Raw genomic sequence first — 227774 nt, forward strand, 5'->3', positions numbered from 1 at the left:
CGGATACCGGTGTTGTATCCGGACGAAACCGCAACGCCGCCGGTCGTCGTCCGGGCCCGCCGCAGGCCGGCCAGTTCTTATGAAACAGGCCCTAGCGTCCCGTGCTGGGGTCCGGCACGGTCACCCGCGCCGGGGTCCGTGCCCCGAAGACGGTGGCGACCAGATCGCTCACCGCGTGCACCCCCACATCGATCCCCTTGCCGGGTGGCAGTTGGTACATGACGGCGACGACGTAGCGCTGGTCGTCGCCGGCGAACCCCACGGTGTTGGTGACCCAGTGCTCCCCGCCCGGGTCCGGCTCGATCGACCAGCCGTCCTTGGTGCCGGGGTGCTTGTCGCTGCCGGCCGCCCAGACACCCCAACGCTGGATCGAGCCGACCGAACGCATCGCGCCGACGATGTAGGCCCGGTCGGTCGGGTCGAGGTCGTCCAGCACGTACGACATCAACCGCTGCAGATCCTCAGCCGTGCACTTGAGGTGACCCCAGAAGCGCGCGTAGCCGGCGACGGTGGTCAGCCCGGTCATGCCGTAGCGCTGCTGAAAGCGTTTGAGCTGTCCGTCCCGGCCGTAGCGGTTCCACAGAGCGGTGGCCGCGTCGTCGGAGGAGAAGTTCAGCATGTCGGCGATCTGTCGACGGGCGGCGCTGTCGAGCGTGATCTCCCCCGCCCGTGAGCGCTCCAGCAGCCCGACGACCATCGCGAGTTTGATGGTGGAGGCCGTCCAGATCGGATGATCGGTGGTCCCCGCCCGCCAGGAAGTGCCGGTGCGCCGGTCCCGTACCAGGATTCCGAGCACCCCCGGCTTGCTCTTCAGGAGGGTGGCCGCCGCCGCGAAACGGCGGCGTTGGGCCTCGTCCGCGCTGCCCGTGCCGGGTTGCCGGCCCCCGGCCGGGCCGAGCCCACTCGTCGACCGCGGCTCGGCGGTCCCCGGAGCCGACGACGAGTCGCGCGAAGCGGGCGAGCCGGTCGGATCGGGCGAACAGCCGGCCAGCACGAGCACCGCCACCAGGGCCGCGAGGAGCCGCGTCGACCGCAGGGCTCGTCGTGGCGGCGCAGGTCGCCGCGGCCGGGCGACCCGGCGGCCACCGCCATTGAACAACTGGGCGCTTGTCACGGCGGCCGATCATAGCCGCGTCGCACGTCAGACGGGGTGACCCGCGGAGCGCCTGAATTGCGATCGGCCCCCACGGCCTCGGCAACGGCTGTGGGGGCCGATCAGCGACGAGTGCGCGTGGCTCGCACAATCGAGGGGTGCGGACCGGTCGGGCCGGACGTCGACCGCGCCACCCGAAGACGGGCCGGCGCCACGGCCTGGCGGCCAGTAACCGCAGTCGTACGCTAGCGAATCGACGCAACTCGACGCAAGAGTCTCCACAGCGGACGCCTTCGGACGCCGCCCGCACGGGTTCGGCGATTGGCCGGCGGTGAGGCAGTTTCGACATGGTGAACGACGGATGGCACGCTGTCCGCCGTGAGTTTCGATCTGAGTGTGTGGGCCCTGGAGGACGGGGCGACGCCCGAGGACGTGCGGGCAGCGGTCGAGGGTTGCCGGCAGGGGCGGCACGTGGACCGATACCCGGACCCGCGCGTCGTCGGCTTCTACCGGGCGATCACCGCGTCCTATCCGGACCGTCACCCCGGCCCGGACAGCCCGTGGGCGGTCGCGCCGCTGCACGCCGCCCACGATCACGTCGAGCTGAACCTGCACCCGACCTGCCCGGACCAGGTGCTGCTCGACATCGAGCGGCTGGCCGGCGAGCACGGGCTGATGCTCTTCGACGCCCAGGACGGTTCGGTCTACCCGCCCCCGGTCCGGTTGCCGAACTGACCGTTCCCGGGGCGGAACACCTCCCGGCGTACGACGAAGGGGCCCGGCGCTGTCGCCGGGCCCCCCGTGGTGCTGTCGTCCGCGCCGCCACCTGTCGCGTGGCGGCCGCTAACTACTCGTCGCGCAGGTCGGCCGCGCTGGCGGCGGTCGCGCCGATCGAGTCGGCCGCCGAGGTCAGCAGATCGGCGCCGAGCGCCTGGTCGACGGTGAGGGTCATCAGCGTCTCGCCGCCCGCCTCGCGCCGGGCCACCTGCATCGCGGCGATGTTGATGCCCGACTCGCCGAGCAGCGTACCGACGGTGCCGACGACGCCCGGGCGGTCCGCGTACCGCAGGAACAGCAGGATGCCCTCCGCGGCGATCTCCACGTCGAAGCCGTCCACTTCGGTCAGCCGCGGGACGTCGCGGCTGCCCGCGTGGGTGACCGTCCCGGAGACGCTCACCGCCCGGCCATCCGGCAGGGCACCGCGCACCGTGACCAGGAGAGGCTGGTCGGCGGTCTCGGCCTGACTGTCCAGAGTGACCTCGACGCCGCGCTCGGCGGCCAGGTGCGGGGCGTTGACGTAGGTGACCTGGTCCTCGACCACCGAGCTGAACAGGCCCTTCGTCGCGGCCAGCTTGAGCACCGACACGTCGTGGCCGACGACCTCACCGCGAACCTCGACGGTGACGTTGGCCGCGACCCCACCGGCGACGGCGGTGAAGGCCCGGCCCAGCTTCTCGGCCAGCGGCAGCAGCGGGCGGACGTCCTCGGCGACCACGCCGCCGGCCTGGACGTTGACGGCGTCCGGCACGAACTCGCCCTGCAGCGCCAGCTTCACGCTCTTGGCAACCGCCAGACCGGCCTTGTCCTGCGCCTCGTGGGTCGAGGCGCCCAGGTGCGGGGTGGCCACCACGTTGTCGAAGGCGAACAGCGGCGAGGAGGTGCAGGGCTCCTTGGAGTACACGTCGACGCCGGCGCCGGCGACCCGCCCCTCGGCGATGGCGTCGGCGAGCGCCTGCTCGTCGACCAGGCCACCGCGGGCGGCGTTCACGATGCGGACGCTGGGCTTGACGAGCGCCAGCTCCTTCTCGCCGATCAGGCCGACCGTCTCCGGGGTCTTCGGCAGGTGGATCGAGATGAAGTCGCTCTCGCGCAGCAGCTCCTCCAGCCCGACCAGCCGTACGCCGAGCTGCGCCGCCCGAGCCGGCTGGATGTACGGGTCGTACGCGATCAGTCGGGTGCCGAACGCGGCGATGCGCTGCGCGAAGAGCACCCCGATGCGGCCGAGCCCGACCACACCGACGGTCTTGCCCTGCACCTCGACGCCCGTGTACTTGGACCGCTTCCACTCGCCCGCCTTGAGCGCCGCGCTGGCGCTGGCGGTGTTGCGGGCGACGGCGAGCAGCAGTGCGACGGCCTGCTCGGCGGCGGAGACGATGTTCGAGGTGGGTGCGTTGACGACCATCACGCCCCGCGCGGTGGCCGCCGGCACCTCGACGTTGTCGAGCCCGACGCCCGCGCGGGCGACCACCTTGAGCCGCGGTGCGGCGGCGACCGCCTCGGCGTCGATCTGGGTCGCGCTGCGCACGATGACGGCGTCGGCCTCGGAGAGCGCCGAGAGCAGGGCCGGACGGTCGGTGCCGTCGACGTGACGGACGTCGAAGTCGTGGGCGAGCACCTCGATGGCGGCGGGGGCGAGTTCTTCGGCGATCAGTACGACAGGATTCATCGGTCCTCGTAGAGGTCGTGTTTGCGATCGGCGCGGGTGGCGGGGCGCCGCACTGCACCCCGTGCTGATCCGTGCCGTGGCCGTCAGGTGCCGGCTCAGCGCACCTACCCGCGATCGTAGGGGCCGCGCTGGCCGGCGTGTTCCGGTCTGCGGGGTGAGTGCCCTCACACGCCCGGACAAGCGACCGACATCAACCGTTCACCACCCCGAAACCCCACCCACCCCGCCCCCCTACACCCCTCCGTCCCCGCGATCTTGCACTTTCTGCGGCGACCTACGGGGCCAACCCCCACAAATCGCCATCCGAAAGTGCAAGATCGACGAGGGCTCGGAGCGAGCCCCGGGCGCGCGCTGGGGAGAGCGCGGCCCGGGGCTGGGTGATCCGTTTTTCGGGGTGGCGTCAGGCGGTTTCGGTGATCGGGCGGTCGACCCAGCTCATCATGCCGCGCAGCTTCCTACCGGTCTCCTCGATCGGGTGCGCCGCGCCCTCGGCCTGCCACTTGGTGAAGTTGGGGCGGCCGGCCTCGTCCTCGGCGACCCACTCACGGGCGAACTCGCCGGACTGGATCTCGCCCAGGATCTTGCGCATCTCATCCTTGACGCGGGAGTCGATGATGCGCGAGCCCCGGGAGAGGTCGCCGTACTCGGCGGTGTCGGAGATGCTGTACCGCATCTTCGCGATGCCGCCCTCGTACATCAGGTCGACGATCAGCTTCAGCTCGTGCAGGCACTCGAAGTAGGCGACCTCCGGGGCGTAACCCGCCTCGGTGAGCACCTCGAAACCGGTCTGCACCAGCGCCGAGGCACCGCCGCAGAGCACCGCCTGCTCGCCGAAGAGGTCGGTCTCGGTCTCCTCGGTGAAGGTGGTCTTGATCGCGCCGGCCCGGGTGCCGCCGATCCCCTTGGCGTACGCGAGGGCGAGGGCGAACGCGGTGCCGGTGGCGTCCTGCTCGACGGCGACCAGACAGGGCACACCCTTGCCGTCGACGTACTGGCGACGCACCAGGTGGCCGGGGCCCTTGGGGGCGACCATGGCCACGTCCACCTCGGCCGGCGGCTTGATCAGGCCGTACCGGATGTTGAAACCGTGGCCGAAGAAGATCGCCTTGCCGGGGGCCAGGTGCGGCTCGATCGACTCGGCATAGATCTTGCGCTGGGCGGTGTCCGGCGCAAGCACCATGATCACGTCCGCCTCGGCCGAGGCCGCCGCCGGCGTGAGCACCCGAAGGCCCTGCTCCTCGGCCTTGGGACGGCTCTTCGAGCCCTCCGGCAGACCGATCACCACGTCGACGCCGGAGTCACGCAGCGACAGCGCGTGGGCGTGCCCCTGGCTGCCGTAGCCGATCACCGCGACCTTCTTGGCCTGGATCAGGCCGAGGTCGGCATCGTCGTCGTAGTACACCTCAACGCTCATGAGAACTTCCCTTTCGTACGACGGCCTGAGTGCCCGTCGTGGTCTTTGCGGATGGGTCAGGCGGCCCGCAGCGCGGGACCGGCGGTGATCGAACGCGAGCCGCGCCCGATGGCCACCAGCCCGGACTGGACCATTTCCTTGATGCCGAAGGGCTCGAGGTCGCGCAGCAGCGCGTCGAGCTTGTCCGGCGTGCCGGTGGCCTCGATGGTCAGCGTGTCCGGTGCGACGTCCACCACCCGGGCCCGGAACAGGTTGACGGTCTCGAGCACCTGGGACCGGGCGGCCCGGTCGGCGCGGACCTTCACCAGCAGCAACTCCCGGGCGACCGAGACCTGCGGATCCAACTCAACGATCTTGAGTACGTTGACCAGCTTGTTGAGCTGCTTGGTGACCTGCTCCAGCGGGGACGAGTCCGCGTTCACCACGATGGTGATCCGGGAGACGTCCGGGTTCTCGGTCTCGCCGACGGCGAGGCTGTCGATGTTGAAACCGCGGCGGGAGAACAGGCCGGACACCCGGGCGAGGACGCCCGGCTTGTTCTCCACGAGCACGGACAGAGTGTGCATGGTCATGCCACGACCTCGCTTCGCTCGGTCGGGGCATCGGCCTTGATGATTCGTGCGCTTCGCTCACTCATGGTCAGATGTCATCCTCGTCGAAGACCGGGCGGACGCCGCGGGCGAACATGATCTCGTCGTTACTGGTGCCGGCAGCGACCATCGGCCAGACCATGGCGTCCTTGCCGACCACGAAGTCGATCACCACCGGGACGTCGTTGATCTCCATGGCGGCGGCGATGGTCTTGTCCACGTCCTCGGCGGTCTCGCAGCGCAGCCCGACGCAGCCCAGCGCCTCGGCGAGCTTGACGAAGTCGGGGATCCGGTGCTTGTGCGTGCCCAGCTCGGTGTTGGAGTAGCGCTCGTTGTAGAAGAGCGTCTGCCACTGCCGGACCATGCCGAGGTTGCCGTTGTTGATGACGGCGATCTTGACCGGGATGCCCTCCAGCGCGCAGGTCGCCAACTCCTGGTTGGTCATCTGGAAGCAACCGTCACCGTCGATCGCCCACACCACCGCGTCCGGCTTGCCGACCTTCGCGCCCATGGCCGCCGGCACCGCGTAGCCCATGGTGCCGAGGCCGCCGGAGTTCAACCAGGTGTACGGCTTCTCGTAGGAGATGAACTGGGACGCCCACATCTGGTGCTGCCCCACCCCGGCCACGAAGATCGTGTCGGGGCCGACGATCTCTCCCAACCGCTTGATCACGTACTGCGGGGAGAGCGTGCCGTCGGACGGCTCGTCGTAGCCCAGCGGATAACGGTTACGCAGGTCGTCGAGCTGGGTCCACCAATCCTTCAGGTCGGTGACCCGCCCCGCCGCACGCTCGACGGTGACCGCCGCGATCAGCTCGTCGATGACGTGCTTGGCGTCACCGACGATCGGGACGTCCGCGTGCCGGTTCTTGCCGATCTCGGCGGGGTCGATGTCGGCGTGCACCACCGCCGCGTCCGGCGCGAACGAGTCGAGCTTGCCGGTGACCCGGTCGTCGAACCGCGCGCCCAGCGCGACGATCAGATCGGCCTTCTGGAGGCCGTACACGGCGGCGACGGTGCCGTGCATGCCGGGCATGCCCAGGTGCTGCGGGTGCGAGTCGGGGAACGCGCCGAGCGCCATCAGCGTGGTGATGACCGGGATGCCGGTCAGGTCGGCGAGCCGACGCAGCCCCTCGGTGGCGCCGGCCTTGAGCACCCCGCCGCCCACGTAGAGCACCGGCCGCCGGGCACCGGCCAGCAACCGGGCCGCCTCGCGGATCTGCTTGCCGTGCGGGTGCAGGGTGGGCCGGTAGCCGGGCAGGTCCAGCGTGGGCGGCCAGGTGAAGGTGGTCGACGCCTGGAGCACGTCCTTGGGGATGTCGACCAGCACCGGGCCGGGCCGGCCGGTGCTGGCCAGGTGGAACGCCTCGGCCAGCACCTGCGGGATCTCCTCGGCGGTCTGCACGAGGAAGTTGTGCTTGGTGATCGGCAGCGTGATGCCCTGGATGTCCGCCTCCTGGAAGGCGTCGGTGCCGATCGACGGGCGAGCCACCTGCCCGGTGATCGCCACCATCGCGACCGAGTCCATGTACGCGTCGGCGATCGGCGTCACCAGGTTGGTCGCGCCCGGGCCGGAGGTGGCGATGCAGACGCCGACCTTGCCGGTGGCCTGCGCGTACCCGGTCGCCGCGTGACCGGCGCCCTGCTCGTGGCGGACCAGGATGTGCCGGACGGTGGAGTCGTAGAGCGGGTCGTACGCCGGCAGGATCGCGCCGCCCGGGATGCCGAAGACGACGTCGACGTCGAGCGCCTCGAGGGACCGCACCAGCGAGCCGGCACCGGAGACCTCTGCCGGGGCGGATGTCCGTACGGCCGGGACTGCCGGCGTGGCCGCGGCGCGGGTGGCGGGGTCGGCGGCGCCGGCCGGGTCGGCGGTCGCGCGGGCCCGCCGGGCGGTGTGGGCGAGGGTCTCGGGCGTTGGTCTCGTCATGGTGGTTCTGGCCTTCGGCTGGAGTGGCTGGGGCTTGTTCAGCGATGCGACGTGGGCGTGGGGCCCGTCGCGACAGGTTCCGACGGCAATAAAAACGGCCCTCGTGCAGATGCACGGGGCCAGCGCACTCTCGACGGAGGAGAGTGCGCTCAGATAAGTACTCGCAGCGACCGGTACGACGACATGCGGCTAAGCCTGACGCATCTCACGCGATGAGTCAACTGATCCCACATGTTGGTTAACGGACGGCGGCGCGTCGGCCGACGCCGCGCCGCCGCCAGGGGGCATGACCTGCCCGGACCCGCCGGGTGCGCGGCGCTGGACGGGCACCGGACCGGGCCGCGCGCCCGGCGAGGTGGCCGCCTCCAGCATCGCCTCCAGGTGCTCCGCGGGCACCCCCCAGCCGAACAGCGCTCCCTGACCGAACCGGCAGCCCGCGGCGACCACCGCGGCCAGCTCCGTCGGCGTGGTGACGCCCTCGGCGATGACCTCCATGCCCAGCTGGTGGCCCAGCCGCATGACGATGTCGACCATGGGCGCGAACGCCGGACCGTCCTTGCCCACCGGGCGGACCGGCTCGTGCTCGGCCACCAGGCTGTGGTCGATCTTCAGGATGTCGATGGGGAGCCGGCGTAGCTGCCCCAGGGACGAGTACCCGGCGCCGAAGTCGTCCAGTGCGATCCGTACGCCGGTCAGCCGCAGCGCGGTCAACCGCCGGATCAGCTCGTCCAGATCGGTGGCGACCGCGTGCTCGGTGACCTCCAGCACCAACCGCTGCGGCGGTACGTGGTGGGCGCGCAGGGCCTCGGCGACCTGGACCACGTACTCCGGGGCGTGCAGCTCGCGCGGCGAGACGTTCACCGAGACCCAGACGTCGTGCCCGTCGGCCAGCCAGCGGGAGAGCTGGTAGCAGGCCTGGTGCAGCACCCAGGCGCCGAGTGTGGAGATCATCCCGCACTCCTCGGCGAGGGGGATGAACTCGTCCGGGCGGACGTTGCCCAGCTCGGGGTGGTGCCAGCGGAGCAACGCCTCGGCGCCGACCGGCCGGACCGACGGCAGCGACGCCACCGGCTGGAAGGCGAGCCGCAGCTCGTCGCGGTCGATAGCGCCCCGCAACTCGTGCTCCACGGTGGTGCGGCGGCGCAACAACTGGTCGTACGCCGCGTCGTAGCGCTCGATCCGGTTCTTGCCGCGTTGCTTGGCGTAGCGCAGCGCCAGGTCGGCGTGGCGCAGCAGCAACTCCACGTCCGGCTCGGCGGCCCACCCGGCCACGCCGATGCTCACGGAGAGGAAGACCGGGCCCTCCGGCTGGTCGTACGGGCGGTTCAGCACCCCGAGCAGCCGCTCGGCCACCCGGTCCGCCTCGGCGGGGCGGGCCGGCATGAGCACGGCGAACTCGTCGCCGCCGAGCCGGGCCGCCACGTCGCCCGGACGCAGGTTGCCGCGCAGCCGACGGCCCACCTCGGCCAGCACCGCGTCACCCACGTCGTGGCCGCGCATGTCGTTGACGTTCTTGAAGCCGTCCAGGTCCAGACCGAGCAGGACGCACGGCGTGCCCGCCGCCGCGCCGTCGTGCAGCGCCCGCAGCAGCCCGCGCCGGTTGGCCAGCGACGTCAACGGGTCGGTGTGCGCCAGCTCACGGAAGTGCGCCTCCCGCTCGACCAGGCGGCCGGCGTAGTCCCGGACGTCCTTGAGGGTGAGGTACTGCCGCGCCACCAGGGCGAAGCCCTCCACGCTGCCGGCGAGGATGCCCGGCGCGGTGAAGCGGCCGTCCTGGAGCAGGTGGTACATCGCCGAGGCCGCCATCGCCAGCATCGGGGCGAGGGCGTACTCACCGTCCCGACCGATGAGGTCCAGCGCGACCTCCCCCGGCTGATCGGCCCGGCGCACCTCGAGCGCGACGGCCAGCAGGCCGGCCGACAGCAGCGCCGCGCCGGCGAGCGCCATGGTCGGCCCGGACTGGCAGAGCCCCGCGCTGAGGCCCAGCCCGCCGCAGCTCACCGCGGTGATGCCGGTCGCGAGCACGGCCAGCCGGCGACGCGGCGCGGCGGCCCGAAAGACGACGATCACGGCGAGGCCGGCCCCGAGCGCGGCGCTCACCGTCGTCACCAGGATCGCCGGGCAGGCCATCGGAGTGGCGGCGCCGAGCAGCCGGGTCGGCTCGGAGAAGAGCACCCAGCCGACGAACCACAGCGCCGCCGCCACGGTGACGCCGTCCAGCGCGAGCCGGGCGGTCCCCGCGGCGGTGGCCGCGACGCCCGGCAGCCGGAGCAGACCGGCCGCGAAGGCCAGCCCGGCCAGCGCCGTACCGATCGCCGTGGCGGTGGCCCATCCGGTCCGCTGGCCCTGCTCGTGTGCCCAGTGGTCGCTCGCCGAGAGCACCGCCACCACCCCGGCCAGCAGGCTGACCAGGGTAACCCCGGCGGCGCCCGCGAGCAGCACGTGCGCCGGTCGGCGCGGCCCGGTCCGCTGCCCGACGACCATGGTGAGCAGCGCGGTGGCCACGGCCGCGACCAGCCCGCTCAGCGCCGCGACGGCGACCATGCCCGGGGGGAGATGCACGACAACAAGAGTGCCGGATGAGCGCACGTCGCGGGAGACCGGATGTGCATCTGTTGGGACACGGGCCCTCTACCGCGGGGTCCCGCGCGGCGGCGGTGTCATGCTGGTACGCATGCCTGAGCTGCGATCGAGGACGTCCACACACGGTCGGACGATGGCCGGCGCCCGGGCCCTCTGGCGGGCCACCGGGATGACCGACGACGATTTCGGCAAGCCGATCGTCGCCATCGCCAACAGTTTCACCCAGTTCGTGCCGGGTCACGTACACCTCAAGGACATGGGCGGCCTGGTCGCCGACGCGGTGGCCGAGGCCGGCGGCGTCGGCCGGGAGTTCAACACGATCGCGGTCGACGACGGCATCGCGATGGGCCACGGCGGCATGCTCTACTCCCTGCCCAGCCGCGAGTTGATCGCCGACGCGGTGGAGTACATGGTCAACGCGCACTGCGCGGACGCCCTGGTCTGCATCTCGAACTGCGACAAGATCACTCCCGGCATGCTGCTGGCCGCGCTGCGCCTCAACATCCCGACCGTCTTCGTCTCCGGCGGCCCGATGGAGGCCGGCAAGACGGCGGCGATCGAGGGCATCGTGCACAGCAAGATCGACCTGATCGACGCGATGATCGCGTCCTCGAACGAGGCGGTCACCGACGCGCAGCTCGGCGAGATCGAGCGCTCCGCCTGCCCGACCTGCGGCTCCTGCTCCGGCATGTTCACCGCCAACTCGATGAACTGCCTCACCGAGGCCATCGGGCTCGCGCTCCCCGGCAACGGTTCGACCCTCGCCACCCACGCCGCGCGCCGGTCGCTGTTCGTCGAGGCCGGCCGGACCGTCGTCGACATCGCCAAGCGGTGGTACGACGGCGACGACGAGTCGGTGCTCCCCCGCACCGTCGCGTCCAAGGCCGCCTTCGAGAACGCCGTCGCCCTCGACGTGGCCATGGGCGGCTCCACCAACACGGTGCTGCACCTGCTCGCCGCCGCCCGCGAGGCGGAACTCAACTTCGGCGTCGCCGACATCGACGCCATCTCCCGGCGGGTGCCCTGCCTGGCGAAGGTGGCTCCGAACTCCCCGAAGTACCACATGGAGGACGTGCACCGCGCCGGTGGCATCCCGGCGATCCTCGGTGAGCTGGACCGGGGCGGGCAGCTCAACCGGGACGTGCACGCCGTGCACTCCCCCTCGCTGGCCCAGTGGCTGACCGACTGGGACGTGCGCGGTGGCTCGCCGACGCCGGAGGCGGTCGAGCTGTTCCACGCCGCGCCGGGCGGGGTGCGTACCGTGGAGCCCTTCTCCACCACCAACCGCTGGTCGTCACTCGACACCGACGCCGCCGAGGGCTGCATCCGCGACCGCGAGCACGCGTACTCCGCCGACGGCGGCCTGGCTATCCTGCACGGCAACCTGGCCCCGGAGGGCTGCGTCGTGAAGACCGCCGGCGTGCCGGACGACTGCCTGACGTTCCGCGGCCCGGCGAAGGTATACGAGTCGCAGGACGACGCCGTCACCGCGATCCTCGCCAAGGAGGTCGTCGCCGGGGACGTCGTGGTGATCCGCTACGAGGGCCCCAAGGGCGGCCCGGGCATGCAGGAGATGCTCTACCCCACCTCGTTCCTCAAGGGTCGCGGGTTGGGCCGGTCCTGCGCGCTGCTCACCGACGGCCGCTTCTCCGGCGGCACGTCCGGCCTCTCCATCGGGCACGCCTCCCCCGAGGCCGCGTCCGGCGGGCTGATCGCCCTGGTCCGTGAGGGCGACGAGATCGTCATCGACATCCCGGCCCGGTCGATCGAGCTGAACGTGCCGGAGGACGAGCTGGAGGCACGACGGGTGGCCGAGGAGAAGCGCGACCGGCCGTACACCCCGACCGATCGCCAGCGTCCGGTGTCGGCGGCGCTGCGCGCGTACGCCTCGATGGCCACCTCGGCCAGCGACGGCGCCTACCGCCGCGTCCCCGAGTAAGCCGCGCGGCGGCTCGGCGGCTCGGCTGCTTGATCAACTCGACTTCGCCGATGTCGCGGTATCCCTGTCGACGGGATGCCGCGACATCGGCGATCTCGTGTCGATCAAGGCCGCGGACACACCGCACGCCCGCCGCAGGCCACGTAGGTCGGGCCCCGCGGGCGAGCACCCCGGCACCCCGGCACCCCGGCACCCCGGCACCCCGGCACCCCGGCACCCCGGCACCAAGATCTCAGCAACTTCTCTGTTGTTGCTGCTTGCGGCCTCCGGGAAGCAGCAACAACAGAGAAGTTGCGCGGATCTTGAGGCATGACGCCCATTGACCGGACCGGCCGCCGACGCGAACCCAAGCGGTGTGGCCGTTGCTCAGATGCTCGGTGGGGCGCGGGAGCGTCAGGTCGCGTCCTGCGCTCTTCTGCGTTCTTCGCGGAGCAAGTCGAGCATGGCGGTGTCGGACGCAAGATCCGGGTGGTCCACCTGCTGGTCGAGATCGACGACGAGTTCAAGCTCGCGGATCGCCCGGTCCAGGTTCCCCGCCGCCCGGTGGATCATCGCGATGTTGTATCGGGTGACCGCCTCGCCTAAGCGGTCGCCCACCTCACGTCGAATAGTGAGAGATTGCGTGTAGTAGGCCAGCGCCTGCTCCCCATCGTCGAGCCCCTTGTGCTCGAGGCCAATGTTGTTGAGGGTGGTTGCCTCTCCAGCTCGATCGCCCATCTCTCGCCGAATCGGCAGAGACTGGGCGTAGTAGGCCAGCGCCCGCTGCCCATCGCCGAGCCTGCTGTGGACGAAGCCAAAGTTGTTGAGGGTGGTCGCCTCTCCAGCTCGATCGCCCACCTCCCGTTGGATGGATAGAGCCTGCCCGTAGTAGGCGAGCGCCTGCTCGCCATCGCCGAGCCCGGCGTGGACGGAGCCGATGTTGCTGAGGGTGACAGCTTCACCGGCACGGTCGCCCACCTCCCGCTGGACAGGCAGAGCCTGCCCGTAGTGCGCCAGCGCCTGTTCCTCGTCCCCAAGGTTGGCGTACACGAGGCCGATGTTGTTCAGGGTGGCCGCCTCGTTGCCGCGTTCGCCGGTCTGGTGATAGAGATCCAGGGCCCGATCAAAGCTGGCCAGGGCCTGCCAGGGCTGGCCCGTCGCGGACTGCGCCCGCCCCAGCTCGTAGAAGGCGCTGGCGTCCGGGCCGAGAGTCAACGTCGCGGTAGCCATCGCCGCGACGTCCGCGAACCGCGACCGAGGCATCCATGCCCTCGACACCAGATCGCCGACGTGCTGGGCGATGGCCAGCTCCCGGCCCGCCACCGCGAGCCGGTGCACCTCCACCCACCGGGTGTTCACGACGTGGACCCGGATGCCGCCGCGTCGACGACCCAGATGTTGTAGAGGCTGCGGGCCGCGGCGGCACAGGCCTGGGTGTACTCGTCGTCGGTGAGCAGAGGACGGATGAGCGGGCGCAGGACGTTGGAGACGAAGTACCGGGGATGACTGGTTTCCGGGTCGGTGCCCTCTTCGAGCAGGCCGAGTTGGACGGCACGCTCGACGTGCCGGTCGGCGTCGGGGTGGTCGTGGACGGCCCGGACGGTCTCGGCGGGTACGGGCAGTTCGATGACGTTGACCTTGGCGAGCATCCGTTGCAGTTCCCGGTCCTGCGAGCCGAGCAGGTTCTTGGCGAGGATGGTTTCGCGGCGGAACTTGTCGGTCTCCCGTTCGATGGCACCGATGAGACCGTCGACGTCGAGGGTGCCGTCGCCGACGATCAGGTCGAGCCAGTCGAGCAGGCGAGGGTTGCCGGCCGCGGCCTGGACGGCGCGCTCACGGATGTCCGGGTCGATGGAGGAGCGCGGACGCAGGTTCGGCAGGTTGGCGAGCTTCTTGGCCTGCTCGGTCGGGTTGAGGGTTTCGAGCGACTCGACCACGGCGGTTCCGGCCGGGGTCGGGAAGCGGTAGCGGCTCGTGATCACCACTCGGCTGGGGCTGCCGGTCTCGCGAATGGCCTTGAGCAAGGCCGGAAGGATCTCTGCCAGCTCGGCCGAGAGCACGTGCCCGCCGTCGCGCTCGTCGAGGTTGCCTTCCTCGAAGTCGTCGAAGACGAACAGGCAGGCGGTCTGCCCGAGTGGCCCGTCGACGTCGAGCAGGTGCCGGAGGCGTACGACGAGGGGCGCCTCGTCGTTGGCCAGCAGCCGGTCCGCCTCGACCTGTTGTTCCAGGGTGGGGAATGACACCTTGGTGGCGAGGTCGCGGAAGCTGGTCAGGTCGACCCGGCCGTACCAGACGGCACGCTGGTGGTTGGGCATGCGTTCCAGCAGCCGGGAGGCGAGGCTGCTCTTGCCGAGACCACCCATGCCCTGCAGGATCAGGGCCGCGCCCGCGCTGCCCGTAGGGCTTCTGAGGGTACGTAGGCAGCGCTGGATGACGCGCCGTCGTCCGACGAAAGCGGCGCGGGGGGCGACCCGGGACAGGTGGGTCTGTGGGTCCAGGAAATCCTGCTCGGCGGGGCGGATCCGGGTCCGCGCACGCCCCCTGGTGTGCAGGGGCGTGACCATGGGGGCGAGTGGCGATCGGTCGGCGTAGACGCGCAGCAGGTGCCAGTTACCGTGCTGGCGCGCGTACAGCTGCTGCCGGGCCTCGACGATGGCCCGGTCGAGGGGCACCCCGTCCGCCAGGGACCGGTAGAGCTCGGCGGCGAACTCGGTGGCGGCGAGGTCGCTCACCGGCAGCGCCCATCCCAGGACGGCGGGGGCGCCGGCGTCGACCAGGCTCTCACTCATCGAGGGGAACGCGCCGGAGTGGGGAGCGTTCCCGGTCAGGCAGCCGGAGACGAAGATCAGGCGGGGCCAGTGCCCGGCCATCGCCTGGACGATCTGGTCGGCGTTGGCGTCGACGCGCGCGCCGAACTCGTCCTCCATCAGGAAGACGGGCTTGCCATCCAGGTTGATCGTGGCGTGGCCGCTCAGGTGCAGGACGTCGAAGTATCCCGCGCCGTAGTCCCGGGTGAGCAGGCGCAGCCCTTCCAGCGTTCCACTCTCCTCGACGACCAGTTCGGCGCCGGTGCGGGCGGTGGCCTCCAGGATCGCGGCCTCCTCGGCCTCGTACCTCAGTTCGGGTTCGACGCCCTCGGGGGAGGTGGCCATGAACAGCACGCGCAGAGGCCGGTTCGCCGGACCGACCAGGCCCCTGCGGACGGTGTCGTTGCCCGCGGCCCGCACCGGCAACAGCGGCGCCGAGCCGGAGATGGCGAGGTGCGCACCGTCCGCGGCGAGCAGTTCCCAGGGCAGGTGCCGTAGTCGCCCCGCGCCGGTGATCCGCAGCGTGGCGCCGGGAGGCTGTTGGAGGATCGGTGTCAACCACCGCTCGTCACCGTCGAGGAGAGTGGCAAGCCGCGTCCCGAGATCGCGAAGCTGCGGCGAGCCGAAGACCTGTTGGACGATTGAGTGCTGGCTGTAGTGGCGATCCACGCGCTCGATCAACTGGTCGATGGCGGCCTGGTCCAGCCCACGGGTCTTGGGCCGCTCCCCACCGGTCGACAGCCGCAACTCCGAGTAGTCCGATGTCCGCTCGAAGATCTCCAGCTCATGGGTGTTCAGGTCACCCGCCACAGTGGTCTCCTTCCCAGCCGCAGTCCCCATCGCTCACCGTGCTCCGGTCTGCGCTATCTGAGCGAGGATCATTCGGAACCGGTCCAGCTCTGGATGATTCGTCTGCTCGGCCAGAACGACCGCGCGACGCAGGTACCCGGTGGCCTGGTCCACGTGCGCCATCTTCAGCAGCAGGAGGGCCATGTTCGCGCTGACCGTCGCCTCGGACCTACGGTCGCCGACGATGCGGAGGGTCTCGAGAACCTCGGTGAACATGTCCTTCGTGCCAACGAGATCGCCCTGTTGGAGTCGAATCGACGCCATGTTGTTGAGGGTGTTCGCCTCGCCCAGCCGGTCACCGATCGCACGGGCGATGGACAGCGCCTGCCCGTAGTAGGACAGCGCCCGCTCCGCGTCTCCGCGCCGGGCGTACACGAGGCCGATGTTGCTGAGGGTGTTCGCTTCGCCGAACCGGTCACCGACCTCACGGGCGATGGGCAGCGCCTGCGTGTAGTAGGACAGCGCCCCGTCCCCATCCCCCCGATCGGAGAGCACGAGACCGATGTTGTTGAGGGTGGCCGCCTCGCCGTTGCGGTCGCCGACCTCCCGCCGAATGGGGAGGGCCTGCGCGTAGTGGATCAGAGCCTGCTCCCCGTCCCCGCGTCGGGCGTACACGTAGCCGATGTTGTTGAGGGTGACCGCCTCGCCGACCCGGTCGCCAACCTCGCGTTGGATGGGCAGGGCACGCGTGTAGTGGGCCAGCGCCCGCTCCCGATCGCCCTGGTTGTCGTACACGAAGCCGATGTTGCTGAGGGTGGCCGCCTCGCCCTCCCGGTTGCCGACCTCGCGTTGAATGGGTAGGGATTGCCCGAAGTAGGACAGCGCGTCGTCCCACTCCCCGAGCCGGTCGTGCAGATGGCCGATGTTGTTGAGGGTGCCCGCCTCGCCGTCCCGGTCGCCAACCTCGCGGGCGATCGCCAGCGCCTCCTCGTAGTGGGCCAGCGCCCGCTCCCCGTCCCCGAGCCGGTCGTACGTGGCGCCGATGTTGTTGAGGGTGCCCGCCTCGTCGTTCCGGTCGCCGGCCTCGCGGTACAGGTGCAGGGCCTGCTCCTGACTGGCCAGGGCCTGCCAGGGCTGTCCCGTCACGTACTGCGCGTGCCCCAGGTGGTAGTAGGCGTCGGCGTCCGGGCCGAGAGTCAGGGTCGCCGTCGCCAGCGCCGCCACGTCGGCGAACCGCGACCGGCGCACCCACGCCCTCGACACCAGGTCACCGACGTCCCGGGCAATCTCCGGCTCCCGGCCCGCCACTGCCAGGCGGTGCACCTCCGCCCACCGGGCGACCGTCTGCGTCGGCGACCCCGGTTGCCCGGCCGGCCGGGCGTCGGCCGCCGGGTGTGGTCCGTCCGTCAACCCAGCACCTCCCGGGCCCGTCCGCCGATGGATGGTCACCATTCTTGGTGCTGAACGCCACCCCCGCTGCCGCCAGGACAGTCCAGGATCCGACACCAGTGCCCGCCACCGCGGCCACCGGGACCGTCACTCCCCGCGATCTTGCACTTTCGGTGCCGACACAAGGGGTATCTCACCCCATGTCGACAACAGAAACCGCAAGATCGGCGGGACGGTGGGGTGGGACCGGGGTCAGGTCAGGTCAGGTCAGGTCAGGTCGTTGACCGCGCGGAGCACGGGGCGGGTGGTCAGGGACGCCGGGTCCAGGGGCGCCTCGGACCGGACGGTGAAGGTGGTCGACTCACCCGGCAGCAGAGTGACCAGGGCCTCGTCCACAGTGGCCGCCGGGTCCAGCCGGTCCGGAAAGAGGGTCAGGTCGCGCAGCACCGTGCGCGCGGTCACCCGGACCCGCTGGCCGCCGTCGACCGGCTCGACCGTCGCGTCCCAGGCCGCCGTCGGCCACGGCACGTCCCGGTCCTCGGCGAAGAACCACAGCGCACGCTCCGCCGTGCCGCCGGCCTCGGCGACCAGCAGCTCACGGCGGCTCTCGTCCGGCCGCGCCAGGTCCGCCGGCAGCGCCAGCACGACCGAGGAGTACGCCGGGACGTCGAGGTGGACCGAGGTCTTCGCCCTCGGCTCCCCGGTGAGGGTGACGCGGGTGACCGTGGCCGGCACGGTCCACGCCTCGCCGGTCTCGTTCACCGCGACCAGCGCCAACCCACCGCCACCAGCCAGCACACCGCCACCAGCCGGCCCGCCGTCGCGGGGTTGCACGGTGAGCAGGCGGTCGGCGTACGCGTGGCGCAGCGCGTACCACAGGGGTTTACGGCGGCCGTCGCCGTCGACGGCCGACCAGGAGGTCACCGGCCAGCAGTCGTTGAGCTGCCAGACGATCGTGCCGGCGCAGACGTCGCGGTGGGAGCGGAAGTGCTCCACCCCGAGCTGGATGGCCCGCGCCTGGTTGAGCTGCGTGAGGTAGTGCCAGTCGTCGAAGTCGGCCGGTACGGGCAGGTGGGCGTCGAGGCCCCGCTGGAGCTTGGCGTCACCGCCAGCCGCCTTCTGGTGGTGGGCCATGCCCGGCGAGTTGGGCGCGAGCGGTTCGTCGCTGAGCGCGCGTCGCAGCGTGGCGTACGTGGGTGGCGCCTGGTAGCCGAACTCGGCCACGAAGCGCGGCACGTACTCGCGGTACTTCGGGTAGTCGTCGGTGTTCCACACGTCCCAGATGTGGGTGGTGCCGTGCGCCGGGTCGTTCGGGTGGATGGTCTCGCTTCCCGACCAGGGGCTGCCCGGCCAGTACGGGCGGGTCGGGTCCAGCTCGCCGACGGTGCGGGGCAGTACGTCGAGGTAGTAGCCGCGTCCCCAGGTGCGCCCGGCCAGGGCTTCCTGCCAGCCCCAGTCGTGCCAGCCCCAGATGTTCTCGTTGTTGCCGGTCCAGAGCACCAGCGACGGGTGCGGCGTCAGGCGGGTCACCTGCTCGGCGGCCTCGGCGGCCACCTCGGTGGCGAACGGCTCCTCCTCGGGGTACGCGGCGCAGGCGAAGAGGAAGTCCTGTTGGACGAGCAGGCCGCGTTCGTCGGCCAGGTCGTAGAAGGCCTCCGACTCGTACCGGCCGCCACCCCAGACGCGCAGCAGGTTGACGTTGGCGGCGGCGGCCTGGTCGAACCGGTCGGCGAGCCGGTCGCGCGTGATCCGGGTGGGGAACGCGTCGTCGGGGATCCAGTTGACGCCCCGGACGAAGACCGGCACGTCGTTGACCGAGAGCGCGAACGGGGTGCCGTGCTCGTCGGGCGTGGTGTCCAGTCGGACGGAGCGGAAGCCGATCCGCCGGGACCAGGTGTCCAGGGTGTCGCCGTCCGGCGCGTGCAGGGTGACGTCCAGCAGGTGGCGGGCCTGTTCGCCGTACCCCCGGGGCCACCAGAGCGTGGGCTCGCGGACGGCGAGGGTCAGCACGGCCGTGCGCTGGCCGGCCTCGACGACGGCCTCGGCGCGGACGCCGCCGACGGCGACCCGGACGGTCAGCGGGACGTCGGCGACCCGCTCGACCTCGACGTGCACCTCGACCCGGCCGTCGCGGCCGTCGAGGGTGACCAGCGGACGGACGCTGGCCAGCCGGGCGGTGGACCAGGCGTGCAGGCCGATGTCCTGCCAGATTCCGGCGGTGACCAGCGTCGGCCCCCAGTCCCAGCCGAAGTTGCAGGCCATCTTGCGGACGAACTGGAAGGGCTCCGGGTACGCGTTGGGTCGGTCGCCGAGTCGGTCGCGCTGCGCCTCGGCGTAGCGGTACACGGAGTCGAACGCGACGGTCAGCTCGTTGTCGCCGGCGCGCAGCAGCGCGCGGACGTCGAACCGGTAGCCGCGGTGCATGTTCTCGGTGCGGCCGACCTCAACGCCGTTGACGCTGACGGTGGCGACGGTGTCCAGGCCGCCGCAGACCAGGTCGATCCGGTCGTGGTCGCCGGCCGGCGGACGGAAGGTCGTCCGGTAACGCCAGTCGGCGCGGCCGATCCAGGCCAGCGACGACTCGTTGTCGTCGAGGTACGGGTCGGGGATCAGCCCGGCATCGAGCAGGTCGGTGTGGACACACCCGGGCACGGTCGCCGGTACGGTCCGGTCGGCGACCTCCGCGGGCACGTCCACGTCGGACATCGCCCGCAGCGTCCAGCCGTCGTGCAGGGCCTGTCGGCTCACGATTCACCGCACCTTCGTGATCGAGACGTTAGCTGAACCGGATAAGCTCAGCCACCGTACGATCCGACCTCCGGGGTGTCAAAGCCCCTGAACCGCTAAGGAGCACGCGGTGAAGCGGCCGACAATCGCGGACGTCGCCCGACGGGCGGGGGTGTCCAAGGGCGCCGTGTCGTACGCGTTGAACGGGCAGCCCGGCGTCTCCGAGGCCACCCGGCAGCGCATCCTCGCCATCGCCACCGAGATCGGGTTCAGTCCGAGCAGCGCCGCGCGGGCACTCTCCGCCGCCACCGCCCGGGCCGTCGGCCTGGCCCTGTGCCGCCCCGCGCGGACGCTGGGCGTGGAACCGTTCTTCATGGCGCTGATCAGCGGTGTGGAGGCCGAACTGTCGGCCCGCTCGTACGCGCTGACGTTGCAGGTGGTGGCCGATCACGACGCCGAGATCGCCGTCTACCGGCGGTGGTGGGGCGAGCGCCGGGTGGACGGGGTCCTCGTCTGCGACCTGCGCACCGACGACGAGCGCATCCCCGCCCTGGAACAACTGCGCCTGCCGGCCGTGGTCATCGGCGGGCCGGGCGGCACCGGGGAGTTGGCCAGCCTCTTCTCGGACGACGCTGCGGCGCTGACCGAGGCCGTGGAGTACCTGGTCGCGCTCGGGCACCGCCGGATCGCCCGGGTCGGCGGCCTGCCCGACCTGCGGCACACCCAGATCCGTACCGACGCCTTCGCGGCGGTGTGCCGGCGTCTCGGCCTCTCCGACACGGTCACCGTCTTCTCCGACTACACCGGCGAGGAGGGCGGGCGGGCCACCCGACGACTGCTCAGCGCCACCTCCCGGCCCACCGCGGTCATCTACGACAACGACGTGATGGCCATCGCAGGACTCTCGGTGGCCCAGGAGATGGGCCTGACCGTGCCGGCCGACCTGTCCATCGTGGCCTGGGACGACTCGCCGCTGTGCCGGCTGGTGCACCCGCCGTTGACGGCCCTGGGCCGCGACATCTCCGCGTACGGGGCGCACGCGGCCCGCCACCTGCTCGGCGTTATCGCGGGCGAGCCGGCGACCCGGTTGCGGGACGAGACACCGCAGTTGACCCCGCGCGGCAGCACGGCACCACCCCGGGACAGGTGAACCGGTTCATCACCGGTACGCCGAGGGAAACTCCTCGAAGTACGCCTCGACGCGCTCGGCGGTCGCCGGACGGGACAGCGCGAAACCCTGCCCGTAACGGCAGCCGGCCCGATGGGCACCCTCGACCTGGGTGGGCGACTCCAACCCCTCCGCCACGATCTCCACACCCAACCGCTCACCGACGTTGACCACCACGTCGATCAGCGGCGGCTGCCCCGTGGGCTCGGCCCCGACCAGATCGGGCCCCACCTTCAGCAGGTCGATCGGCAGCCGGCGCAGGTGGGCCAGCGAGGCGTGTTCGGGCCGGAAGTCGTCGAGCGCGGTGCGTACGCCCAACGACCGCAGGCCCGCCAGCCGGGCCACCACCGTCGACAGGTCGGCGGCGACCCTCGGCTCGGCCACCTCCACCACCAGACGCTCGGGTGGCACCCCGTACGCGGCCAGGACCGCCGCGGCGCGCTGCACGAAGTCGGGCGTGGTCAGCTCGCGGGTGGTCACGTTGACGGCCATCCACAGCTCCCGGGGGCCCGCCGACCAGGCCGCCAACTGCCGGCAGGCCCGGTCCAGCACCCACCACTCCAGTTCGCCGACCAGATCCAGGTCCTCGGCGACCGGCAGCAGCTCGCCCGGGAGCACCGTGCCGAGCACCGGGCTACGCCACCGCAGCAGCGCCTCGGCGCCCACCGGCTGACGGTCGGTCAGGTCGAGCACCGGCTGGTAGACCAGGTCCAGTTCGCCCCGGGCGACCGCGCCCGGCAACTCGCGTTCCAGGTCGAGCCGACGGACCAGCTGCTCCTCCAGGAACGCGTCGTACCACTCGACCCGGTCCCGGCCCAGCTGCACCGCCCGCCGCCGGGCCAGCTCGGCCTGACGAAGCACGTCGGCCGGCCCCGCGCCACTGACCTCGGCCAGCCCGATGCTCGCCTGCACGCGCAGCACCGACCCGGCCAACCGGTAGGGCGAGGTGAGCGTGCTCAGCAGCCGGGTGCCCAGCGCGTACGCCAGCACGGGCCCCGCGCCGGTGACCACCGCGAAACCGTGGCCGGCGCAGGCGGTCACCAGATCGCCGGACGCGACCACCGCCCGTGCCCGCAGGGCGGCCTCGGCAAGCGCGTCCTCGCGGGCCACCGGGCCGAGCCCTTCGATGCCGTGCAGCTCCACCAGCAGCAGCGCACCGGCCGGGGCGGGCACGTCGCCGATCGCGGCGAGGGCGGCGAGCAGGGCCGCCCGGTCCCCCGGCCCCTCGCCGGCCGGGCCGAAACCATGGCGCGACCAGGAGACACCCGTTTCGGGCCAGGTCGCGTCGACGTCGGCCGCAGGAGTCCACGAATCGGTCGTCGGGGCCTGCCACGGCGGTTGCGACTCCCGGCGGCGGACCGTGTGGTCGGCCGCCCGGCGGTGCGCGGCGGGCCGCTCGGGGACGCCACCGTCAGCGCCGCGCAGCAGCTCCCGCAGGACCAGAGGTGGCACCGCCGCCAGGGCGAGCAACAGACTCGTCCGGTCCGGAGTGCGACCGGAGCCGAGGTGCAGGCCCGCCGCGAGCAGCAGCACCGAGGCCGGGAGAACCGCCCGTGGCCAGGTCGTGGCCGGTGAACCGGACGGCGGCGTCGAGCTGGCCGACGGTACCGCCGATGTCGCGCCCAGGGCCGTCAGCAGCATGCCGAGCACCAGCGGTGGCACCGCCAGGAGTGGCGCGCGCCCCGAGGAGGCGGGCGGCAGGATCGTCAACAGCGCCAGACCGACCAGGGTGAGCAGGAGGCCGCCCCGGCAGATCGCGTGGCCCGAGCGCCGCCCGGCGCCGGTGAACGCGCTGAGCGCGGCGATGCCCAACCCGGCCAACACCAGCGCCGCGAGCAGCCGGGCCGGGGCGGGGAGAGTGTCCACGGGCAGGAGCAACCACCCGGCAAGGGTCAGACCGATCGTCGGTCCGGTCGCCTCGACCAACTCCCGCAATCGGGTCGGCGAGGGCGTCCGTGCCGGGAGCCCGCGCAGCCCGGCCACGGACAGGGCCGCGACGGTGAGCCACCCGAGCAGTGCGACCGCGCGCTGCCGGGTGTCGACCAGCGGCAGGGCGGCCGCGAACCAGCCGGCCGCCACCACCGCCGCGTCGAGCAGGACCAGCCCCGCCCGGCCCGGGGAGCCGCCCGACGGCGGTGCGGGCCGACCGGCGGCCAGCCGGGAGAGTCGTACGCCGGCCAGCGTGGCGCCCGCGCCACCGGCCAACGCGATCACCACCGGGGTCGGGACCATCCCCGCCACTCCGGCGAGGACGAGCAGCGCCACGGCCGTGGACACGGCGGCCTCCGGGGCCGCCCGGCGGGGGACGAGGAAACGGAACGGGTACGCGAGGAGCACGGCGGTCGCCTTCGTGAGGGGGCACGGGGCGGTGCGGCGGTGCGGATGGTGCGGGTGGTGCTGCGGTGGCACGGGCGGCGGATGTTGCGAGTCCGCTGCCCAACACTGGGCAAACGACCGGCGACCGGATTGGTTACGCATCCGCCATCGGCACGAAGCAGTGACCCGTGTCACTGTACGCGTGCGGGCACCCGTGACACCGCCCGCCGCGACCCCGCCCGACCAGGGGTGGGATCATCGCGGGGTGAGTACGCGCGACACGGTCCGCTTCCGTTTCAACCAAGCCATCCTGGTCGCCTCGGTCATCGCCTTCATCGGCGCCCTGCCGCTGGCGAACGCCCGGGCGTACCTGCTGCCGGTGCTGCTCGTCCCGCTGGGCGTCGGGGTGTGGGCCTGGCGGGCCGGCACCGACGCCGACCCCCGGGAGCTGCGCCTGCGGGCGCTGTTCGGGCAACGCCGGATCGGCTGGGACCACGTCGTCGAGTTCGCCACCGACGCACGCGGACGGGCCGTCGCCCGGCTCGACGACGGCCAGCAGGTCGTCCTGCCGGCGGTACGCGGCACCGACCTGCCCCGCCTGGTCTCCGCCACCGGCCAGAGGATGCCGGACGAGGCCGCCGAGACGCCCGGCGCGTAGGCGGCCGCTCCCGCCCGCCGGCGCTCAGTAGCCGTCGACCACCGTGTTGACGAGCGGTTCACCGGCGGCGAACCGCCGTACCTGCTCGCCGACCAGCCGGTACGCACGCGGCAGCAGCCCCCGCACCGACCCTGCCACGTGCGGCGTGAGCAGCACGTTCGGCATCGTCCACAGCGGAGATTCGGCGGGCAGCGGCTCCGGGTCGGTGACGTCCAGCGCGGCCGAGATCCGGCCCGTGGCCAGCTCGGCGACCAGCGCGTCGGTACGGGCCACCGGACCTCGGGCCGCGTTGACCAGCAGCGCCCCGTCGGGCATCGCGGCCAGGAAATCCTTGTCGATCAGACCACGGGTCTGGTCGGTGAGCGGCACCAGCACCACCACCACGTCGGCGTCGGGCAGCAGTCTCGGCAGCTCCGCGACGGCGTGCACCGACTGCTCCGGCCGGGCGCTGCGGGCGACCAGGGTGAAGCTCACCCCGAACGGCGCGAGCCGGTCGCGCACCGCCGTGCCGATCGAGCCGGCCCCGACGATCAGCACCCGCTTGCCGGTCAGCTCGTCGGTCGGCGCGTTGCCGTCGTACGCCCACCGCCGCTGTCCCTGGGCGCGGGCGAAGGCGGGAAACGCCCGGAGCTGTGCCAGGATCGCGGTGACCACCCACTCGGCGGTGGAGGGATCGTGCACCCCTCGGGCGTCGCAGAGCGTGACCCCGTCGGGCACCCGACCCACCCAGGCGTCGGCCCCGGCGGAGAGCAGTTGCACCACCGCCAGGTCGGGCAGCTCACCCAGCAGAGCGGTGGCATTCGAACCGCTCAGGAACGGCGGCACCCAGAAACGGACGTCGGCCACGGCGGACGGCAGGCGGTCGGCGCGTTCGGCGACCTCCACCGTCACGCCCGGCGGCAGCTCGCCAACGAGGTCCAGGCCAGCGTGGTGCGGAATCCATACCTTCACGTCCGCCGACGATAGCCGTCGCCACGGCGGCCGGCGCGGGCACGCCGGAACCGCGCCCCGGGCGAGACGCAACACACCGGTTTTCGGCCGGCAGCGACGAGGTATAAACCACGGATCGGAGGGCAGGTCGGCCTCCGCCTAGGCAGACAGGTGCTCGATGACCGACGGCTCCCCCGCCAGCGCGCGGCGATCGACCGCTCCACCCGGAGCGCTCGGCGACGCGGCGCGGCTGCGCGCGCTCGCCGACACGGGGCTGGACGCCGCCCCGGACGAGGCGTTCGACCGGTTCGCCCGGCTGGTCAGCGATCTGCTGGAGGTGCCGGTCGCGCTGGTCTCCCTGGTCTCCGCCGACCGGCAGTTCTTCCCGGGCGCGGTCGGTCTGCCGGAGCCGTGGTCGCAGCGGCGGCAGACCCCGTTGAGCCACTCGTTCTGCCAGCACGTGGTGGACATCGAGGTGCCCATGGTGCTGCCGGACGCCCGGCTCTACCCCCGGGTACGCGACAACCTCGCCATCGACGACCTCGGCGTCGTCGCGTACGCCGGGATGCCGTTGACCGACCTCTCCGGCCGGGTGCTCGGTTCGCTCTGCGCCATCGACAACAAGCCCCGGGCGTGGACCGCCCGACAACTGCGGACGCTGTCCGACCTGGCGGCGGCCTGCTCGTCGGAGTTGCGCCTGCGGATCGCGCTGGACGGGGCCCAGGAGGCAAGTCGTCGGGTGGTGCAGGCGCACGAGCGCCTGGAACTGCTGGCCGGCGTGAGCGAGACCCTGGCCGGCACGTTGGACGTGGGCACGTCGCTGCGCCGGCTCGCCGACGCCATGGTGCCGGTGCTCGCCGACTGGTGCCTGCTCATCCTCGCCGGGCCCACGGGACAGCCCCGGGAGGTCGTCGCGGCGCACCAGGACCAGGCCCGGACGCCGGACGTCGACCGCTTCGCCGCGCTGCTGCGGACCGGCCTGAACCAGGAGTCGGCGATCCGCGCGGTGCTGCGGACCGGCCAGCCCCGGCTCGGCGGGGTGGCGTCGCCGGCCGACGTGGCCCGGGGCACCACGGACCCGGAGCTGCCGGTGATCGCCGAGCGGCTGGGCATCGCCTCGTACCTCAGCGTGCCGGTGCGGGCCGCCGGGGGCACCGTGCTGGGCGCCATCACCCTGGTCAACAGCCCAGGCCGCCAACAGTTCGACGACCGCGACCTGCTCACCGCCGTGGACATCGGCCGCCGCGCGGGGCAGGCCATCGGCAACAGCTCGATGTACGGGGAACAGCGGCACGTCGCGGAGGTCCTGCAACACAGCATGCTGCCGCGGTTGCCGCTCGTGCCGGAGCTGGAGCTGGCGGCCCGCTACCAGCCGGCCGCCGAGCGGGTGGAGGTCGGCGGCGACTGGTACGACGCCTTCGTGCAGCCCGACGGCGACCTGATCGCGGCGATCGGGGACGTGGCCGGGCACGACATCGAGGCCGCCGCGACCATGGGTCAGCTCCGCAACCTGGTACGCGGCAACGCGTTCGGCCGGCACGACGAGGTCGGGGCGCTGGTGCGCCACCTGGACGACGCGATCCGCGGTCTGCGGCTGCCCATCGCGGCCACCGCCACGCTGGTGCGGATCGGCCCCGAACGCTCCGGTGTCCGTGAGCTGACGTGGTCCAACGCCGGGCACCCACCGGCCCTGATGGTCCGCGCCGGCGGTGCGGTGGAAGTCCTCGACGCGACGCCCGAGCCGCTGCTCGGCCTGGCCCGGCCCACGCCGCGTACCAGCCACTCGACCGGCCTGGCCACCGGAGACACGCTGCTGCTCTACACCGACGGGCTGATCGAGCGTCGGGACCGGTCCATCGACGACGGGCTCGCCGAGCTGGTGGGCCGGCTGACCGGCACCGACACGATGCCCCTGGACGATCTGTGCGACCTGCTGCTCGCGTCGATCCACCACCGCGAGGACGATACGGCGCTGCTGGCGGTCCGAGCCCGCTGAGAGCGGTGGACCTCGGCCGGACCGTCCGGCGGGCTACCCTGGGCCGGGTGAGAGCCCGTCCCCCGTACCCTCGCGTCCGCCGCCTCCGGGCGGTCCTCGCGGCGTCCTGCGCGGCGCTGCTGTTCGCCTCGGGTTGCAGCTTCGGCGAGCCGGACCCCGATCCGGCGGGCGAGCCACCCAACCTGCCGACCCCGTCGGCGTCGCCGAACGCCGGCGGCGCGGGCCAGCAGGCGGTGACCACCGTGCTGGCCAAGGGACTGCGGGTGCCGTGGGCCATCGCGTTCCTGCCGGACGGCGGCGCGCTGGTCACCGAGCGGGACACCGGCCGGATTCTCCAGGTGGGCCCGGAGTCCGGTCCGGACGGGCTGCGGGTCCGGGTCGTGCAGACGATCAACGACGTGGCGGCGGCGGGTGAGGGCGGCCTGCTCGGCATCGCCGTGTCCCCCGGCTACGCCAAGGACCGGACGGTCTTCGTCTACTACACCGCCGAGCAGGACAATCGGGTCGCCCGCCTGCAGATCGGCGGGCAGCCCACCCCGATCCTCACCGGTATCCCGAAGGCGAACGTGCACAACGGCGGCGGGCTGGGGTTCGGGCCGGACGGGCAGCTCTACGTCAGCACCGGTGACGCGGGAGAGCGGCCCAACGCGCAGGACACCAAGAGCCTCGGCGGCAAGATCCTGCGGATCACCGCCGACGGCAAGCCCGCGCCGGGCAACCCGTTCCCCGGCTCGCCGGTGTGGTCCTTCGGCCACCGCAACGTGCAGGGTTTCGCCTGGGACGCGGCCAAGCGCATGTACGCCGTCGAGTTCGGCCAGAACACCTGGGACGAGATCAACCAGATCACCAAGGGCGGCAACTACGGCTGGCCGGAGGTCGAGGGGCGGGCCGGCGACAGGCGCTACACCGACCCGATCACGCAGTGGGCGACGTCCGACGCGTCCTGCTCCGGGCTGGCCGCGACGGACCGGCTGCTCGTCACCGGCTGCCTGCGCGGAAAGCGACTGTGGGTGATGGAGCTGACCGACACCGGCACCCTGCTCGGGCAGCCGAGCGAGCTGCTGACCAACCGGTACGGGCGGCTACGCGCCGTGGCCGCCGCGCCCGACGGCTCGCTCTGGGTGAGCACCTCCAACCACGACGGGCGGGGTGACCCGGCGGCCGACGACGACCGCCTCCTGCGGGTGGTCTTCGCCGGCGGCGACGGCGGCCGCAGCTGACCTGCGTCACCTTCCGCCCAGGTTTGCCAAGATCCTTCGACGGGCAGGTCAGAATCTGAGCATGGACGGGCAACGCGACGAGCAGCACGGCGACGCCGACGGCCGGGACGACCCGGTGACCGGCGGCGAGCCGTCGCGCCCGGCCCGCCGACGGATCGGCCGCCCCGGCGGTCCGGTGCGGCGCACGGGCATGATCCTCGCCGTGCTGGTGGTGGCCCTGGCCGGGGCGGCGCTCGGCGTGCTGGCCGGCGGTCGGGTGAACACCGACATCGGGCCGTTCCGGGCCAACCTCACCCTCTCGCCGGCCACCGACGGCGGGACGACGATCGACGTGCCGCCGCTGGGCGCGCTGCTGCTCGACAGCCACAGCGGGCCGACGCACCTCACCGTGCGACTCGGCGCGCTCGACCAAGGGCGCACCGAGGCGCTGCTGGACGACCCGGCGAGCATCAGTCGGGCCAGCCAGAGCGCCGTGGAGGATGTGCGCTCCGGGGTGATGCGGCTCGGTCTGCGTACCCTCGCCTCGGCGGTGCTGGTCACCCTCATCCTGGCCGCGTTGGTCTTCCGGGACGTGCGCCGTACGGCCTGGGCCGGCGGTTTGGCGCTGCTGGTCACCGCCGGCAGCCTCGGCACGGCCGCCGCGACGCTGCGCCCGCAGGCGATCGAGGAGCCACGCTACGAGGGCCTGCTGGTCAACGCGCCGGCGATCGTCGGCGACGCCCGCCGCATCGCCAACGACTACACCAAGTACGCCGAGCAGTTGCAACGCATCGTCGGCAACGTCAGTCAGCTCTACACGACGGTGTCCGCGTTGCCGGTGCTGGATCCCGCGCCGGGCACCACCCGGGTCCTGCACGTCTCCGACATGCACCTCAACCCGACGGGCTGGCAGCTCATCCGCACGGTGGTGGAGCAGTTCGGCATCGACGTGGTCATCGACACCGGCGACATCACCGACTGGGGCAGCGAGCCGGAGGCGTCGTTCGTCGGCTCGATCAGCCTGCTCAAGAAGCCGTACGTGTTCATCCGGGGTAACCACGACTCGGGCAAGACCGGCGCCGCCGTGGCCCGCCAGCCGAACGCGATCGTGCTGAACAACTCGACGACCACGGTCGCGGGCCTGACCATCGCCGGCATCGGCGACCCGCGCTTCACCCCGGACAAGAACACCTCACCGGCCGGCAGCGGGCTCACCCAGGAGGTGGCCGACCAGGTGATCGGCGCGGGTGAGCAGCTCGCCGCGACGATCCGCAACTCGCCGCGGCCGGTCAACATCGCCCTCGTGCACGACCCGGCGTCGGCCGGGCCGCTCGCCGGCACCTGCCCACTGGTGCTGGCCGGGCACACGCACGCCCGGCAGGTCTCCAAGTTGCCGCAGGCCCCCGGCCAGCAGCCGACCGCCCTGTTCGTGGAGGGCTCCACGGGCGGGGCCGGGCTGCGCGGTCTGGAGGGCGAGAAGCCCACCCCGCTGTCGATGACGGTGCTCTACTTCGACCAGCAGAAGATGCTCCAGGCGTACGACGACATCACCGTCGGCGGCACCGGTCAGGCCCAGGTCAACCTGGAACGCCACATCGTGCAGGACCCGAGCGCCGGCGCGCCGGCGTCGGTCACCCCGACGCCGACCCGCTGAGACCGGTCAGCGCAGGGCGAGGGCGGCCAGGGCGGCGTTGACGATGCTGCCGGGCAGCAGGTCGTGCAGCTCGTACAGGTCGGCCACGCTGCCGGACTGGCCGAACTCGTCCACCCCGAGCGGCACCGCCGGCGCGCCGAGCGCCGACCCGAGCCAGGCCATGGCGTGCGAGGCCGCGTCGTGCACGGTCACCACCGGCACCCGGTCGGCGAACGCGGACCGCAGCGCGCCGGGCACGCTCGGCACGGTGGCGGTGCGCACGCCCTGCCGCAGGGTGCGCTGCCAGGCCCGGTAGAGCCGGTCGAGGCTGGTCACGTCCACCACGTGCGCGGCGATGCCCTCCTCGGCCAGTTCGGCGGCGGCGGCCAACACCTCGGGCAGCACCGCGCCGGAGCCGGCGAGCTGCACCACCGGCGCGTCGGCCAGGTGCGGGTACGCCTGGTGCGCGTCGACGAGCCGGTACGCCCCGGCGACCACCTGCCGGCGCAGCACCGCGTCACCGAGCCGGGCCCGGGCCGCCTCGAACGGCGTCTGGTCCAGCGGACGGGTGCTGAGGCGGAAGTAGTACGCGCCGTCCTCGGCCGGGGCGGCGGTCGCGGCCGGGGTCGCCCCGCCGGCGATCTGCCCGAGCGCGTCGCAGAGCAGCCAGTCCAGGCTGCCCGCGTACGCCGGCTCGACGAACGTCACCCCGGGCAGCTCCAAGCCGACCGACGCGGTGATCGTGGACTGGTGGGCACCGCCCTCGGGGGCCAGGGTGATACCCGACGGCGTGCCGGCCACCACGAATCGCGAACCCGAGTACGTGCCGTAGAGGAACGCGTCGAGGCCCCGCAGCACGAACGGGTCGTAGACCGTGCCCACCGGCAGCAGCGGCTGACCGGACAGGTCCCACGACAGGCCGAGCTGACCGAGCAGCAGGAACAGGTTCATCTCCGAGATGCCCAGCTCGATGTGCTGCCCGGTGGGGCTCTCGGTCCAGCGCAGCATCCGGTCCTCGGTCCAGGAACGCTGCTCGGTGGGGGCGAACACGCCGGTCTTGTTGATGAATCCGGCGAGGTTGGTGGAGGTGGCCACGTCCGGGGCGGTGGTGACCAGGTAACGGCCGACCTCCCGGTCCCGCGCCAGGTCCACCAGCACCCGACCGAACACCTCCTGGGTGGAGATCGGCTTGTTGGCGCGTACTCCCGTGCTCTGCGGAACGGTGACCCCCAGCGCGCGCTCGCGCGGCGCGCGGGACAGCGCCTCCCGGCGGGCGCCGGCCCGGACGCCGGCCGGCGACGACGGGTCGAGGCGGTCCCACTCGGTCTCGGCGGTCAACCCGTGCGCGGCGCGCAGCGTGTCGACCTGCTCGGTGCTGAGCAGCGCGGAATGGTTACGCGGATTGCCGGCGATGGGCAACCCCCAACCCTTGACGGTGTACGCGAAGACGACGCTGGGCCGGTCGGTCACCGCGTCGCACTGGGCATAGGCGTCGAGCATCGCCTGAAGGTCGTGCCCGCCCAGGTCGGTGACGAGCGGGCCGAGGTCCTCGTCGGTGACGCCCTCGATCAGCTCGGCGATGCCGGCCGGCGCGCCGTCCAGGAACTGCTTGCGCAACGTGTCGCCGGCCAGTCCGAACAGCGACTGGTACTGCTCGTTGGGCATCGCGTCGATCCAGTCGCGCAGCGCCCCGCCGCCGGGCCGGGCGTACGCCTCGGCGAGCCGACGGCCGTACTTGACCTCCACGACGTGCCAGCCGGCGGCCTCGAACTGCCCCCGCCACTGGTTGATCCGGATGCCGGGCACCACCCGGTCCAGCGACTGCCGGTTGAAGTCGACGAGCCACATGACGTTGCCCAGGCCGGTGGTGGCCGGGTCGGCGACCGCCTCCCAGATGTTGCCCTCGTCCAACTCGGCGTCGCCGATCAACGCCACGAACCGGGAGTGCGGCCGGGCGCCGAAGTGCGCGTCGACGTACCGGCGGGTGGCGGCGGCGAAGAGCGGCGCCGCCGCGCCCAGACCGACCGACCCGGTGGAGAAGTCCACCTCGTCCGGGTCCTTGGTGCGCGACGGGTACGACTGGAGGCCGCCACGGGCCCGCAACCGGGGCAGGTAGGACCGGTCCAGGTTGCCCAGCAGGTACTGGATGGCGTGGAACACCGGGGAGGCGTGCGGCTTGACGGCCACCCGGTCCTCGGCGTCCAGGTGGGCGAACCAGAGCGCGGTCATCGCCGTGACGAGCGAGGCGCTGGACGCCTGGTGGCCGCCGACCTTCACGCCGTCGCCGGTGGCCCGGTCGTGGTTGGCGGCATCCACGATCCGGGTGGCGAGCCAGAGCACCCGCCGCTGGATCTCGTCGAGGACATCGAGGTCGTGCTCGTTCACGGTGCTCCATTCGGGCGTCGCCGTTGACGCCGCAGCAGAAGGTGCAGAGGGGTGCAAGGAAGGGCCCCTTCCTAACGCCTGGTGCATAGGAGGGGGCCCTTCCTAACAACGGGTATCAGCTTTGGACGCCCAGGCGCTCCAGGATCAGCGTGCGGACGGCGGCGGCGTCGGCCTGACCACGGGTCGACTTCATCACCGCGCCGACGAGCGCGCCGGCCGCCGCGACCTTGCCGCTGCGGATCTTGTCGGCGATGCCCGGGTTGGCGGCGATGGCCTCGTCCACGGCGGCGGTGAGCGCGCCGGTGTCCGAGACGACCTCCAGGCCCCGGCTGGACATGATCTCGGTGGGCGAGCCCTCACCGTCGACCACGCCCTCCAGCACCGTGCGGGCCATCTTGTCGTTGAGCTTGCCGGCGTCGACCAGGCCCTGCAGCTCGGCGACCTGGGCCGGGGTGGCACCGATATCGGCCAGCTCCACACCGCTCTCGTTGGCGCGGCGGGACAACTCGCCCAACCACCACTTGCGGGCTGCCGCCGGGGTGGTGCCGGCGGCCACGGTGGCCTCGATCAGCTCGACCGCGCCCGCGTTGAGCACCGACTGCATGTCCAGGTCGGACAGGCCCCACTGCTCCTGGAGCCGACGCCGGTGCACCCGGGGCAGCTCCGGCAGGGCGGCCTTCAGCTCAGCCACCCAGGCCGGATCCGGGGCGACCGGCACCAGGTCCGGCTCGGGGAAGTAGCGGTAGTCGGTCGCCGTCTCCTTCGAGCGCCCCGGCGTGGTGTCGCCGGTGTCCTCGTGGAAGTGCCGGGTCTCCTGGGTGATCCGGCCGCCCGCGTCGAGCACCGACGCCTGCCGCAGCATCTCCGAGCGGACCGCCCGCTCCACCGACCGCAGCGAGTTGACGTTCTTGGTCTCGGTGCGCGTGCCCCACTCCTGCCCCGGCAGGTTGAGCGAGGTGTTCACGTCGCAGCGCAGCGAACCCTCCTCCATCCGCACGTCCGAGACACCGAGCGTACGGATCACGTCGCGCAGCTCGGCGACGTACGCTCGGGCCACGTCGGGGGCGAGCGCGGCGGTGCCCGTGATCGGCTTGGTGACGATCTCTACCAGCGGGATGCCGGCCCGGTTGTAGTCGACGAGCGACTCCGTCGCGCCGTGGATCCGCCCGGTGGCACCGCCGACGTGCAGCGTCTTGCCGGTGTCCTCCTCCAGGTGCACCCGCTCGATCTCGATCCGCACCGTCTCGCCGTTCACCTCGACGTCCAGGTAACCGTCGACGCAGATCGGCTCGTCGTACTGGCTGATCTGGAAGTTCTTCGGCATGTCCGGGTAGAAGTAGTTCTTCCGGGCGAACCGGCACCACTCGGCGATCGAGCAGTTCAACGCCAGGCCGATCCGGATGATCGCCTCGATGGCGGCCTTGTTGGCCACCGGCAGCGACCCGGGCAGGCCCAGGCACACCGGGCAGACCCGGGTGTTCGGCTCGCCGCCGAAGTCGGTCGGGCAGCCGCACCACATCTTGGTGTTCGTGCCCAACTCGACGTGGGTCTCCAGGCCGATCACCGGTTCGTAGCGCGCGACGACCTCGTCGTACGCGGGCAGCGTCGTCGTCATCTGGGCTCCTGCCTCACAGTGCCGGTGGGGTGAACGTGCCGACCGCGGACTCCAGCGCGGCCGCGACCCGGTACATCCGGTCGTCGGCCATCGTCGGGGCCATCACCTGCAGGCCCACGGGCAGCCCCTCGGAGAGGCCGCAGGGCACCGAGATGCCCGGCCCGCCGTACAGGTTGGTCGGGATGGTGAACAGGTCGGCCAGGTACATCTGGTACGGGTCGGCGGTGCGCGCGCCAATCGGGAAGGCCGTGAACGGGGTGGTCGGCGAGATCAGCGCGTCGACCCGCTCGAACGCGGCGGTGAAGTCCCGCGTGATCAGCGTACGGACCTTCTGCGCCTGCCCGTAGTACGCATCGTAGTAGCCCGACGACAGCGCGTACGTGCCGATCATGATCCGGCGCTTGACCTCGGGGCCGAAGCCGGCCTCGCGGGTCAGCGACATGACCTCCTCCAGCGACCGGTTGCCGTCGTCGCCGACCCGCAGGCCGAACCGGACGCCGTCGAACCGGGCCAGGTTGGACGAGCACTCGCTCGGGGCGATCAGGTAGTACGCCGGCAGCGCGTACGCGAACGTCGGGCAGGAGACCTCGACGACCTCGGCGCCCATCTTGGTCAGCGCGTCCACCGACTCGCGGAACGCCGTCATCACGCCCGGCTCGGTGCCTTCGCCGACGAACTCGCTGACGATGCCGAGTCGTACGCCGGTCAGGTCGCCGGTCGCGCCGAGCTTCGCCGCCGCCACCACGTCCGGTACGGGCTGCGGGATCGAGGTCGAGTCGCGCGGGTCATGCCCGCCGATCACCTGGTGCAGCAGGGCGGCGTCGAGCACGTTACGGGCGCACGGGCCGGGGGTGTCCAGCGATGAGGAGAACGCCACCAGGCCGTACCGGGAGGTCCCTCCGTAGGTGGGCTTCGCCCCGACGGTGCCGGTGACCGCGCCGGGCTGGCGGATCGAGCCACCGGTGTCCGAGCCGATCGCCAGCGGCGCCTCGTACGCGGCCAGCGCGGCGGCGCTGCCACCACCCGAACCACCCGGGATGCGGCTCAGGTCCCACGGGTTGTGCGTCGGGCCGTACGCCGAGTACTCGGTGGAGGAGCCCATCGCGAACTCGTCCATGTTCGTCTTGCCCAGCATCACCGTGCCGGCGTCGCGCAGTCGCTGCACGATCGTCGCGTCGTACGGCGGGCGCCAGCCTTCGAGGATCTTCGAGCCGACGGTGGTCGGCACGCCACGGGTGGCGAGCACGTCCTTCACCGCGACCGGCACGCCCGCGAGCGGGCCCAACTCCTCACCGGCGGCCCGGCGCACGTCCACAGCACGGGCGGCGGCGAGCGCGCCCTCGCTGTCCACGTGCAGGAACGCGTGCACCCGGTCGTCGACCGCGGCGATCCGGTCCAGGTGCGCCTGGGTCACCTCGACGGCGGAGGTCTCCCCGCCGGCAACCAGGGCGGCGATCTCCGTCGCGGTCATTCTGGTCAAATCGCTCATGCCGTCACTCCGCTTCGCTCCGTGACGTCACGAGACACCACGGCACTGCACCGATGATTCGCTCGCTGACGCTCGCTCATGACGCCACGTCCTCGCTCAGAATCCGGGGTACGCGGAACCGCTGCTCCTCGGCGTCGGGCGCACCGGACAGCACCTCCTCGGGGGTCAGGCACGGCGTGACGACGTCCTCGCGGAAGACGTTGGTCAGCGGCACCGAGTGTGAGGTCGGCGGGATGTCCGCGGCGGCGACCTCGCCGACCTGGGCGACCGCCTGGAGGATCACGTCGAGCTGGCCGGCGAACGTGTCCAGCTCCTCCTCGGTGACGGCGAGCCGCGACAGGCGCGCCAGGTGCGCGACCTCCTCGCGGGAGATGGCGGCCATCCGTGCCCCCTTCTGATGTCCTGCTGGTCGGGCGGTGTGCCGGCCGCGCGGCGGGTGCAGCGTGACGCGCGGTGACCGGAGCGAGTCTATTGTTCCGCGCCCCGCGCCGACTGCTCGGGTGGGTCAGCGCGTCAGCCGGCGGCCGGCATCCGTCTCCGGGCCGCCGCTGGGGCGCACCGGCCGGTAGCGGGCCAGCCAGGTGACCAGCTCCTCGGCGGGCATCGGACGGGCGTAGAACCACCCCTGGGCCGCGTCGCAGCCGGCCGCGTACAGCATCCGCCAGGTCCGCTCGTCCTCCACCCCCTCCGCGACCACCCGCAGGCCCAACGCTCCCGCCAGCTCGATCGTCGAGCGGACGATCGCCGCGTCGTCGGCGTCCTCGGCCATGCCCAGCACGAACGAGCGGTCCACCTTCACCTCGGACAGCGGCAGCCGGCGCAGGTGCTGCAGGGACGAGTAGCCGGTGCCGAAGTCGTCCAGCGCGATGGCCACCCCGATCTGGTGCAACCGGGTGATCGTCGCCAGCACCCGACGCGGATCGGCCATCAGGGCGCCCTCGGTGATCTCCAGTTGCAGCCGCTCGGCCGGCACCCCGTAGCGGGCCAGCCGGTCGGCGATCTGGTCGGCGATCTCGCCGGTGTGCAGGTCGCGCACGCTCACGTTGAGCGCCGCGCGCAGCCCGATGCCGGCCGCCGACCACTTGGCGAGCTGCTCCACCACGTCGTCAACGACCCGCCGGGTGAGCAGCCGCATCACCGCGCTCTGCTCGGCGACCCGGATCAGCTCCTCCGGGTCGACCATGCCCCGGCGGGGATGCCGCCAGCGCAGCAGGGCCTCGACGCCGACCACCTCGCCCGTCGCGATGGCGATCTGCGGCTGGTAGTACATGGTGATCTCACCGGCGTCGTCGACCGGCCCACCGTCGCGCGCCCACCCGGTCGGCCCGATCGTCCGCCCGCCCGTGGCGGACCCGCCGTCGCGCCCCGGACGGCGGTCGCCCACCGCGGACAGCGCGCCACCGTTCGGCGAGCGCCGCCCGTGACCGCCGGAACGCCGGTCCCGGCTCGGACCGGGCCGGGTACCGGGAATCGTCGCGCGACTGTTGCGGCCCCGGATCGGATCGGCCCCGGTGGCGATCCGATTGATCAACTCATCGGCGTGCGCCACCTCGTCGCCGGCACGCCGACGGCGACCCCACCACCGCCCGCCGGTCACCGACGGCGCGGCGATCACCGGCGCGGTCCCGGCCGGCAGCGCGGCGCCGTCACCGCCGCGCACCTCGGCCTCCACCGCGAGGGGTACGTCTGCCGTCCGCTCCGACCCACCCCGCTCGGCGTGCCGGGCAGGCGCGGCCTCGCCCGCTGATACGGCCCGCGCGGCGTCCACGGCATGCCCCGCCTCGTCGGCGTGATCTGCCCTGTCGGCGTGACCTGCCTCGACCGCGCGATCCGCCCTGTCGGCTTGACCTGCCTCGCCCGCGTGGCTCGCCTCGACCGCGTGATCTACCTCGGCCGCGTGGCCCGCCTCGACCGCGTGGCCCGCCTCGACCGCGTCGCCCGCCTCGGCCGTGGGATCTGCCTCGACGGCGGGTGAGCCGGATTCGAGCACCCGTCGGAGGTCGGCGAGGAGCCCGAGACGCTCGGCCGAGTTGTGGTCGGACTCCGGGGCGTACACGGCGACCGTGTCGTTGCGGTGCTTGGCGTCGTACATCGCCACGTCGGCGTGGCGCATCAGGGTGGCGAAGTCCTCACCGTGCTCGGGGAAGAGGGCGATCCCGATGGAGCCGCCGACGTCCAGCGGCAACCCGTCCAACGGCACCGGCTCGGCCAACGCCCCAACCACCCGGTCGGCCAGCTCACGCGCCTGACCGACGTCGGACAGCCCGGTCATCACGATGGCGAACTCGTCCCCACCCAGCCGGGCGATCATCTGCGGTCGGGGCTCCACGTCCGCGAGTCGGGCACTGACCTCGACCAGCAGCCGGTCCCCCACCGCGTGCCCGAGCGCGTCGTTGACGTTCTTGAAGCGGTCCAGGTCGATGAGCAGCAGCGCCAGATGTCCGCCGGGCTCGCCCCGGGCGGTCCGCTCGGCGTGCAGGTGGACCTGCTCCGCCACCTCGGCCAGCAGCGCCTTTCGGTTCGGCAGACCGGTCAGCGGGTCGGCGGCGGCGAGGTGCTGCTGTTCGACGGTCAACCGGGCCATCCGGTACACGGCGAACAGCGGCACCAGCACCAGCGGGATCAGCGCCGCACTGAGCCGGGCGGCGGCGACGAGGACCGGCGCGAGCAGCAGCAGCGAGCCGGTGGAGAGCAGTTCGAAGCCGACGCCCTGGCGGACGGTGGGCCACCAGCGGCCGCCGAAGCGCAGTCGTACGGCCCAGCTCACCAGCGCGTAGTTCACCGAGAACCAGGCGAGCGTCGCGCCGCCGACGGCGACCACGTCGGTCCAGTGCAGGCGTCCCCCGGAGAAGATGGTGCCCGGTCCGAGCTGGACGACCCCGTACGCGGCGGCGAGCGCGCAGGCGTACTGGCCGACGTTGAACGCCGTCCGCCAGGCGGCGTTGCCCATCCGCCAGCCGGAGACGATCACCCCGAGGGCCTGCACCGCCACCGCCGGGCCTGGCCCCCAACCGAGCAGGATCGCGAAGGTGAAACAGGTGGACGGGAAGACCGCCGAGGTCTGCCGTCGCCCGGGCGGGACGAACGGACGCGCGTCGCAGATCACCGCGAGCGCGGCCATCGTCCAGAACGCCACCGGCAGCCGGGACAGCTCCCCGGGAAGCGTCGTGAGTGGACCAGCGACGGTCAGCGCCGCCACCACCAGGATGCCGACGACGAAGGTGGCGAACGGCGCCACCCGCCCAGGTGGGAGGGAGTTGCGCGGGTCGGCGACCTCCATCACACCTCCCGAGGAACTGTCGACGTGTCGGTGAGAACGTCGTCACCCAATGAAACGCCCTCAGCCCCGAGTTTCCCGGTATGACAGTCACGAATCGGTAGTAGTCGTAATTAAGTTGGTATACGCGGCGGCCACCTCGGGAACGTGGCGGCGTCAGCCCTCGACGCGGGCGACCTCCCGCGCGGCGTCCGGACCCGCGTCCAGCAGCAGCCGGAACCCTTCCTCGTCCAGCACCGGCACCTTGAGGCTGGCGGCCTTGTCGGCCTTGGAACCCGGGTTGTCCCCCACGACGACGAAGCTCGTCTTCTTGGAGACCGACCCGCTGACCTTGCCGCCCCGGGTCTGCACGGCCTCGGCGGCTTGGTCCCGGGAGAAGCCGGCGAGGGTGCCGGTCACCACGACGGTCAACCCCTCCAGCGGACGCGGGCCCTCGTCGACCGCCTCCTCGGCCATCCGTACGCCCGCGTCGGCCCACTTGCGGACCACCTCGCGGTGCCAGTCCACGGCGAACCACTCCCGGATGCTGGCCGCGATGGTCGGCCCGACGCCGTCGACCGAGGACAGCTCCTCCTCGCTGGCCGCGTCGATGGCCTCCATGGATCGGAAGTGCCGGGCCAGCGCCTGGGCGGCGGTGGGGCCGACGTGCCGGATGGAGAGCGCCACCAGCACCCGCCACAGGTCACGTTCCCGGGCGACGGCCAGGTTGTCGAGCAGCTTGACGGCGTTGCTGCCGAGGCTGCCGTCCTTGTTGACGAAGAACGGCGACCGGGACAGTTGGTCGGCGTCGAGCTGGAAGAGGTCACCCTCGTCGGCGATGATCTCCGCGTCGAGCAGCGCTGCCGCACCCTTGTAGCCGAGTACCTCGATGTCGAACGCGCCACGGCCGGCGAGGTGGAACACCCGCTCGCGGAGTTGGGCCGGGCAGCTGCGGGTGTTGGGGCAGCGGATGTCGACGTCGCCCTCCTTGGAGGGCGCGAGCGGGGTGCCGCAGGACGGACAGGTGGTCGGCATGACGAACGGGCGGGCGTCGGCGGGCCGCAGGTCGACCACCGGACCGAGCACCTCGGGGATCACGTCGCCGGCCTTGCGCAGCACCACCGTGTCGCCGATCAGCACGCCCTTGCGCTCGACCTCGCGGGCGTTGTGCAGGGTGGCGAGCGCGACCGTGGAACCGGCCACCCGCACCGGCTCGAGCACGGCGAACGGGGTGACCCGACCGGTACGCCCCACGTTCACGTCGATGTCGAGGAGCTTGGTGGTGACCTCCTCCGGCGGATACTTGAAGGCGATCGCCCAGCGTGGGGCTCGACTGGTCGAGCCCAGACGGCCCTGGATGGAGACCGGGTCGACCTTCACCACCACACCGTCGATCTCATGCTCGACGTCGTGCCGGTGCTCGGCGTAGTAGGCGATGTATTCCGCGACGCCGGACAGGTCCGGTACGACCCGCCACCGGTCACTGGTCGGCAGCCCCCACGCCTTCAGCGCCGCGTACGACTCGGACTGCGCGGCGGGCTGGAACCCCCGACGCGCGCCGATGCCGTGCACCACGAGACGCAGCGGCCGGGAGGCGGTGACCCTCGGATCCTTCTGCCGCAGGCTGCCGGCAGCGGCGTTGCGCGGGTTGGCGAACGGCGCGCGCCCCTGCTCGACCAGGCCCGCGTTGAGGTCGGCGAACGCGGCGACCGGGAAGTAGATCTCGCCCCGGACCTCCAGCAGCTCGGGGATCGTCGGGAACTCGGCGGACGGCGTGAGCTGGACGGGCACGTCCCGGATGCTGCGCACGTTGGCGGTGACGTCCTCGCCGGTACGGCCGTCGCCCCGGGTGGCGGCCCGGACCAGCCGACCGGCCTCGTAGGTCAGGTTGATCGCCAGACCGTCGACCTTCAACTCGCAGAGGTAGGGCACCGGCCCGCCGGCGTCCCGTTCGACCCGCTCGGCCCAGGCCGCCAGCTCCTCGTCGGCGAAGGCGTTGTCGAGCGAGAGCATCCGCTCGGCGTGCGTGACCGGGGTGAAGTCGGTGGAGAAGGTGCCACCCACGCGTTGGGTCGGCGAATCCGGCGTGCGCAGCGCGGGAAACTCCTGCTCCAACGCCTCCAGCTCGCGCAGCTGCTTGTCGAACTCGGCGTCGGTGATGATCGGCGAATCCAGCACGTAGTAGCGGTACTGATGCTCGGTCAGCTCGCCACTCAGCGTGGCGTGCCGCTCCCGCGCCTGCGGCGTCGGCTCCGCGCCGGCCGCCGCCTCCTGAGCCGGGCTGACCCGCTGACCGATCTGCTCCTCGGACACCCCGCCACCTTCGGACACGCCTGCGACCTCCCTGATCACGCTACTAAGGCACGGTATCGGTCCGGGCTGACAATCCGCCGCCCACCCGCGCCGACGGTGACACCCCCGCGCGCCCGGCCCCAGGCCCCGCCGCACGTCGCCACCGAACCCGCAGTCTTGATCCACTCCAGATCGCCGATGCCGGGGTGTCCCGATGCCCCGGATGCCCCCACATCGGCGATCTGGAGTGGATCAAGGCCCCGCAACTGCGCGGACCCGGCGGGACCGTCCACGCGACCCAGGCGGAGGTGCCGCCAGCGGGGATAAACGCCGGCCTCGCGGCGACACCGGCCACTCCGGCGGCGGTGCCCCCGAAAGGCATAGGCGGGCCCGCTGCCAACCTCCCGGCGATCTTGCAGTTTCGGTCGTCGATAGGGGTGGGATGCCCCGGATGTCGCAGCATAAAGTGCAAGATCGACGCGGGCGCGGGATCGGCCGGGCGCGGGCGCGGGATCGGCCGGGCGCGGGCGCGGGATCGGCCGGGCGCGGGCGCGGGATCGGCCGGGCGCGGGCGCGGGATCGGCCGGGCGCGGGTGCGGCTGGGCCGGCACGGGCGCGGGATCGACCGCCCCGGCGGGTGGGGACGCTGGCTGGCGGCACGAGCGGCGGTGTCGTCGACGGGCGGCGGGGGCGGTGACGTGCGAGGATCGCCGGACGATGCGGCCGGCGTGCCGCCTGACACGGAGGTGGCGATGAACGAGACGCTGCTCTGGGCGGTGGCGATCCTGCTCGCGGTGGCCGCCGGTTGGGCGTGGAACAGTTGGCGGCACCGGGCGGCCACGCGCCGACCGACCAACCGAACCGGTCCGGGTGCCACGACCCGCGCGGGTGGGCGTCGTCCCGCGCCCCCGAGGCCACGCGGCACCGATCGGCCGGGCGGGACGCCCCGTTCCCGTGACACCGATCGGGCTACCGATGCTCCGGCGGCGGGCGAGATCTGGTGGGCCGACGTCCCGTACGCCGACGGCAGCGGCTCGAAGATTCGCCCCTGCCTGGTGCTACGCACCGACTCGCGGGGCGCCGACGTCCTGAAGATCACCAGTCAGGACAAGAGCGACCGCGACGACCACGTCCGGATTCCCACCCGGGACTGGGATCCCGGCGCCGAGCACGACAGCTACCTCAGCCTGACTGAGCCGGTCCGGATCAGCTCGGCCGACTTCGCCGACCGCGCCGGCCGCTGCGACGCCGACCTGTGGCGCAAGGTCCGCGGCCTGCGCCACCTACCCACCGGCTGAGGCCGGCCGAGCCGAAGGCACCCCGACCGCAGGCCATGATCCACTCGACTTTCAGGAAAGCGTCCCGTCTACCTGTCGGTAGCACCCCGACTTCCAGGAAATCGAGTCGATCATGGGCAGCCGGGCCGGACCGGGCCGGGCCGGGCCGGGCCGTGCGGTCAGTCCCAGCTCTCGCCGAGGGCGGCGAGCTGATCGGCGTACTCGATGCGCTCGGCCCATTCGGACGGCCAGGCGGCCAGGCCGCTGGCCGCGCCCACGAAGGCGCCGGCCAGGGCGGCGATCGAGTCGGAGTCGCCGGCGGTGGTCGCGCCCCGGGCCAGCGCCGCGACCGGATCGTCGGCATGGCGTACGGCGCAGAATAGCGCGGTGGCCAGCGCCTCCTCGGCCACCCAACCCTGCCCGGTGGCCCGGCACGGATCGCCGCCGTCGTCCGGCGCATCCAGGGCGGTCGTCAGCCGGCGCAGCGCCGTCAGGCACTCGTCCCAACCGTGGGAGATGAACCTCTCCGGCGTGTCGACCCCCGGGTGTCGCCAGAGGTCACCCAGCCAGTCCTGCCGGTAGACCTGGCGTTGGGATCGCGCCCGCTCGGTGAGGATCGCGGGCAGCTCGGGCAGCGTGACGCCACCGCGCAGGGCGACGACCGCGTACGCGGTGAGTTCGCTGGCGGCCAGACCGGTCGCGTGGCCGTGGGTCAGCCCGGCCTGCAACTGGGCCAGACCGGCCATCGTGTCGAGGTCGACGTCCAACAGCCCCACGGGCGTGACGCGCATGTTCGCGCCGCAGCCCTTCGAACCGGCGACCGTCGCCTGCTGCCAGCGCAGCCCCCGATCCAGGTCGGCGCAGGCCCGTAGGCAGGTCATCCCGGGGGCGCGGTCATTATCCGGGCTGACCGACCAGGCCACGAAGCGGCGTCGCAGCAACGGCTCCACCGCGTCCGGGGTGAACGTCGGGGCCTCGTGCAGCGCCCAGCCCACCGCCAGCGCCATCTGCGTGTCGTCCGTGACCAGCGCCGGGTCGCCGGTCAGCTCACGTGGGCCGGTCGGACCATAGCGGCGTTGGATGTCGGCGACGGTCAGGAACTCGGTGGGTTTGCCCAGCGCGTCGCCGTAGGCGAGACCGAAGAGCGAACCGGAGGCGCGCAGCACGGCGGTGGAGGTCACGGCGGCCATCATGCCCGGCCGCCGCGACCGCCGTCGGGCGCGGTCAGTCCCAGCAGAGGCAGAACGGATGGCCGACCGGATCCGCGTAGACCCGGAAACCCTCGCCGTCGCCGGGCAGCCGCCGCGCACCGAGCGCGAGCGCCGCCTTCTCCGCGCTCTCGATGTCGTCCACGGTCACGTCCAGGTGGAACTGCTGCGGGCGCTCCGGATCCGGCCAGGACGGCGTACGCAGGTTGAGCGCTCGCTGGAAGGCCAGTCGCGGCTGGTGGCCGGGCGGGCCACCGAGCACCACCCAGTCGTCGTCCTCGGAGGCGCCCTCGGCGAAGGGGATGCCGAGCAGCTCGGAGTAGAACGCGGCCAGCGCCTGCGGATCGGGGCAGTCGATCACCACTGAACGTAGCTGTCCAATCATGGCGGTCATTCTGCCCAGCGGGTACGACAGAAAAACCTCACTCCTCGCTGAACCGGCGGCCGGCGTCCCGGCAGGCCGCGAGTAGCTCCCGGGCGTACCGCGGGGTGGCGCCGGCCAGGCCACACGCCGGGGTGACGACCACCTGCTGGGCGAGCTGCCGGCGGGGAAAGCCGAGGCGGTCCCAGATGTGGCGTACCCGATCGGCGATCTGCCCGGAGGTCGGCACGCCACCGGCCGACGGCGGCCGGGTCGGCGCGGCGCCGGCCAACAGCCCGAGGCCGGCGTCGATCGCCTCGCCCAGCGGATCCAGGTCGGTGACGAGACCGAGGTCGAGGGCGACCGCGACGGCCCCGGTGGAGCGGATCAGCTCCAACGGCACGTCCGGGGCGCAGCAGTGCACCACCGTGGGTACGCCCACGGCGTCGACGACCGTGCGCAGCAGAGCAGCGGCGTCGGCCGACTCCACCGCCCGGTACGCGCCGAGCCCGCTCTCGGTCGGCACTCGTCCGGCCAGCACGGTCGGCAGCGACGGCTCGTCCAGTTGCAGCAGCACCGACGCCTGGGGCAGCCGTCGCGCGACCGCCGCCACGTGCTCGCGCAGCCCTTCGGCGAGCGAGCCGGTGAGGTCGCGCACGGCACCGGGGTCGCGCAGCAGCCGGCCACCGATCGGCAGCTCCAGCGCGGCGGCCAGGGTGAACGGGCCGCCGGCCTGCACCTTGATCGGGCCGGCGTACCCCTCGGCCTGCTCGGCGAGCTGGTCCAGGTCACGCTCCATCAGGTCCCGGGCCCGGCGCAGGTCACGGCCGGCGCGGGGGGCGACCCGCCAACGCCCGGTGTACAGCTCGACGGGCAGCTCGACCAGCAGCCCGGCGCTGCGCCCGATGAGGTCGGCTCCGGGGCCTCGGGCCGGCAGCTCGGGCAGGTGCGGCAGGTCGGGAAGCTCACCGAGAACCACCCGCTGGGCCTCGGCAATGTCGGTGCCGGGCAGCGAACCGATGCCGGTCGCCGCGCCCGCCGGCCAGGGCCACGCCTGATCTGTCACGGCCGAAGGCTATCCCGGCGCCCCTGCCGGCCGTGCGACGACCGCCCGACCTGCACGCCGCGCCAACGACCAGCAGACGTGCACGCCGATCGGCTGGGTGCCGTGCCGATCCCGACGTCGGTCGCCGGCCAGCAGCCGCCCGCTCAGCCGGAGATCGTGGCCGAGCCGAGGACGATGTCGCCGGCCGGGTCCGGTCGGTAGGCCACCAGGGCCTGGCCGGCGGCGACGCCGCGGACCGGTCGGCGCAGCTCGGCGTGCAGCGCGTCGCCGTCGAGGTCGACGGTCGCCGGCACCACGTCCCCGTGCGCGCGGAGCTGCACCTCGCACTCGACCGGCGCGTCCGGGCGCGGACCGCCGGTCCAGACCGGGCGGACGGCCCGGACCTCGGACACCTCCAGCGCCTCGGCCGGACCGACCGTCACGGTGTTGGTCTTGGGCGTGATGGAGAGCACGTAACGCGGGCGACCGTCGGGGGCGGGCCGGTCCAGGTGCAGGCCGCGACGCTGGCCCACCGTGTACGCGTACGCCCCGGTGTGGCTGCCGACGACCGCGCCGGTGCTCGCGTCGACGACGTCGCCGGGCGTCTCGCCGAGCCGGCCGGCGAGGAAGCCACGGGTGTCACCGTCGGCGATGAAGCAGATGTCGTGGGAGTCCGGCTTGTCGGCCACCGCCAGGCCGCGCTCGGCGGCCTCCGCGCGGACCTGCGCCTTGGTCGAGTCGCCGAGCGGGAACATCGAGCGGTCCAGCTGCTCGCGGGTGAGGACCGCCAGCACGTACGACTGGTCCTTGGCGATGTCGACGCTGCGGCGCAACAGCCCGTCCGGGCCGAGCCGGGCGTGGTGACCGGTGACCACCGCGTCGAAGCCCAGCGCGATCGCCCGGTCCAGCACCGCCGCGAACTTGATCTTCTCATTGCACCGCAGGCACGGATTAGGCGTACGACCTGCGGCGTACTCGGCGACGAAGTCGTCCACCACGTCCTCGTGGAACCGGTCCGCCATGTCCCACACGTAGAACGGAATGCCGATGACGTCGGCAGCCCGGCGGGCGTCCCGGGAGTCCTCCAGCGTGCAGCAGCCGCGCGCCCCGGTCCGGTATGTCTGCGGGTTACGGGCCAACGCCAGGTGCACGCCGGTCACGTCGTGCCCGGCCGCCACCGCCCGCGCCGCCGCCACGGCCGAGTCAACCCCGCCCGACATCGCCGCCAGAACTCTCACCAGCGAACCCCCTTCCCCACCAACCCTAACCACCACCCCGCCAAACCCCCACCCCGCCTTACCGGGTCGATCATGGAGTTGTGGTGGTTGACAAAGGCCTCTGAACCCCACACTCCGGGCACCACAACTTCATGATCGACCGCACCGGAGGCGCGGGCGAGGGCGTTTCGGGGCGGGGGGGTTAGCGGGGGGTTCGGGGGGCGGCGGCTCTCCGGGCTCGCTCCACGGCTGCGGGGAGGGCCGACACCAGGGCGTCGATCTCGGCCTGGGTGCTGGTGTGGCCGAGGGTGAAGCGCAGCGACGATCGGGCGCGGTCGTCGTCGGCGCCCATCGCCAGCAGCACGTGCGACGGCTGGGCGACCCCGGCCGAGCAGGCCGAGCCCGTCGAGCAGGCGATGCCCTGGGCGTCGAGCAGGAGCAGCAAGGCGTCGCCCTCGCAACCCGGGAAGGAGAAGTGCGCGTTGCCGGGGAGCCGGTCGGTCGGGTCGCCGTTGTAGATCACCTCGGGCACCGCCCGGCGGACCCGCTCGATCAGGTCGTCGCGCAGGGCGGCCACCCGGGCCGCGTACTCCTGCTGGCCCTTGACCGCCGTCTCGACGGCGACCGCGAAGGCGACGATGCCGGCGGTGTCCAGCGTGCCGGAACGGACGTCGCGCTCCTGACCGCCGCCGTGCAGCAGCGGTACGGCGGCCACGTCCCGGCCGAGCAGCAGGGCGCCCACCCCGATCGGGCCGCCCAGCTTGTGACCGGTGACGGTCAGCGCGGCGGCCCCGCTGGCGGCGAAGTCGACCGGCACCTGGCCGACGGCCTGGATGGCGTCGGTGTGGAACGGCACACCGTACTCGGCGGCGACGGCGGCCAGCTCGGCCACCGGCTGCACGGTACCGACCTCGTTGTTGGCCCACATCGCGGTGACCAGGGCCACCCGGTCGGCGTGCGCGCTGAGCTCGGCGCGCAGGTTCTCCGGGTCGAGCCGGCCGGTGGGGTCCACCGGCAGCGAGCCGACCTCGGCGTTCTCGTGCTCGGCCAGCCAGTCGACCGAGTCGAGCACGGCATGGTGTTCGACGGCGCTGGAGACCACCCGCCGACGGTCGGCGACGGCGTCCCGGCGGGCCCAGAAGAGGCCCTTGACCGCCAGGTTGTCGCTCTCCGTGCCACCGCCCGTGAAGATCACTTCGGACGGTCGGGCGCCCAGCACAGCGGCCACCCGTTCGCGCGACTCCTCGACCTGGCGACGGGCACGACGACCCGCCGCGTGCAGGGAGGACGCGTTGCCGACCTCGCGGGCGGTGGCGACGTACGCCTCCAGTGCCTCGTCGAGCATGGGGGTGGTAGCCGCGTGATCCAGGTAAGCCATCACCCTTCAGCGTACGGCCGACCGGCCAGTGACCTGAGGGCGGAGTGGCCTGCGCGCGACGCGCCGGGGTGGGACGGCCACCCCGGCACGAAGCGGACGCGGCCCGCTCAGGCGGGCACCGCCGTGACGACGATGTTGTCGCGGTACCTGCGGGCCTTGGCGTCGAACGGCCCACCGCAGGTGATCAGGGTCAGCCGCGGCTTGCCGTCCCGGGCGAAGTAGCGGTCCAACGGGATTTTGGTCTTGGCGTACTCCTCCCGGGCGACGACCCGGTACCGCCGCGCCGTGCCGTCACTGCCGGTCGCGGTCAGCGTGTCGCCCCGGTCCAGCTCGCGCAGCCGGTAGAACGCGCCCTTGCCCTGTCTGGCGCTGTCCACGTGCCCGGCGATGACCACCGATCCGGCGTCGGCCTCCAGGCCGGGGCCGTAGCGGTACCAGCCGATCTCGTCGACGCTCGGCGGCACCTCGAACTCGTTGGTGCGCTCGTTGATGCCGACCGCGTTGACCGTGGCGGTGACACCGATTCCCGGGATGACCAGCCGGACCGGCGGGACGGCCTGAACGCCGGCGGGCAGGTCACCGCCGGTCACCGGCACCGACGGGACGGCCGTGGTCGGGGTGGCGCTGGCCAGCGCGGTCGCCTCCTCGGCACCGACGGTTCCGGCCGGCTGCGAGTTGCACGCCACCAGGGTGGCGACGGTGAGCGCGGCAGCGCCGGCGGCCAGAGCCGCCAGCGCGCCGCGGTTGCGCACCGTCACTTGCGGCCGGTCCGCGCGGTCGCCATCCGCGCCCCACCACCGACCAGCAGGAGTACGCCGGCACCGGTGAGCACGTACCACCAGGTGCCCACGCCGGTACCCGCCTGACCACCGTCACCGCTCGGCACGCCGCCCGGCGCGGAGTGCAGGCCGGTGATCGTCTGGGCCACCACGTCGAGGTTCTTGCCCTCGGCGGAGCCGATGGCGTAGACGATCGTGGCGGTGCCCTCCTTGAGGTTCAGGTCCGCCGGGCCGATGGCCACGGTGTCGGTGCCCGCCAGCACCACGTCCGCCTTCACCGCGCCGGCGTCGACGTCGCCCTTGGCCTCGTTCGGGTTGGTCAGGCCCTTGAAGACCGGGGTGCCGCCGGCCCGTACGTCGACCGCCGGGGCGGCCGCCGTGTGCCGGACGATCAGACGGGCCTTGCCGGCGTCGACCTTGGAGACGTCGTTCACGAACGGCGTGATCTTCGGCTTGCCGGCGGCGTCGAGGTGTGCGGCGATGCTGATGTTCGCCCCGCCCGGCACCTTGGCGTCGTCGACCTTGAGGATCGCGCTGCCGACCGGCTCACCGGGCTTGGTGAGGGCGATGTCGTACTCCCCCTCGGCCAGGTTCAGCGGACCGGCGACGTCACCGGGCTTGAAGTTGTCAAGCGTCTTCTTGCCGTTGACGTAGACGTCGACCGGGGTGTCCGGGATGCCGTGGACGACGGAGACCTTCGACGTGGCGGCGTACGCGGGCGTGGCGGTGAACGCGCCGACACCGGCGAAGGCGAGCGCGGCGACCGCGCCGCCCGCGGCGACCCGACGGAAGTACGAGAGCTGCATGTCTGCCTCCTGGTGATTGGTGCTGATTCGTCAGGCCTGGCTTGCAGAACGGGTTACGCCGGCTCCGCGACGGGCGGATGCGCTCTCGACGCGTTTCTTTTTCTCGGTTCCGGCCGCATCCAGATCACCGTCAGCGGCCGAAGAGCAGGTGAGATGACTTTGACCGGGAGAGTGGGGCGAGGGCTGTGGCAGCTACAGTCGGGCATGCCCCATCGAAGGCGGGCCGCCCCGTGACGGCGCTGCCACCGCAACCGGACCCACCGGCGGACGACCTCGCGGCCCGGTTCCGGGCCGGGGACGAGGCGGCGCTGCGTACGGCGTACGAGCGTTACGGCCGCGCCGTCCTGCACCTGGCGACCACCATGCTGGCCAACCGGGCCGACGCCGAGGACGTGACCCAGGCGACGTTCGTGGGCGCGTGGCTGGGCCGGGAGACCTTCGACCCGGCCAAGGGCTCGTTGGTCGGCTGGCTGCTCGGCATCGGGCGGCGCAAGGTGATCGACCGCATGCGCGCCTCGGCGCGGGAAACCCGGGTGGTGGAGACGGTCCGGCAACTGCCCGAGCCGGCGCAGACCGGGCCGGACCCGGACCGGGTGGTGGATCGGCTGGTGATCGCCGACGAGCTGGCACGACTCCCGGACGACCAGCGGCGCATGCTGGAGTTGGCCTTCTACGACGACCTGACACACCAGCAGATCGCCGCGGTGACCGGGGTGCCGCTGGGCACCGTGAAGAGTCACATCCGGCGCGGCATGGCGAGCTTGAAACGCAGATGGGAGGTGGATGGTGCAGCACCTGGAGCACGAGCGGCTGGTCTTTCTGGCGCTCGGTGAGAGCGACGCGGACGACGGGGAGCGCACCCACCTCGACACCTGCGCGCACTGCCGGACGGAGCTGACGACCCTGCGGCAGGTGGCCGGGCTCGGCGCCGAGACGCAGGGCCTCGGCGACCTGCCCGACCCGCCGGAGCACATCTGGCAGGGCATCGAAGCCGAGATCCGGGCGGCCGAGGGCACCGCGGTCCACGCGCCCGTAGCCGTGCTGACCGGAGCCGGCCGGCAGCAGGTGCCCGCGCAGGCGCACGGGACGGCGGCCGAGGACGCCGACGGCGGCACCACCTCCGCGACGGTCACCCGGCTGGACCCGACGCGCCGGCCCCACCGGGGTCGCGGCTGGTCCCGCTGGGCGGCCACGGCGGTGACCGCCGTCGCGGCGGCGGCGATCGGTGTGCTGGGCACGGTCTCGGTGCTGAAGCCGACCGAACCGGAGCCGGCGAAAACGCCGACGGTGCTGGCCAGCGCGCCACTGGCGGCGTTCGGCTCGACGCCGAAGTCGGCCCAGGGCGACGCGCGCGTCCTGCAGGGCGGCCAACTACATCTGCATGTGGCGAATCTCCCGCGCGTGCCGGGGTACTACGAGGTCTGGCTCATCAACCCGACGACCATGGAGATGTTCTCGATCGGCACCCTCGGTGGCGACGCGGACGCTCTGCTGCCCCTGCCCCCGAACGTCGACCTCAAGAGCTATTCGGTGGTCGACGTGTCCGCCGAGCAGTACGACAACAACACCCGCCACTCGGGCGACAGCCTGTTGAGGGGCACCCTGACGGGCTGATCGGCGGGCCGGCTCAGCTCCCCGGCCCGCCGATCAGCTCCCCACCGAAAAAGTGGCCGCCCGTCACGACGGGCGGCCACTTTCTGCGTCACACGCTCACTTGCGCTTGCGGATCTCCTCGGCGGCCTGCGGAACGATCTTGAACAGGTCGCCCACCACGCCGAAGTCGGCCAGCTCGAAGATCGGCGCCTCGCCGTCCTTGTTGACGGCGACGATCGTCTTCGAGGTCTGCATGCCGGCCCGGTGCTGGATGGCACCAGAGATGCCCAGCGCCACGTAGAGCTGCGGAGAGACGGTCTTGCCGGTCTGACCCACCTGGAACTGGTGCGGGTAGAAGCCGGAGTCGACAGCCGCGCGGGACGCGCCAACGGCGCCACCGAGCAGGTCGGCCAGCTCCTCGACCAGCTTGAAGTTGTCGGCGTTGCCGACGCCACGACCGCCGGAGACGACAATGCCGGCCTCGGTCAGCTCGGGCCGCGAGCCCTTCTGCTCGGCGACCCGCTCGACGACCCGGGCCAGCTTGTCGGTGTCGGTGACCGACACCGTGAGCTGCTCGATCGTCGGGGTGGCCGCCGCCGGGGCGGGGGTGACCGAGTTGGGCCGCACGGTGACCAGCGGCAGGCCCTTGGTGACCTTGGACTTGACGATGGTGGAGCCGGCGAAGGCGACCTGGGTGGCGGTGCCGTCGGCGTCCAGGCCGACCACGTCGGTCAGGATGCCGTTGTCGAGCTTGACGGCGAGGCGGGCGGCGATCTCCTTGCCCTCCTGGGCCGACGCCAGCAGCACGGCGGCCGGCTGTACCCGCTGGACCAGCTCGGCCAGCACGCTCGCCTTGGGGGCGACCAGGTAGCCGTCGATGTCGTCACCCTCGGCGGCGTAGATCTTCTGGGCGCCGTACTCGCCCAGTTTGCCGCTGAGCGCCTCGGCGGCGCCGACGCCGCCGAGCACCACCGCGCTCGGGGTGCCCAGCTCACGGGCGAGGGTGAGCATCTCGAGGGTGACCTTCTTGACGCCGAATTCCTTGGTGGCTTCGACGACGACGAGAACCTCAGACATGTCAGATCCCCCTCTCACACGAACTTCTCGGTGGCGAGGAACTCGACCAGCTTGACGCCGCCCTCGCCCTCATCAGTGATCTTGGCACCGCCGGAACGCGGCGGGCGCTTGGTGTGCTCGACGACGGCGCTGGTCGCGCCGTCGAAGCCCACCTCGGTCGGCGCGACGCCCAGGTCGGCCAGGGAGTACGTCTGCACCGGCTTCTTCTTCGCGGCCATGATGCCCTTGAAGGAGGGGTAGCGCGGCTCGTTGATGGTGTCCCAGACGGAGACCACGGCCGGGGTGGCGGCCGTGACGACCTCGTACCCCTCCTCGGTCTGCCGCTCGACGGTCAGCGTCGCGCCGTCGACGGTGAGCTTGCGCGCGCCGGTGAGCGCCGCGACGCCGAGCCGCTCGGCGATCATGTGCGGCATGACCTGCACCCGGCCGTCGGTGGACTCCGCGCCGCAGATCACCAGGTCGGCGTTGAGCTGCCCGAGGGCGGCGGCGAGCACCTTGGACGTCGCCACCGCGCAGGAACCGTGCAGGGCGTCGTCCACCACGTGCACGGCCTTGTCGGGACCCATGGAGAGCGCCTTGCGGATCGACTCGGTCGCCCGGTCCGGACCCATGGTCAGGATGGTGACCTCGCCACCGTGCGCCTCCTTGATCTTCAGCGCCTCCTCGATGGCGTACTCGTCCATCTCGTTGATCACGTTGTTCGCCGAACCGCGGTCGACGGTGTTGTCGTCACTGCGCAGGTTGCGGTCCGCGCCCGAATCAGGCACCTGCTTGACGAGTACGACGATATTCATCGCGCTTCGACGACCCTCCTGTGTGGTGTTGCGATTGGCTCGCCCGGTCTGGGCCGCAGCCTCGCGTGTCGGTCGACGCCCGGTCAACCGCGGGCTGCTGTGCAGTTGCCCACGCAGCAATGTTACCTGCCAGTAGGTTACCGCTGCCGGGCACGCAGAGTGACACAGGTCACCGGCGTGGCGCAGGTCAGACGGGTTCGGCCAGCGCGCCCCGAATCCGGTCGATGACCGCGGCCTCGGCGGGGGCCACCCCGTCGTGTGCGTGGGCCACCCGGTCCGCGGCGTTCAACACCACCGACCGGTACGCCTCGACGTCGGCCGGCGACTTCTCCCGCAGGATCCGTACCGCCCGGCCGAGCGCCGGCAGCACCACCGCCTCGATCTCCAACTGGGAGTCCCGGGGCAGGCGGGGCAGCGGGCCGGTGGTCAGCGCGTCCTTGACCACGCCGCTCGCGTCGGCCAGCGCGCCGGAGGCGGCCACACTCTCCCGGATCACGCCCAGCATCCCCGGGTCGGCGTTCGAGACCAGGAAGACCGCGCCGAACGCGCCCGTCTTGAGGGTCAGGCGCTCCTCGTCCGTCAACCGCTGCTCCATGATCACGGAGTGTAGACGTATGGCGTGGTGGTGGTGACGGCTACGAGTCCGAGTCGCTGGAGGATCGGCCGGCTGTCCTCGGAACAGTCGACCTGCACGAGCGTCCGACCCCGCTGCTCGGCCAGCCGCGCCCGGTAGTTGACCAACGCCCGGTAGATGCCCTTGCGCCGCCACTGCGGCAGGGTCGAGCCGCCCCAGAGGGTGGCGAAACCGGTGTTCGCCAGGTACCGCACCCAGCCGGCGCTCACCACCACCCCGTCCGCCTCGGCCACCACCACCGTGATCGAGTTCGGGTCAGCGTCGATCTCCTTGGCCAGACCCGTCACGAGGTGCGAGCGGTCCTCGCGCCAGACCTCCTCCTCCATGGCGGCGATCCGCTCCAGGTCCTCCCGGGCGGTCACCTCACGCAGGCGTACCCCCTCGGGAACCACCGGCAGCGCGGCGGCGAGCGGCGCGACCGGCCCGACCACGACGGTCTCCCGGTCCTCCGGCACGAACCCGGCGGCGCGCAGCCGGTCCGCCAGGTCGGCCGGCTCGTCGTGCTCGTTGAGCTTCCACTCGACCGACATGCCGCGCTCACGGAAGAACCGCACCTGCCGGGCGATCAGCTCGTCCAACGCGTCGCCGGTCAGCCCGCCCAGGTCGCGGTACGTGAGGAAGCCGCCGGCGTCGAGCCCGATGATCCGCACGAGCGGACCATCCCGCTCGACGGTCACGCCGGCCGGAACCGGGTCGGGGATCTCCGGGCGGATCTGGTTGTCGTAGGCGGCGCGCAGCGTGTTCACATCAAGATCGGTCACCTGACCAGGCTAAGCGGCGAGGGAAGCGGATAATCTCCCAGCGTGTGGGAAGCGATCAGGCGATGGTTCGACCCGGCGGAGGCGCGCACCGTCGGTGAGAGACCGGACTACCGGTTCTCCCTCGCCAACGAGCGGACCTTCCTCGCCTGGCTGCGCACCGGTCTCGCGCTGGTCGGCGGCGGGCTGGCCGCCGCGCAGTTCCTGCCGCCGCTGCCAATGAGTCACCTGCGGGAGGTCATCGCGGTCGCGCTGCTGCTGCTCGGTGGCGCCGTCGCCATCCGCGCCGTGGACCACTGGGCGCGTACCGAACGGGCCATCCGGCTCGGTCAGGAGCTGCCCGCCTCCCGCTTCCCCGCCATCCTCGCCCTCGCCGTGGGCGCGGGGGCGATCCTGCTGGTCCTCGCGGTCCTGGTCCGGGCGATCGGGGAACGGTGAGCGCGGTACGCGACCCGGGGTTGCAACCGGAGCGGACCCGGCTGGCCTGGCGGCGCACCCTGCTGACGCTGACCGTGGTGACCGCGCTGGCGGTCCGGCTGGCGTCGAACGGCGGCCCGTTCGGCGCGCTCGTCGTCGGCGCGGCCGTGCTCGTCTGGGGCGGCCTGCTCGTGCTCTGCTGGCCGCGGGCCACCGGCGTCGGCGCGGCCCGTACCGGCGGCCGGACGCTGCCGCTGGTCGCGTTGGGCACGGTCGGGCTCGCGCTGCTCGGCGTGCTGCTGACAGTTCGCGGACTACGCTGACGGGACGCCGTGCGCCATGATGGGTGCATGGCCCGGCTGTACGTTCTCCTCTTCCTGGCGCAGATCGTCCTCGCCGTCTGCGCGCTGATCAGTTGCCTGTCCGCCGAGGAGGGTCAGATCCGTGCCCTGCCCCGGATCGCCTGGGTGCTGATCATCCTGTTCTTCCCCCTGGTCGGGTCGATCGCCTGGTTCGTCGCCGGTCGGGAGCCCGGCACCGCGAGCCGCACGGTGTGGCCGGGTGGCCCGAGCGCAGCCGAGCGGCAGCCGCGCCGTCCACTCGCTCCCGACGACGACCCGGAGTTCCTCCGCTCGGTGCAGGACCGCGCCAAGCAGCAGGACCAGGAACTCTTCCGCCGCTGGGAGGAGGACCTGCGGCGGCGTGAGGACGACCTGCGCCGCCGCGACGGTGAGCCGCCCCGCGAGGGCGACCGGCCGGAGGTGTGACAGCGCCGCCGTCGCCCCGCGCGGGACGACGGCGGCTGCCGGCTCGACTCAGGCCAGGTTCGACGAGCGGGGGTACGCGTCGGTCGGGTCGGTGAGCACGTTGACCAGGTACGGCACCCCGGAGTCGAAGGCCCGTTGCAGTGCCGGCGCAAGGTCGGCGGCCTTCGCGACCGTCTCCCCCGCACCGCCCAGCGCGCTGACCACCGTGTCGTAGCGCAGCTCCGGCTGGAGGTCGGCGGCGACGTCGTAGCCGTACATGGCCCGCATCGGGTGCTTCTCCAACCCCCAGATGCCGTTGTTGCCGACGACGATCACCACCGGCAGCTTCTGGCGGACCAGCGACTCGACGTCCATCAGCGAGAAGCCGGCCGCGCCGTCGCCCATCAGCACGCAGATCTGCCGGTCCGGGTGGCTGACCCGGGCCCCCATCGCGTAGCCCATGCCGGTGCCCAGGCAGCCGTACGGGCCCGGGTCCAGCCAGGTGCCGGGCTGCGACGGCTCCAGGTAGCGCCCGGCGTACGAGACGAAGTCACCGCCGTCACCGATGGTGATGGCGTCGGGGGCGAGCGCCCGGCGCAGCTCGCCGTAGATCCGGGCCGGCCGGATCGGGTCGGTCTCGGCGGCCATCTCGGCGGCGTCCCGGGCCTTCGCCGCGTCCTCGGCGACCCGCAGGTCGGCGATCCAGTCGGCGTGGTCGGCCCGGTCACCGGCGTGGTCGGCCAACGCCGAGAGGATCAGCCGCAGGTCACCGGCGGGGGCCACGGCCGGCTGCACGTGCGTGGCGCGCTGGCTGGGAGCGTCGACGATGTGCACCACCTTGGCGTCACCGAAGTCGCCGAAGCTGAGCCGGAAGTCCAGCGGCGTGCCGACCACCACGACGACGTCGGCGCCGGAGAGCGCGGCGCGGCGGGCCTTGGCGAAGGCGAGCGGGTGCTCCGGCGGCAGCGAGCCACGGCCCATGCCGTTGGTGAACACCGGCACCTGCAACGCCTCGGCAGCCTCGCGCAGCGCGGCCACGGCGTTACCGGCGTACACGTCCGAGCCGGCGATGATGACCGGCCGCTGCGCGCCGGCGATCAGGGTGGCGGCCCGGCTCACCTCGTCCGGGTCGGGTTCGACCGCGTCGACGCCGGCCGGCGTGGGCAGGTCCGCGTCGGCGACCGAGAAGACCGTCTCCAGCGGGAAGTCGAGGAAGACCGGGCCACGGTGCGGGGTGAGCGCGGCGGTGAGGGCGGCCCCGACCGCGCGCGGGATGTCGTCGGTGCTGAACACCGTCTCGGCGTGCTTGGTGACCGGGGCGACCAGCGGCAGGTGGTCCATCTCCTGGAGGCTGCCCGAGCCCCACCGGAAGGCGGGCGCGCGACCACCGAGCACCAGCACCGGGGAGGCGTTGAAGAACGCGCTGGTCATGCCGGAGATGCCGTTGGTGACACCGGGGCCGGCGGTGAGCACGGCGAGGCCGGGTCGGCGCTGGAGCTTCGCCACCGCCTCGGCCGCGAAGACCGCCGACTGCTCGTGCCGGACGTCGTAGATCGGGAAGTCGGTCTTGTGCGCGGCGTCGTAGAGCGGAAAGACGTGCCCGCCGGAGAGCGTGAACATCTCCCGTACGCCGTGCGCGCGCAGTGCCGCGAGCGCCAACTCGCCGCCGTGACCCTCGATCCGCTCCGTCATCGCCGCTCCTTTGGTCGCAGATGGCCGACGTCACACGTTACTGGCCGGTAGGCAGAATGTGAACCGCTCTCGGTTTGCCGTCGGCCCGACCGATCAGCGACCGGTGAAGTCCGGCTTGCGCTTCTCGACGAACGCGGCCATCCCCTCGCGCCGGTCGTCAGTCGCGAACAGCGCCGCGAAGAGCTGACTCTCCCAGGCCAGGCCCGAGTTGAGGTCCATGTCGAGGCCGCCGTCGACCGCCAGCTTCGCGGCGCGCAGGGCCTGCACAGGACCCCTGAGGTACGGCGTGACGAGCGCGACGGCCGCGTCGTACACCTCCGCGGCCGGTACGACCCGGTCGGCGAGACCGATCCGCAGCGCCTCCTGGGCGTCCACCATCCGCCCGGACATGATCAGATCCTTCGCCCGCGCCGGACCCACCAGACGGGCCAGCCGCTGCGTACCGCCCGCGCCGGGAATGACGCCCAGCTTGATCTCCGGCTGGCCGAGCTTGGCGTCCTCGGCGACCACCCGCCAGTCACACGCCAACGCCAGCTCACAGCCGCCGCCGAGCGCGTACCCGGTGATCGCGGCCACTACCGGCTTCGGGATCCGGGCGATCGCGCCGAGCGCGCTGGACAGGGCCGCGGCCCGGTCGGCCATGTCCACGTAGGACATGTCGGCCATCTGCTTGATGTCCGCACCGGCGGCGAAGACCTTCTCCCCGCCGTACACGATGACGGCACGGACCTCGGGATCGACGGTGGCCGCCGTGGCGGCGGCGCGCAACTCCTCCTGCACCTGCGTGTTGAGCGCGTTCATCGGCGGCCGCTCCAGCCGGATGGTGCCGATGCCGTCCCTGGTCTCCAGCCGAACGAACTCGCCCACGCTGCCCTCACTTCCTCGTCGAAGTCGCGTGCCAACCTTACGACCCGGGTCGTTGGGGTAAGTAGTGTGGTGTCAGCCCCGCGGGCGGGAGTCCAGCCATGATCACTTTCTACGACGACAGGTCGGTACGGGTCACCTCCACCGCCGTCCAGGTCGACGGGCGCAGCTACCCCCTGGCCGAGATCACCATGGTCTGGCACCGCCGTGGCAGCCGCTCCTGGCGGGTGCTCGCCGGCCGGGGCGCGATCGGCGCCGCCCTGGCCGGTCCACTGGTCGCTGCGGTGATCGGCATCGGCGTGGCCGTCTGGCTGCACCGCTCACCCACCGTCACGATCGCGATCGTGGGCGCCTCGGTGCTGGTCGGGCTGGCCGTCGGCCCGGTCGCCGACTTCCTCTTCGAGCACCTGGACCGTTCGTACGCCAGGGGCAGTCGCCAACTGGAGATCTGGGCCCGCTGGCGGGGCCAGCCGGTGCGCCTGCTGCACACCCGCGACGCGCTGCGCTTCGGCCAGATCTACCGGGCGGTCCAGCGGGCCATGGAGGCCAGCCAGCCCGTCCGCCCCGCCGCCCGCCGCTAGCCCACCCCGCGCGGGCGCCCTCCGCCGCTCTCCCGCCGATCTTGCACTTCCTGTTGTCAATATGGGCGTTCATGCCCTTTATGTCACAACAGAAAGTGCAAGATCGACGAGGCGGGACGGGCGGAGGGCAGCGCGAGGCGGGACGGGCGCAGGAGGCGCGGGTTTGCCTGCGGGTGGTTAGGCTTAGTGATGACCCTCTATTACCGGGACGACGCGGTGCAGGTGACATCCGAGTCGATCCGGGCGGGCGGTCAGGTGATCGCCCTGCCCGACGTGACGTTCGTCTGGCACCAACGGGGGCCGAAGACGCTCGCCGTACGCGGCCGGGTGCTGGGTCGCGGTGTGCTGGTCCTGCTGCTGTCGCTGCCGCCCCTCGTCGCGCTGGTCTGCGTGGTGTCGCTGGCGTGGTCGGCCCAGGACCGGGGCAACTGGCAGTTGGCGCTGATCATCCTCGCCGCCTGCGCGGTGGGGGCGCTGGCGTTGGCGCCCTTCCTGGAGATCCCCCTCGGCTGGCTGGACCGCTCCTACGAGCGCGGCAGCCACGTGCACGAACTGTGGGTCCAGCACCACGGTCAGGAACACCTGCTCCTGCGTACGCCGGACGCGCTACGGTTCGGGCAGATCTACCGGGCGGTGCAGCGCGCCGTCGAACAGCAGGGGGACCATCGATGACCAGCCGACACGGCGAGGCCGTCGCCCTGGCCGGGCTGCTCGCCGCGGCGGGCGTCACCCACCTGCTGCGCCCCGGCTACTACGACCCGATCGTGCCTCGTACGCTGCCCGGTCCCGCCCGCCTCTGGACGTACGCCAGCGGCGTCGCGGAACTGACGGTGGCGGCAGCGGTCGCGCACCCGGCCAGCCGACGGGCCGGCGGTCGAGCCGCCGCCGCGCTGTTCGTCGCCGTCCTGCCGGCCAACGTGAAGATGGCCGTGGACTGGCGACACCGCCGGCCGACGAGACGGGCGATCGCCTACGGTCGGGTGCCTCTACAGGTACCACTGATCTGGTGGGCGCTGCGCGTCGCACGCGCCACTCGATAGAGCCCAGCCGCCGGTCACGTCAGCGGCAGGGTGGTGGCGATCGGCCAGCCCAGCAGGGCCGCGCCCACGACGGCCGGCAGCCAACGCGGTGACGCGTAGCGACGCAGGACGGCGGCCCACAGCACGTGCCAGCCGAGCAGCACGGCGAACAGCGTTACCACCAGTAGCACGAACCCGGGCGCCAGGCCGACCACCGCCGACGTGCTCAGCACCACCACGGTGACCGCGACGACGAGCAGACGCCGCCACGTCCGGCCGACCGCCACCAGCTCGACGCCGAGCAGGAACAGCAGGCACGCGCCCATGACCAGCGGAAGGAGCCACCAGCGGGCGCCGACCGGCAGCGCCGAGGTCAGCCCGAGGTGGATCGGCAGCGCCACGGCGAGAATCGCGTACGCCGTCAGCGCCAGCACCGCGCCGGTGATCCGTATCGGTGTCCGGCTGCCGACCGGCTCGTCGGCGATCTCCGGCACGCGTGTCGCGGCGGGTAGCCAGCGTTGACCGCCGACCGTCAGGATGCCGGTGACCAGTAGGAATCCGCTGACGTAACCGCCGACCGCGAGCGGCAGGCGGTTGGTCGGCAGGATCGCCGCGACGGCCGCAGCGAGCCCGCTGGCGAGGACGGCCAGCCCGAACAGGACGGGAACCCGCAGCGCCGACGCCGATCCCCCCGCCGTCCGCCGCCCGGCGGAGTGCGCCGGCGAGAGCGTCACGGCAGGCGGCCGTGCCGGTGCGAGCGTCACGGCGGCCCGCCGGCCCAGGAGCAGCGCGGCCAGCGGGACCAGTCCGACGGCGAACGCGACCACGAGCAGCGCCGCGCCGATGAGACGGGCGAACGGACGGGGTGGGGCGTCCCCGTCCACACTGGGCAGCCAGCGGGCGATCTCCTCGTGGGTACGCGGGGCGAAGAGCACCGAGATGTGCTCCACCCCCGGCACCACGACGGCGGGTCGGCGACCCACCGTCGCGCCCCGCCGTGCGGCGTCGTCGGCTGCTCGGCGGAACCCCGGGAACTCCGCGCCGCCCACGATCAGCAGCAGGTCGGTCGGCCGACCGGGGGGCAGCTCGCCGGCCTCGGGCAGCGATATCGCCACGGTCCGGGCGATCTCGGGATGCCCGGCCGCGTAGCGGGTCACCGCGCCGGCGCCCATCGAGTGGCCGACCAGCATGATCTGGGTCGGGTCCACGTCCGGTTGGGAACGCAGGTGTCCGACGGCGATGTCCAGGTCGGCGGCGAGCGTCGGGGGCGACATGCCGGTGCCGAGTCGGGCCGGGTTGGCACCGTGCCCGGCGAAGTCGAACACCAGCGCGACCGCTCCGCGACGGGCGACGGTGTCGGCGATCGGACGCATCAGCCGTGCCGAGCCGGCGAAGCCGTGTGCGATCACCACGCCGGGTCGCCGGACGTCCGGGTTCGGCGGGCCGGCGCGTACCTCGGTCATCGGCACCCCGTCGACGGTGATCTGCCGCACGGTGAGGCCGGCGTCGGCGCGTACCAGCACCGCCGTGCCGAGCGCGGCGGTGACCGCCGCGAGGACGGCGAGCAGGACGGCGGTCCGGGTGCTCGGTGGGTGGCGCGGCGGTACGGCCGACATGCCGGCACCCTACCGCCGAGCACCCCGTCCCGGACCGGGCCGACAGCCGCGAACGAGCGGTTGTGGCAGGACCGACGCACACTTGACCCCATGGCGCTCCCCCTCCCCACACCAACCGCGGTGGTCGGCCTGACCCGCTCCGCCCTCGACCAGGCGCTCGGCTCGGCTGCCTCGTTCGCCGCCGTGCCCGCCCGCGCGTTCGCGGTGCTGGACGGGGTGGAAGCGCTGCTGGCCAGGATCAACGGCGTGGTCGATCGGATCGAGACGACCCTGGACCGGACCGATGGGGTGCTCACCGACGCCGAGACGGCGGTCCGTGAGGTGGCGGTGATCAGCGCCGCCGCGACCACCGCCGTCGACACGGCCACCGAGGTGGCCGCCGCAGCCGCCGTGGTGGTGAACGAGGCCGACAAGGTCGCACGCCTCGCGGGCACGGTGGTCACCGGGGCCGACGCGGTGGCCGGCAACGCCGCGGTCACCGTGGACACGGCCGCGCGGGCCGCGGCCACGGCGGCCGAACTGCTGGCGGCGTACGAGCCGGCGCTGCGCCGGGCCGCGCCGATGGCCGACAGGTTCGTGGCGGAGTTGAGCCACGAGGAGATCACGGCGGCGATCCACCTGATCGACGAGTTGCCCAAGCTCAAGGAGCACCTGACCGCCGACATCCTGCCGATCCTCGCGACCCTGGACCGGGTCGGGCCCGACCTGCACGACCTGCTCGATGTCACCCGTGACCTCAAGCTCGCCGTGGCCGGCATCCCCGGCCTCGGCATGCTGCGCCGACGGGGCGAGAAACTGAGCGACGAACCGGTCGACTGACCGCGCGGGACGGGCGGTCAGCCCGGCTCGTACAGCGCGTCGATCTCGGCCCGCTGCGGCAGTGCCACCGAGGCGCCGAGCTTGCGTACGCAGGCCGCGCCGGCCGCCGCCGCCCAGCGTACGGCGTCGACGACGTCCCGTCCCTCGCCCCAGCCGACCGCCAGCGCGGCGGTGAACGCGTCGCCGGCCGCCGTGGAGTCGACCACGTCAACTCTGACGGCGGGCACGTGCACCTCGACGCCCTCCCGGTCGACGTACCAGGCCCCCGCGTCACCGAGGGTGAGTACCGCGCGGGGCACCAGGTCGAGCAGCGCCCTCGGGTAGTCCCGGCCCCGGCCGGTGAACGCCTGCGCCTCACCCTCGTTGACGACGAGCAAATCCACGGCTTCGAACAGTTCCGGAGGAAGGTCCCGGGCCGGTGCGGCGTTGAGGACGACCCGGGTGCCGGCGGCGCGGGCGGCCAGCGCCGCGGCGGTCACCGTGCGCACCGGGATCTCCAACTGGGCGACCAGGACGTCCGCCTCGCGTACCGCGACCAACTCCTCCTCGGTGAGGCCGACCAGCGCGTCGTTCGCGCCGGGGGTGACGACGATGGCGTTCTCCCCCTGGCCGTTCACCATCACGAGCGCCACGCCGGACGTGCCGTACGCCACCCGCAGGTGACCGGTGTCCACGCCGGCCGCCGTGATGCGGGCGCGGAGCGTCACGCCGAACGCGTCGGAGCCGATCGCGCCCAGGAAGGTGCAGGAGGCGCCGGCCCGGACGGCGGCGATGGCCTGGTTGGCGCCCTTGCCGCCGGGCACCATCACGAAGTCGGTGCCGAGCATGGTCTGGCCCGGCCGGGGCAGCGCGGGGGCCATCGCGACCAGGTCCATGTTGGCGCTGCCCACCACCACCACCCGCGTCGGCGACATGGTCACCCGCTCAGGCGGCGCGCGCGGTGTAGCGGTCGCCGGAGCGCTCGACCACCAACGGCAGACCGAAGGTCTTGGAGAGGTTGTCGCCGGTCAACGTCTCGGCCAGGAGGCCCTGGGCGACGACCGCGCCCTCGCGCAGCAGCAGCGCGTGGGTGAACCCGGGCGGGATCTCCTCCACGTGGTGGGTGACGAGCACCATGGCGGGGGCGTCCGGGTCGTACGCCAGCTCGGCCAGCCGGCCGACCAGGTCCTCGCGGCCACCGAGGTCGAGCCCGGCGGTGGGCTCGTCGAGCAGCAGCAGCTCCGGGTCGGTCATCAGCGCCCGGGCGATCTGGACGCGCTTGCGTTCGCCGTCGGAGAGGGTGCCGTAGCGGCGCTCGGCGAGGTTGCCGACGCCGAGCTGGCTGAGCAGCGCCCTGGCCCGCGCCACATCGCCGTGCTCGTAGCTCTCCCGCCAGCGTCCGACCACCGACCAGGCTGCGGTGACCACCACGTCGCTGACCTGCTCGTCGGCGGGCACCCGCGCGGCGAGCGCGGCCGTGGTGAGCCCGATGCGGGTCTGCAGCTCGTTGATGTCGGTGCGGCCGATCCGCTCACCGAGGACGTACGCGACGCCGGTGGTGGGGTGCAGCCGGCCGGCGGCCAGGTTGAGCAGGGTGGTCTTGCCCGCGCCGTTGGGGCCGAGCACCACCCAGCGCTCGTCCAGCTCGACGCGCCAGGTCAGGTCCTGCAACAGGGCGTTGTCGGAGCGGCGTACGCCCACGCTGTCGAGGCTGACCACCAGATCCGGGTCCACGGGTGCGGCGGCAGGCGCGGCGCCGGCAGCGCCGGGGATCAGGTCACCAGTCACCCGACCATCCAACCACGCAGGAGTGGCGTGCCCCCCACGGGCGGCGCTCTGGCCATAGGGTGAGGCACCGTGTCGTTGATCACCACACCCCAGGGACGGCCCATGCCCGGTCGAGGTTTGGCGCCGCGCGGATGAGCGCGGTCATCGAGATCGAGGGTCTGCGCAAGACCTTCCGCAGTCTGCGCAACGGCAGGAGGGTGGCGGTCGACGGGTTCGACCTGCTGGTCGAGGCCGGCCAGATCCACGGTTTCCTGGGGCCCAACGGCTCGGGTAAGACCACCACGTTGCGCGCCCTGCTCGGGCTGGTCCGCGCCGACAGCGGCCGGATGACGGTGTTCGGCCAGCCGTCGCCGGAGCTGCTGCCCCGGGTGGCGGGGCAGGTCGGCGCCATCGTGGAGAGTCCGCAGTTCTTCGGCAACTTCACGGGTCGTCGTACGCTGCGGCTGCTGGCCCGCGCCGGCGGGGTGCCGATCTCGCGGGTGGACGAGACGCTGGAGCTGGTGGGCCTGCGCGACCGGGGCGACGAGCGGGTAAAGGGCTACTCGCTGGGCATGAAGCAGCGGCTCGCGGTGGCGTCCGCGCTGCTGAAGGATCCGCGTCTGCTCATCCTCGACGAGCCGGCGAACGGCCTCGATCCGGCGGGCATCCGCGAGATGCGCGACCTGATGCGGTCACTCGCCGCGGCGGGGGTGACCGTGCTGGTGTCGAGCCACATCCTGGGCGAGATCCAACTGATCTGCGACCACGTCACGATCATCTCGCAGGGGCGGCGGGTGGCGGCCGGCCGGGTGGACGAGGTGCTGGCGGGTCACGACCGGCACGAGTTCCTGGTCCGGGTGGCCGAGCCCGAGCGCGCCGCCGACGTGCTGCGTGCGGCGGAGCTGACGGCTGCCGTCGAGGGCGAGACGCTGGTGGTGAGCGGAGCGACCGACCCGACGATCATCAGCCGCGTCCTCGGTGAACAGGATCTGTGGGTCGCCGAGCTGACGCCGCTGCGACCCGACCTGGAGAGCGTCTTCCTGGAGCTGACCGGGGCCGGGAAGCACCCCTCGGTGCCCCGCCAGGTCGACGAGGCGGCACGACCAATCGACGCCGACGGCGCGCCGGTGATCGATCTCGACGTACGGGGAGTGGACGCGTGAACCTGGTCCGGGCCGAGTTGGAGCGCCTCTCCGCACGCCGCTTCGTGCAGCTCATGATCGTCCTGCTGGTGCTGGCGTTCGGCATCACGGCCGCGACCACGCTGGCCGGGTCGCATCAGCCGAGCGCCCAGGAACTCTCCTCGGCGCGGCAGCAGGCCATCGAGGCGCGGCGGAGCATGGAGGTCAGCTACCAGCAGTGCCTGGCCCGGCGGGACGGGATCTCGACCCCCGACACCCAGGACTACCTGCCCGCCGACTGTTCCGACATGGACCCGGCCCAGCAGGACCGGTTGCCGATCGCGTCCGACTACCTGTCGGGGGTGTTCAACTTCGCCGAGCAGGCCAAACCGCTGCTGTTCTTCCTCATCGCGTTCCTGGTGCTGTTCGGTTTCCTGGTCGGCGCCTCGTACATCGGGGCGGACCTGAACTCCGGTGGGGTGGTGAACCTGCTGCTGTGGCGGCCACGCCGGCTGACGGTGCTGGGCACGAAGCTGGGCACCCTGCTGGCTGCCATGTTGGCGCTGGCGGTGGTGGCCTCGGTGGCCTACCTGGCCACCTTCTGGGTGATCGGGCAGACCGCCGGGCTTGCCGGTCGGCTCGACGGTGACTTCTGGAGCTCGCTGGGCGCCATCCACGGCCGTGGCCTGGTGCTGGTGCTGCTGGCCACCGCGTCAGGTTTCGCCATCGCGACGCTGGGCCGGCACACGTCGGCGGCGCTCGGAGTGGTCGCCGCGTACGCGGTGGTGTGGGAGCTGGGCGCCCGGCTGGTGCTGGCGATCGTCGACGCCCGGCGGCCGGAACAGATGATGCTCTCCACGTACGTCGGGGCGTGGCTCAGCGGTGAGGTACGGATCTGGGATTCCCAGCTCTGTCGGCGAAACTTCAGCGGCACGTCCTGCGAGGGCTTCTACACCCTCACCTGGAGACCGTCGCTGGCGGTGCTGCTCGCGGTCGCCGGCGGGTTGACCGTGTTGGCCTTCGCCGCCTTCCGCCGCCGTGATCTGAACTGAGGTGGCAATGGCCGCCCGGTGGCAAGAGCTTGCAGCCGGGCGGCCAGCGGTGAAATATTCCTTCACATGACCGCCGCAGCGGGCTCAGCCGACGGTGGAGCCGAACACCTCGTCACGGACGGCGTTCAACGCGGTACGCAGGGCACCCCGCAGGATCGGCTCCTCGGTGAGGCCGGTGGGCACCACCCGCGGCCGGACCAGGGTGATCGCGGCGACCTCCCGCTGCACCCGGTCGGCGAGCGCCGTGCCGCCGGCCTGGCCGACCTCGCCGGCCAGCACGACCAACGGCGGGTCGAGCACCACGCAGGTGCTGGCCACGCCGAGCGCGAGCCGGCGGGCCAACTCGTCGAGCATCGGGCCACCGGCGGCGCCGGCCTCGACCGCCGCACGCACCGCGCCGGCGGCGTCCGACGCGGAGAAGCCGTGCTCACGGGCCACCGAGCGCACCGAGTCACCGCCGATCACCTGCTGGAAGGCGGGCTTCGCGCGCCGCGAGACATCGCGTGGGATGGGCGCGCCGGGCACCGGCAGGTAGCCGATCTCGCCCGCCGCTCCGCTGCTGCCGTGGTGCAGCCGCCCACCCAACATGATCGCCAGGCCGACACCGGCACCCACCCAGACCAGGACGAAGTCCCCCACTCCCTGCGCGGCGCCGGACTGCGCCTCGGCCACCGCGGCCAGGTTGACATCGTTCTCGAAGACCACCGGGGTGTGCAGGTCGTCCCGCAGCGCGGCCAGCAGACCGCTGTGCCAGCGCGGCAGGTTGAAGGCGAAGGTGATGTCGCCGGTCTGCGGATCGACCAGGCCCGGCGTGCCGAGCACGATCCGTCGGACGCTGCTGAGCTGCGCCTGGGCGCTGCTGGCGGCCTGCACCACGGCGTTGTGCACCACGCCCACCGGATCGTCGGTGTCCCGCGTCGACTGCTCCACCCGGCCGATGACGGCGCCGGTGATGTCGGCGCAGGCGGCCACCACCCGGTCCGGCCCGACGTCCACCCCGACGACGTGCGCGCTGCTCGCGCGTACGGCGTAGAGCTGGGCGTTCGGCCCTCGCCCGCCGGCCTGCTCGCCGACCCGGCTGACCAGGCCACGCTCCTCCAGGCGCTCGACGAGCTGCGAGGCGGTGACCTTGGACAGGCCGGTCAGCTCGCCGAGCCGGGCCCGGGTGAGCGGTCCCCGCTCGAGGAGCAGTTCCAGCGCCGCACGGTCGTTGAGCGCCCGCAACAGGCGGGGGGTGCCGGGCAGCCGGGTCGCACTCATGCCACGTCCTCTAGTTTTAGTAAACTTTGCTAACTGTAAACCGACCTGCGAACGGGTAGCCGTAGCGTAACGGTCACCCCGAGGCAGAGTGCTCGGCCAACCCGGCAGGGCGACGACCACCGCGGGTACACGTTCGTATCCACGGGAAGCGAAGGGGGAAATCTCGTGGGGCTCGATCCAGGACTGCGCCGGCTCGCGCTGGGCACGTTGCTCGCCGCGTACCCGGGAGCGGTCCCGCCGCGCTGGGCGGTCGACCTGGTGGCCGACGGCCTGGCCGGGCACACCCTGTTCGGCACGAACGTGCACGACCCCGCGCAGGTGGCGGCGAGCACGGCGGCGCTGCGCGCCGGCCGGCCGGACGTGCTGATCGCCATCGACGAGGAAGGTGGCGACGTGACCCGGCTGGCCCACGCCACCGGCAGCCCGTACCCCGGTAACGCCGCCCTCGGCGCGGTCGGCGACGTGGCGCTCACCCGCCGGGTCTACCAGTCGATCGGCGCAGAGCTGGCCGCGCTGGGCGTCACCGTCAACCTGGCCCCCACCGTCGACGTGAACACCGCCGACGACAACCCGGTGATCGGCACCCGCTCGTTCGGCGCCGACCCGCTGCGGGTGGCCGCACACTCGGCCGCGGCCGTCAGTGGCCTCCAGGCCGCCGGTGTGGCCGCCTGCGCCAAGCACTTCCCCGGACACGGCGCGACGGTCACCGACTCCCACCACGAGCTGCCCACGGTGGACGTACCGCTGGAACTGCTCCGCCAGCGCGACCTGCCGCCGTTCGCCGCGGTCGTCGCGGCCGGCACGCAGGCCGTGATGACCGCGCACATCCGGGTGCCGGCGCTGACCGGCGACGGTCCGGCGACCTTCAGCCGGGCCGTCCTGGTCGACCTGCTGCGCGCCGAGTACGGCTTCACCGGCACGGTGATCACCGACGCCCTGGAGATGAAGGGCGCGGCGGTGGCCGCCGGGGGCGTCGGGCCGGCCGCCGTACGGGCGCTGTCGGCCGGCGCCGACCTGCTCTGCATCGGCGCGCAGGTCGACGCCGCGCTGGTCGAGCGCGTGGCCGCCGAGATCGCCGCGGCGACCACCGACGGCCGGCTGCCGGTCGCCCGGGTCGAGGAGGCGGCCGGCCGCGCCGCCGCGCTCGCCGCCTGGACCCGGGCCGCCGGCCGGTCGTCGGCCACCCCCGACCCCGACCTGGGGTACGCGGTGGCACGCCGGGCGGTGCGGGTGGAGGGACTGCTCACCGACCTGGACCAGCCGCTGGTGGTCCAGTTGCACACCGAGTCCACGATGGCCGAGGGCCGGGTGCCGTGGGGCCTCGGCCCACACCTCGACGGTGGACGCGAGATCCGCGTCGTGGCCAGCGAGACCGATCAGGCGGCCGTCCGCGAGCTGGCCGGGGACCGGCCGATCGTGCTGGTCGGGCGGCACCTGCATCGGCTGCCCGGCGGCCCGGAACTGGTCGACGCGCTGGCCGCCGCGCATCCGGTGACCGTCGTGGAGATGGGCTGGCCGGGGGCGTGGCGACCGTCCGGCGCACGGGCGTTCGTCACCACGTACGGCGCGAGCCACGCCAACGGACGGGCGGCGGCGGAGGCGCTCGGCCTCGCGGGTTGACCCTGCGTTACTGATCGGCTCGCCAACGTCACCGCGCTTCGTCGCAGGTCAAGTCCACAATTCGACACTCCGACCCGACTGCTCGCATCTTGCAGCTTGCAGTTTCGATACGTAGCGTGATCGATATCGGATCGGCGTGTCAGTGGCACGGCCGATCGGAGCGAACCGGGGCCTGGGGGCAGGTTGCGGACCGTGGATCCGGCCCGGGATCCACGGTCCGCGCACTGAGCCCACCTCAGCGCGGATACACCCCGTACGCCCGCCAACCCCGGTCCGGGAAACCCGCCGCCTCCGCGACCCGGGCCGAGGCCTGGTTGTCCCGCTCGTGCAGGTAGGTCGGCACCGCGCCCTCGTCCAGGACCCGCCGCGCCGCCTGCGCCACCAGCCGACGTGCGAGGCCACGGCCGCGGGCCGCCGGCGCGGTGCCGACGGCAAGCTCGTGCCCGTACGCGTCGTGGCGCTTGATGGCGGCGCCCGCCAGGTAGCCGCCGTCGGCATCGCGCACCACGAGCACCGGCCGGTCGAACAGCCGCAGCCAGGGCGGCAGCCCAGGGGTCGTCGAGGCGACCCACTCGCCCGCGTCGGGCAGGGGCGCGGGCGAGAGAGTCCAGCGGAAGGGGCCGTCGTGCACGCAGAAGGCGGGGTGCCCGACAGCCTCCGGCAGCGCGGCGAGCAGCCGTTCCGGCGTGCGCTCGACCAACGCCCGGATAGCGGCGGCCCGGTCCGGCGCGACGGAGAGCACCGCGCTCCGACCGGTGTCCACGGCGAGGGCCGGACGCAGCCGGCCGTCCCAGGCCGGCAGTGCCCGCCGGCGCGAGGCGACCACGTGCAGCCCGGGTCCGGCCGGCCACTGGCCGAGCCAGGAGGCGAGGTGCAGCTGCAACCGCCGGTCCAGCATGCGTACCTCCCGTCGCCCCACACGTCGTGATCACCGTACGCCCGGGCGGCTCGACCGGGCGGACCATCGCGCCAGGGTGGGACGCTGCCCGAGATCCGGGAATCAGCTCGCGACATCGACCGTCATAGGCATTTCCCTATCTGGACACCTTTCTCTGCCACGGTATGGGCATGCCGATTCAGCCGAACGACCGTTTCCACCAGCACCCCGCGCGACTCTGGCGAGCGGCGGGCACCGCCGAGGGCACCCCCACCCAGGCGGGGTACCGGGTGGTCCGTGCGACGGGCGGGCTGCCCTGGGCGGCGCTGAACGAGCTGCCGGCCAGCTCCAGCCGGCACGGCCTCAACCGGCGCTGAACACACCGACGCGTCAGCTACGACGGACAGCGTCGGGGACGACACACCGCAGGAGGACCAGCGACGGCATTCGCACACCTGTCGGGTAATTTCTTCCAGGTCCGGCACCCGGCCTACGACAGGAGAAGCTCCGCGCATGGGCAAGAAGACGATCCACGTCTCCGACTTCACCGGAACCGTTCTGCAGCAGGACGACGAGGTGGTTCGTGTCGTCGTCCTGGAGCACCCGGACCTGGTCGCCGGGCCCGTGCAGCTCGACGCCACCCCGGGCGAGGTGGAGAACATCGACGACGCCGCGCTGGACGTGGCGGTGGTCGAGATCCACGACCGGCACGGCGGGGGCGAGCCCCGACGGGTCGTCCTCACCGCGAGCGAGTTCGACGCGATGGCCACCGACGTCCCGATGGCGCAGTTGTTGAAGACGGCCGAACGGGTCCGCCCGCCCAAGGCCCGCAAGAGCGCCGAAAAGATCGACTACGGCACGTTGGAGCACGCCGGCAAGCCGCACCGGGGCCGCGTCACCGAGGAGGAGGCCCGGCTGGTCCGCGAGCAGCTCGACGAGGTCAACAAGCGGCTCGCGGACGCGGGCGTACGCCAGATCGACCCGGCCGATCCGGAGCACGCCCTGCGCTACGGCTTCCCCGAGGCGTCCTGACCCCGGTTCCTACTGTTGCGCGACGGCGGCGGCGAGGGCGGCGGACAGGTCGGCTTCGACCGCCGCCTTGTCGAGGCCGAGGTCGGTGAGCACGCCGGCACCGTCCTCCTGCTCCAGCAGGGCGAGCAGGATGTGCTCGGTGCCGATGTAGTTGTGCCCGAGGCGCAGCGCCTCCCGGAAGGTCAGCTCCAACGCCTTCTTGCCGCGCGCGTCGTACGGGATGAGGTCCGGAACCTGGTCGACCGACGGCGGTAGGACGGCGCCGACGGCCTCCCGCACCGCCTCGGGGGTGGCACCCCGACCGACCAGCACCCGGGCGGCCAACCCCTCCGGCTCGGCCAGCAGCCCGAGCACCAGGTGCGCGGGGCCGATCTCGGGGTTCCCGGCGGCGCGGGCCTCTTCCTGCGAGGCCATCACCACGTTGCGGGCTCGCGGGGTGAACCGGCCGAAGCCGGCGTTCGGATCGAGCGCCGCGGCCTCGGTGGAGCCCTTGGCCACGAAGCGCTTCTGGGCGGCCTGCTTGCTGACCCCCATGCTGCGGCCGATGTCGGTCCACGACGCTCCCGAGCGCCGGGCCTGGTCGACGAAGTGCCCGATCAGGTGGTCGGCGACCTCACCGAGATGGTCGGCGGCGATCACCGCGTCGGTGAGCTGGTCGAGCGCGTCGGTGTGCGCCTTCTTGATCGCCTGGATGAGGTCGTCGAGCTTGACGGGGTTGCTCATCTGGAAAGGTTCGGTCATGCGTCAACCATAGGTTGACGCCCGCATTCCGTCAACCACTGGTTGACGACATCAGTCGCGAGACGCCCGCTAGGGTGGGCGCGGCCGCACAGCGGAGGAGGGGCCGGCATGCGTCTGCACGTGGGGTGCGCCATGTGGAGTCACCGGTCGTGGCCGGGGCACTCGCTGCCGTCCGGAGAACGCCTCCGGCACTACGCCAGTTGGTGCGACGCCGTGGAGGGCAACACCACCTTCTACGCGACCCCGACCCAGGACACCGTGGCATCCTGGGCGGCGCAGACCGACGCCGGCTTCCGATTCGTCCTCAAGCTGCCCAAGGTCGTCACGCACGAACGTCGGCTCACCAACGCCGACGAACCGCTGCACGCCTTCCTGGACGCGATCGAGCCCCTCGGCCCACGCGTCCACGCCCTCTGGATTCAACTACCGGGGTCGTTCGCGCCGGCCGACGTACCCACGCTCGGCCGGTTCCTCGCGCAGCTCCCGGCTTCCCACCGCTACGCCGTGGAGGTCCGCCATCCCGCGTTCTTCACCGAGCCCCGCGCGACCCGGCTGCTCGAGGAGACCCTGACCGGGGCGTCGGCCGAATGGATCCCCTTCGACACCACCGCCTTCTTCAGCCGCCCGCCGACAAGTGACGCCGAACGCGACGCCTGGATGAAGAAACCCCGGGTGCCGCTGCGGTCCGTCGCGCTGACCGACCGCCCGATCGTGCGTTACCTGGGCCGCGACGACGACACCCGGACCGTGCAGGGGTGGCGGCGTTGGGTCGAGGTCACCGCCGGCTGGCTGCGCGAGGGGCGCTCCCCCACCATGTTCGTCCACACGCCGGACAACGCCGACGCGCCGCGGCTCGCCCGGCGGTTCCACGACGAGGTACGCGCCCACGTGCCGGGTCTCGACCCGCTGCCCGACCCGATCTCCGTCGAGCCGCTGACCCTCTTCTGAGCACCCACGTCACGGCTGTCGGTCGAGCAGCGCGTCGAGGTGATGGGCGGTGCTGATCAGCGAGAGGTGACTGAACGCCTGCGGGAAGTTGCCGATCTGCTCGCCGGTGGGGGCGATCTCCTCCGAGTAGAGCCCCAACGGCGTGCTGTAGGTCAGCATCTTCTCGAACGTCAACCGGGCGTCGTCGAGCCGTCCGGACTGGGCGAGAGCCTGGACGTACCAGAAGGTGCACATGCTGAAGGTGCCCTCGGAGCCGACGAGCCCGTCGGGCGAGGCTTTCGGGTCGTACCGGTAGACGAGACTGTCCGACACCAACTCGTTGTCTATCGCCCGCAACGTCGACAGCCACATCGGATCGTTCGGCGCGATGAAGCCGACGCCGGGCATCGCGAGCAGCGAGGCGTCGGTGATGTCGCTCCCGTAGTGCTGCACGAAGGCCTGCCGTCCCGGATGGAATCCCCGTGCGATGACCTGCTCGTAAACGGCGTTGCGTTGGTCCGCCCACCGGGTGATGCTCGCGGGACGCCCCCGGTTGTGCGCGATGCGGATGGCACGGTCGAACGCGAGCCAACACATCATCCGCCCGTAGGTGAAGTCCTGCCGGCCGGACCGGGTCTCCCAGATGCCGTCCTCGGGCTGGTCCCAGTGGTCGCAGAGCCAGTCCATCAGGCCGGCCGTCTTGCGCCACCCCTCGTACGACGTCATCAGCCCGCTCTGGTCGGCGAGGTGCAGCGAGTTCAGCGCCTCGCCGTAGATGTCCAGTTGCAGCTGGCCCGCCGCGCCGTTGCCGATCCGCACCGGCGCCGACCCGCGATACCCCTCCAAGTGCGGCAGCACCTCTTCGGGGAGGTCCGGCGAGCCGTCGATGCGGTACATGATCTGCAGTGGCAGGCCGCCGTCGTGGGCCTCCTGGATACGCGCTTCGAGCCACGACAGATATTTCTGGGCCTCATCGGTGAAACCGACGCTGAGCAGCGCGTGCACCGAGAACGAGGCATCGCGGATCCAGGTGTAGCGGTAGTCCCAGTTCCGCGGGCCGCCGATCTGCTCCGGCAACCCCGCCGTCGGCGCGGCGACCAGGGCGCCTGTCGGGGCGTACGTCATGAGCTTGAGGGTCATGGCCGATCTTTCGACCATCTCCCGCCAGCGACCGGTGTAGGAGGTTCGCAGGGCCCACCGACGCCAGTAGTCCCGGGTTTCGGCGAGCAGTTCGCAGGCCTCTTCCGTGGTGAGAGCCCGGGGTGGGTGGGGGCAGGCCGTCTCCAGCACGACCCCACCGATGTCGCCCTCGTGCAACTCGTAACGGACGCAGACGCCCTCCGCGTCCCGGTGGATCGCCCCGTTGTCGACAAGCCGTTTCGCGTCCTTGAACGCAGTCAGGGTGAGCGAGAGGGTCGAGCTGCGAAAGACGTCGCCCTCCGGATGGACCTCCAACTCGTACGGGTCGCGCCCGTAGTTGAACCGGGGCCGGCAGTCGAAGCGGAACCGCATGCTTCCCCGAACCATCCGGACCAGCCGGACCAGCCGGTGCCGGTCGGTGGCCTGCTCGCCCGTTACGGGCATGAAGTCCAACAGCTCGCCCACGCCGTCGGCACTGTGGAAGCGGGTGATCAGGATCGGCGTGCCGGGTAGGTAGAGCTGTTTGCTCGAATACTCGATCTCGTCGGGCGAGAGTTGGAAGTGTCCGCCCTTGTCGCGGTCGAGCAGGGCGGCGAAGACGCTCGGCGAGTCGAAGCGCGGCGCGCAGAACCAGTCGACCGTTCCGTCCCTACTGATCAGCGCGGCGGTCTGCAGGTCGCCGATCAGGCCGTGCTCCTCGATCCCCGGATATCGCGTCTGCACACTGACCCCCCTCGTCAGGCTGACGGCGACTACCCGGGAAACCCGTCGCTACACGAACGCAGCCCCGAGATCCGGCGAGGGTGTCGGTGGCCGCCGATAGCGTGACCGTTCGACGACATCGACGAAAGGACACCGGATGAGCCTGCGCGGATTCGCCACCCTCAACATCTGGGCCGACGACGTGGCGGCGGCCACCGACTGGTACGCCCGGTTCCTGGGCCAGGAGGCCTACTTCTCGCGACCCGGCCCGGACGGGCGTCCCGCCTACACCGAGTTCCGCCTCGGCGACTACCAGGCGGAGCTGGGCATCATCGACCGCCGGTACGCGCCCCCGGGCGCGGCGAGCGGGCCTGGCGGGGCGGTCATGCACTGGCACGTCGACGACCTCGACGCCACCGTGGAACGGCTCCTGGCCCTGGGCGCCACCGAGTACCAACCGATCACGCCTCGCGGAGACACTGGTTTCGTGACGGCGTCGGTGGTGGACCCCTTCGGCAACGTGCTGGGCGTCATGACCAACCCGCACTACCTCGACATCCTCGCCTCACTCCGGGCGGCCTGAGCTCGGCGTCCCCGTTTCCGCCGCTCGATCCTGGTAGTCCTCATCCACCGCCTGCCGCACCAGCGCCGCCGCTCGCACGGTCTCGATTCCGCTGGCGATCAGCAGATCGTGGGCGGCCGCCCGGAACTCCCCCACCGCGACCAAACCCGAATAGCCGAGACGATGGATGTACGGGCGGGTCGAGTCCCGGACGGCTCCCTGCGCCCGCCCGACCAGCTCGACGCCCGCCAGGATCTGGTCGCGGGTCTCCTGAGGCTCCCGACCGACCTGGACAGCTCGGCGCAGCGTTGGCATCGCGTCGGCCAGCAGGTCGATGGCCTGCGGAAACTCCTCGGGAATCGGCTCGTCGTCCTTCAGCGCGGTGGTCAGTCGCCGGCACAGTGAACGGCAACCGTGCAGGCTCCGCTCCAGGTGCCGGATCGCCGTGGTGTGGAAGGCCAAGGAGTCACGGTCGCGCCACCGCAGGGGCGCGAGCCGCGTCACCTCCTGGGCGGCGCTGAGCCCGTCGTTGAGAGCGGCCAGGCGGGGATCCAGCTCGCGCAACCCGCGCAGGCTCCGTTCGGCGTCCCCGAGATCGCGCTTACGTAGCGCCGTCGCCAGGTCATGCATGATGTCGGCTGCCGGCCCGACCACCGGCTCGGCCAGCCGCAGCAGCGTCCGCTGCGGATGGATGGGCACCAGGAGCAGACCGACCCCCAGCCCGACCAGCCCCCCGACCGCCGCGTCGACGAAGCGGGGGACGGACAGGTCCCGTAGCGGCGGCTCCAGGGTGGCGATCAGCACTGCGGTGCCGCCGGCCTGGGTGAGCAGCGAACCGCCCCCCTTGAGCAGGATGGCGACCGTTATCGCCAGCACGACGACCACACCGGTCTGCCAGAACCCGATGCCGAAGAACGGCATCAGCACGTCGCCGACGGCCAGCCCCAGGGTCACCCCGACCAGCAGCTCGATGGTGCGCCGCAGGCGCGACCCCATCGAGGCCGCCACGATGCCGACCGCCGTCGTCGGCGCCAGGACCGGGGACGGATTGTCCAAGAACTGGTACGCCACGAACCAGGCGATCGCGGCGGCGACGCCGGCCTGCACCGCGAGCAGACCGAACAGACGCAGCCGCCAGGCACGCGAGCGCAGCGCCCGTTGTGCCCACGCCCGCAGGCGGTCGAACCGGGCCTCCCGGTGGTCCGCCGGCTCGCCGACAGCCGCCGACTCCTGGTGGGCACACATCCGCGCCGCTTACCCGGAGCGCGCAAACCTATCCCGGCTGCGCCAATCGCTTGGGATCCATGCTTGTCGACGTCTGCTGTACTCGACACGAGGATTCCCTCGGCGAAGGAGGCACTGCCATGTCCACCTCCGAGTTCAGCCCCGACGCCCTCCGTACGCTGATCCGCGCCGGCGCTTGGGTCGGCCGTTCCGACACCGAGAAGGCCGCCGTACACCTGTTGACCTTCACCAAGTTCCCGGACCAACCCGGCTTCGCGGACCTGGTCGAGGTCGTGCAGATCCCCGAGTACGACGACGGCCACGACATCCAGGTGGCGGTGATCCGCGACTGGGCGGCGCTGCTCGCGCTACCGGCGGTCGAGCACCTGTCCGCCGACGACCAACGACTGCTCGCCCTGGCCGGCAGCCTCGCCACCGGGCAGCCGGTCGACCTGGCCGCCAACGCCGCCGTCAAGGGCCACGAGCACGCGGCGAAGGTCGCCGAGGCGATGGTGATCGCCGCCGGCTACCACCTGAAGTACGAGGTCAAGGCAACCGCACGACTCACCACGAGGTTCGCCAAGGCCTGAGAGCGTTCGGGGCACCTTCACGAGTACGGCCGGCCGGGCAGCAGGTCGTCGTCGCATCCGCTCTGGGGTAGCCCGGACGCAGCGGCGATGGCCTCGACGGCCTCGTCCAGGCCGGTCGTCTCCGGCAGGACGAGTTCGTCAGGCCAGCCCAGGACGTCATGAGCGGCGTACCAGCCGCTCATGTGCTCGGCGGTGAACTCACTGGCCTGCGGGCGAGTGAGGTGCCGGCGCAGGGTCTCGGCCAGCGACACGTCGAGATAGCAGAACAGCGACCGGCCGCGGTGGTCGTCCCGCAGCGCGGTCAACATGCTTCGGTAGCGGCTGCTGTGCATGATGCCCTCCAGCACCACGTGATAGCCGTGGTCAAGCGCGAACCGAACGGTCTGCGCGATCAGCGCAGGCGCGATGCCGCCGGGCTTGTCCCGTTCGCGCAGCAGGATGCGGCGCAGGTAGTCCTGCTCGACCAGGGCGCAGCCCCGGCCGTGCCGGCGTCGTAGCTCGCGGGCGATGCTGCTCTTGCCGGAGCCGGAGTTGCCCCGGATGCAGACGAGGATCGTGTCCGGGCTGCCAGTGGGTTCAGCGAGCACGATGCCTCCTCGGCTTCAGTCGTTGCGGACACTGAGGTCGAGGGCGGCGACGGTCAGCTGGGTGAGGTCAGGAAGCTGGTCCTCGCCGAGGGTGACGCCGCGCAGGTTGTCCAGCGGCGTCTTGAGGCCCTGGAGCCGGCTGCCCCGCAGGTCGGTGCCGTCGAGCTGGCAGGAGTCCAATTCCAGTCCGGCGAGGTCACATGACCGCAGCGCGATGCGAGGTAGTCGGCAGGAGGACCACGCGCCGTTGGTGAGAGTGCAGTCGGTGAAGGCGACCGAGCCGGCGGCGGTGACGCGTTGGAAGGTGGCGTAGTCGAAGCGGCAGCCGTCGAACAGGACGTCCTTGAGGCGTACGTCGGTGAGCCTGGTGCCGGTGAACCGGGAGCCGGTAATGGCGCAGCGTTCGATGGTGATGCCGGTCAGGGTCGCGCCGGAGAAGTCGGTGCGGGTGATTTCGCAGCCGTAGAGGCTGCCGGCCTCCCAGGTGCTCTCGCTCAGGTCCACGCCGGTGATCAGGCTGCTGCGGATGCGGGCGTCCTCAAGGTGCGAGCCGTGCCACGCTGCGCCGTTGACGAGAGCCTCGGTGAGGCCGCCGGCGAGGTCCGCGGTGATGTCGAGGTCGTCCGGTTCGAGGTCCGGCAGCAGGACCTTCACGTCGCCGATCGTGGTGGTGCGCATGTGTCCTCAACCTGTGTAGGCGCGGGGTGGGCACGCCACCCCGCGCATTCCCGTGGTTGGGGCTACTTCTTCTTGTTCCAGTTGTCCCAGCCGGGTCGGCTGTCGAACTTACCCTTGTTAGCCCAGGCGGGGCGGTTGTCGAACTTCGCCGCGTCGATCGACGCTACTGACCGCTCAGGGTCGACGCCGAGGCGAGCGAGTTGCTCGGGTGCGGCGTTGACGAGGATCGCGAGAGCATTGGTCATGGTGCTACTCCTTGAGGGGTGAGGTGGTCCGCGGCGGCGCGAACGAGGGCCTGTCGGGTGGTCCGGCAGTAGGTCGTCTCTCGGGCGGTGAACGTCGCGTGCTCGAAGTAGCGGTTGCCGGCCTGGGCGCCACGGCAGAAGTCGTAGAAGGCGCAGTGGTCGGCACAGCCGTTGAGGGCCGTAATGAACTCGGCGACGTAGCCCAGGTCGCCGGCGCCGGCAAGCATGGCGGAAATGGATTGCTGAAGGACGTTGCCGACGATGAAGTCGCCGTATCGCGGCTCGGTGATGCCGAGCAGTTCCGGTGACAGCAGCACCACCTGTCCATCCCAAGAGACGGTCGGGATCGGCTCGTACGGCTCGTGGTCGACGCGGCCAGCGCGGGTGGCGGCGAGATAGTCGGCCAGCCGGTCCACGTCGCGGATCCGGAGCGGGCTGCCGCCGACGCGACGTTCGATAAGGCCCTGCCAGAACCGGTACGCGGCGTCCTCCGACACCGGTGCCCGGTCAGCGCCCTCCTGCTCTTCGATGTTGAAGCCCACCGACTCGCAGCCGGGCAGGCCGGTGAAGAAGTCGATGAGGGCTTCCGCGTGGTCGATGGTTTCCGGGGTGACAACACAGATCACCGAATACCTCAGCCCTGCCTCGGCCAGGGTCTGTATGCCGCGCAGGGTTCGGGCGTCCGTCGGGTTGCCGGCCCGGTCGAGGCGGTTCCGGTTCAACGCGCCCGGTCCGTCGATACTGACCCCGACCTCGAACCCATGAGCGGTGAAAACTTCGCACCATTGCCTGTTGATCAACGTCGCGTTTGTTTGGATCTCGTGACGCACCATCCCCGCGCGGCGGAGCTCCTCGAATGGGTCTAGTAGATCCCGGAACAACCCGGTGGGTGTTGCGGTGGGTTCGCCCCCGTGCCACACGACGCTCACCGGATGGCCGCTGTTCTGCTGCGCGATCGACTCGGCGCAAGCCTGCGCGACTGCGCTGCTCATCAGGCGGAGGGATCTCCGGTCGGGCAGGTAGCAGTAGGTGCAGTCGAGGTTGCAAAAGCTCGTCGGCTGCACGACCAGGGTGTGGAAGCTGCCGGCGACCGCCGGCTGGCCGGTAGCGTTGATGAGGCCGATGCCGTTCACGAGGAGGCCTCTTCGATGCTGGCGGCCGTGGTGGTACTGACGCGGTAGGCGTGGGTGTGGCGGGCGGGCCAGCCGAGGAACCGGTCGAACATGTCGGCGGCGCTGCCTGTGACGCTCGGGTTGAGCCGATGCAGGTCGTCGATCGCGTCGTGCAGGCAGCCGGCCAGGTAGAGGAACAGGCTCACCGGCTCTTCCCGGTACTCGGCGAGGAGCGCGAGCTTCGCCGCGCCGCAGGGCCATGGCTGCCCGCACCGGCGGCACAGCCACAGCGGGCGCATCGGCAGATGTTCCACCTCGGCTGGCGCGAGCCCGTTCGCCGCCAGACGGCGCTGCTGCCCGGTCACCGGCGACCGCCCTCGCGGGCCTGCTGCTCGAACAGCCGACGCCACACGAAGGTGAGCAGCGGAGGATCAGCGCGCCGCACCTGACCCTGTGAGGACGTCCACCTGGGCTCGGGGCGCCGGGACTGGCTGGCTATCGCGTTACGCGATACGTACACCGTCATGCCTCCACCCCCGCCAGGATCGATGAGCGGCGGGCTCGCCGGGGGAATGGCGAGCCCGCCGCCGCATCACGGCGGCTGGGAGCAGGCCGCCGATCACCCACCCACGCAGCCCTCATGGCGGTACGCAGGCGGGGAGAACACCGAGACAGTTCGTTCCAGGACGGGCCGAGCCAGCGGCCCAAGCCGTGGTGTGGTGCGCCGCTCATCGATCCCTCCATCTGCAGCTCCCTGTTAGTCATCCCCGACACCGGCATCGACACGCGCCGGTGATCTGGGGTGAACTGAACGTAGGGGCGGTCCGTACGGAGGACCGGGAAAATCCGTACCGGGTCCGGCGGTCTTCAGCGGGCAGGGTGATGGTGTGCGAGGGATGACGGAAGACATGACCACCGGCCAGCGCGTCGCCTTTTACCGGCGTCGACGAGGGCTCTCCCAGGAGGTGCTGGCCGGTTTGGTTGGCAAGACCCAGGAGTGGTTACGCAAGGTCGAGACGAACCGGGCTGACCTCGATCGGCTATCGGTCATACGCGCGATCGCCAAAGCCCTCGACGTGTCCCTCGGCGACCTGATCGGTGCACCGAGCCTGTTCGAGTGGTCGGACGACTCAGGGCGCGAGACCATCCCGGCCTTGCGGGCCGCGCTTCACGACTATCGTCACCTCGCGCCGACGCTGGCCAGCACGGGGGACGTCGAGGCCCCCGCCCTCCGCGAGATCGAGAACGACGTCGCCGAGATCTGGACCGCCTACCAGCACTCGCGATACGGCACCCTCGCCCGCCGGCTGCCCTACCTCATCCACGACTGCCTCACCGCCAGCGAGGCGTACGACGGAGACGATGGCCAGCGAGCGCACGCGATGACCGCCTACGCCCACCAGCTCGCCGCGTTGTTCCTCACCAAGCTCGGCGAAGGTGACCTCGCGTGGACCGCCGCCAGCCGGGGCTTGGCCGCCGCCAACGCCAGCCACGACCACGTCGTCATCGGCTCACTCAGCCGCTCCGCCGCGCACTCGCTCGCCTCCATCGGGGAGTACGCCCAAGCCCTGGGCCTCGCCGCCACGGCGGCGCGGTTCCTGGAACCCCGGCTCGTCAGGCCGACTCCGCAGCTGCTGTCGGTCTACGGCAGCCTGCACCTCGTCTGCGCGCTCGCCGCCGCCCGAGACGACGACCGCGCCTCCGCCGACACCCACATCAACGAAGCCGATACCGCCGCACAGCGGCTCGGCGCCGACGGCAACCACGTGTGGACCGCGTTCGGGCCGACCAACGTATCGATCCACAAGACGACCGTGGCGATGGAACTCGGCGATGTGCAACGCGCCATCGCCATCGGCGCCCCACTCGACACCAGCACCGTGCCCGTCGAGCGGCAGGTTCGCCACGCCATCGAAACCGCCCGAGCCCTCGCCCGGTGGAACCGCATCGACGACGCGCTCGCCGCGCTCCTAGACGCCGAGACCCTCGGGCCCGACCAGGTGCGCTACCACCAGCTCTCCCGCGACCTCGTCCGAGACATCCTCACCCGCCCCCGGCCACCACGACTGGCCGTCGAACTCAGCGACCGAATGGGCGTCCGGACGGGAGGCCCTCGCTGGTAGCTGGGCTCAGATCAACCGGCTCGTGTAGCCAGCCGCCACCAGGCGCTCGAAGGCCGCCCGCACCTCGTCCGGCATCTCCTGGGGGATAGCGAACCCGCGCTCGGCGTACACCTCGATCCGCTGCGTGTCGCCCACCAGCATGTCCACCACCCGCCGCGGGTCGCCGATGCTGCGCACGTAGTCGTCCAGCTCGAGCGGGTTTGAGGCGCACACCACATCGACCTCCGGCCAGATCAGCCTGCAGGTGGCGTAGGCCCGACGCTGTTGGTAGGGCCGCGACATGATCAGCACCGACTTCACCGGGATCTGGCGTTCGGCCAGGAGCGCACGGGAGAATTCGAGGTTCTCGGCGGTGTTCGTGGCCCGCGGCTCCACGAGAACCGCCTCCGGGGGCACACCCTGCTCGACGGCGTACTCGCGGTAGTGCACCGCCTCTCCACGCGGGAACCTTTCGACCGTGGTCGGGGCGTTCGCACCGGTGAAAACAATCCATGGGAACAGGCCTGCTTGAAACAGGCGCGATGCGACCACTGCAACGCCGAGGTCATGGCTGCCCAGCCCGATGCCCACGTCGCACGGGCGTAGCTCGTGGTGCATGTCGTGGTATCGCCACAGCGTCGCCACGTGAGCACGGACTTCGTCTGAGAGCACGTGAGTCGGCACTTCGGTCTGCCGTTCCATCAGCGCCCGCCAGGTAGGGCGAGCGCTGGAGTTTGGTTCACGCCCCGTTTACTCATGATGTCAGCGTAGGGCAGGCCGGGCGACGCAGATCAGCTACAGCACGTCTGTCCAGCGGGGGGCATTCAGGTAGGGCCGACACCATCAGCGCCATCGGCAGCCGCTCCCTCCGTCGGTGCCCGCTCGCGTACCTGAACCCACAACGCCATCTCGCCAGCCTCGCGGACGGCCGCACCGCGCACGGAGCGAGCCCACGCGATCTGCGGCAGATGAGCGCCTCGGTAGGGCGAGGCGCTTGTAGTTTCGCGACCCGGACTGGTGTTTTCAGCTCCGATCCGAACGACGCCAACTTCGCAGCGCTTCCCGCTCTGTCCGGCACGCTGCGACGTCCGCGTGCAACTTGCTGGTCCAGCTGTGTCCGCCGCGAGTCGCCGTTACGCGGATCTCGACCTGATCGAGGGTAGGCATACCAGCATCGCTCTCCGCGAACTCCACCCGCCAATGTGCCCGGTCGCCGACATCCAGCCCGGCCGGCTTGACCCCTTCGTACGCATGCACCGCAGTGAACCGCGGCTCCCCCGGCTCGACTCCGTTGATGCCGGGGGTGAACGAGACGCCATCGGTTAGCAGATCGACTCGCAGCTCATCAAGTGGGCCAGCTGGCGACGCTGCGACGCCAATCATCAGCCTGTGCCAACCATGGTGGCCGGTCTCATCACCGTTAGGGTTCTCCACCTCAGCAGTGAACTGCGGCGCTTGCTGCTGCTGGAGCAGCTTCGCAGCCGTCGCTGCTGACTCTGCCGAGGCCACATACGAAAGCCACGCGAACAGTGCAGCGGCGGCCGCGATCGCTGCGGCCACCCATTCAGGAGCATTTCCCCAGTCAGGCATGACCAACATCGTAGCGACTGACTACGATAGGAGAGTTCGTCAGAACCCCAGCCTCGCGCAGCATCAGATGGGACGTATGCGAACAACTGCACGCAAAAAAATGCCAGCCGCACGAGCTTGCAGCAGTCGACCAGAGAAGATGTCAGACCTGCCCCGTAAAGTAGCCGGGTGGCGAGCAACCATCTATTCAACGGCCGCGAATTAGCGGCAGACCTGGGCACCAACCTCAAGCAGGTCATGGACGCCCTGAACGCCTGGAACGATGACGACTTCCTGGCGCGCACCGACGCCGACCTCATCACCGAGCTCGTCGCCGTCGGCGCCGTCGAATGCCCGGCGCTGCATCCGGACGAGTGGTACATGGACGAGAGGCCCACCGAGGCTGAGCGCTCGGTGGTCAATATGTTCGGAGAGCGCGTACGCGAACGAGTCGTTCAGTACACAGTCCGGATCCCCTTCAGCGGCCACCCGGCTCCGTTCACGATGAAAGCAAGTCAGTACTTCATTGCGCCGATAGAGGCTAAGGTCGACGAGAAGGCCAGCGAGCTGGTGATCGTCTGGGAGGGAACCCGCCCCGATCCGGAGGCAGTCAGACAGTGGTTTCGCACACGAATCGATCGCATCGAGAAGGGTCTGGGCTTCGCTCGCGCTGACATCAACGCCCATAACAGCAACCTACTTAACCAGATGCCGCAATGGGTGGCCCAACGCCGCGCACGACTGCTCGCGGCGCGGCAAGTCCATGCCAGTATCGGCATTCCGATCCGGCGGCGGGCTGACGCCAACGTCTACGCACTGCCGGTACAGCGGCGTCGCCTCGTCACCCGCACGACGCAGTCGAGCCGGGCCCAGGCTAATCCCTTTGAGCCCGAGCCGGCCCTTGAAAAAGCAAGCTACGAAGATGCACTCGCGGTCCTGCGTAACGCGCGTAACGCGTTCGAGCGCAGTCCATCGCTGACCGAAAAGCTCGGCGAAGAACTCATCCGTGATCTGCTGCTGATCCTCTTGAACGCTCAATTCGAGGGCAGAGCTGGCGGCGAACTATTTAACTGCGGCGGCAAGACCGACATCCTTATCCGCGAGAAGGACGCCAACGTGTTCATCGGGGAGTGCAAGATCTTCGGACCCAAGGACGGCGCCACCAAGATTACGGACACGATCGATCAACTCTTGGGCTACCTGACCTGGCGCGACACCAAGGCCGCGTTGTTGCTGTTCATCCGGGACCGCGACGTCACCAGCGTGATCGGCAAGGCCGTCGCGGCGTTCGAGGCGCATCCGAACTTCAAGCGGCGTGGCTCGACCGCCTCGGACGAGCGGTACGACTTCGTGGTCCACGCGAACGGTGACCCTGCCCGCGAGATGCACATCGCGTTCCTGCCGTTTCTAGTCGGCGGTGCTCGGTAGCTGAGCAGCCTGTTGCGTTAATCGCCCGAGCGCTCGTCGGCCACGTTTGTCGCCCTAGCGAACGGACTCAATTCGGGCAGGGGCAGTTGCTTCATATGGCCGACGTTGCCCCTCAGGGCGCCGAATGCATTGCGGCTCCTACACCCCTTACTGCGGCCCGGCTACCGCGTTCTGCCCTAGATCGCCGGACCTCGGCTCCGAGCCCATTCGGGATTCGCCCCCCGAACCGATCAAGAACCGCCGACTGCCGCAGCCCCCGACCACCCGACCATCGTGCGGAGCAGCCACGGAGCGGTGTCCTAGAGCAGCCCGCCGCATCCCACCGTTACCGCCCCCGATGCTCCTGACCACCCGCCACGGCCGGACACGAACAAGGCCCCGACCCAGTGTGAACCACCAGGTCAGGGCCTATCTCGTTGGTGCGCCGCCAGGGACTCGAACCCCGAACCCGCGGATTAAGAGTCCGCTGCTCTGCCAGTTGAGCTAGCGGCGCTCGCTGACAACGACGAGCACGCTAACACGTGCGCGAACCGACCTCGGAACCCCTCCCCGGCCCGCGTTCAGTGCGCCGGGTTGGGCGTGTGCGGCAGTTTGCCGAGTTGCTTCCAGTTCGTCTCGGCGACGTCCACGCCGTAGTGCTTGGCGGCGGCGAGGATGTTCTGGAAGGCCAGGTCGCGGTCCGCGTCGGTGACGCCCTGCACCTGGTCGAAGCGGGCGATGGCGTTGTGGACGTGGCTGGCGTCGGTCATCGGCTCCTTGCGCTTGCCGGGGAAGGCGAAGACGGTCTCCGGCAGCTCGCGCTTGTCCTTGTCGGTCAGGCCGCCGTGCTTCTCGTGGGGCTTCCAGGTCGACTTCATCGCCCACCATTACCCATTTTTCGTCCAGACGTACGCCCGGACCGGCTTGATTAAGGGTGTTTAAAGACCCTGTCCGGCACGCGCGGCGAATGCCTACCATACGGCGGCCGTGACCGTTCGGGTCAGCCTGTCGTGTGTTCGTTGGGAGTGACCCGTGTCGTACGAAGGCCCGCCGCCGTCCCGTCATCGTCCCCCGGGGTGGGCCACCCACAAGAGACTGAGCGTCGCCGCGGGCGCGGCCGTCGTGCTCGTCGTCGCGGCCGGCGCCGTGTACCTGGGCAACGGCGCCGCGCAGTCCGAGCCGTCAAACGCGGCCAACGCCGCCGAGTACCCGTCGCCGTCGGCCGGGCAGCCGGAGTCGTCCGGAACGGCGGTGTCGGCCCCGGCGACACCTTCGGTCTCCGCGACTCCGTCGACCGACGCGACGCCGTCGGCCGCTGCCGCACCGAAGGTTCCCACCACCGGCTGGGTTCCGATCGACCGGGCGGCCTGGAAGGCGCAGGCCGACGCGTACCAGGCGTTGAAGATCGACCCCGCCCCGGCCGGTGTCGGCGACCTGCCGGAGTTCCGGGCGGACTGCCAGTACAGCCACCGACTGCCGGACGACCCGATCGTCGCCCCCGGCCTCCCGGGCGCCTCACACATGCACTCCTTCGTCGGCAACAAGGCCGTCGACGCGAACACCGTCGCCGGAGACCTGACGAAGTTCACGGCCACGTCCTGCAAGCCGATCCAGGATCACTCCGCGTACTGGGTGCCCACGCTCTACGACAACGCGACCGGTAAGCCGGTCGAGACCACCGGCTTCCGGGTCTACTACCGCTCGCTCGCGAAGAACTCGACCGGCCAGATGCCCATGCCCAACGGCCTGCGCATGATCTCCGGGGATGCCAAGAAGAAGCAGCCGACACCGCGCGGCGCGACCGGCCAGTTCTACTGCGCCTTCTACGGTCCCGGCGACCTCGACGGCGTCGCCCGCAGCACCAACGGCAACTGGCCGATCTGCGGCGGGACCGCCACGCTGCACTTCATGCTGCAGTTCCCGGACTGCTGGGACGGCAAGCACCTGGACAGCCCCAACCACAAGGACCATGTGGCGTACGGCAGCGGCGGTACCTGCCCGCCCGGCCACCCGGTTCGGATCCCGGCGATCACCTTCGACATCCAGTACCCGGCCAAGGGCACCCCGGCGGGCTACTACCTCTCCTCCGACAAGGCGGGCAAGAGCGCCTCGTCGATGCACGGCGACGCGTTCGTGGTGTGGGACGTCAACACCATGAACAAGCGCACCAAGAACTGCGTCCTGGGGCGCAGGACCTGCGACAACTACGGCTACCAGAAGTAGTCGGGGCCGGACCGGAGAACGGCCCGGCCCCGACTGACGATCGCCTAGGGCCAGTTTCATAAGGGCGGTCGAGCCGAGGCGGAGTCCGGGCGGCGATCCGGCAAGGCGCGGTTTCGTCCGGATACCGGTGTTGTATCCGGACGACACCGCAACGCCGCCGGTCGTCGTCCGGGCCCGCCGCAGGCCGGCCAGTTCTTATGAAACAGGCCCTTAGCTACGCAGCGTCCACTGCTGGTTGGCGCCGCCGTTGCACGACCAGAGGATGATCTTCGTGCCGTTGGCGCTGGCCGCGCCGTTGGCATCGAGACAGAGCCCGGACTGGCCGTTCGTGATGGTGCCGTTGCTGTTGATGTTCCACTGCTGGTTCGCGCCGCCGTGGCAGTCCCAGATGATGACCTGGGTGCCGTTGGCCGTGCCCGCCCCGGACGCGTCCAGGCACTTGTTGCCGTACACCATCAGCTGCTTGCTGGACGTGGCGGTCCACCGCTGGTTGGTGCCGCTGCCGCAGTCCCAGAGCTGCGCCTGGGTGCCGTTGGTGGTCGAGGAGTTGGGGACCTCGACGCAGCGGCCGGACTGGCCGCCCACGAGCTGGCCGCCCTGCTGGGTGCCGCCGCCACTCTGCTGCCGGACGAGGGAGGTCGACTCCGCCGACCGGTTGCCCTGGGCGTCGACGACGTAGAGGCGGTACTCGCCCTGGGTCGACGGCACGGCGATGGACGTGGCGTTACCGGCCGCCCGGGTCATCGTCGCCCCGGCCGTGAAGGTGGTCGTGCCCAACGGGGCCAGCCAGACCGACTTGCCGGCGTCGCCGGTGCTCCGGATCGGGATCGTCGCCGTGGCGCTGGTGACGTACGTGCTGGCCGGCAGCACGTAGTTGGACACCGAGAACCTGCTGGCCGGGATGATGTCCCGGTAGGCGTCCTCAAGACCGGAGCTGGCCGCGATGCCGTACGCCGCCGCCGGCCAGACGTAGTCGGAGGAGACGAGGATGTCGGCGACCGTGCTGTTCGGCAGGTTCTTGTTCGACACCTTGTTGATCGGGCCGTAGATCTGCGTGATGCTCAGATCGTGCTTCCGACCGAAGTCGTCGGAGTTGATCATCCAGGTGACGTTCTTGTCGATGCTCAGGACGTTGTCCCGGAAGGTGATGTACGCCGAGCCCTCGTCGGGGTGGAGTCCGTACTTGTGGCCCGAGGGCACACCCTGGAAATAGTTGTTGGTGATCGTGGTCCCGGGCTGGCTGCCCAGCGTGTAGATGGGCGCCGTGTCACTGAGGCGCTGGACCGTGTCGATGATGTGGTTGTAGCTGATGGTGTTGTTCCGCGCCGTCGTGGTCGGCCGGTTGGGCGCGATCGAGCCCGATGACCCGTCGAAGTTCCACCAGCCCCAGCCCATCGTGATGCCCGACCAGGGGGCCTTCTCGATCCGGTTGCGCTGGATCGTCAGGGTGTCGACGAAGTACGCCGAGATGGGGCTGTGCCCGTTGAACAGGACCGCGCTGTCGTACAGGTAGTTGTTCTTGATCTCGATGTTCTTCGGCAACCCCTCGACCTGCGGGAGGTACTTCTCCCGGTTGCTCGACGTGCCGTCTCCGATGTAGACGTGCTGCGGATGGCCGACGTCGATGGCGGAGCCGGCGACGTCGTTCGTGTAGTTCCCGATCAACTGCGAGTTCTGCACGTCGTTGACCATGCTGATGCCGTCGGCGCCGGTGTGCTGGACCCGGTTGCGTTGCAGGAGGATCCCGTCGGCGTTCTGCACCTGGACGATGCCGGGCGTGACGTCCACGTTGCGGTAGTAGTAGACGTGGAAGTTGCCCTTCGCGTACGCCTGCGCGCCGAGGTTGCCCTGCTGCGCCTGCTTGAAGGACGAGCCGGCGACGTTGAACAGGTTCCAGTCGGAGTGCTGCACGGTCAGGCCGGAGAACGTGATGTTGCGCGCGTGGCTGGTGGTCGAGGTGCCGGCGACCCGCAGCACGGTGGTGACGTTGTTCGGCGCGTACACCGACGCGTTCGTCATGTCCTCGGAGCTGGCCTTGTAGTAGTAGACCGTCTTGGTGCCCTTGTCGAAGTAGAACTCACCGGGGGCGTCCAGGAACTCGTACGCGTTCATGAGTTTGTGGCTGCCGCCGACCTGGGCGTTGCCGTTGAACGCGCCCTGCGCGATGGCCGCGCCCGGCTGCTGGAACAGGGCGACCCGGTTCGAGCCGTCGGTGGTCACCTGGCGGACCCCGACGATGGCGGTGGTCCAGGTCGTGCCCGTCTCGATCTCGATGTCGTCCTGGTTGCGGGGGATGGCGGGGAAGTCGTTCTGGCTGTACTTCGCGCCGTCGCACTGGGAGCCCGACTCCCACGCCCAGGACGCCTGACCGGCGGTGACGTTGTACGTCCCGTAGCACCCGCCCGAGCTGACGGTCTTGGTCGCCATCTGCGCCCGCTTGTCGTTGACGTACAGCGTGCGCAGCTTGGTGCTGCGATCCAGCGGCGCCTTCCAGATGTTGCCGCTGTGCTGGGTCCAGCCGGTGACCGGGACGCCGCCGTCGAGGATGGGGGTCTCGCCGGGATAGGCGGCGTAGCTGATCCGGTACCCGTTGGTGCCGGAGTCGCTGGCGCCGAACTCGACGGTGCTGGTGACCGGGTATCTGCCGCCACGCAGGTAGACGTTGATGTCGCCGGACATGTTCGCGTTAACAGTACGGACGACGTCCCGCGCGCGTTGCACCGTCTTGAACGGTGACGCCTGCGTGCCTGCGTTGGAGTCGTTACCGTCCGGGGCGACGTAGTACGTCTCCTGAACCGCGGCCGAGGCGGGCGATTGACTGATCACCACGGCCGGCAGCGTGGCGGCGACGAGCGCCGCCGCGAGCAGTGCCGTGCGGGTGGTGGATGCGGCTGGTCTCACGTGCTGTCCTCTCTCACTTGTCGTCGACGTTGGTGCCTGGGACGTGCATCGAGCGACAAGCAGGGAACAGCGACGCCACCAAGGATCGGCGGGGGGCGCGTGGTGCGGCCCGACCACACTCTTTTGCCAATCGCTACGAAGTCTTGGGCGGAGCGTATGTCAGACGTGTGACGAATGCAATACGAGATTGGGTCCCATCTATGTCTAAATGCCTGTCAAAAGCGCAAAGCAGACGAGCAGCACAATGCTTGATCGTCGATCATCCGATGAATTCGGAATCGGCTCGGGCCGAGGGACACCAGCACCCCGGCCCGAGCCGTCCGGATCAGCGCAGCGAGAAGTCCGCCAGCCGCAGTGGAGAGTCGAACACCAGGTAGACGTCGTGGGTCCCGGCAACCCGGGCAACCTCGGCACTGACGCTGACGTACCGGTAGTCGTCGCCGGTGCTCGGCACGGTGGCCGTACCGAGCAGTCGGCCGGTGGGCGAACCCAGCCGAACCTGGATCGTGCCGGTGCCCGCCGTGGCCTTGGCGACCCGAGCCGTGAAGGTGTGGCCGCCCGGGCGCAGAGCGGACTTCCCGAAGGAGATCCACTGACCGGCTGCGGTGGCGCCCACGGCCGTACCGCGTACCTTCGTCTCGTCGACGAGCCGGACCCCCGCGTACCCGTCGAAATTCTCGGCGCGGGTCGTCCGGGTCAGGTCCCGGGCCGGGATCGTCTCACCGCGGACCGTGACCGCCGTGCGGGCCCGGACATCGGTGGCGCTCGCGCCGACCATCAGGTCGTACGCGGACGACTCGACCACCCACCGACTCCGGGTGACGTCCCAGTTCGCGAGGTCGGCGGCGCGCACCCGCAGCGTGACGGTGCGGGTCTGCCCGGGGGCGAGGTCGACCCGCTGGAACGACCTGAGCGCCCGGATCGGCGTCTTCACCCGCGAGGTGCGTTGGTGGCTGTAGAGCTGGACGACCTCGGAGCCGGCCCGGCTACCGGTGTTGGTCACGTCGACGCGGGCCGTGATGGTGCCGTCCGCCGCGACCGAACGGTCGTCCGCGCGGAGCTGGCCGTACCGGAACCCGGTGTACGACAGCCCGTGGCCGAACGGGTAGAGCGGCTTGGCGGTGCTGTAGAGGTAGGTCTGCCCGGACGAGATGACGTCGTACTCCAGCAGGTCCGGCGGTAGTTGCCGGTCCGAGCGGTACCAGGTCTGGGTGAGCTTGCCGGACGGGTTGCGGTCACCGAACAGGACATCGGCAACGGCGTGACCCGTCTCCGCGCCCGCGTGGGTGGTCCACACGATCGCCGGCACGTGCTCCTGCTCCCACCCGATCGTGACCGGGTAGCTGGTCTGCAACACCAGCACCGTTCGCGGATTGGCCTTCGTCACGGCCTTGACCAGCGCCTCCTGGCCCGCGCTCAACGCCATCGAGGTGCGGTCGTGGGCCTCGCGCCCGTTGATGAACGGGTTGCTGCCGACGACCAGGACGGCGGTGTCGGCCGCCTTCGCCGCCGCGACGGCACGGTCGACCCCGCTACTGATCACCTCACGCTGGAAGTGGGTCGCCTCCGCCGCGCTGGACGCCCCGAGCTTGAGCGCGCCGTCGTCGCCGACCGTGACGTACGTGTTGACGCCGAACCAGCTCTCCGTCGTCTCGTAGCCGGCGTAGCGCAACGCGACCGTCCCGTCGGCCTGCGGCTCCAGCGTGAACTGCTGCTGGACGTACCAACCGTTCGGCTGCTCGTCCCGGGTGACGAACGGCCCCCAGTTGTAGCCGAGGTAACGGCCGTTCGCGGCGTTGCGCAGGGTCACCACGTTCTGTCCCCAGTCGACGCTGTCGAACTGGGCCGCGAGCGACGCGTCGGTGCCGGTGGCGGCGACCGGGTCCGCGTCGGTGGTGCCGGTGGCCGTCACGTACCGGCCGGTGGACGGGTCCTTCAGGGCGATCCGGTCCGCCCCGTCGAGCCCGTCGACGCTCGCCGAACTGCCCAACCGCTCGCGGATGCCGTCCAGCGCGGTCACCTGGTACGGCAGGTCGGCGCCGTACCAGTCGGTGTAGAGGGTGTCGGCGAGTGGACCGAGCACGGCCACCTTGCGGGTCCGGGCCGGGTTCAGCGGCAGCGCCTGCCGCGAGTTCTTGAGCAGCACCATCGCCTCGCCGGCGGCCTGACGGGCCAGCCGTTGGTGTTCCGGGCTGTTGATGACGTCCGGGGTGATGCCGCCGTACCGGCCGCCGCCCGGGTCGAACTCACCGAGGCGAAAGCGCAGGTTCAGGATCTCGGCGATCCGGGCGTCGATGTCCGCCTCGGTGAGCAGGCCGTCGGCGAGGGCCTGCTTGATGGCGCTGACGGTCGGCTGGGCGTTGGTGTCGTCGGTGATGAAGCTGTTGAGGCCGGCCTTGACGATCGCGGCGTTCCCCTGCGCCTGGGTCGGGTAGTAGCCCTGCGAGGCGACGAGGTTGTTCGGCGCCCAGGCGTCCGTGACGTTCATCAGGGGCTGGTCGGTCCAGCTCCGTACCACCGTCGCCAGGTCCGGATCCACGGTCGCCGGGCGGCCGTTGACCAGGTTGTACGAGGCCATCACGCCGGTCGCCGCGTCGGCCGCGATGGCCGGCTTGAAGGCGGCCCGGTCGTACTCGTTGAGCACCCGCGGCGGGACGTTCGACGAGGTGACGTCGCGCCGGACCTCGTTGTTGTAGGCCAGGTAGTGCTTGAGGGTCGGCGCGCTCTTGAGGTGGTCCGGGTCGCCCCCGGTCATCCCCGAGCCGTACGCGGTGGAGATCTTCGCGGTGAGCAGCGGGTCCTCGGAGTAGCCCTCCTCGTTGCGACCCCAGCGCGGGTCGCGGAGCAGGTTGACCACCGGCGCCCAGAGGTTGAGACCCCAGACCCGCGGGTTCTGCGCGTGGTAGCCGCGCGCCTCGTCGCCCACGGCCGACCCGACCCGCTGGATCAGGTCGGGGTTCCAGGTGCTCGCCATGCCCACCGGCTGCGGGAAGGACGTGCCGCGGGCCTTGACCACCGCGCCGTTGTTGTCGATGTCGGTCGACCAGGCGACGCCGTGCAGCGCCTCGGTGCCGGTCTTGAACAGGCCGATGCCCAACCGGGGAACGGCCGGCTGGTACTGGTGCAGCCAGGAGATCTTCTCGTCCAGCGTGAGCCGGCCGAGCAGGTCGTCGACCCGGACCTGGACGGGCAGGCTGGGGTCACGGAACGGGTAGGTGGGGTCGGCGTGTGCCGCGCCGGGGACGGTCGGCAGGGCGAGCAGGGCGAGCGCGAGCGCGGTGATTCCGCGCCGAAGGCGCCACTTCCGCATGCGATTCTCCTCATGTCGTACGACAGGCGCGATTCAGCGCCAAGACCGGCGTGGCCAGGCTCGACACCCGGCTGACGGGCCTGAACGACGAATCGTCGAAGCGCTTCGACGACCCGGCCGCGTAACCACGGCCATGAATGTGGTGATCGCGCAACTATAGAAGCGCACCAATTGATGGGCAAGGCCGGACGCTCGCGCGCCGAGTCCACGACGATTCCGTACGGTCCGGTGCCGGGTAGGGTCGACCCCGAGACCCACGCGCCGATCCGGGGGGACGTCACCAGGTGAGCGCCCATTCGATGGTGCTGTTCGTGCTCGCCGCCGTGGCGGTCATCGTCGCCGTCCGGTGGGTGGCGTCCCGTACCGGCCTGCCGGCGGCCGCGCTGCTGCCGCTCATCGGGATCGTGTACGCGCTGCTACCCGGCCCCAACATCGGCCTCGACCCGGAGCTGGTGCTCATGGTCGTGCTGCCGCCGCTGCTCTACAGCGCGGCGTTGGACTCCTCACTGCTGGACATCCGCCGGAACCTGCGCATCGTGGTCAGCCTCTCGGTGATGCTGGTGCTCCTCACCGGGCTGCTCGTCGGCCTCGGGTTCCACCTGTTCGTCGCGGGCGCGACCCTGGCCGCCGGCATCGCGGTCGGCGCCGCCATCGCCCCGCCCGACCCGGTGGCCGCCCTCGCGGTGGGCCGCCGGGTCAACCTGCCGCCGAAGATGGTCACGATCATCCAGGGCGAGGGGCTGCTCAACGACGCGACAGCGCTGACGATGCTCAGCGTCGCGGTGGCCGCCGCCGTCGGTGGCACGTTCTCGTTCCCCGCCGCCGTGGCCCAGTTCGTGCTGGCGGCGGTCGGCGGGGTCGCCGTCGGCGTCGCCGTCGCCTGGGCGAAACGACTGGCCCGCCCGCTCACCGCGGACCCGCTGCTGTCCAACGCGATCTCGCTCGCGACACCGTTCGTGGCCTACCTGCTGGGCGAGGCGTTGCACGTCTCCGGCGTACTCGCCGTGGTGATCGCCGGGCTGATCGTCGGCCACCAGACGCCCCAGGTCGGGTCCGGGGCCGCCCGGCTCCAGACCAGCGCGGTGTGGCGGCTCGTCGACTTCCTCCTCGAAGGCTTCGTCTTCCTGCTGATCGGCCAGCAGCTCCCCGAGGTCGTCAAGGGACTGCGCCAGTACGACACGTCGACGATCGTCATCGCCGTCGCGGTTTCCGTGGGTGTGGTGCTGCTCCTGCGTCCCGGGTGGCTGGTGCTGACCCAGTCGCTCCCCCGGTCCCTGCACACCCGCCTCGGCGGCATCTCCGAGCAGGACGACGCCGACGAGCCGAACACCGCCCGACAGGTCGCGCGGGCCGACCGCAACGCCCGCCGACTCACCTCCCGCGAGGTGGTGGCGCTGAGCTGGTCCGGCACGCGCGGCGTCATCAGCCTGGCCGCGATCTTCACCCTGCCGCTGACCACCGACGACGGGTCACCCTTTCCCGACCGCGACCTGCTGCTGTTCTGCACCTTCGTGGTCGTGCTCGTGACGCTCGTCGGTCAGGGTCTGACCTTCGCACCGCTCGTGCGGATGCTCGGCCTGCGCGCCAACGAAACCGACCAGGCCCGGGTACGCAACGAGGCCCGCTCCGCGGCGGTCGAGGCGGCTCTGGCCCGTCTCGACGAGGTCGCCGCCGCCGAACCGGACAGCGCGGTGGCCGTCAACACCACGCGTACCCAGTTGCTGGCCCGCCTCGCGCGTTACCGCGGCCGGCTCGACCTGCTCGAACAGAGTGGATCGTCGGAGATCCCCACGTCACCGCAGTACGAGACGGCGCTGCGGGTCCGCCGTACCGCGCTCGACGCGCAGCGCGAGGAGTTGGTGCGCTGGCGTGACTCCGGGCGGCTCCCGGACGAGGAGCTGCGGGTCCTGGAGCGGGAACTCGACCACGAGGAGTTGCTGCTCCCCAAGCGGCAGTAGGTTCGCACCGATGGGGGCGCACCGGTGGTCGACCGACGGATCCGGACCTCGCCCGGCCGGCCCGACTACGAGCCGGCACCGACCGGTGGCATCGGCCGCACGGACGCCTCGGTGGCCAGCCGCGCGGCCAACCGCTCATCGAGGTACGCCGTCAGCCGCGCGTCCTCAGCCGGCGTCAGTGTTGTCCGGCACAGGTAGCGGGGCTGCTGGTCTGCGCAGTCCAGACGGTACGCCTCCCGCATCCGAACGGCGTGCCTGATCGCCGTCCACGGCAACCGCAACGTCGCATGGGCGGCGTGCCACTCGATGGCCTCCGCGGTGAACACGTACCGCACCGGCGCGCTCAACTCGGCGTGGCCTCGCAGGTACGCCGAGCCGTTGATCAGCCCCACGACGAACCAGACCACCCCGAACGGGAGGCCGAACAGCCCGGCGAGGAGCCAGCCACCATCGGCCGAGAACGTACCGAGACTCGTGATCGACAACAGCAGCCCCGAGATGACGAACAGCAGACTCATCCGCCGCAGATCCCGTCGCCGCAACCGCGTGTACCGGACGTCGGGGGTGACCAGCAGGTCGAACCCGTCCCTGACGCCCGCATCGTCGAGCTTCTCGTCGCCCACCCCGTACCCCCGTCGTCGATACCAACCGGGAAGAACCTAGACCCGGGCCGCCCGAGGGTCGATCGGTGGCTGCTCAGCAGCGCGCCGCCCGGCGTCTCGTGTCGCCCAGCCGCCACCGATCACCGCAGCGCCAGCGTGACCTGCCCGGTCGCGACCCCGGACGGGTCCACCACCACCGTGTACGTGCCGGCGGCCGGCAGCGTCGTCCGGTCGATGTCACCAGCCCCATTGATCACACATCCGCTGGTGATCGGGCTGCCGTCGGGGGCGCGTAGCTCCAGCACACCGCACTGGTCGGGCAGGTCGGAGGCGGTCGCGGTCAGACTCACCGACGTCCCGGCGGCGGCGGTGAACCGGTAGCTCGTCACCGCCCCCGGCCGGTCCACGGTGGCGACGACCGGCGGACCGCCAACGGTGATCGTCGCCGCCCGGTCGCGGCTGCTGACCAGCCGCAGTGTGGTCGTGCCGGTGGTGCGTCCGGTCGGATCGACCACCACCGTGTACGTCCCGTCGGCGGGCAACAGCGTGCCGTCGATCTCGCCAACGCCGTTGATCACGCAGCCGCTGCTCAGCAGCCGGTCTTCGGTGTCGCGCAGTTCCAGCGGGGTGCACTGGTTGGGCAGTGTGCTCGTGGGCGCCTCGACGAAGACGCGCTCGCCCTGCTGCCCGGCGAACCGGTACCGGGCCCACGCGCCGGGCTGCTCCAGGGTCGCGGTGACCTCCGGGCCGTTCGCCTGCAGCGTGCCGTCGACGTCCCGGGCCACGTACACCCGGACGGCGGCTCGTCCGGTGTCGCCGGCGGCGGCGGTGACCCGCACGGCGTACGTGCCGGTGGTGGTGAGGTCGACGCGGTCGATGTACCCGACGCCGCCGATGGCGCAGCCGGCTCCGAGCAGCCGGTCGGTCGGGTCGGTGAGCACGTACGGCGAGCAGCGGTCGGCCATCCCCGGCGCGGTGACGTCGACGAAGACGGCGTCCCCGGTGCGCCCGTTGAACGTCAGCGGCTCGCCGCCCGGGGTGAGGCTGGCCGTGGCGATCGGCACGGCGCTGATCGGCGGGGCGATCGGCGGGGCGATCCGTTCGGTGGTGGCCCCGGCGACGGCGAACTCACCACGCCCGCTGACGGCGACGTCGAAGACGCAGTCAGCGAGCGGGCCCGCCGCAGTGACGCCGGCCCACCGGCAGATCCGTTCGGCGGCGGCACGCCGGGCCGGGTCGAGGTCGGCGACGGTCACCTCCCGCTCGGGGAAGGTCCGGTCGGTGAACGTGCCGGTGTCCTCGCCGTCGCCGTACGGGAACAGCGAGCGGTCCTGGGTGAGCCGCCAACTGTCCGCGTACGACGGGTAGAGCGTGGCGAACGGCACGGGCTGGGCGAGGGCCGCGCTGCCGGCGGGGGCGATGTCGTCGGCCGGGTCGCCGTCGAAGTCGCCGAGCAGGCCGCGTACCTTCCCGGCCCGGCCGTCGGCGAGCCGGACGAGCACCCGGTAGCCGTAACGGCCGATCTGGTCCACCGCCGCCGCCGAGCCGTCCGGCCACGTCACGTCGTACCCGTCGGTCTCGCCGGTGTCGGACGGGCGGCGGGTGAGGTTGCCGCCGGCCAGGTCGGTCCGCTCCGGTGGCGCGGCGACCGGCGTGCCGTCGACGTGCACCCGGGTGGCGCCGTCGGTGAGGGTGAGCGCGACGCGGTGGACGCCGATCCGGAACGCGACCGCCGAGTTGACCGAGGCGGACCGGGAGCCCGTCATCGGCGACTGCCGGACCTGGACCTCCAGCGGGTCACCTTCGGTCGCGGCGACCAGGGTGAACTCGCCGACGGCCTGGAAGTCGTAGGCGACCCGGTCGAACGTGACCAGGTGCGGGTCGCCGTTGCTGCCGCCGCAGTCGGCGCCGTCCTCACACATCTTCACCGGCCCCTTTGGCGGGGGCGTCTTCTTCGGCGGCTTCTTGCACTCGTCCAGGCTCTTCGGCAGCGGCTTGCCCTTGTAGTCCTTGCGCGGCGGCAGGCCCTTCGCCGCCCGGTAACGGTTCTCCGCCAACGTCGCCCGCACCTCGGCGGTGGGAATGCCCGTGCTTCCGCACTCGCCCGGTGGCACCGCGTCGCGGGAGATGTCGTCGGCGTGGTTCAGCTCGTGGTAGAGCGCGGCGCACGGATCGCGGGCCACGCCGTCCTCGTACGGGTCGGTGGAGGTCGGATTCCAGGTGACGGTGGACGAGCCCTTGCCGTCGGGGCTGTCCGGCGTCTCGAACGCGCCGGAGCCGCCCGGGGTGGGGATGATCCGCACCTTCGGGCTCTTCTTGTCCTTCAGCCGGGGCAGGATGCCGGACGGGTCCCCGCCCGGCGCGGCGAACCCGCTCAGACAGCCGTCCACGGCGGCCTGGAAGTCGACGCCCTTGATCGGCACACCGGAGGTCGGGTCGACCGAGTAGTCGGCCCGCGCCGGGCGGGCCCCGCCGCCGACCAGCGCACCGACGGCCACCAGCAGCAGGACCACGGTGGCGGCGGTCGGCCGGCGGCGTACCCTCAGCAGGATCACCAGCGCGGCCAGGAGCAGCACCAGCAGCAGTACGCCGGCCGCCGGCCAGAGCCAGCGGCGACCGGACGCACCGCCGTCGCCGACCGTGAACGTGGTGCTCCGCAGGGCCGTCGCGCCCGTGCAGGGGTCGACCGCGCCGGTGACCGGCAGTGGCACGTAGCCGGCCGTCACCTCGTACCGGCCGGGAGCGCCGACCGGCCAGAGCGAGTCGAGACCGCCGCCGTCCCCGGTGGCCGCCACCGAGCGGAGCACGACCTCGCCGGGAGCGTCACCCAGCCGGATCCCGGTGAGCGTCACGGTCGCCGTCGCCGCGGGCTCGACAGTGGTCAGACCGGCGGTGGCCGCCGCGGCGATCCCGTCGTCGTGGAAGCTGCGGGCGAGCGTGGGCGTGAGATCGCGCCCGTCCCGGCGTACCCCGGTTATCTGGACGGTGCCGACGGCCGTGGTGGGCAGCGCGCACGCCGACCCGGTGGAGTTCGTGACGGTGAGGTCCAGGCGGACCTGGTCACCGGCGCGGTAGTCCGCCTGCTCGGGCCGCAGGGTCAGGCCGAGGCCGTCGCCGTCGGGCGCCGCGGCGGCGCTCGCCGCCCCGGCCACCAGGGCCGTCACGAGTACGGCGAGTCCGGTAGCCGATCGAAGCGTCCACCTCATGGTGGGGACTGTAGGGGCGCGGCGACGGGATTCCCGCGCTCTGTCGGGGACCGGTCGCCGTGGAGGTAGGGCCTGCCCCACCGGCGACAGTCCCGCTCACCGGCTGTCACCTGGACCGGCCGCTTCATAGCCTGCGAACAGGTTCTCTGTCGCTTACGGGGGTAGTCGTGAAATTCTCCAGCAAAGACCCGCCAGTCGTGCTCGCCGAGCTGCCCGGGACGTCCTCCCGGATCGCCGACGTCGACGCCCTGCGCGCCGTGGCACTGCTGCTCATCCTGCTCGTCAACATCGCCTTCTTCGCCTCCGGCTACCCCTTCCACCTGGTTCCCGATCCCGCCCACGACTCATGGGGTGACCAGGCGGCACTGTGGTCGGTCGAGCTGCTGTTCGCGATGAAGGCGTATCTGCTCTTCGCCTTCCTGTTCGGCTACAGCTTCACCCTCCAGCTCGACTCCGCTGCCCGGCGCGGCGTCGACATCGTCCCCCGGTTCCGGCGACGGTTGGCCGGGCTCTTCGTCCTCGGCGTCCTGCACGCGGTGCTGCTGTTCCAGGGCGACATCCTGACCACGTACGCGCTTCTCGGCCTGGTGCTGCTCGCCATGCGACGAGTCGCGGTCGGAACCGCGCTGCGCGCAGCCGTACTGCTGACCGCCGGGATCGGTTTCGTCCTCGCGCTCGCGGCCGTCGGCGGAACCGAACTGGTCACCGACCCGGCGGCGGCGCTCGCCGCGGGGCAGCGGTCCACCGAGGCGCTACAGGGCGGGCTCGGATCGGTGATCGCCGAGCACGTACGCCAACTGCCGGCGATGGTCGGCACGCTCCTCGTGCAGGGGCCGCTCGCCCTCTCGGCGTTCCTCTTCGGGTACGCGGCGGGGCGTCGCCGGCTCCTCACCGACATCGCCGGGAACCGGCAGCTCCTACGCCGGGTACAGCGCGTGGGCTATCCGGTCGGCCTGGCCGGCGCCGTGGTCTTCGCCTCGGGTGGAGGCACCGGCAACCTGACCGGAGTGACGGTGGGCGTCCTGACCGCGCCGCTGCTCGCGGCCGCGTACGCCGCCACGCTCCTGGAGTTCTTCGCGACCGACCGGGGACGACGGATCGTGACCGTGCTCGCGCCGGCCGGACGGATGTCCCTGTCCAACTACCTGGGTCAGTCGGTGCTCTGCGTACTGGTCTTCACCGGCGTCGGCCTGGGCCTCGCCGGTGCCGTCGCACCCCCGGTCGTGCTCCTCGTCGCGGTCGCGATCTATGGCGTGCAGGTCGCAGCCAGCGCGGCGTGGATGGCACGGTTCCGGTACGGGCCGGCGGAGTGGCTGTTGCGGGCCTGGACCGAGCAGCAGTGGCCACGGTTGCGAGTCGCCGACCACGTATGACGGACGGTACTCGCGCCTTGCTTGGTCACTTCGCAGCCGATCCGCGGGCGTCAAAGCGCGTCGCCGGCTCGCCGACCCGAGGTTGCGGAGGCGGCACCAGCAGATCGACCGCCGCCTGTCGCATCATCTCGACCGCAGACGTCATCCCGTAGCGGCGGTCGAGAATTTCCAAGATGTCCTCTTCGGCCTGAACCCGACCCAGTCTGCCGGAGCGTTTGGCTATGGCAGCCACGGCAGCGCAGGCTCTAACCGGATCAAGGGAGACGGTATTGGCTGCGAACTCTTTGGGCGAGAGCACCTGCAACCCGCGAGGCAACTTACCCGGAGGCAGGTCTCGCACGTTAAGCGTAATGACAGCGCCGGCGTTGGCGACAACCGCGGCAGCAACGAGATGCTCATCGTCGGGGTCGGGCAGGCCGTAGGTACCTTCCAGACCCTCCCACCCACCGACCTCCGCATCGTCGAAATGCTGTCTGATCTGCTCGATGAGGTGCTGTGCTCGCTTGGCGGCCTCGTCAGCTTCATGCCCTCGCTCGATCAACTTTGCTCTCTGCTCGTATTCCAACTCCTCGAGCACGACCGAATTCCACACAGGCCGATACAAGCCCTCGATCGCAAGGGATAGAAGAAAGTCGCGTTGCAGGTCTGGCCAGAGAACACAGGTGTCGAGAAGGGCCGTGAACACTGGCCTATTCTGTCAGGCCCTTGCGGCGTCGTGCGACTGCGCGACGCGTTTCGCGCAGTCGCCGCGTCAACGCGTCGAGGTCTTCCTCGTCATCAATGTCCACTGAGGTTGCTTCAAGCGCGGCGTACTGGTCAGCCCTGCGCTGCGCCCGGTACGCAAGCAGGTCGGGGAGAAGGATGCGTCGGTGAGTCCCCAATCGCTCAAACGGAACCTTGCCCTCGTCAAGCAACTTGACGACCGTCGGTCGACTGACTCCGAGCAGGTCGGCGGCTTGCTGGGTTGTCAGCTTCAGCGTCCGCGGAGCCACAGTCACCGCAAACCCCTGCTGGAGCGCCTCGACAACCTGGCGAAGCACCCCGTAGACCTCGGCTGGAAGCTCGACGCGGTCACCTGGGGTGGCTCCGGCCAGGAAGTAACGTGGTGCGACCGGCCCCCGTCCCGTCCGCTCGTGGGCCTGGATGAAGTCGTGGACCTGGGCAACCTGCCCATCAGCTTCTGGCAGGTACGTCTCTTCCTTCAGTGCAGCCGCAGTCATGACGCCTCCTAGTCGAAATCATCGTAACCACCTTCGTTTCTTTCGTCCACGAAACGGATGAGACAGGCCGAGGGCAACCCGCGATGGACTAGCGCCAGATCCGCCGAACATGAGACTGTCTATGTAACTCAGTGCGTTCCTGTAGCTACATCTAGCGATGTAGGTGGTTTCGATGGAACAGCTTCCGTTGTGGGGACCGAGCACCGACGACGAGCCAAAGCCAGTCCTGGCACGACCAGCAAGACTTCGCCTCCTGATCACAGTGAAGGCGGCCCCCAACCCCTCCGCCCGGTACGGGGAGACGGTTTGCGTCGGGGCACTGGGCCTGGACCCGCCCTGGACGGGGTGGATCCGCCTCTATCCCGTGCACTACCGGGATCTCGACGACGACAGCAAGTTCCACAAGTACGACGTCATCCACGTTGAGGCGCTGCCAGCCAGGCAAGACCAGCGGCGCGAGAGCTGGAAGCCGATCGTGGACACGATCACGACCGAGCGGCATCTTGCCAGTCGGCAATCGCGTCGGAGTCTCCTCGATCCACTCGTCGAAGACTCCATGTGCCGGCTCAACAAGCAGATCCGTGAGGATCCGAGCGGACGATCGATCGCGTTGATTCGCGCGGTTGACATCTCAGCTCTACAGGTCAAGCGACATCCCGGCTGGTCAGCGGAGGACCGCAAGAAGATCGAGGGCTACCTCAACCAGCTCGATCTGCTGGAACCGACCAAGCGCAGCGCACTTCAAGCACCACGCTTCACTGGTGCGTACCGCTACCGTTGCGCGGACCGCCATTGCCGCGGCCACCAGCAGACCCTCTGGGACTGGGAGTTCGTCGCCCTACAACGCAGGCTGGACCGACTCACCGACGCGGAGGCTGCGGAGCAGCTGAGAGACAAGTTCCTCACCCAACTCTGCGGGGCTGACCGCGACGTCGCCTTCTACGTAGGCAACCAGGCGGCACGACCGCAATCCTTCAGCATCGGCGGTGTCTACGCACCGAGACGGCCCGCAGCTCGACACCGATCGCACGTCAACCGATGAGTTCGGCCAGCACGTCGGCATGGCACGGGTCCTCAGTGCGGCACCAGCACGCCAACTGCTTCCCCGTGAGTTCCCGCCGCGCTCGATCAACAAGAGCAGGCTGCCCCACAAGCCATTGCCGATAGAGGCGTAACGCCTCCGCCCGATCATGCTGCCGCAGGCTGAACGGATTGGCCCACGGAGAACGTCGCAACCCGAACCCCTGCCGTCCGACGTACACGGCGCCAGGCGGCACAACCGGGTGGTAGAGGTCTCCCCGCACGCGAACCCGCCGACGTCCCCCCACGCCACCACCGTAATCGTCAACACCCGGCCCTCGCGAGAATGCTCGAGGAAAGTCGGTCGCTCCGGTCCTTCGACTTTTCGACCCGTGCCCACCGCCCGTCGCACGCGAAAAAGGCCCCGACCCGGTAAATCAACCCGGTCAGGGCCTTGCTCGTTTGGTGCGCCGCCAGGGACTCGAACCCCGAACCCGCGGATTAAGAGTCCGCTGCTCTGCCAGTTGAGCTAGCGGCGCTCGTTCGGCAACGGAGAGAACATTAGCACCCCGCCAAGGCGGGCTCCAATCCGGTTACCCGACTCCCCCCTTCGGTCGAGCTTAACGGGCATACAGCCACAAACCATCCATCGGGCCTGGGACGGGGGCGTAGGTCGGGCCACTGATACGGCACGATGTCCGCCAGGTACGCGAGAACAGAGGTGGGGATGGCACGGTTCACGCGAGCCGGGGCGGTGGTGGGCGCTCTGACTCTGGCGGCGTCGCTGGCACTGACCGGGTGCGGCGACGAGCAGAAGAAACCGGAATTCGTCGGCGGGACGTCGGCGGATGCGGGTACCGCACCCGACTCGGCCGCCCCGTCGACGAGCGGCGAGCCCAGCGCGCCCAGTGGGCCGGCGCTGACGCTGAGCCCGGCCGACGGCACGAAGAACAAGCCCGTGAGTACGGAGATCAGCGCCAAGCTGCCGAGCGGCGGGAAGGTGTCCGCGGTCACCCTGACCGCGGCCGGCGGCGCGACCGTGGAGGGCAAGCTCCGCGCCGACGGCTCGGCCTGGGTGCCGTCCGCGCCCCTGAAGTGGGGTACGAAGTACACGGCCACGGTGACGGCGAGCACGCCGGACGGCACGAGCAGCCAGGGCACCAGCTCCTTCACCACGATGGCCAAGCCGAAGTCGACCATCGGGTCCGGCCTGTACCTCTTCGACGACAAGAGCTACGGCGTCGCGATGCCGGTGGTGACCGAGTTCCACCCGGGCATCCCCAAGAAGGACCGGGCGGCGGTGCAGAAGCGGATGTTCGTCAAGACCGACCCGCCGCAGCCGGGCGCCTGGCACTGGGTCGACAACGGCACGCAGGCGTACTACCGGGCGCCGGAGTACTGGAAGCCGGGCACCACCATCAGCGTCCGGATCGCGTTGGCCGGGGTGCCGCTGAGCAACGGCAGGTACGGCGACATCGACCGCAAGGCGACCGCCAAGATCGGCCGGTCGTTGGTGATGAAGGTCGACAACGCCACGAAGAAGATGTCGGTGTACGAGAACGGCGCGCTGACGCGCACCATCCCGGTGAGCCTGGGCAAGAAGAGCACCCCGTCGTCCAGCGGCACGATGGTCGTGATGGAGAAGAAGGAAGCCACGGTCTTCGACACCCGTGACGATCCCGATCCGGCCAACCGCTACGTCACCGACATCCAGTTCGCCCAGCGGCTCACCTGGGGCGGCGAGTACATCCACGCCGCACCCTGGTCGGAGCACGTGCAGGGACGGCAGAACGTCTCGCACGGCTGCGTGAACGTGTCGACGGCCAACGCCAGGTGGCTGTTCGAGAAGACCCGGATCGGTGACCCGATCACCATCAAGGGCACCGAGCGCAAGATCGCCGCCGGCAACGGCTGGACGGCGTGGAGTCTGAGCTGGTCGGAGTTCATCAAGGGCAGCGCGCTGCCGGTACCCAAGGGTGGGTCCGGCCCGGCGCTCTGAGCGTCCGGCGTCGTCGCGCCGGCCCTGCCGATGGCACGGGCCGGCGCGTACCCTTGCACTGCCCGCGCCGTGACGACGGCGGCGGCGACCCTTCGGCTTCGGCAGGAAGACGAACCTCAATCACGAAACGCCGGATAGTAACAAAAATCCGACATCGTGCGCGGCGTGTTCCTGCCCACCCTCGGCAACCAGGACCGGTTCTGACACGTCTTTAGGAGACGATGGGTCAGCGACCACGACTGTGAGGACATCATGCGAGCTAGCCAGGACCAGCTGATCCGGCCCCGCGGACGACGCCGCGTGCTCGCGGCGGGGCTCCTCGCCGTGGCGTTGGCCTTCACCGCCGGCTGCACCGACGGCGACGGCGGCGGCAAGCCGTCCTCGTGGCAGGGCGGGGCCGAGACACCCGCGCCCAAGGCGTCGGCGACCATCGCCGAACCGGCGGCCGATGCCAAGGACGTCCCCGCCTCCACCGGCATCACCTTCACCACGAAGGACGCCCAGGAGACCGCCGTCGAGCTCAAGGACGCGGCCGGCAAGGCGGTCAAGGGGACCCTCGCGGCGGACGGCAAGTCGTGGTTGCCGAGCGAAGCCCTGGCGTACGGCACCAGCTACACCGCCACGGTCACGGCCACCGGCGACGACGGTCGGCCGGCCACCGCGACCAGCACCTTCACCACGATGGCCAAGCCCGACAAGCAGGTCCGGGTGAGCAGCTTCCTCGGCGACAACCAGCAGGTCGGTGTCGGGATGCCGCTGATCGTGAAGTTCAGCCGGGACATCCCGGAGGATTACCGCGACGACGTGCAGCGCCGCATGACGGTGACCTCGACGCCGGCCCAGCCGGGCATCTGGCACTGGGTCAGCCCGACCGAGGTCCGGTACCGGCCGAAGGAGTTCTGGAAGACGAACAGCAAGGTCTCGTACCGCGTCCAGGCGGGTGGCCTGCCGATGGGCGACGGCTACTACGGCCGCGCGGACCTGTCGGTCGACATCAAGATCGGCCCCAAGCTGATCATGACGGTCGACAACAAGACCAAGCGGATGACGGTGACCCGCGACGGCAAGGTGATCAAGACGATCCCGGTCAGCCTGGGCAAGAAGAGCACCCCCTCGTCCAGCGGCACCATGATCGTGATCGAGAAGCTGCGCAAGACGGTCTTCGACACGTTCGAGGAGCTGGGCCCCGAGGACGGCTACCGCACCAAGATTGACTTCGCGCAGCGCCTCACCTGGGGCGGCGAGTTCATCCACGCGGCCCCCTGGTCCGAGGGTCAGCAGGGCAGCGTCAACGTCTCGCACGGGTGCGTGAACGTGTCGATGGCGAACGGCGACTGGCTGTTCAAGAACACCGAGGTCGGTGACCCGATCACCGTCAAGGGGACCGAACGCAAGCTCCAGAACGGCAACGGCTGGACGGACTGGAACATGAGCTGGGACGAGTACGTCAAGGGCAGTGCCCTGCCGTATGACCCGGACGCCCCGGCGGCCCCGGACGCCGCCGGCACCCCGTCGCCGACGCCGACGAGCTGAGCCGAGAGGCTGATCCACTCCAGGTCGGCGATGTCGGGGTGTCCGGGCGGCTGGATACCCGCAGATCGGCGACCTGGAGTGGATCAGCCAGGCGCGCGGCCCGCACAAACAGCTCAGGCCCCCTCCGAGGAGGGGGCCTGACTATTGGGGTGACTGATGGGAATTGAACCCACGACAACCGGGACCACAACCCGGTGCTCTGCCAACTGAGCTACAGCCACCACGCCTCCGACACTCGGTCTGTCGCCCCGGGCGTCGTGCGGACCAATAATAGCCCCACCACCGCGCACGGCGTCCAGCGGGTTCCCCGCCGGCCGAGCGGCGCCGGATCAGAGCTCGGCGGCGATGCCCTTGGCGGTCTCGACGTCCGGGCCGGGCAGCGGCACGAAGATGGTGCGCCGGTAGTACTCCAGCTCGCGGATGCTCTCGCGGATGTCGGCGAGCGCCCGGTGCGCCAGGCCCTTCTGCGGCTGGCCGAAGTACACGCGGGGGTACCAGCGGCGGCAGAGTTCCTTGATCGACGACACGTCGATCATGCGGTAGTGCAGGTGCGCGTCGAGGCGGGGCATGTCCCGGGCGATGAAGCCGCGGTCGGTGGCGATCGAGTTGCCGCACAGCGGCGCGGTACGCGGGTCCTTCACGAAGGTGCTCACGTACTCCAGCACCCGGTCCTCGGCCTCGGCCAGGGTGACCGCCGATCGACGGACCTCCTCGGTGAGGCCCGACTTGGCGTGCATCGTCTGGACGATCTCCGGCATCGCCTCCAGCGCCGCCTCGTCGGCGTGGATCACCACGTCGACACCATCACCGAGCACGTTGAGGTCGGGGTCGGTGACCAGTGCCGCGACCTCGATCAGCTTGTCACTGCCGAGGTCCAACCCGGTCATCTCACAGTCGATCCAGACGAGGAGGTCAGCCACCGGGACAGCCTACGCGCAGCCCACGCCCCGCTGCTGCGCGCTCTTCAGGGGGTGGACCGCTAGGGTTTCTCAAGTGCCAGCCGAACCCATCGCACCGCCCGCCGTCACCGACGACGATCCCGGTGGCCGTACGGTCCGTCGGCTGGTCGCGATCGTGGCGCTGGTCGCCGTGCTGCCCGCGCTCTACCTGCGCAACCTGGTGCACAACTTCTTCGATCTGAAGATCTACATGTCGGCGATGGACTGGTGGACGGCCGGTCACCCGCTCTACGACTACGTCCAGCCGGACCGGGTGCAGGGTGAGTTGTACTTCACGTACCCGCCGTTCAGCGCCCTGTTGTTGTGGCCGTTCGGACTGCTCCGGCTCGGCGTCACCGTGACGATCTTCACGGTGCTCACGGTGGCGGCGGTGGTGCTGACCACCCGGTGGCTGGTGATGCCCGTGATCGTCCGCCATGACCTGCCCCGCACGTTCACCGTGACGGCCGCCGTGCTGCTGGTGCTGGCGGTGGAGATCACCCGCGAGACGATCACCCTCGGGCAGATCAACATGCTGCTGGTCGTGCTGATCCTGGCGGACCTGTTGTTCGCCGTACCGCAGGCGCGGCGCTGGGCCGGGGTCGGCATCGGGCTGGCGACGGCGCTCAAGCTCTTCCCGGGCATCTTCATCGTGTACCTGGTGGCCACCCGCCGGTGGCGGGCCGCCGCGGTGGCGAGCGTGACGGCGGCGGCGGCGACCCTGCTGGCGGCGGCGGTCGCGCCCGGCGACTCCTGGCGGTTCTGGACGCAGGAGCTGTGGGACACCGACCGGGTGGGACGCACCGACTATGTCGGCAACCAGTCGGTCTTCGGTCTGCTGAGCCGGTTCACCGCGCCGGAGAAGCCGGACCGGCTGCTGTGGTTGGTGATCGTGGCGGCGGTGGCCGGCTACGGACTGTGGCGGGCTGCCCGGGCCGCGCGGGCTGGTCACGCGTTGACCGGCCTGACCCTGACCGGCCTGGTCGGTGCTCTGATCAGTCCGATCACCTGGACCCACCACATCTACTGGTTCGTGCCGGCGGTGGTGCTGCTCGCCGACGCCGCGCTCAGCGCGAAACGCCCGGACGAGGCACGCCAGCGGTGGTGGTCCGCCGCGCTCGCCGTGGGCACCACCGCCGTGATCGTCTACGGCGTGGTGACGTTCCAGAAATGGGGTACGGCGCCGGTCCGCACCCACGATCCGGTCGACTTCGTCCTGCAGAACCCCTACGTCCTGCTCAGTCTGCTGCTGCTGGTGGCGCTGCCGGTGCGCGTGTACCGCCCGGTCCGCACGGAGGAAAATTCGCGCCAAATGGACACAAGTCCCCAGTAATGTCCATCGCCGCTAATCTGAACCCATCTACCTCAAGCGTCGCTCGGGTAGCACCGCTCCCCCGGTGAGAGTGGCCCTTCGCGTCGGCAGCGCGAAGGGCCACTTGCCACGTCAGTCCTCCGGCGTCGGCCGGGCCGGCTCCGCGCCGATCGCCGACCGGGACCACTCGGACACGCCGGAGCCGACCGGGGCGAGCTGTCGTACGGCCGGCACCGACCGGACGGGATGGGGATCGCGGACGCCCAGGCCGCTGAGCGACGTGACCCCGAGCCGGCCGGCGAGGACGGGCACCTGGTCCGGTTCGACCACGAAGACCACCTCACGCGGACGCGGTGGGCGCAGCAGGAGCAGCACCGCGCACGCCACCAGCAACACCCCCGCCACCAGCAGTCCCCAGGCGACCGGGCCGACCCAGCCGGCCCGCAGCTCGGCGCGCAGCTCCAGCGTCAGGTCGGCACGGCCGTCCGGGCGCATCACCACCAGGCTCATCGGCTCGCCCGCGAGGTCGTCGGCGCTCCACTCGACGGTGCCGATGCCCTCGCGTACCCAGAACGGAAGGCCCAGCGGCGGGCGGACCGCATCGACGGCCGGGGCCACGGGTGGGACCGCGGCTTCCAGACGGACCGGCAGCGGCCCCCGGGCCAGCGCCACCCGGCGGACCGAGGCGTACGGCACGGACTCCAGCCAGTGGCGCACCTCGGCGGTCGGCGCGAGCCCCACGAACGCCGGGCCATCGGGCGTCCGGGCGTCGAGCCGCAGACGGGTCTGCGTGCCGCGCGCGAAGGGCGCCTCCCGCCGCAGCAGCCGGTCGAGGTCGGTGACCACGACCGCGTGGCCCGGTGTGCGGACGGTTTCGAACCGGGCGGCGTAGGCCCCACCGGGATCGGTGTGCCGGGCGACCAGCCACAGCCCACCGCCGGCGAGCAGCGCCGGAATCCCGATGACCAACAGCAGCATTCCGGCGATTACCCGCACGAACCGCATTCGCGCCGTCCCCTTCCGTAGCCAGATACCCGGCCGACCTTACCGACGTACGCCCGCTGATCAGGGGATATCCACGGCACGGCCGCTCCCGGCCCGGGACGCACGCTGGCCCGCCGGATTTCCGGCGGGCCAGCGGGTGAGCGACGGGATCAGGACTTGGCGGCCGGCTCCCGGCGGGTCCGGGCAAACGCCAAGCCGCCCAGTGCCAGGCCGGCCAGGCCGGCGACGAGACCCGCGACACCGAGGCCGAGGGCGACGCCGTCGCCCTCGTCGTCGTCCTTGTCGGCGACGGCCACGGCGGACGGCGCGGCGGCCGACGCCGTCGGCGCGGCAGCCGTGAGGGTGAGCACCGGGGCGGGCTTCTCCGGCTCCTCGCCGCCCGGCTGCGGCTCGTCGATCCAGCGCGAGACGTTGCCGTCGGAGTACGTCTGGAGGGTCTTGAAGACCATCGTGTCGACCTTCGGCAGCGGCCCCATCGAGACGCCGAACTCCTGGAACTGCCCCGGCTTGACGGCCGCGTCACCCGTGGCCGTCCAAGTGATCTTGGAGACCGCCTCGGTGAGCTGGCTGCCGTGCACCTCGATCGGCGGCTCCACCTTGCGCTTCTCCGTCGCCACCGTCCAGCCCGGCACCGGGATGGTCGACACCGAGCCGACCGGGGCGTTCTCCGGCAGCACCACCTCGAGCTTGGTGGTCGAGGCGGTGTCGCTCTCGTTGGGCACCCGGAACGCCACCCGGGCGTAGCCGCCCTGGGTCGCCTCCTTCGGGTTCACCGTGACGTGGGCGGAGGCCGGACCGGCGAAGCCGAGCACGGCGGTGGCGACGGCGGTCAGCGCCAGGGCGGCAGCGGCGGATGCGGTACGCCGGAGTCGGGTCATGGGTGTCGTGGACCTCTCTAACGGATGGGCACGGTGGCGGTCACCGTGGCCTGGTCGATGTCGGTCGTGCGAGCGGTGATCTTCAACTGCCACTCGCCGGCGGCCGGCAGGCTGATGTCGCCGTACGCGTGGTTGTCGGTCAACGGCAGCAGCGGCACGTCGATCGGCTCGATACCGGCCGACGGCAGCGCGGCGGTCGCCCGCCACTCCACCACCGGCAGCGGCAGGTTGTCCTTGCTGTACGCGTACAGGTGCACCGAGTTGTTGCCCCGCTCGGCCGGGCTCAACTCGACCTGCATCGAGAAGAGCGAGCTGTTCAGGGTGGTGGAGAAGAGGCCCGCCTCGACGCCGGAGGAGTCGGCCGCCGCCGTCCGCGCGGGCGCGGTCTGCACCAGGGTCGCGGACACGGCCAGCACCACGGCGGTGACAGCCAACTCCACCAGGACCGCCCGGCGCACCGGCGCCGGTCGCTGCGCGGCCACCCGCCGACGGACCAACTGCCGGGAGTACGCGGCCACGGCGATCACGATCGCGAACAGCCCGATCTTGGCGAGCAGCAGCCGCCCGTAGGTGGTGCTGAAGAGCGCGTCGAGGGTCGCCACCTCGATCAGCGCCTGCACGGTGCCGGCCAGCAGCAGGGCCGCGACGGCGAGCGCGGCCCAGCGCGACCAGATGGGCAGGATCGCGCCCAACTCCCGCTCGTCGGCCTGGCGCAGCAGGAAGACCGCGAGCATGAGCAGGCCGCCCAACCAGACCGCCATGCTGCCCAGGTGGACCGCGTCGACCACCACGGACACCGCCGGCGCCGGGGAGGCGGCCGGGTGCCCGGCCAGCGGCCAGGTCAGCAGGGCCGCCCCGCCGAGCAGCGCCAGGATGATCGCGTCGGTACGGCCGGCCGGACGTTCCAGCAGCGGCCGCAGCAGGAACGCCGCCGCGGCCAGCAGGCCGAGCCGGACCAGGTGGGCCGCGCCGAAGGTACTGCCGAAGACGCTGCCGAATCCCGCGCCGGTCACGTCGAAGAGGCCACCACCGGCGGTGTAGGGCACCTGCAACCACAGGTCGGCGAGAGTGGCCAGCGCCGTCAGGCCGAGACCGGCCCAGGCCAGCCGGGCGGGCCCCCGCCGGGAGAGCCGCCGGGGCCAGAGCGCGGCGAGCACCAGGACCGGCCCGACCAGCAGCACCAGACCGGCGTACCCGAGGAACCGGGCCACCTTCACGGCGGTGCTCACCACCGGGTTGGCGCGGCTGTCGTTGCCGGAGTCAACCGGCGGCGTCGAGGGCGCGCCGACCGAATAGGTGAACGCGCCGGAGACCGGGTGGCTGTCGGCGGAGATCACCCGGAAGCTCACCAGGTAGGTGCCGCGCCCGGCGGCCGGATCCACCGGAATGGTCACCACCGCGCCCGCGAACGACGGCTCACCCCGGTCGGCCCGGGAGCCGTCCGGAGCGATCACCCGAACCTTGTCGGGGACCTTGCGGACCGACTCGCTGAAGGTGAGCACCACCTCGGATGGGCCGTTCGGCACCACCGAGGAGGCGGCCGGGCTGCTGCTGGACAGCACCGCGTGGGCGCTGGCCGGGGTGGCTGGCGCGATCAACAGGGCGACGACGGTGACCAGGAGGCCGGCGGCGGCAGCCAACCGGGCGGCCCAGCGGCGGGGGGCGACAGTCATGCCTGCCATGGTCGCCGACCCCAGTGGATCTCGGCGAACCGAGTCGGGCGAACGGCTCAATTCCGCTCAGCCGCCATCGCCGCGCGGGAGAGGTCGCGTGTCATGAGCAGGTAGTCGGCTGACGACGGGGAAAAGTTCCCGACGTGTCGCAGACCATCCAAGGGCCGAAGGACCCTGACGCCGCACCCGACGCCGCGTAACCTGGTTTGTCGTGATCCCCGTCCCGCGCGACACCGGCCCCGCCGGCCCCACCGGTCCGTCCGGTGACGCCGGCCCGGACCCGGCGACCGAGTCGGCCCTGACCGCGCGCGACGGCGACCCCACCGCCCAGGCGGTGTTCGTGCGCTTGACCCAGGCCGAGGTCTGGCGCTTCACCGCCGCCCTGGTCGGCCCGGACAGCGCCGACGACCTCGCCCAGGAGACGTACCTGCGGGCGTTCAAGGCCCTGCCGGCGTTCGAGGGCCGGTCCAGCGCCCGCACCTGGCTGCTCGGCATCGCCCGGCGCGCCTGCGCCGACCACCTGCGCACGGTGGTCCGCCGACGTCGCCTCGACGAGCGACTGGTCGCGAACGCCCACACCGACCGTCCGCACCCCGACCACGCCGGGCAGCTCGGCGCCGACGACCTCGTGCGGCGGCTGAGCCCCGAGCGACGGGCGGCGTTCGTGCTCACCCAACTGCTCGGCCTCTCGTACGCCGAGGCCGCCGCCGTCGAGGGAGTGCCCGTGGGCACCATCCGGTCCCGGGTCGCCCGAGCCCGCGACGAGCTGGTCGCGGCGGTCGACGACGCCCGCACCGGCTGAGCCGGGAACTTCCGGCTGAGACGGAACGACAAATGAGCGTGACTGCACCCCCCACGCGGGTCGGCCGTTGGACGGCTGTCCGGCCCTGGCTCGGCACGGCGGCCCGCCTCGGCCTCGCCGCCGTCTGGCTCGTCGCCGGGGCGTCGAAGGTCGGTGACCTGGCCGCCTCGGGTCGGGCCGTGAACGCGTACCAGGTGCTGCCGTACGACGCCGCGACCGTGATCGGCGCGGCGCTGCCCTTCGTCGAGCTGGCCCTGGGCGTGCTCCTGCTGCTCGGTCTGGCCTCCCGGCTCACCGCGGCGATCTCGACCGCCCTGCTGCTGGTCTTCATCGCGGGAATCTCCTCGGCCTGGGCGCGTGGCCTGGCCATCGACTGCGGCTGCTTCGGCAGCGGCGGGCAGCTCGCCGAGGGGCAGGCCCCGAGTTACCTCCCGGAGATCCTGCGGGACCTGGGATTCTTGGTACTGGCCGGATTTCTGGTGGTGTGGCCGCGTACGCCCGTATCAGTGGACGGCTGGCTGTCCGCCGAACCCGCCATGGAGGACGAGGATGAGTAGTCGCAAGGGTCAGCGGGACGCGGCCCGGGTGGTCCGCGAGCAACTGGCCCGCGAACGACGTCGCCGCCGCACGATCTGGGTGTCCGCCGCCGCCGTCGCGGTACTGGTCATCGCCGGACTGATCGGCTGGGGCGTCTGGTCCAACCAGCGCTCGGACAGCTTCACCACGCCGCCCGGCGCCAACGGGCCCGGCACCGGCATCGTCACCGGCGGCGGCCCGGTCACCGTCGACGTGTACGAGGACTTCCTCTGCCCGGTCTGCAACCAGTTCGAGCAGAGCAGCGGCGCGACGTTGGAGCAGTTGGCGTCCGAGAACAAGGCGAAGGTGGTGTACCACCCGGTCGCCTACCTCAACCGCTTCTCCAGCACCGAGTACTCCACCCGCTCGTCGGCCGCGTCCGGCTGCGCGGCGGCCGGCGGCAAGTTCCGCGAGTACGCCAAAGCGCTCTTCGCCAAGCAGCCACCCGAGGACAGCGCCGGGCTCAGCGACGACGAACTGATCGACATCGGCGTCGGCGTGGGGCTGGACCGGGGCTCGTTCGGCGGCTGCGTGAAGGACGGCACGTACAAGACGTGGACCGAGCACGTCACCGAGGAGGCCAGCCGCAGCGACGTCACCGGCACGCCCACCATCCTCGTCAACGGTCAGCCACTCGCCGACCGCACCCCGCAGGGCCTCACCGCAGCCGTGGCGGCGGCCGGCAAGTGATCCGTACCGTCCTGGCGCGCGCCGGCCTGATCGCCGCCGCCGCGTGCGCGGCGACGCTGCTCGGCGCGGCGCCCGCCGCCGCACACGGCGCGGACGCCCCGGACGGCACCGACTACCGCGCCCGCGTCACCGGCGTCACGCCGGCCCGGCCCGGTCTGACGGTCCGGGTCATCGAGGCGGGCGCACGCCTGGAGCTGACCAACCGCACCGGCCGGGCGGTCGAGGTGATCGGCTACTCCGGCGAGCCGTACCTGCGGATCGGTCCCGACGGTGTCTTCGAGAACACCCGCTCCCCCGCCACGTACCTCAACCGCACCCTCGCCGGCGACACCGCGCTTCCGGCCGACGCCGACCCGGCCGCCGCACCGTCCTGGCGGCGCATCGCCGACGGGACCACGGCACGCTGGCACGACCAGCGGGCACTGTGGCCGGAGTCGACGCCGCCAGCGGAGGTACGCGCCGCGCCGGAGCGCGAGCACCGGGTCCGGGACTGGACGGTGCCGCTGCGCGACGGCACCGACCCGCTGACGATCGGCGGCACCCTGGACTGGGTGCCGCCGCCGGACGCGTACACCTGGTGGGCGGTGAGCATCGTCGGCCTGCTCGCGGTGGGTGCGCTCGGCCTGTTCGCCGCCGCCTCCACCGCCGGTGCGCGGGCGCTGGCCGTACTCGGCGCGCTGCTCGTCGTCGGCGGCGCGGTAGCGGTCGGCTATCCGGTGGGACGGGAGATCGACGCGGGCGCCCAGGGCGTCGGTGGGGTGCTGTCCGGGCTGCTGTCCGGGCAGATCTGGTCGCTGCTCACCGGCCTCGGCGCGGTCGCCGCCGGCTGGTACGCGCTGCGCCGCCGCCCCGCGGCTGACTTCGCGGTGGCGCTGGCCGGGGCCTGCCTGGCGCTCTTCGCCGGGGTGGCGAACGCCGCGGTGTTCGCCCGGTCCGTCGCCCCGGTGCCCTGGTCGCCCGGGGTCGCCCGGGTCATGGTGGCGGCGTTCCTGATCACCGGCGTCGGCGCAACAGCCGCCGGCGTCCTCCGCCTACACGCGGCCTCCCGGGCCGCCGCCCTCACCCCCACCCCCTGACCTCCCGCGATCTTGCAGTTTGTGTCGCCGAAGTACCGGCATTCGCGGCATCTGTCGGGACAGCAAGTGCAAGATCGCGGGACCGGGGTGCGGGGGTCAGAGGTGTGGGGTGAAGCCGTACGGGAGCTCCAGGCGGTGCTTCGCCAGTAGGGGGGCGTCACCGAGCAGCGTGCGGGTTGGGGCGTCCGCCGCGATCCGGCCGCCGTCCAGGATCACCGAGCGCTCGCACAGCTCCGCCGCGTACGGCAGGTCGTGGGTGACCATCAGCAGGGTCACCGGCAGGCCCCGCAGGATCTCGGCCAGCTCACGGCGGGCCGCCGGGTCCAGGTTCGACGACGGCTCGTCCAGCACCAGGATCTCCGGGTGCATGGCCAGCACGGTCGCCACCGCCACCCGTCGGCGCTGCCCGAACGAGAGGTGCTGCGGGGCTCGGGCGCGGTGCTCGCTCATCCCCACGGCGGCCAGCGCCTCGTCGACCCGGGCCGCCAACTCCGCCCCGCGCAACCCCAGGTTGGCGGGCCCGAACGCCACATCCTCCGCCACCGTGGGCAGGAAGAGTTGGTCGTCCGGGTCCTGAAAGACGATGCCCACCCGGCGGCGCACCTCGGCCAGCGTCGCCCGGTCCGGAGTGACCGTCAGCCCGCCGACGCTCACGCTGCCCTCGGTGGGCGTGAGGATGCCGTTGAGGTGCAGCACCAGCGTGGTCTTGCCGGCGCCGTTGGGACCGAGCAGCGCCACCCGGTCGCCGCGCGGCACCGCCAGGTCCACGCCGTGCAGCGCCACGTGCCCGTCCGGGTACGCGTACCGAACACCACGAACGTCCAGCGAGAGGGCGGTCTGCACGACTCCGATCATGTCAGCACGACGGCGGTCGCGGCGATGGAGGCCGCCACCACCGGCACGGTCGCCGCGACCAGCCACTGACCGGCGGTCGCCGCGCCGTCGCCCTGCCACACGGCGGGCATCCGCCCGGTGTAGCCCCGCGACAGCATCGCCAGGTAGACCCGCTCACCGCGTTCGAAAGCGCGCAGGAACAGCGCGCCGATGCCGGCGGCGAAGCCACGCAACTGCCACAGGAAGCGCGGGTCGTCGCCCCGCGAGATGCGCGCCACCCGCATCCGCCGCGCCTCGCCGACCAACACGTCGAGGTAGCGCAGCATGAACGTGGCGATCTGGGTGAGGATCTGCGGGCAGTGCAACCGGTCCAGCCCGACGATCAGGTCGCGGGTGGTGGTGGTCGCGGCCAGCAGCAGCGAGGCGAGGACGCCGAGGGTGCCCTTGGCCAGGATGTTCCACGCGCCGTGCAGGCCGTCCTCGGACAGCCGCAGACCCAGCACCTCGACCCGCTCGCCCGCACCGAGGAACGGCAGCGCGACCGCGAACAGCACGAACGGCACCTCGATCAACGCGCGGCTGAGCAGCCAGCGCGGCCCCACCCGGGCCAGCGCCGCCACCAGCGCCACCAACAGGGCGTACGCCCCGAAGGCCCAGAACGCCTCGCGCGGAGTGGCCACCACGGCGATCGTGAAGACCACCATCGCCACGATCTTGACCTCGGGTGGGAGCCGGTGCACCGGCGAGGCCGACTCGCGGTACAGCACGTGCCCGTGACCGGCGCCCATCGCGTACCCCCTGCTCAGTCGCTCGTGCCGGTGCGGCCGTGCCCAACGGCGACCGCCGCGCCCTCGGCGGACGTGCCCCCGTCGCCCGTGGCCGGCGCGGTGTCCCGGCGGCGCAGCAGCCAGAAGCCGCCGAGGCCGATCGCGAAGGTCACCAACACGCCGAGCACCCCGGAGAGACCGGTCGAGAGGAAGCTGTTCTCCACCCCCCGCACGCCGTAGTCGGCCAGCGGGCTGTCGCCCAACTCGTGGTCCCTGGCCTGCTGCGCCGGGCAGCTGCCACCGACGATGTTGTCGTCGGCGTCGACGGTGCAGCCCTTGAGCAGGGAGGAGTCCAGCCCGTCCGGGTGCGACGAGGCGTAGTTGCTCACGACGCCGGCGAGCAGCAGGGCGACCAGCAGGCCACCGGCCAGAAAGGCCCAGGAACGGTTCTTCATCGGACACCTCCGGTGACCGGGACGGCGGGGGTGGTGGTCGGGGTACGCAGGGAACGCAGCGCGTACACCAGGTCGGGGCGGACCTTCGCGACGGTGAGCACGGTCGTCGCGGTGATCAGGCCCTCGCCGATGCCGATCAGCACGTGGACGCCGGCCATCGTGCCGGCCAGACCGGCCAGGTTGTTGCCCAGGTCGGTGGTGCCGCCCAGCCAGTACTCCACGACGAAGCCCTGGGACGCGACCACCACGCTGACCAGGGCCGCGACGAACGCGGTCACCGCCAGCCCCGCCCGCGTGCGGGGCAGCACCCGCAGCAGGACCGAGATCAACAGGTACGCGGCGGCGGTGCCGAGCAGCGCCATGTTGGTGATGTTGAGGCCGAGCATCGCCACCCCACCGTCACCGAAGATCAGGGCCTGTACGACGAGGACCACGGCCACGCAGAGCGCACCGACCCACGGGCCGACCAGCATCGCGGCGAGCGCGCCACCGAGCAGGTGACCACTCACGCCCGCCGTGAAGATCGGAAAGTTGAGCATCTGCACGGCGAAGATGAACGCCGCCACCAGGCCGGCCATCGGGGCGAGCCGGTCGTCCAGGTCCCGCCGGCCACGCAGGACGCAGTAGGTGAGCGCGACGAGCGCGAGCGCAGCGAAGATCGCCGCCACGGGACCGTCGATGATCCCGTTCGAGATGTGCATCGCCAGTGTTTCCACGCGACCTCCCACGCGTCAGCGGACCCGTCCGGACCCGGCGGGGGTCAGCCTATTTCCTACGACTTGTTGTTGCCAGACTCTGGCAACAACGCATGGTCTTGATCACTTCGGTCGACCCCGGTTTCCCTGATGTCGCGGTGTCCGCGGCTCGGGGACACCGCGCTTTCCAGGAACACGAGCCGGCGCGCGCCGGCGACGCGGGGCGCGCACGCCCGGCGGTAGGGTCAGGGCCATGACCGCGCCCGATCGTCTCTCCCCCGGTGACCCCGCGCCCGAGTGGACCCTGCCCACCGACACCGGCGACCAGCTCTCCCTGGCCGACCTGCGCGGCCGCAAAGTGGTCCTGTACGCCTACCCGGCCGCGATGACCCCCGGCTGCACCAAGCAGGCCTGCGACTTCCGCGACTCGCTCGCCTCGCTCCAGGCGGCCGGCTACGAGGTGGTCGGCATCTCCCCCGACAAGCCGGCGAAGCTGGCCAAGTTCCGCGACCGCGACGCGATCACGTTCCCGCTGGTGTCCGACGCGGACAAGGCGGTGCTCACCGCGTACGGCGCGTACGGCGAGAAGCAGCTGTACGGCAAGACCGTCACCGGCGTGATCCGCTCCACGTTCGTCATCGACGGCGACGGCAAGATCGAGCGGGCGCTCTACAACGTCAAGGCCACCGGGCACGTCGCCAAGCTCCGCCGCGACCTCGGGCTCGACTGAGACTGTCCCACCGGACCACTACCGTGCGTCAATGGTCCGATACAAATACACACCGGAGCTGCTCGCCGAGGCGGCCGCCGCCGCCCGCAACATCACCGAGGTGATGCGGATGCTCGGCGTACGCGTCAGCGGCGGCTCGCACGCGCACATCAGCCGCCAGTTGAAGAAGTTCGGCATCGACACGTCGCACTTCACGGGCCAGGCGCACAACCGAGGCGTGCGGTGGCGGCGGCTGTCCCCCGTCGAGCTGATGGTCGTACTACCCGATGGCTCTCGCCGGATCCCTGGGTTCCGCCTCAAGCGCGCCCTGGCGACAATCGGCCTTCCCGAGACCTGCGAGATGTGCGGGACAGGATCGTCATGGCAGGGACGACCACTGACACTGCACGTCGATCACATCAACGGCGACTTCCTCGACAACCGGCCCTGCAACCTGCGGCTGCTATGCCCGAACTGCCACAGCCAGACCTCCACCTACGCTGGGCAACGACGGGCTGCACCCATCGCGCCCGAGGTGGTCTACGATCCTGAGGCGGTTACTCCAACGGGTTTTCGGATAGGCCGACGACTACCTCGTCGACCAGAATGGCCGTGGACGCCGGTGGAGTTCAGTTTCAAGGGGCCGTAGCCCAACGGCAGGAGGCATGCGGTTTAGGTCCGCACCAGTGCGGGTTCGAATCCCGTCGGCCCCACAACAGATCGGTTGTCGACCGCGTCACGGTGGTGGGCCACGAGCCCGGTCGACCGGTCAGGATGGGCGCCGTGACTCTGCGCTTCGTCCTGGATCCCGAGCTGACCCCTCGGCTGCGCGCCGAGATCGTCGCCCTCTGGGTGGACGTCAGCAACGCCGGCGGCGCGGTGGGTTTCGTGCCACCGGTGACCGCCACCGACGTCCGTACGATCGCCGACCCGACGTTCGCGGGCGTCGCCGACGGGCCGGACCGGCTCCTGGTCGGATACGACGGTGACCGGACCGTCGCGGTGCTGGTCTTCCGCGACAACCGGTTCGGGCTCAAGGCGCACTGGTGTGTGCTGAAACGGGTGATGGTCCACCCGGACCAGCAGGGCACGGGCTGCGGGTCGGCGCTGATGCGCGAGGCCGCGCGGCTGGGCCGCGAGATGGGCCACGAGGCGCTGCACGTGACGGTGCGCGACGGGTTGGGGTTGGACGGGTTCTACCGCCGCCTCGGGTACCGGGAGATCGGCCGACTGCCGGGCGCGCTGCGGGTGGCGCCGGGCGACGACCGGGACGAGATCCTCATGTGGCTGGACCTGACCCCGACCGACTGAGGGACCGGAGCGCCGCGCAGGGCTCAGCCGCACCAGCGGGCGGTCGCCCCGGCGGGTCGCGTGGAGGGCCCGTCGGCGGCCGGGGTGGCCGGCGCGTTCGCCACGGCCACCTTGTCGGCGCGGCGGGCCGGTGTCGGCGTGCCGTTGGGTCGGGCGACCGGCGGACGGGTCGTCGTAGGCGGACGCGTGGTCGCGGCGACGACGCCGCGCTCGTACATCCGCACCACGCTCGTCTGCACCTGGCCCGGCGTCATGCGGATGCCGGACACGGTGACCCGGTGTCCGTACACGTCGCTGACCCGCACGCTGTACGGGCCGGGGCCCGCGCCGGAGGCCAGCAGCCAGTAGTTGTAGTCCTGCCGGGCGGTTGCCCGCCACGGGCCGCTGGTGCCCTGGCGCACCTCGACGGCGCGCAGCGGGTTGCCGTGGTTGCCGATCCGGACGGCGAACCAGAACTGCGACGCGCCCTCCTTGATGCGGAAGGTCAGCGGGCCGGGCAGCGGCGGGTTGACGGCCGCGCGGTAGGTGACCTGGACGAGCCCCTGGACCGGGTCGGCGATCCGGGCGAACGCCTCCCGGGACAGGTCGAGGTGTCCGGGCTCGCACTCCGGGCACTGGTCCATGATCAGGACCCGGACGGCGCCCTTCGGGCCGGTGACGTCGAGGAAACCGCCGCAGGCGGCGCCCGCGGCGTACTCGGTGGGGCCGAGGGCGACGTAGAGCCGGTTGGCCGGCGCGGCCGGGTTCGAGCAGTTGCCGCCGGCGCCCTTGGAGTCGTAGAAGGTGGCCTTGCCGCTGTGGGTGGCGGTGCCGGTAGGTGGCGCGGCGGCGAGGGTCCGCCCGGCGGCGCAGGCCGGGGTGGAGCCGGACCGCAGGGTCAGGGTGAGTCCGAGGGCCGCCGCGAGCACGGTGACGCCGGTGGCGACCAGCCAGGGCATCGGGCCGGACGAGGACGCGGGCCGGTCGTCCGGAACGCGGTCCAGGTCGAGGTCGATGTCGACGTCCTTGACGGCGAGGGCGGGATCCTCGACGCCGCCGGGAGCGCTTCCGTCGGTCACGTCGCGATGCTGCCGGAACGGCGTACGGCCGGACAAGGCGGCTAAGCGAAAGCTAAGAGAGCATCGACGGACGGTGACGAGCCCGCCGCTGGCCGGTCAGGGTTCGACCACGAGCGGGTCGCCGATCCTTATCGGTCCACTGTCGACGGGCACCACGTTCAGTCCGAACAGGAGCTTCTGGCGGACGTTGCGGTGGCGGCCGAGGGTGCGTAGGGGCTCCTTGGCGCGTACCCCGGTCTCCTGGTCGGTGGTGGTGACCACGCAGCGGTCGCACGGCCCGGCGGCGCGCAGCCGCACGTCGCCGACGCGCAGCGACCGGCCCGCCCACCCGTCCTCGGCCCAGGCCGGCGCTCCGTCGACGACCAGGTTGGGCCGGAATAGGGTCATCGGCACCGGCTCCTCCCCCGCGTCGGCGAGCCAGCCGTTGAGGGCGTCGAGGGAGCCGGTGCTGGTCAGCAGCAGCGGGTAGGCGTCGGCGAAGCTGACCTGGTCGCCGGTGTCGTACTCGCGCCCGGCGGCGGGCAGGTGTCGCGTCGGACTGGCCAACCAGACCAGCCGGACGGGACGGCCGAGGAGCCCGCCGAGCCAGGCGTCAGCGGCTGGGCCGGCGTGCAGCGCGGGGACGGAGGTCGTCCGGCTGCGGAAGGTCCGCACCCGCACCGGCTCGCCGCCGGCCGGCTCGGGCACGTCGAGGTCGGGCCTGCCGTCGGCGCGCAGCACCAGGCCGCCGGGGCGCACGCTGGCCCGCAGGCCGACCAGGCGGGTCGTGTCCCGCTGGGTGACGCCGACGCCGTCGGCGTCCACCACCATCCAGCGTCGGTCGCCGGCCAGGCCCCACGGCTGCACGAACGCGCCGTCGTGGTCGAGCCGGTGACAACCCTTGACGGGGTACGTGTGGATCGAGGTCAGCCGCACCCGGTAACCATGACATGCCGATGCCGTCGCCGGGATGCCGGTGGTCGGAGGGGCTCTCGCAGGCGATGGCCCGTCGGAGCTTCGTTGCGTCCACGGCTGCTTCGCACCAGGTTGGGCCACTGCCTGTCGAGAAAAAACTTTCAGTCGCCAAACGGACCCGGATAGGCACCATTGGGGGTACATGGCTGGAACGTGAAATCAGTAGCATCGCGCCCATGCAGTATCGCCAGGAGTACGCGGAACCCGAGACTCAGCAGATCGCGGCGCAGTCACCCACCGAGCCGACTGAGCCGACGGAAGAGGCGCGTCCGAAGCGTCGCAGGTGGAAGAAGATCGCCCTGATCACGCTCGTGGTTCTGGCGCTTGTCATCGGTGGCGGCGCGGTCGCCGGAGGCCTCTACTACCGATCGATCAACAACGGGATCGAACGGGTCGACGCGTTCGACGGTGTGCCCGAGGCCGAGCGTCCCCAGGTGGCCGAGAAGGCCAAGGGCGCCATGAACATCATGATCCTCGGCAGCGACTCGCGTGACCCGGAGAGCGACGACGGCTCCCGCACCGACACGATCATCCTGGCCCACCTTCCGAAGGACCGGTCCAGCGCGCAGCTCATCTCCATTCCTCGCGACACGTGGGTGAGCATCCCGAAGTCGGCGCAGGGGCGGGGCGGCCGCGACGCGAAGATCAACGCCTCGTTCGCCTGGGGTGGCGTTCCGCTGATGGTGCAGACGGTGGAGAAGTTCACAGGCGTACGGGTCGATCACGTGACGATGGTCGACTTCGGTGGCTTCAAGGAGATCGTGGACGCCCTCGGCGGCATCGACGTGGACGTGGAGAAGGGCTTCACGACGCTCTACGCGCTCAACGGCAGCCGTACGTTCAAGGCGGGCCGGCAGCGGATGGACGGCGCCGCGGCGCTCGACTACGCACGAGAACGCCACGCCTTCGCCGACGGCGACTTCGCCCGGATCCGGCACCAGCAGCAGGTCATCAAGGCGATCCTCGACAAGGCGGCATCCGGCGGGACGCTGGCCAACCCGGCCAAGCTCAACTCGTTCGTCAAGGCCACGGCGGACGCGGTGGCGGTGGACAAGTCGCTGAATCTGCTCGACCTGGCATCCGAGCTGCGTGATCTGCGCAGCGGCAACCTGACGTTCCTGACCTGTCCCACGAAGGGCACCGGCATGATCGGCAGCGAGAGCGTGGTGCTGGCCGACAAGGAGAAGGCCGCAAGGGTCTTCGGGGCGGTGCGCAGCGACAACGTGCCGGAGATCCTGTCCTCGGCACAGTAGGACATCGACGTTCATCTGCCGACCATGGTGGCGCGTCCCGACCGATCGTAGATTTCGGTCGCCGTTCTGGTCGTGGGAAGTGACTGGGGCGTTCACGGGGGAGGTCCACAGTGTCAGGCCAACCGGCGACAAGCCGTACGCCAACGCCGCCGGTCGCCGAGGGGCCGCTCGAGTTGCCGGGCGACGGCGCCCGGCTCTTCGGCGCCCCGCCAGTCCCGCACACCCGCGAGCCGGAGGCAACCGGGTCGAGCACCACCGCCGTGCTGCCCTACGCCCGGTCCCGGACGTCGTCGCGCATCCGATGGGCGCGCGCGTGGATGATGACGGCGCCGGTGGATGCCGTGGCGCTCGTCGCACCACTGTTGCTGAGCCACACCTATTGGCGCGGGACGCTCGCCAACGCCGTCCTGACGGTGGCCTTCTTCGCCGCCGGCGGCCTCTACCGACCCCGGCGGCACGTGAGCATCCTCGACGAGCTGCCCGGCCTGTGCGGGCGGCTACTGGCCTCCGCGGCCGTGGTGGCGATCATCGCGGCGGAACGCCACTCCTCGGTGGCATACGTGGGCGGCTTCATGCGGGGCGTCGCGCTGTCGGCGGGGCTCGTTATCCTCGGGCGCGCGACCAGCCGGGCGTTCATCGTCCTGTCGCGCAGCCGTCGTTGGATCGAGCACAACGCGATAATCGTCGGCGGCGGGCCGATCGGTGTCGAGCTCGCTCGGCTGCTGCGCCGCTACCCGCAGTACGGTCTGCGGTTCGTCGGCTGCGTCGACGCGCCGTCGCGTGCGGGCAGCGGGGTGCTTCCGTTGAGTGGCACGCTCTCGGACCTCGATCACCTCGTCCGGTTGTTGGAGTGCGAGGTGCTGGTCATCGCCGACCCGGACTGTCCGGAGTCCACGCTCATGGAGACGCTGTTGCGTCCCCGTAGTTCCCGTTGTGACCTCTGGGCGGTGCCGCGCCTGTGGGGATCGCGATCGCACAGCGGCTATCCGGACCACATCGGCGCGTTCCCGATCGTCAAGATCGCGGACATCTCCCTCACTGGTCCCCGCTGGGCGATCAAGCGCGCGTCGGACATATTGTTCGCCGCGGTCGCCCTGCTCCTGTTGAGCCCGCTGCTGCTGCTCTGCACCATCGCCACGTTCGTCGACGGCGGTCCGGGGATCTTCTTCCACCAGGAGCGGATCGGCCGGTACGGCAAGCCGTTCAAGGTCATCAAGTTTCGGTCCATGCGACCGGTGGACGAGCAGGAGTCGCAGACCAACTGGTCGATCGCCCACGACCAGCGGGTCGGGCCGATCGGTCGGTTCATGCGCCGAACCTCGCTCGACGAACTGCCGCAGCTGTGGAACATCCTGCGCGGCGACATGAGCGTGGTGGGTCCCCGGCCCGAGCGGCCGCACTTCGTCGAGAAGTTCTCCGCCGAGTACCCGACGTACGCGGCACGCCACCGCGTCCCCGTGGGCCTCACCGGACTCGCGCAGGTCAGTGGCCTGCGCGGAGACACGCCGATCTCTGACCGGGCGCGGTTCGACAACTACTACATCGAGAACTGGTCGCTCTGGTTGGACGTCAAGGTGGTGCTGCGGACGGTCGCGGAGGTGTTCCGTGGCGGCGGTAGGTGATCTGCCGAGCCTGACGCCGGAGGGTCTCCGGTCGACGCCGGTACGGCGGTTGCGGGTGCCGAACCGTTCGGGTAGACAATGCCAGCGGCGTGGACCTCGTCGTACCCGCCTGCGCGGCACACCGTTCTGGGGAGACGAGTGAAAAGCGTTTCGTCGTTTCACGCCGAGCGGTCGTCGCCGAACGACCCCGACCCGGAACGCTCCCCCAACGTACCCGCACCCGGCTTGCTCCGGCGGCTGTTCGCACCGGAGCGCCTCTACATCGCGGCACTGGGGCTCACGGGCCTGGCGGCGGTCGTGTCGGTGGCGCTACCCGCCGCCGAGCGCGGCGAACTCTCCGCCAACATGGTGAGCGCAACGTTGGGCGCGGCCGTCGGCGGGCTGTCGCTGGACACCTTCCTGCTGTCCCGTCCGGCCGGGTGGGTCCTCTCCCGTGGCCGCGTTTGGGTCCTCGCGATGCTCGTCATCTCGGTGCTTCTCTCCGCTGTCGCCGCCGCGCTGCTGACGGCTCTGGGCGGAATCGGCAGCTACCTGATCGGCGTGGGCTCCGCCGCGGCTCTGACCGTGTTCAACACGGTCTCGTCGATCGCGTTGCGACAGAAGGGCTTCCTTGTCGTCTACTCGATGCGGGCGGCAAGCGGGGCGGTCCTGGTCGGCGGTTACCTCGCGCTCTACGCCGCCGGGCGCCTCGACGGCGACCTGTGGAGCATGGTCTGGCTCGCGGTCCAGTGGGTCGGCGCGCTCGCCGTGTGCGTCCTGGTGCTGGGGATGGTCCGGCGCGTCGGCCCCGCGCCGGCACCGACGGCTGACGCTCTGGACTACCGCTCCGACCTGCGCGCGGTCGGCAACCTGCACACCGGAATCTTCGCGCAGATGATGACGCTGCGGTTCAACCAGATCCTGGTGGCCAGGTTCGTCGGTGCCGGTCCGCTCGGCGTGTACGCCCTGGCCGTCGCGGCGTTGGAGTTCGCACAGGCCGGTGCGGTGGTGCGCGCCCAGCGGATCCTCGCCGAGCGGGACGTCGACGCGACGACACACCGGGCCGGCCCCGTTGTCCGGGCGGCGGTCCCGGTGGCCTTGGCGGCCGTGGCCGCGCTGGCCGTGTTGGGTTTCCTGCGGCCGGAGTACCGGTACGCCTGGATCCTGGGGCTCTGCCTCCTGCCGGGGACGCTGGCCGCCGCGGCCGGCAAGACCTGGAGTTCCCTGCTGTTGAAGAAGCGTGGCGAGAAGGCGACGACGGTCGCGGCGGTCAGCACGCTGGCCGTCGCGATCACCGCCTACTTCGGGGTCATCCCCTGGGGTGGCGTGGTGGGAGCCGCGCTCGCCTCATCGCTCGCCTACGGCGTGCACGCCTTCATCTCTCGTGCGAGCCTGCGCCGGTCGCGGCCGCGAAGTCCTGGGACGGTTTGAGTTGGATGTCTCCATTGTGGTCCTCGCCTGGGAAGACTACGACCGCACACGTGCCTGCGTGCTGTCTCTGCCCCGCGAGGCGGAGATCGTCGTCGTCGACAACGGAAGCTCCGAGGGTATCCGACAGGCGCTGAGCGAGTTCTGCGCGCAAAAGGGCGTCCGCTACGTGCAATCCGGCAGCAACCTCGGCTACGCGAGAGGGATGAACCTGGGCGTCCGGCACACCACCAGGACGAACGTCATCCTGTCGAACAACGACATCATCGTGCACGAGGGCGCCGTCGAGCGCCTGCTGGAGGCGTTGGACGATCCAGCCGTGGGTGCGGCCTTCCCGGGTGTCGTCACCCCGTCGGGCGTCGCGCAGACGGAGGGCGGTCGCTTTCTGAGCGTGCCCGTCGGGCTCGCGCACGCCACCGGCCTGAGCTTCGTCCTGCCGAACCTGCGGATCATCGCGGAGCCCGCGAAGGCCGACTGGCTGACCGGGCCGTTCGTGGCTCTGCGGCGAAGCACCCTCGACGCGATCGGCGGCGTCGACGAGACGTCCTTCTTCTACGGCGAGGACATGCGCCTCTGCTGGGCGGTGCGGCAGCGGGGCCTGCGCCTGGCGTACCGGCCCGACGCGGTGATCATGCACGAGGACGACGCCACCGCCAAGCGGCGCTGGACCGAGGAGGAGATCTCCCAGCGACGGACGCGCGAGTTCATCCGGGCCACCCGGCAGATGGCCGGCCGGCGGGGTCGGGTCGCCAGCGCCGCCTTCATGGTGGGGGTGCTGCTGCGGGCGGCCGTCGGGCCGAATCCGGTGCGCCGAGCCATCGCCCGGGGCGCTGTCGAGGGACTACGTTCCCGATGAAGGTGCTGTTCGTCTGCACCACCGGCGGCTCCGGCCGGCGTCAGTTCGGCGGCGCCGAACGGATCCTGACGGAGATCATCCCCGCGCACGCGCGGACCGGAGTCGACGTCATCGCCGCCACCTCCGACGACGAGGTGGGCGCCTCCCTGCGGGAATCCGGAGTTCCGTGGGTCGACATCAGCGCGACCAGTCGGGTCGACCTGGGGTACGCCCGGGCGCTTCGGCGTCTCGTCGACGAGGTCAAGCCCGACGTGGTCTGTGCTCACCTGCTGTCCGCGGCGATGCACTGCCGGGCGGCGCTGGCCACCGAGCGCCGCGGTACGCCTCTGGTGGTCACCATGCACACCAGCCTGTGGCAGTTCCGCGACACGGCACCCTCGCTGAAGCGCAAGGCCAGCATCCAATCCAACATCACCCTCGACCTCGTCATGCGTCGTCTGCGTCCGCACGCGAGCGTGGCCGTCTCAGAGTTCGAGGCTGACGAGCTGCGCAACCGTGGCCAGGTCCAGGACGTCCACCTGATCCCCAACCCCCTCCCGGCGACCTGGCCGGCGTCTGCACCGCCACGGATGCCGGAGGGAACCCGTCCGCTCGTGGTGGGCTACCTGGGCCGGGTGGAGCCCGAGAAGGGCGTCGACCTGATACCCGACGTGGCGTCGCTCATGGCGGACGCCACCTTCCAGGTCGCCGGCAGCGGAGCGCTGGCGCTCGCTCCCCGACCGAACCTGGAACTCGTCGGCCGGGTCGATGCCGCCGATTTCCTCCGCCAGATCGACTGCCTCGTCGTACCGTCCCGGGTCGAAGCCTTCGGCCTGAGCGCTCTCGAGGCGATGTCCCTGGGCGTACCGGTGGTCCACTCGGGCGCGGGAGGTTTGGCCGAGGTCACCCGACACGCGGCCGGAACGCTGGCGTTCCAGAGCGATCTCACACCCTCGTCGATAGCCGCCGCGATCCGCCATGCCGTCGGAGCGACGACTGCGGAGCAGCGGAGCGCCGTCGCGGACTGGTACGCGAAGGAGTACGCCTTCGACAGGTGCGTCCAGCGGTGGCAGAGCCTGTACCGGTCACTCCTCACGAGGAACGCAGAATGATCATTCAGAAGTACCTGACCGTCGGGCTCTGGGCGGCCGCGGTCGCCGTCGTCGTACCGCTCTTTTTGGTCAACCCGGCAGCCGGGGTGGTGGCGGCGTTCGCCGCCGTCGCGGTCATCGCGGTGCGGTCGGCCATGTGGCTCGCGGTCTGTTCCGCCGCGTGGGCGCTCGTCTTCCTCGCGGTGATCACGGTCCCGGGGCCGTACGACTCCCCGGCGGGCCGCGCCGTCATCCCGGTGCTCGGGGTCTTCGTCGCCTGTTTCCTCGCCGCCTGGTACGCCGGTCGGCGGCTGGCCGAGCGGGGCCGGCCGGCCGCCGCCGTGGAGCCGCCGGCGGGGCCGCCACTGTGGTGGATCCAACCAGCGGGGCAGGACCGGCTCGCCAGCCCTTCGTTCGGCCGCGCGAACCGGTCGACCCGGCCGACACTGCAGTGGCCTGCCGACCGCCGCCTGACCGGCTTCCTGCTGGTCGTGCTGCTCATCGCGATCATCGGAGGCGCGCTGAAGTTCGGCGGTGAGGTGCCTCCACTCTTCGCCGAGAACCCGGACGTCGCCCGAGCCGAACTGGGCCTCCGGTCGAACATCGTGGTGGGTCTGCTCGCGGAGGCGTGGACGCTCGGTATGGCGATCTCACTGCTTCGGGCGCTCAACGGCAGGAGCGAGGCCCGCTGGCGCTACCTGCTCCTGGTCGTGGTCTTCACGTTCGGGGCGGCTCTGGGCGCCAGCAAGAACTCGGTCCTGGTCGGAATCGTGCCGGCACTTGTCGCCGCGCTCTCCACCCGGCGCGAGTCGGGCGGGATGAGTGCCCGTCAGCGGCAGGTCGCTGCTCTGGTGGTGGTCCTGGTCGGCCTCGGCGTGGTGGGCGGCGCGGTCTACCTCGGCGGGCAACGCACCCTGGCCGGCACCGGCACCTTCGAGGACCAGTTTCGGGCCCAGTACGGCGGCAACCCGATCTACACGAGCGTCGGATCTCTGGACCTGTCGCTGAGTTCGTCGGTGGAGACGTTCGGACGGCTCTGGGAACACCGGGAGGAGTACGACCCGGCATGGGGTCGTTACTCGCTGACCTTCACCGGCTCGGTGGGCGAGCGACTCCTCGGACCGGTCGACCTCTACAAGATCACCGGTGGGCTCAGTCAACCGTTCTACATGAACACCGCGACCTTCGTGGCGGTGCCGTTGATGGACTTCGGGCCGGTCGGCGCAGGACTCGTGCTGGCCCTGACCGGGCTCGTCGTCGGCTTCGCCGAGCGTCGGCTCAGCGACACCAACAGCCCGGCGCACCACATCGGACGCGCCTTCCTCATCTACTACGCCACCTTCGGCATCTACGAGTTCTACCCGGTCATCCAGCCGTTCTGGCTCTCTCTCGTGCCCGGCATCGTGGCGTTCTACCTGGTCAGCAACCCGTCCAGGCTGGCGATGCCGGCCTGGCCCAAGGTGGTGATGCCGACATGGAAACGCTGACCGTCGTCACGGTGCTCTACCGGTCCGCCGGCATGCTCGCCGACACGCTGCCGACCTGGGTACGCAGTGCCGACCGTCTCCCGGTGCGGTTCCTCTTCGCGGACAACTCGCCGGAGGACGGCTGCCGGAAGGTCATCGCCGACTGCCTGGACGACGACCGCTACGACTACCTGCCCGACGCCTCGAACCCAGGCTTCGCGACCGGTTGCAATCGGGCGGTGGCGCAGACGGCCACGAGCCACGTCCTCCTGCTGAATCCCGACGTCTGGCTGCCCGAGGACGCGCTGAAGCGGATCTGCGCCGCCATGGCCGAGACGCCCGCGCTGCCGATCGCGGTCGGTCTGGCGATGCACGGCGGCGAGTACGTCGGCATCGACCTGAACCCGATCTCGCTGTTCATCGATCGCCCGGCATCCGCGGTACGGGGGCCGTTGGGTCCGTCGGGTGGCGCGGCCGTCTTCCCGACCGAGCTGTTCCGTCGGTTCGGCGGCTTCCACGAGCAGCTGTTCGCCTGGGGTGAGGACGCCGACCTCGCCTTCCGTCTCTACGCGTCCGGCGTGCGCACACGTCGGTCGGAGCTGGTGCTGCCGCACGCCGGAGGCCACAGCGTCGAGGGCGACCACAAGCTCCAGGCGTTCCGCGCCTTCCTGCTCGCCCGCAACCGGCTCATCGTCGCGGCGCGCACCTTCACCTGGCCGTTGATGATCGTCGCGACACCCGTGCTGGCCCTGGCGCACCTCGCGCTGGCCGTACGCCGGGCACGACAGGGCCTGCTGCGGCCCTTCCTGCGGGGAATGGGCGAGGGCCTGCGTGGAGGGCTGCGCGCCCGACGCCAGTGGCAGGGCGACCGGTTCGGTTTCGCCGCCCTGTTCAGCTACTTGACAGTTCGGAGAGCGTGATGACAGGACGTCGCTGGAGTGTCGTGACGGTCACCTACAACTCGGCGGAGACGCTGCGCGCGTGCTGGCGCGGCGATGCCCGGCCGTACGAGTGGATCGTCGTCGACAACTGCTCCTCCGACGATTCGGCCGGCGTAGCCCAGGAGATGGGCGCCCAGGTCATCCGCCTGCCGGAGAACGTCGGCTTCTCCCGCGCCAACAACATCGGTCTGCGCCAAGCGGCGGGCGAGTACGTCCTGTTCGCCAACCCTGACCTCGAGATCACTTCGACCGAGGGCTTCGAGGTGCTGCGGCGGCACCTCGACGCGCACGGCGGCCTGGCCGCGCCGCAACTGCTCTCCTCGGACGGCGTCGTTCAGCCCAACGGCCGTGGCTTCCCCTACGCCACCGCCAAGCTGGGCAACCGGAAACTGTGGCCGTTGTCCCGGCTGCACGCCTCGTACCGGATGACGGCCGAACCGGGCACGGCGGTCTGGGTGGCCTGGGTCATGGGTGCCGCGGTCGCCGCACGGACCACCGACTTCATCGACCTGGGCGGCTGGAACGAGAGGTTCTTCCTCTACTACGAGGACCATGAGCTCGGTCTGCGCGCCTGGCGCAACGGGCTCCCTGTGGCGCTGCTCGGCGACGTGCGGTGGACACACCACTGGGGCCGGGCGACGAACTCGTTCCGCTGGTCCCGGGCGCACACCCTGGAACTGCGCAGCGCCCGGACGTTCTTCGGCATGTTCCCGGAGTTCCTGACGGGACTGCCGCCGGCACCACGCCGGCATCGGCAGGCGGCGCGGCTGGTCGGTTCGCCGGTGCCGGTCGTGAACGACAGCGCGGCCCAGCCGGTGAACGCGCCGGGCCAGCGGGCGACGACCTGAAGGGGGCGCGTTGGCAGTGACCACCGCCGACGCTCGGGACACCTGGGCGGTCCCGTCCGGCAGCCGCGACCGGGTCGCGCGGCTCGGCCGGAGCTTCGTCCGCGGCATCTGGTTCTTTCCGGCCCTGCTCACCGTCCTGTTGACGTTGCTGACCGTCCTGCAAATCAGCGGGTCGTCGATGGGCGTCTACCAGTCGATGCTGTACGGCTCGCAACCGGACGCGAACCTGCTGCTCAACGCACCGCAGCCGATCCGATCGGACGAGTGGGCCGTCAACACCCAGCTGACCATCGCCCAGGACGCCGCCGGCTACCCCCGGATAAACCCGAACATGGGTCAGGGCGCGGACGTCTCCCTGGTCGTGGACGTGCCGTACCGGGACTGGTCGGCGGCTTTCAAGCCGCACAACCTCGCGTTCCTGGTTCTTCCGCTCGACTACGCCTTCGCGTTCAAGTGGTGGCTGATGGCGGTGCTGCTCATCCTGAGCGCCTACTTCTTCGTCCTGGTGCTGATGCCGGGCCAGCACTGGCTAGCCGCCGGTCTCTCGTCGACACTCTTCTTCAGCCCGTTCGTGCACTGGTGGTACCAGTACATCACCCTCGGGCCGCTGTACTACGCACTGTTCATCGCGACGGTCTTCGTCCTTCTGCTGCGGTCGACCCGCCTGCTCGCCACCGTCGCCTGGGCGGCGTTACTGGCGTACCTGCTCACGTGTTTCGCGCTGGTCCTCTATCCGCCCTTCCAGATTCCCTGTGCCCTGGCGCTTGCCGCGTTCTGCGTGGGCCATCTCATCGAGCGGTACACCGTGCCACGAAGTCCCATGCTGCGGCCGCTGGCCTTCGTGGCGGCAGCGCTCCTCGTCGCCGGCCTCCTGGTCGGGCTCTTCGTCGGCACCCGGCTGGACGCCATCAACGCGGTGCTGCACACCGCCTACCCGGGGCAACGGCTCACCCGAAGCGGCGGCTTCGACCTGGCCCACCTGCTCTCTGGACACACCAGCTTCGGCCTGGAGTCGGGCAGATCAGCGGCGCAATACAGCATTCCGGACAAGGGGCTGACCAACCAGAGCGAGAACTCCAACTTCCTGCTCATGCTCCCGTACCTGTGCGTGCCGTGCCTCTATCTGCTGTACCAGTCGTACCGCGCCAGACGCGTCGTCGACTGGCCGCTGCTGCTCGTCAACCTCGCATTCCTCGGAGCACTCGTCCGGCTGTTCGTACCCCATCTCGACTTCTTCGGCAGGCTGCTGTATCTGGACCGGGTGCCGCACACGCGATTGCTCATCGGCATCGGCCTGCTCAACTTCATCGGGCTGGTGCTGTTCGTCCGGCGGCTCCGCGACCAGCGGTCGACTCTGCCGGGGCGCACCGTCATCATCGGTTACACACTCGCGCTCCTGCTCGTCCAGGCGTTACTCAGCCTGCACGTGGCGCAGACATCCCCCGGCTTCCTGGGCCTCGGCGGCTTCGTCCTGTCCCTCGTCCCCGTGCCGTTGGTCGTCCATCTGGCACTGCGCCGCCGCTTCGTCTGGGCGACATCGGTTCTCCTGGCGTTCTCGGTGGCCATGACGGCCTTCATCCATCCGCTCTACCGGGGCACCGCCACGTTGACCCAGACGCCGCTGTCCCGATCCATCCGGGCCATCGCCGCCGAGGATCCGGATGCCGTGTGGACGGCGGAGGTGGGCATCGTCCAAAACTTCCCCACCATGAACGGCGCCCGGTCACTGTCCGGTGTCTACGCGTACCCGCAGCTGACGTTGTGGCGGACCGCCGACCAGCAGGGCCAGCAGGAGTACATCGTCAACCGCTACGCGCACGTCTGGTTCACCTTCGACCGGAACCCCGCCGTCATGTCGACGACTACCTTCACCCTCACGGCGCCGGACCACTTCCGGGTCAACACCGAGCCGTGCGGCCCCTTCCTCCGCCAGCATCGCGTCAAGTACCTCGTGACGGGCACCGAGATCAACGAGTCGTGCCTGAAGCTGCGGGCCACGGTCCGCTATCCGGAGGCCACGTTCCTCATCTACGAGTTCTGGTGAACGGCGGTCAGCTGTTCCGATGCCACAGATCGCGCAACGCGTCCCAGTTGCCGGCGATCCCGGCCTCACACGGGGTCTCGAAGTACACCGCGCCCAGCCGGTCGTCCCGGTCCCACCAGATGCCGCACATGACCGGCCCGTTCCCGGGGTCGCCGGCGTACTCGACGTAGCTGCCGGTTGCTCCGCTGGAGCCACCCGTGGTCCGCGCGCCCTGCCTGATCCCCGGTGAGAGGGTGCCGGCGAGGAAGGCGAGCTGCTCACGGTAGGCGCGTGCGGCGTCCTTCGTCGTCGTGGACTCGAAAAGTGCGAAGTGGACGAACACGTTGCCGTACCGACAGAAGACATGCCGTTTCTCGTCCTTCGGCAGCTTCGGACCGCCGGCCTCCCGGTCCGAGGCGCAGTCGCCCATCCGGGCGAGCCAGGGCTCGGCGAGCGGCACCAGATCGGGGTCGAACTTCGCCTTGTTGAGGGCGTACTGGGTCTTCTCGAACAGCGGCACCGGAGGGCTGGCCGCAGGCTGCGTCTCGGGCTTCGTGTCACCACCGAGGGCACCGCCACCGAGGAGCCCGGCGCCGGCGGCCACCACCGCGGTCAGGACGAGGGCACCGACCCACAGGCCGGTCCGACTCCGCGGCGGGCGCGCCACCGGGGCGATCCGCCGTCCGCCCGAGGACGAGAGCGGATCGAACGACGGGATCGGTGCGGCGTTGGAGGCGTACGCCGGGGACTGCGGCGCGGCCTTTGCCGGCGTCGGCGCGGGGGAGGCCGGCGCTGCCGACACCGGTTGCGGGGACGCGGACACCGGCTGCCCGGAGACCGGGTTGGCGTGCACCGCCCACGGCAGCTGCGGCGGGTACGCCAGGAGTTCCGGAGCGCCGGAGACCGGGCTCGGCGGTCCGCTGGCCTGCTGCGGCACACCGGACACCGGCGGCGCGGAGACGGGCGGGGAGGAGGCAGGCGGGGCCGACGTGGGCGGGGCGGAGACCGGCAGGTCGGGCACGGGCTGGTAGTCCATGCCGAGGCTCTGGAAGAGCCGCTGCGGCGCGTGCCCCTCCTCGGCCCGGTAGGCCACCCACGGGTGGGCGGCGGACAGGTCGGCGTCCGCGTAGCGGTGACCGCCGACGGCCTGCGCCAGCGCGTTGGCCGCGTTGCCGAAGGCCACCCGCCAGCGCTCGTCGGACGCGGCCACGCCGTCCAGCACCGCCACGGTGGCGAACTGACCCTGCCCGTCCACTGCGGCCCAGGCCTTACCAACCTGGCACGCGCCCAGCATGTGCGTGTACCTGTAGGGGCTCTCCGGCTGCATGCCACTCCTTAGCTCAACCGCCGTGGATCCTACAGAGGTGTCGCCATCTCAGCGTGCCGCCCGCCGGCGGAGCGGCAGGGTGCGGCGCCCTTGCCTACTGAAAGTTTTCATGCATAGAGTCACGGTGTGAATGAAGGAGCGACGGCCGAGCAGGTCCTCGACCTGTTCGACGGGGTACGGCTCACCCCCACCCAGCGCCGGATCGCGCACTGTCTCGTGCAGCACGCGCCGACCGTCGCGTACCTCTCCGCCGCGGAGGTCGCCGAGCTGGCCGGGGTCAGCCAGCCCTCGGTCACCCGATTCGCCGTCGCGCTCGGCCACGACGGCTATCCGGCGCTGCGCCGCCGCCTGCGCGACCTCACCGCCCGCACGACCGGCGGCCCGGCGGACACCGCCAACGAGCTCCAGCAGGCGGTACGCGCCGAGATGGGCAACCTGGACCGGTTGGCCGGACAGCTCGCCGACACCGGCCGGATCGCCGAGACCGGGCGGCTGCTCGCGTCCAGCCGGCCGCTGCCGGTGCTGGGCCTGCGGGCCGCCGCGCCGCTGGCCGCGTACTTCGCCTACTTCGCCGCGAAGGTCCACCCGGACGTGCGGGTGCTCAACGACGGCGGCAGCCTGCTCACCGACCGGCTGGAGCAGGCCGCCGAGGCCGGGGCGTCCGCCGTGCTCGCCTTCGTGCTGCCCCGCTACCCCCGGGAAACCCTGGACGCCCTGCGCGACGCGCGTGCCGCCGGGCTGACCGTCGTGGCGATCACCGACTCGCCGGTCAGCCCGGCCACCGAACACGCCGACGTGGTGCTGCCGGCCGCCGTCGGCGCCCAACTCGTCTTCGACCTGCACACCGCCCCGATGACCCTGGCGATGGTCCTGTTGCAGGCGATCTGCGACGCCGCGCCGGCCGACACCCAGCGCCGCCTGGAGGCGTTCGAAGCCTCCGCGGCCCGCCGACAGTTGTTCCTCGGATGAGGAGGAGACCGGAGATGACCCAGCCCATCCGTGCCGCACGGGGCAGCCAGCTCACCGCCCGTGGCTGGCAGCAGGAGGCCGCCCTGCGGATGCTGATGAACAACCTCGATCCGGAGGTGGCCGAACGCCCCGACGACCTGGTGGTCTACGGCGGGACCGGAAAGGCGGCGCGGGACTGGCCGTCGTACCACGCGTTGGTGCGTACGCTGACCGACCTGCGCGCGGACGAGACGATGCTGGTGCAGTCCGGGCGACCGGTCGGTGTGATGCGTACGCACGAGTGGGCGCCCCGGGTGCTGCTGGCGAACTCCAACCTGGTCGGCGACTGGGCGACCTGGCCCGAGTTCCGTCGCCTGGAACAGCTCGGCCTGACCATGTACGGGCAGATGACCGCCGGCTCGTGGATCTACATCGGCACGCAGGGCATCCTCCAGGGCACCTACGAGACGTTCGCCGCCGTCGCCGCCAAGAGGTTCGGCGGCACCCTGGCCGGGACGCTGACGCTCACCGCCGGGTGCGGCGGGATGGGTGGCGCGCAGCCCCTCGCGGTCACCATGAACGACGGCGTCTGCCTGATCGTCGACGTCGACCGCACCCGTCTGGACCGCCGGGTGCACGACCGCTACCTGGACGAGGTGGCCGACTCCCTGGACGACGCGGTCGCGCGGGTCCGCGCGGCGAAGCGGGACCGGCGCGCGTTGAGCGTCGGAGTCGTCGGCAACGCCGCCGAGGTCTTCCCGGAGCTGCTGGGCCGAGGCGTCGAGATCGACATCGTGACCGACCAGACCAGCGCCCACGACCCGCTGGCGTACCTGCCGGTGGGCGTCGAGCTGGCCGAAGCCCGGGACTACGCCGCGGCGAAGCCCGCCGAGTTCACCGATCGGGCCCGCGCGTCGATGGCACGGCACGTCGAGGCGATGGTCGGGTTCCTCGACGCCGGGGCCGAGGTCTTCGACTACGGCAACTCGATCCGGGGCGAGGCGCAGCTCGGCGGCTACCAGCGGGCGTTCGACTTCCCGGGCTTCGTGCCCGCGTACATCCGCCCGCTGTTCTGCGAGGGCCGGGGACCGTTCCGGTGGGCGGCGCTCTCCGGCGACCCGGCCGACATCGCCGCCACCGACCGGGCCATCCTGGACCTGTTCCCGGAGAACGAGTCCCTGGCCCGCTGGATCAAGCTGGCCGGTGAGCGGGTCGCGTTCCAGGGCCTGCCGGCCCGGATCTGCTGGCTCGGCCAGGGCGAGCGGGACCGGGCGGGCGTGCGGTTCAACGACATGGTCGCCTCCGGTGAGCTCTCCGCGCCGGTGGTGATCGGCCGGGACCATCTGGACACCGGCAGCGTCGCGAGCCCGTACCGGGAGACCGAGGGGATGGCGGACGGCTCCGACGCGATCGCGGACTGGCCGCTGCTGAACGCGCTGGTCAACACCGCCAGCGGGGCGTCCTGGGTGTCCATCCACCACGGCGGGGGTGTCGGCATCGGCCGGTCGATCCACGCCGGGCAGGTCTGTGTGGCCGACGGCACCGCCCTGGCCGGCCAGAAGATCGAGCGGGTGCTCACCAACGACCCGGCGATGGGCGTCATCCGGCACGTCGACGCCGGCTACGACAGCGCCCGCGAGGTCGCCGACCGCACCGGCGTCCGCGTCCCGATGACCGAGCAGTAAGGAAGGGCACCTTGTTATCGGATTTTGTTGAAGAAGGGGCCCTTCCTTTCAGGTTCCGGGCGCTGTGGGACGAGATCGCGCCGGTTGGGCGGGACGCCGGCAGCGGCGGCTACCTGCGGTACGCGCTGACCGAGCCGGAACACCAACTGCGGGCCTGGTTCCGGGCACAGGCCGACCGTCGCGGCCTGCCGGTCACCGAGGACGGCAACGGCAACCTGTTCGCCCACTGGGGTGACCCGGAGGGCGCGGACGCCGTGCTGACCGGGAGTCACTTCGACTCGGTGCCGCACGGCGGGGCGTACGACGGCCCGCTCGGCATCGTCAGCGCGTTCCTCGCCGTGGACGAGCTGCGCGCCGCCGGTGTCACCCCGGTCCGGCCGTTGGTGGTGGCCGCGTTCGTGGAGGAGGAGGGCGCGCGCTTCGGCGTACCCTGCCTGGGGTCGCGGCTGCTCACCGGCGTGCTGGCGGCCGACCGCGCGGCCGGCCTGCGCGACGCGGCCGGGGTGAGCTTCGCCGACGCGCTCGGCGGGCGGCCGGCGGGCGCCCGCCCGGAGCTGCTCGGCCGGTTCGGCGCGTTCGTGGAGCTGCACGTCGAGCAGGGCCGCGCGCTCGTTGACGCGGACGCGCCGGTGGGGGTGGCGAGCGCGATCTGGCCGCACGGCCGCTGGCGTTTCGACGTGGTCGGCGAGGGCAACCACGCGGGTACGACGCGGATGGCCGACCGCCGCGACCCGATGCTCACCTACGCGTTCGGGGTGTTGGCCGCGAACAAGGAGGCCCGGCTGCGTGGGGCGCACGCCACCGTGGGTCGGGTCGCCGTGGAACCCAACGCCACCAACGCGATCCCGTCGAGGGTGACCGGCTGGCTGGACGCGCGCGCCGCCGACCCGGAGACCCTGACCGGGCTGGTCGACGCGGTTCGGGCCAAGCTCGCCGAGCGGTCCCGCCGCGACGGCACGGAGGTGCTGGTCACCGAGGAGTCGGTGACCCCGCTGGTCGCCTTCGACGGCGACCTGGCCGCCCGGCTGGCGACGCTGCTCGACGCGCCGGTGCTGCCCACGGGAGCGGGACACGACGCCGGGGTGCTCGCTGCGTACCTGCCCACGGCGATGCTGTTCGTGCGCAATCCGACCGGGGTGTCGCACTCCCCCGCCGAGTCCGCGAGCGACGACGACTGCGCGGCCGGGGTGCGCGCGCTGGCCCGCGTGCTCGAGGAGCTGACATGCCGCTGACCGCCACCCGCTGGCTCGCCGAGTACGCCTGGCTGCCCGCGCACGCCGAGCCCACGCCCGACGTGCTGATCGAGGTCGAGGACGGTCGGATCAGCGCGGTGACGCCGCTGACCCCCGGGAGCCGGCCGCCGTCCGGGGTCGACGTGTACGCCGACGCCGTGCCGCTGCCCGGCCTGACGCTGCCGGGCCTCGCGAACGCGCACTCGCACGCCTTCCACCGGGCCCTGCGGGGACGCACCCACGGCGGGCGGGGTGACTTCTTCTCCTGGCGGGAGCGCATGTACGCGGTCGCGGACCGGCTCGACCCGGACACCTACCTGGCGCTGGCCCGGGCGGTGTACGCCGAGATGGCGCTTGCCGGGATCACCTGCGTGGGCGAGTTCCACTACCTGCACCACCGGCCCGACGGCGGCGCGTACGACGACCCGAACGCGATGGGCGCGGCGCTGGTCGAGGCTGCCGCGCACGCCGGGGTCCGGCTCACCCTGCTGGACACCTGCTACCTCACTTCCACGGTGGACGGTCAGCCGCTCGCCGGGCCGCAGCGGCGCTTCGGCGACGGCGACGCGGCCGGCTGGGCGCGACGGGCGGGGGCGTTCCAGCCGACGGACTCCCACGTGCGGGTCGGCGCGGCCGTGCACTCGGTCCGGGCGGTGCCCGCCGACCAGCTCCGCGCGGTCGCCGACTGGACCCGCGACCGGCAGGCCCCGCTGCACGTGCACCTCTCCGAGCAGCCCGCCGAGAACGACGAGTGCCGGGCCGTGCACGGGCGTACGCCCACCGCGCTGCTCGCGGAGCACGGGGTGCTCGGGCCGGACACCACCGCCGTCCACGCCACCCATCCGACCAGCGCGGACCTGACCCTGCTCGCCGACAACCGGACCGGCGTGTGCCTCTGCCCCACCACCGAGCGGGACCTCGCCGACGGCATCGGTCCGGCCCGCCGGATGGCCGACGCGGGTATCCGGTTGAGCCTGGGCAGCGACAGTCACGCCGTGGTCGACCTGTTCGAGGAGGCCCGCGCCGTGGAGCTGGACGAACGGCTGCGTACCCGCCGGCGCGGGCACTTCACCCCGGTCGACCTGTTCACCACGGCCACCGCCGCCGGGCACGCCGCGCTGGGGTGGACCGACGCCGGTCGGATCGCCGTCGGCGCCCGCGCCGACCTGGTGACGGTACGACTCGACAGCGCCCGCACCGCCGGCGTACCGCCGATGGGGGCGTTCTTCGCGGCCGGCGCGGCGGACGTCGACCAGGTCATGGTGGACGGTCGCGTGGTGGTGGCCGACGGCCGGCACCTGAGCGTCGACGTCCCGGCCGAGCTGTCGGCGTCGATCGAGGCGGTGACCCCCGCATGAGCAGTCTGCTTGTCGACAACATCGGGGAGCTGGTCACCAACGGCGTCGGCGCGGATCCGCTGGGCATCCGCCGCAGGGCGGCCGTGCTCGTCGAGGAGGATCGGGTGGCCTGGGTCGGGCCGGCCGCGTACGCGCCGGCCGCCGACCACCGGATCGACGTCGGCGGGGCCGCCGTACTGCCCGGCTTCGTGGACAGCCACGCCCACCTGGTCTTCGCCGGGGACCGGGCCGCCGAGTTCGCCGCGCGGATGGCCGGCGAGCCGTACACCGGCGGCGGCATCCGGACCACCGTGGGCGCGACCCGGGCCGCCACCGACGACGAGCTGCGGGCCACCGTGCGCCGGCTACGCGGGGAGGCGCTGCGCCAGGGCACCACGACCATGGAGATCAAGAGTGGGTACGGGCTGAACGTCGCCGACGAGGCCCGCTCGCTGCGGATCGCCGCCGAGACCAGCTCCGAGACCACCTTCCTGGGCGCGCACGTGGTGCCCGCCGAGTACGCCGACCGGCCGGACGACTACGTCGGGCTGGTCTGCGGGCCGATGCTGGCCGCCGCCGCGCCGCACGCGAAGTGGATCGACGTGTTCTGCGAGCGGGGCGCCTTCGACGTCGACCACGCCCGCGCCATCCTCGCCTGCGGCCAGGCCGCCGGGCTGGGCGTACGACTGCACGCCAACCAGCTCGGCCCCGGGCCGGGCGTGCGGCTCGGGGTGGAGTTGGGAGCGGCCAGCGTCGACCACTGCACCCACCTGAGCGACGCCGACGTCGACGCGCTGGCCGGCACGGCCCACACCGACGGGTTCGGGACCACCACCGTCGCCACCCTGCTGCCGGGCGCCGAGTTCTCCACCCGCTCGCCGTACCCGGACGCCCGCCGGCTGCTCGACGCCGGTGTGACCGTGGCCCTGGCGACGGACTGCAACCCCGGTTCGTCGTACACCTCGTCGATGCCCTTCTGCATCGCCCTCGCGGTCCGCGAGATGCGGATGACCCCGGCGGAGGCGGTCTGGGCCGCCACCGCCGGTGGCGCGCGGGCGCTGCGCCGCGACGACCTCGGCGTGCTCACCCCCGGCGCGCGGGCCGACCTCGTCGTCCTGGACGCGCCGTCCTACCTGCATCTGGCCTACCGGCCCGGTGTCCCCCTGATCCGCCAGGTAATTCGCAACGGAGTTCCGCAATGACGCACGTGACCATCCAACCCACCGGGATCACCGCCGACGACGTGCTCGCGGTGGCCCGCGGCACCGCCACGGTGGTCCTCGCTCCGGCCGCCCGGGACGCGATGGCGACCAGCCGCGCGATCGTGGACGGGATCGAGGCCGCCGGACGACCGGTGTACGGCGTCTCGACCGGGTTCGGGGCCCTGGCGAACACCTTCGTCGCGCCGGAGCGGCGGGCCGAGCTGCAACACGCGCTGATCCGTTCGCACGCCGCCGGGGTGGGCGCACCGATGCCCCGCGAGGTGGTCCGCGCCATGATGCTGCTGCGCGTACGCTCGCTCGCCCTGGGCCGCTCCGGGGTCCGGCCGCTGGTCGCCGAGGCCCTCGTCGACCTGCTCAACCACGACATCACCCCGTGGGTGCCGGAGCACGGCTCGCTGGGCGCGTCCGGCGACCTGGCGCCGCTGGCGCACTGCGCGCTGGTGCTGCTCGGTGAGGGCTGGGTGCTGGGCCCGGCCGGCGAGCGGCAGGACGCGGCCGACGTGCTGGCCGCCAACGGGCTCAAGCCGATCGAGCTGGCCGCCAAGGAGGGGCTGGCGCTGATCAACGGCACCGACGGCATGCTCGGCATGCTGCTGCTGGCCATCCACGACGCGGCGCACCTCTTCGCGATGGCGGACGTGACCGCGGCGCTGGCCATCGAGGCGATGCTCGGCTCGGAGCGGCCGTTCCTGCCCGAGCTGCACGCCATCCGGCCGCACCCCGGTCAGGCGGCGTCGGCGGCGAACATCCACCGGCTGTTGCAGGATTCGCGGGTCATGGACTCGCACCGCGACGACCTGGCGCACGCCGTGCAGGACGCGTACTCGATGCGGTGCGCGCCGCAGGTGGCCGGCGCGGCCCGCGACACCCTGGACTTCGTCCGCACGGTCGCGGGCCGGGAGCTGGTGTCCGTGGTGGACAACCCGGTGGTGCTGCCGGACGGTCGGGTCGAGTCGACCGGGAACTTCCACGGCGCACCGCTCGGCTTCGCCGCCGACTTCCTCGCCATCGCCGCCGCCGAGGTGGGTGCGATCGCCGAGCGGCGGGTGGACCGGCTGCTCGACGTGACCCGCTCCCGGGAGCTGCCGGCGTTCCTCTCGCCCGACGCCGGGGTCAACTCCGGGCTGATGATCGCCCAGTACACGGCGGCCGGGATCGTCGCGGAGAACCGGCGGCTGGCCGCGCCCGCGTCGGTGGACTCGCTGCCCACCAGCGGCATGCAGGAGGACCACGTCTCGATGGGCTGGGCGGGGGCCAAGAAGCTGCGCACCGTGCTGGACAACCTCACCAGCCTGCTCGCGGTGGAGCTGCTGGCCGGAGTACGTGGCCTGCAACTGCGCGAACCGCTGGTGCCGTCGCCGGCCGGTCGGGCCGCCGTCGCCGCGCTCGGTGCGGCGGCCGGCGACCCCGGCCCGGACGTGTTCCTCGCCCCGGTGATGGAGGCGGCCCGTGCGGTCGTCGCCGGCCCCGAGCTGCGCGCCGCCATCGAGCGGGAGGTCGGCCCGCTGGGCTGACCTCCACGGGTCGCTGTCGTCCGCCGCGGGTCAGGCGGCGGGCGGCAGGACCTCGCGCCGGTCAGGCGGCGGGCGGCAGGACCTTGGCGACCAGCTTGGCCAGCTCGCGCAGCGCCTTGCCCCGGTGGCTGACCGCGTCCTTCTCGGCCGGGGTCAGCTCGGCGTTGGTCCGGTCCTGGCCGTCGCCCAGGAAGATGGGGTCGTACCCGAATCCGCCGTCGCCACGCGGCGCGCGCAGCACCCGACCGGGCTGCCGGCCGTCGACCAGGTGCTCCTTGCCGCCGGGCAGCACCAGCGCGACCGTGCAGACGAAGGACGCCGCCCGGTGCTCGTCGGGCACGTCGGCGATCTGGTCCAGCACGAGCTGGAGATTGGCCTGGTCGTCGCCGTGCTTACCGGCCCACCGGGCACTGAACACCCCGGGCATCCCGTTCAGCGCGTCCACGGCGATGCCCGAGTCGTCGGCGATCGTCGGCAACCCCGTCCGGCGGCAGCCCTCCCGCGCCTTGATCAGCGCGTTCTCGCCGAAGGTGAGGCCGGTCTCGGGCAGCTCCGGGTACTCCTCGACGTCGTCGAGGCCGAGCAGGGCGATCCGGTGCGCGCCGAGCGCGCCGTCCAGGATCCGCTGAAGCTCCACCAGCTTCTTCCGGTTCCGGGTAGCCAGCAAAACCTTGTTCATGAGGAAAGCGCCTTCCGCTGGGCTTCGGCCAACTCGGCGCACCCGGCCACGGCCAGGTCGAGCAGGCTGTCGAGCTGGTCCCGGGCGAACACGCCCGCCTCACCGGTGCCCTGCACCTCGACGAAGTCGCCCGTGCCGGTGCACACCACGTTCATGTCCACCTCGGCGGCCACGTCCTCTTCGTAGCAGAGGTCCAGGCGCGCCTCGCCGGCGATGATCCCGACGCTGACGGCGGCCACCGAGCGGTGCATGACCTTTTCCGGCTTGCCGGCGAGGGCCTTGCGGGCGGCCAACCAGCCCACCGCGTCGTGCAGCGCCACGTACGCGCCGGTGATCGCGGCGGTCCGGGTACCTCCGTCGGCCTGCAACACGTCGCAGTCGAGCACGATCGAGTTCTCGCCGAGCGCCTTCAGGTCGATGCAGGCGCGCAGGCTGCGACCGATCAGGCGGGAGATCTCGTGGGTACGCCCACCGACCCGGCCCTTGACGCTCTCCCGGTCGGAGCGGGTGTTGGTGGCCCGGGGCAGCATCGCGTACTCGGCGGTCACCCAGCCGAGCCCGGAGCCCTTGCGCCAGCGGGGCACGCCCTCGGTGACGCTCGCCGTGCAGAGCACCCGGGTGCCGCCGAACTCGACGAGCACCGACCCCTCCGGGTGGGTGCTCCAGCCTCGGGTCAGGGTCACCGGTCGGAGTTGAGAGGGCCCTCGCCCGTCAGGTCGCGCCATCCCTGCACCCTATGCGGTGCGGGGATCCACCTCGCCCCGGGTGCCCTGCGGCACGTCCGCGCCGTGTGCCGCCAGGAATCCGGCGACCGCCGCCGGCCACCCGAACTCCTCGGCCCGCGCCCGAGCGGCCCGCCGCCGCTGCGCCTCCGGACGGGCCACGAGGCGCAGCACGGCCTCGGCCAGCGACGCCCCGGAGCCGTACGCGGCCAGCCCCGCCGAGCCGACCACCTCGGGCAACGCGCTCGCGGCGTTCACCACCACGGGAGTGCCGCAGGCCAGCGCCTCCAGCCCGGCCAGGCCGAAGGTCTCCACCGGGCCGGGCGCCAGCACCACGTCCGCGCTCGCGAGCAGCGCGGCCACCGCGGCACGGTCGGGCAGGAAGCCGGTGAACGTGACCGGCAGGCCGGCCGCCCGGCGGGCCAGCGACGCGCGCAGCGGGCCGTCCCCGGCCAGCACGAGCACCGCCGGCACACCGGCCCGGCGCAGCTCGGCGAGGGCTTCGACCGCCAGTTCCGGCCGCTTCTCCGGAGACAACCGCGCGCAGTGTACGAGCAGCAGCTCGGTCGGGTCGGCGTAGCGTTCCCGCAGCCGCGGGTCGGCCCGCTCCGGTCCGAAGGTGTCCAGGTCCACGCCGAGCGGCACCAGGTGGACGTTGTCGGCCCCGATGCGCGCGAACTCCTCGGCCGCCCACCGGGTCGTGCACACGATCCGGTCGTACGCCCGGCTGGTGGCCCGGTTGAGGCGGTCGGCGGTCGGCCGGCGCAGCACGTCCGGCACTCCCCACTGGCCGAGCAGGCCGGTCAGCGACTCGTGCGAGACCATCACCGACGGCACCCCGTGCGCCTTCGCCCAGGCCCCCGTCCAGCGCAGCGAGGACCGGTCGGACACCTCCAGCCGGTCCGGCGTCAGCTCGGTGAGCACCCGGGCCAGCCGCTGCCGGCCGGCCAGCAGCCGGTAACCACCCGTGCCCGGCAGCTCCAGACCCGGCAGGGTGACCACCCGACCCCACGGGTGCCACTCGTGGGTGTTCCGTCGGCCGGGCACCACCAGCACCGGATCGTGTCCCGCCGTGCGGTAGCCCTCGCCGAGGTGCCGCAGCGCCGTACGCAGGCCACCGGAGCGCTCGGTCACGAAGTTCGCGAGCCGGACGATCCGCAGCCCACCGGCTGTCGCCGTCACGACGCGGCCGGCAGGCCGACGGTGGCGGCGTTGGCGCGTACCGCGTGATAGTGCCCGACCAGCTCGTCGCCGACGGCCGCCCAGCTACGCCGGCGCACCGCGGCGCGGGCCGCCACCCCGTACGCCCGCCGCCGGTCGGCGTCCCCGGTCAGCTCGGCCACGGCGGCGGCCAGCGCGTCCCCGTCGCCGGGCGGCACCAGCAGCCCGGTCCGGCCCGAGTCGACCAGGTCGACCGGCCCACCGCTGGCCGGGGCGACCACCGGCACCCCGGACGCCAACGCCTCCTGCACGGTCTGGCCGAACGTCTCGTGCGGACCGGTGTGCGCGAACACGTCCAGGCTGGCATAGAGCCGTGCCAGGTCCTCGCCGTGCCGCACCCCCAGGAACGTGACCCCCGGCAACGCCCGCTCGAGCTGACGACGGGCCGGGCCGTCACCGGCCACCACCACCCGTACGCCCGGCAGCCGGGACGTCGCCGCCAACAGCTCCACCCGCTTCTCCGGGGCCAACCGGCCGACGTAGCCGACCAGCAGCTCCCCGCCCGGGGCCAGCCGACGGCGCAGGTCGGCGCAGCGCTTGGCCGGGTCGAACTGGACGGCGTCGACGCCCCGGCCCCACAACCAGATCCGCTGCACCCCGTTGGCGATCAGATCGGCCGCAGCCCGGGTCGACGGCGCGAGCGTCCGCTGGGCCAGATTGTGGATCTCCCGGAGGCGCCGCCACGCGGCCGCCTCACCCCAGCTCACCCGGTACGCCCTGGCGTAGGCCGCCACGTCGGTCTGGTAGACCGCCACCATCGGCAGCCCGTACCGGTCGGCGAGGGTGGCCGCCCGCGCGCCGAGAACGAACGGGCTCGCCAGGTGCACCACGTCCGGCGCCGCCGACAGCAGCGCCCCCGCCAGCCGGGTACCCGTCGGCACGCCCAGCCGGAAGCCCTGGTAGCGGGGCAACGGCACGCTGGGGATACGCACCACCGGGTACGCCAGACGGTCGACGCCCCGCCGGTCCGCCCCGGCGGGCGCGGGTGCGATGACGACCGGCTCGTGGCCACGGGCCAGCAGGTGCTCGGCCGTACGCACCACGGAGTGCGCGACGCCGTTGACGTCCGGCGGGAACGACTCGGTCACGATGGCGATCCGCATGTCCACACCGTGCGGGTGCCACGGGTGCGCCAGACGACCAGCCGCTGACCGGCCGGCGAACAGTACGGCACAACACCGGGCCATCGACACACCGGACCATCGACGACGCCCACGAAAGCGCCGGGTGGCCGCGAGGCGGTCAGATGTCGTAGCTGGCGCCCGCCCGGACCACTTCGAGCGGCCCGCTGTACGCGCCGGCCGCCGACTCCAGCGTGTGCGCCTCGCTGCCCCAGGCCGCGACCAGGTGGGTCAGCAGCAGACGACCCACCGCCGCCTTCGTCGCGATCTCACCCGCCTCCCGGCCGGTCAGGTGCAGATCCGGCGGATTGTCCACGCCGTCCAGGTAGCTGGCCTCGCACAGGAACACGTCGGCGTTCTGCGCCAGCCGTAGCAACGCGTCGCACTCGGCGGTGTCCGACGAGTAGCACAGCGACCGCCCACCGTGCTCGAGCCGCACGCCGTACGTCTCGACGGGGTGGTTGACCCGGTCGACGGTGACCGTGAAGGGCCCGATCGGGAACGTGCCCGGCTGGAGGGCGTAGAACTGGTAGACGTCGTCGACCGTGCCGTCGTCGCCGTAGGCGGCGCTGAGCCGGTCCGGGGCGCCGGCCGGGGCGTACACCGGCAGCGCCGGGTAGGGGCCCTCGGGGGCGTACCGGCGGACCACCACGTACGTCACCGCGTCGAGGATGTGGTCACAGTGCAGGTGGGTCAGCAGGATCGCGTCCGGAGCGTGCAGCCCCACGTACCGCTGGAGGCTGGACAACGACCCCGAGCCGAAGTCGACCAGGAGCCGGAAACCATCCGCCTCGACGAGGTAGGCGGAGCACGGTGACTCGGGGCCCGGGAAGCTGCCGGCACACCCAAGGACAGTCAGTCGCATCGGGTTTTCTCACTGTCACTGTCGGTAGTATCTCTGCCGGCGGTCGTACCGGCCATGATCTCTACCGACGCGTACGCCACGCTGCGCAGCCTACGCCGGGGTACCCGAGGACAAGAATCATCCGTTGGAAGTTGTCACGAACGTGACACACGCTCACGGCGAGCCGCGACGCGCGACGGGCCATCGACGCGTACGCCGACGGCCCGTTCGCGCAGGGACCCGGCCCTCAGGCCCAGAGCTGACCTTCCAGCGCGTCCTCGGCGTCGCCGAGGGTGCCGCCGTACGCGCCGGTGGACAGGTACTTCCAGCCGCCGTCGCACACCACGAACGCGACGTCGGCACGGCGGCCGGCGCGGACCGCCTCGTGGGCCACCGCCAGCGCGGCGTGCAGGATCGCGCCCGTGGAGAACCCGGCGAAGATGCCCTCCACCTCCACGAGCTGACGGGTGCGCAGCACCGCGTCCCGCGTGCCGACCGAGAAACGCCGGGACAGCACCGAGGCGTCGTACAGCTCCGGCACGTACCCCTCGTCGATGTTGCGCAGCCCGTAGACCAGCTCGCCGTAGCGCGGCTCGGCCGCCACGACCTGGATGCCCTCGACCTTTTCGCGCAGGTAGCGCCCGGTACCCATCAGGGTGCCGGTGGTGCCCAGTCCGGCCACGAAGTGCGTGATGGTGGGCAGGTCGTGCAGCAGCTCCGGGCCGGTCGTCTCGTAGTGCGCCCGCGCGTTGGCCTCGTTGCCGTACTGGTAGAGCATCACCCAGTCCGGGTGGTCGGCAGCGATCTGCTTGGCCGTCGCGACGGCCTGGTTCGAGCCGCCCGCCGCCTCCGAGAAGATGATCTCCGCCCCGTACATGCGGAGTAGTTGAACCCGCTCGGTCGAGACGTTTTCGGGCATCACGCAGACCAGCCGGTACCCGCGCAGCTTCGCCACCATGGCCAACGAGATACCGGTGTTGCCGCTGGTCGGCTCCAGGATGGTGTCACCAGCCCGGAGCCGGCCCGCCTCCTCCGCCGCGCGGACCATGAACATCGCCGCGCGGTCCTTGATGCTGCCCGTCGGGTTCCGGTCCTCCAGCTTGGCCCAGAGCCGCACCGGCGGCGCCCCGTCGGGCACCGTCGGGGAGAGCCGGGGCAGCCCGACGAGCGGCGTACCTCCGCACGCGTCGAGCAGGCTGTCGTACCGCGCCACGACGGCCGCCCTCAGTGAGCGGCGACGGCGTCGCGAGCCGCTGCCGCGCTGTCCCGGCTGATGCTGTGCGAACTGATCGCCGCTGCCGCGGCGCTGTGCGAGCTGATCGCCGCTGCCGCCGCGAAGCCGAACGCGCCGCCGGCCACGGCCGGCAGGATGGTCACGCTGTCGCCGTCGGAGAGCTTGGCGTCGAGCGCGCCGAGGAAGCGCACGTCCTCGTCGTTGACGTAGACGTTGACGAAGCGGTGCAGCGCGCCGGCGTCGGTGACCAGCCGGCCGCGCAGGCCGGCGTGCCGGGAGTCCAGGTCGGTGAGCAGGTCCGCCAGCGTGTCGCCGGCGCCCTCGACGACCTTGGCGCCGCCGGTGTAGCTACGCAGGATGGTGGGGATGCGAACTTCGATGGCCATGATGTCGTGCTCCTTGATCGGGTGTGCCAACGGTGACGGGAGGAAACGGGTGCGGACGCTGACGGTTCAGCGGCCGGAACACTCGTAGTCGACCGTCGCCGGGCTCTGCCCGAACATGTAGGACTGCACGGCGTGCGGGTCGACCCCGGCCTCCACGATCTGGACCGGCTCCTCGGCCACCACGCCGTCGACGATCCGGAACGAGCGGATCTCCTCCGAGTCGGGCTCGCGGGTCGAGACGAGCAGGTAGTGCGCGTTCGGCTCGCCGGCGAAGGACACGTCGGTACGCGACGGGTACGCCTCGGTCGCGGTGTGCGAGTGGTAGATGACCACCGGCTCCTCGTCGCGGTCGTCCATCTCCCGCCAGACGCGCAGGTGCTCCATCGAGTCGAACTCGTAGAAGGTCATCGACCGCGCGGCATTGTCCATCGGGATGTGCCGGGTCGGGGTGTCGCTGCCGACGGCACCGGCGACGACGCCGCACGCCTCGTCGGGGTGGTCCCGGCGCGCGTGGGCGACGATCGCGTCGATGATCGACCGGTCGATGCTCAGCACGTGTACCAGCCTAACGCCTCCCAGGCAGGGCCTGAAGTGGCGCGGGTCACGCCTAGTCGATCAAGGCGTTGAGCAGCGACTCCTGGAGATATCCGAGATACGCGTAGACCGACAGTTGGAACACCCGGCTCGACCCCGGATCCTCGGTCACCGCGTCGTCCAACTCCTCGCCCAGGTCCGTGCCGTCCTTGATCTCCAGCCGCACGCCCATCGCCAGCCGTGCGTCATTGAGCGCCCTTAGCCACGCCTCGGCCGCCTCGGCGTCCAACCGCACCTCGCCGCCGGCATCGTCGGGCAGCGCGGCCAGGATCGCCCCGGCCTGGTCGATCTTCGCGGTCTTCAGGTCACCCTCGGTGTAGCGGCGGAACTCCGACGTGCTGGCCGCGTCCTCCGGGTACACCGCCGGGAACAGCCGGCCGACGACCGGGTCGGTGTGGTCGAAGCCGTCGGTGAGCAGACCGACCACCTCGGAGGCGACCTTGCGCAGCACCCGCACCTCGTCGACGGCGAAGGTGGCGACGTAGCGGCCCGCCTGCCGCCGGAACATGCTCACGATGCCAGCCCGGTTCGCGACTGCGGGGCTCGCAACCCCGGCTCACTCCTCGCGCTCACGAGCGATCCACCGTTGCCCAGAGCCCGTACGCGTGCAGCTGCGACGCGTCGTGCTCCATGCGCTCGCGGGCGCCCGTCGAGACCACGGCGCGGCCCTTGTGGTGCACGTCCAGCATGAGCTGCTCCGCCCTCTCCCGGCTGTAGCCGAACAGCTTCTGGAAGACCCAGGTCACGTACGTCATCAGGTTGACCGGGTCGTCCCACACGATCGTCACCCATTGCCGGTCGGGCGCCGGCACGTCGTCAGTGGCCGGCGTCTCGACCGGTGCAACCTGTGGAGCCGCCATGCCCCCCATCGTGCCACCGGTTTCCCGGAACCGAGGAACCGGAACGCCGGACGAATCCGGATCGCCCGTCGTGCCCGCCACGAAGCCGCCTCGCACCTCGGCGGAGGCGAGACGCGGAGCGAGGTCGAGCCGCACGGCGGGCACGCTCTCAGGCAAGCAGGATGCCGTGGTCGATCGCATCGGACAGCACCACGCCCAGCGAGAGACGGATCACCTCGAACCGCCGGGAGATCTCGCGGGCGAGCTCCAACTCGACCTCCCGAAGCGCCCGCTGCGACCAGGCCCGCGCCGCGCTGTGGTCGTCGTTTCCCGGGGTACGCCACTGCTGCCAGCATCCGCCGGAGAGCCCCACCGCGATCGGCGGAAGCACCTCGTCACGGGTTGCCGTCGGATAACCGGCGAGTGCGTCGATCGCCTCGACGCCGGTCAGTCCGGCCACTCCCGCCGTACTGGTGACCAGCAGAACCCGGTCCAGGTCGCGTCCCGTGCGGTGGTCGGCCAGGCCGTACTGGACGGCCGTGGCGATCCGCCGACGTACGCCCTCCGTGGGCGGCGTGCCGAGCACCTGGGCGGTGGTGTCCGACACGATGCCCCGCACCGCGCGGTCGCACTGCGCGGTGGCCAGCAGCGACAGTGCCGCCATCTCCCGGTCGAGCAGATCGGGAAGGCCGGCGCAGCCGACCCCGAAGACGATCTCCTGAACGGCCCGCAGATGGATGTTCGCCAGTTCCAGGGCCAGGTGCTGGCGGATCCGCTGGGCGCAGGAGCGGGCCTGCCGGTCGAGCCGTTCGGACCAGTCGCCCGGGTCGGCGGCCACCGCCACGCGGTCGTGCTGCCCCGGCAGCACGGGCGGTTCGGCGCTGGCCCGCTGCAACCCCTCGGTCGCCGACCACCCCACCAACGCCCGGCGCAGGTCGGCCGCGCTGTCGACGCCGTCGACCGGGAACCAGCGGGCGGCGGCCAGGTCGGGGACGGCGGCCAGCAGCGCCGCGCGGTGCGCCGCGACGGTCACCGCGACCGGGTCCACCTCCCCCGAACGGCCGGCCGCCGGCGGGACGGACGCCCCCGTGTCCTCCGTCGTCGCCGTGCCGTCGGCCAGCGGCGCCCAACCGGCCGTGCCGGGCGTCACCGCGAAGACGACCTCCACCGGGGCCGCGGCCACCTCGGCGAGCAGGTTCAACTCCTGGGCGGTGAACGCCTGGTCGGCCGCGATCACGAAGAGCAGCGCGCCGGCCCGGCCGACGGCGTCACGCAGCACCCGGACGCCGGCCACACCGAGCGCGCCGGTGTCCGGCGTGTCGATCAGGGTGAAGTGGCGCAGCAGCGGCTCGGGCACGCTCAGCTCGACCCGCCGGGGCGGGCGGGCCAGTGCCGGGCCGGCCGCGTCCCGGTCCGCGCCGTACGAGTGCGGCTGGCGGTAGCCCGGGACGAACGCCGCCCGCGTCGGCACCTTGGCGTGCCGGACCACCAGCCAACTGCCGGCCGGCACGGTGAGCATCACCGGGTCGAGTCCGACGAGGGTGGCGAGCACGGCACGCCGGTCAGCGCCGGCGGGACCGACGGCGACGACGCCGAGCGGCTCGTCCGACCGGGGATTGGAAACCTCAAGCTCGGTGGGCAACGGGGCGCAACTCGGCGGGTCGGCTGAGCTGGCCATGTCGCCGGGCGAGTCGAGCGAGGGGAGAGGGCCCTGCTGCATCGGGTGGCCTCCCGGAGCTGGCGACCGGCACGCCGGTCGGATGGAAATTCCGGTGACACTACCCGGATGCCCGAAGAGTACGTGTGGCCCGCCGACCAGGCGGAATACCGCAGGTACTCACCGGTAATTGTGCGACTACTCAACTTCGGTGCGTGACGGTGCGGGCGCGGACCGAACTCGATGGATATGCTGCGCGGATGAGTCGATGGAAGTTCGTCGGCCGGACCGATGAACTCAACCGCCTGCTGGCGGCGGTTACCGGCGAGGCCGGCCGAGGGCTCTTCTTCAGCGGCAGCGCCGGCATCGGCAAGAGCCGGCTGCTGCGGGAGGGCGTCAACACCCTGCCCACCGACCGGTACGCCATCTGGTCCATCGCCGCGAGCGCCACCACCGCGGCGCTGCCGTTCGGCGGGCTGGTGCAGGTCCTCCCGGCGGAGCAGCCACAGGGGCTCTCCCCCGCCGGCATCCTGCGCTGGGCGCTGGGCGTGCTGCAACAGCAGGCCGCCGGCCGGCGGATCGTGCTCGCCATCGACGACGCGCACCTGCTCGACCCGCCGTCCGCCGCGCTCGTGCACCTGGTCGCCCGCGCGGACAACGCCACCGTGGTCGGCACCCTGCGCGACGGCGAGCAGATCCCCCTGCCGATCCGCGCGCTGTGGACCGACGACCTGGTCGAGCACGTCGAGCTGACCCCGATGCCACCGTCGGAGACCGCCGGCCTGCTGGCCGCGATCCTGGGCGGGCCCGTCGACGCCAACTCCGCCGACCGGCTCGGGCGGCTGTCGGCCGGCAACCCGCTGCTGCTGCGCGAGCTGGTGCATGCCGCCAACGGCAGCGAGGAGTTGAAGCGCACCTACGGCCTCTGGAAGTGGACCGGGCGACTGGAGCTGGCGCCCAGCCTCACCGATCTGATCGACACCCGCGTCGGGCAGCTCACCGACGGCGTCCGTACGGTCGTCGAGCTGGTCGCCTTCGGCGAGCCACTCGGGCTGCACCTGCTCAACCAGGCCGCCGAGCAGTCCGATGTGGAGTGCGCCGAGGAGCGTGGGCTGATCACCGTCGTCCAGCACGACCGGCGGACGAACGTACGCCTGGCGCACCCGCTCTACGGCGAGGTGATGCGCCGCCGATGCCCGGTCAGCCGCACCCGACGCCTCCAGGCGCACCTCGCCGAACTGCTGGAGCAGGTCGGCAAGCGCCGCCGCGACGACCTGCTGCGGGTGGCGGTCTGGCGGCTCGACTCCGGCACCGCGCAGGACGCCGCCCTGCTCGTGGACGCCGCGATGCAGGCGTTCACCCGGTACGACGTACCGTTGGCGACCCGCCTGGCCCGGGCCGCGCTGCACGCTGACGGCGGCTCGGACGCGGCGGAGCTGCTGGCCACCATCCTGATGTTCGCCGACCGACCGGACGAGGCGCTCAGCGTTCTCGACGCGGTGACCCTGGAGCCCGGCGACGAGCGCCGCCTCTGCCGATGGCTGACCGTCCGCGGCATGGTCAGCTACTGGGGGCTCAGTCGGGAGTCCACGGTGGAGGAGATCGCGAGCCGCGTCGAGCAACTCGGCGACTCCGCCGACCGGGCCCGGGTGCACGCCTTCGAGGCGATCATGCGGCTGCACCGACTGGACACGGCAACCGCCGTACGGCTCAGCCAGACCGTGCTCGACCGGCCCGCGGCCAGCATCGCCGCCCGCGAGCTGGCCCGCAGCACCATCGCGTACGTCCAGGCCGCCGAGGGTCAGCTGACGCGCAGCGGCGCGGCCATCGCGCAGGTGCACTCGGCCGCGGCGAGTTGGCGCACCGACATGCCGTACCTGCAACTGGCCCTGGAGTTGGCGCGCGGCACCCGGCTCATGCTCACCGGCGATCTCGTCGGGATCGACGCGATCGTGGCCGACGAGTTCGCCGACCTCGCGGGGGCCGGTGACTTCCGGCTCGGCACCGGCTACCTGGCGATCCTGGCGGCGTACGCCGCGCGGCTGCGGGGTCAGAGTGACGCGGCCATGCGTACCTCGTTGGGTGCCTGCGCGGTGCTGGCCACCAGCCGGGTCTACGCGGGCCTGGCCCAGGCCGAACGGGCCCAGGCGGCGGCGCTGCGCGGCGACGCGGCGCAGGCCACCGAGGCGATGGCCGAGGCCGACCGCACCCACGCGCCGGGGATGGCGGTGCTCTACCCGTGGTTGGAACAGGCCCGGGGCGCGGTGCTGGCCGTGTCGGGTGACCTGCCGGGCGCGGTGAAGCACCTCGGCGACCTGGCCGACCGGCTTCGCGCCGACGGCTTCGCCGGGCACGAGGTGCACGTCCTGCACGATCTGGTCCGGCTGGACCAGGCCGGTGCGCCGATCGGCCCCACCTGCTCCGACGGCGGGCGGCGGACCGTGGCGCAGCGCCTCGCCGAACTGTCCGAGCGGGTGGACGGGGTGTTGCCGCCGCTGCTGGCCCGGCACGCCCGTGCTGCGGTGACCGACTCGGCGGCGGACCTGCTGTCGGTCGCCGACGACTACGCCGCGCTGGAGCTGACCGTGTACGCCGCCGAGGCCACCGCCCAGGCCCTGCACCGGCTGCGTCAGCAGCACTCGGTGGTGGCCGGCGAGGCACGCGAACGGCTCGCGGGGCTGCTCGGGCGGTGCAACCTGATCCGGACGCCGGCGCTGCGGGCCGGAGCGCCGGTGCTGACCGAACGCGAGTGGCAGGTGGCGCGCCTCGCCGTGCACGGCGCGACCAGCAGGGCCATCGCCGAACGGCTGTACCTCTCCGCCCGCACGGTGGAGAACCACCTCCAGCGGATCTACACCAAACTCGGCGTGACCGGCCGGGCCGAGTTGTGGGCCGCGCTGCGGTCGATCCCGGGCCACGAGGGCGACGACTCGGCCTGAACCTTAGGCTGGGACGGTGAGCACCCTCCGCCCCGCGCTGCTGACCGACCACTACGAGCTGACCATGGTCAGCGCGGCACTCAAGGACGGCACCGCCGACCGCCGCTGCGTCTTCGAGGTGTTCAGCCGCCGGCTGCCCAGCGGCCGACGCTACGGCGTGGTCGCCGGCACCGCGCGACTGATCGAGCTGATCCGCGACTTCCGGTTCGACCCGGCCGAGGTCGACTTCCTGCGTCGCACCGGGGTGGTCGACGACGCGGCGGCGGCCTGGCTCACCGACTACCGCTTCACGGGCGACATCGACGGGTACGCCGAGGGTGAGCTGTTCTTCCCCGGTTCGCCGATCCTGACCGTCTCCGGCGGCTTCGCCGAGTGTGTAGTGCTGGAGACGGTGGCGCTCTCCGTGCTCAACCACGACTGCGCGGTGGCGGCCGCCGCGGCGCGGATGGTCACCGCCGCCCGGGGCCGCGCCCTGATCGAGATGGGGTCACGTCGGGCCCACGAGGAGGCGGCCGTGGCGGCGGCGCGCGCCGCGTACCTGGCCGGTTTCCGGTTCACCTCCAACCTCGCCGCGGGCGAGCGCTACGGCATCCCCACCGCGGGTACGGCGGCGCACGCGTTCACGCTGCTGCACGACGACGAGCGGGCGGCCTTCGCCTCGCAGGTCGCCACGCTGGGCAAGGACACCACGCTGCTGGTCGACACGTACGACATCTCGCAGGGCATCCGCAACGCCATCGCGGTGGCCGGACCGGAGCTGCGGGCGGTCCGGATCGACTCGGGTGACCTGGCGGTGATCGCGCAGCAGTCCCGGGAACTGCTCGACTCCCTGGGCGCGACCGAGACCAAGATCATCGTTTCGGGCGACCTGGACGAGTACTCGATCGCGGCGCTGGCCGCCGAGCCCGTCGACATGTACGGCGCGGGTACGGCCGTCGTCACCGGCTCCGGAGCGCCCACGGCAGGGCTGGTCTACAAGCTCGTCGAGGTCGACGGCCGGCCGGTGGTGAAGCGGTCCGAGCACAAGGCCACCATCGGGGGGCGCAAGGTGGCGGTTCGCCGACACAAGCCCACCGGCACCGCCACGGAAGAGATCATCGTCCCGCAGGGCGTGCCCGACCGGCAGGCCAACGACCGGGTGCTCCAGCGCTCGTACGTGGTCGACGGCGAGCCCGTGGCCCTGCCGACCCTCGATGAGTCCCGGGAACACCTGCGCGAGTGCCTCATCTCCATCCCGTGGGAGGGGTTGAAGCTCTCCGCCGGCGACCCCGCCGTGCCGGTCACCGTCGTACCCGCCGGCTGAGCCCGCCGATCCGACCTCGAAGGGACCCCCGATGGCCAACGCGCTGATCATCGTGGATGTGCAGAACGACTTCTGTGAGGGCGGCTCGCTGGCCGTCCCGGGTGGGGCCGGGGTGGCCGCCGGGATCTCCCGGCTGCTCGCCACCGAGCCGGACCGGTGGCGGCACGTGGTCGCCACGAAGGATTACCACGTCGACCCGGGGGCGCACTTCGGCGATCCGCCGGACTTCGTGGAGTCCTGGCCGCGGCACTGCGTGGTCGGCACCAGCGGCTCGGAGTTCCACCCGGAGCTGGAGACCGGACGGGTCGAGGCGATCTTCCACAAGGGCGAGCACGCCGCCGCGTACTCCGGCTTCGAGGGCCACGCCGACGACGGCGAGTGCCTGGCCGACTGGCTGCGCCGGCACGACGTGGACACCGTCGATGTGGTCGGCATCGCCACCGACCACTGCGTCCGCGCCACCGCGCTCGACGCCGCCCGGGAGGGCTTCGCCACCACGGTCCTGCTGGAACTGACCGCCGCGGTCGCCCCGGAGACCACCGACGTGGCGCTGCGCGCGATGGACGGCGCCGGCGTGGTCCTGCACGGTGAGCCTGTGATCAGGGCCGCATGAGGCGCTAATTGGTTGGCCAACGGTCCGCGACCCGTCGAGGATGTCGCCGGAGGTACGGACCAACGTGAACATCAAGCCTTACCGGACCGCGCTCGCCCTGCCCGGCCTGCGGCCGCTGCTGCTGGTCGCCGTCCTCGCCCGCATCCCGCTCACGGCCACCGGGGTCACCCTGACCTTCCACGTGGTGCTCGACCTCGACCGGGGTTACGGCGCGGCGGGCCTGGTGGGCGCCGCCATCACGATCGGCGCGGCGATCGGCGGCCCGCTGCTCGGCCGCCTGGTCGACCGGCGCGGCCTGCGTCCGGTGCTGGTCCTCACCGGGATCGCCGAGGCGGTGTTCTGGGTCACCGCGCCCTCGCTGGCGTACCCGCTGCTGCTGCCGGCCGCCTTCGTGGCCGGCTCACTGGCCCTGCCGATCTTCTCAGTGGTCCGCCAGTCGATCGCCGCGCTGGTCCCGGAAGATCAACGGCGGCCGGCGTACGCGCTGGACTCCATGTCCGTCGAGCTGTCCTTCATGATCGGTCCGGCGCTGGCGGTGGCCCTGGTCACCGCGATCTCGGCGCAGACCACCATGTAACTCGTCGGTGGCGGCATCGTCGCCGCCGGGGCCGCGCTGTGGCTGCTGAACCCGCCGATTCGGGGCGCGGCCGAGCCGGTCGGCCCACAACGCCAGGTGTCCCGCCGGGAGTGGCTGACGCCCCGGCTGCTCGCCGTACTGGCGCTCAGCACCGCCGCCACCCTGGTCCTCGGGGGTACCGACGTCGCGGTGGTCGCCGTCCTGCGGGCCAGCGGCGAGGCCGGCTGGACCGGCGTCGTCCTGGCCGGCTGGGCGATCGCCTCGCTGATCGGCGGCTTCGCCTACGGGGCCGTGCACCGCTCGCTGTCGCCGCTGGCGCTCACCGCGGCGCTCGCGCTCTGCACCATCCCGGTCGGGCTGGGCGGCGCACACTGGTGGCTGCTCTCTCTCGCGCTGATCCCGGCCGGCGCGCTCTGCGCGCCGACCATCGCGGCCTCCGCCGACGCCGTCAGCCGGCTCGCCCCGGCCGAGGTACGCGGTGAGGCGATGGGCCTGCACGGCTCGGCCGTCACCGTCGGCATCGCGGTCGGCGCGCCACTCGCCGGCGCGGTCATCGACGCCAGCGCGCCACTGTGGGGCTTCGTGGTGACGGGGGCGCTCGGCGCGCTGGTCACCGTGGCCGTGCTCCCGCTGGAACTGCGCCGCCGTCGCAACGCCACCACCCACCCCCCGACGACACCAACCGAGCAGGAACTAGCCGCCACAACCCGCTAGCACCCGGCACCCCCCGCACCCCGGCACCCCCCGCACCCCGCACGCCCGGCACCCCGCACGCCCGGCACCCCGCACGCCCGGCACCCCGCACGCCCGGCACCCCGCACCCCGGCACCCCGGCACCCCGGCACCCCGGCACCCCGGCACCCCGGCACCCCGGCACCCCGGCACCCCGGCACCCCGGCACCCCGGCACCCCGGCACCAAGATCCGCGCAACTTACCTGATGTTGCTGCTTCGAGAGCGCGGGAAGCAGCAACATCCCTGATGTTGCGCGGATCTTGCCCTTGAGTGCGCTCGCGAACAGGAAGCCCTGCCCCTCCCCGCGCCGATCTTGCACAAACTGTCGCCGTTTTGCCCACTTCACCCCTTTGGCCGCGACAGAAAGTGCAAGATCGGCGCGGAGCGGGGTGCGGCGCGGGTGCGCTGGGCCGGCGCGGAGTGCGCGGGGCTGGGCCGAGCGACGCGCGGAGTGCGCGGGGCTGGGGGGTAACGCGACGGGCGCCGCTCCCGGTGGTCCCGGGGGGCGGCGCCCGTCGTGCTGGTTCGGTCGAGCGTCAGTGCCGGTCGAGGTTGCTGGCGGTGTCCTCGGTGTAGGTGGCGCCGCCGTCCGACTCGCTGGTGAGCGGCTTGGCGCCACCCTCCGGCGGGCCGGCCACACTCTGGCCGGCGGCCAGCTCCGGGAACTTCGCGTCGAACGCCGGCCGCTCGGAGCGGATGCGCGGCATCCGGTCGAAGTTGCGCAGCGGCGGCGGGCTGCTGGTCGCCCACTCCAGCGAGTTGCCGTGACCCCAGGGGTCGTTCACCTCGACCACGGGACCGGTCTTGTACGACTTCCAGCAGTTGTAGATGAACGGCAGCGTGGAGATACCGGTGATGAACGCGCCGATCGTGGAGATCGTGTTCAGCGTGGTGAACCCGTCGCCGGGCAGGTAGTCGGCGTACCGACGGGGCATGCCCTCGGCGCCGAGCCAGTGCTGCACCAGGAAGGTGGTGTGGAAGCCGATCATGGTGAGCCAGAAGTGCACCTTGCCCAGGCGCTCGTCGAGCATCCGGCCGAACATCTTCGGGAACCAGAAGTAGATGCCGGCGAAGACCGCGAACACGATGGTGCCGAAGAGCACGTAGTGGAAGTGCGCCACCACGAAGTACGAGTCCGACACGTGGAAGTCGAGCGGCGGGCTGGCCAGCAGCACGCCGGTGAGACCACCGAAGAGGAAGGTGACCAGGAAGCCGACCGCCCAGAGCATGGGCGTCTCGAAGCTGATCTGGCCCCGCCACATGGTGCCGATCCAGTTGAAGAACTTCATACCGGTGGGCACCGCGATCAGGTAGCTCAGGAAGCTGAAGAACGGCAGCAGCACCTGGCCGGTGGCGAACATGTGGTGCGCCCAGACGCTCATCGACAGCGCGGCGATGGAGATGGTCGCGGCGACCAGGCCCTTGTAGCCGAAGATCGGCTTGCGGGAGAAGACCGGGATGATCTCGCTGATGATGCCGAAGAACGGCAGCGCGACGATGTACACCTCGGGGTGCCCGAAGAACCAGAACAGGTGCTGCCAGAGCATCGGCCCGCCGGTGGCGGGGTCGTACACGTGGGCGCCGATCATGCGGTCTGCGGCGAGCGCGAACAGCGCGGCGGCCAGCAGCGGGAAGACCAGGATCACCAGGAGGCTGGTGACCAGGATGTTCCAGGTGAAGATCGGCATCCGGAACATGGTCATGCCGGGCGCGCGCAGGGTGAGCACCGTGGTGATCATGTTCACCGCGCCGAGGATCGTGCCCAGGCCGGAGATGGCCAGACCCATGATCCACATGTTGGCGCCGACGCCGGGCGAGTTCTCGACGCTGCTCAGCGGCGAGTACGCGAACCAGCCGAAGTCGGCGGCGCCGCCCGGGGTGATGAAGCCGGCGGTCGCGATCGTGCCGCCGAACAGGTACAGCCAGTAGGCGAAGCTGTTCAGGCGGGGGAAGGAGACGTCGGGCGCGCCGATCTGGATCGGCACGATGTAGTTCGCGAAGGCGAACACGATCGGCGTCGCGAAGAACAGCAGCATGATCGTGCCGTGCATCGTGAAGAGCTGGTTGTACTGCTCGGGCGACAGGAACTGCAGCCCGGGTCGGGCCAGCTCAGCCCGCATGATCAGGGCCATCACGCCACCGATCAGGAAGAACACGAATGCGGTGATCATGTACATGATCCCGATCTGCTTCGCGTCCGTGGTTCGCAGCAGCCGCGCGATGGCCGACCCCTTGACCGGCTCCCGGACCGGCCAGGGCCGGGTCACGACCGGCTTGGGTGCGACGGTGGTCACGAGTGGCCTCCGGTTCTCGGTTGTCCCGCTCGGCTCACGCTGTTTATCGGCGGGCCGTCATCCGCAAGGAGGATAGTCCCCGGCAGGTCGCAGCGCCGCGTGGGGTGGCGTGACACGATCTACAACGGGCCTACAGCGGGCCGACCAGTAGCCGGTAGTGCTCCCCGAAGATCCGGCCGCCGCGTCCGCGCAGCAGCGGGTCGCGCAGCGCCGGCGGGACGTCCCGGGTCCGGTTGCGGTCCCGGGTCCGGTCGGCCACCCATCGGGTACGCGGGCGACGACGACTCTCGTACGCCATCAGCGCCGCCTCGACGCTGCCGGCCGCGCGCAGTGATTCGGCCAGCACCACGGCGTCCTCGAGGGCCATCGCCGCGCCCTGCGACAGGGTGGGCGCGGTGGCGTGGGCGGCGTCGCCGACCAGCAGCACCCTCCCCCGGTGCCAGCGACCCAGCTCGACCTCGTCGGTGATCCCGACGTCCACCCGGTCGAGTGTGTCGAGCACCTCGGGCACCGGGCCCCGGTAGTCGGCGAAGAGTTCCCGCAGCCGGGCCAGCGGGTCCGCGGGCGGCTCGGTGCCCACCTCGTCGGCGTAGCAGTGCAGCCGGCCCTCCCCGATCGGCACGAGCAGCAGGCCGCAGCGCTGCCCCAGCAGCGCGGTCCAGTCGGTGACGGCCGGACCGTCGCGCAGGACGGCCCGGTAGACGACGTGCCCGGCCGGGCGGGGTGGCCCGCCGAGCGCGGCCAGGGTCCGGACCGACGATCGCGGTCCGTCGGCGCCGATGACCAGGTCGTACTCGGTGCGGGTGCCGTCCGTGAAGGTGACGCCGACGGCGCCCGGCAGCAGCTCCAGGGTGCGGACCTCGGCGCCGTGGCGGACGGCGCCGCCGGCGCCGCTGAGCAGGACCCGGTGCAGGTCGCTCCGGGGCAGCGCCCGGCACTCCCCGACGCCGGCCCAGAGCGCGTCCAGGTCGACCTGGCAGAGCGGGGCCCCGGAGGCGTCGAAGAAGCGCTGCCGGTGGATCACCTGCCCGAGCGGGCGGACGGGATCGTGCAGGTCCAGCCGGTGCAGCGCGCGGGCGGCGTTGCCGGGCAGGTAGAGGCCGACATCGGTCGACTCTCCCGCCGGCAGCTTGTCGGTCACATCCGGCCGGAAGCCCGCCAGGCGCAGGGCCCGGGCCACGGCCAGGCCGGCGATGCCCGCGCCGACGATGAGGATGCGCAGGGGGGAGCTACGCATGGTGGTGTACGCCTCCGGAGGGGAACGGCACGCGTTGGAGGCAACACGCTACTCGGAGCGATCGACGCACACCAGAGCCGATCGGCCCGGCGCGAACCGCTCGCCGTCGGCCGCTGCCGCTGACCGGGAGGTGGGCTGACAGCCGACCGGAGGGGCATGGCAATCCTCACAATTCGCCAGTTTGACGCATGCGGTTGCGCCACAGTTTCAGACATGTAAATGTGTCGTTGAGCGTGGGAGCGCTCCCGCACCACCCCACCACAGCCGGCGCCCAGCTTGCGCCGAGTCAAGGAGCGTCATGAAGCGTCACCTTCGAGCCCTGGCCGCCGCCGGGCTGCTGCTCACCAGTTCCCTCGTGGCCGTGGCCTTCGGCGGCAGCGCCTCCGCCGACACCCTGATCTGCGAGCAGTACGGCTCCACCGTGATCCAGGGCCGCTACGTGGTGCAGAACAACCGGTGGGGCACGACCGCCCAGCAGTGCATCAACGCCACCAGCAACGGCTTCGAGATCACCACGCTGAACGGCAGCAGCCCCACCAATGGCGCGCCCACGGCGTACCCCTCGATCTTCTTCGGCTGTCACTACACCAACTGCTCCCCCGGCACGAACCTGCCGATCCAGGTGTCGCAGATCAGCAGCGCCACCAGCAGCATCAGCTACCGGTACGTGAGCGGCGCGACCTACAACGCCTCGTACGACATCTGGCTGGACCCGTCACCCAAGCGGGACGGCGTGAACCAGATGGAGATCATGATCTGGCTCAACCGCCAGGGCCCGATCCAGCCCATCGGCTCGGTGGTCGGCACGACGAACCTGGCCGGCCGGACCTGGGAGGTCTGGCGCGGCAGCAACGGCTCCAACAACGTCATCTCGTACGTCGCGCAGTCCACGACCTCCAGCCTGAACTTCAGCGTCATGGACTTCGTCAACGACACCCGCAACCGGGGCGCGATCACGAACTCCTGGTACCTGACGAGCATCCAGGCCGGCTTCGAGCCGTGGCAGGGCGGCGTCGGGCTCGCGGTGACCTCGTTCTCGGCCAACGTCAACGGCGGCGGCAACCCCACCAACCCGCCGCCGACCACCCCGCCGCCGGGCGGCACCTCGGGCTGCGCGGTCAAGTACACGGCCAACTCGTGGAACAACGGCTTCACCGCCGACGTGCAGATCACCAACACCGGGTCCAGCGCGATCAACGGCTGGACGCTGAACTACAACCTGCCCGGCGGGCAGACGGTCACCAACGCCTGGAACGCGACGGTCAGCCAGAGCGGATCCGCGGTGACCGCCCGAAACGTGAGCCACAACGGGTCGCTCGCCCCCGGCGGCACGGCCAGCTTCGGCTACCAGGGGACGCTGAACGGGTCGTACTCGTCCCCGAGCAGCTTCTCGCTGAACGGCAGGAGCTGTACGCGTAACTGAGTCGACGGCACAACGGCGGGGCGCGACCGAGCGGTCGCGCCCCGTTCACGTCGCGAGTGAAAGAATCACGCTTAACTATGCATTAATATTATCTCGGTAGCTTTCGCAAGATGTCGACTTTAGCGTCATTTCGGCACGATATCCCCTCGTCGATCGTGGTCTTCCTGATCGCCATCCCGTTGTCCCTGGGCATCGCCGCCGCCTCCGGAGCACCGCTGCTGGCCGGACTGATCGCCGCCGTCGTGGGCGGGGTGGTCGCCGGCGCGCTCAGCGGAGCGCCGCTTCAAGTCAGCGGACCAGCGGCCGGGCTCACCGTGATCGTCGCGGGCACCATCGCCGAGTTCGGTTTCGCCGGCACCGCCGCGATCGTGACCGTCGCCGGACTGCTGCAGATCCTGCTGGGCATCACCCGCCTCGGGCGGGCCGCGCTCGCGCTGTCGCCAACCGTCGTACACGGAATGTTGGCCGGCATCGGCCTGGTCATCGCGTTGAGCCAGGTGCACGTCGCGCTCGGCGGCGCGCCCCAGAGCTCCGCGTGGGCGAACCTACGTGACCTGCCCGGCCAGGTCGCCGACCACCACAGCGTGTCCGTGCTGCTCGGCGCGCTGACCATCGGGCTGTTGCTGGTCTGGTCCCGCCTGGTCAAGACCACCATGCTGCCGGCGACCCTGGTGGCGGTGGTGGTCACCACCGTGGTGGCGACGGTCCTCGGCGCCGACGTGGAGCGGGTGAATCTGCCCGCCAACCCCTTGAACGCGCTCGCCCTCCCCCGCTGGCCCGACTCGCCGCCGTGGGAGGTCCTCCCGGCAGTCGTCACCATCGCCCTGGTGGCGAGCGTGGAGTCTCTTCTCTCGGCGGTGGCCGTCGACCGCATGCACCACGGCCCACGCGCGAACCTCGATCGGGAGCTCATCGCCCAGGGCGCCGCGAACGCCGTGTCCGGAACGCTCGGCGGCCTCCCGGTGACCGGCGTCATCGTGCGCAGCTCGGCCAACGTCGCCGCCGGGGCACGCACCCGGGCGTCGGCCATCCTGCACGGCGTCTGGATCGCCGGGTTCGTGCTGGCCGGCTCCGCGCTGCTGGAGATGATCCCGATGGCCGCCCTCGCCGCCGTTCTCGTGGTGGTCGGCCTGCGGTTGGTGAGCCTCGCCCAGATCCGTACGTACGCCCGACACCGGGAGCTGCCCATCTACGTGGTCACCGCGCTCGGCGTGGCCGCGACGGACCTGCTGATCGGGGTCGGGCTGGGCATGGCGACGGCCGCGCTGTTCATGTTGTGGCGGTTGGCCCGCTGCGACATCCACGTCACCGAGCCGAACCCCGGCGCCTGGCACGTGTCGATCACCGGAACGCTCGCCTTCGTCGCCTGCGGACGGCTCACCCGCCGACTCACCGCCCTGCCCCCGGGGCAGCACGTCGACGTCGAGCTGCACCTCGACTATCTCGACCACGGCGCCTACGAGACCATCCGCGACTGGCAGGCGTCCTACACGCGGTCCGGTGGCAACGCGCAGGTCAGCGAGGTGCACGGCTCGTGGCTCCATCGAGCGGGCACCGACGGGCTCGGCACCGGCAAACGCACCGCCCTCTGCGTGACTCGGGGTCGTCGGTCTGCGGAGGCGCAGGGGCTGACCCGTCAACCGTCGGGGTGATGATCCACTCGGGATCCTTGACGTCGGGGCATCCTCGGACGAGGGACACCCCGACATCCGGGAAGTCGAGCCGATCAAGCCGGGGCGGGGCGCGTCACGCGGGTCAGACCCGGGTGAGGCGTACGGCGTCGGCGATGACCAGGCCCGTTGCGTTGCTCCAGCGACTCACCGCCACCCGGTTGGCGTCCCCGGCGGGCAGGGTGAACGTGCCGAGAACGCGCCACTGCCCGCCGGTCGCCCGCTGGTCGACGTAGACCGTGCGGTTGCCGGTGGTGGTGGCGACGATGTACGGGGTGGCGCTGTTGTAGCCGCTGTTCGTCGGCCACCACGCGTCCACCCGGTAGTTGCCGGTCGCCGGGACGTTGAACCGGTACCAGGCCGGGTCGCTGGCCGCGACGGGATCGGCGTAGCGGTAGTCGGCGCCGTACCGCTGGGTGGAGAACGTCGACACACCCCAGCTGGCGCTGGCCGTGAAGCGACCCGAGGTCGTGTTGTCCACGACCGACGACCAGGCTGTGCTGCCGCCGGCCATCTTCGCGGCTACGTCGGCCCGCATCACGTTCAGGTCGATGAAGGACGGGTCGATCTTGCCGGTGGTGCTGGTCTCCCGGTGACCGCGGGCATAGCTGCTGTCCCGACCCAGCCGGGTGAGCACGGCGGCCGTGGCGGCGATCGACGCGTTGTACTGCGCGGTCGTCATCTGCTGGTCGACGCCGTTGTAGTCGATCTCCCACCCGATCATCAGGGTGTTGCCGTCACCCGCGGGGATGGGTCCGCTGCCGCCGCTGACCCCGGCGTGGTTACAGCGGCCGGCGGAGATCACGTGGAAGACGCCGTTGTAGTCGACGAGGGCCTGACAGAGCGGGCCGGCCAGGTCGGAGCGACCGTTGATGCAGATGCCCAGCGCCGGGTGCGGGTTGCTGGCGCTGGAGGTCGAGGCGGTGTGGTGCCAGAGCACCCCGATCGGGTCGAAGGAGCCGGGCCGCATCCGGTTGAGCCAGTCGCCTTCGACGACGACCTGGACCCCGGCGGCGCGCAGCACGTCCACGAGCCACGGGATGGTCGCCATCAGGAGTCCTGCAGCAGGTCGGCCAGGCACTCGGCCTTCGGCGCGGCGCTCGCCGGTGCGGGTCGGACGGCGAGGGTGGTCAGCGCGGCGGCCACCAGGGCGGGGATGCCGAGCACCCCACGACGGCGCAGACGGACGGACGGTGGTCGGGCCATGGCGATCCTCCAGCTGAGGCGGGTGGGGAACGGATCGACGGACGTGATGACGGCACGCTATACCGTCACACGCGTCAATGTCGATACCCTTCACCTGCCACCCGAAGCCTGAAGGATTCCGCCGTTTCAGGCGTCGCCGAGCGCGTCGATGTCGCGCATCTCCTCCGCCGTCAGTGAGAAGTGGAAGACGTCGAAGTTGGCGGTGATCCGCTCCGGCGTCACCGACTTGGGGATCACCACGATCTCGTGGTCGATGTGCCACCGCAGCACCACCTGCGCCGGTGAGACGCCGTGCGCCGCGGCGATCCTGGTCAGCACCGGATCGCTGAGATCGCTGGTCTTGAACGGGCTGTACCCCTCCAGCACGACGCCCCGGTCCCGGTGCTCGGCGTGCCGCTGCCGGTCGTACAGCGCGGGACTCCACCGGATCTGGTTGACCGCCGGGTTCTCCTCGGTCGACTGGATCAGCTCATCGATCTCGCTCGTGCTGTAGTTGCTGACCCCGACGGCCCGGGTCAGGTTCTCGTCCCGGGCGGCCAGCAACTCCCGCCACAGCGGGATGCTGTCGGCCGCCGACGACGGCGGCCAGTGGATCAACCAGAGGTCCACCTGGTCGACGCCGAGCGCCTCGAGGCTGGCCTCCAGGGTCTCGCGCTCCCGGCCGATCCGGTCCGGCGGCAGCTTCGTGGTGAGGAAGATGTCCTCCCGACGCAGCCCGCTCTCCCGGACCGCCCGACCCACCTCCCGCTCGTTGCCGTACACGGTGGCGGTGTCGAGGTGCCGGTAGCCGGTGTCGAGCGCGGCCAGCACGGCGTCGTAGCCCGCCTGGCCGGTGGCCTGCCAGGTGCCGAAGCCGAGCAGGGGCATTCGCACGTCACCCGGAAGCAGGGCGGTGGGCTGGTCACGGAGGTCCATGAAGTCCGTTTTACCCCGCCTCATGCCCGGCCGCCGAGCGAATCGGACACTCCGGCGGCCCGCACAAGGGCCCGTTTTGCCGGAGAATGCGGGTGTGACGGACCGGCTGGACGAGTACCGACGCCGGCGCGACGCGGCCCGCACCCCGGAACCCGTGCCGCGGGCGACGCCCCGGCCGGCCGGTGACGACGGCGACCGCGCCCGCTTCGTCATCCAGCAGCACCACGCCCGCAGCCTGCACTGGGACCTGCGGTTGGAGCACGAGGGCGTGCTCGCGTCCTGGGCGGTGCCGCGCGGCCTGCCCCGCGACCCGGGCCGCAACCACCTCGCCGTCCATACCGAGGACCACCCGATGGAGTACCTCGACTTCGCCGGCGAGATCCCGGCCGGCGAGTACGGGGGCGGCCGGATGATCATCCACGACCGGGGCACGTACCGCTGCGAGAAGTGGCGCGACGACGAGGTCATCGTGACGCTCTCCGGCGCGCGCACCGTGGGCCGCTACGCGCTGTTCGCCACCGGCGGCCGGGACTGGATGATCCGCCGCACCGATCCCGCGCCGCCGGGCTGGACGCCGATGCCCGAACTGGTCCGCCCGATGCGCGCCACCCCCGCCGCCGGGCTGCCGCGCGACGCCGGCAAATGGGGGTACGAGCTGCGTTGGGACGGGGTCCGCGCGGTGGCGTACGTCTCCGGCGGGCGGCTACGGCTGCTCTCCGAGACCGACGAGGAGATCACCGGCGGGTACCCGTGGCTGCGCGCGATGGCCGAGGCCCTGGCGCCGACCGAGGCGGTGCTCGACGGCGTGCTGGTGCGCATCGACGGATCGGGCCGGGTGCGTCCGGCACGCCCGACCAGCGGGGGCCGGGTGCCGACCGGCGCGCAGTTCCTGCTCGTCGACCTGCTGTGGTTGGAGGGTGTGAGCAGCGTCGACGTCCCGTACGCGCAACGCCGGGAACTGCTCGATGGGCTGGCGTTGGCCGGTACGCACTGGCAGACTCCGCCGTGGTTCTCCGGTGCCGGCGACGAGGCCCTGCGCACCGGGCGGGAGCAGGGGCTGCCCGGTGTGGTCGCCAAGCGGCTCGACTCGGTCTACGAGCCGGGCGTACGCAGTCGGCGCTGGTTGAGTGTCGACGCGGCCTGACGGCGAGGAGCGACGTGTACCTGACCCACCTGGACTGCCCGCGCTGCGGCTTGGAGTACGCCGCCGACGAGGTACAGAACCTCTGCGACTGTGGTTCGCCGCTGCTGGCCCGGTACGACCTGCCGGCGGTCGCGAAGGCGGTCACCCCGGAGCGCTTCGGCCTGCGCCCAGCCGACCTGTGGCGGTACCGGGAGCTGCTGCCGGTCGCCGACCCCCGGCACGTCACCACGCTCGGCGAGGGTTGGACGCCGCTGCTGCGCGCTCCCTCGTACGGTGCCGAGATCGGCATCGCGGATTTGATGGTCAAGGACGAAGGGCTGATCCCGACCGGCTCGTTCAAGGCGCGGGGCGCGGCGGTCGGCGTGAGCCGGGCCCGCGAGCTGGGCATCAAGCGGATCGCGATGCCCACCAACGGCAACGCCGGGTCGGCCTGGGCAACCTACGCGGCGCGCGCCGGAATGGGCGCCACGATCGTCATGCCGCTGGCGGCGCCGACCATCTGCCGGCGCGAGTGCGTGGCCGCCGGCGCCGACCTGCGCCTGGTGGACGGGCTGATCAGCGACGCCGGCCGGCGGGTGGCCGAGCTGGTCGCCGAGTCGGACGGCGCGATCTTCGACGCCGGCACGCTGCGCGAGCCCTACCGGCTCGAGGGCAAGAAGACGATGGGGTACGAGATCGTCGAGCAGCTCGGCTGGCAGGCGCCCGACGTGATCATCTATCCGACGGGTGGCGGGGTCGGCCTGATCGGCATCCACAAGGCGCTGCACGAGATGCGCGAGCTGGGCTGGGTCGGCGACAAGCTGCCCCGGCTGGTGGCGGTGCAGTCGACCGGCTGCGCGCCGATCGTGTGGGCCTTCGCCGCCGGTGAGTCCCGGGCCCGCCCGTGGGCGGACGCGCACACGGTGGCGTTCGGCATCACCGTGCCGTCGCCGCTGGGTGACGAGCTGATCCTGGCGGCGCTGCGGGCATCAGCCGGCACCGCCGTCGCCGTCGACGACGCCGAGATCCTGACCGACCTGCGGGACTTCGCGGCCCGGGAAGGGCTGCTGCTCTGCCCGGAGGGCGCGGCCTGCCTGACCGCCGCGCGCCAGCTACGCGCCGGTGGCTGGATTCGGGCCGGGGAACGGGTGGTGGTGCTCAACACCGGCGCGGGGTTGAAGTATCCGGAGACGGTCGACGTCTCCGGCGTACCCGTGCTGGCCTGAGCCGGCATCCCGCGCGGCGCGGGATGCCGGCGTGCCGCGCCTACCGGTAGGTGATGTCGGACGGCGAGTAGAGGCAGTTGACGCCGTCGGCGCCCTCACCGATCTTGGTCGGTTCGCTGCCCTTGGGTACGCCCTTGTACTTGACGCAGATCGAGGTCTCCCGGTCCGGGTCGCCGACGATGGTGACGCGGCTGAAGCGGGCGGTGTCGCCCCAGTTGGTGTTGATGCCGGCGATCGTGTCGGTGTCGCGGACGACCACGTTGTCGATCACCACGTGCCGCTGGTACGACGTGGAGCAGTTGCCGCAGGCCCGGTAGAGCTTCCCGGAGTTCTCCACCCGGAAGTTCCTGATGTAGACAGTGCCCGCGCCGTTGTGCTGGAAGACCTTGTCGCTGGCCGACCGCGCCCCGCCGCCGTCGACCGTGTACGTGGTCCCGCCCCGGAAGGTGGCGGCGTCCTCGCCCACGTCCTCCCACCAGACGTTGACCAGGGTGCAGTCGCCCTCGCAGTGCACGCCGTCACCGGCCGGCGCGCCGATGATCACGTTGCGCAGGGTGGCGCCGGCGGCCAGCTCGAACATCGGGTCCTGACTCTCGCTCTGCCCACCGTCGCCGATGCCGTAGTAGCGCCTCAGCCCGCCGTCGAAGGTGCCGGACACCGGGATCGTCGCGTCCACCTTCTGGCTGCCGGTCGGCGTCGGCCACCCGGAGGGTGGTGGGGCGGTCGGGCTCGACGTGGTGGGCGGCGTGCTGGTGGCCGGCGGTGTGGTCGGGGCGCCGCCGCCGGAGGAGTCGACGACCACGTCGTCGAAGCCGCCGCTGGCGTACGCGGTGACCAGCCCGATCCGCCCGGCGCCGGCCAGGCTGTTGCTGCCGGAGGCGATCTGCGCGCCGTTGACGAAGCCGCGGATGGTGCTGCCGATGACCTCGACACGCAGGGTGTACCAGGTGCCGGTGGTGACGCCGAGCGGGGCGGAGCCGATCGCCGTGACGCTGCTGCCGTTGACGGCCTGGAGTTCGGCCCGGCCGGAGCCGAGCAGGGCGAGGCGATACATCCTGGTGCTGCTGGTGGAGCGGGCGGCGAGCCCGACCAGAGCGCTGGACGAGCCGAAGCTCACCGGCCGGACGCGGGCCTGCACGGCGTAGTCGGTCCACCCGGTGTCGCCGGCGAACTGCCGGGCCAGTTCACTGCCCGTGTTGGACTGCTGGAACACGCCCGCGCCGTCGACCGTCCAGGTGCCACCGGACTTGGACCAGCCGGAGGCGTCGCCGTCGCTGAAGGTGTCGGTGAAGATGGTGGCCGCGAAGGCCGAGGTCATGCTGGCGGCGAGGGCCGCCACGGTCACGCCGGCGCACACCGCCAGCACCAGTGGTCGTCGTCTCCTGTGCACGGTTGTCCTCCTTGACGCGGGTGGTGGTGATCCCGGGACACGGACGCGCGGGGACGTGCCGGCACGGCGCGCTGACGCGAGAGCGGGATCGGTGTGCCCCGTCGGACGCCCGGATCCGACAGCGGGGTGAAGCGGGACGAAAGCCGTGGGAAAGGGCTTTCCCGTCTCTCCGAGGCTAGGACTACGCACATATCAGCGTCAATGCCTGACGCTTGCAGGTCTGTTGCAGGATTTCGGCGCGGGATTCAGAAGCTGTTCGGCTCGGTCAGCCGCCAGGCCGCGTTGATCAGCCCGATGTGGGAGAGCGCCTGCGGCATGTTGCCGAGCTGCGCCCCGGTGGTCAGGTCGATCTGCTCGCTGAACAGGCCCACGTCGTTGGCGCGACCCACCACGCGCTCGAACAGCTCCTCGGCCCGCTGCGGCTCACCCGCCATCACCAGGCACTCCACCAGCCAGAACGAGCACAGCAGGAAGCCGGCCGGGTCGCTCGTCCAGCGCCGGACCAGCCCGTCCTCCGTGCCCAGCTCACGCTCCACCATCGCGATGGTCGAGCGCATCCGGGGGTCGGTGGCCGGCAGGAAGTGCGCCACCGGCAGGGCGAGCACCGAGGCGTCCAGCTCCGCCGAGCCGAACGAGCCGGTGAACGCGCCCATCCGGTCGTTCCAGCCTTCGCGCAGCACCGTCTCGCGGATCTCGTCACGGACGCCGGCCCAGCGACGCGGGTCGGCCCGCTCACCCAACCGGTCGGCGAGCCCCACCGCCCGATCCATGGCCAACCAGCAGGAGACCTTCGAGGAGAGGTAGTGCCGTTCCTCGTCCCGGGTCTCCCAGATGCCCCGGTCCGGCAGGTGCCAGGTCGCCGCCACCTGCTCGGTCAGCCCGAGCACCATCTCCCGCAGCTCCGACTCGAACGTCGTGCCGAGGTAATCGCGCAGTCGCCACACCGCCGACAGCACCTCACCCGGCACGTCGAGCTGCCGCTGCTTCCAGGCGTCGTTGCCGATGCGCACCGGGCGACTGTCGCGGTATCCGCGCAGGTGATTGCAGTGGTGCTCGGAGAGGTCACGCTCGCCCTCCAACCCGAAGAGCACCGGCACCGGCTCGTCGCCGAACTGGCCGATCGACCGGGACACCCAGGCGAACAGTCGCGACGCCTCGTCCGGACAGGCGGCCACCCAGAGTGCCCGCATCGTCAACGAGAAGTCCCGCAACCAGGAGTACCGGTAGTCGTAGTTACGGTCGCCGCCGATCCGCTCCGGCAACGAACTGGTCAGCGCCGCCGCCACCGCGCCACTGCGGGCGTACGTGAGACCGGCCAACACGGTCGCGCTGTGCCGCACCAGCTCCGGGTGCCGGCCCGAGTACGTGTGCGTCTCCCGGAACGCCTCCCAGGCCCGGGTCGTGTCGGCGAGGGCGGCCAGCGGGTCCATCTGGACCGGTGGTTTGCCGTACGTCTGCCCGAACGCCACGTCGATCCCCACCACCTGGCCGGAGGAGACCTCGAACTCGTGGGTCACCCGGTCCCGGCCAGCCCGCAGCGGCATGCCCCCGGCCCGCAACACCAGCACCACCGGGCCGGCGCCGGCCACCACCGCGCCGCCGGGCCGCTCGTGCAGGTACGGCGTGAGCAGGCCGTACTCCGGGCGGGGGGCGAAGTCCAGCGCCATCCTGACCCGCCCGGTGAGGCCCTCGACCACGCGGACGAGTACGGCGGGCGAGTTCACGCCCAACTCGTGCGCGCGGGCACCGGGCTCGGCGGCCAGCGCGTCCGTCACCGAGACGCTGCCGTGCGGCGTGTGGTGTACCGTCCGCAGGATGAGCGTGTCCGGCCGGTAGGCGCGCTCGACCCGGTAACCGGGGCCACCGGCACCGACCGGCGCCAACCGGAAGTGCCCACCGTCCGGGTCGAGCAGCCTGCCGAAGACGGAGGCGCCGTCGAACCGGTGCGGACACCACCAGTCGATCGAGCCGTCGACGCCGACCAGCGCGCCGGAACGGGAGTCCGAGAGGAACCCGTAGTCGGAGATCGGCGGCTGTGTCACCAGCCGCGCGTACCCGGATCGGCCCGATTCAGGCCGACGCCGTCACGCGGTCGGCGGTTCGTCCTCGCCGGCCTCCTCGGCCCGGTCGGCCTCCTCCTTGGTGTGGTGCACCGCCTGGTCGGCGTGCTCCGGAGGGCCGTAGACGGTGTAGAGCACCAGCGGATTCGGACCGGTGTTGACGAAGTTGTGCTTCGTGCCGGACGGCACGACGACCAGGTCACCCGCGACGACCTCCCGCTTCTCGCCGGCGACCCGGGCCTCGCCCGTCCCGCTGACGAACGTCAGGATCTGGTCGATGCCCTCGTGCACCTCCTCGCCGATCTCCCCGCCCGGCGGAATCGTCATGATCACCAACTGGGTGTGCTCGCCGGTCCACAGCACCCGCCGGAAGTCCGGGCTCTTCTCGGCGACGGTCGCGATCGTGAAATGCTCCATGGCCCGCTCATACCCCGTTCGGTCCCGCGTCACGCCGGGACTGGCGGATGGTGGAATTCCCCACGGTCGGCAGGTTTGGATCCGCGCCGAGCGGGGATCGACAACGCTGACCGGCGCGAACGGCCGGTCGAGCCAGGTCCCCGCTGGCGTACCGCCGAACGGCTGCGGTGGTGGGAGACGGCCAGAGCGCGGCGACGTTGCGACCACGATCGCAGCGGCGCCGCGCGCTCGTTTGCGCGTACGACTCAGGTGTCGCGGTGCAGCCAGGCGAGCAGGTCGGGCGGGGCCAACCCCCGCGCCCGCCGCTCGTAGCGGGCCAGCGCGGCCGCGTCGAGCAGATCACGCCCCTGCCCCGAGCCGCCGCGACGGAAGAACGCCTGGCGGTCCCGCAACACGCCGAGCGTGTCCGGGGCGAGTTGGTCGGCGCGCTCGCGCATCCGGTCGAACGTGGCCGCCTCGACCAACGCGGGCCACCGTCCGGCGGGCACCTCGACACCCCAGCGGTCGGCCAGCAGTCGCATCTGTGCGCCCAGGTCGGCGCGGAGGTCGTCGTAGTGCACCAGCGCGATGTTCGGCTCGTGCCGACGGGCCCAGGCGTCCCGCAGGTGCCCGAACACCCCGGGCAGCGAGTCCAGCTCGACGCGCGGGTCGACCTCGTGGTCGACCCAGCTCGCCAGCCACTGCCCGAGCGGTGGACGGACACGCGGCGGTCCCGCCGGCGCGGGTTGGCCGGTCAGCTCCGCGACTCGGGTCCGGTCCAGGTTTCCCGCTTGGTGGTAGAGGGAGACGGCCATGTCCAGTGGATGCCGCGCCACCACCACATAGTGCGCCCGGGGGTCGAGCGGTACCCCGTCCAGCGGGGTGTGCGTCTTGATGAACCGGCGGTGCGACTGCGCGGCCAACCGCTCGTACACCACGTCCCGCGGCTCGCCCAACCAGTCCAGCCAGGGCGACAACTCGGACAGCGGCGCCGGCAGCTCCGGAGTGCCCAGCACCAGCAGCGCGCAGATCATCTGCATCCAGGTGGTGCCGCTCTTGGAGCGGGTGCTGATCACGATGTCGCCATCGCGGAACGGGAAGCCGAGCCAGCGGGCGCTGTCCTCGTCGGTGGAGCGGTAACGGTACGGCGACGCGGACATCGGGCGAGCGTAGTCGCCGAACCGACAGCCGGACAGCGGATTTTCGGTACCAGAAAGTGTGGAGGCATGCGAATGCCTGACTAGATTGAAGTATGGTGCCCGCCCACGGGGGCCGGGCAGTGGCGCCGGTCTACCGCCCCATCCTCACCAGCCGCCGACGCGGTGAGCTGGAAGCCCTGACCCACCTCGATCCCGCGGCCGCCCCGCTCGTCGCGCCGATCCTGGAGGTCAACGCCGTCGACCGTTCCACGAGGGACGGTCTGCGCCGACTGCCGGCCGGCCTGCTGCCGGCCGTCGACGTGACCGCGCAACCCGACTCGGTCGATACGGAGCTGGCCCGGTGGGGCGTACCGCTGATGCCTGTCATCGGCCTCGCGGAGAGTGAGCGGCGGCTCGTCGCGCACGGCGCGGCGGCTCGGGCGTACACCCGGCGGGCGCTGGTGCGGGTGCGGGCCGCGCACGACCGGGCGGGCCCGGACGCGGACACGACCGCCGTCGAGCGGATCTGGCGGTACACCGGCCTCGCGCCGGAGGAGTGCGACCTGCTGGTGGACGCGGGTGACGTCTGCTGCCCGGCGGACGTACGGGTGGCGGAGCCCCGGGTACGGCGGCTGCTGGACTGGGCCCGTCGCCACGCCTGGCGCTCGGCGACGGTGGCGGCGGGCGGCATGCCGCCGACGCTGTCCCGGCTGCCCGCCGACGAGCCGGTACGGCTGGAACGCTGGGACTGGCAGCTCTGGCAGCGGCTGGTCGACCTCGGAGTCGACTACGGCGACTACGGCGTCGGTCCGGCGCTACCCGACGCGGGCGACCTCGGCGACCGGCTACCCACCGTGCGGTACACCGCCGACGACGGCTGGTGGGTCTACCGCTGGTCGCGCCGGGGCGGCCGGGGCGACGACCGCTTCGCCGACCTCTGCCGGACGCTGGTGACTGCACCACACTGGTCGAGCGTCGGCGCGGCGTTCTCCTGGGGCGACCACGAGCTGCTGCGCCGGGCACGGCGAGGTGCCGGGGCCGGGTCCGCCGCCAACTGGACGGCGTGGAGCACGTCGCACCATGTGGCGCACGTGCTCGCCGCACTGCTGCGACCCGACGACCCCGGCCGGTCGGGTTGGGACTCCCGGCCGGGGCCACCGCAGCGGGGGCGATCGCCCCGGTGAGAGCCCCTACTGCTGCTCGGTGAAGCCGAACTGGATGATGCCCTCGTCGTCGACGGTGGCGTCCACCGAGGCGTCGCCGAGCAGGTCGGCGGCGTCCGGGTCGAGGAAGATCCGTGCGCCCTGGTTGTCGACGACCTGGTCACCCTGCTCCGGCTCGGGCACCAGCTCAACGGTGAGCGATCCGGCGTCGGCGTCGGCGGCGATCCGCACGCCACCGTCCTGGGCCACGTCCTGCTGGTTGGCGAGGTCACGGATGACGAGCACGGCGTTGTCGGTCATGGTGAGCATTGGTGGAACTCCTCGTGGTTTCTCGGCTCGCGGCCTGATGTCACGCAGAGGCGGACAAACGGCCCGCGTACGAGCACGCGTGGGAGGCGACGGGAGGTACGGACGGTCATCGCCGTCGCGTCGAATCGGGGCGGCTGACGGGCCCCTTCCCAGCCCACGGTGCCCGTTACCGAGCGATACGTCAAATAGAGCCGGATCAGTCCCGCTCTCGCTTCCGCGCTGGTCACGGCCCTGATTTGCCCACCAGCGAGCGGAACTATCCTTACGCTGAGTAAATGATGGATGACGCCCGCCGTGCGGCTGCCGAATTCCTCGGCACGCTGCTGCTGGTCTTCTTCGGCGTAGGCGCCGCCGTCGCCGCGCGGGTCCAGGGCGGCGTCGTGGTCGTCGCGCTGGCCTTCGGGTTCGTCATGCTGGCCCTCGTCTACACGATCGGCCCGCTCTCCGGCAGTCACGTCAATCCGGCGGTGACGCTCGGCGTCCTGCTCTCCGGCAAGATTTCGGTGATCGGCGCAGTCGCCTACTGGATCGCGCAGTTCGCCGGGGCGACCGTGGCCGGCTTCCTGCTCTGGGCACTGACCCGGTGGGGTGACGTCGCGGACCAGACCGGGGCGCTGGGCTCGAACGGGTACGGCGCCCACATCAACCGAGGTGGCGCGGCCGTACTGGAGATCGTGCTGACCTTCCTCTTCGTCCTGGTCGTGCTCGTCGTGACCAGTCGCAGCGAGAACCCCGGCATCGCGGGGGTTGCCATCGGTCTGGCCCTGGCCACGACCCAACTCGTCGGCGTGACGCTGACCGGCGCGGCGGTCAACCCGGCCCGCGCCTTCGGTCCGGCCGTCTTCGAGGGCGGGGTGGCGCTCCGCCAACTCTGGGTGTTCATCGTCTTTCCGCTGCTCGGCGGAGCGCTCGCCGCGTTGGTGGCCCCGCTGGTGATGGGCGGACAACGGCACTACTGGGGCGGCCACGAACGAGGGCTCGGCCGACCGGGACATCGCGAAGGGCAATAAGCCTCGTCACCTGCTGAGAGCAGGACGCGGGTCAGGCGGGGCGGTTCGGTGTGGGGGGTACCGCCGCGGGATCGCCGCGCTCGATGAGCGCGGCGATCTCGGCGGCATGCAGCCCGCGGAGCGTCAACACCTGGGTGCCCCACCGGTGCAGCCGGCACGGGTGAGGGCTGGCGTCGTTGCGACAGACCACCCCACCGGACCAGCGCCGGGGCGCGTGTACCACCACCGCGCGTACCGCGAACTGGGCATCCTCGCCCGTCACGTACGGCGGCAGGGGGATGTCGCGGAGCACCTCCGGCTCGTCGTGGCCGGGAGAAACGGCAGGACGGACGCGGTGGGCGGTACTGCTGCTCATCTGCGCTGCCTCCACAATGGAAGGTGGACGGGGACAGCAGAAAGTTACGTCCTCAGCGACGGAGGGCGACGGACAAACTGTCCCGCTCAGCGCAGCGCGACGGCTTGCAGGCCGACGTTCCCGCAGTGCTCGGTGTAGACCTTCTCGACCGTCCAGCTCACCACCAGCCGGGCGTCCTTCGGCGCCGCGAACCGGATGACGAACTGGGCGCTCTGACTGGTGTACGGGTCCTCCAGGCGCAGGGTGCTGACCGGCCCGCCCGTCGACAACCGCACGTCGAGCCGACCGCGCGCCATCCAGATTCCGGCGTACACCTGGACCGTGCGCGGCGCATCGCTGCCGACGACGGTCAGGCTGAACCCGTTGCCCACACCGCAGGTGTAGACACCGTCGGAGGTGCCCCGGTCCCACCGGTCGGGCGCGCCGTCGGACCAGCGGACCACCTCCTGGTTGCCGTCCCAGCCGATCCGGCGACCCTTCCCGCCCCCGTCGACGATCTCCCCGGAGCCGGACTGCTTGCGGACCGTCGAGTTGCCGCCGCGCTGCCCCCAGTGCATCCAGTCCCGGGTGCCCACGGCCGTCAGGTCGACCTCGGCGGGCACCTCGGCGCGGGTCAGCGACAGCAGCGGCGCGGCCGGCTTCGCCGACTCGGGGGCCGGTGGGCTGGTCGACGGGGTCGGTTCGGGTGAGGGTGGCCGCTGCCGGGGCCGCAGACCCGGCAGCGCCGGGCCGGCCTCGCTGGTACGTCCGTCCGCGCCCGGCAGGCCCGTCGGACGGGCGGCGCCGGCGGGCACCCCGCCCGGGCCGCCGACCGTCGCGTCGCCCGAATCGGGACCGGACCGCGTGCCGAGGTACGCCACGAGCACCACGAGACAGACGACCGCGCCGACCCCTTCCAGTGCCCAGCGCCGCCGCTGCCGGGCGCGGGCGAGCCGGCGCAGCGCTCGGTGGCCCAGTCCGGCCGCGGCAGATCGCGGCCGGTGCGACGCGGGTCGAGCGGCCGACTCGTCCCCGACCCGCGAACCATCCCGCGTACGGTCCTCGTCCGCCACCGACTCCTCCACGTTGCCGCCCGACCGCCACCGCACGTGACGGATCGACCGTCCACTGTGGGTCGTTCACGATTGCACCGGCGTGGTCGACACGCTAAATCGGGACAGCATGACGTGTCCAGTCCGGATCGGGACGGTATGGGACGGCCGGCTCACCCTCCGGTGGTCACCCCGGCTCAGCCGATGCGGAAGCCGAGCGCCTGCGCGATGACGAGAGCCTGCTCGACGTCCACGAGCGCGCCGGCCCGCTCGACCGACGTCGGGTCGAGCGCGGTGAGATCACTGCGCCGCAGGTCGGCGCCGCCGAGGCGGCAGCGCTGAAGTTGCGCTCCGGAGAGGTCGACGCCGGTCACGGTGGCCCCGGTGAGGTTCGCGCCGGTCAGGTCGGCCTCGCGCATCCGCACGTCGCTCAGTCGGACAGCGCGCAGGTCCGCGCCGGGCAGCGCGACGAACGACCAGTCGCCGCCGTCGACGCGTAACGGGCGCAGCTCGCACTGGACGAAGGTGCTGCCCACCAGCTTGCAGCCGGTGAACTCGGCCTCGAAGAAGTTGCAGCGCTTGAAGACACAGCGGGTGAACGCCGAGTCGAGGTGCCGGGACGCGTTGAACCGTACGTTGCCGAACGTGCATCCGGTGAAGACCGCGCCCCGGGTGACCGCCTCGGTCAAATCCACGTCGAAGAACTCGCAGGCGACGAACTGCCGGTCGGTCAACTCCTCGCCGTACCAGTCCTCGTGGCGGAAGGTCACGTCCTCGGTCAACTCCGGCATCCGGCCAGGCTAGTGCCGCCGACCGACACCACCGGGGAGCCGCCCCTTCCGGTAGCGGCGTACCGGCGAGTAGTTTCGGCGGCGTGAGTGTGGCGCGGAGCAAGGACCCGGATGAGATCGGCTTCGACCCGGAACGGCTGGCCCGGATCGACGAACACTTCGGCAGGTACGTCGACGACGGCCGGCTCGCCGGCTGGCAGGTGGTGGTCACCCGCCGCGGCGAGGTGGCGCACTCCTCGACGTACGGCCTGCGGGACCGCGAGTCGGGTGCGCCGGTCGGGGCGGACACGCTCTGGCGCATCTACTCGATGACCAAGCCGATCACCTCGGTCGCGGCGATGATGCTGTGGGAGGAGGGTCGCTTCGAGCTGACCGACGAGATCAGCCGCTGGTTGCCCGAGTTCGCCGACCTGCGGGTCTACTCGAAGGGCTCGACGCTCAAGCCGTACACGGTGCCGGCGACCGAGCCGATCCGGGTCTGGCACCTGCTCACCCACACGGCCGGCCTGACGTACGGCTTCATGCAGACGTCGGTGGTCGACGGGCTCTACCGGGCCGCCGGCTACGACATGTACCCGCCGCCCGGCGTCGACCTGGCCACGGCCTGCGCGGCCTTCGCCGAGTTCCCCCTGCTCTTCGAGCCCGGCACGGCCTGGGGTTACTCGGTCGCCACCGACGTGCTCGGTCGACTGGTCGAGGTGGTCTCCGGGCAGAGCCTCGATGCCTTCTTCGCCGACCGGATCTTCGCCCCGCTGGGCATGACGGACAGCCGCTGGTGGGTCGAGGGCGACGAGGCCGAACGACTGGCCGCGCTCTACGCGCCGGATCCGCGCAGCGGGCAGGCGTTCCGCTACGACCGGCTCGGCGCCCTGGCGCACCACAAGCCCGGCCTGCTCTCCGGTGGCGGCGGCCTGATCTCCAGCGCCGCCGACTACCACCGCTTCACCCAGATGCTGCTGCGCGGCGGCGAGTTGGACGGCGTACGTCTGCTCGGGCCACGCACGGTGCGTTTCATGGCCCGCAACCACCTGCCCGGCGGGCAGGACCTGGGCACCCTGTCCACCGGCGGCTTCGCCGAGAGCACCCTGGACGGGGTCGGCTTCGGCCTCGGCTTCGCGGTCGTCGAGGACCCGGTCCCGAGCCGGGTGCCGAGCAGCGTCGGCGAGTACTACTGGGGCGGGGTCGCCAGCACCGCGTTCTGGGTGGACCCGACCGAGGAGATCACCGCGCTGCTCTTCACCCAGCTCCTGCCGTCGAGCACCTATCCCCTCCGCTCCCAGCTGCGCCAACTCGTCTACTCCGCGCTCATCGACTGAGGGGTGGGGTCCGTCGCCCACGGCTGACGGACCCCACACCGCAGCTCAGCCGAGCTGCTGGGCCTGGATCGCGCGGATCTTCGCCGGCTTGCTGACGGAGAGGTTCGAGATCAGGTACGCCCGCACGCTGCCGTCGGGGAACACCGCCCACAGGTCGGCCACGCCGTCGGCGTTCAGGTCGGCGGCGAGGAGGCTGCTGACTGCCACGCCGGTGTTCCAGCCCGAGGCGAGCCGGTACTGGGTGTAGGCGAGCGCGCCGGTCCCGTCGCCGTTGTCGGTCATCGTCACGCCCTGCCACAGGTACAGGTCGCCGGTAGTGGCGTTGCGCAGGACCAGGGCCACGCCCGAAGCCAACTCGGTGCTGGCCAGGGTCCAGTTCTGCCAGTCGCTGCCGCCGGTCGGGGTGGCGGTGTTCAACGCCACCCGGAGGTAGAGGCCCACCGCCCAGGCGTTCGGGTAGTAGGCCAGTCGGTAACCGTTCGTCGTGTCGCCGACGATCCCGACCAGGTCAGGGATGTAGTCGCCGACGCCGTCCGCCACGTACCCGCTGACGAGCTGGATCGGGGAGTTGCCGTAGTCGTCGGCCAGGAATTCGCGCGCGAGGCTGACCGAGGCGCTGTAGGGCTTTGCCATCGTTCCGTCGCCGACACCCTTGATGATGACGCCGCCACCGGCGTTGTCGCCGCCCGGGTAGTAGGCCAGGAAGTCCTGGTTCGCGGTGCCCCAGAAGGTGCCGGTGATCATCTGGGCGCCGTCGAAGTCGGCCGGCGATTCATTGCCGGTGACGCCGTTGCCGTAGATACCGATGTTCACCGCTGGGACCTTCACCCGGCCGGTGCCGACGCCGGTGGTCGCGTTGATCCGGCCCCGCGCCGTCCAGACACCGGAGTCGAGGCGCGTCGTGGTGCCGCCGGCGGTCACCAGGTCCGGTACGCCGTCACCGTTGAGGTCCTTGTCGACCGGGCCGGTGACGGCGGTGGTCGGCGTGTGGACCGGTGCGGCCTGGGCCGGCAGGGCCGGGACGACGGCGAGCGCCAGGGTGGCAGGCACCGTCCAGGCGAGCAGCCGGCGACGGGCGGAGAGGTGCTTCATGGATTCCCCGTTCAGTCAATGGATCTTGTTTGGCTCACCGTAGTGGGCCCATGCCAGTCGGTCGCTCCCCTGAACGCCCGGCCGGGTTCGTCATAACGGCATCTCCGGGGCGAGCCGGCCCTAGCCTGGGCTGGTGAGCACCATCGTCGTGTTTGGCGCGGGCGGCACCGCCGGGTCGCGGATCGCCGCCGAGGCCGTCGACCGGGGACACCGGGTGATCGCCGCGGTCCGTCGCCCGGAGGCGACCTCGTACCTGCCGGACGGGGTACGGACGGTCACCGGCGACGCCACCAGCGAGCGCAGTGTCCGGGAGTTGGCGCCGGACGCGGACGCGCTGGTGGTGGCGATCGGCGGCGGCGAGCGCGGGCTCTGGCGCACGGCCGCCGAGACCCTGGTGACCGCCCTGCGGCCCATGCCGGCCGCGCCCCGGATCATCCATCTGGGTGGCGGGTCCACCCTGCTCACCCCGCGCGGCACCCGCTTCCTCGACGAGCCCGACTTCCCCGAGCAGTACCGGGACTCGGCGATGGGCCAGGCCGACGCTCTGGACTACTACCGCAGCTCCGCCGACGGGGTGCGCTGGACCTACGTCTCGCCGCCGCCGCTGGAGTTCCACCCCGGCGACCGCACCGGGCACTACCGCACGGGCACCGACGAGCCGGTCACCGATGACCAGGGCCGGTCGGTGCTCACCTACGAGGACCTCGCGGTAGCGATCGTCGACGAGATCGAGCAGCCCCAACACATGAACGCGCGCTTCACCGCCGCGTACTGACCGGCACGGCGGTCGGCGGTCGGCGCTCGGCGCTCGGCGGTCGGGCCGACCTCCCCCTCAGCCCCTGTCGAGCTGCTCCAGATATGGGGCAGACGCAGCGAGATGCGGAAGAACAGCTTGCGGTAGACAGCGCCGCACCCCCGCACCCCCGCACCCGCACCCGCACCCGCACCCGCACCCGGCGGATCGAACGGCACCGTCGTCGCCCGCCGCCCCACATCCGGGGCAACTCGACAGCGCACCACCCCTACACAGCCAACCCACCACCGCGACCGCACCCCACCACCGCCGCCCCACATCCGGGGCAGCTCGACAGCGCACCACCCCTGCACGGCCAACCCACCACCGCGACCGCGCCCCACCACCGCCGCCCCACATCCGGGGCAGCTCGACAGCGGACGAACAGCTGGCGGGTACGGACGCGTTCGAAGCGCGCGCTCAGTCGGCGAGGCGGGCCGGGAAACCGCCGGTGGCGATCGGACCCCAGGCATCAATGGTCACTCGGATCAGCGACTTGCCCTGGCGCACCATCGCCGCCCGGTAGTCGTCCCAGTCCGGGTGCTCGCCGGAGATGCTGCGGAAGTACTCGACCAACGGCTCCAGCGCCTCGGGCAGGTCCAGCACCTCGGCCGTGCCGTCGATCTGCACCCACGGGCCGTTCCAGTCGTCGGAGAGGACGCACGCCGAAACCCGGGGGTCGCGGCGGATGTTGGTCACCTTCGCCCGCTCGGGGTACGTGGACACCACCAGGCGACCCTCGCCGTCGATGCCGGCGGAGACCGGGGAGGACTGCGGCCGGCCGTCGGCTCGGGTGGTCATCAGCACGACGCGGTGTCGCGGCCGGAGGAAGTCGAGCAGGGTGTCCCGGTCGACCCGGGTGTTCTTCGCGATGCTGCGTGCCATCACTCGTTCCTACCAGGCCGGCGGCGGGTCCGCGGGCGGTGGGGGTCAGCGGGCGGTGGAGGTCAGCGGGCGTGGGGGTCAGCGGGCGTGGAGGTCAGCGCGGGTCGGCGGCGGTGCGGTGCACCGCCTGGGTGGGCACGCGAGGCCGACCGGCCGGGCGCCACGCCCGGCCGTTGGCATAGATCACCCGAAAGCCGAGGTACGAGGCGAGCGGCGCCCAGTGCGCGGAGCCCATCCGCAGTTCGGCGGCGTTGTGCCGCTGCCCGTTGGCCAGCACGTCGAGCAGGACGGTTTCGAAGGCGGCCGATTCAACCCAGTCGACGTCCCGGGTGAAACCGCAGATCAGGGCGGCGCCGGTGACCTCCAGGAACTCGCGCAGCACCGCGTCCGACGCGCGCAGCACCGAGCAACTGCCGAAGTAGAGCCGCCGCCCCTCACAGCGGCCGGCCATCAACTCGGCCACCTCGTTCAGCTCCACCGACTGCCAGTCGGTGAGGCAGAGCCGGCTCGGCTCACCGTGCATGGCGAAGAAGCCGACACGGTGATCGGCGTACTGCTTGAGCAGCCAGCGGTCCAGGAAGTAGAACAACTCGTCGCGGGTGGCGGCGTCCTTGTGGATGAAGCGGATCTTGCCGAGTCGCTCCAGCAGTTCGAGGGTGGGCAGCACGGAACCGCGTTCGTTGAGGTCACGGTGCCACTGACCCTCGACACAGAAGACGCCACCGCGTGCCACGCGCACCTCCGCCAGTTCGCCACCCGGGCCTGACGTTACCGCCCGCCCAGTGAAGTGGAACATCACCCTGGGTGCGACTGAATGCGACGTTCGGTGCCGTTCCCGCGTTCCCGGGCCGATCGGGGGAAATGGCTGTTTCGCAAATCAGCCGAATTCACAGGCGCTGCCCAGGAACGGACGAATCGTGAGGACAATTCTCGTTATTGCCGCCAACCGCACTGATCAGTGCGAAGGTGGAAATCGCGGGACGTCCCGGTCGATGTCCCAGAGCCACCCCATTCGCTCTCCTAACGGGAGGACTTCTGTGCGCGTAAACACCTTGAAGCGAGTTGCTGTCGCTTTCGCCCTGGCGTTGCCCGGGGCAGCGATCGCCTCGGTGGTCGCCGCGCCGGCAGCGTACGCGGACGGCTGTTACACCTGGAACCGCAACCTCTACCAGGGGCGCTCGGGCGACGACGTCCGTCAGCTGCAGATCCGGGTCGCTGGCTGGGCCGGCAACCGGGACATCGTCGAGAACGACGGCCGCTACGGACCGAAGACCGCCGCCGCGGTGAAGCGGTTCCAGCAGGCGTACGGGTTGCGCGCCGACGGCATCGCCGGCCCGCAGACGTACGCCAAGCTGTACCAGCTCCAGGACAACGACTGCACGCCCGCGCACTTCAGCTACAACGAGTTGGACAACGGGTGCGGCGGCAGCGGGTGGAGCGGCGGTCCGCTGTCGGCGGCCCAGACCAAGCAGAACGCGCTGCGCACCATGTGGAAGTTGGAGGCGTTGCGCAAAAGCCTCGGCGACAAGCCGCTGAACGTGACGAGCGGTTTCCGCAGCCGTGCCTGCAACAACCAGGTCGGCGGCGCGTCGGACAGCCAGCACCTGTACGGCCACGCGGCCGACGTCACCTCACGGACGTCGTCCCTGTGCACGGTCGCGCGGGACGCCCGTAACCACGGCTTCAGCGGGATCTACGGGCCCGGCTACCCCGACCACGACGACCACGTGCACGTCGACTCGCGGCGCGAGAACAACAGCGACGGCAGTTCGAACACGACGAACTGGTCCGCGCCGGACTGCGGGATCGGCGCTGGCAACGACTGAACCAGCCGGTCGGCGTGACGTCGGCCCGGCGCGGTGGGGAAACCTCCGCGCCGGGCCGACGCCCTGTCGCCCCGGGCAGAGCGGGCCGTGGGGTGACGCCGCTCAGCTCGCCCGGGGCCAGCGCGGCGCGGTGACACCGGGACTCACCGGGCGGCTGGCAGGCGCGGGTCGTACCCCCGTGGGGGTGGCCCGCGCGGCCTGGTGTCGCGCGGGCAGTCCGGCCCGGCCCGGGGCCGGCGCCGGATAGCCGGGGGGCGTGGCCGGCCGGACGCCGGCGGGGCGCGCGGACGACGGCCCGGTCGCCGTGAACGGGAACGGCACGTGCACGAACGGGTTGCCGTGCCGGATCAACGCCTCGATCTGCCGCTCGTTGAGCCCGTGCGCCTCCAGGACCCGACGCCCCCAGCGGTGCAGGCGGCACGGGTAGGACGCGCCGTCGTTGCGGCACAGCGGTCCGGTCGGCCACTCCTCGGCGGTGTGCACGACCACCGCCCGGACCGCGAGCCGGACATCCTCGGGGGTCAGTGGCGCCGGCATCGGCACCTCACCCAGCACCTGGTCGATGGGATCCGTCGACTGCTCACCAACACGCACGGCAGGCCTCCCGCAGCTCGGCAGCGGTACGGCGGACTGACCGCACCGACATCCTCGGGCATTGGTACGGCCGGCATCGGACGAAGGTTCAATTCCGGTACGCGGTAAGCAGATCCTCCGGCGATAGCACACGGAGCCCATCGACGGCGGTGCCGCTACGCGACACGGCAACGGTCGGTACCGATTCGTCCGCTCCGGGTAGCCGGGACCGGTGAAGAAGTAGTCGGCCCAGGTCATGGGCGTCGAAGGGCCGGTTCTCCTGCCACTTCACCGAGCCGACGAAGCAGATGCGCTCAGCGACCGGCCCCCGATCGGCACCGACGATGTCGATCTCCGGGTCGTTCGTACGCGTCCAATAGCCGCCGATCGCCGACGCTTCGGCCGGCAGCGTGTCTCCGGGCAGCCGGCGCATCGTCTCGCGGACGACAGGCTCGATCGCCCGACCCCGCCAGGACGTCCACGATCGCAGGATCCGCTGCAGGGTCAGGTCACCTCGCCCACGCTCGATCTCGGCCAGGTGGGGCCCCAGGAACGACAGCCAGAAACGCAAGTACGGGTCAGCCACCGCATACCTCGTTTCCCGTGACGGCTTGGTCGACAGCGGGACGGTGACCTCCACGGCCCGCTTCTGGGTCAGCAGACCCAGGGCACGGTTCAGGGACGCCTGCGGTAGGTCCCCCGCCGCACGGGAGATCAGCGTAAAGGTCCGTTCACCGGAGCCGATGGCCCGCAGCACCAGACCTGCCTGGGACTGGGGTGGAAACTCCGCCGCGAGCGCGCGTTCGCCGCTGACCAGCAGGGCCGAGGTCGGATCGCGTACCGCGTCGGCCAGATAGTCGTGCACCGACGCACCGGTCGGCCACTCGTCGAGGATCAGCGGCAGACCCCCGGACACCAGGTAGGCGTCGAACGCGTCGGCGGCGGAGAGGTCGAGCATGTCGCGGACATCGGCCGGGCTCAGCGGAGGGACGACCATCTCGGTGGCCCGCTGGTGGAACGGCCGACCATAGTCGTTCAAGGCCTCCATCATGGCCAGGTCCGAGCCGACGCAGATCAGCAGGACCGGCCGCCGGGACAGCTCGCGGTCGAAGACCTTCTGCAGCGTGCCCTCGAAACCCGGATCGCTCGCGATGAGGTACGGCATCTCGTCCAGGACGACGACGCTCGGCCGATCGGTCGGCAGGGCGGCGACGAGCAGGGTGAGCGCGGCGTCCCAGGTCCGTGGCTGCTGCTCGCTCAGCAGTTGCGCTTCGGGCAACGTGGAGGCGGCCGCCGCTTCCACGAAGAGGGCGAGGTCGGCGGCGGCAGAGGGCTGCGCGGAGGCGGTGAAGAAGAGGTGGGGGACCTCAGCCCGCTCGACGAACTCCTCCACGAGCCGGGACTTGCCGACCCGGCGGCGGCCGCGCATGAGCAGCGCGCGCCCCGGCCGACCAGCCCGGCCACCGCGAGCTACCCGGGCGAGCATTCCGTCGAGCAAGGCCAGCTCTCGCTCTCGTCCCACGAAACCGTCCATAAACCACCCTTGATGCTGTCATTTTTGGAACACTCAAAAATGAGTGTATCAACGACAGTGGCGCGAGCCAGCTCGCAAGCTCAGACGAGGTCGGCGTCGTGCACGAGCAGGGCCACCTGGACCCGGTTGTTGAGGTCGAGTCGGGTCAGCAGCCGGGAGACGTACGCCTTCACCGTCGCCACGCTCATGAACAACTCCCCCGCGATCTCGGCGTTGGTGTAGCCCCTGCCCAGGGCGATGGCGACCTGCCGTTCCCGCTCGCTGAGCGCGGCGAGCAGGCGCAGCGCCCGTTCGCGTCGCGGATCGGGGCCGGGCGGGCCCGGGTTGGCGGCGGTCACGTGGTTGATCAGCGTGCGCGTCACCGACGGGGAGAGCATCGCCTCGCCCCCGGCGACCCGGCGTATCGCGTGCACGATGTCCACCGGCGGGGTGTCCTTGAGCAGGAAACCGGCCGCTCCGGCGCGCAATGCCCGGAGCACCTGCTCGTCGGCGTCGAAGGTGGTCAGCACCAGCACCTCGGGCGGGTTCGGTTGCCCGCGCAGCGCCTCGGTGGCGGCCAGCCCGTCCACCCGGGGCATCCGGATGTCCATCAGCACCACGTCCGGGGCGTACGCGGCGACCGCGGCGGGAACCTCGCCGCCGTCGGCCGCCTCGCCCACCACCCGCAGGTCCGGCAGGCCGCCGAGGATCATCGAGAGCCCCGCCCGGACCAACGCGTCGTCGTCCACGATCAGCACCCGCACCGGCTCCGGCCCCGCCCCGCCGGTCGGACCAGCGTCGTGGGCGCTGGGCACGTCAGGAGAGCCGGGACCGCTGGGCTGTGCGGTCACGCCGGCCACGGCAGCCAGGCCGCCAGTCGGAAGTCGCCGGTGTCGTCCCGCCCGTAGGCGAGCCGGCCGCCGGCCAGGGCGACCCGTTCGCTGATGCCGACCAGGCCGGTGCCCGCGCCCGGGAGCGTGCCGCCGACCGGAGTGCCCACCGGCCATCGATTGGCGATCGCCACGGTCAGCCCGCTGCCCGGACCACCGGTCACGTCCACGGTGACGACCGCGCCGGCCGCGTGCTTACGGGCGTTGGTCAGACCCTCCTGCACGATCCGGTAGGCGGCCCGGCCCAGCGCCGCCGGCACCTCCGCCGGCCGCGCCACACCGTCGCTGACGTTGACCCGCACGCCGGCCGTCCGCGACTCGTCGATCAGGGCCGGAAGGTCGGCGAGGGTGGGCTGGGGCGGCTCGGGCGCGTCGCCGTCGCCGTCGCCGTCGCCCTCGGCCCGGAGCACCCCGATGACCTCCCGCAGGTCCTGCAGGGCCGCGTGGGCGCTGCCCCGGATCACCCCGGCGGCTCGGGCCACCTCGTCGGCGGGCGCGTCGGGGCGGAACTCCAGCGCTCCCGCGTGCAGGCTGAGCAGGGAGATCCGGTGGGCCAGCACGTCGTGCATCTCCCGGGCGATGCGGGTGCGCTCGAGGTGGCGGGCCTGGGCGACCCGCAACTGCTGCTCGGCCTCGGCCCGCTCGGCGCGTTCGCGTAGCGAGACGATCAACTGCCGGCGGGCCCGCACGAACATCCCCCAGGCCAGCACGGCCAGGGTGATCACCGCGCCCCAGGACACGGTGAGCCAGTACGGCATGGCCGGATCGGGACGCGCCCAGCTGAAGACCAGGTTGGTGAGCAGGCCGACACCGGTGACCGCCACCGCGACGGCCGTCCGGCGGTGCACCACCACGGTGAAGTACACGATCACCAGCGGGATCGCGGCGGCCATCGAGAACATGCTCAGCGGCAGGGTGGCCAGCGCCAACCCCAGCGGCCACCGGCGACGCACCCAGAGCAGACCGCAGCAGACCAGCCCGATCAGCGCGTCCACGCCGACCATCCAGTCGTGCGGAAGCGGGACGGCCGCCTCAGGGGTGGGCGAGAGGCTGTCGACGGTGGCGAACAGCACCCAGAGCAGGCTGATCAGGAAGGCCAGGCTGTCCACCACCCAGTCCCGGGTGGTGCGACGCGGACGGGCACGCTCGGGCTCCGCCGGCACCACCAGCTCCCCGGGCAACAGCCAGGGGTGCTCGGGGACGGCGATGCTGGTCACGCGCCCATGCTAGGCAGCTACCGGCCCGGACAACCAGCTACCAAAGTCTCGACCCGGGCGTCGACCAAGGTAGCTGCGGCACCGACCAGCGGCCGCAGCGGATGGCCGGCCGGCGGCGGCAGGCTCGACCGCATGATCACCGTGGAGAACCTGACCAAGCGGTACGGGCCGCACCCGGCGGTGGACGACGTGTCGTTCCAGTGCGAGCCCGGCACCGTCACCGGCTTCCTCGGTCCCAACGGGGCCGGCAAGTCGACCACCATGCGCATGATCTGCGGGCTCACCACACCGACCGCGGGTCGCGCCACCGTCGCCGGGCACCCCTACCGGGAGCTGCCCAACCCGGGACGGGAGGTCGGCGTCCTGCTGGACGCCTCCGCCCAGCATGCGGGCCGCACGGGCCGCGAGGCGTTGACGCTGTCCGCGTACACCCTGGGTTTGAGCAGGCGCGAGGTCGCCGCGAAGCTCGACCTGGTCGGGTTGAACGCGGTGGCGGCGAAGCGTCGGGTACGGGCGTACTCGCTGGGCATGCGTCAGCGGCTCGGCCTGGCGCAGGCGCTGCTCGGCGACCCCCGGGTGTTGATCCTCGACGAGCCGGCGAACGGCCTGGACCCGGAGGGGATCTTCTGGATGCGGGGTCTGCTGCGCGACTTCGCCGACCGGGGCGGCACGGTGCTGCTCTCCTCCCACCTGCTGCGCGAGGTGGAGGCGGTCGCGGACCGGCTGGTGGTGATCGGGGGTGGCCGGATCGTGGCCCAGGGCCGCAAGGACGAGCTGCTGGCCGGCGGCGGCACGGTGGTGCGGGCGCGCGACGACGGGGCATTGCGTCGGGCGCTGGAGGCGGCCGACCTGACCCCCACCGACAGCCCCGACGGCCTGCTCGTGCCGGCGGACGCCGAGACGGTCGGCCAGGCCGCGGCCGACGCCGGCGTCGCGCTGGCCGAGCTGCGCCCGGCCGGCAGCGGCGGCCTCGAACAGCTCTTCCTCACCCTGACCGCCGGCGAATCCACCCGAGAGGCCGTCCGATGACCACCACCACCGCCGCACCCACCGCCGGGGCCGTCGCGCCCCGGCACCATTCCCCGGTACGCCGACCGTCACTGCTCCGGCTCACCGCCGTCGAACTGCGCAAGCTCGTCGACACCCGGGCCGGCCGCTGGCTGCTGATCACCATCGGCCTCGTCGTCGTCGCGGTCGTCACCCTCCTGCTGATCTACGCGGAGGACGCCGAACAGACCTTCGGCACCTTCTTCGTAACCTCGCTGCTGCCCGCCAACGTGCTCCTGCCGGTGCTGGGCATCCTGTCGATCACCAGCGAGTGGTCCCAGCGCACCGCCCTCACCACGTACGCGCTGGTCCCCCGGCGGGAACGGGTGGTGACCGCGAAGCTGATCGCGGTGGTGCTGGCCGCGATCGCCTCCGTGCTGGTCGCCCTCGCCGTCGCCAGCATCGGGACGCTCGTGGCGTCGGCCACGGGCGGTGCGGGCACCTGGCAGGTCGGCGCGACGCTGATCGTCAACGGGGTGATCGTCCAGGTGGCCGTGGTGCTGATGGGTGCCGCCTTCGGTCTGCTGCTGCTCAACCCGCCGTTGGCGATCGTCGGCTACCTGCTGCTGCCGACCCTCTGGTCGGTGCTCGGCGAGATGGTCCGGCCCCTGCGCGGTCCGGCCGGGTGGCTGGACACCAGCCGGACCATGGACCCGTTGTTCAGCAGCGATGCGCTCACCGGCGAACAGTGGGGGCGGCTGGCGGTGTCCCTGCTCGTCTGGATGGTCCTTCCGTTGGCCGCCGGCCTGGTCCGGACGCTGCGCCGCGAGGTGTCCTGACCATGGACGCGGCCGACTACCGCCCCCGCACAGTGGTCACCGGTGGTCCGCTGGAACTGGTCGTCCTGTGGGGTGGCTTTCCGCTGCTCGGCGCGGGCGCCGGTTGGCTCCTCGCCGCGTCGACCGGATGGCTGGCCCGGCTGTCGTGGGTGCCGTTCGGCGACCTCATCAGGTGGTTGGACCGGCTGCCCGAACCGCCGGCGACCCTCGGCGCGATGGCCGTCGGCGTCCTGGGCGGCCTGGTCGTCGCCGGGGTCGGCACCGCCGAACGGCTGATCGTCACCGTGGACTCCACGCAGGTCCGGCTGCGCCGCGCCGACCAGGTACGCACCGTCGCACGGGCCGACACCCGGGCCGCCTTCCTGGCCGACAAGCACCTGGTGCTGCTCGACGGCGACGGCGCGGAACTCGTCCGGGAGTCGACGGACCTCCCGGCGGCCCACCTGGCGGCGGCGTTCCGCGCGCACGGCTGGGCCTGGACGGACGACGATCCGCACCGCTCGGCGTACCGGCTGTGGGTGCCCGACCTGCCGGGGGCTGCCGGTCGGCGCGGACGCTCTGCTGCGCGCCCGGGAGCGGGCCCTCGAACGGGACCGCCGCGACGACGTACGGGAGCTGCGCCGCGAACTCGGCCGGCTCGGCGTGGTGCTGCGCGACGAGGGCGGACGCCAGTACTGCCGGACCGTCGCCCGGCGGGCGGGACAGTCGACTTCGGCAGAGCGGGAGCCGGAGGGGCGGTAGCGTCTGTTCCAGCAGATCCTGGGAGCGCGCGATGACCGAGCAGCAGCCGTACCGGGTGGTGTCCCGACACCCCGGCTTCGAGCTGCGCCGCTATCCGGCTCACCTGGTGGCCGAGATGCGGATCCAGGCGTCGTTCACCCGGGCGCCGATCGAGGCGTTCCGGCCGCTGGCCGCGTACGTCGGGGGCGCCAACCGGGCCCGACAGCCGGTCGGGTCGGCGCTGCCGGCGACGTCCACGGCCGACGGCGCGACGAAGATCCCGATGACGCTGCCGGTCGTCCAGGTCGAGGGCGAGTGGCCGGGCGCGTACCTGATCCAGTTCGTTCTGCCGGCCACCGTCACCGCCGCGACGGTGCCCGAGCCGGTGGACGCCCGGGTACGGATCCACGAGGTCCCGGCCCAACTGGCGGCGGCGATGCGGTTCTCCGGCCGGTGGACGGAGCGGGCGTTCAGCCGACGGGCCACCATGCTGGGCCGGTCGGTGACGGCCGCCGGGCTGCAGCCCACCGGCGCCATCCGGTACGCGCGTTTCGACCCGCCGTGGAAGCCGTGGTTCCTGCGCCGCAACGAGGTCGTGCTGCCGGTCGTCGAGTGAGCTGAGTGGGCTGCCTACGGTCTTGGGCGCGGGAGCATCCGGTCCGGACGCTCCCGCGCTCACTAAGATCAGCTGACGTACACCGGCGCGCTGGTCGCCGACTGGAAGTCGGTCGATGTGCCGGGATAGACGACACGCCAGTAACCGGCCGTCTTCTTGTAGATCGACGTGGCGAAGTCGTAACTGCCGCCCGCATAGATGGTGGCCGGCGTAGCCCAGGTGCCGTCTTCGCCGGTGGCCGAGAACTGCACCTTCAGTGGCACCGTCCCGGGGGACGACCCACCGGTGAACTCCATCTCACCGCTGAGGGTCACGGTCGTCGCGTTCTCCCGGACCGCCGAGAAGCTCCGGAAGGCGGCCGGCTGGAGCACGGAGATGTTCGTGCTGGCGATCGCGGGGCTGACGAACTCGTCGTTCATCGAGTAACCGACCTGGAGGCGGCCGGACTCGTACGGCGAGGTGGTCAGCGAGTAACGACCGTCCGCGGCCGTGGTGGCAGAGCCGAGGAACGTGCCGCAGTAGTCGGCGCTCATGCAGAGGGAAACCCCCGGCTGCGCACCAGGCACCGGCACCCAACCCTCCGGCGTCCGCCAGGTCAGCTGGCCGCTAACCGTGACGGTCTCATCCTTGAGGATCTTGGGTCGATCCGCCTCGATGGTGATCCGCATCGGCCGCTTGTTGATCGCGATGGTGGTCTCGCCCGACCGCGACGAGCCGTGGAAGAGATGGTCGTTGTCGTAGCTGTAGGCCGCGTACACCATCTCGTCCTTGCGACCGATCGTGACCGTGCCGGTGAAGGAACCATCGGCCCTGGTGGTGACCGCTTCCCAACTAGAGTCGGCGTTCACCGACATGGGGAACCTCCCCAGGGACCTGATCTCGCCGCTGCCCGGCCAGCGACCCTTGAGCCATCCCCGCACTGTCACGTTGCGGTTCTCGTAGGTCACCGTGGTGCGGTTCAGCGTGACGTTGTCGAAGAACGTGACCACCGAGTAGTTCAGGTCGCCGGCATCGGTCTGAGTGACGTGGTGACCGGCCTCGTCGGTGACCTCCACGTCGACCCGGTAGTAACCGAGCTTGTCGAGGATGATCGGGTTGGATCGCCACACCCCGTCACGCTCGGTGCCGGACTGGAGGTAGAAGTCCTCCTGAACGGCGACCTCTGCCCCGGTGTTGTACTCCCGGATGTGCGCACGGACGTCGGTGACGTCGCTGGGCGACGTGATGGACACCAGCAACGTCCCCAGATCGAGGTCGTAGTCGCTGTGCGCGGACGTGACGATCGGAATCTCGTCGGCGTGTGCGGTCGCGGGAAGCCCCACGATCGCGGTCGCTGCGGCGACGGCGACCGCCACAGCAAAACGGGAACGGATCAAAACTGACCTCCAGGAAGGACCGGCGATTCGCTTCGTGGCGGCCGGCAGTGGGAGCCTACCGATCGGGTCCGACAGCTACGTCCACCCCGCTAGGCTGACGTCGTACCCATGTGGACGGAGGAGCCATGACCCGGTACGTCGCCCTGCTGCGCGGGGTCAACGTCGGCAGCACCCGCCTCGCGATGGCCGACCTGCGCCGGATCGTCACCGACCTCGGCCACGACGACGTCACGACGTACCTGCAGAGCGGCAACGTGGTCTTCGGCAGCACGGTGCGCGACGCGGAGAAGCTCGCCGCCGGCATCGAGCGGGCGCTCACCGACGAGCTGGGGCTCACCGTGCCGGTGCTGGTGCGCAGCGGCCGGGAGTTGGCGGCGGTGGCCGGCGGAAACCCGTACGCCGAGATCGACGACGACCCGAAGCGGCTGCTGGTGGCCTTCCTCGCGACCGCTCCGAAGACGTCGCTTGTCGACGCGCTCACCGTGCCCGGTGGCGAGAACGTGGCGTTCACGGTGACCGGCCGCGAGGTCTTCCTGCACTTCCCCGACGGCGGTTACGGGCGGACGAAGTTCACCAACGCGTACCTGGAGAAGCAGCTCGGCGTGGTAGGCACCACCCGAAACTGGAAATCGGTGCGCACCCTGGCGGAGATAGCGGCCGGTTGACCGGGCGGGCGCGCGACGCCCGCCCGGGACCGGTCAGAAGTGGTACGCGGTCTCGTACTCGGGCACCAGCACCCGGCTGCGCGGCGAGATCCGACGCACCGCCGCGACCATCTCGTCGAGGCGGGCGCGGTCGGCCGGCGCGACGACCGGCGGGTTCCGCAACGGCGTCTCGAAGTTGTCCCAGTGCACCGGCACCACGACCTTCGGATAGTCCAGACCGGCCAGCAGCCGGGGCAGGTAGTCGGCGGTGGTGGTGGCGCTCTGCATGGCCACCATCGCCACGTCCGGCGCCAGGCCGGTGAGGTTGCGCTCGGCGACGTCGCTGGCCCCGGTGAGGTAGACCGACGGGCCGCCCGCGACCCGCAGCAGGTAGCCCAACGTGTCGCCCTCCGGCAGGTCCGCGATGGTCGCCGGCCGCGCCGGCTGACTCACCCGCACCCCGGGAAAGGCCACCGAGTACGACGCGTTGCGGCTGTGCAGCGAGCCGACCACCTCGACGGTGTGGTCGCCGAAGTCGAGCACCTCCCCGCCCTTCACGGCGCTGAGCTGCGCCGACGGCACCCCGTACGCCAGTCCCAGGTGGTACGCGGTGAGGGTGCCGAACACCCGCGCGCCGGTCCGCCCGGCGATGTACGGCACGTCCATGAAGTGGTCCCAGTGCGTGTGCGTGACCAGCACGGTCGTGGCCTTCTCGACGCGCTGGTCGATCACGTCGGTGCGCACGGTCAACGGGGTGTCCGTCTTGAACGCGCCGGCGAACAGGCCGGTGTCGATCCGGCTGAGGAAGGGGTCGACCAGGATGGTCCGGTCGGCGATGTCGATGCGCCAGCCGGCCGTACCCCACCAGCGGAAGCTGACCGCGCCCTTTGCGCGGGTGGTCGGCGTGGGCGCGGCGGCCGGGGGCGCGGCCTGGGCCGGGGCGGTCGAGGCGGCGAGTCCGCCGGCCGAGACCAGGGCGGTGGTGGCTGCGGCGTCGCGGAGGAAGCGACGGCGGTCGAGGTGGGACATACGGATCTGCTCCCCGTGTCGGTTGATCGGTCGACCCGAGCCAACCAGCGCCCTCGGGCCCAGGTCCAAGATCGAACGCTGTCGCCTCCGATACGCCAGCGCATATCAGGCCTGCTCGACGGTGCTGTCCCGTCGCTCGACACGGCGAAAAATCAGTCGCCGCGTAACGCCTCAACGGCCGTACGAGCGGCCCGCCCGATGGCCAGGTCCACGTCGATCCGGCGCGGGGCGAGATCCTCGGCGCGGGCGAAGACGGCGATCGCGTACCGGCCGCCGTCGGGGTATTCGGCGACTCCGGCCTCCAGGTGCAGTCCGGGCAGGGTGCCGGTCTTGCCGGACACCCGCACGGCGGGCGGGAAACCGGCCGCCAGGCGGGTCCAGAAGAGCTGCCGGGCCATCCAGGCGCGGACCATCGCGCACGCCGATGCCGGCCCGGCCTCGTCCCGCCAGATCAGGGTGAGCAACCGGGTGATGTCCCGCGCCGTACTGGAGGTGGTGCGTTGCGGGTCGAAGACCCGCATGGCCCGAACCTGGTCCGCCGGCAGGGTCGGGAAGATCCGCGCGAACTCCGCCTCGGTACGCGCCCCCACGTCGGCGAGCATCATCTCGACCAGCTCCCGTGGGCCGCCGAGAACGCGGGTTCGGCGAAGGCCCAGCTCGGCGGCGAGCATCGGCAGCAGGTCCGGACCGACCCGGCGCAGCAGCACGTCGGCGGCGGTGTTGTCGCTGACCGACATGGCGAAGTACGCGAGGTCCCGCAACGACACCTCGGCGTCGTCGGCGCAGCCGGCCAGTCCCCACCCGCCGAGCCGGTCGGCGGCGGTGACCAGGACACGTTCGGTCGGGTCGACCTGGCCCGCCTCGACCTGCCGGGCGAACTCCAGCACCAGCAGGATCTTGAAGATCGACGCGATCACCACCTGCTCGTCGGCCCGCAGCCCGACCTCCCGGTCCGCCGCGCCCAGGTCCACGACGTGCAGGCTGCCGGTCACCCCGGCGTCGGCGAAGATGGCCTCGATCCGCTCCCCCACGTCCACCCCGGCACGGTATCCAGTGACACTCCGTCGCTGCCGTAGGGTCCGGCCGTGGACCTGCTCCGACATCTGCGGCACTTCGTGGTGGTCGCCCACGAGCTGCACTACGGGCGGGCGGCCGAGCTGCTCGGAATGGCCCAGCCGCCGTTGAGCCAGTCGATCCAGCGGTTGGAGCGGGAGCTGGCCGTCGAGCTGTTCGACCGTTCCCGCCGCCAGGTGCGGCTCACCACCGCCGGCGGTCTGCTGCTCGCCGAGGCCGAGGAGCTGCTCGCCGGCGAGGGCCGGCTGCGCAACCTCATGGGCCAGGTCCGCGCGGGCGAGCTGGGCGTGCTGCGCGCCGGTGTGCCGCCGGAGACGCCGGCGGTGACGCTGCGGGCGCTGCTGGACCAGCTCGCCACCCACGCGCCCGGCCTCGACGTGGAGCTGCACGAACTGACCACCGCCGAGCAGGTGCGGATGCTCAGCGAGCGGAGCCTTGACGTGGGGCTCGTGCACCATCCGGTCGAGGCGGACGGGCTGCGCTTCGGCGCCCCGGTCGACGTACCCCTGGGGGTGTTGCTGCCGCGGACCTCGCCGCTGGCACGCGGGCGGGAGGTGCCGCTCGCCGCGCTCGCCGGCCTGGACCTGGTGACCGCACCCCGGGCCACCGCGCCGGGCTGGCACGACCACCTGCTGGAAGTGTGCCGACAGCACGGGTGGCGGCCGGCGCGGGTGCGGCCGGCGCGCAACCCGGAGTTCCTGTTCGGGTTGGTGCTGGCCGGCGGCGGCGTCGCCGTGGAGCCGGCGACCCTGGCCCGCCGGGAACCACGGATCGCCTGGCGACCGCTCGCCGACGCGGCGCTGACCAAGCGCACGTCGGCGGCCTGGCCGAAGCGGTCGGCGCACCCGGCGGCGGCGATGGTCGGGCAGCTCGCCGCCGAGGTGCTGGCCGCCGCCGAGCCGACGCCACCCACGTCGCCCCCGGGTCCGGCGGCGCGGCCCTGGCCGGTGTTGTTCGACACGACCGGGTGAACCGGACCGCCGTTGCGTCCGTCACTCGTTCCAAGCGTGAATCGTCCATCCGCCCGGGTATGGATGACGGGTAACGAAGACGCGAAGGAGCCGCAGTGGCACTCACGATTCCTGACATCAGCCTGAACGACGGCACCACGATTCCGCAGCTCGGCTTCGGGGTGTTCCAGATCGAGCCGAAGGACACCGCCGCGGCGGTGACCACGGCGCTCGAGGTGGGCTACCGGCACATCGACACCGCCGAGATGTACGGCAACGAGGCCGAGGTGGGCGAGGCCATCCGCACGTCCGGCCTCGACCGCGGCTCGGTGTACGTGACCAGCAAGCTGAACAACGGCTTTCACCGGCCGGACGACGCCCGCAAGGCGTTCGACTCGACGCTGTCGGCGTTGAAGATGGACTACATCGACCTGTTCCTGATCCACTGGCCGCTGCCGACGCTGTACGACGGCGACTACGTCTCGACGTGGAAGGTGTTGGAGGAGTTCCAGCGCGACGGCCGCGCCCGCTCGATCGGCGTGTCGAACTTCCAGGTGGCGCACCTGCGGCGGCTGGCCGACGAGGCGAGCGTGGTGCCGGCGGTCAACCAGATCGAGGCGCACCCGTACTTCACCAACGACGAGGTCCGCGCGTACGGCCGCGAGCACAACATCCTCACCGAGGCGTGGTCGCCGATCGCGCAGGGCAAGGTGCTGGGCGACCCGACGGTGGTCGACATCGCCGATCAGGTCGGTCGCACCCCGGCGCAGGTGGTGCTGCGGTGGCACGTGCAGCGCGGCGACATCATCTTCCCGAAGTCGACCACGCCGAAGCGGATCGAGGAGAACACCGGGATCTTCGACTTCGAGCTGGACGACACGGCGATGGAGCGGATCACCGGCCTGGACAAGGGCGAGGCCGGGCGGCAGGGCCCGAACCCGGACACCTTCGCCTACGTGCCCCGCTGACCTGCGCGCGCTGCCCCGGGGCGATGACTCCGGGGCAGCGCGCTGTTCGCGGCCGGGTCAGCCGTCGACGCGCTCGGCAAGCCGGCGGAACACCGCCTGGGTCGGTGTGTCGGGCGTGGCGACGTAGACGATCAGCCGCTGCTCGGTCTCCGGCACCAGCAGCACGCGGCACTCGAACTCCAGCGGCCCCAGCTCGGGATGGGCCACCCGTTTCACGACGGGACGGCGCTCCCCGACCTCGTGCTCGGCCCACAGCCGGGCGAAGTGCGGCGAGGTGCCGAGCAGCTCGGTGACCAGCTCGCGGATCGCCGGGTCGGCCGGGAAGCGGCCGTAGGCCGCCCGCAGGTCCGCCACCGTGGTGTGCACGAACCGTCGCGCGTCGGCATCGGACCAGTGCGCGTCGGTCATCGGCTGCCGGAAGGTCCAGCGGATCATGTTGCGCTCGGCGTGCGGCACGGCCGCGAGATCCCCCACGAAGTGCGTGGCCAGCCGGTTCCAGGCCAGCACGTGGTACGCGGCGTCGACGAGGTACGCCGGAGTCTCGGTCATGGCGTCGAGCAGGTGCCGCAGCCCAGGCGGCACCTCGCGGCTCGGGCCGACGGCCGACGGCGGGTTCTCCCCCGCGATCCGGAACAGGTACTCCCGCTCGTCGCGGTTCAGCAGCAGCGCCCGCGCCAGAGCGGCGAGCACCTGCCGGGACGGGTGCGGGCCCCGGCCCTGCTCCAACCGGATGTAGTAGTCGATCGACATGCCCGCGAGCTGGGCGACCTCCTGCCGACGCAGTCCGGGCGTACGCCGCCGTACCCCGTCGGGGAGGCCGACCTCGGCGGGCCGCAGGCGGGCGCGGCGGGCGCGCAGGAACGCCGCCAGTTCGTCACGTCGCAGGCCGCTGCTCGTCATGTGCCCAGGATGCCCCGGGAGGCATCGATCAGGGTGGTACCGCCGGTCCCAGCCTCGCGGCGTCTCTCCCCACCGGCCGTCGTCGGGCACAGGCTCGACGGCATGACGAACATGATCGCCCTGGTCACCGGGGCCAACAAGGGAATCGGCCTCGCCACCGCCCGTCAGCTCGGCGGCCTCGGGATGACCGTGCTGCTCGGCGCGCGGGACGCCGAGCGGGGCCGCGCCGCGGAGCGGGAGCTGCGCGACGGCGGCACGGACGCGGTGTTCGTGCCGCTGGACGTCACCGACGCGACGTCGGTGGCCGCCGCCGCGAAATTCGTCGAAGCCGAGTACGACCGGCTCGACGTGCTGGTCAACAACGCCGGCATCGTGCTCGCCGACGGTACGCGGGGGCTGCCCAGCGAGACGACCGTGGCGACGATGCGCCGGCTGTACGAGACGAACGTCTTCGGCCCGGTGGCGGTCACCAACGCGCTGCTCCCGCTGCTGCGCCGGGCACCGGCGGCGCGGATCGTCAACGTCTCCAGCGAGGTCGGCTCGATCGCGGTGATGACCGACCCGGACGGCGCGCTGTTCGAGTTGACCTCCGTGCCGTACCCGTCGTCGAAGGCGGCGCTGAACATGCTCACCGCCATGTACGCCAAGGAACTTCGGGATACCCCGATCAAGGTGAACGCGGCGAACCCCGGCTACTGCGCCACCGACCTGAACGGCAACAGCGGCTTCCGTACGCCCGAGCAGGGCGCCGAGGTGAGCGTGCACCTGGCGACCCTGCCGGCGGACGGGCCGAGCGGTCTGCTCTGGGGCTTCCAGATGGACGCCGGCGGTGGGTACGGCGTCCTCCCCTGGTGAGACGGACGCTTGACCTGGAGCGCACTCCAGGTAGCAGGGTGGTCTTCGGGCGCCCGCCGGCAGGACGCCCGGAAGGAGATCCCATGCGGTACCGCACGATCGGCACCGACCCGGCGACCCGACGCGAGGTCAGCGTGCTCAGCCTCGGGGCCATGCTGTTCGGCAGCACCACCGACGAGGCCACCTCGTACGCGATCCTCGACCGGTACGTCGAGGCGGGCGGCACCTTCATCGACACCTCGGACAACTACGCGTTCTGGGTCGACGGCTCACAGGGCGGCCAGAGTGAGGAGCTGCTCGGGCGGTGGCGGCGCAGCCGGGGCATCGGCGCCGAGATCGTCATCGCCACCAAGCTCGGCGCCCGTCCGTTGGCCCCCGGCACCAGCTACCTGGACAACGCCGAGGGCCTGTCGGCGAAGGTGATCCGCGAGTCGGCGGAGCGCAGCCGCGACCAGCTCGGCGTGGAACGGCTGGACCTGCTCTACGCACACATCGAGGACCGGACGGTGCCGCTCGCCGAGACCGTGGAGGGCTTCGCCGAGCTGGTCGCCGAGGGCACGGTCGGCCTGTTGGGCGCGAGCAACCACCGCGCCTGGCGGGTGGAGCGCGCCCGCGCGCTCGCCGCGGCCGCCGGCCTCCCGGGGTACGAGGTGCTCCAGTACCGCCGCAGCTACCTGCTGAACCGCACCGACCTGGTCAGCGAGCTGGACCCGGACGGCGATCCGGGCGGCGTCGGCCCGGACCTGCTCAGCTACCTGCGCGCCGAGCCGGAGCTGACCCTGGTGGCGTACTCGCCGCTGCTCAGGGGGGCGTACAGCCGGGCGGACACGCCGCTGGGCGCCGCGTACGACCTGCCGAGCGCGCCCCGGCGACTGGCCGCCCTGCGGGAGGTCGCCGGACAGACCGGCGCGACGGTGAACCAGGTGGTGCTCGCCTGGCTGCTGGGCGGCGACCTGCCGACGATTCCGCTGGTGGGGGCCTCCTCGGTGGCCCAACTCGAGGAAAGCCTGGCCGCCGTGGAGCTGGAGTTGACCGCCGAGCAGCGGCAGCGTCTCGACACCACCTGGTGACCTGCGACGGCCGTCCCGCCGACTCACCCGTCGGCCGGCGGGGCGGTCAGGTCGAACTGCCAGTCATTGGCCCGCATCAGGTGCCCGGGCGGATACTCGAAATTCGTCTCACCCAGCAGCGTGAAGCCCGCCTTGCGGCAGACCGCGTTCGAGGCGGGGTTGTCGACAGACGGGTAGGCGTGCGCGTGACGCCGGTCCCGTCGGGCGCGCGCCACGTCGAGAGCCGCCCGCACCGCGGCGGTGGCCAGCCCCTGCCCCCGGTACGCGGGCAGCACCGCCCAGCCCAACTCGTACACCGGTTGGTCGCGCCACTCGCGACGCCAGTAGCCGACGCTGCCCGCCCGCGTGCCGTCCGGCAGCACCACCGTGAACATGCACCCCTGCCCACCCTCGGCGAAGTGCACATACCGGTTGTGCCGGGCGAGCACCTGCTCGTCGGTCTCCGGGCCGCCGGTGTGTCGGCGCGTGTCCGGTGAGTTGAGCTGCCGCAGCAGCTCGAGATCATCCTCGTGCCACGGCTCGATGCGTACCTGCGTCATCCCGTCCCCTCGTCGACTCCAGTCAAGCCGGTCCCACCGACATTCCGACCCGGAACGGCACTCGCTAGTTCCGATCTAGCGGGCCGGCGGTCGCCACCTCGCGCCTGTAGGACGGCGGGGTCGTTGGTCACACCGACCACGACGTCGCCGGCCATCGGACGAGAGGTAGAAATGATGAACAGACGCGCCACCGGCCTGGCCATCGAGGCCGAAGGGCTCACCCGCACGTTCGGGGAGACCCGGGCGCTGGCCGGCATGGACCTGCGGGTGCCCGCCGGCACCGTCTACGGCCTGCTCGGCCCGAACGGGGCCGGTAAGACCACGGCGGTCCGGGTGCTGGCGACGCTACTGCGCCCGGACGGCGGCACGGCGCGGGTCTTCGGGCACGACGTGGTCGCCGAGGCCGACAAGGTTCGCAGCCGGGTCAGCCTCACCGGCCAGTACGCCTCGGTCGACGAGGACCTCACCGGCACCGAGAACCTGGTGCTGCTGGCCCGCCTGCTGGGCCTGCGCAAGCCGGAAGCCCGCGACCGCGCGGCGGCGCTGCTGGCCGCGTTCGGTCTGACCGAGGCGAGCGACCGCCAGGTCAAGAAGTACTCGGGCGGCATGCGACGGCGCATCGACATCGCCGCGAGCATCCTGAACACTCCCGACCTGCTCTTCCTCGACGAGCCGACGACGGGCCTCGACCCGCGCAGCCGCAACCAGGTGTGGGAGATCGTCCGGGCCGTGGTGTCGCACGGTACGACCGTGCTGCTGACCACGCAGTACCTCGACGAGGCCGACCAGCTCGCCGGGCGGATCGCGGTCGTCGACCACGGCCGGGTGATCGCGGAGGGCACGCCGGGCGAACTGAAGTCGTCGGTCGGCTCCGGCACCGTCCACCTGCGACTGCGCGATCCCGGCCAGCGGCCCCAGGCCGAGCAGGTGCTCCGGGAGGCGCTGAACGTGCCGGTGCAGCTCGCCGCCGATCCGGTGGCCCTGACCGCCCGCGTCGGCGAGGCCGGCACCGACCTGGACGCCAGCGCGCAGGCGGCGCGTGCGCTCGGTGACCTGGCCCGCGCCGGCATCGTCGTCGACGACTTCTCCCTCGGCCAGCCCAGCCTGGACGAGGTCTTCCTGGCCCTGACCGACCATCCGGCCGTGTCGGCCGACGAGCGCGACGACGAGCTGGAGGCAGCCCGATGAGTGACACGACCACGACCGCCGGCACGGCCGAGCGGGCGCCGTCGGTCTACGTACCGTCCGCCGAGGCGCTGGCGACCGTCCTCGCGCCGGGCGCCCGACCGGCCCGGCCGAGCGCGTTGGGCGCGTCGCTCACCTTCGGCTGGCGGGCCCTGCTGAAGATCAAGCACGTGCCGGAGCAGCTCTTCGACGTGACCGCGTTCCCGATCATCATGGTGCTGATGTTCACGTACCTGTTCGGTGGCGCTCTCGCCGACAGCCCGCGTGACTACCTGCAGTTCTTCCTGCCCGGCATCATGGTGACCAGCGTCGTGATGATCACCATGTACACCGGGGTCGGCCTCAACACCGACATCGAGAAGGGCATCTTCGACCGCTTCCGGACGCTGCCCGTCTGGCGGCCCGCCGCGCTGGTCGGCATGATCTTCGGCGATGTGCTGCGCTACATCCTCGCCGCCCTGGTCATCCTCGGCGTCGGGCTGGCGCTCGGCTTCCGGCCCACCGGCGGCGTCGCCGGGGTGGCCGCCGGGATCGGGCTGCTGGTGGTCTTCTCGTTCGCGTTCTCCTGGGTGTGGACGTTCTTCGGGCTGATCCTGCGCAGCGAGAAATCGGTGATGGGGGTCAGCATGATGGTGCTGTTCCCGCTGACGTTCCTCAGCAACGTCTTCGTCGAGCCGAGCACCATGCCCGGCTGGCTCCAGGCGTTCGTGAAGGTCAACCCGGTGACGCAGCTGGTGGCCGCGGTACGCGCCGTCATGTCCGGCAACTCGGACGCGTCCGCCACCATGTGGCTCCTGGTGTGGAGCGCCGGCTTCGTCATCGTCTTCGGCACCCTGACGATGCACCGCTACAACCGCCGCTAACCCCCACCCCCCACCTACCACCCCCGCCCCGCCCACCCCCGCGCCACCGCTCCCCGCCCCTCCACCCCCACCCGCCGCCGCTCCACACCCGCGCCGCCGCTCCCCGCCCCCACACCCGGGCCGCCGATCATGAAGTTGTGGTGGGTGACAAAGCGGCCTGTAAATGCTCAAACCAGGCACCACAACTCCATGATCGACAGGACCTGATGGCGACTTCCCCGCGATCTTGCATTTTCTGTGGCGACAAAAGCCACGAGAGCACCCAGATCCACAACCGAAAGTGCAAGATCGCGGCGCGGGCAAGGCGTGGGCGGGGCGTGGGCGGCGCGGGCAAGATCGCGGGCGCGGGCGTGGGCGGGGCGCGGGCGGGGCGCGGGCGTGGGCGGGGGGCGGGGGGCGGGGGTTAGAGGTGCCAGGGTGGGAGGGTTTGTGGGAGGTAGCGGCAGGTGGCGCCGGTGGAGACCGAATCGCGCAGATGAGTGGCGAGCGTGGGATGGCGTTCGTCGAGCTTGCGCAGGGTGTCGCGGATTCGCGCGGTGACAGTCTTGCGGGCCCGTTCGGCCTCGTCGCCCAGCCGTCTACTCCGGCCGGCCAATCCCGCCGCGGCGCGCAGCTCCTCGAGCAGCGCGCCGCGTTCGGCGTCCAGCGCGGACACCTTCGCCGTGTCGTCGCGGGCGGCGGCCCGGTCGATCTCGTCGTCGAGGCGGGTCAGGTGCCGCCGGTAGCGGGCCTTCGCCTCGTCGTCGAGGACCGGGTCGCCGCCCATCCGACGGGCGGCCACCAGCACCGGCCCGGCGGCGGGGTCGAGCAGTTCCACCGCCGGGACGTCGCCGCCGGGGCGGCTCAACAGCAGGTGCAGGTCGTGTAGGCCCTTGGCGTCGGGCAGGTGCGCCACCACGCCCGCGTAGGCGAGCCGCCAGACCGGCCCGTCGCGTCGAAACGCGTACCCCTCGATCGTCGGGTCGGGCGGCGTCACCTGACGCCGGCCGACGGCCGGGCCGCCCCCGACGACCTGGTCGCCCTCGCCTGCGTGGCCTCTCCCGCCGGCCTGGCCGGCGAGCGCGACATCGCCCAGCACGCTGCCCTCGGCCCACCCAACGGCGGGCCCCGACACGGCGGGCCCCGACACGGCGGGCCCCGACACGGCGTGAGCCAGCCCGCCTTGGTCCGGCTCGGCGTGGGTTGGGTCCGGGTCGGCGAGCCGGAGGAGCACCTGCCTCATGCCGAGGGCGGCGGCGTCCCGGACGGTGCTCGCGCGCAACTGGGCAACCGTGGCGGCGTCGCCCGGCTGGTCGCGGCCGGCGAGGGCGTTCACCAGCCCCGCGCGGGCGATGAGCGACCAGGGTCGGGAGCCCATCCGGTCGGCGGCGTCACGGGCCGCCGTGAATCCGGTGACCGCGTCGTCCCAACGCTCCTGCGCGGCGTCGACGACGGCGAGCCAGTGGTCGATGGGCCCGCTGATGTCGCAGCCGAACAGCCCCACCGCCCACTGTCCACGGTGCGGGACCAGCGCGGCCCGCGCGTCGTCGCAGCGCCGTGGATCGCGGGACGCGGCGGCGGCCTGGACGCGCAGCCGCAGCCACAGCGGCGACACCGGACGCGGGTAGTGGATGCCGGCCGCCTCGATGCCGGCGGTCAACCGCACCGCCTGCTCGTCGTCGCCACGCTCGGCCGCCGTGATGGCCGACAGCAGCTCCCGGTACGGGTAGTCGGTCGGCGCCCATTCGTGCAGCAGCGTGTCGATCTCGTCGAAGCGCCCCTGCAACAGCAGCCGGGCCCAGCGCAGGTGGTGGCCCATGAAGGCGAACTCGGCATGCCCCGGGTCGGACAGGTCGACGATGACGCGAAATCGCTCGTCCGCTTCGGCGAAGTCGCCCCGGAACGCCGCGATGATCCCGCCGTCGACGGCCGCCGCCATCCGGGGACGGGCCAACTCGCCGTGCTGACCCACGGTGACGAAGGCGGTGAACTCCTCCATGAAGCGCGGGTCGCCCAGTTCCAGCAACGCCACCCAGCGCAGCGAGGTGGCCCACAGCTCGGTCTCCCGGTCGCCCGAGCGGCGGGCCACGTCCCGGATCTCGGCGGTGAGTGCGGCCCGTGCCGCCGCGGTGCCCAGCCCCCAGGTGGTGTCGTGGCGGGCCCACAGGCTGAAGGTGAGCGCCTCGTCGTCGCGACCACGACGGGCGATGGTCTCCGTCGCGGTGATCAGGTCCGCCACCAGCGCGCCCGTCGACGCGGTGGGGGCGGGCTCGCCGATCAACCGCTGGTACGCCTCGCGCACCAGGTCCGTCGTGTCAACGGCGATGGTGGTGTCCACCTGCCGGGCGCGGTGCACGGTGAGCGCGACGCGGGCCAGTGGCACCGGGTCGTCGAGCGTACGGGCGAGCGTCGCGGCTTCGGCCAACAGGCGTGCGGCCTCGGATCGGCCGGCGTGGTGGTACTGCACCTCGCCGAAGTCGACGAGCAGGCGAATCCGCTGCGCGGGGTCCTCGACGATCTCCAGTGCCCGGCGGAAGTGCACCCCCGCCTCGTCGGCGGCGAGCCGGGCGAACGCGTCCCGCCCGGCGGCGACCAGCAGCTCGCCGGCCCGGGTCCGGTCCAGCGCGGCGCCGGCCAGGTAGGCGTGGCGGGCCAGATCCGCCGGGATGAGCCGGTCGGTGAGCGCGGTCGGCGGATCCACCGCCCGGACCACCGCGGCGTGGCGGGCCTGCCGGTCGTCGGTGGTGAGCCCGTCGTACAGGGTCTCGCGGACCAGGTCGTGGGCGAAGGTGAACCGGCCGGCACCCCGGGCGGCCACGAGCCGGGCGGTCACCGCGTCGTCGAGCAGCCGGTCGACAGACGCCACCGGTATCGCCGCGCTGGCCGCCAGGACCTGCCGGTGGAACTCACGCCCCAGCACGGCGGCGACGGTCAGCGCCTCGACCACCGGGGCGGGCAGCCGGGCGAGCCGCTGTCGCACCGCTTCTCGTACGCCGGGCGGGATCGTGCCGGTGGTGCCGTCGGCGTGCCACAGCCGCGCGGTCTCCTCGACGAAGAACGGGTTGCCGCCGGTGCGGCGGTGCACCTCGTCCGCCAGGTCGGGGGCGGGCTCCCGACCGGCGGTACGCGCCATCAACGCGGCCACCTCGTCGCGGGCCAGGCCGGTGAGGGTGATCGTGGTGGCCTTGGCGACCAGGGGCAGCAGCAGCGGGCGCAGCGGGTGGTCGCCGGCCTCGACCTCCGCGTCGCGGTACGTGCCGATCAGCAGCAGGCGTTCGAACCAGGTGTGCTGGGCGGCGAACGCCAGCAGCCGCAGCGAGGCCGGGTCGGCCCAGTGCAGGTCGTCGAGGACGACCACCACCGGCCGGCGCGCGGAGACGGCGACCAGTGCCGCGGTCACCGCGTCGTACAGGGCGAACGCCTCCTGCTCGGCGACGTCCTGGCCGTCGCGGGCCGACCAGGCCGCGGCGAGGCCGGGTACGTCACCGGTGCCGCTCTCGCCGAGCAGGGCCGCGAGGGCCGGCTCGGCGTCCGGTCGGGCGAGCGCCCAGTCGTCGGCGGAGCGGCGCAGGGCCCGCAGGACCTGGACCCACGGCCAGTAGCCGGGGGCGCTGTCGGAATCCCAGCAGGCCGCTCCGAGCACGAGCGCGCCGCGCCGGCGGGCCTCGCGCGCCACCGACGTGACGAGGGTGGTCTTGCCGATGCCCGGCTCGCCGGTGACCAGAACGAGACCGCCGTGGCTGGTGGCCGCCCGGTCCAGCTCGGCGCGCAGCAGACCCGCGGGATGATCCCGCCCGATGATGGCGTCGCCGACGCGCGCGTCCATGGTTCCCAGACGGTACTGGACCCCACCGACGCTGAGCGTCGAGATTTGACAGTGCCATAGCTAGCGGTTATCTATTAGCGGTCTATCTCAAGGGGCGTGCCGGAGTGCAGGACGTGGTGCTGGCCATGCTGGCCAAGGAGCCGGCGCACGGGTACGAGCTGCGCAACCGGATGCGCGGTGCGCTCGGCCCCCTCGGCGAGACGATGAACGCGGGGCAGATCTACGTGACGCTGGCCCGGTTGGCGAAGGCCGGCCTGGTCACCTCCGAGCGGGCCGACGGCCTACCGGATCGGCCGGACCGCCGGGTCTACGCGTTGACCCCGGCCGGGCAGCAGCGGGTCGCCGGCTGGCTCACCGAGGTGAGCTGGCCGAAGCCGGACCTCGCGGAGTTCCACCTGAAGCTGGTGGCCGCCGCGGCTGCCCGGCTGGCCGATCCGATCGCGTTGGTGGACGCCCAGCGGCGCGAGGTGCTGCGCCGGCTGCGCGACGCCCAACGGGCGGCGTTGGAGCGGTCGGTGGATCCGGTCGCCGGATTGCTGCTGGAGGGCGTCGTGTTGAGGCTGCGGGCTGACCTGGAGTGGCTGGAGGCGTGCGAACGCATGTGGACCGAGCGCGGTCGCGCGGAACGGAAGGCGGGGGCATGAACGGGTCGTTGGCGCTGCGGGCACGCGGGCTGAGCAGGTGGTACGGCTGGGACAACGCGCTGGTCCGCGCGGTCGACGAGGTGGATCTGGACGTGCCCGCCGGCCAGGCGGTGGCGATCATGGGCCCCAGCGGATGCGGCAAGTCGACCCTGCTGCACCTGCTCGGCGGGCTCCAGCGTCCCACCGACGGCGAGGTGTGGCTGGCCGACCACCGGATCGACACGATGAGCGAGCGCGCCCTGGCGCGGCTGCGGCGCGACCACATCGGTCTCGTCTTCCAGTCCTTCCACCTGATGGACGAACTCACCGCCGTGGAGAACGTCGAGATGGCCGCGCTGCTGGCCGGTCGGTCGCCTGGCCGCGCCCGCCGACGCGCCCTGCACCTGCTCGACCAGGTGGGGCTGGCCGACCGCGCCACGCACCTGCCCTCGGCGCTGTCCGGCGGTCAGCGTCAACGCGTCGCCATCGCCCGCGCGTTGAGCAACGAACCGCAGGTCGTGTTGGCCGACGAACCCACCGGCAACCTCGACAGCGCCGCGACCCTGGAGGTGCTGCGGCTCTTCGAGGACCTGCGCAGCGCCGGGCAGACCCTCGTGGTGGTTACGCACGACGCCCGCATCGCGGCGGTCGCCGACCGGGTGATCTCCATGCGTGACGGGGCGTTCGCCGACGACAGCATGCTCGCCGGCGTCCACGACGGGGTGCGCTGACGTGGCGGGCCGCCTGCTGCTCGTGTGGCGACTGCTGGTGCGGGACCTGCGTCGGCACCGGACGGAGACCGTGCTGCTGCTGGTCGCCATCACCGCGGCGACCGCGACACTCACCCTCGGCCTCACACTCAACGAACTCGTGACCCGCCCGTACGAGCGGACCCGGGATGCCACCGCAGGCCCGGACCTCGTGGTGGAGACGGGTTTCCCCGGTCCGCGGGCCCTGGACGCGCTCGCGCCACTGACCACCCTGCCCGGCGTCACCGACCACAGCGGACCATATCCATTGGCCTTCCTGGCGCTGACCGCCCGCGACACAACCGTCCGGGTCATCGTCGAGGGCCGCGACGGCACGCCGGCCGCGGTCAACCGACCGGCCGTGACCGACGGCACCTGGGTACGCCCCGACGGCGTGGTCGTCGAGCGCACCTTCGCCGACGCGCTCGGCCTACACCTCGGCGAGACGGTCAGCGTCGGCGGCCACCCCCTGCACGTGACCGGACTCGCGGTGACCGCCGCCCGGCCGGTGTACCCGCAGGTCCACTGGCACCTGCCGGGCTCGAACCTGGTGGAGAAGGGCGGCCTGGTCTGGGTCGATCGTCGTGACATCGCCACCATCGCCGGGGACCAGCCGCTGTCGTACACGCTGAACCTCAAACTGGCCGACCCGGAGGTCGGCGCCGGCGTCGTCGACCCCTCGGGCAGCAATCCCTACTACCGCGGCTGGAGCTTCCGCTCGGCGCGGGACATCGCCGACAGCAGTGGTCGCCAGAACGGGCAGGCCGAGACGGCCCTGGTGGTCGGCAGTTGGCTGCTGACCGGCCTCGCGGTGATCGGCGTCGCGGGTATCGTCGCGGGCCGCGTCATCGCCCGCCGCCGCCGGGTGGGGCTACTCAAGGCCGTCGGCGCCGGGCCCGCCGTGATCGCCGCCGTCCACCTGGCCGAATACCTCGTGATCGGGCTCGCCGCCGCCGGGGCCGGCCTGGCCGCCGGCTGGGTCGCGGCACCTCTGCTGTTCCGCACCAGCGCCGGATTCGTCGGCGTCGGCGTCATGAGCCCGCCGCTGCGCGTGGTGATCGCCAGCACCGCGCTCGCCCTCTCGATCGCCGTCGCGGCGACCCTGGCACCGGTGCTCCGCGCCGCCGTCACCACCACCGTGCACGCGTTGGCCGACGCGCCCACGCCACCGCGCCGTCGGCGCTGGGCCATCTGGCTGTCGCGCCGGCTGCCCACCGCCCTCCTGATCGGCGTACGCATCAACGCGCGGCGGGCACACCGCGCCCGGCTCCTCACCGTGAACACCCTGATCACCACGGCCGCCCTGGCCGCTGTCCTCACGATCCTGGCGCAGGACGACGATCCGCTGAATCTCGGCTACGCGGAACTCCCCGACCCCCGCAACGAACGAACCCTCCAGGCCATGCTGATCGTCGCCGGGATGGCCTGTTTCCTCGCGCTGCTCAACACCATCGTGAGCACGTGGACGGCGGTCCTCGACACCCGGCAACCGCTGGCGGTCGCCCGCGCGCTCGGCGCGACCCCCGCCCAGACCGGCTTGGGCCTGGCCGTGGCACAACTCCTCCCCGCCGTGCCCGGCGTCGCGCTCGGGATCCCGTTCGGCATCGGCCTCTACCTGTTCTTCGATGGCGAGCGATACCCACCCGCTGCCTGGACGCTCACCACGGCGTTCGGAGTCCTGCTCGCGGTCGCCATGGTCACCGCCATTCCCGCCGTCGCCGCGGCACGCCGCCCGGTCGCGGACATCATCCGCTCCGCGGGGTGACCTGACCACGGCCGATGGCCGGTCACCACCTGACGCTGATTCCAGTGACGCTGCTGCGGTCACCCCTATTAGTCCTCATCCTTCCCTATGAAGGTAGGATGAGGAACGATGACGGAAGACATGTACTCGGTTGAACAGGTCGCCGACCGGCTCGGCCTACACGTACGAACGGTGCGCGGCTACATCCGCGCCGGCCGGCTGCGCGCCGTCCGGATCGGCAAGCAGTATCGGATCGCCGCCAGCGATCTCGACGCGCTCACCGGACGACCGCCCGCCGCCGTCGTGGCCGGGCACGCCGAGGTGTCGAGCATCGTGCAGATCGACGGTGTCGACCGGGCCGCCGCCGACCGGCTCGGCACGCTCGTACTGGCCAGCGTCAACACCGGGCACGACCCGGCCCGGCCGCTGCGGGTGCAGACCGTGCACGACGATGACCGCCGCCGCCTGAAGATCATCATCCTCGGTGATCCCGCCGGCACCGCCGAGGTGCTGCACCTGCTCGACGTCGTCCTCAACGCCGACAACGGCCTGCTCGACCGGGAGGTCCACGATGCCTGACGAGATCCAGGAACGCGCCGGGGTGCCGGTGCTGGTCTGCGACCCGGCCGGCCCGCCGATCGTCACCGAGCAGGACGCGCTGGACCTGATCGGCGCGGCCTTCCTCGGCGCCCAGGTGGTGGCCGTGCCGGCCCACCGGCTCGACGACCGTTTCTTCTCGCTCGGCACCCGCTTCGCCGGTGACGTGATGCAGAAGTTCGTCAACTACCGGCTGCGGCTCGCCGTGGTCGGCGACATCTCGACGCAGCTCGCGGGAAGTTCGGCGCTGCGCGCCCTGGTGCACGAGTCGAACCGGGGCGAACAGATCTGGTTCGTGCCGGACCTGGACGCCCTCGACGATCGACTGCGCGCCGCCCGATAGCCAGCTCACCGGTCGGGCCGGACCGCCATCTCCACCGCGACCTGGTGACGCGCCATGGGCCGCACCCGATGGGGCCGTAGGCCCAGGCCAGTACGGCCGCCAGCAGGTGGCGCGGACTCGCGGCACCAGCACGGCACGCCTCGGCCACCGCGAAGACGTCGCGCCGCCAGACCTCGCCGCTCGCCGGGAAGGCGTCAGGCCAGGCATCAGGTGGCAGTCCCGTCATGGTGGCCTCCCTCGACTCGCGTCCCTGTCCGGACGCTATGGCCGAGGCACACCCACGACAGCCCGCTGACGCCATATCGGGGGAACGAACACGGCCGGTGGCCGCCCCTGGCTTCGGGACGGCCACCGCACGTCGGAGTTACGGCGTGGCGCAGATGGCGTACGCCGTGTCGGACCAGTTGCCGGCGAAGGCGTCCTCCTCGTACGCGCCGGACGCGGCGGACGTCGGGGCGGTCGCGGGGCCGCCGTTGGGGCGGAAGTCGTCAACGATGCCCTCACCGGTCACGCCGTTCAGTTCGTAGCCGGCGCCGGTCAGCACCTTCCCGACCGGGCAGGCCGCCGTGACGCTGCGGAAGTCGGCCGAGGTGCTGGCACCCACCGTGGAGGCGCGCACCAGGCCCGCGAGGGGGTTGGCGCAGATGGCGTACGCGGTAGCGGACCAGTTCAGGGTCGTGGCGTCCGACTCGTACGCGCCGACGGTGACCGCTGTGGGTGCCGTGGCGACACCGCCGTTGGGGCGGAAGTCGTCGACGACACCTTCGCCGGTGACGCCGTTGAGCTCGTAACCGGTGCCGGTGAGCACCTTCCCGACCGGGCAGGTGGCCGTGACGCTGCGATAGTCGGCCGAGTTGCTGACGCCGGCCGTGGTGACCCGGACCAGGCCGGGCAGCGGATTGGCGCAGATCGCGTACGCCGTCACCGACCAGTTTCCGGCGAACGCCTCGGTCTCGTAGGCGCCGACGGTGACCGCTGTCGGTGCCGTGGCGACACCGCCGTTGGGGCGCAGGTCGTCGACGACGCCTTCGCCGGTGACGCCGTTGAGTTCGTAACCGGTGCCGGTGAGCACCTTCCCGACCGGGCACGTCGCGGTGACGCTGTGGAAGTCGGCCGAGTCGCTGACGCTTGTCGCGGCGATCCGCACCAGGCCGGGGACCGCGGCGGACGCCGGGCTCGCCGGGGCGAGCACCGCTCCGGTCGCGAGAAGAATGAGCACGGGTACGGACGCGCGAGCGCCGAACCGGCGGGTCGTGTTCTGAGTACGCATGAGGTTTCTCCCGTCTGAGGCCGGACGGGGCGGCAGTGCGACGCCGACGTCGAGGCCGTTCGTGATGACGGGTTCACGCTAGGTAGCCACCTGACCAGGCATTATCTCCAAGCCGACTACGTCGCGTAGCGGACCATGAGGGGTGCCCTCCGCCGCGCTGACGTGCGGGGAGGACGCCCCTCGATCACGGACGTCGCCGACGTGGTCGGCCGGTGGTCACCAGATCCGCACCTCGTACACCCTTACCGTGCGGCCGAAGTCCACTCCGTACCACTTGTCGACAGTGCTCGTGTGGTACTGGCCGCCGGCCTCGTAGTTGACAGTCACCTTGTTGTTGCCCGAGGTGTAGTGGTGGACGCCGCCGATGTTCACGGCCGTGACGCCCCGACTGGCGAAGCACCTGGACATGCCGACGGTGCCGAGCGTGATGTCGAGCTTGAGGAAGTCCGTCCGGGTGCCACAGCCGACCGAGTTGATGGCCAGGGCAGGGCTGGCCGGGAGCGCGATGGTCAGGGCGAGGCCCGCCACCGCACCGAGGGCGATCTTCTTGACGCGCGTCTTCATCTACGCGGGGTCCTTTCTGTTCCGGTGGGAGTGGTGTCGTGCGCGCCACCACTACGCCCGGGACGACCCGGTGGTTCACCGCCGAGCGAGATATTTATTGATATTGATAGATGAGGGCTACCATTCGGCTATGCCCGTTCGCCGCGTCACCGCCGCCGTCGCCCTTGCCGCGCTGGCGAGCCTGCTCGCCGTCGGCGCGGCCCGTGCCGACGGCCCGGCCATCAGCACCCCCGGCACTCCGACCGTGATCGCCAACGAGCCGCATCGGCTCACGCTCAGCTGGGCGTCCTCTGCCTGGGTCGAGCCCGGGGCGGAGCAGCCGATCAACTACGAGGTGCAGGTGCCGCTGGGGCCCAACACGTACCGTTTCCTCGGCTCCACCACGGACACCACGATCACTCTCACCGACCTGGCACCCGGCACGACGTACCGGATCGCGGTTGCCGCCCGCGCGCTCGGCGGCTACTCCGACACCTCGCCCACGACGACCGTGCGCACCGCCAGCGGTCGCGCGACGGTCAGCTACCTCAACCTCGACTGGTCACCGACGAACAACCAGATCCAGCACCTCCTGAAGGTCACCAACACCGGCACCGCGCCACTGGAGCTGAGCACGGTGCGGGTGCGCTACCACCTGCGCTTCGAGGGCGGCAACACCTCACTGGTGCCGAACTGCGACTGGGCCGCGCTGGGTTGCCAACGGGTCCGGCAGACCGTGCAGTTCTTCGTACCACCAGGCGGGCCGGCCGGGCTGTCGACGCCGGCGCCGCCGAATCCGCAGCCGGGCACTGCCGTCCCCGGCTGGGTGGAGCTGACCTTCACCGACGGTACGCTCGCGCCGGGCCAGTCGACCGGGCCGATCCAGCTCCGGCACCACCGGCACAGTTGGAGTGACATCGACGAGCGCGACGACCCGAGCTGGCTCGCCGCCACCGGGCAGTGGACCGAGAACGGGCGGATCACGCTCGACGTCGACGGCATACGCGAGTTCGGCGACACGAACACCTGACACGCGCGGGAGGCCGGTCCGCAGGCGGCGCCGGTCGGCCCCGACCTGACGAGCCTGATGCCTGTGCGTCATCTTGATGACTCACCGGCATCACCCACTCAGGGACCACACGGTCCGCTGGCGCGTCGGCCGAAGCTCTGGGGCATGTGGACCCTGGCGTTCGGTATGCCGAGGGCCAGCAGCCGCGCCCGGGCGCCGGCCACCATCGCGGGTGGGCCGCAGACGTAGATGTCCTGGCCGGGCTGGTAATGGTCGAGGGCGATGGAAAGGGCGTCGCCCTGCTCGCCCGGCTCGGCGCAGGGGTCGTCGGAGAGGGCCGGCACGATCGTCAGCCAGTCGTGGGCGCACTGCAGCTTGTCGAGGGCGACCGCGTCGTACAGGTCGGTGAACGTACGCGCGCCGACGACAAGCGTCACCCGCCGGCCATTCGGTGCGGCGGCGACCTGCTCCACCAAGGCGCGCAGCGGCGCCAACCCGGTGCCACCGGCGACGAGCAGCAGATCATCGGTACGCGCCGGGTCCAGGCTCAGCCCGGTGTCGACGGGTGGGCCGAGCCAGAGCAGCTCACCGGGGCGTACCCGATGAACCAGGCGGTGGGAGACGGTGCCGGCGGGTACGGCGCGGACGTGCAGCTCGACGGTGCCGTCCGGGCGTGGGGCGTTGGCCGGCGACAGCCAACGCCAATGCCCCGGCAGACGCGGCGTGCAGACCGGCACGGCGTGACCTGGCTGCAACGGCAGTCGCCGCATGGGACGTACCGTCAGGATGGCGATGTCGGGCGACGGTCGATCGTGCCCGATCACCTCGACGTGCCACCAGGCCCGGCCGTCGCCGGCGAGCGCGGCGGCCCGGCGGATGGCCTGCGTGGCGCGGCACAGGGCGCGCTCGGCGATGACGGTGAGCTGCGGCGTCCACACCGGCTGGGCGTGACGGGCCACTGTCGCGAGCAACGCGTCGCCGACGGTGGTGACGTGCGGGAGCAGGTCGAAGTGACGGTACGCGCGGCCGAGTACCCGCAGCAGCGCCGCTCGGTTCGCCGGGACGTCGCCGCCGACCAGGAGGCGGCCCAACGCGGTGAAGAACAGCGGCGCGTCGCGGTGTGGGAGCAGCCCGGTCCGGCGGTCTTCGACTGTGCACCAGAAGTCGCCGGCGGCCCGCACGTCGACCGACTCCCAGGCGGCGGCCAGGCTCATGCGGGCCGGGAGGTCGTCGTCGATCACGGTGGGCATACCGGCTCCAAGTCGTCGAATCGTGGGCTGGCACCGGGGCGGGAGGAGCTGCGCCGTTGAGGGCCGGCGCAACTCCGGGGCCGAGTACCCGCCCCGGGCCATGCATCGACTGTCGCGCCTGACCAGGCACAACGGCATGTCACGGTGCTCGTCTACGGCATACGGGATCGGTATGCGCTCCACGCCGCGGCTGCCGAGTCGGGCAGACTGCGGGCATGACGGAACGCCCAGTGCTGCACCTGGTCGTCTGCGCCGCGGGTCCGGCGGAAAATGTCGACGAGCTGGTCGACCTCCTGATCGCCGACGGCTGGCGGGTCTGCATGATCGTCAGCCCGACCGCCGCGCCGTGGCTCGATCGAGCGGCGTTACAAGAAAAAACCGGCTATCTGGTACGCGTGGAGTGGCGGATGCCCGGCGACCCCGAGCCCCACCCGCCCGCCGACGTGGTGCTGGCCGCCCCGGTCACGTTCAACACGGTGACCAAGTGGGCGTTGGGCATCAACGACACGCTGGCGCTCGGCGTCCTCAACGAGTCGCTGGGCGCGGGGCTGCCGATCATCGCGTTCCCGCACACCAAGGATGAGTTGGCCGCGCATCCCGCCTATGCGGGTCACCTGACGGTCCTGCGCGCCGCCGGCGTGAGGATGGCGGACGGAAAGCCGCTGAACTCGGTGAACGGGCCGGGGCGTTGGGGCGTGGTCGTCGAGGCGCTGCGGGCGGTGCGCCCGTACTGAGCAGCCGCCGCTTATTGGGCGGTCCATTGGCGATATGCGTCGCGCGTATACCAGTGCTCCACGGAGCGTGTTCAATGGATAGGCTCGATGAGGCGAGACGGGACGGAGCCGCCGGTGACACACGCGAACTGCCCTCGATGCGGCGGACGGCTGGCCCGGGACAACGACACCGGACGGTGTACGCCGTGCCGGGCCGCCGAGCGGGACCGGCTCAGCGCGCCGCCGGTGGTGCCGGCGAACTTCTGGGACCACGAACCGGTACGACTCGCACTGACCGAGCGGCATCTGGGGCGGGTGATCCGGGCGTACCGGTGCCATCCGTACCACGGGCGGGTCGCGTTGCCGCAGAGCGTGGTGGCGGGGTGGCTGGGGATCACGCAGGCGCAGTTGAGTCGCGTGGAGAACGGCCCGCCGCTGGTGCATCTGGACAGGCTGGCGCACTGGGCCAAGCTCCTTGGGATACCGGCTTCCTGCCTCTGGTTCGGTCTTCCTGGTCAGCCTTACCGAGTCGACGACCGCGCCGCAGAGGGCACAGCAGACGATCCTTATGCGCATGACGCGATAACTGAGCAGGGCAAACTGCCGGCCATGGTGGTTACCGTGGAGGGGGCATCAACCGGAGGGGGTGGCGCTACGGACCGGCGACGCTTCAACGCACTGGCCGCGCTCGCAGGACTCGCCGCAGCCGGTCACCCTTACCTACTCACGGGCCCTGCTGACGTGCCGCGGAGCATTGGCATGGACCAGGTGCGCCTGGCCAGCTCGCTGGTCGAAGATCTCCGGCGAGCCGATGCGGCAGTCGGTGCCGACCAGCTGTGCGACATTGCCGTCCAGGCACACGCCAGGCTGTCAAATTGGGCGGCGAGGGCGCACTACAGCCGAGAGGTCGGCGATGCTATTCAAAGCGCCCTGGCCGACCTCGGCATCCAGGCTGCCTGGCTCGCTATCGATGCCGATCGCAGGCCAGAGGCAAGGCCCTACCTGAACGAGGCCATTACTCGGGCCCGCATCGCCGACGATCCTCGCGTGGAGGTACGAGCGCTAGCCCAGCTATCCATGCTGCTCCGCGAGAGTCAGCCCGGCGAGTCGCTGCACTGTGCCGAGGCCGCGCTACGCGTCTCGGCCAGATGGGCAACGCCTCGGCTAACCACGCTGCTACATCTGCGACGAGCGCACACATACGCCGTGCTTACGGACGCGGGCGGCTTCAGCCGGGAGATGACCAAGGCTCGCCGCGAGTTGGAGCGCGGACCGCACGAGGACGATCTTGGATTTGTCGACTTCGTGAACGAGCAAGAAGTGAACGGTATCCAGGGACTCTCCTACCTCGCCCTGGACCGGCCCGACCGCGCCGCCCAGTCGTTCCGCGCCCTCATCGCCAACCCGTCACCCGGCCATCGGCGTAACCAGGTCCTCTACACAATCGAGCTCGCCAAGGCGGCGTACCAGCAGGGCGACGTCAACGAGGCGGCCCGTATCGCGCTGGACGTCCTGCCCGCGGTGAGCCAGATGAACTCGGGACGAATCAGCCGGAACCTTGCGCAGGTGCGTTCGAACCTGGCGATGCCACGGCAGGCGACCGCGGCAACGCGCCAGTTCGTCGCCGCCTACGACCGGGCGGTGAGTGTGTGATCGAGGGCTTGCAGCTTCGCCATCACAGCGCCGGCGAGGCCGAGGGGATCCTCGATCAGCTTGTGGACCTCTACTTGGAGGTCTACGCGGGCGGCGGCGAGTTCTACAGCGAGGACCGCTACCGGCGTCAGCTCGACCTGCACATGCAACGAGTGGGCTGGGAGCTGGTCATCGCCGAGGTAGACGGGAGTCTGGTTGGCTACATCTACGGGTTTCCGCTTCCCGCCGAGACGCGTTGGTGGGAGGGCCTCCATGACCCTGTGCCGCCTGGTTTCACCGACGAGGACGGGACCCGCACGTTCGCGATAAGCGAGCTGATGGTCCGCCCTGCCTGGCGACGCCGGGGCATCGCCGCGGCGCTGCACGACGGGTTGATCGCGGCCCGCACGGAGCAACGAACCACGCTGCTGGTCCGGCCGGACAATGTCGCTGCTCAGAACGCGTACCGCTCCTGGGGCTATACCAAGGTAACCAAACTTCGGCCGGGGTGGGAGAACGCGCCGACCTTCGACGTCCTGGTCCGGGTCCCGAACGCCTGATCAACAAGGACTGATCTGTGACCGAATCAGCCATGCGGCCAACACCGATTCGAATCATGCACTTCACGCATGTTGATAATTTGCCAAGGATCGTGAAGGCCGGTCGACTACTGGCGGACAGCGGTGTAGGACGACAGCTCGCAATTAACGTCGGCGCGGTCGAGATCAAGGCACGCCGACGAGAACGACCCGTGCCATGCCATCCCGGCGGAGTCGTAGCAGACTACGTGCCGTTCTACTTCGCCCCACGCTCGCCCATGATGTTCAGGATTGCCTGTGATCATCGAGCAGGAAAACCGGGATGCTATCCAGGAGGAGATGATCCCCTCGTATACCTGGTTAGTTCGGTGGAACGGGTACACGCGGCCAGAATCGAGTGGGTGGCAAGCGATGGGAACTGCGCAGTCGGCTTGACCAGATTCTCGGCTGAGTTGGCCGAGCTCACGGCGTTGGTCGACTGGCCGTTGATGGAGGCCCAGATCTGGAAAGACGTTCCCGACGACATGGACCGCATGCGTCGGCGAGCGGCCGAGTTCCTGGTACACCGGGAGTTTCCTCTCGACCTGCTCGCCGGTTACGTCGTACGGACGACGGATCGGCAGGAGCAGGTGAGGCAGCTGTTCCGAGACGCTGGCATGATCGAGCCTTACGTAGGTGTCAGACCGAGCTGGTACTACGGGTACACACGGGGGGAGGTGCGCGAATGATCATCATCAGCCACGGGAACCTGCTGACCGCCGAAGCGGACGCGCTGGTCAACACCGTCAACACGGTCGGGGTCATGGGGAAAGGCATCGCTCTTCAGTTCAAGCGCGCCTACCCGGCAAACTACGCGGCCTACCGCACGGCATGCCATGAAAACCAGGTCACCTTGGGGCAAATGTTTGTGTTCGACTCGGCGCGCCTTGGCCCCCGCAGGTACGTCATCAACTTCCCGACCAAGGGACACTGGCGGGCCAACTCGAAGCTGAAGGACATTGAGACCGGACTGGCCGACCTCGTCCGGGTGGTCCGCGAGCGGAAGATCGCATCTGTGGCGATGCCCGCCCTGGGCTGCGGCAACGGTGGACTTGACTGGGACGACGTTCGATCGCTCATCGAAGGCGCCTTCGCCGAGGTCCCTGAGGTGCGAGTCTTACTCTTCCCCCCAGAGGGAGCACCTGACCCGGCCGACATGCCGGTGGCGACGGTGAAACCTCCGCTCACTCCGGGCCGCGTCACCCTGATCCAGGCCATCGATCGCTATCTGAGCCGAGCACGACGACTCGAACCACGTGATGGCATCACCATCCTGGAGATTCAGAAGATCGCCTATTTTCTCCAGGTGCTGGGGCAACCGCTGCGACTGGAGTTCAGCCGGGGCAGGTACGGCCCGTACGCCGAAAGCCTCAACCACGTGCTGGACCGCCTCGAAGGGCACTACCTGACGGGCTTCGGCGACCGTTCTGCACGGGTTGAGGAGCTGCGACCCATTCGGCTGCCCCCCGGCGCTGCCGGCGACGTCGCAGCGTGGTCAGAAGCTCATGGCGCAGCAGCGTCTGAGACATTGGATCAGCTAGCTCGGTTGACCGACGGATTCGAGTCCCCGTACAGCCTGGAACTGCTGGCGACCGTGCATTACGCGGCGGCAGCGCATCCGCCTACCGATGACCTCGACGAACTGACCGAGCGCGTTCGTTCTTGGAGTGGTCGAAAAGCCCGGCTTTTCACCTCCGCGCATATCGAGCTGGCCTACGAACGCCTGCAATCGGTCGGGCTGCTACCTGCGTTGCGCGTTGCATGAGTCGCCAGTCGGGTGAGGTGGCCTCGCCGATTGCGCGACAAGTTCTGCCGATGCGACCGGTCGCCGCGCCCCATCCATAGACGGAACGTGTGGTTAGGTAGCTCGAATGACGGATCTTGAGCGGGGTGTGTACGAGCACCTGATCACCCGTGAGCTGGCTGATCGCCTCCAGCATGTCGACCCCGCCCTGGTTCAGCACCACAACCTCGACCCGGCCGACGCGCACACCGCCCTCGCCCGGCACATCGCCACCCTGGCCGCCCGAGCCCTGCAGTCCGTCCCCAATGGCGACGACAAGCTCCACCACCAGATCGCAATGGCGAACCAGATCGCTGACGCCATCACCACCCTGAGTCCCAAGGCAGCAACGGAACAGGACCAGGTCACCGACGCCAAGCACCTGCTCCATGCCATCGCCGCCCCGCCAACGCCACCCGCGCAGCCGAGCTTTCCGGACCGTCCCACCACGCCCCTCTCCACCGGCGCACTCCTGGTCAACGGCCGCCACCAGCCCCGAATCGGCCACGAGGTCAACCACGAGATGGCCTCGGCCGAGAGCGTCGATCTGCTCTGCGCGTTCATTAAGTGGTACGGCCTGCGCATCGTTGAGCACGCCATCCGCGACCTGATCGACCGAGGCGGCAAGGTCCGCGTCATCACCACCACCTACCTCGGCGCGACCGATCAGCGAGCGCTCGACCGGCTCAAAGAGCTGGGCGCAGAGGTCAAGGTGTCCTACGAGACGCGGACCACCCGCCTGCACGCCAAGGCTTGGCTGTTCCGCCGTAAGAACGGCACCACCACCGCGTACGTCGGCTCGTCGAACCTGTCGAAGACCGCACTGGTGGACGGCGTCGAGTGGAACGTCCGCATCTCGAACATCGAGCAGCCGCACGTCATAGACACGTTCACGGCCACGTTCGAGGACTACTGGAACGACCCGGCGTTCGAGGCGTACGACGCGACCAGGGACGCCGAACGGCTTCGGCATGCACTGAGCGGGGAACGCCGCGACCAGACACCCACCGAGATCTCGAACCTGGACGTGCGCCCGTACCCGTACCAGGCAGAGATCCTCGCCGACCTGGACGCCGAACGGCTGGTGCACGGGCGTTGGCGCAATCTGGTGGTGATGGCGACGGGCACCGGCAAGACCGTCGTCGCCGCCCTGGACTACCGCCGGCTGCACAGGGCGAAGCGAGCGGACTCGCTGCTCTTCGTAGCGCATCAGGAGCAGATTCTGCGGCAGAGCCTGTCTACGTTCCGGCAGGTCATGGGGGACGGCAGCTTCGGCGAGACGCTTGTCGCGGGCGAGAAGCCGAACGGTTGGAAGCACGTCTTCGCCTCCATCCAGTCGCTGCACCGGCGGGAGGTCGACCCCGAGGCGTACGACATGGTGATCGTGGACGAGTTCCACCACGCTGAAGCGCCCACGTACACCCGGCTTTTGGAGCGGCTGCGTCCCCGCGTACTCCTTGGACTGACCGCGACCCCCGACCGGGCCGACGGCGGCGACGTGCGCCGGTGGTTCAACGGGCGCGCGGCCGTTGAGCTGCACCTGTGGGACGCGTTGGAGCGGCAGTTGTTGGCGCCGTTCCAGTACTTCGGGCTGCACGACGACGTGGACCTGTCGCACCTCGCCTGGAAGCGCGGCCAAGGCTACGACCCGGCCGACCTGGACGTCGTCTACACCGGCAACCACGCACGGGCGCGGTCGGTGTTGCGTGCGGTCAGCGACAAGGTGGACGTCGGGCGGATGCGGGCACTCGGGTTCTGCGTGAGCATCGGGCACGCCGAGTTCATGGCCAGGTGGTTCAACGACCACGGCGTGGCGTCTGCGGCAGTGACGTCGCGAGCCGGCACTGATCGGGCCACGCTGTTGCGGGACTTCAAGGCCGGCAAGCTTCGGGTGCTCTTCACCGTGGACCTGTTCAACGAGGGCGTCGACCTGCCGATGGTCGACACGATCCTGATGCTGCGACCCACCGAGAGCGCCACGATCTTCCTGCAACAACTCGGCCGTGGTCTGCGACTGGACGACGACAAGCCCTGCCTGACCGTGCTCGACTTCATCGGCGGGCAGAACGCCAACTTCCGCTTCGACCTGCGCTGGCGTGCCCTGACGGGGGTGAGCCGGCGGGCGATCACCGAGGCGGTTCGCGACGACTTCCCGAGTCTGCCCAGCGGCTGCCACGTCGAGCTGGACCGGGTGGCAAAGGATCTCGTCCTCGCCAACCTGAAAAGCGCACTGCCCACCTCGAAGACCGGCCTGGTCTCTGAGCTGCGGCAACTCGGCGACGTCACTCTGGCGACGTTCCTGCGCGAGACGGGCTTGGAGATCGAGGACGTGTACCGATCGGCCAGCGTCGGTGGCTGGACCGGCCTGCGGCGGCTCGCCGGCGTCGAGACGACCGCGCCCGGCCCCGACGACCGCGAGCTGGGCCGCGCCATCGGTCGCATGCTGCACATCGACGACACCGACCGGCTAGAGCTACTAACGAAGGTCGCGGCCGGACCACCCGCGCCAGGTCAGCAGGGGTACGCGGGCAGCAGCCGACTACTGGACATGCTGCACTTCAGCCTCTGGGGGCCGAACGCCCCGCTGGCGACGCGCGGCGAACGGCTGGCACAACTGTGGAAGGAGCCGGCGCGTTGCGCCGAGTTGCGGCAGGTCGCCGAGGTGCTGCGGGACCGCATCCACCGGGTCACGCCCGCGCTCGCGGCGGGGGCGGTGCCGCTGCGGGTGCACGCCCGGTACAGCCGCAACGAGGCGTGCGCCGCCTTCGGAATGCCCAATCCGGGCTCGCTGCGCGAGGGGGTGAAGTGGCTGCCGGACGCCCAGGCCGACCTGTTCTTCGTCACCCTGGTCAAGTCGGAGGCGCACTACTCCCCCACCACCATGTACGCCGACCGGGCCATCACCGACACGTTGTTCCAGTGGGAGTCGCAGAGCACCACGTCGGCGGCGTCGGCGACCGGGCGGCGCTATACGTCGGGCGGCTCGACAGTGCACCTCTTCATTCGGGAGACCCGTATCGCCGACCGTGACCTGGGCGCACCGCCGTACCTCTACGCCGGCACCATGACGTACGAGTCGCACACCGGTGACCGGCCGATGCGTGTCCTGTGGCAGCTCCACCACGCCCTACCCGCCGACGTCTACGCCACCGCCCGAACAATCGCCGCTTAGCCCTCACCGGCGGTTGGTCAAGCTGCGTCCGCGTTTGAGGCGAACCTGACGTCCAGCCGTCGATCCAGAGCCCGGGCCAACCTCTCCAGGACCGGCAGGGTCGGCACAGTCCCGCCCGCCTCGAAGCGTGCCACCGCGGACTGAGTCATGCCGGCGGCCTGCGCCAACTGGCTCTGACTCCAGCCGTGCCCTTCGCGCAGGTTGCGCACCTCCTGGCCAAGCTCGAAGGCGATCCGGGTGGCCTCGTACGTCTCGGCCGCCCCCGGCTCCGCCATCCGGTGCTCACGCAGGTCGTTCCAGTCCAGGCGATCACTCATCGCTCTGCCCTCTCGTTCACGATGTGCCGCTCCGCCACACATCGCTCGAATGCGCGGCGAGCCCGCTCGACTTCCCGGTCCTCCCGCATCCGCGTCTTGCGGAACACCGTGAGCAGGATGATCCTCCGGTCGGAGGCTATCCAGTAGGTCACGCGGACTGCGTCGCGCTCCAGATAAAACCGCAGCTCACGCAGTTTGCCGTCAAGCTGCCTGCTGTGCGGCTCTCCGAGCAAGACGCCTCGGCCGGCCAGAAGATCGATGTAGAACGCCGCTCGAGCGAAGTCGGCAGTTGATAGTTCCTCCAGCCAGTCTCGGACCTCTGGTTCCAGCTCCACGCTACCCCAACCCATAGCATCGATGCTATGGGTTAAGTCGATCTCACCAAACTCCATCAAACGCGTGTTGGCGATGATTTCGGTGCTGCCCTGGCCGCTCGGGCGGCCACATCGTCGGGGCCGCCTGCCTAACCGGCGGCGGAACTGCGCGTTAGGTTGAAGACCATGGAACAGCGGATCAGCCTCATCACCCTGGGAGTCGCGGACGTGGCCCGCGCGAAGGCGTTCTACGAGCACCTCGGCTGGCGGGGCCAGGAGGTCGAGGGGACGGTCTTCATCCAGGCCGGCGGCCTGGCCCTCGTCCTCTGGGGCCGCGACAAGCTGGCCGCCGACGCGGGCATCGACGACCCGGGCACCGACGGCTTCGGCGGGGTGACCCTCGCCCAGAACGTCCGCTCACAAGCCGAGGTCGACGAGGTGATCGCCACCGCGACCAAGGCAGGCGCGACGGTGACCAAACCAGCCCAGGAGACCTTCTACGGCGGCTACGCCGGCTACTTCGCCGACCCGGACGGTCACCTGTGGGAGATCGCCTGGAACCCGGGCTTCGCCCTTGCGGAGGACGGCTCCCTCACCGTCCCCGACTTCAGCGCCATGGACTGAGCAAGCGGCGGCAAACAGCCAAGACGCCGATCATGGTGCCGGGGACGGGCAGAGCAGCGGGTCCAGCACCGGCAGTTGAAGAGGGTCCAGACAGACAGCCAGCAACTCGGGATTCGGTGAGGGCGTAGCCGTCAGAGTCGGGGTCGGCGTCGGTGAGGCCGACGCGACGGGGGGCGTCGGCGGGGCTGACGCGGGCGGGTCCGTGCTGGGGACCGGCGTCGGCACCGGACTCGGCGAACGGGTCGGGACGACGGGCGGCGCGGCGACCGGTGGCAGGGCCACCGCTACGACAGGGGGCACCGCTGTAGCGACATCTGTCGGGGCCGACGGCCGGACAGTCGAGGCGGGCGGGGCGGTCCATACGGCACTGACGGCCGAGCCGACCCGCGTCCTGGCTGGCACCGGCCCGACGGGCCCGAGCGGCACGAACACCGCCCCAGCCCTCGGCAGGTCCATCGCGACGATCTCCGCCGAGGGCACCGGGCCGACGGGACCTGACGCTCCAGGGCCCAGAGCACCCGGTCCGAGCGTCACGAACACCACTGCGGCGACGGCGGCGGCACTGACCGCGCGCCGGTCGAGGCGTACCGCCTTCAGCGGCGCGTCGTCGGGCCCCACCACCAGAGGAGGCGCGGGCGGAGCGGCCCGGTGGGCGGTCAGCAGTTCGTCGATCTGGGCGACGACAGCGGCGCGATCCTCGCTGGTCGCAAGGGTGAGATAGAAGCGGAAGTTCACCACGGCACCGGACGGGACCAGCAGCCCGTCCAGTCGGCCGCGGTCGGGCAGCAGGGTGACCGGGACGTCGGGGTGGTGGGCGGGGCCGACCAGGTCGTCGTACCGCCACTCGCGCCGGTGCTCCCGGCCGCCGAAGGCCACCCGTCGGCTGGTCACCACGGCCATGCCGGTGTCGACCGCCCGCAGGCCCGGCGGCAGCGCCTCGGAAGACGGCTCAGCGAAGGAACACGAACCCGGTGTGGGTAGCCCGGGGACGTGCCGCGCCTCGGCCTCGACAAGCGTGGCGACGGGAAGGACGCGGAAGACGAGTTCGTCGTCGTCGAGCTCTACCGGCAGGCCGGTGCGGGGCTGCGTACACCCGATGAAGCTGGCGGCTTCGATGCGGAGCCGGACCAGGTGGTCGTCGCGGCGCTGCCAGGCGTCGGTGGCGTGCCGGTACGCGCGCTGCCGGCGCTCGTTCTCGCGCTCGGCCCAGGCGGTCCGCCAGGGGACGTGGGCCACAGAGGTCACGGTCACACGCGTTACAACCGCTCACGTACGTGACAGGCAACGCGACCGGGATCGATGTATCCCGTTGCGCCCGAAAGAAGAGTATTGACGGAACGCAGCGCGTAGCCCGCTGCCGGCGGCTGCTCCGGCAGAGAACCGGAGCAGCCGCCGGGGCAGCCCTACGAGCGCAGCGAGGTGAAGAACTCCCTCAGCTCAGCGGCGAGCAGGTCCGGTTCCTCCAGCGGCATGAAGTGCCCGCCCCGGCCCGGTTCGCTCCAGTGCCGGATGTCGGTGCAGGCCCGCTCGGCGATCGAACGGGGGAAGTTCGCCTGCGAGGGTTCGGTGCTCACCGTGAACGCGGCGGGCACGGTGATGTCGGGTCGTGGCGTGTTGTGGTCGAAGTCGGCGTACTGCCGGAACGACGAGCCGATCGTGCCCGTCACCCAGTACAGCGTGATGATGGTGAGCAGGGTGTCCCGGTCGATGCTGTTCGCCAGGTCACCGTGGTTGTCGCTCCAGTCCCGGTACTTGTCGACGAGCCACGCGGCCAGCCCGGCGGGTGAGTCGGCGAGCGCCGCTGCCAGGGTGTCCGGACGGGTGCCCATGATGGCGCTGTAGCCGCCGTCGGTCTCGTCGTACGCGGCCTCGGCGTCCAGGAACGCCTGCTCGGCCGCCGACAGCGGTCGGTCGTCGAAGCTGGCCGGGAACGGTGGATGGATCATGTGGATGCCGGCCACCCGCTCCGGATACCGGGCACCGAGCCAACCGGTGACGACCCCGCCGACGTCGCCGCCGAAGGCACCGTAGCGCTCGTAGCCGAGCACGTCGGTCATCAACTCGTGCAGCGTCCGGGCGAGGACCGCCCGGGTCAGCGGCTCGTCGGGCAGCTCCGAGTAGCCGAAGCCGGGCAGGGACGGCACCACCACGTCGAACGCGCCCCCGAGCGGGCTGGTCAGCCGGTCGACCAGGGGCAGCATCTCGACGAAGCTGCTGGGCCAGCCGTGGCTCAGGAGCAACGGCGGCGGTGCGGGCGTACCCGCCGGACGGTCCGCGCGGACGTGCACGAAGTGCAGCTTCCGGCCGCCGACGAGCGTCAGATACTGGGGGTACGCGTTGAGCGCGGCCTCCCGGGCACGCCAGTCGAACTCGTCGTGCCAGTAGGACACCAGATCCCGCAGGTAGTCGGGATCGACGCCGCCCTGCCACGGTCGGTGGCCGCTGCGGTCGGTGAAGCGGGTGCGGGCCAGTCGAGCCCGCAGGTCATCGAGGACCGCATCGGACACGTCGATGCGGAACGGGGAGACAGACATTGATCCTCCGATAAGGGAGGGCGCACTCCCCGACCCGAAGGCGTCAGCTGAGGGGGACGGACGAGAAGGGCGCCCAGGCGTGACAACGGGTGTTCACGGGGCTCACCTCCTTCTCGTCGCTGACGGGGATCACCGTACCTGAGCGGGCTCGAACAGCTCGACCGGGTTGCCGGCCGGGTCGTCCAGGACGATCTGCCGGCCTCCCGGGCCGCTGACGACGTCGCTGCGAAAACCCACTCCGGCCGTACGCAGCCGGGCAACCTCGGCGTCGATGTCGGCGACGATCAGGTGGATGCGGTTCCAGCCACCCGGCTGGGGACGGCGGCCGTCGGGCAGGGCCCGGCCCGCCGAGCTGGCCGGACCGGAGAGCAGTAGCCGCAGGTTGCCGCGCCGCACGTCGGCGATCGCGGGCAGGAAGGCGCTGGCCGAGGTGAAGCCGAGGTGGACGGTGTAGAAGTCGATCGCGGCGGCCACGTCGTCGACGAGGTACCGCACGCTGACCGTGCTGTCATCGATGGGGCTGGTCATGATGCCCTCTCTCCTGGGGTGGCGAGCGTGTGCAGCAGGAAGTCGATCCGCTGGGCGAGGTCGTCGGCGACCCGTTCGAACGCGGGTAGCCCGTCGGGGTCCGCGGCCGGGTCCGGAATGCTCCAGTGCGCGCTGCGCGGGCCTCCGGGGAAGTCGGGGCAGACCTCCTTGACCCGGTCGCAGAGGGTGATCACGGCGTCGAACGGTTGACCGGTGAACTCGTCGAGGTGCGTGGGTCGGGCCGAGCCCAGGTCGATGCCGCGCGCCGACATGACGGTCACCGCGTGCGGGTGGACGGGCTTCGGTCGGCTCCCGGCGCTGTACGCCTGCACGGCGCCGGCGGTGCGTTCCCGCAGCAGCGCCTCGGCCATCTGCGAGCGCGCGCTGTTGCCGGTGCACAGGAACAACACCCGGCCGGTCACCGAGGTGGCCGGCGACGGCGGGGCGAGCCGCAGCCCGGGATGCAGGGCCGCGCCAGCGTCCGACAGCAGGCCGGCGCAGTGGGCCAGGGCGAGCGAGTAGTAGGTGTCTCGCCCGTCGGCGCTGCTGCGCCGGGCGGTCACGAGCGCGGCCTGACGGAGCTTGCCGAGGTGGTACGAGACGAGGTTCTGCGGCTGGCCGAGACGGGCGGTCAGCTCGCGTACGGCGAGGTCACCACGGGCCAGTTCGCTGAGCAGGCCCCACCGTACGGGGTGCCCCGCGGCGGCCACAAACCCCGGTGGCGCACTGGTGCCGGAGGATCTCACTCCCGTAGATTACATCAAACTGATTTGATGTAATAGGGGTCAGCCCGCTCGTCGCCGACGCGACAGGGAGCCGAGCAGCGGATCGTCGGCCGGGAACCGCGATCGCGTACGCGGCGGGTACGCCTCGCAGTGCCCGACCCACTGGGCCGCGGCGACGGCGAGAGCGTCGGCCGAGACGGTGAGGACCAGCGGGTAGATGGCGGTGGCCGGCCGGCGCATCCACGGGGGCAGCGACTCGGCGGAGAACTCGACGATCAGTTCCAGCCGACGTCGACGGATCACCCGGGTACGCAGCGCCAGGTTGGGTTCGGTGAAGCGGACCATCGCCGGTGGCGGGTTCGGACCGCCGGCCGCCGCCGCCTGGCCGTGCAGCCAACTGCCCAGCGCGCGGGCCTCCTCGACGAGCAGGCTCGGGTAGTGATGTGACCAGGTCTGACCGTCGGCGGTCCGGGCGTCCACCTCGATGAGCAGCCAGTCCTGCCAGCCCGGCGCCGCCAGCTCGGGGTCGTCGGGCGGGTCGATGCCGGGCTGGTAGCCGACCGGGCGGATCC

204 protein-coding genes, 4 tRNA genes and 3 pseudogenes (1 of these 211 running past the window's edge) are annotated in these 227774 nt (G+C 71.5%); 94 read left to right on the forward strand and 117 right to left on the reverse strand.

What is annotated here, in order from left to right; all coding sequences use genetic code 11:
• Nucleotides 1-91: 91 nt before the first annotated feature.
• Nucleotides 92-1114, reverse strand: coding sequence for a hypothetical protein (locus AB0I89_RS17620; protein ID WP_357127350.1), 1023 nt, complete (start codon nt 1112-1114; stop codon nt 92-94).
• A 357-nt stretch (nt 1115-1471) separates the two neighbouring features.
• On the opposite strand from AB0I89_RS17620, the gene AB0I89_RS17625 reads away from it, so the two are divergent.
• Entirely contained in the window at nt 1472-1828 is a 357-nt protein-coding gene (locus tag AB0I89_RS17625; RefSeq protein WP_357127353.1) for a hypothetical protein, read from the forward strand.
• Between the two features lie 112 nt (nt 1829-1940).
• Here AB0I89_RS17625 and serA read toward each other — a convergent pair whose 3' ends face one another.
• The 5 genes from serA to AB0I89_RS17650 form a co-directional block, all read right to left on the reverse strand.
• The gene (gene serA, locus AB0I89_RS17630) at nt 1941-3539 is read right to left on the reverse strand and encodes a phosphoglycerate dehydrogenase (RefSeq protein WP_357127356.1); all 1599 of its coding nucleotides are present in this window, start codon (nt 3537-3539) and stop codon (nt 1941-1943) included.
• 400 nt (nt 3540-3939) lie between these two features.
• Complete coding sequence (ilvC, locus tag AB0I89_RS17635; protein WP_357127359.1) at nt 3940-4953, reverse strand: ketol-acid reductoisomerase; 1014 nt, start codon at nt 4951-4953, stop codon at nt 3940-3942.
• A gap of 56 nt (nt 4954-5009) precedes the next feature.
• Nucleotides 5010-5525, reverse strand: a complete 516-nt coding sequence (ilvN, locus tag AB0I89_RS17640) for an acetolactate synthase small subunit (protein WP_355052170.1) — start codon at nt 5523-5525, stop codon at nt 5010-5012.
• Between the two features lie 67 nt (nt 5526-5592).
• Nucleotides 5593-7473, reverse strand: a complete 1881-nt coding sequence (locus AB0I89_RS17645; protein WP_357127363.1) for an acetolactate synthase large subunit — start codon at nt 7471-7473, stop codon at nt 5593-5595.
• Nucleotides 7474-7662: 189 nt separating this feature from the next.
• On the reverse strand, nt 7663-10035 hold the full coding sequence (locus AB0I89_RS17650; RefSeq protein WP_357127366.1) for an EAL domain-containing protein: 2373 nt from the start codon (nt 10033-10035) through the stop codon (nt 7663-7665).
• Between the two features lie 112 nt (nt 10036-10147).
• Between AB0I89_RS17650 and ilvD the strand changes: the two genes are divergently transcribed.
• On the forward strand, nt 10148-11995 hold the full coding sequence (ilvD, locus tag AB0I89_RS17655) for a dihydroxy-acid dehydratase (RefSeq protein WP_357127369.1): 1848 nt from the start codon (nt 10148-10150) through the stop codon (nt 11993-11995).
• Nucleotides 11996-12388: 393 nt separating this feature from the next.
• On the opposite strand, the gene AB0I89_RS17660 is transcribed toward ilvD, so the two are convergent.
• The 4 genes from AB0I89_RS17660 to AB0I89_RS17675 form a co-directional block, all read right to left on the reverse strand.
• Nucleotides 12389-13333, reverse strand: a complete 945-nt coding sequence (locus AB0I89_RS17660) for a tetratricopeptide repeat protein (RefSeq protein ID WP_357127372.1) — start codon at nt 13331-13333, stop codon at nt 12389-12391.
• Complete coding sequence (locus AB0I89_RS17665; RefSeq protein ID WP_357127375.1) at nt 13330-15591, reverse strand: CHAT domain-containing protein; 2262 nt, start codon at nt 15589-15591, stop codon at nt 13330-13332. The genes AB0I89_RS17660 and AB0I89_RS17665 overlap by 4 nt, the downstream gene beginning before the upstream one ends.
• A gap of 33 nt (nt 15592-15624) precedes the next feature.
• Nucleotides 15625-16980, reverse strand: coding sequence for a tetratricopeptide repeat protein (locus AB0I89_RS17670; RefSeq protein WP_357127378.1), 1356 nt, complete (start codon nt 16978-16980; stop codon nt 15625-15627).
• A 246-nt stretch (nt 16981-17226) separates the two neighbouring features.
• On the reverse strand, nt 17227-19665 hold the full coding sequence (locus AB0I89_RS17675; protein ID WP_357128013.1) for a glycoside hydrolase family 2 protein: 2439 nt from the start codon (nt 19663-19665) through the stop codon (nt 17227-17229).
• Between the two features lie 151 nt (nt 19666-19816).
• On the opposite strand from AB0I89_RS17675, the gene AB0I89_RS17680 reads away from it, so the two are divergent.
• Nucleotides 19817-20836, forward strand: coding sequence for a LacI family DNA-binding transcriptional regulator (locus AB0I89_RS17680; RefSeq protein WP_357127381.1), 1020 nt, complete (start codon nt 19817-19819; stop codon nt 20834-20836).
• Nucleotides 20837-20845: 9 nt separating this feature from the next.
• On the opposite strand, the gene AB0I89_RS17685 is transcribed toward AB0I89_RS17680, so the two are convergent.
• Nucleotides 20846-23191, reverse strand: coding sequence for a GGDEF domain-containing phosphodiesterase (locus AB0I89_RS17685; protein WP_357127384.1), 2346 nt, complete (start codon nt 23189-23191; stop codon nt 20846-20848).
• A 244-nt stretch (nt 23192-23435) separates the two neighbouring features.
• On the opposite strand from AB0I89_RS17685, the gene AB0I89_RS17690 reads away from it, so the two are divergent.
• Nucleotides 23436-23828: a PH domain-containing protein gene (locus AB0I89_RS17690; RefSeq protein ID WP_357127387.1), complete on the forward strand. Its 393-nt coding sequence runs from the start codon at nt 23436-23438 to the stop codon at nt 23826-23828.
• Between the two features lie 24 nt (nt 23829-23852).
• On the opposite strand, the gene AB0I89_RS17695 is transcribed toward AB0I89_RS17690, so the two are convergent.
• Nucleotides 23853-24779, reverse strand: a complete 927-nt coding sequence (locus AB0I89_RS17695; RefSeq protein WP_357127390.1) for a 2-hydroxyacid dehydrogenase — start codon at nt 24777-24779, stop codon at nt 23853-23855.
• Nucleotides 24780-24936: 157 nt separating this feature from the next.
• Here AB0I89_RS17695 and AB0I89_RS17700 point away from each other — a divergent pair, with 157 nt between their 5' ends.
• The 3 genes from AB0I89_RS17700 to AB0I89_RS17710 all read left to right on the forward strand — a co-directional run bounded on the left by AB0I89_RS17700 (nt 24937) and on the right by AB0I89_RS17710 (nt 29607).
• Nucleotides 24937-26754: a SpoIIE family protein phosphatase gene (locus AB0I89_RS17700; protein WP_357127393.1), complete on the forward strand. Its 1818-nt coding sequence runs from the start codon at nt 24937-24939 to the stop codon at nt 26752-26754.
• 47 nt (nt 26755-26801) lie between these two features.
• Nucleotides 26802-27974 (forward strand): PQQ-dependent sugar dehydrogenase, encoded by a 1173-nt coding sequence (locus AB0I89_RS17705; protein WP_357127396.1) that lies wholly within the window; start codon nt 26802-26804, stop codon nt 27972-27974.
• Between the two features lie 61 nt (nt 27975-28035).
• Nucleotides 28036-29607 carry a metallophosphoesterase gene (locus AB0I89_RS17710; protein ID WP_357127399.1) on the forward strand — a complete coding sequence of 524 codons (1572 nt, stop codon included), beginning with the start codon at nt 28036-28038 and terminating at the stop codon, nt 29605-29607.
• A gap of 6 nt (nt 29608-29613) precedes the next feature.
• Here the strand turns inward: AB0I89_RS17710 and AB0I89_RS17715 are convergent, their stop codons facing one another.
• From AB0I89_RS17715 to ligA, 6 genes are all read right to left on the reverse strand, one after another.
• Complete coding sequence (locus AB0I89_RS17715) at nt 29614-31971, reverse strand: pyruvate dehydrogenase (protein ID WP_357127402.1); 2358 nt, start codon at nt 31969-31971, stop codon at nt 29614-29616.
• A gap of 115 nt (nt 31972-32086) precedes the next feature.
• Entirely contained in the window at nt 32087-33586 is a 1500-nt protein-coding gene (gene gatB / locus AB0I89_RS17720) for an Asp-tRNA(Asn)/Glu-tRNA(Gln) amidotransferase subunit GatB (protein ID WP_357127405.1), read from the reverse strand.
• A gap of 13 nt (nt 33587-33599) precedes the next feature.
• Nucleotides 33600-35075, reverse strand: a complete 1476-nt coding sequence (gene gatA, locus AB0I89_RS17725; RefSeq protein ID WP_357127408.1) for an Asp-tRNA(Asn)/Glu-tRNA(Gln) amidotransferase subunit GatA — start codon at nt 35073-35075, stop codon at nt 33600-33602.
• 76 nt (nt 35076-35151) lie between these two features.
• On the reverse strand, nt 35152-35457 hold the full coding sequence (gatC, locus tag AB0I89_RS17730; RefSeq protein WP_355052147.1) for an Asp-tRNA(Asn)/Glu-tRNA(Gln) amidotransferase subunit GatC: 306 nt from the start codon (nt 35455-35457) through the stop codon (nt 35152-35154).
• Nucleotides 35458-35580: 123 nt separating this feature from the next.
• Nucleotides 35581-38355: an EAL domain-containing protein gene (locus AB0I89_RS17735; protein ID WP_357127411.1), complete on the reverse strand. Its 2775-nt coding sequence runs from the start codon at nt 38353-38355 to the stop codon at nt 35581-35583.
• A 153-nt stretch (nt 38356-38508) separates the two neighbouring features.
• Complete coding sequence (ligA, locus tag AB0I89_RS17740) at nt 38509-40644, reverse strand: NAD-dependent DNA ligase LigA (RefSeq protein WP_357127414.1); 2136 nt, start codon at nt 40642-40644, stop codon at nt 38509-38511.
• 731 nt (nt 40645-41375) lie between these two features.
• Here ligA and AB0I89_RS17745 point away from each other — a divergent pair.
• On the forward strand, nt 41376-41921 hold the full coding sequence (locus tag AB0I89_RS17745) for a type II toxin-antitoxin system PemK/MazF family toxin (RefSeq protein WP_357127417.1): 546 nt from the start codon (nt 41376-41378) through the stop codon (nt 41919-41921).
• Nucleotides 41922-42079: 158 nt separating this feature from the next.
• Here the strand turns inward: AB0I89_RS17745 and AB0I89_RS17750 are convergent, their stop codons facing one another.
• The 7 genes from AB0I89_RS17750 to AB0I89_RS17780 all read right to left on the reverse strand — a co-directional run bounded on the left by AB0I89_RS17750 (nt 42080) and on the right by AB0I89_RS17780 (nt 48694).
• Nucleotides 42080-43093, reverse strand: coding sequence for an ADP-ribosylglycohydrolase family protein (locus AB0I89_RS17750; RefSeq protein ID WP_357127420.1), 1014 nt, complete (start codon nt 43091-43093; stop codon nt 42080-42082).
• Nucleotides 43094-43124: 31 nt separating this feature from the next.
• Entirely contained in the window at nt 43125-43493 is a 369-nt protein-coding gene (locus tag AB0I89_RS17755) for a VOC family protein (RefSeq protein ID WP_357127423.1), read from the reverse strand.
• A 37-nt stretch (nt 43494-43530) separates the two neighbouring features.
• Entirely contained in the window at nt 43531-44535 is a 1005-nt protein-coding gene (locus AB0I89_RS17760) for a methionine synthase (RefSeq protein WP_357127427.1), read from the reverse strand.
• A gap of 143 nt (nt 44536-44678) precedes the next feature.
• Nucleotides 44679-45752: a tRNA 2-thiouridine(34) synthase MnmA gene (mnmA, locus tag AB0I89_RS17765; protein WP_357127430.1), complete on the reverse strand. Its 1074-nt coding sequence runs from the start codon at nt 45750-45752 to the stop codon at nt 44679-44681.
• Between the two features lie 181 nt (nt 45753-45933).
• Nucleotides 45934-47109: a cysteine desulfurase family protein gene (locus AB0I89_RS17770; RefSeq protein WP_357127433.1), complete on the reverse strand. Its 1176-nt coding sequence runs from the start codon at nt 47107-47109 to the stop codon at nt 45934-45936.
• Between the two features lie 107 nt (nt 47110-47216).
• Nucleotides 47217-47867 carry a class F sortase gene (locus AB0I89_RS17775; RefSeq protein ID WP_357127436.1) on the reverse strand — a complete coding sequence of 217 codons (651 nt, stop codon included), beginning with the start codon at nt 47865-47867 and terminating at the stop codon, nt 47217-47219.
• A complete protein-coding gene (locus AB0I89_RS17780) occupies nt 47864-48694 on the reverse strand; it encodes a DUF4397 domain-containing protein (RefSeq protein WP_357127439.1) in 831 nt (276 codons plus the stop codon). Before AB0I89_RS17780 ends, AB0I89_RS17775 begins: the two co-directional genes overlap by 4 nt.
• Before the next feature lie 230 nt (nt 48695-48924).
• On the opposite strand from AB0I89_RS17780, the gene AB0I89_RS17785 reads away from it, so the two are divergent.
• A complete protein-coding gene (locus tag AB0I89_RS17785) occupies nt 48925-49527 on the forward strand; it encodes a sigma-70 family RNA polymerase sigma factor (RefSeq protein WP_357127442.1) in 603 nt (200 codons plus the stop codon).
• Nucleotides 49481-50308, forward strand: coding sequence for an anti-sigma factor (locus tag AB0I89_RS17790; protein ID WP_357128016.1), 828 nt, complete (start codon nt 49481-49483; stop codon nt 50306-50308). The genes AB0I89_RS17785 and AB0I89_RS17790 overlap by 47 nt, the downstream gene beginning before the upstream one ends.
• A 96-nt stretch (nt 50309-50404) precedes the next feature.
• On the opposite strand, the gene AB0I89_RS17795 is transcribed toward AB0I89_RS17790, so the two are convergent.
• The 4 genes from AB0I89_RS17795 to AB0I89_RS17810 all read right to left on the reverse strand — a co-directional run bounded on the left by AB0I89_RS17795 (nt 50405) and on the right by AB0I89_RS17810 (nt 53553).
• Nucleotides 50405-51364 carry an electron transfer flavoprotein subunit alpha/FixB family protein gene (locus AB0I89_RS17795; RefSeq protein WP_357127445.1) on the reverse strand — a complete coding sequence of 320 codons (960 nt, stop codon included), beginning with the start codon at nt 51362-51364 and terminating at the stop codon, nt 50405-50407.
• 14 nt (nt 51365-51378) lie between these two features.
• Nucleotides 51379-52158 carry an electron transfer flavoprotein subunit beta/FixA family protein gene (locus AB0I89_RS17800; protein WP_357127448.1) on the reverse strand — a complete coding sequence of 260 codons (780 nt, stop codon included), beginning with the start codon at nt 52156-52158 and terminating at the stop codon, nt 51379-51381.
• Between the two features lie 187 nt (nt 52159-52345).
• Nucleotides 52346-52753: a hypothetical protein gene (locus AB0I89_RS17805; RefSeq protein WP_357127450.1), complete on the reverse strand. Its 408-nt coding sequence runs from the start codon at nt 52751-52753 to the stop codon at nt 52346-52348.
• 2 nt (nt 52754-52755) lie between these two features.
• Complete coding sequence (locus AB0I89_RS17810) at nt 52756-53553, reverse strand: GNAT family N-acetyltransferase (RefSeq protein ID WP_357127453.1); 798 nt, start codon at nt 53551-53553, stop codon at nt 52756-52758.
• A 42-nt stretch (nt 53554-53595) separates the two neighbouring features.
• On the opposite strand from AB0I89_RS17810, the gene AB0I89_RS17815 reads away from it, so the two are divergent.
• The 3 genes from AB0I89_RS17815 to AB0I89_RS17825 are packed head-to-tail and all read left to right on the forward strand — an operon-like array spanning nt 53596 to nt 54734.
• A complete protein-coding gene (locus tag AB0I89_RS17815; RefSeq protein ID WP_357127456.1) occupies nt 53596-53988 on the forward strand; it encodes a DUF202 domain-containing protein in 393 nt (130 codons plus the stop codon).
• Nucleotides 53985-54290 (forward strand): DUF202 domain-containing protein, encoded by a 306-nt coding sequence (locus AB0I89_RS17820; protein ID WP_357127459.1) that lies wholly within the window; start codon nt 53985-53987, stop codon nt 54288-54290. Before AB0I89_RS17815 ends, AB0I89_RS17820 begins: the two co-directional genes overlap by 4 nt.
• 27 nt (nt 54291-54317) lie before the next feature.
• A complete protein-coding gene (locus AB0I89_RS17825) occupies nt 54318-54734 on the forward strand; it encodes a PLD nuclease N-terminal domain-containing protein (protein WP_357127462.1) in 417 nt (138 codons plus the stop codon).
• Between the two features lie 48 nt (nt 54735-54782).
• On the opposite strand, the gene AB0I89_RS17830 is transcribed toward AB0I89_RS17825, so the two are convergent.
• Together AB0I89_RS17830 and AB0I89_RS17835 are read right to left on the reverse strand one after the other, a co-directional pair.
• Nucleotides 54783-56405 (reverse strand): acetolactate synthase, encoded by a 1623-nt coding sequence (locus tag AB0I89_RS17830; protein WP_357127465.1) that lies wholly within the window; start codon nt 56403-56405, stop codon nt 54783-54785.
• A 93-nt stretch (nt 56406-56498) separates the two neighbouring features.
• Entirely contained in the window at nt 56499-57272 is a 774-nt protein-coding gene (locus AB0I89_RS17835) for an enoyl-CoA hydratase-related protein (RefSeq protein ID WP_357127468.1), read from the reverse strand.
• A 98-nt stretch (nt 57273-57370) separates the two neighbouring features.
• On the opposite strand from AB0I89_RS17835, the gene AB0I89_RS17840 reads away from it, so the two are divergent.
• The 3 genes from AB0I89_RS17840 (at nt 57371) to AB0I89_RS17850 (ending at nt 58890) form a co-directional block, all read left to right on the forward strand.
• Entirely contained in the window at nt 57371-57850 is a 480-nt protein-coding gene (locus AB0I89_RS17840) for a DUF6232 family protein (RefSeq protein ID WP_357127471.1), read from the forward strand.
• Between the two features lie 189 nt (nt 57851-58039).
• Nucleotides 58040-58522 (forward strand): DUF6232 family protein, encoded by a 483-nt coding sequence (locus AB0I89_RS17845; protein ID WP_357127474.1) that lies wholly within the window; start codon nt 58040-58042, stop codon nt 58520-58522.
• Nucleotides 58519-58890 carry a hypothetical protein gene (locus AB0I89_RS17850; protein ID WP_357127477.1) on the forward strand — a complete coding sequence of 124 codons (372 nt, stop codon included), beginning with the start codon at nt 58519-58521 and terminating at the stop codon, nt 58888-58890. Before AB0I89_RS17845 ends, AB0I89_RS17850 begins: the two co-directional genes overlap by 4 nt.
• A gap of 14 nt (nt 58891-58904) precedes the next feature.
• On the opposite strand, the gene AB0I89_RS17855 is transcribed toward AB0I89_RS17850, so the two are convergent.
• Entirely contained in the window at nt 58905-60485 is a 1581-nt protein-coding gene (locus AB0I89_RS17855; protein WP_357127481.1) for an alpha/beta hydrolase, read from the reverse strand.
• 90 nt (nt 60486-60575) lie between these two features.
• Here AB0I89_RS17855 and AB0I89_RS17860 point away from each other — a divergent pair, with 90 nt between their 5' ends.
• Nucleotides 60576-61304, forward strand: coding sequence for a hypothetical protein (locus AB0I89_RS17860; protein WP_357127484.1), 729 nt, complete (start codon nt 60576-60578; stop codon nt 61302-61304).
• 17 nt (nt 61305-61321) lie between these two features.
• Here the strand turns inward: AB0I89_RS17860 and AB0I89_RS17865 are convergent, their stop codons facing one another.
• On the reverse strand, nt 61322-62218 hold the full coding sequence (locus AB0I89_RS17865; RefSeq protein WP_357128020.1) for a ribokinase: 897 nt from the start codon (nt 62216-62218) through the stop codon (nt 61322-61324).
• A gap of 10 nt (nt 62219-62228) precedes the next feature.
• Nucleotides 62229-63071, reverse strand: a complete 843-nt coding sequence (locus tag AB0I89_RS17870) for an ABC transporter ATP-binding protein (protein WP_355052121.1) — start codon at nt 63069-63071, stop codon at nt 62229-62231.
• A 131-nt stretch (nt 63072-63202) separates the two neighbouring features.
• Between AB0I89_RS17870 and AB0I89_RS17875 the strand changes: the two genes are divergently transcribed.
• Together AB0I89_RS17875 and AB0I89_RS17880 are read left to right on the forward strand one after the other, a co-directional pair.
• Entirely contained in the window at nt 63203-64213 is a 1011-nt protein-coding gene (locus AB0I89_RS17875) for an ATP-binding cassette domain-containing protein (RefSeq protein WP_357127487.1), read from the forward strand.
• Nucleotides 64210-65223, forward strand: a complete 1014-nt coding sequence (locus AB0I89_RS17880) for an ABC transporter permease subunit (RefSeq protein WP_357127490.1) — start codon at nt 64210-64212, stop codon at nt 65221-65223. The genes AB0I89_RS17875 and AB0I89_RS17880 overlap by 4 nt, the downstream gene beginning before the upstream one ends.
• A gap of 84 nt (nt 65224-65307) precedes the next feature.
• Here AB0I89_RS17880 and AB0I89_RS17885 read toward each other — a convergent pair whose 3' ends face one another.
• Nucleotides 65308-66483: an ROK family transcriptional regulator gene (locus tag AB0I89_RS17885; protein WP_357127492.1), complete on the reverse strand. Its 1176-nt coding sequence runs from the start codon at nt 66481-66483 to the stop codon at nt 65308-65310.
• A 165-nt stretch (nt 66484-66648) separates the two neighbouring features.
• On the opposite strand from AB0I89_RS17885, the gene AB0I89_RS17890 reads away from it, so the two are divergent.
• A complete protein-coding gene (locus AB0I89_RS17890) occupies nt 66649-68103 on the forward strand; it encodes a glycoside hydrolase family 3 N-terminal domain-containing protein (protein ID WP_357127495.1) in 1455 nt (484 codons plus the stop codon).
• A 235-nt stretch (nt 68104-68338) separates the two neighbouring features.
• On the opposite strand, the gene AB0I89_RS17895 is transcribed toward AB0I89_RS17890, so the two are convergent.
• Entirely contained in the window at nt 68339-69001 is a 663-nt protein-coding gene (locus AB0I89_RS17895; RefSeq protein WP_357127498.1) for a GNAT family N-acetyltransferase, read from the reverse strand.
• A gap of 170 nt (nt 69002-69171) precedes the next feature.
• Between AB0I89_RS17895 and AB0I89_RS17900 the strand changes: the two genes are divergently transcribed.
• On the forward strand, nt 69172-69357 hold the full coding sequence (locus AB0I89_RS17900) for a DNA repair protein (RefSeq protein ID WP_357127501.1): 186 nt from the start codon (nt 69172-69174) through the stop codon (nt 69355-69357).
• A gap of 136 nt (nt 69358-69493) precedes the next feature.
• Nucleotides 69494-70012, forward strand: a complete 519-nt coding sequence (locus AB0I89_RS17905; protein ID WP_124771885.1) for a hypothetical protein — start codon at nt 69494-69496, stop codon at nt 70010-70012.
• Between the two features lie 9 nt (nt 70013-70021).
• Here the strand turns inward: AB0I89_RS17905 and AB0I89_RS17910 are convergent, their stop codons facing one another.
• Nucleotides 70022-70753 carry a Clp protease N-terminal domain-containing protein gene (locus AB0I89_RS17910; RefSeq protein ID WP_357127506.1) on the reverse strand — a complete coding sequence of 244 codons (732 nt, stop codon included), beginning with the start codon at nt 70751-70753 and terminating at the stop codon, nt 70022-70024.
• Between the two features lie 132 nt (nt 70754-70885).
• On the opposite strand from AB0I89_RS17910, the gene AB0I89_RS17915 reads away from it, so the two are divergent.
• Nucleotides 70886-71701 carry a DUF72 domain-containing protein gene (locus tag AB0I89_RS17915; protein WP_357128023.1) on the forward strand — a complete coding sequence of 272 codons (816 nt, stop codon included), beginning with the start codon at nt 70886-70888 and terminating at the stop codon, nt 71699-71701.
• Nucleotides 71702-71710: 9 nt separating this feature from the next.
• Here AB0I89_RS17915 and AB0I89_RS17920 read toward each other — a convergent pair whose 3' ends face one another.
• Nucleotides 71711-73543, reverse strand: a complete 1833-nt coding sequence (locus tag AB0I89_RS17920) for a glycoside hydrolase family 15 protein (protein ID WP_357127508.1) — start codon at nt 73541-73543, stop codon at nt 71711-71713.
• Nucleotides 73544-73679: 136 nt separating this feature from the next.
• On the opposite strand from AB0I89_RS17920, the gene AB0I89_RS17925 reads away from it, so the two are divergent.
• Complete coding sequence (locus AB0I89_RS17925; RefSeq protein ID WP_357127512.1) at nt 73680-74105, forward strand: VOC family protein; 426 nt, start codon at nt 73680-73682, stop codon at nt 74103-74105.
• Here the strand turns inward: AB0I89_RS17925 and AB0I89_RS17930 are convergent.
• Complete coding sequence (locus AB0I89_RS17930; RefSeq protein ID WP_357127514.1) at nt 74088-75329, reverse strand: FUSC family protein; 1242 nt, start codon at nt 75327-75329, stop codon at nt 74088-74090. The genes AB0I89_RS17925 and AB0I89_RS17930 overlap by 18 nt on opposite strands.
• Before the next feature lie 119 nt (nt 75330-75448).
• Here AB0I89_RS17930 and AB0I89_RS17935 point away from each other — a divergent pair, with 119 nt between their 5' ends.
• Entirely contained in the window at nt 75449-75898 is a 450-nt protein-coding gene (locus AB0I89_RS17935; protein WP_357127517.1) for a hypothetical protein, read from the forward strand.
• A 17-nt stretch (nt 75899-75915) separates the two neighbouring features.
• On the opposite strand, the gene AB0I89_RS17940 is transcribed toward AB0I89_RS17935, so the two are convergent.
• The 6 genes from AB0I89_RS17940 to amcA (AB0I89_RS17965) form a co-directional block, all read right to left on the reverse strand.
• A complete protein-coding gene (locus AB0I89_RS17940) occupies nt 75916-76485 on the reverse strand; it encodes a kinase (RefSeq protein ID WP_357127520.1) in 570 nt (189 codons plus the stop codon).
• Nucleotides 76486-76500: 15 nt separating this feature from the next.
• The gene (locus tag AB0I89_RS17945) at nt 76501-77163 is read right to left on the reverse strand and encodes a pentapeptide repeat-containing protein (protein WP_357127523.1); all 663 of its coding nucleotides are present in this window, start codon (nt 77161-77163) and stop codon (nt 76501-76503) included.
• A 62-nt stretch (nt 77164-77225) separates the two neighbouring features.
• On the reverse strand, nt 77226-77408 hold the full coding sequence (amcA, locus tag AB0I89_RS17950) for a multiple cyclophane-containing RiPP AmcA (protein ID WP_357127526.1): 183 nt from the start codon (nt 77406-77408) through the stop codon (nt 77226-77228).
• Nucleotides 77405-78541 (reverse strand): cyclophane-forming radical SAM peptide maturase AmcB, encoded by a 1137-nt coding sequence (gene amcB, locus AB0I89_RS17955; RefSeq protein ID WP_357127529.1) that lies wholly within the window; start codon nt 78539-78541, stop codon nt 77405-77407. The genes amcA (AB0I89_RS17950) and amcB overlap by 4 nt, the downstream gene beginning before the upstream one ends.
• Nucleotides 78538-78885: a hypothetical protein gene (locus tag AB0I89_RS17960; RefSeq protein WP_357127532.1), complete on the reverse strand. Its 348-nt coding sequence runs from the start codon at nt 78883-78885 to the stop codon at nt 78538-78540. Before AB0I89_RS17960 ends, amcB begins: the two co-directional genes overlap by 4 nt.
• Entirely contained in the window at nt 78882-79046 is a 165-nt protein-coding gene (gene amcA, locus AB0I89_RS17965) for a multiple cyclophane-containing RiPP AmcA (RefSeq protein WP_196921378.1), read from the reverse strand. The genes AB0I89_RS17960 and amcA (AB0I89_RS17965) overlap by 4 nt, the downstream gene beginning before the upstream one ends.
• A gap of 370 nt (nt 79047-79416) precedes the next feature.
• On the opposite strand from amcA (AB0I89_RS17965), the gene AB0I89_RS17970 reads away from it, so the two are divergent.
• Entirely contained in the window at nt 79417-80643 is a 1227-nt protein-coding gene (locus AB0I89_RS17970) for a helix-turn-helix transcriptional regulator (protein ID WP_357127536.1), read from the forward strand.
• A gap of 6 nt (nt 80644-80649) precedes the next feature.
• Here the strand turns inward: AB0I89_RS17970 and AB0I89_RS17975 are convergent, their stop codons facing one another.
• A complete protein-coding gene (locus AB0I89_RS17975; RefSeq protein WP_357127539.1) occupies nt 80650-81324 on the reverse strand; it encodes a YdcF family protein in 675 nt (224 codons plus the stop codon).
• Between the two features lie 321 nt (nt 81325-81645).
• Nucleotides 81646-82212 (reverse strand): hypothetical protein, encoded by a 567-nt coding sequence (locus AB0I89_RS17980; protein WP_357127542.1) that lies wholly within the window; start codon nt 82210-82212, stop codon nt 81646-81648.
• A gap of 168 nt (nt 82213-82380) precedes the next feature.
• On the opposite strand from AB0I89_RS17980, the gene AB0I89_RS17985 reads away from it, so the two are divergent.
• Nucleotides 82381-83619 (forward strand): hypothetical protein, encoded by a 1239-nt coding sequence (locus AB0I89_RS17985; protein ID WP_357127545.1) that lies wholly within the window; start codon nt 82381-82383, stop codon nt 83617-83619.
• Nucleotides 83620-84036: 417 nt separating this feature from the next.
• Here the strand turns inward: AB0I89_RS17985 and AB0I89_RS17990 are convergent.
• Nucleotides 84037-84112: transfer RNA gene (locus AB0I89_RS17990), tRNA-Lys, on the reverse strand.
• Between the two features lie 67 nt (nt 84113-84179).
• Entirely contained in the window at nt 84180-84476 is a 297-nt protein-coding gene (locus AB0I89_RS17995) for a DUF6582 domain-containing protein (RefSeq protein ID WP_357127548.1), read from the reverse strand.
• Between the two features lie 154 nt (nt 84477-84630).
• On the opposite strand from AB0I89_RS17995, the gene AB0I89_RS18000 reads away from it, so the two are divergent.
• Nucleotides 84631-85821, forward strand: coding sequence for a DUF1996 domain-containing protein (locus AB0I89_RS18000; RefSeq protein ID WP_357127551.1), 1191 nt, complete (start codon nt 84631-84633; stop codon nt 85819-85821).
• A 210-nt stretch (nt 85822-86031) separates the two neighbouring features.
• Here AB0I89_RS18000 and AB0I89_RS18005 read toward each other — a convergent pair whose 3' ends face one another.
• Nucleotides 86032-88722, reverse strand: a complete 2691-nt coding sequence (locus tag AB0I89_RS18005) for an RICIN domain-containing protein (protein WP_357127554.1) — start codon at nt 88720-88722, stop codon at nt 86032-86034.
• A 325-nt stretch (nt 88723-89047) separates the two neighbouring features.
• Nucleotides 89048-92032, reverse strand: coding sequence for a glycoside hydrolase family 3 C-terminal domain-containing protein (locus tag AB0I89_RS18010; RefSeq protein WP_357127557.1), 2985 nt, complete (start codon nt 92030-92032; stop codon nt 89048-89050).
• Between the two features lie 299 nt (nt 92033-92331).
• Between AB0I89_RS18010 and AB0I89_RS18015 the strand changes: the two genes are divergently transcribed.
• Nucleotides 92332-93990 (forward strand): Na+/H+ antiporter, encoded by a 1659-nt coding sequence (locus AB0I89_RS18015; protein ID WP_357128026.1) that lies wholly within the window; start codon nt 92332-92334, stop codon nt 93988-93990.
• Nucleotides 93991-94055: 65 nt separating this feature from the next.
• Here the strand turns inward: AB0I89_RS18015 and AB0I89_RS18020 are convergent, their stop codons facing one another.
• Nucleotides 94056-94613: a hypothetical protein gene (locus AB0I89_RS18020; RefSeq protein ID WP_357127560.1), complete on the reverse strand. Its 558-nt coding sequence runs from the start codon at nt 94611-94613 to the stop codon at nt 94056-94058.
• Between the two features lie 119 nt (nt 94614-94732).
• Entirely contained in the window at nt 94733-97798 is a 3066-nt protein-coding gene (locus AB0I89_RS18025; RefSeq protein WP_357127563.1) for a VWD domain-containing protein, read from the reverse strand.
• Between the two features lie 167 nt (nt 97799-97965).
• Between AB0I89_RS18025 and AB0I89_RS18030 the strand changes: the two genes are divergently transcribed.
• Nucleotides 97966-99171 carry a DUF418 domain-containing protein gene (locus tag AB0I89_RS18030; RefSeq protein WP_357127566.1) on the forward strand — a complete coding sequence of 402 codons (1206 nt, stop codon included), beginning with the start codon at nt 97966-97968 and terminating at the stop codon, nt 99169-99171.
• Between the two features lie 25 nt (nt 99172-99196).
• Here the strand turns inward: AB0I89_RS18030 and AB0I89_RS18035 are convergent, their stop codons facing one another.
• On the reverse strand, nt 99197-99856 hold the full coding sequence (locus AB0I89_RS18035; RefSeq protein ID WP_357127569.1) for a PIN domain-containing protein: 660 nt from the start codon (nt 99854-99856) through the stop codon (nt 99197-99199).
• Between the two features lie 4 nt (nt 99857-99860).
• Nucleotides 99861-100391: a helix-turn-helix domain-containing protein gene (locus AB0I89_RS18040; protein WP_355052089.1), complete on the reverse strand. Its 531-nt coding sequence runs from the start codon at nt 100389-100391 to the stop codon at nt 99861-99863.
• A gap of 172 nt (nt 100392-100563) precedes the next feature.
• On the opposite strand from AB0I89_RS18040, the gene AB0I89_RS18045 reads away from it, so the two are divergent.
• Nucleotides 100564-101433, forward strand: coding sequence for a hypothetical protein (locus tag AB0I89_RS18045; protein ID WP_357127572.1), 870 nt, complete (start codon nt 100564-100566; stop codon nt 101431-101433).
• On the opposite strand, the gene AB0I89_RS18050 is transcribed toward AB0I89_RS18045, so the two are convergent.
• Together AB0I89_RS18050 and AB0I89_RS18055 are read right to left on the reverse strand one after the other, a co-directional pair.
• Nucleotides 101423-101719 carry a DUF4326 domain-containing protein gene (locus AB0I89_RS18050; protein WP_357127575.1) on the reverse strand — a complete coding sequence of 99 codons (297 nt, stop codon included), beginning with the start codon at nt 101717-101719 and terminating at the stop codon, nt 101423-101425. The two genes, AB0I89_RS18045 and AB0I89_RS18050, sit on opposite strands and share 11 nt — an antisense overlap.
• A 155-nt stretch (nt 101720-101874) precedes the next feature.
• Nucleotides 101875-101950 (reverse strand) — tRNA-Lys (locus AB0I89_RS18055).
• Nucleotides 101951-102138: 188 nt separating this feature from the next.
• On the opposite strand from AB0I89_RS18055, the gene AB0I89_RS18060 reads away from it, so the two are divergent.
• Nucleotides 102139-103410, forward strand: a complete 1272-nt coding sequence (locus AB0I89_RS18060) for an Ig-like domain-containing protein (protein WP_357127578.1) — start codon at nt 102139-102141, stop codon at nt 103408-103410.
• A gap of 252 nt (nt 103411-103662) precedes the next feature.
• Nucleotides 103663-104943 carry an Ig-like domain-containing protein gene (locus AB0I89_RS18065; protein WP_357127581.1) on the forward strand — a complete coding sequence of 427 codons (1281 nt, stop codon included), beginning with the start codon at nt 103663-103665 and terminating at the stop codon, nt 104941-104943.
• A gap of 145 nt (nt 104944-105088) precedes the next feature.
• Here the strand turns inward: AB0I89_RS18065 and AB0I89_RS18070 are convergent.
• Nucleotides 105089-105164, reverse strand: a tRNA-His gene (locus AB0I89_RS18070).
• 108 nt (nt 105165-105272) lie between these two features.
• A complete protein-coding gene (gene orn / locus AB0I89_RS18075; RefSeq protein WP_308195323.1) occupies nt 105273-105863 on the reverse strand; it encodes an oligoribonuclease in 591 nt (196 codons plus the stop codon).
• Between the two features lie 73 nt (nt 105864-105936).
• Here orn and AB0I89_RS18080 point away from each other — a divergent pair, with 73 nt between their 5' ends.
• The gene (locus AB0I89_RS18080) at nt 105937-107214 is read left to right on the forward strand and encodes a glycosyltransferase 87 family protein (protein WP_357127585.1); all 1278 of its coding nucleotides are present in this window, start codon (nt 105937-105939) and stop codon (nt 107212-107214) included.
• 171 nt (nt 107215-107385) lie between these two features.
• Here the strand turns inward: AB0I89_RS18080 and AB0I89_RS18085 are convergent.
• The 3 genes and pseudogenes from AB0I89_RS18085 to AB0I89_RS18095 all read right to left on the reverse strand — a co-directional run.
• Nucleotides 107386-107670: pseudogene (locus AB0I89_RS18085) on the reverse strand (hypothetical protein); the annotation flags it as partial.
• Nucleotides 107671-108347: 677 nt separating this feature from the next.
• Complete coding sequence (locus AB0I89_RS18090; RefSeq protein ID WP_357127588.1) at nt 108348-109076, reverse strand: YcnI family protein; 729 nt, start codon at nt 109074-109076, stop codon at nt 108348-108350.
• 17 nt (nt 109077-109093) lie between these two features.
• Complete coding sequence (locus AB0I89_RS18095) at nt 109094-110758, reverse strand: copper resistance protein CopC (RefSeq protein ID WP_357127591.1); 1665 nt, start codon at nt 110756-110758, stop codon at nt 109094-109096.
• 202 nt (nt 110759-110960) lie between these two features.
• Here AB0I89_RS18095 and AB0I89_RS18100 point away from each other — a divergent pair, with 202 nt between their 5' ends.
• From AB0I89_RS18100 to AB0I89_RS18115, 4 genes are read left to right on the forward strand one after another with little or no spacing between them, the layout of a single operon-like run.
• Nucleotides 110961-111551 (forward strand): sigma-70 family RNA polymerase sigma factor, encoded by a 591-nt coding sequence (locus tag AB0I89_RS18100; protein WP_357127593.1) that lies wholly within the window; start codon nt 110961-110963, stop codon nt 111549-111551.
• Nucleotides 111552-111583: 32 nt separating this feature from the next.
• Nucleotides 111584-112108, forward strand: a complete 525-nt coding sequence (locus AB0I89_RS18105; RefSeq protein WP_357127596.1) for a MauE/DoxX family redox-associated membrane protein — start codon at nt 111584-111586, stop codon at nt 112106-112108.
• Nucleotides 112101-112817 (forward strand): thioredoxin domain-containing protein, encoded by a 717-nt coding sequence (locus AB0I89_RS18110; protein WP_357127599.1) that lies wholly within the window; start codon nt 112101-112103, stop codon nt 112815-112817. Before AB0I89_RS18105 ends, AB0I89_RS18110 begins: the two co-directional genes overlap by 8 nt.
• On the forward strand, nt 112814-113893 hold the full coding sequence (locus tag AB0I89_RS18115) for a hypothetical protein (protein WP_357127602.1): 1080 nt from the start codon (nt 112814-112816) through the stop codon (nt 113891-113893). Before AB0I89_RS18110 ends, AB0I89_RS18115 begins: the two co-directional genes overlap by 4 nt.
• 96 nt (nt 113894-113989) lie before the next feature.
• Here AB0I89_RS18115 and AB0I89_RS18120 read toward each other — a convergent pair whose 3' ends face one another.
• Genes AB0I89_RS18120 through AB0I89_RS18135 form a run of 4 tightly spaced genes read right to left on the reverse strand, consistent with a single transcriptional unit; the run spans nt 113990 to nt 116665 of the window.
• The gene (locus AB0I89_RS18120) at nt 113990-114748 is read right to left on the reverse strand and encodes an ABC transporter ATP-binding protein (protein WP_357127605.1); all 759 of its coding nucleotides are present in this window, start codon (nt 114746-114748) and stop codon (nt 113990-113992) included.
• Nucleotides 114745-115515 carry a cobalt ECF transporter T component CbiQ gene (gene cbiQ, locus AB0I89_RS18125; protein ID WP_357127607.1) on the reverse strand — a complete coding sequence of 257 codons (771 nt, stop codon included), beginning with the start codon at nt 115513-115515 and terminating at the stop codon, nt 114745-114747. The genes AB0I89_RS18120 and cbiQ overlap by 4 nt, the downstream gene beginning before the upstream one ends.
• A 14-nt stretch (nt 115516-115529) precedes the next feature.
• Nucleotides 115530-115949 (reverse strand): PDGLE domain-containing protein, encoded by a 420-nt coding sequence (locus AB0I89_RS18130; RefSeq protein WP_357127610.1) that lies wholly within the window; start codon nt 115947-115949, stop codon nt 115530-115532.
• A complete protein-coding gene (locus AB0I89_RS18135; protein WP_357127613.1) occupies nt 115946-116665 on the reverse strand; it encodes an energy-coupling factor ABC transporter permease in 720 nt (239 codons plus the stop codon). The genes AB0I89_RS18130 and AB0I89_RS18135 overlap by 4 nt, the downstream gene beginning before the upstream one ends.
• A gap of 232 nt (nt 116666-116897) precedes the next feature.
• On the opposite strand from AB0I89_RS18135, the gene bcp reads away from it, so the two are divergent.
• The 4 genes from bcp (at nt 116898) to AB0I89_RS18155 (ending at nt 118664) form a co-directional block, all read left to right on the forward strand.
• Nucleotides 116898-117374 carry a thioredoxin-dependent thiol peroxidase gene (bcp, locus tag AB0I89_RS18140; protein ID WP_357127616.1) on the forward strand — a complete coding sequence of 159 codons (477 nt, stop codon included), beginning with the start codon at nt 116898-116900 and terminating at the stop codon, nt 117372-117374.
• 31 nt (nt 117375-117405) lie between these two features.
• On the forward strand, nt 117406-118002 hold the full coding sequence (locus AB0I89_RS18145; protein WP_357127619.1) for an HNH endonuclease signature motif containing protein: 597 nt from the start codon (nt 117406-117408) through the stop codon (nt 118000-118002).
• Nucleotides 117993-118066, forward strand: a tRNA-Leu gene (locus AB0I89_RS18150). The genes AB0I89_RS18145 and AB0I89_RS18150 overlap by 10 nt, the downstream gene beginning before the upstream one ends.
• 70 nt (nt 118067-118136) lie before the next feature.
• On the forward strand, nt 118137-118664 hold the full coding sequence (locus AB0I89_RS18155; RefSeq protein WP_357127621.1) for a GNAT family N-acetyltransferase: 528 nt from the start codon (nt 118137-118139) through the stop codon (nt 118662-118664).
• A gap of 23 nt (nt 118665-118687) precedes the next feature.
• On the opposite strand, the gene AB0I89_RS18160 is transcribed toward AB0I89_RS18155, so the two are convergent.
• Together AB0I89_RS18160 and AB0I89_RS18165 are read right to left on the reverse strand one after the other, a co-directional pair.
• Nucleotides 118688-119722: an expansin EXLX1 family cellulose-binding protein gene (locus AB0I89_RS18160; RefSeq protein WP_357127625.1), complete on the reverse strand. Its 1035-nt coding sequence runs from the start codon at nt 119720-119722 to the stop codon at nt 118688-118690.
• A 96-nt stretch (nt 119723-119818) separates the two neighbouring features.
• Complete coding sequence (locus AB0I89_RS18165; protein WP_357127628.1) at nt 119819-120637, reverse strand: MOSC N-terminal beta barrel domain-containing protein; 819 nt, start codon at nt 120635-120637, stop codon at nt 119819-119821.
• 215 nt (nt 120638-120852) lie between these two features.
• Between AB0I89_RS18165 and AB0I89_RS18170 the strand changes: the two genes are divergently transcribed.
• The 9 genes from AB0I89_RS18170 to AB0I89_RS18210 all read left to right on the forward strand — a co-directional run bounded on the left by AB0I89_RS18170 (nt 120853) and on the right by AB0I89_RS18210 (nt 132183).
• Nucleotides 120853-121929: an LCP family protein gene (locus AB0I89_RS18170; protein WP_357127631.1), complete on the forward strand. Its 1077-nt coding sequence runs from the start codon at nt 120853-120855 to the stop codon at nt 121927-121929.
• 317 nt (nt 121930-122246) lie between these two features.
• Nucleotides 122247-123551 carry a sugar transferase gene (locus AB0I89_RS18175; RefSeq protein WP_357128029.1) on the forward strand — a complete coding sequence of 435 codons (1305 nt, stop codon included), beginning with the start codon at nt 122247-122249 and terminating at the stop codon, nt 123549-123551.
• Between the two features lie 138 nt (nt 123552-123689).
• The gene (locus AB0I89_RS18180; RefSeq protein ID WP_357127634.1) at nt 123690-124961 is read left to right on the forward strand and encodes a hypothetical protein; all 1272 of its coding nucleotides are present in this window, start codon (nt 123690-123692) and stop codon (nt 124959-124961) included.
• Nucleotides 124962-124977: 16 nt separating this feature from the next.
• Nucleotides 124978-125814, forward strand: a complete 837-nt coding sequence (locus tag AB0I89_RS18185; RefSeq protein ID WP_357128032.1) for a glycosyltransferase — start codon at nt 124978-124980, stop codon at nt 125812-125814.
• Nucleotides 125811-126905: a glycosyltransferase family 4 protein gene (locus AB0I89_RS18190; RefSeq protein ID WP_357127637.1), complete on the forward strand. Its 1095-nt coding sequence runs from the start codon at nt 125811-125813 to the stop codon at nt 126903-126905. Before AB0I89_RS18185 ends, AB0I89_RS18190 begins: the two co-directional genes overlap by 4 nt.
• Nucleotides 126902-128371: a hypothetical protein gene (locus AB0I89_RS18195; protein ID WP_357127640.1), complete on the forward strand. Its 1470-nt coding sequence runs from the start codon at nt 126902-126904 to the stop codon at nt 128369-128371. The genes AB0I89_RS18190 and AB0I89_RS18195 overlap by 4 nt, the downstream gene beginning before the upstream one ends.
• Entirely contained in the window at nt 128359-129270 is a 912-nt protein-coding gene (locus AB0I89_RS18200) for a glycosyltransferase family 2 protein (RefSeq protein WP_357127643.1), read from the forward strand. Before AB0I89_RS18195 ends, AB0I89_RS18200 begins: the two co-directional genes overlap by 13 nt.
• Entirely contained in the window at nt 129270-130139 is an 870-nt protein-coding gene (locus tag AB0I89_RS18205) for a glycosyltransferase family 2 protein (protein ID WP_357127646.1), read from the forward strand. The genes AB0I89_RS18200 and AB0I89_RS18205 overlap by 1 nt, the downstream gene beginning before the upstream one ends.
• 10 nt (nt 130140-130149) lie before the next feature.
• A complete protein-coding gene (locus tag AB0I89_RS18210) occupies nt 130150-132183 on the forward strand; it encodes a hypothetical protein (protein WP_357127649.1) in 2034 nt (677 codons plus the stop codon).
• Nucleotides 132184-132190: 7 nt separating this feature from the next.
• Here the strand turns inward: AB0I89_RS18210 and AB0I89_RS18215 are convergent, their stop codons facing one another.
• Nucleotides 132191-133489 (reverse strand): hypothetical protein, encoded by a 1299-nt coding sequence (locus AB0I89_RS18215; RefSeq protein ID WP_357127652.1) that lies wholly within the window; start codon nt 133487-133489, stop codon nt 132191-132193.
• A gap of 126 nt (nt 133490-133615) precedes the next feature.
• On the opposite strand from AB0I89_RS18215, the gene AB0I89_RS18220 reads away from it, so the two are divergent.
• Genes AB0I89_RS18220 through hutH form a run of 6 tightly spaced genes read left to right on the forward strand, consistent with a single transcriptional unit; the run spans nt 133616 to nt 141428 of the window.
• Complete coding sequence (locus tag AB0I89_RS18220; protein WP_357127655.1) at nt 133616-134458, forward strand: MurR/RpiR family transcriptional regulator; 843 nt, start codon at nt 133616-133618, stop codon at nt 134456-134458.
• A 14-nt stretch (nt 134459-134472) separates the two neighbouring features.
• Complete coding sequence (gene hutU / locus AB0I89_RS18225) at nt 134473-136122, forward strand: urocanate hydratase (RefSeq protein WP_357127658.1); 1650 nt, start codon at nt 134473-134475, stop codon at nt 136120-136122.
• An 11-nt stretch (nt 136123-136133) separates the two neighbouring features.
• Nucleotides 136134-137354 (forward strand): allantoate amidohydrolase, encoded by a 1221-nt coding sequence (locus AB0I89_RS18230; protein WP_357127661.1) that lies wholly within the window; start codon nt 136134-136136, stop codon nt 137352-137354.
• Nucleotides 137345-138712 (forward strand): formimidoylglutamate deiminase, encoded by a 1368-nt coding sequence (locus tag AB0I89_RS18235; RefSeq protein ID WP_357127664.1) that lies wholly within the window; start codon nt 137345-137347, stop codon nt 138710-138712. Before AB0I89_RS18230 ends, AB0I89_RS18235 begins: the two co-directional genes overlap by 10 nt.
• Nucleotides 138709-139893 carry an imidazolonepropionase gene (gene hutI, locus AB0I89_RS18240; protein ID WP_357127667.1) on the forward strand — a complete coding sequence of 395 codons (1185 nt, stop codon included), beginning with the start codon at nt 138709-138711 and terminating at the stop codon, nt 139891-139893. The genes AB0I89_RS18235 and hutI overlap by 4 nt, the downstream gene beginning before the upstream one ends.
• A complete protein-coding gene (hutH, locus tag AB0I89_RS18245) occupies nt 139890-141428 on the forward strand; it encodes a histidine ammonia-lyase (RefSeq protein ID WP_357127669.1) in 1539 nt (512 codons plus the stop codon). Before hutI ends, hutH begins: the two co-directional genes overlap by 4 nt.
• A 61-nt stretch (nt 141429-141489) precedes the next feature.
• On the opposite strand, the gene rdgB is transcribed toward hutH, so the two are convergent.
• From rdgB to AB0I89_RS18300, 11 genes are all read right to left on the reverse strand, one after another.
• Entirely contained in the window at nt 141490-142107 is a 618-nt protein-coding gene (rdgB, locus tag AB0I89_RS18250; RefSeq protein WP_355052054.1) for an RdgB/HAM1 family non-canonical purine NTP pyrophosphatase, read from the reverse strand.
• A complete protein-coding gene (gene rph, locus AB0I89_RS18255; protein WP_357127672.1) occupies nt 142104-142832 on the reverse strand; it encodes a ribonuclease PH in 729 nt (242 codons plus the stop codon). Before rph ends, rdgB begins: the two co-directional genes overlap by 4 nt.
• 9 nt (nt 142833-142841) lie before the next feature.
• Nucleotides 142842-144011 carry a glycosyltransferase gene (locus AB0I89_RS18260; RefSeq protein WP_357127674.1) on the reverse strand — a complete coding sequence of 390 codons (1170 nt, stop codon included), beginning with the start codon at nt 144009-144011 and terminating at the stop codon, nt 142842-142844.
• Nucleotides 144008-145153 carry a glycosyltransferase family 1 protein gene (locus tag AB0I89_RS18265; protein WP_357127677.1) on the reverse strand — a complete coding sequence of 382 codons (1146 nt, stop codon included), beginning with the start codon at nt 145151-145153 and terminating at the stop codon, nt 144008-144010. The genes AB0I89_RS18260 and AB0I89_RS18265 overlap by 4 nt, the downstream gene beginning before the upstream one ends.
• Before the next feature lie 139 nt (nt 145154-145292).
• Nucleotides 145293-146036: an MBL fold metallo-hydrolase gene (locus AB0I89_RS18270; RefSeq protein WP_357127680.1), complete on the reverse strand. Its 744-nt coding sequence runs from the start codon at nt 146034-146036 to the stop codon at nt 145293-145295.
• Between the two features lie 226 nt (nt 146037-146262).
• Nucleotides 146263-147228 (reverse strand): pyridoxal-phosphate dependent enzyme, encoded by a 966-nt coding sequence (locus AB0I89_RS18275; protein ID WP_357127683.1) that lies wholly within the window; start codon nt 147226-147228, stop codon nt 146263-146265.
• A gap of 11 nt (nt 147229-147239) precedes the next feature.
• Nucleotides 147240-147635 carry a MoaD/ThiS family protein gene (locus AB0I89_RS18280; RefSeq protein ID WP_357127686.1) on the reverse strand — a complete coding sequence of 132 codons (396 nt, stop codon included), beginning with the start codon at nt 147633-147635 and terminating at the stop codon, nt 147240-147242.
• Between the two features lie 66 nt (nt 147636-147701).
• On the reverse strand, nt 147702-148190 hold the full coding sequence (locus AB0I89_RS18285; RefSeq protein WP_357127689.1) for a M67 family metallopeptidase: 489 nt from the start codon (nt 148188-148190) through the stop codon (nt 147702-147704).
• 52 nt (nt 148191-148242) lie between these two features.
• A complete protein-coding gene (locus tag AB0I89_RS18290; RefSeq protein WP_357128035.1) occupies nt 148243-148737 on the reverse strand; it encodes a DUF2017 domain-containing protein in 495 nt (164 codons plus the stop codon).
• A gap of 61 nt (nt 148738-148798) precedes the next feature.
• Nucleotides 148799-149089, reverse strand: coding sequence for an ATP-dependent Clp protease adapter ClpS (gene clpS / locus AB0I89_RS18295; protein ID WP_039905549.1), 291 nt, complete (start codon nt 149087-149089; stop codon nt 148799-148801).
• A 148-nt stretch (nt 149090-149237) separates the two neighbouring features.
• Complete coding sequence (locus AB0I89_RS18300; RefSeq protein ID WP_357127692.1) at nt 149238-150788, reverse strand: hypothetical protein; 1551 nt, start codon at nt 150786-150788, stop codon at nt 149238-149240.
• A 197-nt stretch (nt 150789-150985) separates the two neighbouring features.
• Between AB0I89_RS18300 and AB0I89_RS18305 the strand changes: the two genes are divergently transcribed.
• The 4 genes and pseudogenes from AB0I89_RS18305 to AB0I89_RS18320 all read left to right on the forward strand — a co-directional run bounded on the left by AB0I89_RS18305 (nt 150986) and on the right by AB0I89_RS18320 (nt 156871).
• On the forward strand, nt 150986-153664 hold the full coding sequence (locus tag AB0I89_RS18305; RefSeq protein WP_357127695.1) for a LuxR C-terminal-related transcriptional regulator: 2679 nt from the start codon (nt 150986-150988) through the stop codon (nt 153662-153664).
• Between the two features lie 16 nt (nt 153665-153680).
• Nucleotides 153681-154967: a nicotinate phosphoribosyltransferase gene (locus AB0I89_RS18310; RefSeq protein ID WP_357127698.1), complete on the forward strand. Its 1287-nt coding sequence runs from the start codon at nt 153681-153683 to the stop codon at nt 154965-154967.
• Nucleotides 154968-154998: 31 nt separating this feature from the next.
• Nucleotides 154999-155580 carry an isochorismatase family protein gene (locus AB0I89_RS18315; RefSeq protein ID WP_357127700.1) on the forward strand — a complete coding sequence of 194 codons (582 nt, stop codon included), beginning with the start codon at nt 154999-155001 and terminating at the stop codon, nt 155578-155580.
• Nucleotides 155581-155620: 40 nt separating this feature from the next.
• Nucleotides 155621-156871, forward strand: a pseudogene (locus AB0I89_RS18320) (MFS transporter).
• A gap of 556 nt (nt 156872-157427) precedes the next feature.
• Here the strand turns inward: AB0I89_RS18320 and ctaD are convergent.
• A complete protein-coding gene (gene ctaD, locus AB0I89_RS18325; RefSeq protein WP_357127703.1) occupies nt 157428-159185 on the reverse strand; it encodes a cytochrome c oxidase subunit I in 1758 nt (585 codons plus the stop codon).
• Between the two features lie 130 nt (nt 159186-159315).
• A complete protein-coding gene (locus AB0I89_RS18330; protein WP_357127706.1) occupies nt 159316-160422 on the reverse strand; it encodes an FAD-dependent monooxygenase in 1107 nt (368 codons plus the stop codon).
• A gap of 298 nt (nt 160423-160720) precedes the next feature.
• Here AB0I89_RS18330 and AB0I89_RS18335 point away from each other — a divergent pair, with 298 nt between their 5' ends.
• Both AB0I89_RS18335 and AB0I89_RS18340 read left to right on the forward strand, forming a co-directional pair.
• Nucleotides 160721-161845 (forward strand): cellulose binding domain-containing protein, encoded by a 1125-nt coding sequence (locus AB0I89_RS18335; RefSeq protein WP_357127709.1) that lies wholly within the window; start codon nt 160721-160723, stop codon nt 161843-161845.
• Between the two features lie 110 nt (nt 161846-161955).
• The gene (locus tag AB0I89_RS18340; protein ID WP_357127712.1) at nt 161956-163497 is read left to right on the forward strand and encodes a SulP family inorganic anion transporter; all 1542 of its coding nucleotides are present in this window, start codon (nt 161956-161958) and stop codon (nt 163495-163497) included.
• A gap of 103 nt (nt 163498-163600) precedes the next feature.
• On the opposite strand, the gene AB0I89_RS18345 is transcribed toward AB0I89_RS18340, so the two are convergent.
• The 3 genes from AB0I89_RS18345 to AB0I89_RS18355 all read right to left on the reverse strand — a co-directional run bounded on the left by AB0I89_RS18345 (nt 163601) and on the right by AB0I89_RS18355 (nt 165636).
• Nucleotides 163601-164566, reverse strand: coding sequence for an N-acetylmuramoyl-L-alanine amidase (locus AB0I89_RS18345; RefSeq protein ID WP_357127715.1), 966 nt, complete (start codon nt 164564-164566; stop codon nt 163601-163603).
• The gene (locus AB0I89_RS18350; protein ID WP_357127718.1) at nt 164566-164721 is read right to left on the reverse strand and encodes a hypothetical protein; all 156 of its coding nucleotides are present in this window, start codon (nt 164719-164721) and stop codon (nt 164566-164568) included. The genes AB0I89_RS18345 and AB0I89_RS18350 overlap by 1 nt, the downstream gene beginning before the upstream one ends.
• Nucleotides 164722-164847: 126 nt before the next feature.
• The gene (locus tag AB0I89_RS18355; RefSeq protein ID WP_355051899.1) at nt 164848-165636 is read right to left on the reverse strand and encodes an aldo/keto reductase; all 789 of its coding nucleotides are present in this window, start codon (nt 165634-165636) and stop codon (nt 164848-164850) included.
• Between the two features lie 94 nt (nt 165637-165730).
• Here AB0I89_RS18355 and AB0I89_RS18360 point away from each other — a divergent pair, with 94 nt between their 5' ends.
• Nucleotides 165731-166780, forward strand: a complete 1050-nt coding sequence (locus tag AB0I89_RS18360) for a DNA polymerase ligase N-terminal domain-containing protein (RefSeq protein WP_357127721.1) — start codon at nt 165731-165733, stop codon at nt 166778-166780.
• Nucleotides 166781-166794: 14 nt separating this feature from the next.
• Entirely contained in the window at nt 166795-167985 is a 1191-nt protein-coding gene (locus tag AB0I89_RS18365; protein WP_357127724.1) for a threonine synthase, read from the forward strand.
• Nucleotides 167986-168025: 40 nt separating this feature from the next.
• On the opposite strand, the gene AB0I89_RS18370 is transcribed toward AB0I89_RS18365, so the two are convergent.
• From AB0I89_RS18370 to AB0I89_RS18385, 4 genes are all read right to left on the reverse strand, one after another.
• Complete coding sequence (locus AB0I89_RS18370) at nt 168026-169375, reverse strand: pectate lyase (RefSeq protein ID WP_357127727.1); 1350 nt, start codon at nt 169373-169375, stop codon at nt 168026-168028.
• 245 nt (nt 169376-169620) lie between these two features.
• Nucleotides 169621-171417 (reverse strand): glycoside hydrolase family 15 protein, encoded by a 1797-nt coding sequence (locus AB0I89_RS18375; protein WP_357127730.1) that lies wholly within the window; start codon nt 171415-171417, stop codon nt 169621-169623.
• Nucleotides 171418-171459: 42 nt separating this feature from the next.
• Entirely contained in the window at nt 171460-171852 is a 393-nt protein-coding gene (locus AB0I89_RS18380) for a cupin domain-containing protein (RefSeq protein ID WP_355051904.1), read from the reverse strand.
• A 245-nt stretch (nt 171853-172097) separates the two neighbouring features.
• Entirely contained in the window at nt 172098-172991 is an 894-nt protein-coding gene (locus AB0I89_RS18385) for a sulfotransferase domain-containing protein (RefSeq protein ID WP_357127733.1), read from the reverse strand.
• A 92-nt stretch (nt 172992-173083) separates the two neighbouring features.
• Between AB0I89_RS18385 and AB0I89_RS18390 the strand changes: the two genes are divergently transcribed.
• Nucleotides 173084-174154, forward strand: a complete 1071-nt coding sequence (locus AB0I89_RS18390; RefSeq protein ID WP_357127736.1) for a hypothetical protein — start codon at nt 173084-173086, stop codon at nt 174152-174154.
• Nucleotides 174155-174160: 6 nt separating this feature from the next.
• Here the strand turns inward: AB0I89_RS18390 and AB0I89_RS18395 are convergent, their stop codons facing one another.
• Nucleotides 174161-174442: an adhesin gene (locus tag AB0I89_RS18395; RefSeq protein ID WP_357127739.1), complete on the reverse strand. Its 282-nt coding sequence runs from the start codon at nt 174440-174442 to the stop codon at nt 174161-174163.
• Nucleotides 174443-174717: 275 nt separating this feature from the next.
• On the opposite strand from AB0I89_RS18395, the gene AB0I89_RS18400 reads away from it, so the two are divergent.
• Nucleotides 174718-175452 (forward strand): aquaporin, encoded by a 735-nt coding sequence (locus tag AB0I89_RS18400; RefSeq protein WP_357127742.1) that lies wholly within the window; start codon nt 174718-174720, stop codon nt 175450-175452.
• A gap of 31 nt (nt 175453-175483) precedes the next feature.
• Here AB0I89_RS18400 and AB0I89_RS18405 read toward each other — a convergent pair whose 3' ends face one another.
• The 3 genes from AB0I89_RS18405 to AB0I89_RS18415 all read right to left on the reverse strand — a co-directional run bounded on the left by AB0I89_RS18405 (nt 175484) and on the right by AB0I89_RS18415 (nt 177629).
• A complete protein-coding gene (locus AB0I89_RS18405; protein ID WP_357127745.1) occupies nt 175484-175807 on the reverse strand; it encodes a hypothetical protein in 324 nt (107 codons plus the stop codon).
• Nucleotides 175808-175893: 86 nt separating this feature from the next.
• On the reverse strand, nt 175894-176859 hold the full coding sequence (locus AB0I89_RS18410; RefSeq protein ID WP_357127748.1) for a hypothetical protein: 966 nt from the start codon (nt 176857-176859) through the stop codon (nt 175894-175896).
• Between the two features lie 176 nt (nt 176860-177035).
• Nucleotides 177036-177629, reverse strand: a complete 594-nt coding sequence (locus AB0I89_RS18415; RefSeq protein WP_357127751.1) for a pentapeptide repeat-containing protein — start codon at nt 177627-177629, stop codon at nt 177036-177038.
• Nucleotides 177630-177712: 83 nt separating this feature from the next.
• On the opposite strand from AB0I89_RS18415, the gene AB0I89_RS18420 reads away from it, so the two are divergent.
• Complete coding sequence (locus tag AB0I89_RS18420) at nt 177713-178945, forward strand: serine hydrolase domain-containing protein (RefSeq protein WP_357127754.1); 1233 nt, start codon at nt 177713-177715, stop codon at nt 178943-178945.
• 45 nt (nt 178946-178990) lie between these two features.
• On the opposite strand, the gene AB0I89_RS18425 is transcribed toward AB0I89_RS18420, so the two are convergent.
• A complete protein-coding gene (locus AB0I89_RS18425; RefSeq protein ID WP_357127757.1) occupies nt 178991-180037 on the reverse strand; it encodes a hypothetical protein in 1047 nt (348 codons plus the stop codon).
• Between the two features lie 133 nt (nt 180038-180170).
• On the opposite strand from AB0I89_RS18425, the gene AB0I89_RS18430 reads away from it, so the two are divergent.
• The gene (locus AB0I89_RS18430) at nt 180171-180812 is read left to right on the forward strand and encodes an NAD(P)H-binding protein (RefSeq protein ID WP_357127760.1); all 642 of its coding nucleotides are present in this window, start codon (nt 180171-180173) and stop codon (nt 180810-180812) included.
• 438 nt (nt 180813-181250) lie between these two features.
• Here AB0I89_RS18430 and AB0I89_RS18435 read toward each other — a convergent pair whose 3' ends face one another.
• Nucleotides 181251-181715 (reverse strand): PPOX class F420-dependent oxidoreductase, encoded by a 465-nt coding sequence (locus AB0I89_RS18435; protein WP_357127763.1) that lies wholly within the window; start codon nt 181713-181715, stop codon nt 181251-181253.
• Nucleotides 181716-181809: 94 nt separating this feature from the next.
• Nucleotides 181810-182448 carry a hypothetical protein gene (locus AB0I89_RS18440; protein ID WP_357127766.1) on the reverse strand — a complete coding sequence of 213 codons (639 nt, stop codon included), beginning with the start codon at nt 182446-182448 and terminating at the stop codon, nt 181810-181812.
• 304 nt (nt 182449-182752) lie between these two features.
• Between AB0I89_RS18440 and AB0I89_RS18445 the strand changes: the two genes are divergently transcribed.
• On the forward strand, nt 182753-183541 hold the full coding sequence (locus AB0I89_RS18445) for a D-Ala-D-Ala carboxypeptidase family metallohydrolase (protein ID WP_357127769.1): 789 nt from the start codon (nt 182753-182755) through the stop codon (nt 183539-183541).
• Between the two features lie 102 nt (nt 183542-183643).
• On the opposite strand, the gene AB0I89_RS18450 is transcribed toward AB0I89_RS18445, so the two are convergent.
• The 4 genes from AB0I89_RS18450 to AB0I89_RS18465 form a co-directional block, all read right to left on the reverse strand.
• Entirely contained in the window at nt 183644-184135 is a 492-nt protein-coding gene (locus AB0I89_RS18450) for a hypothetical protein (RefSeq protein WP_357127772.1), read from the reverse strand.
• An 88-nt stretch (nt 184136-184223) separates the two neighbouring features.
• Complete coding sequence (locus AB0I89_RS18455; protein ID WP_357127775.1) at nt 184224-185636, reverse strand: DUF234 domain-containing protein; 1413 nt, start codon at nt 185634-185636, stop codon at nt 184224-184226.
• Nucleotides 185637-185728: 92 nt separating this feature from the next.
• On the reverse strand, nt 185729-186442 hold the full coding sequence (locus AB0I89_RS18460; protein ID WP_357128038.1) for a response regulator transcription factor: 714 nt from the start codon (nt 186440-186442) through the stop codon (nt 185729-185731).
• A 32-nt stretch (nt 186443-186474) separates the two neighbouring features.
• Nucleotides 186475-187734 (reverse strand): histidine kinase, encoded by a 1260-nt coding sequence (locus AB0I89_RS18465; RefSeq protein ID WP_357127778.1) that lies wholly within the window; start codon nt 187732-187734, stop codon nt 186475-186477.
• A 132-nt stretch (nt 187735-187866) separates the two neighbouring features.
• On the opposite strand from AB0I89_RS18465, the gene AB0I89_RS18470 reads away from it, so the two are divergent.
• The 4 genes from AB0I89_RS18470 to AB0I89_RS18485 are packed head-to-tail and all read left to right on the forward strand — an operon-like array spanning nt 187867 to nt 190896.
• The gene (locus AB0I89_RS18470) at nt 187867-188763 is read left to right on the forward strand and encodes an ATP-binding cassette domain-containing protein (protein WP_357127781.1); all 897 of its coding nucleotides are present in this window, start codon (nt 187867-187869) and stop codon (nt 188761-188763) included.
• The gene (locus tag AB0I89_RS18475; RefSeq protein ID WP_357127784.1) at nt 188760-189560 is read left to right on the forward strand and encodes an ABC transporter permease; all 801 of its coding nucleotides are present in this window, start codon (nt 188760-188762) and stop codon (nt 189558-189560) included. The genes AB0I89_RS18470 and AB0I89_RS18475 overlap by 4 nt, the downstream gene beginning before the upstream one ends.
• Before the next feature lie 2 nt (nt 189561-189562).
• Nucleotides 189563-190336: a hypothetical protein gene (locus AB0I89_RS18480; protein WP_357127787.1), complete on the forward strand. Its 774-nt coding sequence runs from the start codon at nt 189563-189565 to the stop codon at nt 190334-190336.
• The gene (locus AB0I89_RS18485) at nt 190333-190896 is read left to right on the forward strand and encodes a heme-binding protein (RefSeq protein WP_357127790.1); all 564 of its coding nucleotides are present in this window, start codon (nt 190333-190335) and stop codon (nt 190894-190896) included. Before AB0I89_RS18480 ends, AB0I89_RS18485 begins: the two co-directional genes overlap by 4 nt.
• Nucleotides 190897-190964: 68 nt before the next feature.
• On the opposite strand, the gene AB0I89_RS18490 is transcribed toward AB0I89_RS18485, so the two are convergent.
• The gene (locus AB0I89_RS18490; RefSeq protein ID WP_357127793.1) at nt 190965-192251 is read right to left on the reverse strand and encodes a hypothetical protein; all 1287 of its coding nucleotides are present in this window, start codon (nt 192249-192251) and stop codon (nt 190965-190967) included.
• Nucleotides 192252-192397: 146 nt separating this feature from the next.
• Here AB0I89_RS18490 and AB0I89_RS18495 point away from each other — a divergent pair, with 146 nt between their 5' ends.
• Entirely contained in the window at nt 192398-192937 is a 540-nt protein-coding gene (locus AB0I89_RS18495; protein ID WP_357127796.1) for a DUF1697 domain-containing protein, read from the forward strand.
• Nucleotides 192938-192970: 33 nt separating this feature from the next.
• Here AB0I89_RS18495 and AB0I89_RS18500 read toward each other — a convergent pair whose 3' ends face one another.
• Both AB0I89_RS18500 and AB0I89_RS18505 read right to left on the reverse strand, forming a co-directional pair.
• Nucleotides 192971-193945, reverse strand: a complete 975-nt coding sequence (locus tag AB0I89_RS18500) for an MBL fold metallo-hydrolase (RefSeq protein WP_357127799.1) — start codon at nt 193943-193945, stop codon at nt 192971-192973.
• Between the two features lie 152 nt (nt 193946-194097).
• On the reverse strand, nt 194098-194982 hold the full coding sequence (locus AB0I89_RS18505) for a serine hydrolase (RefSeq protein WP_357127802.1): 885 nt from the start codon (nt 194980-194982) through the stop codon (nt 194098-194100).
• 48 nt (nt 194983-195030) lie between these two features.
• Between AB0I89_RS18505 and AB0I89_RS18510 the strand changes: the two genes are divergently transcribed.
• Together AB0I89_RS18510 and AB0I89_RS18515 are read left to right on the forward strand one after the other, a co-directional pair.
• A complete protein-coding gene (locus AB0I89_RS18510) occupies nt 195031-195990 on the forward strand; it encodes a LysR family transcriptional regulator (RefSeq protein ID WP_357127805.1) in 960 nt (319 codons plus the stop codon).
• A 95-nt stretch (nt 195991-196085) separates the two neighbouring features.
• Nucleotides 196086-196937 (forward strand): aldo/keto reductase, encoded by an 852-nt coding sequence (locus AB0I89_RS18515; protein WP_357127808.1) that lies wholly within the window; start codon nt 196086-196088, stop codon nt 196935-196937.
• Between the two features lie 57 nt (nt 196938-196994).
• Here the strand turns inward: AB0I89_RS18515 and AB0I89_RS18520 are convergent, their stop codons facing one another.
• Nucleotides 196995-197837, reverse strand: a complete 843-nt coding sequence (locus AB0I89_RS18520) for a helix-turn-helix transcriptional regulator (RefSeq protein ID WP_357127811.1) — start codon at nt 197835-197837, stop codon at nt 196995-196997.
• Between the two features lie 102 nt (nt 197838-197939).
• Between AB0I89_RS18520 and AB0I89_RS18525 the strand changes: the two genes are divergently transcribed.
• Both AB0I89_RS18525 and AB0I89_RS18530 read left to right on the forward strand, forming a co-directional pair.
• Nucleotides 197940-198692, forward strand: coding sequence for an SDR family oxidoreductase (locus AB0I89_RS18525; RefSeq protein WP_357127814.1), 753 nt, complete (start codon nt 197940-197942; stop codon nt 198690-198692).
• A gap of 83 nt (nt 198693-198775) precedes the next feature.
• On the forward strand, nt 198776-199762 hold the full coding sequence (locus AB0I89_RS18530; RefSeq protein WP_357127817.1) for an aldo/keto reductase: 987 nt from the start codon (nt 198776-198778) through the stop codon (nt 199760-199762).
• 23 nt (nt 199763-199785) lie between these two features.
• Here AB0I89_RS18530 and AB0I89_RS18535 read toward each other — a convergent pair whose 3' ends face one another.
• Nucleotides 199786-200301 carry a GNAT family N-acetyltransferase gene (locus AB0I89_RS18535; RefSeq protein ID WP_357127820.1) on the reverse strand — a complete coding sequence of 172 codons (516 nt, stop codon included), beginning with the start codon at nt 200299-200301 and terminating at the stop codon, nt 199786-199788.
• A 174-nt stretch (nt 200302-200475) separates the two neighbouring features.
• Here AB0I89_RS18535 and AB0I89_RS18540 point away from each other — a divergent pair, with 174 nt between their 5' ends.
• Both AB0I89_RS18540 and AB0I89_RS18545 read left to right on the forward strand, forming a co-directional pair.
• On the forward strand, nt 200476-201489 hold the full coding sequence (locus AB0I89_RS18540) for an ATP-binding cassette domain-containing protein (protein ID WP_357127823.1): 1014 nt from the start codon (nt 200476-200478) through the stop codon (nt 201487-201489).
• Complete coding sequence (locus AB0I89_RS18545; RefSeq protein ID WP_357127826.1) at nt 201486-202349, forward strand: ABC transporter permease; 864 nt, start codon at nt 201486-201488, stop codon at nt 202347-202349. The genes AB0I89_RS18540 and AB0I89_RS18545 overlap by 4 nt, the downstream gene beginning before the upstream one ends.
• Nucleotides 202350-202752: 403 nt before the next feature.
• Here AB0I89_RS18545 and AB0I89_RS18550 read toward each other — a convergent pair whose 3' ends face one another.
• Nucleotides 202753-206154, reverse strand: coding sequence for an AAA family ATPase (locus tag AB0I89_RS18550; protein WP_357127829.1), 3402 nt, complete (start codon nt 206152-206154; stop codon nt 202753-202755).
• Nucleotides 206155-206258: 104 nt separating this feature from the next.
• Here AB0I89_RS18550 and AB0I89_RS18555 point away from each other — a divergent pair, with 104 nt between their 5' ends.
• The 5 genes from AB0I89_RS18555 (at nt 206259) to AB0I89_RS18575 (ending at nt 210210) form a co-directional block, all read left to right on the forward strand.
• On the forward strand, nt 206259-206798 hold the full coding sequence (locus AB0I89_RS18555) for a PadR family transcriptional regulator (RefSeq protein WP_357127832.1): 540 nt from the start codon (nt 206259-206261) through the stop codon (nt 206796-206798).
• Nucleotides 206795-207508 carry an ABC transporter ATP-binding protein gene (locus tag AB0I89_RS18560; protein WP_357127835.1) on the forward strand — a complete coding sequence of 238 codons (714 nt, stop codon included), beginning with the start codon at nt 206795-206797 and terminating at the stop codon, nt 207506-207508. Before AB0I89_RS18555 ends, AB0I89_RS18560 begins: the two co-directional genes overlap by 4 nt.
• Before the next feature lies 1 nt (nt 207509).
• Nucleotides 207510-209291, forward strand: a complete 1782-nt coding sequence (locus AB0I89_RS18565; RefSeq protein WP_357127838.1) for an FtsX-like permease family protein — start codon at nt 207510-207512, stop codon at nt 209289-209291.
• Between the two features lie 108 nt (nt 209292-209399).
• Entirely contained in the window at nt 209400-209849 is a 450-nt protein-coding gene (locus AB0I89_RS18570; protein ID WP_357127841.1) for a helix-turn-helix domain-containing protein, read from the forward strand.
• Nucleotides 209842-210210 (forward strand): DUF4180 domain-containing protein, encoded by a 369-nt coding sequence (locus AB0I89_RS18575; protein ID WP_357127844.1) that lies wholly within the window; start codon nt 209842-209844, stop codon nt 210208-210210. Before AB0I89_RS18570 ends, AB0I89_RS18575 begins: the two co-directional genes overlap by 8 nt.
• A gap of 46 nt (nt 210211-210256) precedes the next feature.
• Here the strand turns inward: AB0I89_RS18575 and AB0I89_RS18580 are convergent.
• The 3 genes and pseudogenes from AB0I89_RS18580 to AB0I89_RS18590 all read right to left on the reverse strand — a co-directional run.
• Nucleotides 210257-210511: pseudogene (locus tag AB0I89_RS18580) on the reverse strand (hypothetical protein); the annotation flags it as partial.
• 63 nt (nt 210512-210574) lie between these two features.
• A complete protein-coding gene (locus tag AB0I89_RS18585; protein ID WP_357127847.1) occupies nt 210575-211480 on the reverse strand; it encodes a hypothetical protein in 906 nt (301 codons plus the stop codon).
• A 216-nt stretch (nt 211481-211696) separates the two neighbouring features.
• A complete protein-coding gene (locus AB0I89_RS18590; RefSeq protein ID WP_357127850.1) occupies nt 211697-212044 on the reverse strand; it encodes a beta/gamma crystallin domain-containing protein in 348 nt (115 codons plus the stop codon).
• Nucleotides 212045-212174: 130 nt separating this feature from the next.
• On the opposite strand from AB0I89_RS18590, the gene AB0I89_RS18595 reads away from it, so the two are divergent.
• Nucleotides 212175-213053: a cellulose binding domain-containing protein gene (locus AB0I89_RS18595; protein ID WP_357127853.1), complete on the forward strand. Its 879-nt coding sequence runs from the start codon at nt 212175-212177 to the stop codon at nt 213051-213053.
• 98 nt (nt 213054-213151) lie between these two features.
• Here the strand turns inward: AB0I89_RS18595 and AB0I89_RS18600 are convergent, their stop codons facing one another.
• On the reverse strand, nt 213152-214282 hold the full coding sequence (locus AB0I89_RS18600) for an FAD-binding oxidoreductase (protein ID WP_357127856.1): 1131 nt from the start codon (nt 214280-214282) through the stop codon (nt 213152-213154).
• A 215-nt stretch (nt 214283-214497) separates the two neighbouring features.
• Between AB0I89_RS18600 and AB0I89_RS18605 the strand changes: the two genes are divergently transcribed.
• The 6 genes from AB0I89_RS18605 to AB0I89_RS18630 all read left to right on the forward strand — a co-directional run bounded on the left by AB0I89_RS18605 (nt 214498) and on the right by AB0I89_RS18630 (nt 222160).
• Complete coding sequence (locus AB0I89_RS18605) at nt 214498-215016, forward strand: flavoprotein (protein WP_357127859.1); 519 nt, start codon at nt 214498-214500, stop codon at nt 215014-215016.
• Nucleotides 215017-215130: 114 nt separating this feature from the next.
• Nucleotides 215131-216648 carry a hypothetical protein gene (locus tag AB0I89_RS18610; RefSeq protein WP_357127862.1) on the forward strand — a complete coding sequence of 506 codons (1518 nt, stop codon included), beginning with the start codon at nt 215131-215133 and terminating at the stop codon, nt 216646-216648.
• Nucleotides 216645-217187, forward strand: a complete 543-nt coding sequence (locus tag AB0I89_RS18615; protein ID WP_357127865.1) for a GNAT family N-acetyltransferase — start codon at nt 216645-216647, stop codon at nt 217185-217187. The genes AB0I89_RS18610 and AB0I89_RS18615 overlap by 4 nt, the downstream gene beginning before the upstream one ends.
• Before the next feature lie 17 nt (nt 217188-217204).
• The gene (locus tag AB0I89_RS18620) at nt 217205-217894 is read left to right on the forward strand and encodes a DUF4433 domain-containing protein (RefSeq protein ID WP_357127868.1); all 690 of its coding nucleotides are present in this window, start codon (nt 217205-217207) and stop codon (nt 217892-217894) included.
• Nucleotides 217891-218970 (forward strand): macro domain-containing protein, encoded by a 1080-nt coding sequence (locus AB0I89_RS18625; protein ID WP_357127871.1) that lies wholly within the window; start codon nt 217891-217893, stop codon nt 218968-218970. Before AB0I89_RS18620 ends, AB0I89_RS18625 begins: the two co-directional genes overlap by 4 nt.
• A gap of 106 nt (nt 218971-219076) precedes the next feature.
• Complete coding sequence (locus AB0I89_RS18630) at nt 219077-222160, forward strand: DUF3427 domain-containing protein (protein WP_357127874.1); 3084 nt, start codon at nt 219077-219079, stop codon at nt 222158-222160.
• 17 nt (nt 222161-222177) lie between these two features.
• Here the strand turns inward: AB0I89_RS18630 and AB0I89_RS18635 are convergent, their stop codons facing one another.
• Nucleotides 222178-222477 (reverse strand): helix-turn-helix transcriptional regulator, encoded by a 300-nt coding sequence (locus tag AB0I89_RS18635; RefSeq protein ID WP_357127877.1) that lies wholly within the window; start codon nt 222475-222477, stop codon nt 222178-222180.
• The gene (locus tag AB0I89_RS18640) at nt 222474-222869 is read right to left on the reverse strand and encodes a type II toxin-antitoxin system RelE/ParE family toxin (RefSeq protein WP_357127880.1); all 396 of its coding nucleotides are present in this window, start codon (nt 222867-222869) and stop codon (nt 222474-222476) included. Before AB0I89_RS18640 ends, AB0I89_RS18635 begins: the two co-directional genes overlap by 4 nt.
• Before the next feature lie 108 nt (nt 222870-222977).
• Between AB0I89_RS18640 and AB0I89_RS18645 the strand changes: the two genes are divergently transcribed.
• A complete protein-coding gene (locus AB0I89_RS18645) occupies nt 222978-223415 on the forward strand; it encodes a VOC family protein (RefSeq protein WP_357127883.1) in 438 nt (145 codons plus the stop codon).
• Between the two features lie 30 nt (nt 223416-223445).
• Here the strand turns inward: AB0I89_RS18645 and AB0I89_RS18650 are convergent, their stop codons facing one another.
• The 5 genes from AB0I89_RS18650 to AB0I89_RS18670 all read right to left on the reverse strand — a co-directional run.
• Nucleotides 223446-224651: a hypothetical protein gene (locus tag AB0I89_RS18650; RefSeq protein WP_357127886.1), complete on the reverse strand. Its 1206-nt coding sequence runs from the start codon at nt 224649-224651 to the stop codon at nt 223446-223448.
• Between the two features lie 167 nt (nt 224652-224818).
• Nucleotides 224819-225949 carry an epoxide hydrolase family protein gene (locus tag AB0I89_RS18655; RefSeq protein ID WP_357127889.1) on the reverse strand — a complete coding sequence of 377 codons (1131 nt, stop codon included), beginning with the start codon at nt 225947-225949 and terminating at the stop codon, nt 224819-224821.
• Between the two features lie 129 nt (nt 225950-226078).
• Complete coding sequence (locus AB0I89_RS18660) at nt 226079-226477, reverse strand: VOC family protein (RefSeq protein ID WP_357127892.1); 399 nt, start codon at nt 226475-226477, stop codon at nt 226079-226081.
• Nucleotides 226474-227223, reverse strand: coding sequence for a MarR family transcriptional regulator (locus AB0I89_RS18665; protein WP_357127895.1), 750 nt, complete (start codon nt 227221-227223; stop codon nt 226474-226476). The genes AB0I89_RS18660 and AB0I89_RS18665 overlap by 4 nt, the downstream gene beginning before the upstream one ends.
• 39 nt (nt 227224-227262) lie before the next feature.
• On the reverse strand, nt 227263-227774 hold the 3' portion of the coding sequence (locus tag AB0I89_RS18670) for a hypothetical protein (protein ID WP_357127897.1). 34 nt of this gene lie beyond the right edge of the window; 512 of the gene's 546 nt are visible here — the last part of the coding sequence; its start codon lies beyond the right edge, outside the window; its stop codon occupies nt 227263-227265.

The sequence above is a fragment of the Micromonospora sp. NPDC049801 genome (assembly GCF_040656575.1).
Lineage (GTDB): Bacteria > Actinomycetota > Actinomycetes > Mycobacteriales > Micromonosporaceae > Micromonospora.

Excerpts from the sequence above, each read along its gene's own strand:
- serA (WP_357127356.1), bottom strand. The coding sequence starts at position 3,539 with ATGAATCCTGTCGTACTGATCGCCGAAGAACTCGCCCCCGCCGCCATC.
- ilvC (WP_357127359.1), bottom strand. The coding sequence starts at position 4,953 with ATGAGCGTTGAGGTGTACTACGACGACGATGCCGACCTCGGCCTGATC.
- ilvN (WP_355052170.1), bottom strand. The coding sequence starts at position 5,525 with ATGACCATGCACACTCTGTCCGTGCTCGTGGAGAACAAGCCGGGCGTC.
- AB0I89_RS17645 (WP_357127363.1), bottom strand. The coding sequence starts at position 7,473 with ATGACGAGACCAACGCCCGAGACCCTCGCCCACACCGCCCGGCGGGCC.
- ilvD (WP_357127369.1), top strand. The coding sequence starts at position 10,148 with ATGCCTGAGCTGCGATCGAGGACGTCCACACACGGTCGGACGATGGCC.
- AB0I89_RS17675 (WP_357128013.1), bottom strand. The coding sequence starts at position 19,665 with ATGTCCGACGTGGACGTGCCCGCGGAGGTCGCCGACCGGACCGTACCG.
- AB0I89_RS17700 (WP_357127393.1), top strand. The coding sequence starts at position 24,937 with ATGACCGACGGCTCCCCCGCCAGCGCGCGGCGATCGACCGCTCCACCC.
- AB0I89_RS17710 (WP_357127399.1), top strand. The coding sequence starts at position 28,036 with ATGGACGGGCAACGCGACGAGCAGCACGGCGACGCCGACGGCCGGGAC.
- gatB (WP_357127405.1), bottom strand. The coding sequence starts at position 33,586 with ATGACGACGACGCTGCCCGCGTACGACGAGGTCGTCGCGCGCTACGAA.
- gatA (WP_357127408.1), bottom strand. The coding sequence starts at position 35,075 with ATGAGCGATTTGACCAGAATGACCGCGACGGAGATCGCCGCCCTGGTT.
- gatC (WP_355052147.1), bottom strand. The coding sequence starts at position 35,457 with ATGGCCGCCATCTCCCGCGAGGAGGTCGCGCACCTGGCGCGCCTGTCG.
- AB0I89_RS17735 (WP_357127411.1), bottom strand. The coding sequence starts at position 38,355 with ATGGAGGTCGCCGACCCGCGCAACTCCCTCCCACCTGGGCGGGTGGCG.
- AB0I89_RS17745 (WP_357127417.1), top strand. The coding sequence starts at position 41,376 with ATGAACGAGACGCTGCTCTGGGCGGTGGCGATCCTGCTCGCGGTGGCC.
- AB0I89_RS17750 (WP_357127420.1), bottom strand. The coding sequence starts at position 43,093 with ATGATGGCCGCCGTGACCTCCACCGCCGTGCTGCGCGCCTCCGGTTCG.
- AB0I89_RS17755 (WP_357127423.1), bottom strand. The coding sequence starts at position 43,493 with ATGATTGGACAGCTACGTTCAGTGGTGATCGACTGCCCCGATCCGCAG.
- AB0I89_RS17770 (WP_357127433.1), bottom strand. The coding sequence starts at position 47,109 with ATGGCTTACCTGGATCACGCGGCTACCACCCCCATGCTCGACGAGGCA.
- AB0I89_RS17780 (WP_357127439.1), bottom strand. The coding sequence starts at position 48,694 with ATGCAGCTCTCGTACTTCCGTCGGGTCGCCGCGGGCGGCGCGGTCGCC.
- AB0I89_RS17795 (WP_357127445.1), bottom strand. The coding sequence starts at position 51,364 with ATGTCTGAGGTTCTCGTCGTCGTCGAAGCCACCAAGGAATTCGGCGTC.
- AB0I89_RS17800 (WP_357127448.1), bottom strand. The coding sequence starts at position 52,158 with ATGAATATCGTCGTACTCGTCAAGCAGGTGCCTGATTCGGGCGCGGAC.
- AB0I89_RS17805 (WP_357127450.1), bottom strand. The coding sequence starts at position 52,753 with ATGGAGCAGCGGTTGACGGACGAGGAGCGCCTGACCCTCAAGACGGGC.
- AB0I89_RS17825 (WP_357127462.1), top strand. The coding sequence starts at position 54,318 with ATGGCCCGGCTGTACGTTCTCCTCTTCCTGGCGCAGATCGTCCTCGCC.
- AB0I89_RS17830 (WP_357127465.1), bottom strand. The coding sequence starts at position 56,405 with ATGACGGAGCGGATCGAGGGTCACGGCGGCGAGTTGGCGCTCGCGGCA.
- AB0I89_RS17840 (WP_357127471.1), top strand. The coding sequence starts at position 57,371 with ATGATCACTTTCTACGACGACAGGTCGGTACGGGTCACCTCCACCGCC.
- AB0I89_RS17845 (WP_357127474.1), top strand. The coding sequence starts at position 58,040 with ATGACCCTCTATTACCGGGACGACGCGGTGCAGGTGACATCCGAGTCG.
- AB0I89_RS17850 (WP_357127477.1), top strand. The coding sequence starts at position 58,519 with ATGACCAGCCGACACGGCGAGGCCGTCGCCCTGGCCGGGCTGCTCGCC.
- AB0I89_RS17855 (WP_357127481.1), bottom strand. The coding sequence starts at position 60,485 with ATGTCGGCCGTACCGCCGCGCCACCCACCGAGCACCCGGACCGCCGTC.
- AB0I89_RS17860 (WP_357127484.1), top strand. The coding sequence starts at position 60,576 with ATGGCGCTCCCCCTCCCCACACCAACCGCGGTGGTCGGCCTGACCCGC.
- AB0I89_RS17865 (WP_357128020.1), bottom strand. The coding sequence starts at position 62,218 with ATGTCGCCGACGCGGGTGGTGGTGGTGGGCAGCGCCAACATGGACCTG.
- AB0I89_RS17875 (WP_357127487.1), top strand. The coding sequence starts at position 63,203 with ATGAGCGCGGTCATCGAGATCGAGGGTCTGCGCAAGACCTTCCGCAGT.
- AB0I89_RS17885 (WP_357127492.1), bottom strand. The coding sequence starts at position 66,483 with ATGAGTGCGACCCGGCTGCCCGGCACCCCCCGCCTGTTGCGGGCGCTC.
- AB0I89_RS17895 (WP_357127498.1), bottom strand. The coding sequence starts at position 69,001 with ATGCTGGACCGGCGGTTGCAGCTGCACCTCGCCTCCTGGCTCGGCCAG.
- AB0I89_RS17900 (WP_357127501.1), top strand. The coding sequence starts at position 69,172 with ATGCCGATTCAGCCGAACGACCGTTTCCACCAGCACCCCGCGCGACTC.
- AB0I89_RS17905 (WP_124771885.1), top strand. The coding sequence starts at position 69,494 with ATGGGCAAGAAGACGATCCACGTCTCCGACTTCACCGGAACCGTTCTG.
- AB0I89_RS17910 (WP_357127506.1), bottom strand. The coding sequence starts at position 70,753 with ATGACCGAACCTTTCCAGATGAGCAACCCCGTCAAGCTCGACGACCTC.
- AB0I89_RS17915 (WP_357128023.1), top strand. The coding sequence starts at position 70,886 with ATGTGGAGTCACCGGTCGTGGCCGGGGCACTCGCTGCCGTCCGGAGAA.
- AB0I89_RS17925 (WP_357127512.1), top strand. The coding sequence starts at position 73,680 with ATGAGCCTGCGCGGATTCGCCACCCTCAACATCTGGGCCGACGACGTG.
- AB0I89_RS17930 (WP_357127514.1), bottom strand. The coding sequence starts at position 75,329 with ATGTGTGCCCACCAGGAGTCGGCGGCTGTCGGCGAGCCGGCGGACCAC.
- AB0I89_RS17935 (WP_357127517.1), top strand. The coding sequence starts at position 75,449 with ATGTCCACCTCCGAGTTCAGCCCCGACGCCCTCCGTACGCTGATCCGC.
- AB0I89_RS17945 (WP_357127523.1), bottom strand. The coding sequence starts at position 77,163 with ATGCGCACCACCACGATCGGCGACGTGAAGGTCCTGCTGCCGGACCTC.
- amcA (WP_357127526.1), bottom strand. The coding sequence starts at position 77,408 with ATGACCAATGCTCTCGCGATCCTCGTCAACGCCGCACCCGAGCAACTC.
- amcA (WP_196921378.1), bottom strand. The coding sequence starts at position 79,046 with ATGACGGTGTACGTATCGCGTAACGCGATAGCCAGCCAGTCCCGGCGC.
- AB0I89_RS17970 (WP_357127536.1), top strand. The coding sequence starts at position 79,417 with ATGACGGAAGACATGACCACCGGCCAGCGCGTCGCCTTTTACCGGCGT.
- AB0I89_RS17975 (WP_357127539.1), bottom strand. The coding sequence starts at position 81,324 with ATGGAACGGCAGACCGAAGTGCCGACTCACGTGCTCTCAGACGAAGTC.
- AB0I89_RS17980 (WP_357127542.1), bottom strand. The coding sequence starts at position 82,212 with ATGCCTGACTGGGGAAATGCTCCTGAATGGGTGGCCGCAGCGATCGCG.
- AB0I89_RS17995 (WP_357127548.1), bottom strand. The coding sequence starts at position 84,476 with ATGAAGTCGACCTGGAAGCCCCACGAGAAGCACGGCGGCCTGACCGAC.
- AB0I89_RS18010 (WP_357127557.1), bottom strand. The coding sequence starts at position 92,032 with ATGCGGAAGTGGCGCCTTCGGCGCGGAATCACCGCGCTCGCGCTCGCC.
- AB0I89_RS18015 (WP_357128026.1), top strand. The coding sequence starts at position 92,332 with ATGGTGCTGTTCGTGCTCGCCGCCGTGGCGGTCATCGTCGCCGTCCGG.
- AB0I89_RS18025 (WP_357127563.1), bottom strand. The coding sequence starts at position 97,798 with ATGAGGTGGACGCTTCGATCGGCTACCGGACTCGCCGTACTCGTGACG.
- AB0I89_RS18040 (WP_355052089.1), bottom strand. The coding sequence starts at position 100,391 with ATGACTGCGGCTGCACTGAAGGAAGAGACGTACCTGCCAGAAGCTGAT.
- AB0I89_RS18045 (WP_357127572.1), top strand. The coding sequence starts at position 100,564 with ATGGAACAGCTTCCGTTGTGGGGACCGAGCACCGACGACGAGCCAAAG.
- AB0I89_RS18060 (WP_357127578.1), top strand. The coding sequence starts at position 102,139 with ATGGCACGGTTCACGCGAGCCGGGGCGGTGGTGGGCGCTCTGACTCTG.
- AB0I89_RS18065 (WP_357127581.1), top strand. The coding sequence starts at position 103,663 with ATGCGAGCTAGCCAGGACCAGCTGATCCGGCCCCGCGGACGACGCCGC.
- AB0I89_RS18090 (WP_357127588.1), bottom strand. The coding sequence starts at position 109,076 with ATGACCCGACTCCGGCGTACCGCATCCGCCGCTGCCGCCCTGGCGCTG.
- AB0I89_RS18095 (WP_357127591.1), bottom strand. The coding sequence starts at position 110,758 with ATGGCAGGCATGACTGTCGCCCCCCGCCGCTGGGCCGCCCGGTTGGCT.
- AB0I89_RS18105 (WP_357127596.1), top strand. The coding sequence starts at position 111,584 with ATGAGCGTGACTGCACCCCCCACGCGGGTCGGCCGTTGGACGGCTGTC.
- AB0I89_RS18110 (WP_357127599.1), top strand. The coding sequence starts at position 112,101 with ATGAGTAGTCGCAAGGGTCAGCGGGACGCGGCCCGGGTGGTCCGCGAG.
- AB0I89_RS18120 (WP_357127605.1), bottom strand. The coding sequence starts at position 114,748 with ATGATCGGAGTCGTGCAGACCGCCCTCTCGCTGGACGTTCGTGGTGTT.
- cbiQ (WP_357127607.1), bottom strand. The coding sequence starts at position 115,515 with ATGGGCGCCGGTCACGGGCACGTGCTGTACCGCGAGTCGGCCTCGCCG.
- AB0I89_RS18130 (WP_357127610.1), bottom strand. The coding sequence starts at position 115,949 with ATGAAGAACCGTTCCTGGGCCTTTCTGGCCGGTGGCCTGCTGGTCGCC.
- bcp (WP_357127616.1), top strand. The coding sequence starts at position 116,898 with ATGACCGCGCCCGATCGTCTCTCCCCCGGTGACCCCGCGCCCGAGTGG.
- AB0I89_RS18145 (WP_357127619.1), top strand. The coding sequence starts at position 117,406 with ATGGTCCGATACAAATACACACCGGAGCTGCTCGCCGAGGCGGCCGCC.
- AB0I89_RS18170 (WP_357127631.1), top strand. The coding sequence starts at position 120,853 with ATGCAGTATCGCCAGGAGTACGCGGAACCCGAGACTCAGCAGATCGCG.
- AB0I89_RS18175 (WP_357128029.1), top strand. The coding sequence starts at position 122,247 with ATGATGACGGCGCCGGTGGATGCCGTGGCGCTCGTCGCACCACTGTTG.
- AB0I89_RS18190 (WP_357127637.1), top strand. The coding sequence starts at position 125,811 with ATGAAGGTGCTGTTCGTCTGCACCACCGGCGGCTCCGGCCGGCGTCAG.
- AB0I89_RS18195 (WP_357127640.1), top strand. The coding sequence starts at position 126,902 with ATGATCATTCAGAAGTACCTGACCGTCGGGCTCTGGGCGGCCGCGGTC.
- AB0I89_RS18200 (WP_357127643.1), top strand. The coding sequence starts at position 128,359 with ATGGAAACGCTGACCGTCGTCACGGTGCTCTACCGGTCCGCCGGCATG.
- AB0I89_RS18205 (WP_357127646.1), top strand. The coding sequence starts at position 129,270 with ATGACAGGACGTCGCTGGAGTGTCGTGACGGTCACCTACAACTCGGCG.
- AB0I89_RS18215 (WP_357127652.1), bottom strand. The coding sequence starts at position 133,489 with ATGCAGCCGGAGAGCCCCTACAGGTACACGCACATGCTGGGCGCGTGC.
- hutU (WP_357127658.1), top strand. The coding sequence starts at position 134,473 with ATGACCCAGCCCATCCGTGCCGCACGGGGCAGCCAGCTCACCGCCCGT.
- AB0I89_RS18235 (WP_357127664.1), top strand. The coding sequence starts at position 137,345 with ATGCCGCTGACCGCCACCCGCTGGCTCGCCGAGTACGCCTGGCTGCCC.
- hutI (WP_357127667.1), top strand. The coding sequence starts at position 138,709 with ATGAGCAGTCTGCTTGTCGACAACATCGGGGAGCTGGTCACCAACGGC.
- hutH (WP_357127669.1), top strand. The coding sequence starts at position 139,890 with ATGACGCACGTGACCATCCAACCCACCGGGATCACCGCCGACGACGTG.
- rdgB (WP_355052054.1), bottom strand. The coding sequence starts at position 142,107 with ATGAACAAGGTTTTGCTGGCTACCCGGAACCGGAAGAAGCTGGTGGAG.
- rph (WP_357127672.1), bottom strand. The coding sequence starts at position 142,832 with ATGGCGCGACCTGACGGGCGAGGGCCCTCTCAACTCCGACCGGTGACC.
- AB0I89_RS18265 (WP_357127677.1), bottom strand. The coding sequence starts at position 145,153 with ATGCGGATCGCCATCGTGACCGAGTCGTTCCCGCCGGACGTCAACGGC.
- AB0I89_RS18270 (WP_357127680.1), bottom strand. The coding sequence starts at position 146,036 with ATGCGACTGACTGTCCTTGGGTGTGCCGGCAGCTTCCCGGGCCCCGAG.
- AB0I89_RS18280 (WP_357127686.1), bottom strand. The coding sequence starts at position 147,635 with ATGGCCATCGAAGTTCGCATCCCCACCATCCTGCGTAGCTACACCGGC.
- AB0I89_RS18290 (WP_357128035.1), bottom strand. The coding sequence starts at position 148,737 with ATGTTCCGGCGGCAGGCGGGCCGCTACGTCGCCACCTTCGCCGTCGAC.
- clpS (WP_039905549.1), bottom strand. The coding sequence starts at position 149,089 with ATGGCGGCTCCACAGGTTGCACCGGTCGAGACGCCGGCCACTGACGAC.
- AB0I89_RS18300 (WP_357127692.1), bottom strand. The coding sequence starts at position 150,788 with ATGCAGCAGGGCCCTCTCCCCTCGCTCGACTCGCCCGGCGACATGGCC.
- AB0I89_RS18305 (WP_357127695.1), top strand. The coding sequence starts at position 150,986 with ATGAGTCGATGGAAGTTCGTCGGCCGGACCGATGAACTCAACCGCCTG.
- AB0I89_RS18315 (WP_357127700.1), top strand. The coding sequence starts at position 154,999 with ATGGCCAACGCGCTGATCATCGTGGATGTGCAGAACGACTTCTGTGAG.
- AB0I89_RS18330 (WP_357127706.1), bottom strand. The coding sequence starts at position 160,422 with ATGCGTAGCTCCCCCCTGCGCATCCTCATCGTCGGCGCGGGCATCGCC.
- AB0I89_RS18335 (WP_357127709.1), top strand. The coding sequence starts at position 160,721 with ATGAAGCGTCACCTTCGAGCCCTGGCCGCCGCCGGGCTGCTGCTCACC.
- AB0I89_RS18340 (WP_357127712.1), top strand. The coding sequence starts at position 161,956 with ATGTCGACTTTAGCGTCATTTCGGCACGATATCCCCTCGTCGATCGTG.
- AB0I89_RS18345 (WP_357127715.1), bottom strand. The coding sequence starts at position 164,566 with ATGGCGACCATCCCGTGGCTCGTGGACGTGCTGCGCGCCGCCGGGGTC.
- AB0I89_RS18350 (WP_357127718.1), bottom strand. The coding sequence starts at position 164,721 with ATGGCCCGACCACCGTCCGTCCGTCTGCGCCGTCGTGGGGTGCTCGGC.
- AB0I89_RS18355 (WP_355051899.1), bottom strand. The coding sequence starts at position 165,636 with ATGGACCTCCGTGACCAGCCCACCGCCCTGCTTCCGGGTGACGTGCGA.
- AB0I89_RS18380 (WP_355051904.1), bottom strand. The coding sequence starts at position 171,852 with ATGGAGCATTTCACGATCGCGACCGTCGCCGAGAAGAGCCCGGACTTC.
- AB0I89_RS18385 (WP_357127733.1), bottom strand. The coding sequence starts at position 172,991 with ATGTCCGCGTCGCCGTACCGTTACCGCTCCACCGACGAGGACAGCGCC.
- AB0I89_RS18390 (WP_357127736.1), top strand. The coding sequence starts at position 173,084 with ATGGTGCCCGCCCACGGGGGCCGGGCAGTGGCGCCGGTCTACCGCCCC.
- AB0I89_RS18395 (WP_357127739.1), bottom strand. The coding sequence starts at position 174,442 with ATGCTCACCATGACCGACAACGCCGTGCTCGTCATCCGTGACCTCGCC.
- AB0I89_RS18400 (WP_357127742.1), top strand. The coding sequence starts at position 174,718 with ATGATGGATGACGCCCGCCGTGCGGCTGCCGAATTCCTCGGCACGCTG.
- AB0I89_RS18405 (WP_357127745.1), bottom strand. The coding sequence starts at position 175,807 with ATGAGCAGCAGTACCGCCCACCGCGTCCGTCCTGCCGTTTCTCCCGGC.
- AB0I89_RS18415 (WP_357127751.1), bottom strand. The coding sequence starts at position 177,629 with ATGCCGGAGTTGACCGAGGACGTGACCTTCCGCCACGAGGACTGGTAC.
- AB0I89_RS18425 (WP_357127757.1), bottom strand. The coding sequence starts at position 180,037 with ATGAAGCACCTCTCCGCCCGTCGCCGGCTGCTCGCCTGGACGGTGCCT.
- AB0I89_RS18435 (WP_357127763.1), bottom strand. The coding sequence starts at position 181,715 with ATGGCACGCAGCATCGCGAAGAACACCCGGGTCGACCGGGACACCCTG.
- AB0I89_RS18470 (WP_357127781.1), top strand. The coding sequence starts at position 187,867 with ATGATCACCGTGGAGAACCTGACCAAGCGGTACGGGCCGCACCCGGCG.
- AB0I89_RS18475 (WP_357127784.1), top strand. The coding sequence starts at position 188,760 with ATGACCACCACCACCGCCGCACCCACCGCCGGGGCCGTCGCGCCCCGG.
- AB0I89_RS18480 (WP_357127787.1), top strand. The coding sequence starts at position 189,563 with ATGGACGCGGCCGACTACCGCCCCCGCACAGTGGTCACCGGTGGTCCG.
- AB0I89_RS18485 (WP_357127790.1), top strand. The coding sequence starts at position 190,333 with ATGACCGAGCAGCAGCCGTACCGGGTGGTGTCCCGACACCCCGGCTTC.
- AB0I89_RS18495 (WP_357127796.1), top strand. The coding sequence starts at position 192,398 with ATGACCCGGTACGTCGCCCTGCTGCGCGGGGTCAACGTCGGCAGCACC.
- AB0I89_RS18500 (WP_357127799.1), bottom strand. The coding sequence starts at position 193,945 with ATGTCCCACCTCGACCGCCGTCGCTTCCTCCGCGACGCCGCAGCCACC.
- AB0I89_RS18520 (WP_357127811.1), bottom strand. The coding sequence starts at position 197,837 with ATGACGAGCAGCGGCCTGCGACGTGACGAACTGGCGGCGTTCCTGCGC.
- AB0I89_RS18525 (WP_357127814.1), top strand. The coding sequence starts at position 197,940 with ATGACGAACATGATCGCCCTGGTCACCGGGGCCAACAAGGGAATCGGC.
- AB0I89_RS18530 (WP_357127817.1), top strand. The coding sequence starts at position 198,776 with ATGCGGTACCGCACGATCGGCACCGACCCGGCGACCCGACGCGAGGTC.
- AB0I89_RS18535 (WP_357127820.1), bottom strand. The coding sequence starts at position 200,301 with ATGACGCAGGTACGCATCGAGCCGTGGCACGAGGATGATCTCGAGCTG.
- AB0I89_RS18540 (WP_357127823.1), top strand. The coding sequence starts at position 200,476 with ATGAACAGACGCGCCACCGGCCTGGCCATCGAGGCCGAAGGGCTCACC.
- AB0I89_RS18545 (WP_357127826.1), top strand. The coding sequence starts at position 201,486 with ATGAGTGACACGACCACGACCGCCGGCACGGCCGAGCGGGCGCCGTCG.
- AB0I89_RS18550 (WP_357127829.1), bottom strand. The coding sequence starts at position 206,154 with ATGGACGCGCGCGTCGGCGACGCCATCATCGGGCGGGATCATCCCGCG.
- AB0I89_RS18560 (WP_357127835.1), top strand. The coding sequence starts at position 206,795 with ATGAACGGGTCGTTGGCGCTGCGGGCACGCGGGCTGAGCAGGTGGTAC.
- AB0I89_RS18570 (WP_357127841.1), top strand. The coding sequence starts at position 209,400 with ATGACGGAAGACATGTACTCGGTTGAACAGGTCGCCGACCGGCTCGGC.
- AB0I89_RS18575 (WP_357127844.1), top strand. The coding sequence starts at position 209,842 with ATGCCTGACGAGATCCAGGAACGCGCCGGGGTGCCGGTGCTGGTCTGC.
- AB0I89_RS18585 (WP_357127847.1), bottom strand. The coding sequence starts at position 211,480 with ATGCGTACTCAGAACACGACCCGCCGGTTCGGCGCTCGCGCGTCCGTA.
- AB0I89_RS18590 (WP_357127850.1), bottom strand. The coding sequence starts at position 212,044 with ATGAAGACGCGCGTCAAGAAGATCGCCCTCGGTGCGGTGGCGGGCCTC.
- AB0I89_RS18595 (WP_357127853.1), top strand. The coding sequence starts at position 212,175 with ATGCCCGTTCGCCGCGTCACCGCCGCCGTCGCCCTTGCCGCGCTGGCG.
- AB0I89_RS18600 (WP_357127856.1), bottom strand. The coding sequence starts at position 214,282 with ATGCCCACCGTGATCGACGACGACCTCCCGGCCCGCATGAGCCTGGCC.
- AB0I89_RS18605 (WP_357127859.1), top strand. The coding sequence starts at position 214,498 with ATGACGGAACGCCCAGTGCTGCACCTGGTCGTCTGCGCCGCGGGTCCG.
- AB0I89_RS18625 (WP_357127871.1), top strand. The coding sequence starts at position 217,891 with ATGATCATCATCAGCCACGGGAACCTGCTGACCGCCGAAGCGGACGCG.
- AB0I89_RS18630 (WP_357127874.1), top strand. The coding sequence starts at position 219,077 with ATGACGGATCTTGAGCGGGGTGTGTACGAGCACCTGATCACCCGTGAG.
- AB0I89_RS18635 (WP_357127877.1), bottom strand. The coding sequence starts at position 222,477 with ATGAGTGATCGCCTGGACTGGAACGACCTGCGTGAGCACCGGATGGCG.
- AB0I89_RS18640 (WP_357127880.1), bottom strand. The coding sequence starts at position 222,869 with ATGGAGTTTGGTGAGATCGACTTAACCCATAGCATCGATGCTATGGGT.
- AB0I89_RS18645 (WP_357127883.1), top strand. The coding sequence starts at position 222,978 with ATGGAACAGCGGATCAGCCTCATCACCCTGGGAGTCGCGGACGTGGCC.
- AB0I89_RS18655 (WP_357127889.1), bottom strand. The coding sequence starts at position 225,949 with ATGTCTGTCTCCCCGTTCCGCATCGACGTGTCCGATGCGGTCCTCGAT.
- AB0I89_RS18660 (WP_357127892.1), bottom strand. The coding sequence starts at position 226,477 with ATGACCAGCCCCATCGATGACAGCACGGTCAGCGTGCGGTACCTCGTC.